Annotated in this window: 221 protein-coding genes, 3 tRNA genes and 2 pseudogenes (1 of these 226 cut by a window edge); 141 read left to right on the top strand and 85 right to left on the bottom strand. The window is 70.9% G+C overall.

Annotated features, from left to right (window positions below):
• From rfbA to ABD987_RS24650, 7 genes are all read left to right on the top strand, one after another.
• Positions 1–304, top strand: partial view of a glucose-1-phosphate thymidylyltransferase RfbA gene (gene rfbA / locus ABD987_RS24680; protein ID WP_345398161.1) — the final stretch only. The gene continues 569 nt to the left of window position 1, outside the view; the window shows 304 of its 873 coding nt (coding positions 570–873); its start codon lies off the left edge, out of view; it ends in the stop codon at positions 302–304.
• Positions 305–315: 11 nt separating this feature from the next.
• The gene (locus tag ABD987_RS24675; RefSeq protein WP_345398158.1) at positions 316–1,422 is read left to right on the top strand and encodes a class I adenylate-forming enzyme family protein; all 1,107 of its coding nucleotides are present in this window, start codon (positions 316–318) and stop codon (positions 1,420–1,422) included.
• On the top strand, positions 1,419–2,945 hold the full coding sequence (locus ABD987_RS24670) for an aromatic amino acid lyase (protein WP_345398155.1): 1,527 nt from the start codon (positions 1,419–1,421) through the stop codon (positions 2,943–2,945). Before ABD987_RS24675 ends, ABD987_RS24670 begins: the two co-directional genes overlap by 4 nt.
• Positions 2,942–3,973, top strand: a complete 1,032-nt coding sequence (locus ABD987_RS24665) for a glycoside hydrolase family 113 protein (protein ID WP_345398152.1) — start codon at positions 2,942–2,944, stop codon at positions 3,971–3,973. Before ABD987_RS24670 ends, ABD987_RS24665 begins: the two co-directional genes overlap by 4 nt.
• Positions 3,974–4,014: 41 nt before the next feature.
• Positions 4,015–4,635, top strand: coding sequence for an LURP-one-related family protein (locus ABD987_RS24660; RefSeq protein ID WP_345398149.1), 621 nt, complete (start codon positions 4,015–4,017; stop codon positions 4,633–4,635).
• A 224-nt stretch (positions 4,636–4,859) separates the two neighbouring features.
• Positions 4,860–4,994, top strand: a complete 135-nt coding sequence (locus ABD987_RS24655; RefSeq protein ID WP_345398146.1) for a hypothetical protein — start codon at positions 4,860–4,862, stop codon at positions 4,992–4,994.
• Positions 4,991–6,187: a methyltransferase domain-containing protein gene (locus ABD987_RS24650; protein ID WP_345398143.1), complete on the top strand. Its 1,197-nt coding sequence runs from the start codon at positions 4,991–4,993 to the stop codon at positions 6,185–6,187. The genes ABD987_RS24655 and ABD987_RS24650 overlap by 4 nt, the downstream gene beginning before the upstream one ends.
• Before the next feature lie 79 nt (positions 6,188–6,266).
• Here ABD987_RS24650 and ABD987_RS24645 read toward each other — a convergent pair whose 3' ends face one another.
• The 21 genes from ABD987_RS24645 to ABD987_RS24545 form a co-directional block, all read right to left on the bottom strand.
• The gene (locus ABD987_RS24645) at positions 6,267–7,517 is read right to left on the bottom strand and encodes a nucleotide disphospho-sugar-binding domain-containing protein (protein ID WP_345398140.1); all 1,251 of its coding nucleotides are present in this window, start codon (positions 7,515–7,517) and stop codon (positions 6,267–6,269) included.
• Positions 7,514–8,749, bottom strand: coding sequence for a nucleotide disphospho-sugar-binding domain-containing protein (locus ABD987_RS24640; RefSeq protein ID WP_345398137.1), 1,236 nt, complete (start codon positions 8,747–8,749; stop codon positions 7,514–7,516). The genes ABD987_RS24645 and ABD987_RS24640 overlap by 4 nt, the downstream gene beginning before the upstream one ends.
• Positions 8,746–10,008 carry an activator-dependent family glycosyltransferase gene (locus ABD987_RS24635; protein ID WP_345398134.1) on the bottom strand — a complete coding sequence of 421 codons (1,263 nt, stop codon included), beginning with the start codon at positions 10,006–10,008 and terminating at the stop codon, positions 8,746–8,748. The genes ABD987_RS24640 and ABD987_RS24635 overlap by 4 nt, the downstream gene beginning before the upstream one ends.
• A gap of 10 nt (positions 10,009–10,018) precedes the next feature.
• A complete protein-coding gene (locus ABD987_RS24630; protein WP_345398131.1) occupies positions 10,019–11,254 on the bottom strand; it encodes an activator-dependent family glycosyltransferase in 1,236 nt (411 codons plus the stop codon).
• A gap of 5 nt (positions 11,255–11,259) precedes the next feature.
• A complete protein-coding gene (locus ABD987_RS24625) occupies positions 11,260–12,513 on the bottom strand; it encodes an activator-dependent family glycosyltransferase (protein WP_345398128.1) in 1,254 nt (417 codons plus the stop codon).
• Complete coding sequence (locus ABD987_RS24620; RefSeq protein ID WP_345398125.1) at positions 12,513–13,847, bottom strand: activator-dependent family glycosyltransferase; 1,335 nt, start codon at positions 13,845–13,847, stop codon at positions 12,513–12,515. The genes ABD987_RS24625 and ABD987_RS24620 overlap by 1 nt, the downstream gene beginning before the upstream one ends.
• Positions 13,848–13,869: 22 nt before the next feature.
• Complete coding sequence (locus tag ABD987_RS24615) at positions 13,870–15,120, bottom strand: activator-dependent family glycosyltransferase (RefSeq protein WP_345398122.1); 1,251 nt, start codon at positions 15,118–15,120, stop codon at positions 13,870–13,872.
• Positions 15,121–15,135: 15 nt separating this feature from the next.
• Entirely contained in the window at positions 15,136–16,407 is a 1,272-nt protein-coding gene (locus ABD987_RS24610; RefSeq protein WP_345398119.1) for an activator-dependent family glycosyltransferase, read from the bottom strand.
• A 20-nt stretch (positions 16,408–16,427) separates the two neighbouring features.
• On the bottom strand, positions 16,428–17,687 hold the full coding sequence (locus ABD987_RS24605; RefSeq protein WP_345398116.1) for an activator-dependent family glycosyltransferase: 1,260 nt from the start codon (positions 17,685–17,687) through the stop codon (positions 16,428–16,430).
• Between the two features lie 5 nt (positions 17,688–17,692).
• A complete protein-coding gene (locus tag ABD987_RS24600) occupies positions 17,693–18,964 on the bottom strand; it encodes an activator-dependent family glycosyltransferase (RefSeq protein ID WP_345398113.1) in 1,272 nt (423 codons plus the stop codon).
• A gap of 4 nt (positions 18,965–18,968) precedes the next feature.
• Entirely contained in the window at positions 18,969–20,228 is a 1,260-nt protein-coding gene (locus ABD987_RS24595; RefSeq protein ID WP_345398110.1) for an activator-dependent family glycosyltransferase, read from the bottom strand.
• Position 20,229: 1 nt separating this feature from the next.
• Positions 20,230–21,495 (bottom strand): activator-dependent family glycosyltransferase, encoded by a 1,266-nt coding sequence (locus ABD987_RS24590; RefSeq protein WP_345398107.1) that lies wholly within the window; start codon positions 21,493–21,495, stop codon positions 20,230–20,232.
• Positions 21,496–21,507: 12 nt separating this feature from the next.
• Positions 21,508–22,761, bottom strand: a complete 1,254-nt coding sequence (locus ABD987_RS24585) for an activator-dependent family glycosyltransferase (RefSeq protein ID WP_345398104.1) — start codon at positions 22,759–22,761, stop codon at positions 21,508–21,510.
• A gap of 13 nt (positions 22,762–22,774) precedes the next feature.
• Positions 22,775–24,022 carry an activator-dependent family glycosyltransferase gene (locus ABD987_RS24580; RefSeq protein WP_345398101.1) on the bottom strand — a complete coding sequence of 416 codons (1,248 nt, stop codon included), beginning with the start codon at positions 24,020–24,022 and terminating at the stop codon, positions 22,775–22,777.
• Positions 24,023–24,026: 4 nt separating this feature from the next.
• Positions 24,027–25,283 (bottom strand): activator-dependent family glycosyltransferase, encoded by a 1,257-nt coding sequence (locus ABD987_RS24575; RefSeq protein WP_345398098.1) that lies wholly within the window; start codon positions 25,281–25,283, stop codon positions 24,027–24,029.
• A 16-nt stretch (positions 25,284–25,299) separates the two neighbouring features.
• Entirely contained in the window at positions 25,300–26,568 is a 1,269-nt protein-coding gene (locus tag ABD987_RS24570; RefSeq protein ID WP_345398095.1) for an activator-dependent family glycosyltransferase, read from the bottom strand.
• A gap of 10 nt (positions 26,569–26,578) precedes the next feature.
• Positions 26,579–27,583 carry an NAD-dependent epimerase/dehydratase family protein gene (locus ABD987_RS24565; protein ID WP_345398092.1) on the bottom strand — a complete coding sequence of 335 codons (1,005 nt, stop codon included), beginning with the start codon at positions 27,581–27,583 and terminating at the stop codon, positions 26,579–26,581.
• Positions 27,584–27,767: 184 nt separating this feature from the next.
• Positions 27,768–28,760: an aldo/keto reductase gene (locus ABD987_RS24560; RefSeq protein WP_345398089.1), complete on the bottom strand. Its 993-nt coding sequence runs from the start codon at positions 28,758–28,760 to the stop codon at positions 27,768–27,770.
• 29 nt (positions 28,761–28,789) lie between these two features.
• Positions 28,790–30,352, bottom strand: a complete 1,563-nt coding sequence (locus ABD987_RS24555) for a PH domain-containing protein (protein WP_345398086.1) — start codon at positions 30,350–30,352, stop codon at positions 28,790–28,792.
• A complete protein-coding gene (locus ABD987_RS24550) occupies positions 30,349–30,873 on the bottom strand; it encodes a PH domain-containing protein (RefSeq protein ID WP_345398083.1) in 525 nt (174 codons plus the stop codon). Before ABD987_RS24550 ends, ABD987_RS24555 begins: the two co-directional genes overlap by 4 nt.
• Positions 30,874–30,974: 101 nt before the next feature.
• Positions 30,975–31,331, bottom strand: a complete 357-nt coding sequence (locus tag ABD987_RS24545; RefSeq protein ID WP_345398080.1) for a hypothetical protein — start codon at positions 31,329–31,331, stop codon at positions 30,975–30,977.
• A 504-nt stretch (positions 31,332–31,835) separates the two neighbouring features.
• On the opposite strand from ABD987_RS24545, the gene ABD987_RS24540 reads away from it, so the two are divergent.
• The 10 genes from ABD987_RS24540 to ABD987_RS24495 all read left to right on the top strand — a co-directional run bounded on the left by ABD987_RS24540 (position 31,836) and on the right by ABD987_RS24495 (position 43,685).
• The gene (locus tag ABD987_RS24540; RefSeq protein ID WP_345398077.1) at positions 31,836–32,945 is read left to right on the top strand and encodes a DegT/DnrJ/EryC1/StrS family aminotransferase; all 1,110 of its coding nucleotides are present in this window, start codon (positions 31,836–31,838) and stop codon (positions 32,943–32,945) included.
• 45 nt (positions 32,946–32,990) lie between these two features.
• A complete protein-coding gene (locus ABD987_RS24535) occupies positions 32,991–34,397 on the top strand; it encodes an NDP-hexose 2,3-dehydratase family protein (protein ID WP_345398074.1) in 1,407 nt (468 codons plus the stop codon).
• 43 nt (positions 34,398–34,440) lie between these two features.
• The gene (locus tag ABD987_RS24530) at positions 34,441–35,553 is read left to right on the top strand and encodes a glycosyltransferase (protein ID WP_345398071.1); all 1,113 of its coding nucleotides are present in this window, start codon (positions 34,441–34,443) and stop codon (positions 35,551–35,553) included.
• Between the two features lie 37 nt (positions 35,554–35,590).
• Positions 35,591–36,226, top strand: a complete 636-nt coding sequence (locus ABD987_RS24525) for a dTDP-4-dehydrorhamnose 3,5-epimerase family protein (RefSeq protein WP_345398068.1) — start codon at positions 35,591–35,593, stop codon at positions 36,224–36,226.
• Between the two features lie 47 nt (positions 36,227–36,273).
• Positions 36,274–37,269, top strand: a complete 996-nt coding sequence (locus tag ABD987_RS24520) for a Gfo/Idh/MocA family protein (protein WP_345398065.1) — start codon at positions 36,274–36,276, stop codon at positions 37,267–37,269.
• Positions 37,270–37,303: 34 nt separating this feature from the next.
• On the top strand, positions 37,304–38,533 hold the full coding sequence (locus ABD987_RS24515) for a methyltransferase domain-containing protein (RefSeq protein WP_345398062.1): 1,230 nt from the start codon (positions 37,304–37,306) through the stop codon (positions 38,531–38,533).
• Positions 38,534–38,645: 112 nt separating this feature from the next.
• On the top strand, positions 38,646–39,632 hold the full coding sequence (gene rfbB, locus ABD987_RS24510; RefSeq protein ID WP_345398059.1) for a dTDP-glucose 4,6-dehydratase: 987 nt from the start codon (positions 38,646–38,648) through the stop codon (positions 39,630–39,632).
• Positions 39,633–39,795: 163 nt separating this feature from the next.
• Positions 39,796–41,184: a serine/threonine-protein kinase gene (locus tag ABD987_RS24505; RefSeq protein ID WP_345398056.1), complete on the top strand. Its 1,389-nt coding sequence runs from the start codon at positions 39,796–39,798 to the stop codon at positions 41,182–41,184.
• A gap of 149 nt (positions 41,185–41,333) precedes the next feature.
• Positions 41,334–42,344, top strand: coding sequence for a hypothetical protein (locus ABD987_RS24500; RefSeq protein WP_345398053.1), 1,011 nt, complete (start codon positions 41,334–41,336; stop codon positions 42,342–42,344).
• Positions 42,345–42,497: 153 nt separating this feature from the next.
• Positions 42,498–43,685 (top strand): L,D-transpeptidase, encoded by a 1,188-nt coding sequence (locus ABD987_RS24495; protein WP_345398050.1) that lies wholly within the window; start codon positions 42,498–42,500, stop codon positions 43,683–43,685.
• Positions 43,686–43,997: 312 nt separating this feature from the next.
• Here ABD987_RS24495 and ABD987_RS24490 read toward each other — a convergent pair whose 3' ends face one another.
• The 3 genes from ABD987_RS24490 to ABD987_RS24480 are packed head-to-tail and all read right to left on the bottom strand — an operon-like array spanning position 43,998 to position 45,285.
• Positions 43,998–44,192 (bottom strand): DUF397 domain-containing protein, encoded by a 195-nt coding sequence (locus tag ABD987_RS24490; protein ID WP_345398046.1) that lies wholly within the window; start codon positions 44,190–44,192, stop codon positions 43,998–44,000.
• 11 nt (positions 44,193–44,203) lie between these two features.
• Positions 44,204–44,404, bottom strand: coding sequence for a DUF397 domain-containing protein (locus tag ABD987_RS24485; protein WP_345398043.1), 201 nt, complete (start codon positions 44,402–44,404; stop codon positions 44,204–44,206).
• Positions 44,401–45,285: a helix-turn-helix domain-containing protein gene (locus ABD987_RS24480; RefSeq protein ID WP_345398040.1), complete on the bottom strand. Its 885-nt coding sequence runs from the start codon at positions 45,283–45,285 to the stop codon at positions 44,401–44,403. Before ABD987_RS24480 ends, ABD987_RS24485 begins: the two co-directional genes overlap by 4 nt.
• Before the next feature lie 299 nt (positions 45,286–45,584).
• On the opposite strand from ABD987_RS24480, the gene ABD987_RS24475 reads away from it, so the two are divergent.
• The 3 genes from ABD987_RS24475 (at position 45,585) to ABD987_RS24465 (ending at position 47,603) form a co-directional block, all read left to right on the top strand.
• Complete coding sequence (locus tag ABD987_RS24475) at positions 45,585–45,809, top strand: hypothetical protein (RefSeq protein ID WP_345398037.1); 225 nt, start codon at positions 45,585–45,587, stop codon at positions 45,807–45,809.
• 61 nt (positions 45,810–45,870) lie between these two features.
• Entirely contained in the window at positions 45,871–46,149 is a 279-nt protein-coding gene (locus ABD987_RS24470; protein WP_345398034.1) for a hypothetical protein, read from the top strand.
• Between the two features lie 278 nt (positions 46,150–46,427).
• Positions 46,428–47,603, top strand: a complete 1,176-nt coding sequence (locus ABD987_RS24465) for a methyltransferase domain-containing protein (RefSeq protein ID WP_345398031.1) — start codon at positions 46,428–46,430, stop codon at positions 47,601–47,603.
• 324 nt (positions 47,604–47,927) lie between these two features.
• On the opposite strand, the gene ABD987_RS24460 is transcribed toward ABD987_RS24465, so the two are convergent.
• On the bottom strand, positions 47,928–48,737 hold the full coding sequence (locus ABD987_RS24460; protein ID WP_345398028.1) for a methyltransferase domain-containing protein: 810 nt from the start codon (positions 48,735–48,737) through the stop codon (positions 47,928–47,930).
• A 68-nt stretch (positions 48,738–48,805) separates the two neighbouring features.
• Here ABD987_RS24460 and ABD987_RS24455 point away from each other — a divergent pair, with 68 nt between their 5' ends.
• Complete coding sequence (locus tag ABD987_RS24455; RefSeq protein ID WP_345398025.1) at positions 48,806–50,158, top strand: MFS transporter; 1,353 nt, start codon at positions 48,806–48,808, stop codon at positions 50,156–50,158.
• Positions 50,159–50,200: 42 nt separating this feature from the next.
• Positions 50,201–50,986, top strand: coding sequence for a GNAT family N-acetyltransferase (locus tag ABD987_RS24450; protein ID WP_345398022.1), 786 nt, complete (start codon positions 50,201–50,203; stop codon positions 50,984–50,986).
• A gap of 4 nt (positions 50,987–50,990) precedes the next feature.
• Here the strand turns inward: ABD987_RS24450 and ABD987_RS24445 are convergent, their stop codons facing one another.
• On the bottom strand, positions 50,991–51,404 hold the full coding sequence (locus ABD987_RS24445; protein WP_345398019.1) for a hypothetical protein: 414 nt from the start codon (positions 51,402–51,404) through the stop codon (positions 50,991–50,993).
• Positions 51,388–51,753, bottom strand: coding sequence for a hypothetical protein (locus ABD987_RS24440; RefSeq protein WP_345398016.1), 366 nt, complete (start codon positions 51,751–51,753; stop codon positions 51,388–51,390). Before ABD987_RS24440 ends, ABD987_RS24445 begins: the two co-directional genes overlap by 17 nt.
• A gap of 459 nt (positions 51,754–52,212) precedes the next feature.
• Between ABD987_RS24440 and lanKC the strand changes: the two genes are divergently transcribed.
• The 4 genes from lanKC (at position 52,213) to ABD987_RS24420 (ending at position 58,564) form a co-directional block, all read left to right on the top strand.
• Entirely contained in the window at positions 52,213–54,783 is a 2,571-nt protein-coding gene (gene lanKC / locus ABD987_RS24435) for a class III lanthionine synthetase LanKC (RefSeq protein ID WP_345398013.1), read from the top strand.
• A 23-nt stretch (positions 54,784–54,806) separates the two neighbouring features.
• Entirely contained in the window at positions 54,807–54,965 is a 159-nt protein-coding gene (locus ABD987_RS24430; RefSeq protein ID WP_345398010.1) for a SapB/AmfS family lanthipeptide, read from the top strand.
• Between the two features lie 120 nt (positions 54,966–55,085).
• The gene (locus ABD987_RS24425) at positions 55,086–56,798 is read left to right on the top strand and encodes an ABC transporter ATP-binding protein (protein ID WP_345398007.1); all 1,713 of its coding nucleotides are present in this window, start codon (positions 55,086–55,088) and stop codon (positions 56,796–56,798) included.
• Positions 56,795–58,564 (top strand): ATP-binding cassette domain-containing protein, encoded by a 1,770-nt coding sequence (locus ABD987_RS24420; protein WP_345398004.1) that lies wholly within the window; start codon positions 56,795–56,797, stop codon positions 58,562–58,564. The genes ABD987_RS24425 and ABD987_RS24420 overlap by 4 nt, the downstream gene beginning before the upstream one ends.
• A 542-nt stretch (positions 58,565–59,106) precedes the next feature.
• Here ABD987_RS24420 and ABD987_RS24415 read toward each other — a convergent pair.
• Together ABD987_RS24415 and ABD987_RS24410 are read right to left on the bottom strand one after the other, a co-directional pair.
• Complete coding sequence (locus ABD987_RS24415) at positions 59,107–59,517, bottom strand: acyl-CoA thioesterase (RefSeq protein ID WP_345398002.1); 411 nt, start codon at positions 59,515–59,517, stop codon at positions 59,107–59,109.
• Positions 59,511–60,788 carry a hydroxyacid-oxoacid transhydrogenase gene (locus tag ABD987_RS24410; RefSeq protein WP_345397999.1) on the bottom strand — a complete coding sequence of 426 codons (1,278 nt, stop codon included), beginning with the start codon at positions 60,786–60,788 and terminating at the stop codon, positions 59,511–59,513. The genes ABD987_RS24415 and ABD987_RS24410 overlap by 7 nt, the downstream gene beginning before the upstream one ends.
• A 135-nt stretch (positions 60,789–60,923) precedes the next feature.
• Between ABD987_RS24410 and ABD987_RS24405 the strand changes: the two genes are divergently transcribed.
• The 12 genes from ABD987_RS24405 to ABD987_RS24350 all read left to right on the top strand — a co-directional run bounded on the left by ABD987_RS24405 (position 60,924) and on the right by ABD987_RS24350 (position 70,586).
• On the top strand, positions 60,924–62,585 hold the full coding sequence (locus ABD987_RS24405) for a thiamine pyrophosphate-binding protein (RefSeq protein ID WP_345398820.1): 1,662 nt from the start codon (positions 60,924–60,926) through the stop codon (positions 62,583–62,585).
• 173 nt (positions 62,586–62,758) lie between these two features.
• Positions 62,759–62,932 carry a hypothetical protein gene (locus ABD987_RS24400; RefSeq protein ID WP_345397996.1) on the top strand — a complete coding sequence of 58 codons (174 nt, stop codon included), beginning with the start codon at positions 62,759–62,761 and terminating at the stop codon, positions 62,930–62,932.
• Between the two features lie 205 nt (positions 62,933–63,137).
• A complete protein-coding gene (locus ABD987_RS24395; protein ID WP_345397993.1) occupies positions 63,138–63,341 on the top strand; it encodes a cold-shock protein in 204 nt (67 codons plus the stop codon).
• A 133-nt stretch (positions 63,342–63,474) separates the two neighbouring features.
• The gene (locus ABD987_RS24390; RefSeq protein ID WP_345397990.1) at positions 63,475–63,699 is read left to right on the top strand and encodes a heavy-metal-associated domain-containing protein; all 225 of its coding nucleotides are present in this window, start codon (positions 63,475–63,477) and stop codon (positions 63,697–63,699) included.
• A 111-nt stretch (positions 63,700–63,810) separates the two neighbouring features.
• A complete protein-coding gene (locus tag ABD987_RS24385; RefSeq protein WP_345397987.1) occupies positions 63,811–64,848 on the top strand; it encodes an ATP-NAD kinase family protein in 1,038 nt (345 codons plus the stop codon).
• Complete coding sequence (locus ABD987_RS24380) at positions 64,845–65,684, top strand: thiamine pyrophosphate-dependent enzyme (protein ID WP_345397984.1); 840 nt, start codon at positions 64,845–64,847, stop codon at positions 65,682–65,684. The genes ABD987_RS24385 and ABD987_RS24380 overlap by 4 nt, the downstream gene beginning before the upstream one ends.
• A 23-nt stretch (positions 65,685–65,707) precedes the next feature.
• Positions 65,708–66,646 carry an alpha-ketoacid dehydrogenase subunit beta gene (locus ABD987_RS24375; protein WP_345397982.1) on the top strand — a complete coding sequence of 313 codons (939 nt, stop codon included), beginning with the start codon at positions 65,708–65,710 and terminating at the stop codon, positions 66,644–66,646.
• 87 nt (positions 66,647–66,733) lie between these two features.
• Entirely contained in the window at positions 66,734–68,005 is a 1,272-nt protein-coding gene (locus ABD987_RS24370) for a GAF domain-containing protein (RefSeq protein WP_345397979.1), read from the top strand.
• A 188-nt stretch (positions 68,006–68,193) separates the two neighbouring features.
• Entirely contained in the window at positions 68,194–69,336 is a 1,143-nt protein-coding gene (locus tag ABD987_RS24365; RefSeq protein WP_345397977.1) for a sensor histidine kinase, read from the top strand.
• On the top strand, positions 69,333–69,971 hold the full coding sequence (locus tag ABD987_RS24360; RefSeq protein WP_345397975.1) for a response regulator: 639 nt from the start codon (positions 69,333–69,335) through the stop codon (positions 69,969–69,971). Before ABD987_RS24365 ends, ABD987_RS24360 begins: the two co-directional genes overlap by 4 nt.
• A 108-nt stretch (positions 69,972–70,079) precedes the next feature.
• Positions 70,080–70,406 carry a hypothetical protein gene (locus tag ABD987_RS24355; RefSeq protein WP_345397974.1) on the top strand — a complete coding sequence of 109 codons (327 nt, stop codon included), beginning with the start codon at positions 70,080–70,082 and terminating at the stop codon, positions 70,404–70,406.
• A 30-nt stretch (positions 70,407–70,436) separates the two neighbouring features.
• Positions 70,437–70,586 carry a hypothetical protein gene (locus ABD987_RS24350; protein WP_345397972.1) on the top strand — a complete coding sequence of 50 codons (150 nt, stop codon included), beginning with the start codon at positions 70,437–70,439 and terminating at the stop codon, positions 70,584–70,586.
• Between the two features lie 101 nt (positions 70,587–70,687).
• Here ABD987_RS24350 and ABD987_RS24345 read toward each other — a convergent pair whose 3' ends face one another.
• Both ABD987_RS24345 and ABD987_RS24340 read right to left on the bottom strand, forming a co-directional pair.
• Complete coding sequence (locus ABD987_RS24345; RefSeq protein WP_345397970.1) at positions 70,688–71,521, bottom strand: LLM class F420-dependent oxidoreductase; 834 nt, start codon at positions 71,519–71,521, stop codon at positions 70,688–70,690.
• Between the two features lie 70 nt (positions 71,522–71,591).
• The gene (locus tag ABD987_RS24340; RefSeq protein ID WP_345397968.1) at positions 71,592–72,017 is read right to left on the bottom strand and encodes a TIGR03618 family F420-dependent PPOX class oxidoreductase; all 426 of its coding nucleotides are present in this window, start codon (positions 72,015–72,017) and stop codon (positions 71,592–71,594) included.
• A gap of 263 nt (positions 72,018–72,280) precedes the next feature.
• On the opposite strand from ABD987_RS24340, the gene ABD987_RS24335 reads away from it, so the two are divergent.
• The 4 genes from ABD987_RS24335 to ABD987_RS24320 all read left to right on the top strand — a co-directional run bounded on the left by ABD987_RS24335 (position 72,281) and on the right by ABD987_RS24320 (position 78,080).
• Positions 72,281–73,678 (top strand): hypothetical protein, encoded by a 1,398-nt coding sequence (locus ABD987_RS24335; protein WP_345397966.1) that lies wholly within the window; start codon positions 72,281–72,283, stop codon positions 73,676–73,678.
• Positions 73,675–74,646 (top strand): glutamate ABC transporter substrate-binding protein, encoded by a 972-nt coding sequence (locus ABD987_RS24330; RefSeq protein WP_345397964.1) that lies wholly within the window; start codon positions 73,675–73,677, stop codon positions 74,644–74,646. The genes ABD987_RS24335 and ABD987_RS24330 overlap by 4 nt, the downstream gene beginning before the upstream one ends.
• 115 nt (positions 74,647–74,761) lie before the next feature.
• A complete protein-coding gene (locus ABD987_RS24325) occupies positions 74,762–77,488 on the top strand; it encodes a serine/threonine-protein kinase (protein ID WP_345397961.1) in 2,727 nt (908 codons plus the stop codon).
• A gap of 118 nt (positions 77,489–77,606) precedes the next feature.
• Positions 77,607–78,080, top strand: coding sequence for a carboxymuconolactone decarboxylase family protein (locus tag ABD987_RS24320; protein ID WP_345397958.1), 474 nt, complete (start codon positions 77,607–77,609; stop codon positions 78,078–78,080).
• Between the two features lie 81 nt (positions 78,081–78,161).
• On the opposite strand, the gene ABD987_RS24315 is transcribed toward ABD987_RS24320, so the two are convergent.
• Complete coding sequence (locus ABD987_RS24315) at positions 78,162–78,755, bottom strand: PaaI family thioesterase (RefSeq protein ID WP_345397956.1); 594 nt, start codon at positions 78,753–78,755, stop codon at positions 78,162–78,164.
• A 197-nt stretch (positions 78,756–78,952) separates the two neighbouring features.
• Between ABD987_RS24315 and ABD987_RS24310 the strand changes: the two genes are divergently transcribed.
• Entirely contained in the window at positions 78,953–80,311 is a 1,359-nt protein-coding gene (locus tag ABD987_RS24310; protein WP_345397953.1) for an MFS transporter, read from the top strand.
• 380 nt (positions 80,312–80,691) lie between these two features.
• Here ABD987_RS24310 and ABD987_RS24305 read toward each other — a convergent pair whose 3' ends face one another.
• The 4 genes from ABD987_RS24305 to ABD987_RS24290 form a co-directional block, all read right to left on the bottom strand.
• On the bottom strand, positions 80,692–81,180 hold the full coding sequence (locus tag ABD987_RS24305; RefSeq protein WP_345397951.1) for a hypothetical protein: 489 nt from the start codon (positions 81,178–81,180) through the stop codon (positions 80,692–80,694).
• Between the two features lie 4 nt (positions 81,181–81,184).
• Positions 81,185–81,742 (bottom strand): SigE family RNA polymerase sigma factor, encoded by a 558-nt coding sequence (locus ABD987_RS24300; RefSeq protein WP_345397949.1) that lies wholly within the window; start codon positions 81,740–81,742, stop codon positions 81,185–81,187.
• A gap of 4 nt (positions 81,743–81,746) precedes the next feature.
• The gene (locus ABD987_RS24295; RefSeq protein ID WP_345397947.1) at positions 81,747–82,034 is read right to left on the bottom strand and encodes a hypothetical protein; all 288 of its coding nucleotides are present in this window, start codon (positions 82,032–82,034) and stop codon (positions 81,747–81,749) included.
• A 171-nt stretch (positions 82,035–82,205) separates the two neighbouring features.
• Positions 82,206–83,408, bottom strand: coding sequence for a L,D-transpeptidase (locus ABD987_RS24290; RefSeq protein WP_345397944.1), 1,203 nt, complete (start codon positions 83,406–83,408; stop codon positions 82,206–82,208).
• A 461-nt stretch (positions 83,409–83,869) separates the two neighbouring features.
• On the opposite strand from ABD987_RS24290, the gene ABD987_RS24285 reads away from it, so the two are divergent.
• Positions 83,870–84,073, top strand: coding sequence for a cold-shock protein (locus tag ABD987_RS24285; protein ID WP_003097368.1), 204 nt, complete (start codon positions 83,870–83,872; stop codon positions 84,071–84,073).
• Between the two features lie 104 nt (positions 84,074–84,177).
• Here the strand turns inward: ABD987_RS24285 and ABD987_RS24280 are convergent, their stop codons facing one another.
• Positions 84,178–84,615 (bottom strand): hypothetical protein, encoded by a 438-nt coding sequence (locus tag ABD987_RS24280; protein WP_345397942.1) that lies wholly within the window; start codon positions 84,613–84,615, stop codon positions 84,178–84,180.
• A 674-nt stretch (positions 84,616–85,289) separates the two neighbouring features.
• Here ABD987_RS24280 and ABD987_RS24275 point away from each other — a divergent pair.
• From ABD987_RS24275 to ABD987_RS24260, 4 genes are all read left to right on the top strand, one after another.
• Positions 85,290–85,544 carry a hypothetical protein gene (locus ABD987_RS24275; protein ID WP_345397939.1) on the top strand — a complete coding sequence of 85 codons (255 nt, stop codon included), beginning with the start codon at positions 85,290–85,292 and terminating at the stop codon, positions 85,542–85,544.
• A 700-nt stretch (positions 85,545–86,244) separates the two neighbouring features.
• Positions 86,245–86,317 (top strand) — tRNA-Glu (locus ABD987_RS24270).
• 47 nt (positions 86,318–86,364) lie between these two features.
• A tRNA-Asp gene (locus ABD987_RS24265) sits at positions 86,365–86,438 on the top strand.
• A 31-nt stretch (positions 86,439–86,469) separates the two neighbouring features.
• Positions 86,470–86,543: transfer RNA gene (locus ABD987_RS24260), tRNA-Phe, on the top strand.
• Positions 86,544–86,709: 166 nt separating this feature from the next.
• On the opposite strand, the gene ABD987_RS24255 is transcribed toward ABD987_RS24260, so the two are convergent.
• Together ABD987_RS24255 and ABD987_RS24250 are read right to left on the bottom strand one after the other, a co-directional pair.
• Positions 86,710–87,372: a YdcF family protein gene (locus ABD987_RS24255; protein ID WP_345397936.1), complete on the bottom strand. Its 663-nt coding sequence runs from the start codon at positions 87,370–87,372 to the stop codon at positions 86,710–86,712.
• A 76-nt stretch (positions 87,373–87,448) separates the two neighbouring features.
• Complete coding sequence (locus ABD987_RS24250) at positions 87,449–88,402, bottom strand: hypothetical protein (protein WP_345397933.1); 954 nt, start codon at positions 88,400–88,402, stop codon at positions 87,449–87,451.
• 95 nt (positions 88,403–88,497) lie between these two features.
• Between ABD987_RS24250 and ABD987_RS24245 the strand changes: the two genes are divergently transcribed.
• Complete coding sequence (locus ABD987_RS24245) at positions 88,498–89,322, top strand: arylamine N-acetyltransferase family protein (RefSeq protein WP_345397930.1); 825 nt, start codon at positions 88,498–88,500, stop codon at positions 89,320–89,322.
• A 19-nt stretch (positions 89,323–89,341) separates the two neighbouring features.
• Positions 89,342–90,148 (top strand): NAD(P)H-binding protein, encoded by an 807-nt coding sequence (locus ABD987_RS24240; protein ID WP_345397927.1) that lies wholly within the window; start codon positions 89,342–89,344, stop codon positions 90,146–90,148.
• Between the two features lie 13 nt (positions 90,149–90,161).
• Here ABD987_RS24240 and ABD987_RS24235 read toward each other — a convergent pair whose 3' ends face one another.
• Together ABD987_RS24235 and ABD987_RS24230 are read right to left on the bottom strand one after the other, a co-directional pair.
• Positions 90,162–92,921: a sensor domain-containing protein gene (locus ABD987_RS24235; protein WP_378214303.1), complete on the bottom strand. Its 2,760-nt coding sequence runs from the start codon at positions 92,919–92,921 to the stop codon at positions 90,162–90,164.
• A 214-nt stretch (positions 92,922–93,135) separates the two neighbouring features.
• Positions 93,136–93,867: a rhomboid-like protein gene (locus ABD987_RS24230; RefSeq protein WP_345397922.1), complete on the bottom strand. Its 732-nt coding sequence runs from the start codon at positions 93,865–93,867 to the stop codon at positions 93,136–93,138.
• Positions 93,868–94,045: 178 nt separating this feature from the next.
• Between ABD987_RS24230 and ABD987_RS24225 the strand changes: the two genes are divergently transcribed.
• From ABD987_RS24225 to ABD987_RS24195, 7 genes are all read left to right on the top strand, one after another.
• On the top strand, positions 94,046–94,573 hold the full coding sequence (locus ABD987_RS24225; protein WP_345397919.1) for a hypothetical protein: 528 nt from the start codon (positions 94,046–94,048) through the stop codon (positions 94,571–94,573).
• A 65-nt stretch (positions 94,574–94,638) separates the two neighbouring features.
• Positions 94,639–96,582, top strand: coding sequence for an APC family permease (locus ABD987_RS24220; RefSeq protein ID WP_345397917.1), 1,944 nt, complete (start codon positions 94,639–94,641; stop codon positions 96,580–96,582).
• 80 nt (positions 96,583–96,662) lie between these two features.
• Positions 96,663–97,460: an IclR family transcriptional regulator gene (locus ABD987_RS24215; RefSeq protein ID WP_345397915.1), complete on the top strand. Its 798-nt coding sequence runs from the start codon at positions 96,663–96,665 to the stop codon at positions 97,458–97,460.
• A 137-nt stretch (positions 97,461–97,597) separates the two neighbouring features.
• The gene (locus tag ABD987_RS24210; RefSeq protein WP_345397913.1) at positions 97,598–98,830 is read left to right on the top strand and encodes an NAD(P)/FAD-dependent oxidoreductase; all 1,233 of its coding nucleotides are present in this window, start codon (positions 97,598–97,600) and stop codon (positions 98,828–98,830) included.
• A gap of 22 nt (positions 98,831–98,852) precedes the next feature.
• Positions 98,853–100,025: a 4-hydroxybenzoate 3-monooxygenase gene (locus ABD987_RS24205; RefSeq protein WP_345397910.1), complete on the top strand. Its 1,173-nt coding sequence runs from the start codon at positions 98,853–98,855 to the stop codon at positions 100,023–100,025.
• A gap of 54 nt (positions 100,026–100,079) precedes the next feature.
• The gene (locus ABD987_RS24200) at positions 100,080–100,817 is read left to right on the top strand and encodes a Clp protease N-terminal domain-containing protein (protein WP_345397906.1); all 738 of its coding nucleotides are present in this window, start codon (positions 100,080–100,082) and stop codon (positions 100,815–100,817) included.
• A 549-nt stretch (positions 100,818–101,366) separates the two neighbouring features.
• Positions 101,367–101,972, top strand: a complete 606-nt coding sequence (locus ABD987_RS24195) for a hypothetical protein (protein ID WP_345397903.1) — start codon at positions 101,367–101,369, stop codon at positions 101,970–101,972.
• A gap of 101 nt (positions 101,973–102,073) precedes the next feature.
• On the opposite strand, the gene gndA is transcribed toward ABD987_RS24195, so the two are convergent.
• Both gndA and ABD987_RS24185 read right to left on the bottom strand, forming a co-directional pair.
• Positions 102,074–103,513 carry an NADP-dependent phosphogluconate dehydrogenase gene (gene gndA, locus ABD987_RS24190; RefSeq protein ID WP_345397900.1) on the bottom strand — a complete coding sequence of 480 codons (1,440 nt, stop codon included), beginning with the start codon at positions 103,511–103,513 and terminating at the stop codon, positions 102,074–102,076.
• Positions 103,514–103,589: 76 nt separating this feature from the next.
• The gene (locus ABD987_RS24185) at positions 103,590–104,516 is read right to left on the bottom strand and encodes an MBL fold metallo-hydrolase (RefSeq protein WP_345397897.1); all 927 of its coding nucleotides are present in this window, start codon (positions 104,514–104,516) and stop codon (positions 103,590–103,592) included.
• A 231-nt stretch (positions 104,517–104,747) separates the two neighbouring features.
• On the opposite strand from ABD987_RS24185, the gene ABD987_RS24180 reads away from it, so the two are divergent.
• Together ABD987_RS24180 and ABD987_RS24175 are read left to right on the top strand one after the other, a co-directional pair.
• A complete protein-coding gene (locus ABD987_RS24180; protein WP_345397893.1) occupies positions 104,748–105,599 on the top strand; it encodes a helix-turn-helix domain-containing protein in 852 nt (283 codons plus the stop codon).
• Positions 105,600–105,683: 84 nt separating this feature from the next.
• Entirely contained in the window at positions 105,684–106,532 is an 849-nt protein-coding gene (locus tag ABD987_RS24175) for an SAM-dependent methyltransferase (RefSeq protein WP_345397890.1), read from the top strand.
• 75 nt (positions 106,533–106,607) lie between these two features.
• On the opposite strand, the gene ABD987_RS24170 is transcribed toward ABD987_RS24175, so the two are convergent.
• Positions 106,608–106,871 (bottom strand): hypothetical protein, encoded by a 264-nt coding sequence (locus ABD987_RS24170; protein ID WP_345397887.1) that lies wholly within the window; start codon positions 106,869–106,871, stop codon positions 106,608–106,610.
• Positions 106,872–106,875: 4 nt separating this feature from the next.
• Positions 106,876–107,145, bottom strand: a complete 270-nt coding sequence (locus ABD987_RS24165; protein WP_345397884.1) for a hypothetical protein — start codon at positions 107,143–107,145, stop codon at positions 106,876–106,878.
• Between the two features lie 281 nt (positions 107,146–107,426).
• Here ABD987_RS24165 and ABD987_RS24160 point away from each other — a divergent pair, with 281 nt between their 5' ends.
• A complete protein-coding gene (locus tag ABD987_RS24160; RefSeq protein WP_345397881.1) occupies positions 107,427–107,684 on the top strand; it encodes a DUF397 domain-containing protein in 258 nt (85 codons plus the stop codon).
• Positions 107,685–107,799: 115 nt separating this feature from the next.
• Here ABD987_RS24160 and ABD987_RS24155 read toward each other — a convergent pair whose 3' ends face one another.
• The 5 genes from ABD987_RS24155 to ABD987_RS24135 all read right to left on the bottom strand — a co-directional run bounded on the left by ABD987_RS24155 (position 107,800) and on the right by ABD987_RS24135 (position 112,368).
• The gene (locus tag ABD987_RS24155) at positions 107,800–108,360 is read right to left on the bottom strand and encodes a hypothetical protein (protein WP_345397878.1); all 561 of its coding nucleotides are present in this window, start codon (positions 108,358–108,360) and stop codon (positions 107,800–107,802) included.
• Entirely contained in the window at positions 108,353–109,492 is a 1,140-nt protein-coding gene (locus ABD987_RS24150; protein WP_345397875.1) for a hypothetical protein, read from the bottom strand. The genes ABD987_RS24155 and ABD987_RS24150 overlap by 8 nt, the downstream gene beginning before the upstream one ends.
• 14 nt (positions 109,493–109,506) lie before the next feature.
• Positions 109,507–109,929, bottom strand: a complete 423-nt coding sequence (locus ABD987_RS24145; protein WP_345397872.1) for a FixH family protein — start codon at positions 109,927–109,929, stop codon at positions 109,507–109,509.
• Positions 109,926–111,395, bottom strand: a complete 1,470-nt coding sequence (locus ABD987_RS24140) for a hypothetical protein (protein ID WP_345397869.1) — start codon at positions 111,393–111,395, stop codon at positions 109,926–109,928. The genes ABD987_RS24145 and ABD987_RS24140 overlap by 4 nt, the downstream gene beginning before the upstream one ends.
• Positions 111,396–111,504: 109 nt before the next feature.
• The gene (locus ABD987_RS24135) at positions 111,505–112,368 is read right to left on the bottom strand and encodes an alpha/beta fold hydrolase (RefSeq protein WP_345397866.1); all 864 of its coding nucleotides are present in this window, start codon (positions 112,366–112,368) and stop codon (positions 111,505–111,507) included.
• 53 nt (positions 112,369–112,421) lie between these two features.
• Between ABD987_RS24135 and ABD987_RS24130 the strand changes: the two genes are divergently transcribed.
• Positions 112,422–112,997 carry a CGNR zinc finger domain-containing protein gene (locus ABD987_RS24130; protein WP_345397863.1) on the top strand — a complete coding sequence of 192 codons (576 nt, stop codon included), beginning with the start codon at positions 112,422–112,424 and terminating at the stop codon, positions 112,995–112,997.
• Here ABD987_RS24130 and ABD987_RS24125 read toward each other — a convergent pair.
• The 3 genes from ABD987_RS24125 to ABD987_RS24115 are packed head-to-tail and all read right to left on the bottom strand — an operon-like array spanning position 112,973 to position 115,764.
• Complete coding sequence (locus ABD987_RS24125) at positions 112,973–113,824, bottom strand: oxygenase MpaB family protein (RefSeq protein ID WP_345397860.1); 852 nt, start codon at positions 113,822–113,824, stop codon at positions 112,973–112,975. The genes ABD987_RS24130 and ABD987_RS24125 overlap by 25 nt on opposite strands.
• Positions 113,825–114,412: a TetR/AcrR family transcriptional regulator gene (locus tag ABD987_RS24120; RefSeq protein ID WP_345397857.1), complete on the bottom strand. Its 588-nt coding sequence runs from the start codon at positions 114,410–114,412 to the stop codon at positions 113,825–113,827.
• Positions 114,379–115,764 (bottom strand): amidase, encoded by a 1,386-nt coding sequence (locus ABD987_RS24115; RefSeq protein WP_345397854.1) that lies wholly within the window; start codon positions 115,762–115,764, stop codon positions 114,379–114,381. The genes ABD987_RS24120 and ABD987_RS24115 overlap by 34 nt, the downstream gene beginning before the upstream one ends.
• 184 nt (positions 115,765–115,948) lie before the next feature.
• Here ABD987_RS24115 and ABD987_RS24110 point away from each other — a divergent pair, with 184 nt between their 5' ends.
• On the top strand, positions 115,949–117,025 hold the full coding sequence (locus tag ABD987_RS24110) for a pyridoxal-phosphate dependent enzyme (RefSeq protein WP_345397851.1): 1,077 nt from the start codon (positions 115,949–115,951) through the stop codon (positions 117,023–117,025).
• A gap of 24 nt (positions 117,026–117,049) precedes the next feature.
• Here the strand turns inward: ABD987_RS24110 and ABD987_RS24105 are convergent.
• Positions 117,050–117,655 (bottom strand): annotated as a pseudogene (locus tag ABD987_RS24105) (DUF998 domain-containing protein); the annotation flags it as partial.
• A 34-nt stretch (positions 117,656–117,689) separates the two neighbouring features.
• Complete coding sequence (locus ABD987_RS24100) at positions 117,690–118,499, bottom strand: hypothetical protein (RefSeq protein ID WP_345397848.1); 810 nt, start codon at positions 118,497–118,499, stop codon at positions 117,690–117,692.
• Positions 118,500–118,565: 66 nt separating this feature from the next.
• Here ABD987_RS24100 and ABD987_RS24095 point away from each other — a divergent pair, with 66 nt between their 5' ends.
• Together ABD987_RS24095 and ABD987_RS24090 are read left to right on the top strand one after the other, a co-directional pair.
• Entirely contained in the window at positions 118,566–118,775 is a 210-nt protein-coding gene (locus ABD987_RS24095; RefSeq protein ID WP_007030823.1) for a sigma factor-like helix-turn-helix DNA-binding protein, read from the top strand.
• Positions 118,775–119,329, top strand: a complete 555-nt coding sequence (locus ABD987_RS24090; protein WP_345397843.1) for a Clp protease N-terminal domain-containing protein — start codon at positions 118,775–118,777, stop codon at positions 119,327–119,329. Before ABD987_RS24095 ends, ABD987_RS24090 begins: the two co-directional genes overlap by 1 nt.
• Here the strand turns inward: ABD987_RS24090 and yczE are convergent.
• Positions 119,326–120,012: a membrane protein YczE gene (gene yczE / locus ABD987_RS24085; RefSeq protein ID WP_345397841.1), complete on the bottom strand. Its 687-nt coding sequence runs from the start codon at positions 120,010–120,012 to the stop codon at positions 119,326–119,328. The genes ABD987_RS24090 and yczE overlap by 4 nt on opposite strands.
• Before the next feature lie 62 nt (positions 120,013–120,074).
• Between yczE and yczR the strand changes: the two genes are divergently transcribed.
• Positions 120,075–121,535, top strand: coding sequence for a MocR-like transcription factor YczR (yczR, locus tag ABD987_RS24080; protein WP_345397838.1), 1,461 nt, complete (start codon positions 120,075–120,077; stop codon positions 121,533–121,535).
• Between the two features lie 511 nt (positions 121,536–122,046).
• Here yczR and ABD987_RS24075 read toward each other — a convergent pair.
• Positions 122,047–123,345, bottom strand: a complete 1,299-nt coding sequence (locus ABD987_RS24075) for a hypothetical protein (RefSeq protein WP_345397835.1) — start codon at positions 123,343–123,345, stop codon at positions 122,047–122,049.
• A 381-nt stretch (positions 123,346–123,726) separates the two neighbouring features.
• Between ABD987_RS24075 and ABD987_RS24070 the strand changes: the two genes are divergently transcribed.
• A complete protein-coding gene (locus ABD987_RS24070) occupies positions 123,727–124,218 on the top strand; it encodes an RNA polymerase sigma factor (protein ID WP_345397832.1) in 492 nt (163 codons plus the stop codon).
• Positions 124,219–124,251: 33 nt separating this feature from the next.
• On the opposite strand, the gene ABD987_RS24065 is transcribed toward ABD987_RS24070, so the two are convergent.
• Positions 124,252–125,418, bottom strand: a complete 1,167-nt coding sequence (locus ABD987_RS24065; protein ID WP_345397829.1) for a pyridoxal phosphate-dependent aminotransferase — start codon at positions 125,416–125,418, stop codon at positions 124,252–124,254.
• A gap of 29 nt (positions 125,419–125,447) precedes the next feature.
• On the opposite strand from ABD987_RS24065, the gene ABD987_RS24060 reads away from it, so the two are divergent.
• On the top strand, positions 125,448–126,746 hold the full coding sequence (locus ABD987_RS24060) for a DUF445 domain-containing protein (protein ID WP_345397826.1): 1,299 nt from the start codon (positions 125,448–125,450) through the stop codon (positions 126,744–126,746).
• Between the two features lie 824 nt (positions 126,747–127,570).
• On the opposite strand, the gene ABD987_RS24055 is transcribed toward ABD987_RS24060, so the two are convergent.
• The gene (locus tag ABD987_RS24055) at positions 127,571–128,038 is read right to left on the bottom strand and encodes a CGNR zinc finger domain-containing protein (protein WP_345397823.1); all 468 of its coding nucleotides are present in this window, start codon (positions 128,036–128,038) and stop codon (positions 127,571–127,573) included.
• Positions 128,039–128,128: 90 nt separating this feature from the next.
• Here ABD987_RS24055 and ABD987_RS24050 point away from each other — a divergent pair, with 90 nt between their 5' ends.
• From ABD987_RS24050 to ABD987_RS24040, 3 genes are read left to right on the top strand one after another with little or no spacing between them, the layout of a single operon-like run.
• Positions 128,129–128,497, top strand: a complete 369-nt coding sequence (locus tag ABD987_RS24050; RefSeq protein WP_345397820.1) for a VOC family protein — start codon at positions 128,129–128,131, stop codon at positions 128,495–128,497.
• A gap of 44 nt (positions 128,498–128,541) precedes the next feature.
• Entirely contained in the window at positions 128,542–128,937 is a 396-nt protein-coding gene (locus ABD987_RS24045; protein ID WP_345397817.1) for a TFIIB-type zinc ribbon-containing protein, read from the top strand.
• Entirely contained in the window at positions 128,938–129,594 is a 657-nt protein-coding gene (locus tag ABD987_RS24040; protein ID WP_345397814.1) for an AAA family ATPase, read from the top strand.
• Here ABD987_RS24040 and ABD987_RS24035 read toward each other — a convergent pair.
• Positions 129,581–130,363 (bottom strand): SDR family NAD(P)-dependent oxidoreductase, encoded by a 783-nt coding sequence (locus tag ABD987_RS24035; protein WP_345397811.1) that lies wholly within the window; start codon positions 130,361–130,363, stop codon positions 129,581–129,583. The genes ABD987_RS24040 and ABD987_RS24035 overlap by 14 nt on opposite strands.
• A gap of 124 nt (positions 130,364–130,487) precedes the next feature.
• Between ABD987_RS24035 and ABD987_RS24030 the strand changes: the two genes are divergently transcribed.
• Positions 130,488–131,081: a TetR/AcrR family transcriptional regulator gene (locus ABD987_RS24030; protein WP_345397808.1), complete on the top strand. Its 594-nt coding sequence runs from the start codon at positions 130,488–130,490 to the stop codon at positions 131,079–131,081.
• A gap of 19 nt (positions 131,082–131,100) precedes the next feature.
• On the opposite strand, the gene ABD987_RS24025 is transcribed toward ABD987_RS24030, so the two are convergent.
• Positions 131,101–132,273, bottom strand: coding sequence for a methyltransferase domain-containing protein (locus tag ABD987_RS24025; protein ID WP_345397805.1), 1,173 nt, complete (start codon positions 132,271–132,273; stop codon positions 131,101–131,103).
• Positions 132,274–132,424: 151 nt separating this feature from the next.
• Between ABD987_RS24025 and ABD987_RS24020 the strand changes: the two genes are divergently transcribed.
• The 6 genes from ABD987_RS24020 (at position 132,425) to ABD987_RS23995 (ending at position 136,911) form a co-directional block, all read left to right on the top strand.
• Positions 132,425–132,859: a helix-turn-helix domain-containing protein gene (locus ABD987_RS24020; protein ID WP_345398817.1), complete on the top strand. Its 435-nt coding sequence runs from the start codon at positions 132,425–132,427 to the stop codon at positions 132,857–132,859.
• The gene (locus ABD987_RS24015; RefSeq protein ID WP_345397802.1) at positions 132,856–133,533 is read left to right on the top strand and encodes a hypothetical protein; all 678 of its coding nucleotides are present in this window, start codon (positions 132,856–132,858) and stop codon (positions 133,531–133,533) included. Before ABD987_RS24020 ends, ABD987_RS24015 begins: the two co-directional genes overlap by 4 nt.
• Before the next feature lie 83 nt (positions 133,534–133,616).
• On the top strand, positions 133,617–133,910 hold the full coding sequence (locus ABD987_RS24010; RefSeq protein WP_345397799.1) for a DUF2516 family protein: 294 nt from the start codon (positions 133,617–133,619) through the stop codon (positions 133,908–133,910).
• 43 nt (positions 133,911–133,953) lie between these two features.
• Positions 133,954–134,508, top strand: a complete 555-nt coding sequence (locus tag ABD987_RS24005; protein ID WP_345397797.1) for a YbaK/EbsC family protein — start codon at positions 133,954–133,956, stop codon at positions 134,506–134,508.
• Between the two features lie 17 nt (positions 134,509–134,525).
• Complete coding sequence (locus tag ABD987_RS24000; RefSeq protein WP_345397795.1) at positions 134,526–135,986, top strand: aromatic amino acid lyase; 1,461 nt, start codon at positions 134,526–134,528, stop codon at positions 135,984–135,986.
• A gap of 40 nt (positions 135,987–136,026) precedes the next feature.
• The gene (locus ABD987_RS23995) at positions 136,027–136,911 is read left to right on the top strand and encodes a hypothetical protein (protein ID WP_345397792.1); all 885 of its coding nucleotides are present in this window, start codon (positions 136,027–136,029) and stop codon (positions 136,909–136,911) included.
• A gap of 3 nt (positions 136,912–136,914) precedes the next feature.
• Here ABD987_RS23995 and ABD987_RS23990 read toward each other — a convergent pair whose 3' ends face one another.
• On the bottom strand, positions 136,915–138,291 hold the full coding sequence (locus ABD987_RS23990; RefSeq protein ID WP_345397789.1) for a helix-turn-helix domain-containing protein: 1,377 nt from the start codon (positions 138,289–138,291) through the stop codon (positions 136,915–136,917).
• 152 nt (positions 138,292–138,443) lie between these two features.
• Here ABD987_RS23990 and ABD987_RS23985 point away from each other — a divergent pair, with 152 nt between their 5' ends.
• Positions 138,444–139,283 (top strand): isocitrate lyase/PEP mutase family protein, encoded by an 840-nt coding sequence (locus ABD987_RS23985; protein WP_345397786.1) that lies wholly within the window; start codon positions 138,444–138,446, stop codon positions 139,281–139,283.
• On the opposite strand, the gene ABD987_RS23980 is transcribed toward ABD987_RS23985, so the two are convergent.
• The gene (locus tag ABD987_RS23980; protein ID WP_345397783.1) at positions 139,235–140,113 is read right to left on the bottom strand and encodes a GNAT family N-acetyltransferase; all 879 of its coding nucleotides are present in this window, start codon (positions 140,111–140,113) and stop codon (positions 139,235–139,237) included. The genes ABD987_RS23985 and ABD987_RS23980 overlap by 49 nt on opposite strands.
• Positions 140,114–140,208: 95 nt before the next feature.
• Positions 140,209–140,439: a hypothetical protein gene (locus ABD987_RS23975; protein ID WP_345397780.1), complete on the bottom strand. Its 231-nt coding sequence runs from the start codon at positions 140,437–140,439 to the stop codon at positions 140,209–140,211.
• Between the two features lie 440 nt (positions 140,440–140,879).
• Between ABD987_RS23975 and ABD987_RS23970 the strand changes: the two genes are divergently transcribed.
• Both ABD987_RS23970 and ABD987_RS23965 read left to right on the top strand, forming a co-directional pair.
• A complete protein-coding gene (locus tag ABD987_RS23970; RefSeq protein ID WP_345397777.1) occupies positions 140,880–142,202 on the top strand; it encodes a transporter in 1,323 nt (440 codons plus the stop codon).
• Between the two features lie 458 nt (positions 142,203–142,660).
• Complete coding sequence (locus ABD987_RS23965; protein ID WP_345397774.1) at positions 142,661–143,734, top strand: transporter; 1,074 nt, start codon at positions 142,661–142,663, stop codon at positions 143,732–143,734.
• A 65-nt stretch (positions 143,735–143,799) separates the two neighbouring features.
• Here the strand turns inward: ABD987_RS23965 and ABD987_RS23960 are convergent, their stop codons facing one another.
• The gene (locus tag ABD987_RS23960; protein WP_345397771.1) at positions 143,800–144,516 is read right to left on the bottom strand and encodes an ABC transporter permease; all 717 of its coding nucleotides are present in this window, start codon (positions 144,514–144,516) and stop codon (positions 143,800–143,802) included.
• Entirely contained in the window at positions 144,513–145,208 is a 696-nt protein-coding gene (locus tag ABD987_RS23955; RefSeq protein ID WP_378214316.1) for an ABC transporter permease, read from the bottom strand. Before ABD987_RS23955 ends, ABD987_RS23960 begins: the two co-directional genes overlap by 4 nt.
• Before the next feature lie 126 nt (positions 145,209–145,334).
• On the opposite strand from ABD987_RS23955, the gene ABD987_RS23950 reads away from it, so the two are divergent.
• The 3 genes from ABD987_RS23950 (at position 145,335) to ABD987_RS23940 (ending at position 147,968) form a co-directional block, all read left to right on the top strand.
• Complete coding sequence (locus ABD987_RS23950) at positions 145,335–146,261, top strand: ABC transporter substrate-binding protein (RefSeq protein WP_345397765.1); 927 nt, start codon at positions 145,335–145,337, stop codon at positions 146,259–146,261.
• Positions 146,262–146,417: 156 nt separating this feature from the next.
• Positions 146,418–146,852 (top strand): SRPBCC family protein, encoded by a 435-nt coding sequence (locus tag ABD987_RS23945; RefSeq protein WP_345397762.1) that lies wholly within the window; start codon positions 146,418–146,420, stop codon positions 146,850–146,852.
• A gap of 99 nt (positions 146,853–146,951) precedes the next feature.
• The gene (locus ABD987_RS23940; RefSeq protein ID WP_345397755.1) at positions 146,952–147,968 is read left to right on the top strand and encodes an NADP-dependent oxidoreductase; all 1,017 of its coding nucleotides are present in this window, start codon (positions 146,952–146,954) and stop codon (positions 147,966–147,968) included.
• A gap of 127 nt (positions 147,969–148,095) precedes the next feature.
• Here the strand turns inward: ABD987_RS23940 and ABD987_RS23935 are convergent, their stop codons facing one another.
• Positions 148,096–148,737 (bottom strand): pyridoxamine 5'-phosphate oxidase family protein, encoded by a 642-nt coding sequence (locus ABD987_RS23935; RefSeq protein ID WP_345397752.1) that lies wholly within the window; start codon positions 148,735–148,737, stop codon positions 148,096–148,098.
• Positions 148,738–148,746: 9 nt separating this feature from the next.
• Entirely contained in the window at positions 148,747–149,358 is a 612-nt protein-coding gene (locus ABD987_RS23930; RefSeq protein ID WP_345397750.1) for a TetR/AcrR family transcriptional regulator, read from the bottom strand.
• A 99-nt stretch (positions 149,359–149,457) separates the two neighbouring features.
• On the opposite strand from ABD987_RS23930, the gene ABD987_RS23925 reads away from it, so the two are divergent.
• Positions 149,458–150,507, top strand: coding sequence for an NAD(P)-dependent alcohol dehydrogenase (locus tag ABD987_RS23925; RefSeq protein ID WP_345397747.1), 1,050 nt, complete (start codon positions 149,458–149,460; stop codon positions 150,505–150,507).
• 19 nt (positions 150,508–150,526) lie between these two features.
• Here ABD987_RS23925 and purU read toward each other — a convergent pair whose 3' ends face one another.
• Both purU and ABD987_RS23915 read right to left on the bottom strand, forming a co-directional pair.
• Positions 150,527–151,393, bottom strand: coding sequence for a formyltetrahydrofolate deformylase (gene purU / locus ABD987_RS23920; protein ID WP_345397744.1), 867 nt, complete (start codon positions 151,391–151,393; stop codon positions 150,527–150,529).
• A 362-nt stretch (positions 151,394–151,755) separates the two neighbouring features.
• On the bottom strand, positions 151,756–152,532 hold the full coding sequence (locus ABD987_RS23915; RefSeq protein WP_378214307.1) for a DedA family protein: 777 nt from the start codon (positions 152,530–152,532) through the stop codon (positions 151,756–151,758).
• Between the two features lie 192 nt (positions 152,533–152,724).
• On the opposite strand from ABD987_RS23915, the gene ABD987_RS23910 reads away from it, so the two are divergent.
• Positions 152,725–153,489 (top strand): S1 family peptidase, encoded by a 765-nt coding sequence (locus tag ABD987_RS23910; RefSeq protein ID WP_345397738.1) that lies wholly within the window; start codon positions 152,725–152,727, stop codon positions 153,487–153,489.
• 136 nt (positions 153,490–153,625) lie between these two features.
• On the opposite strand, the gene ABD987_RS23905 is transcribed toward ABD987_RS23910, so the two are convergent.
• Positions 153,626–154,429, bottom strand: coding sequence for a class I SAM-dependent methyltransferase (locus tag ABD987_RS23905; protein WP_345397735.1), 804 nt, complete (start codon positions 154,427–154,429; stop codon positions 153,626–153,628).
• A complete protein-coding gene (locus tag ABD987_RS23900; protein WP_345397732.1) occupies positions 154,411–154,911 on the bottom strand; it encodes a DUF2505 domain-containing protein in 501 nt (166 codons plus the stop codon). The genes ABD987_RS23905 and ABD987_RS23900 overlap by 19 nt, the downstream gene beginning before the upstream one ends.
• Before the next feature lie 25 nt (positions 154,912–154,936).
• On the opposite strand from ABD987_RS23900, the gene ABD987_RS23895 reads away from it, so the two are divergent.
• The 19 genes from ABD987_RS23895 (at position 154,937) to ABD987_RS23805 (ending at position 173,918) form a co-directional block, all read left to right on the top strand.
• Positions 154,937–155,998, top strand: coding sequence for a UDP-N-acetylmuramate dehydrogenase (locus tag ABD987_RS23895; RefSeq protein ID WP_345397729.1), 1,062 nt, complete (start codon positions 154,937–154,939; stop codon positions 155,996–155,998).
• 192 nt (positions 155,999–156,190) lie between these two features.
• Positions 156,191–157,348 (top strand): L,D-transpeptidase, encoded by a 1,158-nt coding sequence (locus ABD987_RS23890; RefSeq protein WP_345397726.1) that lies wholly within the window; start codon positions 156,191–156,193, stop codon positions 157,346–157,348.
• A complete protein-coding gene (locus tag ABD987_RS23885; RefSeq protein ID WP_345397723.1) occupies positions 157,349–158,170 on the top strand; it encodes an alpha/beta fold hydrolase in 822 nt (273 codons plus the stop codon). It begins immediately after the preceding gene.
• A 67-nt stretch (positions 158,171–158,237) separates the two neighbouring features.
• The gene (mshA, locus tag ABD987_RS23880; protein WP_345398815.1) at positions 158,238–159,491 is read left to right on the top strand and encodes a D-inositol-3-phosphate glycosyltransferase; all 1,254 of its coding nucleotides are present in this window, start codon (positions 158,238–158,240) and stop codon (positions 159,489–159,491) included.
• Positions 159,491–160,000, top strand: a complete 510-nt coding sequence (locus ABD987_RS23875; RefSeq protein WP_378214308.1) for a type III secretion system chaperone family protein — start codon at positions 159,491–159,493, stop codon at positions 159,998–160,000. Before mshA ends, ABD987_RS23875 begins: the two co-directional genes overlap by 1 nt.
• Positions 160,001–160,066: 66 nt before the next feature.
• Entirely contained in the window at positions 160,067–160,966 is a 900-nt protein-coding gene (locus ABD987_RS23870) for a DUF4349 domain-containing protein (protein WP_345397720.1), read from the top strand.
• Between the two features lie 574 nt (positions 160,967–161,540).
• On the top strand, positions 161,541–162,290 hold the full coding sequence (locus tag ABD987_RS23865) for a phosphoglyceromutase (RefSeq protein WP_345397717.1): 750 nt from the start codon (positions 161,541–161,543) through the stop codon (positions 162,288–162,290).
• A gap of 641 nt (positions 162,291–162,931) precedes the next feature.
• Positions 162,932–163,183 carry an aldo/keto reductase gene (locus ABD987_RS23860; protein WP_345397714.1) on the top strand — a complete coding sequence of 84 codons (252 nt, stop codon included), beginning with the start codon at positions 162,932–162,934 and terminating at the stop codon, positions 163,181–163,183.
• A 107-nt stretch (positions 163,184–163,290) separates the two neighbouring features.
• Positions 163,291–164,526 carry a sensor histidine kinase gene (locus ABD987_RS23855; RefSeq protein ID WP_345397711.1) on the top strand — a complete coding sequence of 412 codons (1,236 nt, stop codon included), beginning with the start codon at positions 163,291–163,293 and terminating at the stop codon, positions 164,524–164,526.
• Positions 164,523–165,212, top strand: coding sequence for a response regulator (locus ABD987_RS23850; protein WP_345397708.1), 690 nt, complete (start codon positions 164,523–164,525; stop codon positions 165,210–165,212). The genes ABD987_RS23855 and ABD987_RS23850 overlap by 4 nt, the downstream gene beginning before the upstream one ends.
• 82 nt (positions 165,213–165,294) lie before the next feature.
• Positions 165,295–166,278, top strand: a complete 984-nt coding sequence (locus ABD987_RS23845) for a Ppx/GppA phosphatase family protein (RefSeq protein WP_345397705.1) — start codon at positions 165,295–165,297, stop codon at positions 166,276–166,278.
• A gap of 229 nt (positions 166,279–166,507) precedes the next feature.
• Positions 166,508–168,040 (top strand): hypothetical protein, encoded by a 1,533-nt coding sequence (locus ABD987_RS23840; protein ID WP_345397702.1) that lies wholly within the window; start codon positions 166,508–166,510, stop codon positions 168,038–168,040.
• A 223-nt stretch (positions 168,041–168,263) separates the two neighbouring features.
• Positions 168,264–169,037 (top strand): sugar phosphate isomerase/epimerase family protein, encoded by a 774-nt coding sequence (locus tag ABD987_RS23835; RefSeq protein ID WP_378214317.1) that lies wholly within the window; start codon positions 168,264–168,266, stop codon positions 169,035–169,037.
• A 172-nt stretch (positions 169,038–169,209) separates the two neighbouring features.
• Positions 169,210–170,040: a thioesterase family protein gene (locus tag ABD987_RS23830; RefSeq protein ID WP_378214310.1), complete on the top strand. Its 831-nt coding sequence runs from the start codon at positions 169,210–169,212 to the stop codon at positions 170,038–170,040.
• 31 nt (positions 170,041–170,071) lie between these two features.
• The gene (gene proC / locus ABD987_RS23825) at positions 170,072–170,881 is read left to right on the top strand and encodes a pyrroline-5-carboxylate reductase (protein WP_345397696.1); all 810 of its coding nucleotides are present in this window, start codon (positions 170,072–170,074) and stop codon (positions 170,879–170,881) included.
• 203 nt (positions 170,882–171,084) lie between these two features.
• Positions 171,085–171,300, top strand: coding sequence for a helix-turn-helix domain-containing protein (locus ABD987_RS23820; RefSeq protein ID WP_345397694.1), 216 nt, complete (start codon positions 171,085–171,087; stop codon positions 171,298–171,300).
• A 141-nt stretch (positions 171,301–171,441) separates the two neighbouring features.
• Positions 171,442–171,543, top strand: a complete 102-nt coding sequence (locus ABD987_RS23815; protein ID WP_007030867.1) for a 30S ribosomal protein bS22 — start codon at positions 171,442–171,444, stop codon at positions 171,541–171,543.
• Between the two features lie 261 nt (positions 171,544–171,804).
• Positions 171,805–172,854 (top strand): NAD-dependent epimerase/dehydratase family protein, encoded by a 1,050-nt coding sequence (locus ABD987_RS23810; protein ID WP_345397692.1) that lies wholly within the window; start codon positions 171,805–171,807, stop codon positions 172,852–172,854.
• Complete coding sequence (locus ABD987_RS23805) at positions 172,851–173,918, top strand: lysophospholipid acyltransferase family protein (protein WP_345397690.1); 1,068 nt, start codon at positions 172,851–172,853, stop codon at positions 173,916–173,918. Before ABD987_RS23810 ends, ABD987_RS23805 begins: the two co-directional genes overlap by 4 nt.
• A 545-nt stretch (positions 173,919–174,463) precedes the next feature.
• Here the strand turns inward: ABD987_RS23805 and ABD987_RS23800 are convergent.
• The 3 genes from ABD987_RS23800 to ABD987_RS23790 form a co-directional block, all read right to left on the bottom strand.
• Positions 174,464–175,366: an HAD family hydrolase gene (locus ABD987_RS23800; protein WP_345398808.1), complete on the bottom strand. Its 903-nt coding sequence runs from the start codon at positions 175,364–175,366 to the stop codon at positions 174,464–174,466.
• 92 nt (positions 175,367–175,458) lie between these two features.
• Entirely contained in the window at positions 175,459–176,553 is a 1,095-nt protein-coding gene (locus ABD987_RS23795) for a DUF5667 domain-containing protein (protein ID WP_345397687.1), read from the bottom strand.
• Positions 176,554–176,664: 111 nt separating this feature from the next.
• Complete coding sequence (locus tag ABD987_RS23790) at positions 176,665–177,372, bottom strand: sigma-70 family RNA polymerase sigma factor (protein WP_345397684.1); 708 nt, start codon at positions 177,370–177,372, stop codon at positions 176,665–176,667.
• Between the two features lie 310 nt (positions 177,373–177,682).
• Here ABD987_RS23790 and ABD987_RS23785 point away from each other — a divergent pair, with 310 nt between their 5' ends.
• The 17 genes and pseudogenes from ABD987_RS23785 (at position 177,683) to ABD987_RS23705 (ending at position 195,142) form a co-directional block, all read left to right on the top strand.
• A complete protein-coding gene (locus ABD987_RS23785; protein WP_378214318.1) occupies positions 177,683–179,200 on the top strand; it encodes an AMP-binding protein in 1,518 nt (505 codons plus the stop codon).
• Positions 179,201–179,276: 76 nt separating this feature from the next.
• Complete coding sequence (locus ABD987_RS23780) at positions 179,277–179,513, top strand: glutaredoxin family protein (RefSeq protein WP_345397681.1); 237 nt, start codon at positions 179,277–179,279, stop codon at positions 179,511–179,513.
• Between the two features lie 72 nt (positions 179,514–179,585).
• Positions 179,586–181,136 carry a molybdopterin-dependent oxidoreductase gene (locus ABD987_RS23775; protein ID WP_345397678.1) on the top strand — a complete coding sequence of 517 codons (1,551 nt, stop codon included), beginning with the start codon at positions 179,586–179,588 and terminating at the stop codon, positions 181,134–181,136.
• A gap of 214 nt (positions 181,137–181,350) precedes the next feature.
• Positions 181,351–182,031 (top strand): fasciclin domain-containing protein, encoded by a 681-nt coding sequence (locus ABD987_RS23770; protein WP_345397675.1) that lies wholly within the window; start codon positions 181,351–181,353, stop codon positions 182,029–182,031.
• 548 nt (positions 182,032–182,579) lie between these two features.
• Positions 182,580–183,533, top strand: a complete 954-nt coding sequence (locus ABD987_RS23765; RefSeq protein WP_378214311.1) for a redox-sensing transcriptional repressor Rex — start codon at positions 182,580–182,582, stop codon at positions 183,531–183,533.
• A 1-nt stretch (position 183,534) separates the two neighbouring features.
• Positions 183,535–184,851: a glutamyl-tRNA reductase gene (locus tag ABD987_RS23760; protein WP_345397672.1), complete on the top strand. Its 1,317-nt coding sequence runs from the start codon at positions 183,535–183,537 to the stop codon at positions 184,849–184,851.
• Positions 184,852–185,799 (top strand): hydroxymethylbilane synthase, encoded by a 948-nt coding sequence (hemC, locus tag ABD987_RS23755; protein ID WP_345397669.1) that lies wholly within the window; start codon positions 184,852–184,854, stop codon positions 185,797–185,799.
• A gap of 87 nt (positions 185,800–185,886) precedes the next feature.
• On the top strand, positions 185,887–187,419 hold the full coding sequence (locus tag ABD987_RS23750) for a bifunctional uroporphyrinogen-III C-methyltransferase/uroporphyrinogen-III synthase (protein ID WP_345397666.1): 1,533 nt from the start codon (positions 185,887–185,889) through the stop codon (positions 187,417–187,419).
• A gap of 27 nt (positions 187,420–187,446) precedes the next feature.
• A pseudogene (locus ABD987_RS23745) lies at positions 187,447–188,133 on the top strand (protein-L-isoaspartate O-methyltransferase family protein); the annotation flags it as partial.
• Between the two features lie 708 nt (positions 188,134–188,841).
• On the top strand, positions 188,842–189,813 hold the full coding sequence (gene hemB / locus ABD987_RS23740; RefSeq protein WP_345398799.1) for a porphobilinogen synthase: 972 nt from the start codon (positions 188,842–188,844) through the stop codon (positions 189,811–189,813).
• A 48-nt stretch (positions 189,814–189,861) separates the two neighbouring features.
• On the top strand, positions 189,862–190,443 hold the full coding sequence (locus tag ABD987_RS23735) for a hypothetical protein (RefSeq protein WP_345397663.1): 582 nt from the start codon (positions 189,862–189,864) through the stop codon (positions 190,441–190,443).
• Between the two features lie 3 nt (positions 190,444–190,446).
• Complete coding sequence (locus tag ABD987_RS23730) at positions 190,447–190,956, top strand: hypothetical protein (RefSeq protein WP_345397660.1); 510 nt, start codon at positions 190,447–190,449, stop codon at positions 190,954–190,956.
• A gap of 13 nt (positions 190,957–190,969) precedes the next feature.
• The gene (locus ABD987_RS23725) at positions 190,970–191,308 is read left to right on the top strand and encodes a hypothetical protein (protein WP_345397657.1); all 339 of its coding nucleotides are present in this window, start codon (positions 190,970–190,972) and stop codon (positions 191,306–191,308) included.
• 71 nt (positions 191,309–191,379) lie between these two features.
• On the top strand, positions 191,380–192,651 hold the full coding sequence (locus tag ABD987_RS23720) for an efflux RND transporter periplasmic adaptor subunit (protein ID WP_345397654.1): 1,272 nt from the start codon (positions 191,380–191,382) through the stop codon (positions 192,649–192,651).
• On the top strand, positions 192,648–193,352 hold the full coding sequence (locus ABD987_RS23715) for an ABC transporter ATP-binding protein (protein ID WP_345397651.1): 705 nt from the start codon (positions 192,648–192,650) through the stop codon (positions 193,350–193,352). The genes ABD987_RS23720 and ABD987_RS23715 overlap by 4 nt, the downstream gene beginning before the upstream one ends.
• Positions 193,349–194,551: an ABC transporter permease gene (locus tag ABD987_RS23710; RefSeq protein WP_345397647.1), complete on the top strand. Its 1,203-nt coding sequence runs from the start codon at positions 193,349–193,351 to the stop codon at positions 194,549–194,551. Before ABD987_RS23715 ends, ABD987_RS23710 begins: the two co-directional genes overlap by 4 nt.
• A gap of 12 nt (positions 194,552–194,563) precedes the next feature.
• On the top strand, positions 194,564–195,142 hold the full coding sequence (locus ABD987_RS23705; protein WP_345397644.1) for a DUF5666 domain-containing protein: 579 nt from the start codon (positions 194,564–194,566) through the stop codon (positions 195,140–195,142).
• 466 nt (positions 195,143–195,608) lie between these two features.
• Here the strand turns inward: ABD987_RS23705 and ABD987_RS23700 are convergent, their stop codons facing one another.
• Positions 195,609–196,091: a TspO/MBR family protein gene (locus ABD987_RS23700; RefSeq protein ID WP_345397641.1), complete on the bottom strand. Its 483-nt coding sequence runs from the start codon at positions 196,089–196,091 to the stop codon at positions 195,609–195,611.
• Positions 196,092–196,183: 92 nt separating this feature from the next.
• Between ABD987_RS23700 and hemL the strand changes: the two genes are divergently transcribed.
• From hemL to ABD987_RS23680, 4 genes are all read left to right on the top strand, one after another.
• Entirely contained in the window at positions 196,184–197,488 is a 1,305-nt protein-coding gene (gene hemL, locus ABD987_RS23695; RefSeq protein WP_345397638.1) for a glutamate-1-semialdehyde 2,1-aminomutase, read from the top strand.
• Positions 197,485–198,111: a histidine phosphatase family protein gene (locus ABD987_RS23690; RefSeq protein WP_345397635.1), complete on the top strand. Its 627-nt coding sequence runs from the start codon at positions 197,485–197,487 to the stop codon at positions 198,109–198,111. Before hemL ends, ABD987_RS23690 begins: the two co-directional genes overlap by 4 nt.
• A complete protein-coding gene (locus ABD987_RS23685) occupies positions 198,108–198,692 on the top strand; it encodes a TlpA family protein disulfide reductase (protein WP_345397632.1) in 585 nt (194 codons plus the stop codon). Before ABD987_RS23690 ends, ABD987_RS23685 begins: the two co-directional genes overlap by 4 nt.
• 221 nt (positions 198,693–198,913) lie before the next feature.
• Positions 198,914–199,762: a class I SAM-dependent methyltransferase gene (locus ABD987_RS23680; protein ID WP_345397629.1), complete on the top strand. Its 849-nt coding sequence runs from the start codon at positions 198,914–198,916 to the stop codon at positions 199,760–199,762.
• Between the two features lie 16 nt (positions 199,763–199,778).
• Here the strand turns inward: ABD987_RS23680 and ABD987_RS23675 are convergent, their stop codons facing one another.
• Positions 199,779–200,336: a TetR/AcrR family transcriptional regulator C-terminal domain-containing protein gene (locus ABD987_RS23675; protein ID WP_345397626.1), complete on the bottom strand. Its 558-nt coding sequence runs from the start codon at positions 200,334–200,336 to the stop codon at positions 199,779–199,781.
• Positions 200,337–200,439: 103 nt separating this feature from the next.
• On the opposite strand from ABD987_RS23675, the gene ABD987_RS23670 reads away from it, so the two are divergent.
• The 5 genes from ABD987_RS23670 to ABD987_RS23650 all read left to right on the top strand — a co-directional run bounded on the left by ABD987_RS23670 (position 200,440) and on the right by ABD987_RS23650 (position 206,789).
• Entirely contained in the window at positions 200,440–201,540 is a 1,101-nt protein-coding gene (locus tag ABD987_RS23670) for an FAD-dependent oxidoreductase (RefSeq protein WP_345397623.1), read from the top strand.
• A 436-nt stretch (positions 201,541–201,976) separates the two neighbouring features.
• Positions 201,977–202,750 (top strand): cytochrome c biogenesis CcdA family protein, encoded by a 774-nt coding sequence (locus ABD987_RS23665; RefSeq protein WP_345397620.1) that lies wholly within the window; start codon positions 201,977–201,979, stop codon positions 202,748–202,750.
• Positions 202,747–204,342 (top strand): cytochrome c biogenesis protein ResB, encoded by a 1,596-nt coding sequence (gene resB, locus ABD987_RS23660; RefSeq protein WP_345397617.1) that lies wholly within the window; start codon positions 202,747–202,749, stop codon positions 204,340–204,342. The genes ABD987_RS23665 and resB overlap by 4 nt, the downstream gene beginning before the upstream one ends.
• Positions 204,343–204,344: 2 nt before the next feature.
• Positions 204,345–205,322: a c-type cytochrome biogenesis protein CcsB gene (gene ccsB / locus ABD987_RS23655; RefSeq protein WP_345397614.1), complete on the top strand. Its 978-nt coding sequence runs from the start codon at positions 204,345–204,347 to the stop codon at positions 205,320–205,322.
• Positions 205,323–205,433: 111 nt separating this feature from the next.
• Entirely contained in the window at positions 205,434–206,789 is a 1,356-nt protein-coding gene (locus tag ABD987_RS23650) for a MinD/ParA family ATP-binding protein (RefSeq protein ID WP_345397611.1), read from the top strand.
• Between the two features lie 7 nt (positions 206,790–206,796).
• Here ABD987_RS23650 and ABD987_RS23645 read toward each other — a convergent pair whose 3' ends face one another.
• Together ABD987_RS23645 and ABD987_RS23640 are read right to left on the bottom strand one after the other, a co-directional pair.
• Complete coding sequence (locus tag ABD987_RS23645; protein WP_345397608.1) at positions 206,797–206,976, bottom strand: hypothetical protein; 180 nt, start codon at positions 206,974–206,976, stop codon at positions 206,797–206,799.
• Between the two features lie 158 nt (positions 206,977–207,134).
• A complete protein-coding gene (locus ABD987_RS23640) occupies positions 207,135–207,347 on the bottom strand; it encodes a BldC family transcriptional regulator (RefSeq protein WP_345397605.1) in 213 nt (70 codons plus the stop codon).
• A 508-nt stretch (positions 207,348–207,855) separates the two neighbouring features.
• Here ABD987_RS23640 and ABD987_RS23635 point away from each other — a divergent pair.
• The 3 genes from ABD987_RS23635 to cds1 all read left to right on the top strand — a co-directional run bounded on the left by ABD987_RS23635 (position 207,856) and on the right by cds1 (position 209,826).
• Positions 207,856–208,329: an Lrp/AsnC family transcriptional regulator gene (locus ABD987_RS23635; protein ID WP_345397602.1), complete on the top strand. Its 474-nt coding sequence runs from the start codon at positions 207,856–207,858 to the stop codon at positions 208,327–208,329.
• A gap of 11 nt (positions 208,330–208,340) precedes the next feature.
• Positions 208,341–208,658, top strand: a complete 318-nt coding sequence (locus ABD987_RS23630; RefSeq protein ID WP_345397599.1) for a DUF4229 domain-containing protein — start codon at positions 208,341–208,343, stop codon at positions 208,656–208,658.
• Between the two features lie 76 nt (positions 208,659–208,734).
• Positions 208,735–209,826, top strand: coding sequence for an L-cysteine desulfhydrase Cds1 (gene cds1, locus ABD987_RS23625; protein WP_345397596.1), 1,092 nt, complete (start codon positions 208,735–208,737; stop codon positions 209,824–209,826).
• Here cds1 and ABD987_RS23620 read toward each other — a convergent pair.
• The 4 genes from ABD987_RS23620 to ABD987_RS23605 all read right to left on the bottom strand — a co-directional run bounded on the left by ABD987_RS23620 (position 209,823) and on the right by ABD987_RS23605 (position 213,131).
• Positions 209,823–210,695: a 1,4-dihydroxy-2-naphthoate polyprenyltransferase gene (locus tag ABD987_RS23620; RefSeq protein ID WP_345397593.1), complete on the bottom strand. Its 873-nt coding sequence runs from the start codon at positions 210,693–210,695 to the stop codon at positions 209,823–209,825. The genes cds1 and ABD987_RS23620 overlap by 4 nt on opposite strands.
• Before the next feature lie 52 nt (positions 210,696–210,747).
• The gene (locus ABD987_RS23615; RefSeq protein WP_345397590.1) at positions 210,748–210,894 is read right to left on the bottom strand and encodes a hypothetical protein; all 147 of its coding nucleotides are present in this window, start codon (positions 210,892–210,894) and stop codon (positions 210,748–210,750) included.
• Between the two features lie 51 nt (positions 210,895–210,945).
• Positions 210,946–212,097: an o-succinylbenzoate--CoA ligase gene (menE, locus tag ABD987_RS23610; RefSeq protein WP_345397587.1), complete on the bottom strand. Its 1,152-nt coding sequence runs from the start codon at positions 212,095–212,097 to the stop codon at positions 210,946–210,948.
• A gap of 110 nt (positions 212,098–212,207) precedes the next feature.
• Entirely contained in the window at positions 212,208–213,131 is a 924-nt protein-coding gene (locus ABD987_RS23605) for a 1,4-dihydroxy-2-naphthoyl-CoA synthase (protein WP_345397585.1), read from the bottom strand.
• A gap of 57 nt (positions 213,132–213,188) precedes the next feature.
• On the opposite strand from ABD987_RS23605, the gene menD reads away from it, so the two are divergent.
• The 3 genes from menD to ABD987_RS23590 all read left to right on the top strand — a co-directional run bounded on the left by menD (position 213,189) and on the right by ABD987_RS23590 (position 217,094).
• A complete protein-coding gene (gene menD / locus ABD987_RS23600) occupies positions 213,189–214,880 on the top strand; it encodes a 2-succinyl-5-enolpyruvyl-6-hydroxy-3-cyclohexene-1-carboxylic-acid synthase (RefSeq protein WP_345397582.1) in 1,692 nt (563 codons plus the stop codon).
• Positions 214,881–215,080: 200 nt separating this feature from the next.
• Positions 215,081–216,604 (top strand): M1 family metallopeptidase, encoded by a 1,524-nt coding sequence (locus tag ABD987_RS23595; protein WP_345397579.1) that lies wholly within the window; start codon positions 215,081–215,083, stop codon positions 216,602–216,604.
• Between the two features lie 22 nt (positions 216,605–216,626).
• A complete protein-coding gene (locus ABD987_RS23590; RefSeq protein WP_345397576.1) occupies positions 216,627–217,094 on the top strand; it encodes a DUF3592 domain-containing protein in 468 nt (155 codons plus the stop codon).
• Positions 217,095–217,185: 91 nt separating this feature from the next.
• On the opposite strand, the gene ABD987_RS23585 is transcribed toward ABD987_RS23590, so the two are convergent.
• Positions 217,186–218,031, bottom strand: coding sequence for an inositol monophosphatase family protein (locus tag ABD987_RS23585; RefSeq protein WP_345397573.1), 846 nt, complete (start codon positions 218,029–218,031; stop codon positions 217,186–217,188).
• A gap of 226 nt (positions 218,032–218,257) precedes the next feature.
• Here ABD987_RS23585 and ABD987_RS23580 point away from each other — a divergent pair, with 226 nt between their 5' ends.
• Positions 218,258–219,328 (top strand): glycosyltransferase family 4 protein, encoded by a 1,071-nt coding sequence (locus tag ABD987_RS23580; protein ID WP_345397571.1) that lies wholly within the window; start codon positions 218,258–218,260, stop codon positions 219,326–219,328.
• Between the two features lie 16 nt (positions 219,329–219,344).
• Positions 219,345–220,448 (top strand): glycosyltransferase family 4 protein, encoded by a 1,104-nt coding sequence (locus tag ABD987_RS23575; protein ID WP_345398796.1) that lies wholly within the window; start codon positions 219,345–219,347, stop codon positions 220,446–220,448.
• A gap of 6 nt (positions 220,449–220,454) precedes the next feature.
• On the opposite strand, the gene ABD987_RS23570 is transcribed toward ABD987_RS23575, so the two are convergent.
• Complete coding sequence (locus ABD987_RS23570) at positions 220,455–221,246, bottom strand: maleylpyruvate isomerase family mycothiol-dependent enzyme (protein WP_345397569.1); 792 nt, start codon at positions 221,244–221,246, stop codon at positions 220,455–220,457.
• A gap of 77 nt (positions 221,247–221,323) precedes the next feature.
• Here ABD987_RS23570 and ABD987_RS23565 point away from each other — a divergent pair, with 77 nt between their 5' ends.
• The 3 genes from ABD987_RS23565 to ABD987_RS23555 are packed head-to-tail and all read left to right on the top strand — an operon-like array spanning position 221,324 to position 224,115.
• Positions 221,324–222,067: an AfsR/SARP family transcriptional regulator gene (locus tag ABD987_RS23565; RefSeq protein WP_345397567.1), complete on the top strand. Its 744-nt coding sequence runs from the start codon at positions 221,324–221,326 to the stop codon at positions 222,065–222,067.
• A 51-nt stretch (positions 222,068–222,118) separates the two neighbouring features.
• Entirely contained in the window at positions 222,119–222,823 is a 705-nt protein-coding gene (locus ABD987_RS23560) for a demethylmenaquinone methyltransferase (RefSeq protein WP_345397565.1), read from the top strand.
• Entirely contained in the window at positions 222,820–224,115 is a 1,296-nt protein-coding gene (locus ABD987_RS23555; protein WP_345397563.1) for a geranylgeranyl reductase family protein, read from the top strand. The genes ABD987_RS23560 and ABD987_RS23555 overlap by 4 nt, the downstream gene beginning before the upstream one ends.
• The last annotated feature ends 364 nt before the right edge of the window (positions 224,116–224,479 follow it).

The following is a 224,479-nucleotide window of genomic DNA, read 5'->3' as shown; positions in this document are numbered from 1 at the left end:
GGCGCGCGGCGAGCTGGAGATCACCGACGTCAACAAGGAGTACCTCAAGCAGGGCAGGGCGAACCTGTTCCGTCTCGGCCGCGGGTTCACCTGGCTCGACGCCGGTACCCACGACTCGCTGCTCGCGGCCAGCCAGTACGTCCAGGTGATCGAGCAGCGCCAAAGCGTGCGGGTCGCCTGCCTGGAGGAGATCGCGCTGCGCATGGGCTACATCGACGCCGAGCAGTGCCGGCGGACCGGCGAGGAGATGAAGAACTCCGAGTACGGCCGGTACCTCGTCCAACTCGCCGAGACGCTGGGCTAGGGAGAAACGCCGTGGCATACGCGGAGCTGACCCCGCGCGAGCTGCTCGCGCCAGGGTTCGCCGCGCCGGAGGTGACCGGGCGCGCCTGGCGGGTGCGCTGGGACCGCGCGCCGGGGATCGGGGCGGGGGAGCTGCCGGACGTCGTCGACTTCCACACCTCGGGTACCACCGGGCCGCGCCGGAAGTGGCGGCGTTACGGGCCCAGGATGTGGGACGAGGCGGGGATGCTCGCCGAACTGGTGGCACCGGGGCGGCCGGACGCGGCACTTTCGTTCGTGCCGCCGGCGCATCTGTTCGGCGCGCTGGCGACGGTGCTCGTCCCGGCCAGGCTCGGGGTGCCCGCGTGGTACCGCGACGGCTTCTTCGGGACCATGCCCGACGTCGGCGCCCGCCCGGTGGTGATGGCGACGCCGTGGATCTTCGAGCTGCTGCTGCGGCATCTGGACTGGGCACGCGGGCTCGACCACCTCACCGTGCTCTACAGCGGCGCCATGCTGCCCGCCACCGCGGGCGACCTGCTCCGCGAACTCGGCCCGGACCGGGTGCTGCTGGTCGAGGTCCTCGGCTCCACCGAAGCCGGCGGCGTCGCGACGCGCGCCTGGCGCGAGGGCGAACCCCCGGCCTGGCAGCTGTTTCCCGACGTCGAGTTCGCCGGCCCGGTGACGGTGGGCGCCGAAACGCCCCTCGCCGTCACGAGCCCGCGGCTGGCCTTCCGGCCCGGTGAACCGGTTCCGGGCTCCTGGGAGGCCGACGACCGCGTCGTTCCGCTCGGCGCGCGCTCGTTCCGGCACGCCGGCCGGGCCGGGCGGCTGGTCAAGGTGAACGGCCGCCGGATCAACCTCGACGCCGCCGAGTACACCCTGCGGGCCGTGCTCGACTGCGCCGATCTGGCCCTGCTGCCGGTCACCGACCCGAAGATCGGCGAGCACGTCGAACTGCTCGTCGCCCTCGCTCCCGGCACGGAGGTCGCCGACCTCGACCTCGCGGCCGCGTTCGCCCGGCTGGGCGTCCGGCCGCGCAGGCTGCACGTCGTGCCCCGGATCGACCGGTCCGCGCTGGGCAAGCTGCGCCACGTCCCCATCCCCACCACCCCAGACGAGGAGGTCACAGCGCGGTGACACCGATCGCCGAAACCCAAGGCCGGGAGCTGACCAGCTCGAAGTATCTGAGCGAGATCGTCTGGAGTGCCGACTGGGACACGAAGATCGACCCGTGCGACGAGGCCGACATCGCCAGGATGCGGGCGAGCGCGCGCACGATCGAAGAGCACCTCACCGCCGAGAAGCCGGTGTACGGGCTCACCCAGGGCTTCGGCCCGCTGGTGGTGTTCGAGGCCGAGTCCGAAATGGAGCAGGGCGCCTCGCTCATCTCCCACCTCGGGACCGGCCAGGGCGCGCCGCTCTCGCCCGACGTCTCGCGGCTCATCCTCTGGCTGCGCATCCAGAACATGCGGAAGGGCTACTCCGCCGTTTCGCCGCGGTTCTGGCAGATCCTCGCCGACCTGTGGAACCGGGGCTTCACCCCGGTGATCCCCCGGCACGGCACGGTCAGCGCCAGCGGTGACCTGCAGCCGCTCGCGCACGCCGCGCTGGCGTTCGCCGGGCAGGGCAGGGCGTGGCGCCGCGACACCGGTGGCCGGTGGTGCACGGTGCCCGCGCAGGAGGCGCTGGCCGCGCTGGGCCAGGAGCCGATCGACTGGCCGGTGCGGGAAGCGCTGTCGTTCGTCAACGGCACCGGGGCGAGCCTCGCGCAGGCGATCGTCAACCAGCAGTCGGCGTTGCGGCTGGCCCAGGCCGTCGCGATGCTGACCGGACGGCTGGCGACCCTGCTGGGTGCCAACCCGGAGCACTACGACGCCGGGCACGGCATCGCGCGTGGTCAGCTCGGCCAGCTCACCGCGGCCGAGTGGATCCGGGCCGAGCTGCCCGAGGGGCACAGCCGTGACCCGAAGCGCCCGTTGCAGGAGCCCTACAGCCTGCGGTGCGCGCCGCAGGTGCTCGGCGCGGTGCTCGACCAGCTCGACCACGTCGGCAACGTGCTGGCGCTGGAGGTCGACGGCTGCCAGGACAACCCGATCACCTTCGAGGGCAGGCTGCTGCACGGCGGCAACTTCCACGCGATGCCGGTCGGGCTCGCCTCCGACCAGACCGGGCTCGCCCTGCACATGGCCGTCTACCTCGCCGAACGTCAGCTCGGGCTGCTGCTTTCCCCGGCCACCAACGGGGATCTGCCGCCGATGCTGACCCCGCGCGCCGGGCGTGGCTGCGGCCTGGCCGGGGTGCACATCAGCGCGACGTCGTTCGTGTCGCGGATCCGGCAGCTGGTGTATCCGTCCTCGCTGACGACGCTGCCGACCAACGGCTGGAACCAGGACCACGTGCCGATGGCGCTCAACGGGGCCAATTCCGTGGCCGAGGCGCTGGAACTGGGCTGGCTGGTGATCGGCTCGCTCGCCCTCGGCGTCGCGCAGCTGGCCGTGCTGACCGGCGCGGTGCCCACGGCGGACGGGATCTGGGCCGAACTCGCCGAGATCTCCCCGCCGCTGGCCGAGGACCGGCCGATGGCGGGCGAGGTCCGGGCCGCGAGTGATCTCCTCAACCGTTACGCCACCGAGGCACTGGCCAACGGCGACGCCGGATGAGCCTACGGGTCAAGGGGATCTCGCTGCAGGTCGACGAGGTGACCGAAGAGGTCGCCGCGCACGACCTGCGGGCGATCCGGGAAGAGCTGTGCTGCACTGACGTCATCCTGATCGGGATGGACCTGCCCAAGCTGTTCACCGCCGCGCACAACGCGCTGATGGTGGGCCTGAACGTGTGGATCGAACCGCACCCGGTGGACATCAGCCGCCGCAAGGTGCTGCGCAACCTCGAAATCGCCGCGCTGGCCGCCGAGCAGCTGCGCCGCGGGTTCCCCGGCCGGGTCAACCTCGTCGTCGGCTGCGAGTTTTCGCTGCACCTGGCCGGGATGATCCCCGGCAGACCGGAGGCGATGCGGCTGCTGGTCACCATCCACCTGCGCCGTCGCTTCCGGAAACGGATCGACCGGAAGGTGAACCGGCTCCTTGGCAAGGCACTGGCCAGGGTCAAGCCGGTGTTCGGCGGTCCGGTCACCTACGCCGCCGCGTCGTGGGAGAACGTCGACTGGTCGGATTTCGACTACGCCGGGGTGAACCTGTACCGCACGGCGGCCAACTCCGCGCAGTTCGAGGAGAAGCTGCGGGAGCGGCTCGACCGGGCGGGGAAGCCGCTGCTCATCACGGAATTCGGCTGCGGTGCCTACGTCGGTGGCGCGCAACGCGGGCCGGGTTCGTTCAAAATCGTCAACTGGCTCTCGGTGCCGCCCAAGATTCGCAAGGGAAACATCCGCAGCGAACGGGTGCAGGCCGCGTATGTCGGCGACATGATCGACGTCTACGCGCGCAACGAAGTGCACGGTTGCTTCGTGTACACCTTCGCGCTCCGGGACTACCCGCACTTCGCCGATCCCTTGCGGGACTTGGACATGGCGTCGTTCAGCGTGGTGAAGATCGATCCGGACGACCTCGCCAAATGGGAGCCGAAGGCCGCGTTCCACGAGATCGCGCGCCGGTACGCGGGCCCGGAAGCCGTCCCGGAGGCCGTCACTGGGCGGCGGTCCGGCGACGGCGACCGCGCTAGCATCGAGTGATCACCATCGGCTGAGGACCAGCGCCGCCTATAGGGGAACCCATGGAAATTCACCAGTTTCAGAAGCAGGACCGGTTCCACATCCGGCAGAAGCAGAAGCTGACGATCACCCGGTACCACGTCTATGCCGACGACGGCCAGGGGCAGCCGGGTGACCTCGTCGCCTTCATCGAAGAGAAACGCGTCACCTTCAAGGAAAACGCGACCTTCTACACCGACGAGAGCAAGGAGACGGTGCTCGCGCGCTTCCGTGCGCACAAGACGGAGGAGCTGTCGAGCTCGTACCAGGTGCTGGGCGAGGACGAAGAGGAAGTGCTCGGCCTGTTCGGCAAGAAGTTCGGGAAGTCGTTCTACCGCTCGACATGGGTACTCGAACAGGAGGGCCGCGACCGGCTGACGGTCAGCGAGCGCAGCAAGGGCATGGCGGCGTTCCGCCGGATCTGGAAGCTGGTGCCGTGGCCGGGTGACGTCGAGGTCCCGTTCTTCTGGAAGTACCACTTCGACTTCACCCGCGGCGAGGAGACCGAGCGACAGGTGGTTGGCGCGCTGGAAAAGACGGCGCGGCTGTCGGACCACTACCTGCTCCGGCTGGAGGATGACCAGCTCGACCGGCGGCTGGCGCTGGCGCTGGCCGTCGGGCTGGATGCCTTGCAGTACAACTGATCGCGTTGTCCCGGCGAAAGCCGCCGCCCTGGCGCTGGGCGGCGGCTTTTTCGTGGGTTCGGTTGTGGCGTGAGTACGGGGCGCGTCAACGGGCGCGCGGGCACGCTTGCCCAACGGCGCAAGCGAACGCCCGATCGAGCGATCGATTCGCCCTGAGTGGCGGTTTGTGCCGGCCGGATTTTCGGTACAGGCTCGGTGACCACGGGTCAGGACGGAGGGGCGCGATGAGCAACGATGGCGAGAAGGACGGCAAGCACGACATCAGCGGAGACGGCGACACCGGTCGCCGAGGCAACGACGAGGACCATTCCACCAAGATCGATCCCAAGAAGTACGAGCAGGGAGACGGCGACCGGTGACGACCGGAATCGGTGAAGGTACCCGTGCCCTGGTCGCGGGGCTGAACGCGGTTGGGGTGCTGCCCACCGCCTACTGCGCGGCGTTCGAGGCCGTCGACCGGGCCGGCTTCGTCCCGGCCCGCGTCTGGTGCAGCGGCGACACCGGCCCCGGCTATCTCGCGGTCGATCGGGCCGGCGACCCGCAGGCGTGGGCGAAGGCGGTGTATGCGCCGGCGCGAACCGCCATCGTGACCCAGTTCGACGATGGCGCGGTGACCTGGCCGGAAGTCGGTGATCGCCCCACCTCCTCGGCGTCGGCGCCGACCGCGGTGGCCGGGATGTTGCGTGTCCTGGGGCCGGAACCTGGCGAGCGTATCTGCGAAGTCGGCACCGGTACCGGCTACAACGCGGCCTTGCTGGCCGAGATCGTCGGAGGTACCGGCGCGGTCACCACCGTCGAGGTCGATCCGGTGGTGGCGAGCGCGGCACGTGAGCGGTTGGCCGCGACCGGGTACGACACCGAACGAGGCGGCGGCCTGGCCAACGTGACGACCTGGACCGGAGACGGTGCGACCGTGGAGGCCCCGGCGGGACAACTGTGGGATCGGGTGATCGCGACCGTGGGCGTGCCGCTGGGGCGTATCCCGTATACGTGGGTCGAGCACACTCGGCCCGGCGGGGTCGTCGTCGCACCGGTCTATGCCGACTTCACCGCTGATCCGCTGGTGCGCCTGGTGGTCGGCACCGACGGGATCGCGCGTGGCCACGCCGACGCGAAACTGACCGTTGCCTTCATGCAGTTGCGAGCCGAGCGTTCGGCCAGGGCGGCGATGAACGAGATTCGGTGGGACGATCCCGCCGCGGCGGTGCGGCACACGACCATGGATCCGTGGGATCCGCTGCATGATCGGGACTGGTGCTGGGCGGTGGCGGTCGCGATGCCGTCGTGCCGGTGGCACAGTTACCCGGCCGGCCGGCGCAGCCCGCGGCGGCTGATTCTGCTCGCCGACCCGGTCTCCGGGGCATGGGCCAGCGTCCACCCCGACGTCGACGGGGAGCTGACGGTGCGGCAGGCGGGGCCGCGCCGGCTGGCGGACGAGGTCCTCGCGGCGATTACCTGGTTCGCCCGGCGAGGCGCGCCACCGCTGGAGACCTGGCTGTGGGAGGTCGGGCCGGATCACCAGTCCGTGACGTTGCCTGACACGCCGACGTAGCCGGCCTCGCCCAGTCCGTGAATGCCACATTGAGGGACTCTGAGTCCCTCAATGTGGCATTCACGGAACGTCGGGGGGCTCAGGGGGTGCGGTGTTTGGCCGCCAGTTGTTCCAGGTGGGCGACCAGGTCGTTCGGGCCGGGCAGGGCGGCGATTTCCTCGCGTAGTGCGGTGCCCCGGGTGCGGAAGGCGGGGTCGGTCAGCAGCTTCGACAGTGCGTCGCGGACCGCGGGGCCGGACGCGACGTCGGAGTGGACGGTCAGGCCGGTGCCCTGTGCGGCGAGTTTGCGGGCCAGCAGCGGCGCGTCGAAGTCGTACGGGAGCACCAGCTGCGGGACGCCGTGGCGGGAGAACGTCGCCAGCGTCCCGAATCCGCCGTGGTGGATCGCGGCGGTGCAGGTGGCCGCCAGTGCGTCCAGGGGTACGTAGGACACCACCCTGGCGTTGTCCGGGATCGTGCCGAGCGCGTCGCGCTCGGAGTCCGCCACCGTCGCCACGACCTCGATATCCATTGTGGACAGAGCAGTGAGGATGTCCGCGACGTTCACGGTGTAGCCCGAGTACTCCGTCGCCGACGTGCCCAGGGTGAGCGCGACGCGGGGTCGTTCAGGACGGCGGGTGACCCATGACGGGACGACGGCGGCGCCGCCGTAGGGGACGAAGCGGGTGGCGATCGCCTCCCGCGAGACGGCGAGGCTGGGCGGCAGCTGGTCGAGGGTGAAGTGCCCGGCCCGCAGGTGGTCCGCGTACGGAAGTCCGTGGCGTGCGGCGGTTTCGGTGAGCCAGCGGGTCAGGTGATCCTCGGGAACGTGCTCGCGGATCCATTCGTGCGTAATGCCGAGGAAGTCCGTGCCGAACAGCACCCGGCCGTGTGCCGCGCCGCAGGCGTGCGCCGCGAGCGCGCCGCTGTAGGTGAACGGCTCCCACAGCACCAGATCCGGCCGCCACGCGCGGGCGAACTCGACCGCGCCGTCGAGCAGTGGTTCGTTGTCCTCGCCGAACGCGTAGGTCACCATCATCTCGAACGCCTCGGCGCGTTCCTCGGTCCAGTCGGCCCGGTCCGGGTCGAACTCCGCGAGGTCGTACGGCTTCGGCAGGCCGCGCCGCAGCGCGTCCAGCGCTTCCTGCGCCTCCGGGGTTTCGTCCTCGGGGTCCGGTTCCGGATCGTGGCCGAGCGGGACGGCGGTGAGCCCGGCGCGGGTGATCGCGTCGGTGAACCCCGGCGTGCTCGCCACCCGGACCTCGTGCCCGGCCGTGCGCAGCGCCCAGGCGATCGGCGCCAGCGCGTAGAAGTGGGTCAGCTGGGGCAGCACGCAGCACAGGACCTTCACGGCCGGCCTCCGCGGTGTTTCGTGGTCAGTTCTTCGAGGCGCGCGACGACGTCGTTGGGGCTCGGCATCGCGGCGATCCCGGTCGCCAGCCCGGCCGCCGCCGTCCGGATTCCTTCGTCGACGAGCAGCTTTTCGACGCTCCAGCGGATCCGGCGGCCGCTCGCCTGCGCCGGGGCGACGGTGAGCCCGGCACCCAGCCCGGCCAGTGCGCGGCCCAGCAGCGGCGAGTCGAAGTCGTGCGGCAGCGTCAGCTGCGGGACGCCGTGGCGGGCGAAGGTCAGCATGGTGCCGAACCCGCCGTGGTGGATGGCCGCCGAGCAGGTCGGGGCGAGCGCGTCGAGCGGGACGAAGGGCACCGCGCGGACGTTATCCGGCAGTTCGGGGAGCGGGCCGGCGAGCGTCGCCACCACCTCGATGTCCATTGTGGACAACGCGGTGAGCAGATCGGGGACCCGCACGGTGTAGCCGCCGTACTCCACGGTCGCCGAGGTGCCGAGGGTGAGTGCCACCCGGGGCCGCGACGGGGTTTCGCGCAGCCAGGCGGGCACCTCGGCCGGGCCGCCGTAGGGCACGTACCGCGCCGGGACGTACTCGATCTCCGGGGACGTCAGCCGCAGCGGCGCGGGCAGCTGGTCGACGGTGAAGTGCCCGTTGCGCAGGTGTTCCGCGTAAGGGACGCCGTGGTCGGCGGCGGTGTCGGCCAGCCAGCGGGCGAGCCGGTCGTCCGGGACGTGCGCGTGGATCCATTCGTGCGTGACGCCGAGGAAGTCGGTGCCGAACAGCACCCGCCCGTGCGCGGCGCCGCACGCGCCCGCGGCGATCGCGCCGGCGTAGGTGAACGGCTCCCACAGCACCAGGTCCGGCTGCCACGAGCGGGCGAGCGCGACCAGGTCCGCGAGGATCGGCGCGTTGAACTCGCCGAAGGCGTAGGTGACCATCGCGTCGAACGCCTCGGCGTGCCCCTCGGTCCAGCCGTCCGGGCCGGGCAGGGTTTCCGCGAGGTCGTAGGGCGCGGGCAGCCCGGCCGGGGCTTCCTCGTCGATCTCCTCCTCGTCCCCGGCGTCGGCGGGCCCGACCGGGACGGCGGTGAGCCCGGCGTCGGTCACCGCCTCGGCGAACTCGGGCGACGTCGCGTACCGGACCTCGTGCCCGGCGGTGCGCAGGGCCCAGGCGAGTGGGACGGTCGCGTAGAAGTGCGTCAGCTGTGGCAAAGCGCAGAACAGGACCTTCATGACCGGCCCCCACGGTGCTTGTCGGTGAGCGCTTCGAGCTCGCCGACGAGCTGGTTGGGGGTGGGCAGTGCGTGCATCTCGTCGCGCAGCCGTGCGGCGCCCTCGCGGAACGAAGGTTCTTCCAGCAGCCGCACGACGTTCTCGCGGATCGTGCCGGCGTCGATCCGGGTGTCGTGCATGTTCAGCCCGGCCCCGGTGGCGGAGAAGCGGCGCGCGATCAGCGGCTCGTCGAAGTGGTACGGCAGGGTCAGCTGGGGGACGCCGTGCAGGGCGAACGTGGACAGCGTGCCGACGCCGGCGTGGTTGATCGCGACCGAGCACGTCGAGGCGAGCGCGTGCAGCGGGATGTAGGGCATCAGCAGCGCGTTCTCCGGGATGTTCCGGAGCTTCTCCTGCTCGTCCTCCGGCACGGTGGCGTACAGCTCGACGTCCAGATCGGACAGTGCGTCCAGCACGTCCTGGATGTCGATGGTGTACCCGGCGAAGTGCCCGGTCGCGGTCAGGCCCATGGTGAGCGCGACGCGTGGCTTCTCCGGCTCGACCTCCAGCCACCACGGCGCGATCGCGACGCCGCCGTAGGGCACGTTCCGCATGTGCAGGTAGTTCAGGTCGGCTTCGCACTGGAGACTCGCCGGCATCGGGTCGATGGTGAAGTCGCCGGTGATCAGGTCCTCGGTGAACTCGAACCCGTACTTGCGGCCGTAACCCGCGAACCACTTCGCCAGCGGGTCTTCGGCCTGGCCGAAGCCACGGAAGATCTCGCGGGCCCGGCCGTAGACGTCGGCGCCGAACATCATGCGCGCGTGGGCGGCGCCGCACGCCTTGGCCGCGATGGCGCCCGCGTAGGTGAACGGTTCCCAGATCACCAGGTCCGGCTGCCAGGACCGGGCGAAGGAAACGAGCCCGCCGATCATCGAGAAGATCTCGTAGCGACAGCGTTCGACGTCGTCGGTGTAGCCGGTGAGCATGCTTTCCCAGTCCGCGTGCTCCGGGTCCTCGACGGCGTCGTACGGCGGGTGCAGGCCTTCGCGGGCCTCTTCGAGCATGTCCTCGGTGACCTGCATGGCGACCAGCAGCCGCCGCGGGTCGACCTGCCGTCCCACCGGCACCGCGGTGAGCCCGGCCTGCGTCACCTCCTCGACGAAGTCGGGCTGGGTGGCGACGACGACCTCATGCCCGGCCGTGCGCAGGGCCCAGGCCAGCGGCACCATCGGCTGGAACATGCTGCCCTGGTTGGCGGTGGTGAACAGGATGCGCATGGTGTTCTCCTCAGCGGGCGGTGAACTCTTCGAGTTCGGTGACGAGGTCGTTGGGGGCGGGCAGGGCGTGGATCTCCTTGCGCAGCGCGGCGGCGCGGTCGCGGAAACCCGGTTCCGTCAGCAGCCGCAGCACGTGCTCCCGGACGGCGGTGGGGGTGGCCCGGTCGCCGGGGAGGGTGAGCGAACCGCCCTGCGCGGCGGCGCGGGCGGCGAGCTCGGGTTCGTCGAAGGTCCACGGCACGGTCAGCTGCGGGACTCCATGGCGGGCGACGGTCAGGAAGGTGCCGGGTCCGGCGTGGTCGATGACGACGTCGCAGGTGGGGGCCAGTGCGTCCAAGGGCACGAAGGGGACGACACGGGCGTTGTCCGGGATCGGGCCGAGCGCGGCGGAATCCGCCACCGTCGCCACCACTTCGACGTCCAATGTGGACAGTTCGGCGAGAATTTCCGCCACGCTGACGGTATATCCGGCGAACTGCTCGGTGGCCGAGGTGCCGAGGGTGAGGCCGATCCGGGGCCGGTCCGGGCGTCGGCGAAGCCAGTCCGGGACCGAGGCCGGACCACCGTAGGGGACGTACCGCATCGAGCGGTAGTCCAGGTTGGCGTCCAGGCGCAGCGACGCGGGTAGCGCGTCGAGCGTGAGCTCCCCGGTGACCAGGTCCTCGCCGAACTCGAACCCGTACTTGCGGCCGTAGGCGCCGAGCCAGTCCGCGAGGGGATCGGGCCCGGGTCCGAGTGCGCGGAACCGTTGGCGGGTCACGCCGAAGACATCGAGGCTCCACAGGAACCGGGCGTGCGCGGCGCCGCAGGCCTTCGCCGCGATCGCTCCGGCGTAGGTGGTGGCCTCCCAGATCACCAGGTCCGGCTGCCAGGCGCGGGCGAACTCGACGAGCCCCGGTACGAGCGCGAAGTTGTTCAGCTTGTGCCCGTGCTCGATCATCCGCTCGTACCCGGCACACAGCTCGGCGCGGTCCTCGACCGGCCGGACCGCGGCGTCGTACGGCGAGGGCAGGCCCGCGCGGTCGGCCTCGGCCTCGGCCGGGTCGAGCGACAGCAGCCGCCGCCAGGTGTTCGTGCGTTCCCGCCCGGCCGGGACCGCGGTGAGCCCGGCGGCGGTGACGGTGTCCGCGAACAGCGGCTGCGCCGCCACCCGCACCTCGTGCCCGGCGGTGCGCAGCGCCCAGGCCAGCGGCACCATCGGCTGGAAGACCGTCGGCTCGGGGTAGGTGGTGAACAGGACACGCATGGGTTTCACCGGCATTTCTCGACGAGGGCGGGGATTTCCCCGGCGACGTCGTTGGGCGAGGGCAGCCCGCGCAGCTCGTCGCGCAGGTCCCCGGCGCGGGCGGCGAACGACGGCTCGGCCAGCAGCCGTTCGACGCCTTCGCGGATCCGGACGCCGGTCGCCTGGTCGCCGCGCACGGTGAGCGAGCCGCCGTGGGCGGCGGCGCGGCGGGCAAGCTCGGGTTCGTCGAAGTCCCACGGCACGGTCAGCTGGGGGACGCCGTGGCGGGCGACGGTCAGGAAGGTGCCGGGTCCGGCGTGGTCGATGACGACGTCGCAGGTGGGGGCTAGTGCGTCCAGGGGCACGAAGGGGACGACGCGGGCGTTGTCCGGGATCGGGCCCAGCGCGGCGGGATCGGCGACCGTCGCCACCACCTCGACGTCCAATGTGGACAGTTCGGCGAGGGTGTCGGCCACGTTCACCACGTAGCCGCCGAACTGCTCGGTCGCCGTCGTGCCGAGGGTGAGGCCGATCCGGGGCCGGTCGGAGCGTCGGCGAAGCCAGTCCGGCGTCGAGGCCGGGCCGCCGTAGGGCACGTACTGCATCGGCCGGTAGTCGAGATCCTCGGCGCGCAGACCCATCGACGGCGGCACCTGGTCGATGCTGAACTGCCCGGTGGTCATGTCCTCGGTGAACTCGAACCCGTACTTGCGGCCGTAGCTCCCCAGCCACGCGGCGACCGGATCGTCGGCCGCGCCGTACGCGTCGCGCACGTGCCGGAAGATCTCCCGTGTCGCGCCGAAAACGTCGATGCTCCAGAGCAGCCGCGCGTGTGCCGCGCCGCACGCCTTCGCCGCGATCGGGCCCGCGTAGGTCAGCGGTTCCCAGATCACCAGATCCGGTTCCCACGACCGGGCGAAGGAGGCGAGCCCGCCGATCAGCGGGAAGTTCTCCAGCTTGTGCCCCTCGTCGACGGCGACGCGATGGCCCTCGCGCAGGTCCTCCCAGTCGGGGTTCGCCGGATCCTCCACCACGCGCCACGGGCTGGGCAGCCCCGCCCGCGCCCGCTCCAGCAGCTCCGGGTCGAGGCTCTCCATCCGCCAGATGGTCGCGTCGCGCCCGACCGGGACGGCGGTGAGCCCGGCCTGGGTGACGACCTCGGCGAACGCGGGCTGGCAGGCGACGCGCACCTCGTGTCCGGCGGTGCGCAGCGCCCAGGCCAGCGGGACCATCGAACAGAAGATGGTCCGCTCGGCGATGACGGTGAACAGGATCCGCATCAGCGCGTCCGGAACTTCCGGGTCAGCTCCTCCAGCTGACCGGCGACATCGTTGGGCGAGGGCTGGACGAGCATCTCGTCCCGCAACGCGATCGCCCGCTCCCGGAACACCGGCTCCTTCAGCAGCCGGACGACGCCGTCGGCCACGTCCTTCCCGGTCGCGTGGTCGCCGCGGATCATCAGCGCCGATCCCTGCGCGGTGGCGCGCCGGGCCAGCTCGGGTTCGTCGAGGTCCCACGGCAGCGTCAGCTGCGGGACGCCGTGCAGCGCGACCGCGAGGTAGGTGCCCGCGCCCGCGTGGTTGATCACCACGTCGCAGGTCGGGGCCAGCGCGTGCAGCGGGGCGTAGGGCACGATCCGGGCGTTGCGGGGCACCTCGGTCAGCCGGGCGCGGACGTTGTCGGCGACGGTGGCGATCACCTCGATGTCGAGCTCGCCCAGCGCGGTCAGCACGTCCTGGACGTCCACGGTGTAGCCGTCGAACCGGATGGCCGCGGTGCTGCCGAGGGTCAGCGCGACGCGCGGGCGCGCGGGCGGCGCCCACAGCCAGTGCGGCACCGAGGCCGGGCCGCCGTAGGGGACGTGCCGCATCGGCAGGTAGTCGATGTCGTCGGCGGCCATGGTCAGCGAGCCGGGGAACTGGTCGACGCTGAACTGGCCGGTGACCATGTCCTCGCCGAACTCGAAGCCGTACCGCTCGCAGTAGCCCTCGTACCAGTCGGCGAACGGGTCGTAGCGCTCGTCTTCGGGCTGCTCCGCCATGAGCCGCCGGTAGTGGGAGCGGGTGACGCCGAACGCGTCGAGCCGGCCGAGCAGGCGGCCGTGCGCGGCGCCGCAGGCCTTGGCCGCGATGGCGCCGGCGTAGGTCGAGGGCTCCCACAGGATCAGGTCCGGTTCCCAGGACCGCGCGAACTCGACCAGCGCGGCGATCATCGGGAAGTTCTCCGGCTTGTGGTCGGTCCACACCGCGCCCGCGTAGGCGGGCAGCATCTTCGCCCAGTCGGCGCGCTCGGGGAACTCGGCGACGTCGTAGGGCTCGGGCATCCCGGATTCGAGCTTGAGCAGTTCCAGCGCGTCCTCGTCGGAGACGCCCTCGAACTCGGCGGCCAGTTCCGAGTTGTGCTCCAGTGCGCCCATCACGGCGTTGAGCCGTCGGTACATGTCGACGTCGCGGCCGACCGGGACGGCGGTCAGCCCGGCCTGCGTGATGGTGTCGGCGAACATCGGGGCCGCGGCGAAGCGGACCTCGTGCCCGGCCGTACGCAGCGCCCAGGCCAGCGGGGCCATCGGCATGAACGTCGTCGGCTCGGGGGTGTCGGTGAACAGAACGCGCATGGTGGGTGTCTCCTGGGCGGGATCAGCGGGTGCGGTGCCGGGCGGTGAGCTCTTCCAGCCGCGGCACCAGGTCGTTCGGGCTGGGCGCGGAGTGGATTTCGCCGCGCAGCGCGACGGCGCGGCGGCGGAACTCGGGCTCGACGAGCAGCCGCCGGACGGCTTCACGGACGGTTTCGCCGGTCGCCTCCGTGGTGTGCAGCGCGAGCCCGGCGCCGTGCTCGGCCAGCTTGCGGCCGAGGATCGGCTGGTCGAAGTGGTAGTGCACGGCCAGCTGCGGTACCGGATAACGCGAGGTCGTCAGCAGCGTCGCCGCGCCCGCGTGGTGCACGATCGCCGAGCAGGTGGGCACCAGCGCGTGCCACGGCACGTAGGACACGACGCGGACGTTGTCCGGCAGCGTCCCGAGTTTCTCCTGTTCGGCCTCGGCCACGGTCGCCACGACCTCGATGTCCAATGTGGACAGCTCGGTGAGGACTTCGCGCAGCGGGACGGTGTAGCCGGTGAAGATCTCGGTCGCGGTCAGGCCGAGGGTGAGGCCGACGCGCGGCCGCTCCGCCGGGCGCTTCAGCCAGTCCGGCAGCACGGCGGGGCCGCCGTAGGGGACGTACTGGGTGCGCACGTAGTCGAGGTCCGCGTGGTCCTGGAGGCTCGCCGGGAACTGGTCGATGGTGAAGTGCCCGGTGGTCATGTCCTCGGTGAAGGCGAAGCCGTACTTGCGGCCGTACGCGCCGAGCCAGTCGGCGAGCGGATCCGCGCCGTCCGCCGGGCGGGCACGGCGGAAGCGTTCGCGGGTCAGGCCGAACACGTCGACGCTGAACAGCATCCGCGCGTGTGCCGCCCCGCACGCCTTGGCCGCCACCGGCCCGGCGAGGCAGAACGGTTCCCACACCACGAGGTCCGGCTGCCAGGCGCGGGCGAACTCGACCAGTCCGGCGAGCATCGGCACGTTGTCCGGGCGGTGGATCGACGCGACGGCGTGTTCCTGTGCCTCGCGCAGCTCGTCCCAGCTCGGTTCCTTGTCCGTCTCCAGGATGTCCCACGGCGACGGGAGCCCGGCGCGGGACTGTTCCAGCAGCTCGGGTTCGGTGCCGCGCCACTTGTCGACGTCGCGTCCGACCGGAACGGCGGTCAGCCCGGCCTGCGTGATCACGTCGGCGAACCCGGGCTGGCTGGCCACCCGCACCTCGTGGCCCGCGGTGCGCAGCGCCCACGCCATCGGCGCGAGGTACAGGAACGTGCTCTTCTCCGGGTTGACCGCGAACAGGACGCGCATGGGGTTTTCCTTTTTTCAGCGGGTGCGGTGCTTGCGGGTGCGGGCCTCGATCTCGGGCACCAGGTCGTTCGGGCTGGGCAGTGCGCGGATCTCCTCCTGTAGCCGCCGGGCCGCGGTGGTGTACCCGGGCTCGTTCAGCAGGCGCAGAACGCCCTCGCGGACGTTCGCGCCGGTGGCCTGCGTCGGGTCGAGATTGATGCCCGCGCCGAGCCCGGACAGGCGGTGGCCGAGCGTCGGTTCGTCGAAGTGGAACGGCAGGGTCAGCTGCGGGACGCCGAACGGGGCGAACGCGGTGAGCGTGCCGAACCCGGCGTGCGTGATCGCGGCGGTGCAGGTCGGCGCGAGCGCGTGCAGGGCGACGTAGGAGACGAGCCGCGCGTTGTCGGGGACGCGGGTCAGCTTGGCCTGTTCGGCCTCCGCGACCGTGGCGACCAGCTCGATGTCGAGGTCGGCCAGCGAGTCCAGGATGTCCTGGACGTTGACGGTGTATCCGGAGAAGTAGCCGGTCGCGCTCAGCCCCATGGTGAGCGCGACGCGCGGACGCTCCGGCGGCAGTTGCAGCCAGCGCGGGACGACGGCGGCGCCGCCGTAGGGGATGTAGGGCGTGCGCAGGTAGTCCAGGCCCGGCGACTCGGTCTGCAGGCTCGCCGGGATCTGGTCGATGGTGAACTGCCCGACCGCCATGTCCTCGGTGAATTCCGCGCCGTACTTGCGCGCGTACCCGCCGAGCCAGTCGGCCAGCGGATCGGTCCGACCGTCCTTTTCGGACATCAGCTTCAGGAAGTGCTTACGCGCGAAGGCATAGACGTCGACGCCGTAGAGCAGGCGGGCGTGCGCGGCGCCGCAGGCCTTGGCCGCGATCGGGCCCGCCGGGGTGAACGGCTCCCACACCACGAGATCCGGTTCCCAGTCGCGGACGAACTCGACGAGCTTGTTCATGATCGCGAACGTCTCGAACCGCGCGCCCTCGGCGACCTCGGTGAAGGCGCGGTGGGCGCGGTCCCAGTCGGTCGAGTCCGGCTCGTCCAGCACGGCGTAGGGATCGGGCAGGCCGCGGCGGGCCTCCTCCAGCGCGGCGCCGTCCATGCCCATCGCCACCAGCATCCGGTCGATGCCGAGGTCGCGGCCGACCGGGACGGCGGTGAGCCCGGCCTGGGTGATCTCCTCGGCGAACGCGGGCTGGCTGGCCACCCGGACGTCGTGCCCCGCGGTGCGCAGGGCCCAGGCCATCGGCACCATGCTGTTGAACACGGTCGTGCCGGGGCTGACGGTGAACAGGACGCGCACGTCTTCCTCCTTCTGCCTGCTCAGCTGTGCTTGCGGGCGAGTTCTTCGAGCCGCCCGGTGAGTTCGTTCGGTGTGGGCATGGCGTGGATCTCCGCGCGCAGGGCCTCCGCCCGTGTCGCGAAGCCGGGTTCGGACAGCAGCCGTGACACCGCGTTCGCGACCACCTCGCCGGTGGCCTCGTCGGCGCGGACGCTCAGCGCGGCGCCCTGCTCCTCGGCGCGCCGGGCGAACACCGGGCCGTCGAAGTCCCACGGCGCGCACAGCTGGGGCACCGCGTGCCGCGCGGTGGTCAGGAAGGTGCCGAATCCGCCGTGGGAGACGACGGCCGAGCAGGTCGCGGCCAGCGCTTCCAGCGGGGCGTACGGCACGATCCGGACGCCGTCGGGGATCCGCGCCAGCTTCGCCTTTTCGGTGTCCGGCAGGGTCGCGACGACCTCGATGTCCAGCGCGGCCAGGTGATCCAGCACGTCCTGGACGGCGACCGAGTAGCCCGCTTCGTGGTCGGTGAGGCTGATGCCCATGCTGAGCGCGACGCGGGGCTTCTCCGGTGGCCGCCAGAGCCAGTTCGGGACCGACGCCGGGCCGCCGTGCGGAAGGTACTGCAACGGCACGGTTTCCAGCTCCGTCGGCAGCCGCAGCGACGCCGGGAGCTGGTCGACGGTGAACTGCCCGGTGACGAGGTCTTCGGTGAACTCGCCGCCGTGTTTGCGCGCGTACGCGCCGAGCCAGTCGCCCAGCGGGTCGGGAGTCCCGGCCGTCCGCGTCCGCAGGAAGTGCTCGCGGGTGACGCCGAAGACGTCGGTGCTCCATAACAGCCGGGCGTGCGCGGCCCCGGAGGCCAGCGCCGCGATCGGGGCCGCGAGGCAGAGCGGTTCCCACAGCACGAGGTCCGGCTCCCAGGCACGGGCGAACTCGACGAGCCCGCCGATCATCGGGAAACACGCGGGCTTGTGCCAGTAGTGCAGGATCGCCGCGTACGACTCGGCGAGGTACTCCGGCGTCGCCTTCTCCGGGAACTCCGCGACCTCGTAGGGAATCGGCAGCCCGTAGGCGGGCCGCCACGCGGTGCCCCGGTAGTCGGGGTGGCGCGGCATCAGGTCCCACAGGTCGACGTCCCGCCCGGTGGGTACCGCGGTGAGCCCGGCCTGCGTGACGATCGGCGCGAACTTCGGCTGGCACGCCACGCGCACCTCGTGCCCGGCGGTGCGCAGCGCCCAGGCCAGCGGCACCATCGGCAGGAAGTGCGCCTTCTCCGGGTTGGCGGCGAACAGGACCTTCATGACGCTCAGCTCACCTCGGCGACGGCGCGGCGCCCGGCGACCCTGGCGGCCAGCCGGTCGGCGACCTCGTTGGGCGTGGGCATGGCGAGGATCTCGTCCCGCAGCCGGTGCGCGCTCTCGGTGAACTTGGCCTCGGTGAGCACGCGCAGCAGCCGGTTGCGCAGCACTCCCCGGGCCGAGGCCTGGTGGACGTGCAGCGCGAGCCCGGCGCCCTGCGCGGCGACGCGCTTGGCGAGCGCGGGCCCGTCGGCGTTCCACGGCACGATGATCTGCGGTTTCCCCTGCAACGCCGTGGTGGCGAGGGTGCCGTACCCGGCGTGGTGGATCACCGCGGTACAGGTCGGCACGAGCGCCTGCAGTGGCACGTAGGACACCATCCGCACGTTGTCCGGTACCGTGCCGAGCTTTTCCTGCACGCGCTCCGGGATCGTCGCCACCAGCTCCATGTCCACATCGGACAGTTCTTGGAAGAGATCGGCGAGGTCGACCATGTCCCCGCTGGACTCGGCGATGCTGATGCCCATGGTGAACGCGACCCTCGGCTTCTCCGGCGGCGTGCGCAGCCAGTCCGGGAGCACCGCGGGGCCGCCGTAGGGCACGTACCGCATCGGCACGTACTCCAGGTTCGCCTCCACGCGCAGCGACGGTGGCAGCAGCGAGATGGTGAACTCGCCGGTGATCAGCCGTTCGCTCCACTCGACGCCGTACTTGCGCGCGGCGGGAGCCAGCCACTCCTTCAGCGGATCCTCGGCGCCGTCCGGGCACAGCCGGGTGAAGTGGTCGCGGGTGACGCCGAAGGTGTCGAGGCTGAACAGCAGCCGCGCGTGCGCCGCGCCCACGGCCTCGGCGGCGATCGCGCCCGCGTAGGTCGAGGGCTCCCAGATCACCAGGTCCGGCTGCCAGGCCCTGGCGAACTCGACGAGGCTCGGGATCATCGGGACGTTGCTCATCTTGTGCCACTTGGTGACGTGCAGCCGGTAGCCATCGCGCAGGTACTCGTAGGTGACGTCCTCGGGCCGCCAGTCGGTGGTGTCGTACGGCACCGGCAGGCCGTTCAGCCCGACACTGAACCAGTTGGTGTCGCGGGTCATCAGCTGCCACAGGTCCCGGTCCGGCCCGATCGGGACGGCGGTGAGCCCGGCCTGGGTGACGACGTCGGCGAACTTCGGCTGGCAGGCGACGCGGACCTCGTGCCCGGCGGTGCGCAGCGCCCAGGCCAGCGGCGCCATGGCGAGGAAGTGGGTCTTCTCCGGGTAGGTGGTGAGCAGGACGCGCATGGCCTCATCCCTCGGTTCGGTGGTGTTCGACGAGGTCGGCGAGCCGGGCGGCGACCTCGTTCGGTGCGGGCATGGCGAGGAACTCCTCGCGCAGGTCGGCGGCGCCCTTGGCGAACGCGGGCTCGGCCAGCAGCCGGGTCAGCGCGTCACGGATGCCTTCGGTGGTGGCCTCGGTGGCGTGGACGCAGATCCCCGCCTCCTGTGCCGCGAGCCGGTTTCCGAGCGTCGGCTGGTCGACGTCCCAGGGCAGGGTCAGCTGCGGGATCCCGCGCAGCGCCGTCGAAGCGAGCGTGCCGACGCCCGCGTGGTGCACGGCGACCGTGCACGTCGTCAGCAACGCGGTGAGCGGCACGAACGGGACCAGCCGGGTTCCGTCCGGGACGCGCTTGAGCTGCTTCTGCGCCTCCGGGCTGACGGTGGCGACGAGTTCGGCCTCCAGGCCGTCGACCGCGTCGAGGACGTCCTGGAGGTCCACCGGGTAGCCGCCGGTCCGGTCGTGCGCGGTCAGGCCCATGGTGAGCGCGATCCGCGGTTTCGCGGGCGGCTCGGCGAGCCAGTCCGGGACGACCGCCGCGCCGCCGTAGTTCACGTACCGCATCGGGACGTGCTCCAGCCGGGCCCGGTGCCGCAGCGACGCGGGGAGCTGGTCGACGGTGAACTGCCCGGTGACCATGTCCTCGCTGAACTCGCCGCCGTACTTGCGCGCGTACGCGCCGAGCCACTCGCCGAGCGGGTCCGGCCCGCCCGCCGGCCGCAGCCGCAGGAAGTGGTCGCGGGTCAGGCCGAAGACGTCCTCGCCGATCAGGATCCGGCCGTGTGCCGCGCCGCACGCCTTGGCCGCGATCGCGCCCGCGTACGTCGTCGGCTCCCACAGCACCAGGTCCGGCTGCCACCAGCGCGCGAAGTCGACGAGGTCGCCGATCAGCGGGACGTTGCTGGTCTTGTGCCACCGCACGGCGATGTCGCGGTAGCCGCGCACCAGGTGTTCCCAGTCCGGTGTGGACAGTGCGGCCGTGTCGTAGGGCGCGGGCCAGCCGGTCTCGACGCCGAGGATGTTCACGGGACCGGTGCGGCGCATCAGGTCCCACAGGTCGCGGTCGTTCCCGACCGGGACGGCGGTGAGCCCCGCCCCGGTCACCGCCCCGGCGAGCTTGGGCTGCACCGCCACCCGGACGTCGTGCCCGGCGGTGCGCAGCGCCCACGCGAGCGGGACCATCATCAGGAAGTGGGTCCGCTCGGCGTAGGTGGTCAGCAGGACGCGCATCTCACCGCGCCCGGTGCTTCATGACGAGCTCTTCGATGCGCGGCACGGCCTGGTTCGGCGTGGGCAGCCCCATGATCTCGTCCCGCAGTTCCACGGCGCGGTCCTTGAAGACCTGTTCGGTGAGCAGCCGGTCGATGGCCGCGCGGAAGCTCTCGCCGGTGACCTCGGAGACGTGGATGGACAGCCCGGCGCCCTGCTTCTCCAGCATCTTCCCCAGCGTCGGCTGGTCGTAGTGGTACGGCAGGGCCAGCTGCGGGACCGGGTGCCGGGCGGTGGTGCCCATGGTCGCCGCGCCCGCGTGGTGCACGACCACCGAGCAGGTCGGGGCCAGCGCGTGCATCGGGGCGAAGGCGACGATCCGCGCGTTGTCCGGCGTCTTGCCCAGCAGGTGCTGCTGTGATTCGGCGACCGTCGCGACCACCTCGACGTCGAGATCGGCGACCGACTCCAGCAGGGTGGACAGCGGCACGTTGTAGCCGCGGTAGACCTCGACCGCGCTGTTGCCCATGGTGATCGCGATGCGCGGCTTCTCCGGCGGCGTCTGGAGCCACTTCGGGACCACGGACGCGCCGTTGTAGGCGATGTACTGGGTGCGGACGTACTCCAGGTCGGCCTCGTCCTGCCAGCTCAGCGGGAACTGGTCGAGGGTGAAGTCCCCGGTGAACATGTCCTCGGTGAAGTCGAAGCCGTACTTGCGGGCGTAGGCGCCCATCCACTCGGCCAGGGGATCGCGGCGCTGGTCGGCGGGCTGTTCGTCGCGCAGTTTCACGAACTGCTGACGGACCTTGCCGAAGACGTCGACGCCGAACAGCAGCCGCGCGTGGGCCGCGCCGGACGCCTTGGCCGCGATCGCGCCGGCGAAGCTCAGCGGGTCCCAGACGATGAGGTCGGGCTCCCAGTACCGGGCGAACTCGACCAGCCCGGAGATGATCGGGAAGTTCCCGTACTTGTGCCATTCGATGCCCTCGTTGGCCATCGACGCGACCATGTGCTCCCAGGTCGCCTTCTCCGGCTGCTCGTAGACGTCGTACGGCGCCGGGATGCCCGCGCGCTCCGCCTCGACGCCGCGGGTGCGGGCGGCGACCTTGTGCATGTCGCGGCTGTGCCCGACCGGGACCGCGGTGAGCCCGGCCTGCAGCACCTCGTCGACGAACTCGGGCTGGCTGGCGAACCGGACCTCGTGCCCGGCCGTCCGCAGCGCCCAGGCGATGGTGAACATGTACTTGTAGACGGTGCGGGGCGGGTTGGAACAGAACAGGATGCGCATGTTTCCTCCGGGTCAGCGGTGCCGGGCGACGAGGTCTTCGAGCGCCGGGACGACGTCGTTGGGCGAGGGCGTGGCGGCCATTCGCGCGGCCAGTTCCCGTGCCCGCGCGGCGAACGACGGCTCTGCCAGCAGCCGCAGCACGCCCGCGCGGACGGCCTTGCCGGACACCTGATCGCCGGTCAGGGTCAGCGCGGAGCCGTGCACCGTGGCGCGCCGGGCCAGCTCGGGTTCGTCGAACTCCCACGGCACGGCCAGCTGGGGCACGCCGTAGCGGGCCGTGGTCAGGTAGGTGCCGGGCCCGGCGTGGTTGATCACCGCGGCGCAGGTCGGCGCGAGCGCGTGCAGCGGCACGTACGGCACGATCCTGGCGTTGGCGGGAACCTCCGGGACCTTGGCGGCCTCGGCGTCCGGCAGCGTCGCGACGATCTCGGCGTCCACATCGGACAGTGCGGCGAGGATGTCCGGCACGCTCACCGTGTAGCCGCCGAAGTGCTCGGTCGCGGTGGTACCGAGGGTGAGCCCGATTCGCGGTTTCTCCGACGGCCGCTTGAGCCAGTCCGGGACGGTCGCCGCGCCGCCGTAGGGGACGTACTGCACGGGCAGCGTCGGCAGGTTCGTCTCCAGCCGGATCGGCTCCGGCACCGGGTCGACGGTGAACTGCCCGGTGACCAGGTCCTCGCTGAACTCGAAGCCGTACTTGCGGCCGTAGCCCGCGATCCACTCGGCGAGCGGGTCGGGCCCGTCGCCGAGCGCGAGGAAGCGTTCGCGGGCGGCACCGAAGACGTCGATGCTCCACAGCAGCCGTCCGTGCGCCGCGCCGCAGGCCTTCGCCGCGATCGCCCCGGCGTACGTCGTCGGCTCCCAGATCACCAGGTCGGGCTGCCAGGAGCGGGCGAACTCGACCAGCCCGGTGACCAGCGGGAAGTTGTTCTGCTTGTGCCACAGCGTGAGGATTTCCCGGTAGCCGTCGGCCATTTCCGCCCGCGTGATGCCCTCGGCGCCGGGCACCGCCGTGTCGTACGGCGAGGGCAGCCCGACGCGTTCGGCCTCGGCCAGGTCGGGGTAGGCCTCGGTGAGCCGCCGCCAGTTGCCGACGCCCGGGCGCCCGACCGGCACGGCGGTGAGCCCGGCGCCGGTGACGATGTCCTCGAAGCCGGGCTGGGTCGCCAGCCGCACCTCGTGCCCGGCGGTGCGCAGCGCCCACGCCAGCGTGACCATCGGCTGGAAGATGGTCTTCTCCGGATAGGTGGTGAGCAGGACGCGCATGGGTCTCTTTTCCTTAGCGGGCGCGGTATTTGGCAGTACGGTCTTCCAGTTCGGGCACGATCTCGTTGGGCGAGGGCAGTGCGTCCATTTCGGACCGAAGGGATGCCGCGCCGGTGCCGAAGGCCGGGTCGTCGAGCAGCCGCCGCACGCTCGCGCCGATCGTTTCGACGGTCGGCTCGCGCAGGTCGATCCCGGCGCCCGCGCGGGCGATCCCGGCGGCGAACATCGGTTCGTCCAGGTGATGCGGGACGCACAGCTGCGGGACGCCCGCCCGCGCGAAGGTCGCGAACGTGCCCAGCCCGGCGTGGTGCACGGCCGCCGCGCAGGTCGGCGCCAGCGCGTGCAGCGGGACGTAGGACACCAGCCGGACGTTGTCCGGCACCGAGCCGAGCTTCTCCTGTTCGGCGGGCGCGACCGTGGCCACCACCTCGACGTCCATTTCGGACAGTGCGCCGAGGACGTCGGACAGCGGCAGGTGGTAGCCGTGGAAGATCTCGGTGGCGGACAGGCCCATGGTGAACGCGATCCGGGGACGTTCGCTCGGCCGCTTCAGCCAGTCCGGCACCTCCGCCGGGCCGCCGTAGGGCACGTACCGGAAGCGCAGGTAGGGCAGTTCGGCCTCGATCTGGAGCCCGGCGGGGATGTGGTCGAGGGTGAAGTCCCCGGTGACCATGTCCTCGCCGAACTCGAAGCCGTACTTGCGACCGTAGGAGGAAAACCACTCCTCGTACGGGTCCGGTTCGGTGTCCTGGAGCCGCAGGTAGTGGTCGCGGACGCCGCCGAACAGGTCGACGCTCCACAGCATCCGCGCGTGTGCCGCGCCGCACGCGCGCGCGGCGATCGCGCCCGCCTGGCTCAGCGGTTCCCAGATCACCAGGTCCGGCCGCCACGCCTGGGCGAACTCGACGAGCCCGGCGATGATCGGGAAGTTGCTCACCCGGTGCCAGCCGCGCACCGCCTCGGTCAGGCCCGGCCGCAGGTAGTCCAGGTTCTGCTTCGACGGATCGTCGAAGGCGTCATACGGCGGCATGATCCCGGCGCGCATGGACTCGGTCCCGCCCGCCATGGCCTCGGTGATCCGCCAGAAGTCCCGGTCCGGCCCGACCGGCACCGCGGTCAGCCCGGCCTGGGTGACGATGGGCGCGAACTTCGGCGGGCAGGCCACGCGCACCTCGTGCCCGGCGGTGCGCAGCGCCCAGGCCAGCGGGACGAGGTGGTAGAAGAACGTCTTCTCCGGAAAGGTGGTCAGCAGGACGCGCACCGGGTCACCGTCCCTTCCGGTGCTCGGCGACGCGGGCCTCGATCTCCGGCACGATCGCGTTGGGCGAGGGCAGGCCGAGGATTTCGTCGCGCAGGTCCACCGCACAGTCCTTAAAGGACTGTTCGGTCAGCAGGCGTTCGACGCTCTCGCGGATCCGCGCGCCGGTGGCCCGGTGCGTCGGGATTTCCAGCCCGGCGCCGTGTTCGGCCAGCTTGCGGCCGAGGAACGGCTGGTCGTAGTGGTGGTGCAGGGCCAGCTGCGGCACCGGGTGCCGCGAGGTGGTGGCCATGGTCGCCGCGCCCGCGTGGTGCACGACCACCGAACAGGTCGGGGCCAGCGCGTGCCACGGCACGTACGAAACGATCCGGGTGTTGTCCGGGATTCGGGTCAGCTCCGCCTGAGCCTTCTTCGCGACCGTCGCGACCAGCTCGATGTCGAGGCCGGCCAGTGCGTCGAGGGCCTCCTGGACGCCGACGGTGTAGCCGTTGAAGTGCTCGGTCGCGGTCAGGCCCAGCGTCATCGCGACGCGCGGGCGCTCCGGCGGTTTCGACAGCCAGTCCGGCACCACGGCCGGGCCGCCGTAGGGGATGTACTGCGTCCGCAGCGTGTCCAGCCCGGTGTCCGGCTGGAAGCTGGCCGGGAACTGGTCGATGGTGAACTGCCCGGTGGTCATGTCCTCGGTGAACTCCGCGCCGTACATCCGCGCGTACCGGCCGAGCCAGCCGCCGAGGTGATCGGCGCGGCCGGGCTCCTCGGCCATCCGCCGCCGGTACTGCTCGCGGGCCGCGCCGAAGACGTCGACGCCGAACAGGAGCCGCGCGTGTGCCGCGCCGCAGGCCTTCGCCGCGATCGGCCCGGCGTAGCAGAACGGCTCCCAGACGATCAGGTCCGGCTGCCAGGCCCTGGCGAACTCGACCAGCCCGCCGACCATCGGGTGATTGGTCAGCCAGTGCCAGCCGCGTACCGCGTCGGCCATGCCCGGTTCGAGATAGTCCCAGGTGGCGCGCTCGTCGTCGTCGAAAACGTCGTAGGGCGCGGGCAGCCCGGCCCGGCCCTCCTCCCGGCCGTCGACGTCGCTGAGCCGGAGGTTGCGGCTGTGCCCGACCGGCACCGCGGTGAGCCCGGACTGCGTGATCACGTCCGTCAGCGCGGGCTGGCTCGCGAAGCGGACTTCGTGGCCGGCCGTGCGCAGCGCCCACGCCATCGGCGCCAGGTACAGGAAGACGCTCTTCTGCGGCGTGGTGGCGAACAGGACACGCATGGTGTTCCCTTCCTCCTCAGCGGGTGCGGTGCTTGGCGGTCAGCGCTTCGAGCGTCCCGACGAGCTCGTTCGGCGTGGGCATGGCGAAGATCTCGTCGCGCAGCGCCACCGCTCTGTCCTTGAAGGACTGTTCGGTGAGCAGCCGCGCGACGGCGTCGCGGACGTTCTCCCCGGTCGCGTCCCCGGTGTGGATCTCCAGCCCGGCCCCGTGCCCGGCGAGCCTGCGGCCGAGGTAGGGCTGGTCGAAGTGGTAGTGCAGCGCCAGCTGCGGCACCGGGTGCCGGGCGGTGGTGGCCAGCGTCGCCGCGCCCGCGTGGTGCACCACCGCGGCGCAGGTCGGGGCGAGCGCGTGCCACGGCACGTACGGCACGAGCCGGACGTTCCCCGGCATCGGCGGCAGCGTCCGCTGCACGTCCTCGGCCACCGTCGCCACGAGTTCGATGTCCAATTCGGACAGTCCTAACAGGATGTCCGAGAGCGGGACGTTGTATCCGCCGAAGACCTCGGTGGCGGTGAGGCCGAGGGTCATCGCGACCCGGGGGCGTTCCGCCGGCCGCTTCAGCCAGTCCGGCACCACGGCCGCGCCGCCGTAGGGCACGAACTGCACACGCTCGGTGTCGAGCCCGGTGTCCATGCTCAGCGACGCGGGCAGCTGGTCGATGGTGAAGTGCCCGGTGGCCAGGTCTTCCCCGTTCTCGAAGCCGTACTTGCGCGCGTAGCCGCCGAGCCAGTCGGCCAGCGGGTCCGCCTGCTCGGCGGGCGCCTGCCGGGCCCGTGCGCGCAGGTAGTCGACCCGGGTGGCGCCGAAGACGTCGATGCCGAACAGCAGGCGTCCGTGCGCCGCGCCGCACGCGCGGGCGGCGATCGCCCCGGCGTAACAGAGCGGTTCCCACAGCACGAGGTCCGGCTGCCAGAACCGCGCGTAGCCGACGAGTTCGGTGATCATCGGGAAGTTCGTCAGCCGGTGCCACCCGGTGACCGCGGCGGTCATCCCGTCGCGCAGGTAGTCCCAGGACGCCGTGCCCGGCGCGTCGAACAGGTCGTAGGGCGCGGCCACCCCGGCCCGCAGCGCGGCACGCTCCGCGGGCCGGTTCTCCGACAGCCGCCACGGATCCCGGTCCGGCCCGACCCCGACCGCGGTGAGCCCGGCCTGGGTCACCGCGCCGGTGAAGCGCGGCGGGCACGCCACGTGCACCTCGTGGCCCGCGGTGCGCAGCGCCCAGGCGACCGGGACCAGGTAGTTGAAGATGCTCTTCTCGGCGGGCAGGGCCAGCAGGATCCGCACGGCCGTTCCCTCAGACGCCCGCGGCGGCGGCTTCGCGGGCCATCGCCGCCGCGAGGTTTTCCAGGCCCTGCTCCAGCGAGACGCGGGGCGCCCAGCCGGTGGCGGCCTGGAACGCCGACGGGTCGAGCACGAAGTCGAGCAGGTCCGTGGGCATCGAGTGGTCGGCGGGCTTGACCGACACCACCGGCACCGGGTCCTTCCCGGTCTGCGCGGCGACCACCTTCGCGATGCCGCCGAACAGGTCGGCGATGCTGGTCGCCTGCCCGGTGCCGACCAGCCACGGCCGTCCCTCGACGGCGTCCGGCCGGTCGAGCGCGGCCACGAAGGCGCGGGCGACGTCGTCCACACACACCAGATCCCGCTTGACGGTCCCGTCGTGCCACATGGTCAGCGGCTCGCCGGCGAACGCGCGGCGCGTCATCGCCGAGACGACACCGCGGTCGAGCGCGGTGGAGTCGGAGCCCTGCGTGTAGAGCGTGGCCAGCCGCAGCGACGCGCCGCGCAGCAGGCCCGCCTCGGTGGCGTCGCGGATCGCGTGCTCAGCGTCCAGTTTTTGCCGGTCGTAGGTGGTGATCGGCTTGTCCTGTTCGGTGCCGTCGATCCGGCCGGAGATGGAGTGCCCGGCCTGCGACATCGACCCGGCCAGCAGGACCACCGGCGGCGTCGCCGGCCGCTGGTCCTTCACGGCCGCGACGAGGTCGTGCACCAGCCCGAGGTTGACGCGCTCGGCGACCGGGTCGTCCGAGGACACCCGCCAGGTGCTGGCCCCGGCGATGTGCGCCACCAGGTGGATCACCACGTCGGCGCCTTCCACGGCGTCGGCGACGGCGCCGTCGGTCGTCAGGTCGGTGGTGCGGACCTCGATCTCGGCCGCTGCCCCGGCCGGGACCGTGGTCGCCCGGCGCCCGGCCAGGCGCAGGCGGACCGGCCGGGCGGCCAGCTCACGGGTGATGGCGCTGCCCAGCAGCCCGGACGAGCCGAGCACCGTGATCAGCGGTCGCGACGGTGTGCTCACGGCTTCTCCTCCATTTTCGGGTCGGTGGTCGTCCAGGCGCCTGAAAAGTGCGAACCCGTACCACGGTGAATTTCCGTAAAGGCTATTTCGGGACCGGCCGGAACACCTCGGCCGCCGAGCTTCCCGAAGTCTAGGACAGCGGGGCCGTCGTTTCCCGGGAATCGTGTGAAACTCGCGCGCGCGGTCATTTCCGGGCGCTTTCCGCGGTGGCTTCGCGGTGTTCGTCCCAGCGCTTCTCGCCGATCGCCACCGGGAGGTTGTCGATGTCCCGCAGGTCCTCGGTGCTCAGCCGCAGCCCGGCCGCGCCCGCGTTCTCCTCCAGCCACCGCACCCGCCGCGTGCCGGGGATCGGCACCACGTTGTCGCCGTGCGTGGTGACCCAGGCGATCGCCACCTGCGCCGGGGTCGCGCCGTGCCGGGCGGCGACCCGGCGGATCCCGTCGACGATGTGCTGGTTGTGCGCGAGGGCCTCGGCCTCGAAGCGAGGGTCGCGCCGCCGCGAGTCGCCTGCGACGAGCTCGTCCCCGGCGATCCGGCCGGACAGGTAGCCGCGGCCGATCGGGCAGCAGGCGAGGAACCCGACGTCGTTCTTCCACGTCCACGGCAGGATTTCCGCGAGATTTCGCCGCTCCCACACGGAAAGCTCGTACTGCACGGCGGTGATCGGGAAGAGGGCGTGGATGCGTTCCAGCTCCTCCGCGGTGGCGTGCGAGATGCCGAGCCCGAGCACCTTGCCCTCGGTGACGAGTTCGCCCAGCGCGCCCCAGGTCTCCTCCAGCGGCACGGCCGGATCGACCCGGTGCAGCTGGTAGAGGCCGATCGCCTCGACGCCGAGCCGCCGCAGCGAGCCCTCGCAGGCCTCGCGGAGGTATTCGGGGCGCCCGTTGCGTTCCAGCGTGCCGTCCGGGCGCAGCAGCAGCCCGACCTTCGTGGCGATCGTGGTCTCTTCGCGGACCGGCGCGAGCGCCTCGCCGAGCAGTTGTTCGTTCGTGTAGGGGCCGTAGACGTCGGCCGTGTCGAACACGCTGACGCCGAGCTCGACCGCGCGCCGGAGCGTTCGCGCCGATTCTTCGTGGTCCTGCGCGGTACGGGCCGGGCCGTATCCGTAGGACATCGAACTGCAGCCGAGCCCGATCTCGCCGACGGAAAGATTCTCGGCGAGCCTGGTGTGCCGCATATTCACCTCCGAGTGCCGAAATGGAGCGTTCATGGCGCTTCCGATCGCGGGGCGAAATGCGATTCGGCCGGGGGAGTCCCGGTGCCGGAAAGGAATTCGTTCGCCAGCACCGGATCGGCACCGGCGACGAACGCGACCGCCTGTTCGGTGCTGACGTCGATCGCCCGGTAGTAGCGGTCGCCCGCCGCGGTCGGGATCCCGACCGTCATCCGGTTGCCCATGCGCTGGAAGATGGTCTGCCGCAGCCGCCAGCCGATCACCGCGCCGGTGCGCAGCACGGTCGTGGACCGGCCCGCCGCCCCGTGGCGCGTCACGAGGTACGGGCCGACCAGTGCGTGGCCGAGCGTCCGGTAGGCCACCCAGGCCAGTGCCCAGGTCAGCGGTAACAGGAACAGCGGCACCGGCCACCACGACATCGGCACGACGTCGGTCAGGCCGAACCAGAGGAGCAGTCCCGCGGTGGCGGCCGGGCCGTAGGCGGCCCACAGCAGCCGCCGCCGGAACGCCCCTGCCGGATGCCGCAGCAGCGGCGCCTCCAGGGGCCGGTACTCGTCCGGGAAGACGTGGGTCGCCGCGTGCAGGGCGTCGCGGTAGGGCGCGCGCGGCAGGATGTGCGCCGACTCGTTGAGCGACGCGTTGAGCCCGGTCGTGATCACCTTGGTCTCGGTGAGCTTCATCCACCGCCACAGCAGGGGTTCGTGCAGGTGCACGCCCCGGATGCGGCGGTCCTCCCGGTGCACGGTCTTGGTGGTGAACAGGCCCTGCCGGGTGCGCAGCTCGGTGCCGTCCTCGCCGCTGGTCGTGCGGACCAGCTCGAAGTTCCAGTGCTTCGCGGCGAACTCCAGCGCGAGGGAGAAGTAGCCGAGGACGAAGGTGATCCCGATCGCGGCGCCGACCGTCCGCCACACGCCAAGGTTCGCCCAGTGGATCAGCCCGGCGATGACGTCGATGAGGTCCACGGCGAAGGTCTGCAGCAGGAAGTACTGCGAGATGAGGAAAAGGACGCCGGCGAGGATCGCCCAGAAGTGGAAGATGTTGTACCAGAACCAGATCCAGCGCAGCCGGGCGATGACGGTCTCGCGTTCCTCCGGCGCGTCCGCGTCGCGGGGGATCAGCTCGCGCCGCAGCTGCGCGGCCATGTCCTTCGACAGCGCGTCGAGCTTGAACGCGGCCTTGAAGTGCTTGCCCTCGCCCGATCCGATGTGGACGACCCGCAGCTTGACGATCCGGTGCCGCAGTTTGGCGCTGCTGCTGACGCTGCGGATGCGGTCGCGCCGGACGTGCCGTTCCTCGCGGATCAGCAGGCCGGTGCGGCGCTCCACGCGTTCCGGCGTGACGCGGTAGCGGGTGAACATCCAGCGCCACAGGTCCCGCAGGGTGTACACCGCGCTGATGGTGCTGACCACCAGCAGCGGCCAGATCGGGCCCGAGTCGTAGAGGAAGTAGCTGGTGAGGCTGGTGGCCAGCGAGATCGTGAACTTGACCGCGTTGACGTAGAAGAGCTTGATGTCCAGGCTCAGCCAGGGGAGCTCGTCCTCCAGCTCCCGCAGGGGAGGCATCCGCTCCATCGCGTCGGCGGCCACCGGGTTCACGTCGCGTCCCCTGGTGTGGCCTGCGCGATCTCGTTGAGCCGCTTGACCGCCGCTTCGGCGACCGGGGTGTCCAGCCCCTCGATCTTCACGTGCCCCTCGTGCGAGGCGGTGGTGACCTTGATGGTCGAGAGGTTGAGCAGCTGCTCGATCGGGCCCTGGACGGTGTCGATGCTCTGGATCCGGGAGATCGGGACGATCCGCCATTCCCGGGTGATCCAGCCGCTGAGCGAGTAGACCGCTTCGTCGGTGGTTTCCCAACGGTGCACCAAATATCGGTACGTCGGCATGAACAGCAGGTTGACGCCGAAGATCCCGCCGATGCCCCAGATGAATGGGTCGAGCCAGGTCCGGATCTCGGCGAAGATGATGTGCAGCGTGACGAGCGCGCCGACCACGCCGATGGCCCAGCACAGGGCGTTGAGGGTGCGCCAGAGGATGAAGCGGCGGGCGAGCCGGTGCCGCGGCGGCCGGACGGCGAGCGGTTCCGCGGGGACCGGGATCACGGGCGTGGAGGAGTCCATCGGCTATCGGTCCGATCTGTGAGGAGAACCGGGTCTCACCGGCGGGACCCGGTGTGCGGGAAGGGGTACCCGCACACCGGTGCGCCCGGGTCGGGCCCTTGTCAGGCCTTGGTGTCCGCCTCGGCCGCGGGGGTCTCCCCGGCGGCCGGGGCCGCGGTGGCGGCGGGGGCTTCGGCGGGTGCCGCGTCCTCCTCGGCCACGACCTTCACGATGTAGGCGGCCAGGTCGCGGAACTCCTCGCCCTCGGTGAAGTCCTCGAACTTCTCCAGCAGCTTCCGGTCGGTGGTGTTTTCGACCTCCAGCAGCACCTGAACCACGGAAAACGAGTCGAGATCGCGCAGACTCTCCGGTTCGGGCATATCGGGCTGCTCGGCACAGATCATCCGGGCGATCTCCCGGACCATTTCCTCGACGTCGTCGACATTCGTGAGGTCGACTTTCGTGGCGTTGTCTGACATGTCAATTCAGCCCTTCTGCTTATTCGTCGCCGATGGCCGCACCGCGGTGTTACCCGCGATCGGGAGTGCGGCCGGGCACCGTGCGCGAAACCTCGCGCGGATTCGGGGTTTCCGCTGGCCGGGGCGCGCCAGCAGGCGAACCCGCTCCGGGGAGCGGGCGCGGCGTGCTCCGGGTGAAAGCCCCCAGGTAGGCAGCCGGAACCCGGCCGAGGTTAGCCAGCGTGCGGGTCCCTGGTCAACAACGCCGGGGGCGGCGATGTCTCGCCGGCGGGACGCGCGAGACGGCGGCGGGTATTGCTCCGCGATTCATTGTCGGCAGGGCTGTGCCAGCCGAGCGGAAGTGTGCTTCGATGACTCCGGCGGCGCGAAAGGCGAAAGCGAATAGCCACCGCGCCGAATAGTCCACGAGTTGCATCGTCCCGGAAGTCAACCGGGAACTCGCATGCGTCGTACGAGCCCTGTCCGGTCGTGCCACGGCCGATCCCCTGGAGGTGACCCGCCCTGATGGCTCAATATGTCTGGGGTTATTTGCCGGAGTACGAGAAAGAACGGGACGACATTCTCGACGCCGTCGACACGGTCTTCCGTTCCGGCAAGCTGGTGCTCGGCCCGAGCGTCAAGGCGTTCGAGCAGGAGTTCGCCGCCTACCACGGCGTCGAGCACTGCGTCGGCGTCGACAACGGGACGAACGCCATCGTGCTGGGCCTGCGTGCCCTCGGCGTCGGCGCCGGTGACGAGGTGATCACGGTGTCCAACACCGCGGCGCCGACCGTGCTGGCGATCGACCAGATCGGCGCCGTGCCGGTGTTCGTCGATGTCCACCCCGAGACGTACCTGATGAACGTCGAGCAGGTCGAAGCGGCGATCACCGAGCGCACACGCTGCCTGCTGCCCGTGCACCTGTACGGCCAGTGCGTCGACATGGCTCCGCTGGAGGAGATCGCGGCCAAGCACGGCCTGCCGATCCTGGAGGACTGCGCGCAGGCACACGGCGCCCGCCACTACGGGCGGATCGCCGGTTCGATGGGCAAGGCCGCGTCCTTTTCCTTCTATCCCACCAAGGTGCTCGGCGCCTACGGTGACGGTGGCGCGACGATCACCTCGGACGACGAGACCGAGGCGAACCTGCGGCGGCTGCGCTACTACGGCATGGAGAAGGTCTACTACGTCGTCTCCACGCCGGGCTACAACAGCAGGCTCGACGAGGTGCAGGCGGAGATCCTGCGCCGCAAGCTGACCCGGCTCGACGACTACATCGCCCGTCGCCGGGTGATCGCCGAGCGTTACGCCGAGGCCTTCGAGGGCACGGACCTCATCACGCCGGCGCTGGCACCGGGCAACGACCACGTCTACTACGTCTACGTGGTGCGGCACCAGGTGCGCGACCGGGTGATCGAGGCGCTCAAGCCCGAGGGCATCGAGCTGAACATCAGCTACCCGTGGCCGGTGCACACGCAGTCGGGCTTCGCGAAGCTCGGCTACCGCGAGGGTTCGCTGCCGGTGACCGAGGCGGCGGCGCACGAGATCTTCTCGCTGCCGATGTACGCGTCACTGTCCGATGTGGACCAGGAACGCATCGTCGAGAAGGTGCAGAACGTGCTGGCGAAGCTCTGACCGCCGCGCGGTCGGACGTCTGAGGCGAGACAGGAGAGCACGAGCATGAAGCGACTCGCGGTGCGGCACCGGGAACTGAGCCCCGTGCCCGAAGCAGGCGGCGGCAGCCTGATGTCCATGGTGGAGTTCCACGACTGGTGGGCCGAGCGGACGCGGGCGGGACACTTCGTCGTCGACCGCGTCCCGTTCGCCGAACTCGGCGACTGGGACTTCGAGCCGAGCACCGGGAATCTCGGGCACAAGAGCGGGCGCTTCTTCACCATCGAAGGCCTGCAGGTGCGTGAGGGCGGCGTCCCGACGTGGTCCCAGCCCATCATCAACCAGCCCGAGATCGGCATCCTCGGCATCGTCGTCAAGGAGTTCGACGGCGTGCTGCACTGCCTGATGCAGGCGAAGATGGAGCCGGGCAACGTCAACACGCTCCAGCTGTCGCCGACGGTGCAGGCCACGCGCAGCAACTACATGCAGGTGCACCGGGGCAGCTCGACGCGCTACCTGGAGTACTTCGTCGGCAGCGGCCGCGGCCAGGTGCTGGTGGACGTGCTCCAGTCGGAGCAGGGCGCGTGGTTCTGGCGCAAGCGCAACCGCAACATGGTCGTGCTGGTCACCGGGGACGTCCCGCTGCACGAGGACTACTGCTGGCTGAGCCTGGCGCAGATCGGCGAGCTCTCGCACCGGGACAACCTGGTGAACATGGACGCCAGGACCGTGCTCTCCTGTATCCCCTTCGCGCTCCCGGACGAGGCGGGCGCGACCGGGGAGGACTTCCGCGACGCGCTCGCCAGGTCCTACCGGCACACCACCGAGGGCTCGGCGGAGCCCGCGCTGCACAGCGCGGGCGAGATCCTCAGCTGGTTCACCGAGGCCAAGACCCGCTGCGACTGGTCGGCACGGCTCACGCCACTCTCGGCCACGACCGGCTGGTCCCGCACCGACGACGAGATCGCCGACGACGCGGGGGAGCACTTCCGCATCCTCGGCGTGCGGGTCGAGGCGGGCACCCGCGAGGTCAAGGCCTGGCGGCAGCCGCTGCTGCACCCCAGGGGGGAAGGGCACGCCGCCTTCCTCGCCCGGCGCATCCGCGGCGCGCTGCACCTGCTGGTGCAGGCCCGGCCGGAGTACGGGCTGATGGACATGGTCGAGATGGCGCCGACCGTGCACCTGCTGCCCGGCCAGGATCCTTCGGCGGTACGGGAGCGGTTCCTGCGGGACGTGCTCCAGGTCGGCGGCGTCAAGACCCACTACGACCAGAAGCTTTCGGAAGAGGGCGGCCGGTTCTACCACGCGCTGACCCGCTACCAGCTGATCGAGGTGGGCGACGAGTTCCCGGTCGAGGTGCCGCCGAACTACTGCTGGATGACCGTGCGCCAGCTGATCGACCTGCTCAGCCACGGGCACTACCTGAACATCGAGGCACGCAGCCTGCTGGCGTGCATCCACAGCCTCTGCTGAAGCCGACATCGGAGTAGAAACCGCACCAGGGAAAGGAATCCGCGTGCGACTGCTGTTCACGACCGCGCCGTTGCGCGGCCATCTGTTCCCCCTTGTGCCGCTCGCCTGGGCGGCACGGGCGGCCGGGCACGAGGTCCTCGTCGCGACGACGGAGGCCTTCGCCCCGGTGGTGCTCCGGTGCGGTCTGCCGGTCACGGCCTGGGGCGCCGCCCCGGAGTTCGTCGACCTCGTCGGCGGCGAGCCGTCGGCGACCGCGGCCGACGCGGCGGCCAGGCGGACCGGGCACGGTCACGCGTTCGGGCGCATCGCCGGCGCCTGCCTGCCCGGCGCGCGGAAACTGATGGACACCTGGCGGCCCGACCTCGTGGTCAGCGAGCGGGCGGAGTACGCCGGTCCGCTCGCGGCCGCGGCGCACGACGTCCCGGTCGTGGCCTACCACTGGGGCGTCGCGCCGCTGGCCGAGCACGGCCCGGCGGCGGCCGCCGAACTGGGCGCGGTGGCACCGGATCCGGTGCGCACGCTGAACCCCTGGCCACCGGGCCTGCGGCTCCCGCACGCGTCCGGCCACGAGGGCGTGCGCGGCGGATCGTTCAACGGCGACGCGCTGCTGCCCGACTGGGTGCACGAACCGAGGGACCGGCCGCGGGTGTGCGTCACCTTCGGCACGGTGCTGCCCGGGATGGCCGACCTCGGCCTGCGCCCCATGGTGGCGCCGATGCTGAAACTGCTGAAGGAACTGGACGTCGAGCTGTGCGTGGCGGCCGCCGACGACGTGCTGGCGGACTGGCCCGAGCTCGCCGAGGCGGCCGACCGGGCCGGGCGGCTCCCGCTCGCCCAGGTGCTGCCCGCCTGCGAGGTCGTGGTCAACCACGGCGGCCAGGGGACCGTGCTCACCGCGCTGGAAGCGGGCTGCCCGCAACTGGTCCTCCCGCACTTCGACGACCAGTTCGACAACGCCGAAGCGGTGACCTCGGCCGGTGCGGGTCTGCGCCTGCAACTGGACGAGGTGTCGCCGGAGCGGGTGGCCGACCGGTGCCGCGAGCTGCTGGCCGAACCCGCCTTCGCCGCCGGTGCGGTACGCGCCGCCGCCGCGGTGCGGGCACAGCGCTCGCCCGCGGAAGCCGTTGGCCTGCTCGAGAAACTGGCCACGGCATGACGAACGTTTTCTGGGACGAATTGGGGAGCTGGTAGCTATGCCGGGCGGATTGCGGACCGAAGAGACCAAGGTCCCGAATGCTTTCAGGCTGTTCCCGGAGCAGTTCCCTGACCGCAGGGGCCGGTTCCACGAGGCGTTCCGCGCGGACGCGCTCTCGGAGCTGATCGGTTACCCGTTCGTGGTCAACCAGGTGAACTACTCCACGAGCTGCCGTGACACCGTGCGCGGCATCCACGGCACCACGATCCCGCCCGGCCAGGCGAAACTGGTCACATGCGTGCGCGGCGCGGTGATGGACGTCGTGGTCGACCTGCGGGTCGGCTCCCCGACCTTCGGCGTCTTCGACGTCACCTACCAGGACGAGGACTCCGGCACGGCGGTCTACCTCGCCGACGGCCTCGGGCACGCCTTCCACGCCTTGACCGACGACGCGTGCATGAACTACCTCTGTTCGCAGAACTACGTGCCGGGCACCATGCTCGTGCTCAACCCGATGGACCCGGACATCGGCATCCCGTGGGAGCTGACCGGCCCGCCGATCATGTCCGAAAAGGACGCGAACGGGGTCGGGCTCAAGGAGGCGGAGTCCGAAGGGCTGCTGCCGACCTACGAGGAGTGCCTCGCCTACTACGCGGCGCTGAAGGCCGGCACCCCCGCCGCGCCCGTTTCGTGACGAGCCCACCGTCCCCACTATCCCGACGACCAGCGGAGTAACTGCCGATGACGAGTTATCACACGGCCCAGCGGCTGCGCTTCGGGGTCATCGGGTGCGCGGACATCGCCTGGCGGCGGACGCTGCCGGCGATGGAGACCGAGCCGGCGATCGACATCACCGCGATCGCCAGCCGCGACGGCGCCCGTGCCAAGAAGTTCACCGATCGCTTCGGCGGCGAGCCGTTCGCCGACTACAAGGCGGTGGCCGAACACGAGGACGTCGACGCCGTCTACATCCCGCTCCCGCTGATGCTGCACGCGGAGTGGATCGAGCGGTGTCTCGAAGCGGGCAAGCACGTACTGGTGGAAAAGCCGATGACCGACGGGTGCAAGGAGTCGGGCAGGCTGCTCGACCTCGCCCGCTCACGCGGCTTGGTGCTGCTCGAGAACTACATGTTCCTCTTCCACTCCCAGCACGCGGCGGTGCGCAAACTCGTCGCCGACGGCGTGATCGGGGAGCTGCGCGGTTTCCACAGCGCCTTCACCATCCCCCCGAAGCCGCCGGGCGACATCCGCTACCAGCCGGACGTCGGTGGCGGCGCGTTCCTCGATTTCGGCGGTTACCCGATCCGCGCCGCCCAGCACCTGCTGGGCCGGGATCTGTCGGTGGTCGGGGCGGTGTTCCGCCGCGACCGCAAGCACGACGTGGTGATGTCGGGCAGCGTGCTGCTCGCCTCGCCCGACGGGGTGCCCGCCCAGCTGACCTTCGGCATGGAGCACTCGTACCAGAACAGCTACGCCCTCTCCGGCAGTTCCGGGCGGATGTTGCTGGACTGGGTGTTCACCCCGCCGGAGACGCACCGGCCGGTGCTGCGGATCGAACGGCAGGACCACCGCGAAGAGGTGGTGCTGCCCGCCGACCACCAGTTCGCGCGGGTGATCCGGGCCTTCGTCGAGGCGGTCGAAACCCGGGCACCACTGCGAGAAGAACACGAGGGAACCCTCGAACAGGCCGCCCTGATCGAGCAGGTCCAGCGGGTCGCGCGCAACGTCTGGATCTGATCTGTTTTCGCTACGTCAGAGGGAGTTAGCAAGCATGTCGAACACTGCTGAGTGCCGGATCTGCGGCGGTACGGTCGAAGAGTTCTTCGACTTCGGGCGCCAGCCGCTTTCCGACGCCTTCGTCGCGCCGGGCGCGGACCCGGCCAAGGAGTTCTTCTTCCGGCTGGCGGTCGGCCTGTGCGGCAGCTGCACGATGGTGCAGCTGATGGAGGAGGTCCCGCGCGAGGCGATGTTCCACGAGGAGTACCCGTATCACTCCTCCGGCTCGGTGGTGATGCGCGGTCACTTCGAGGACCTCGCCAAGTACCTGCTGGCCACCGAGCTCACCGGCGACGACCCCTTCGTCGTCGAGATGGGCTGCAACGACGGCATCATGCTCAAGACGCTGGCCGACTCCGGCATCCGTCACCTGGGCGTCGAGCCCTCGGGCGGGGTCGCCGACGTCGCGGCGTCGAAGGGCGTGCGGGTGCGCAAGTCCTTCTTCGAGGAGTCGACCGCCCGCGAGATCCTCGCCGAGGACGGCCCGGCCGACGCGATCTACGCGGCCAACACGCTGTGCCACATCCCGTACATGGACTCGATCCTCGACGGCGTCAAGGCGCTGCTGAAGCCGACCGGCGTGTTCGTCTTCGAGGACCCGTACCTGGGCGAGATCGTGAAGCGCACCTCGTTCGACCAGATCTACGACGAGCACTTCTACTTCTTCACCCTGCGCTCGGTGCAGGAGATGGCGAAGCGGCACGGGCTCGAACTGGTCGACGCGCGGCGCCTGGACGTGCACGGTGGCGAGGTGCGCTACACGCTGGCCCACGCCGGTGCCCGCACGCCCACCGACGCGGTCCGCGAGCTGCTGGCCGAGGAGGCCGCGGCCGGGCTCGCCGAGCGGGCCACGCTGGAGGCGTTCGGCGCGAAGGTGCTCAAGATCAAGGAGGACCTCGTCGCCCTGCTGCGCAAGGCGAAGGAGGAGGGCAAGCGCGTCGTCGCCTATGGCGCCACGGCGAAGAGCGCGACCGTCGCGAACCTGTGCGGCCTCGGCCCGGACCTGGTCGAGTTCGTCTGCGACACCACGCCCGCCAAGCAGAACCGGCTCACCCCTGGCACGCACATCCCGGTGAAGCCCGCCGCCGCGTTCTCGGACCCCTACCCCGACTACGCGCTGCTGTTCGCCTGGAACCACGCCGACGAGATCATGGCCAAGGAGCAGGCGTTCCGCGAGGCCGGCGGCCAGTGGATCCTCTACGTGCCGACGGTCCGGCTGGTCTGACCAGGACCACGCCCCGTTCCGGCGCCCGGCCCGACGGCCGGGCGCCGGAACGGGCATGGGGCGGTCTGCCGGCCCTCGGCGATCTTCGAACTGGACTGAAAGGGTGACGACCATGCGGGTCCTGGTGACCGGCGGAGCGGGATTCATCGGGTCGAACTACGTCCGGCAGGCGCTGTCCGGGGCCTACCCGGCACTGGCCGACGCCGAGGTGACGGTGCTCGACAAGCTGACCTACGCCGGGAACCGGGCGAACCTCGCCCCGGTGGCCGGCAGCGAGCGGCTGCGGTTCGTCGAGGGCGACATCGGCGACGCGGACCTGCTGGCCCGGCTGATGCCGGGCACCGACCTCGTGGTGCACTTCGCCGCGGAGTCGCATGTGGACCGTTCGATCGCCGGATCGGCGGACTTCGTGGTGACCAACGTCCTCGGGACGCACGCGCTGCTCGAAGCGGCGCTGCGCGCGGAGGTCGGCCGGTTCGTGCACGTGTCCACCGACGAGGTGTACGGCTCGATCGACGACGGCTCGTGGCCCGAAACGCACCCGCTGGAGCCGAATTCGCCGTACTCGGCGTCGAAGGCGTCCTCGGACCTGCTGGCGCGCGCGTACTTCCGCACGCACGGCCTGCCGGTGTGCGTGACGCGGTGCTCGAACAACTACGGGCCCTACCAGTTCCCGGAAAAGGTCATCCCGCTGTTCGTCACCAACCTCCTCGACGGCGGGCAGGTGCCGCTCTACGGCGACGGCCTGAACGTGCGCGACTGGCTGCACGTCGACGACCACTGCCAGGGCATCCAGCTGGTCGCCGAGTCCGGCAGGCCCGGCGAGGTCTACAACATCGGCGGCGGGACCGAGCTGACCAACCTGGATCTCACCGGCCGCCTGCTGGAGGCGGCGGGCGTGGGCTGGGACCGCGTCCGGCGGGTCGAGGACCGCAAGGGCCACGACCGCAGGTACTCCGTCGACATCACGAAGATCAGCGGCGAGCTGGGGTACGCGCCCCGGGTGAAGTTCGACGACGGCCTGGCCGACACGGTCGCCTGGTACACCGAGAACCGGTCCTGGTGGGAACCGCTGAAGCAAAGCGCGGGCAAAAAGTGAAGACGTTTCGGGTCGACGTCGGCTAAATTGGCCTTCTACCAATTCGACCGAAGGAGGCGGATCCGGGACCGCGGCCGGCCTGCTCGTAGGTACCCGTTTCCGCCGTGGCTGCCGTCGGATTGGACACGAACGGCACAGCCGGTCGATCTGCTGGGGGGCGGCGATGGAGGGTGCGGGCTCGTACGACCTGGTGACCGAACGGAGATTCCGGTTCTCGCCGGTCGAAACCGGCGACGACACGGGCTCCGCGCCCGCGGTGGTCGGTGACCGGTACGAACTCGGCGAACTGCTCGGCAGTGGCGGGACGGCACGGGTCTACCGGGCTCGCGACCGCGACGCCGACGGCGAGTTCGCGATCAAGCTGTTCCACCGCAACGCCGCCACCTTCGGTCCGCGCCGGGCCCGTGAGACGGCCATCCTGCGCAGTCTCGACCATCCCGGTGTCGTCCGCCTGCACGACGCCGGCCAGGAGGACGACCGGGCGTATCTGGTGATGCAGCTGGTCGAGGGCGAGGACCTGGCCGAACGCCTGCTCACCGGCCCGCTCGGGCTCGACGAGATCGTGGCCATGGCCCAGCGGCTCGCCGAGGCGCTGGCCCACGTGCACGATCGCGGCGTCGTGCACCGCGATCTCAAGCCGGGCAACGTCCTGCTCGGCGCGGACGGCGCGACGATCACCGACTTCGGCGTCGCGTACCTGCTGGACACCACGCGTGTGACGGCGGTCGGCGCGGTCGCCGGGACCGCGGCGTACATGGCGCCGGAGCAGGTCCTCGGCGAGCCGGTGGGCCCGCCGGCCGACGTCTACGCGCTGGGGCTGGTGCTCATCGAAGCCGTGACGGCCGAGCGCGAGTACACCGGTTCGCGGGTGGAGGCCGCGCTCGCCCGGCTGGTCCGGCCCCCGCGTATCCCGGAAGGCCTGCCGGAGGCGTTGTCCCAGCTCCTGCACCTGATGACGGCCCGTGACCCGGCGCTGCGCCCGACCGCGACGGAGGTCGCGAAAGCGCTGTGCGGGGCCGATCCGGTGCCGGTGGCTTCGCCCTTTTCCACGCCGTCTTCCTCGCCACCGCTCACGTTACCCGTGGTGTGCGCCCCGGCGCCGTTCTCGCCGCCGCCGTCCCGCCGCCGTCGTGGCATGGTGGTGGCGGCGGTCCTGTCGTCGGTGGCCGCCGGGGTGGTGCTGGGCGCGCTGCTCACCAGCGGCGAACGCGGCACGGACGGCTCGCACCCGCCGTCGTTCGCCGGGCCCACCTCGAGTCCCGCCACCTCGGAGACCGCGCCCGCCACCCCGGGCGGCATCCGCCCGCCGGCCGCCCCGGCCGCCCCGCCCCCGTCGGGTACCCCGGTCATCCCGGCGACCACGCCGCCGACGAGCGGGGAGCGGACTACGACGCCCCCTGGCGCGTCGGCGCCCCAGGCGTCCGTCCCGCCGGAGAGCACGGAGACACCGGCGACGACCTCGGCGAAGCACCCGGGCAAGGGAACCCGCGGCCACACGCCGACCCCGCGCTCGAACAGCTCCAAGGCGCTCCCACCCGGCAAGAACATCTAGCCGCGCCAGGCACGCCGCCTGACCGGTTCGCAGGTCCGTGAATGCCACATTGAAGGACTCTGAGTCCCTCAATGTGGCATTCACGGACCGCGAGGCGTTCGAGGTGGGTGACCGGGCGCGCCCGGACGGCTACTGGGAGCATGGGTGTCATGGTGCGACGTCTGGCCGCGGCCCTTGCTCTGGTTGCCCTGTCTCCCTTCGTCGCCGAGTTCCTGCTCGGCGACCAGTACCTCAGCGGGACCCCACGACCAGGACAGCAACTCGCCCAGTTCGCCATGTTCGTGGCCTTCTACGGCAGCGCCGCGCTGCTCATCCGCGAAACCGCCCGGCGCCTCGGCCGCGGCTGGCCGACCATCCTCACCCTGAGCCTGGCGTTCGGCCTGCTCGAAGAGGGCCTGCTGACCCAGTCGCTGTTCAACCCGAACTACCTCGGCATCCGCGTGCTGGACGCGGGGCACATCCCGGAGCTGGGGATCGGCGCGCCGTGGACGGTGTACGTGCTGACGCTGCACGTCGTGTGGAGCATGGGCACGCCGATCGCGATCGTCGAGGCGCTGTTCGGCAAGGAGCCGTGGCTCGGGCGGCTGGGACTGGCGTTCTGGTCGGTCGTGTTCCTCCTCGGCTGTGTGGCCGAGTTCCTGATCTCCCTGCTGGTCGGGCCCGAGCAGTTCATGTCCCACCCCGCTCAGCTGGTCGTGGCCGGGCTGATCGTGGCCGGACTGGTGGTGCTGGCGATCCGCGGCTTCCGCGAGCCGCCGTCCACCGCGCCGGCGGGCAACGCGTGGACGGGGTTCGCGATCGGCCTGGTCGCCGGTACGGGCCTCCAGTTGCTGGAACGCTGGGAGTCGGTCTCGCCGTGGCTGCTGGCCGCGTTGATGCTGGTGCTGGTCGCGGCGGCCGCGGCGGTGATCAGGGCGCTGAACCCACCGGCGTTCTCGCTGGCCGCCGGGGCTCTGCTGACCTACTGCTGGGTCGGCTTCAACACCGCGATCGGGGAGGGCACCGCGGCGATCATCGAGCAGTCGGTGCTGGTCGCCCTCGCGGTGGCGTTGCTGGTCGTGACGGCGGTGCGGGGGCCGATCTGCCTCGCCGGGATCGACCTTTCACCAGCCGATGAATCCACAGTGGACAGTCGAGAAGTGTCGTCCACTGTGGACTAAAAGTCCGGTTTGCCGGTGTTCGCGGTCCGTGATCGTCGGCGCGATCATGGTGGCGCTGCGTAGGGATCAGGCGGGGAAGATAACTGGTCGGCAAAGATCCGGTCCGGACACAACGCAAGTGGGGGGAGAGACGTCTGAACAGTCGTGAGAAGGATGCGAATCGCGGGTTTGGGTGTGCTGGCGCTGGTGCTGACGGCGTGCGGCGGGCAGTCCGAGCAGGTGGCCGGAGTGGCACAGTCGGTGCCGAACGTGGTGCCTGCGGCGAAGGTCTCGGTGGTGAGCCAGGGCAGTGACCAGCTGAGCCCGCGCTCGCCGATCGTGGTCAAGGCGAGTGACGGCACCCTGCAGGCGGTGACGGTCACGAACCCGCAGACGGGCAACACGGTCAAAGGCGACTTCTCCCCGGACAAGCTCACCTGGACCAGCGACGACCAGCTCCGCTACGGGGCCACCTACCAGGTCGTCGCCACCGCGGTGAACAAGGAGGGCAAGCCGGTCGAGCAGCGCAGCGAGGTGCACACCCTCACGCCGAAGGGCGTCGTGACGCCCACGCTGCTCCAGCCGGCCTCCAACGGCACGTTCGGCGTCGGGCTGATCATCGGCGTCAAGTTCGACCGCGACGTCCCGGACAAGGCCGCGGTCGAGAAGTCCTTCAAGGTCACCTCGTCGCCCGAGCAGGGTGGCGGCTGGTACTGGGTCAACAAGCGCGAAGCGCACTTCCGGCCGCAGAGCTACTGGAAGGCCGGCTCCACGGTGAAGCTGGAGACCACCACGTTCGGCCAGGAGATCAGCGGCGGGGTCTACGGCGGCGCGGACGTCTCGGCGACCTACAAGGTGCACGACTCCTGGATCGCCAAGGCGGACGGGAACACGCACCAGATCCAGGCCTTCCACAACGGCGAGCTGGTCAAGACCGCGCCGACGAGCATGGGCAAGACCGACAACACGCCGCCGCGCGGGCCGACGCCGACGTTCAACGGGACGCACACCGTGCTCGGCAAGCAGGCCCACATGATCATGGACTCGTGCACCTACGGCGTGTGCGAGGGGCAGCCGGGCTACTACAAGGCGCCCGAGAACTGGGACGTGCAGATCTCCGGTGACGGCGAGTACCTGCACGAGAACCTGGCCACGGTCAGCGTCCAGGGCAGCCAGAACGTCTCCAACGGCTGCCTGAACATGAACACCGAGAACGCCAAGTGGTTCTTCGACAACTTCAACGTCGGCGACGTCGTGGAGATCACGAACTCGGGCGGTCCGCAGCTGAACATCAACAACGGGCACGGCGACTGGGCCATCGACTGGAGCGCCTGGCAGGCCGGAAGCGCCCTGCACGGCTGAGCCGCTCTCACACCCTTCGCACCCTCGACGTGCCGGGCCCCGGGAAACCGGGCCCGGCACGTTTCGTTTTTCTCCGTCCGGGATCCGACACCGGCGGAGGGAACACCGAGGGACGCCTTCGGTGCGTTGGACGCACCGAGGGACGCCCTCGTCGCACTCAACGCACCCGGGGCGTCCCTCGGCACCCGCCTCGCCCCGAACGACGCGTAACGGACGTCGATCGTCCCGAACGGCGCGTTCGAGACGCCGCGATTTCAGAGAAGAAGGGCGCCCTGAGCAAGGACGCCCCTCTCGCTTTGACGCGCTAGACGCTCACGCGACGTCACGCGTCTTCACCGCGCTGATGAAGGCGTCGTATCCCGGACGGCCGACGGCGAGCAGGCCACCGGCACGGTCCTTCGTGTCCCGGATCAGCGCCCGGTCCTCCATCGCCGCGACCTCGACACACTCGGTCTTGTTCGCATCCGCGCCCGAGTAGCTGCTGGTTCTCCACCGCGCTGTTGTCATCGTCCCTCGCATTACCCCTTCTGCTGACGAATCAGCGCCATCCACGCGGCGCCGCGAACACCGAGGTGGCCACTGTCGGGGGCCTTGCTGTCCCGGATGAATGCGGCCGAGGCGGCGAAGGCCACCTCCACACACTCGGTCGTATCCTGGTTGTTGCCTGAGTAACTGCTTGTGAACCAGTTCAGCGAAGCTTCAGGCGTGGTAGCACTCATGCTGGCTCAAGTACCTCTATTTGTCGGCGGATGAACGTGATCGTCTCGTCGGGTGACAAGGCGACTGCCCTTTCGTCTGGCGACTCGGGGACTCGTGCTGCGTACTCGAACAAGTTGGCAAACCGCTGCACGTCTTCGTCATTCTCCACCAAGTCGGCGCCCGCCGGGTACTCGAAGTAAACCCAGGACGGCTCATCATCGTCGTAGTCGACGATCGTGAGACCGCCGGTACCGAAGCCGTAGTCGCCGGTCTCCTTCGGAACCACTTGGATCGTGATGTTGTCCCAGTGCTCGGCGACATCGAGCAAGTGTCGAAGCTGCTTCAACATCACGTCACGACCGCCGACCAGCCTGGTGAGGCAGCTCTCGTCGAGTACGGCGTGAAACACCAAGGGCTTCGGATCGGTCGGCTGGAGCCGCTGCTGTCGAGCTTTCCGAATACCGAGCGCCCTCGGGCCACCGCTGGCCGGGTCGTGAAGCGTCGCGGCGAGCGCTGCGATGTACTCGTCGATCTGCAGCAGCCCGGGGACCAGCGAGATGCTGATTGATCGCATCCTCCAGGCGTATCGAGTCTCGTTCGTCAGTCGCCGAAACGCCTTGGGCACACTGCTCGGCAGGCGAAGAGGCTTCGGTTCGTTGCGCATGGCCTCGAACAATTCGGCGGCCCGCTGTCGCTGTGCTTCGGTGGCCCTGTAGAGGTTGAGCAACATGACAAGTACTGGCCACTTGGGCTTGATCTCGCCACGTTCGTAGCGACTGACGGTCGCTTTGTCCTGGCGGATCTCGTCAGCTACATCGGTTGTGGTCAGGCCAGAGGCCTCCCGCAGTCCACGCAACTGCTTGCCCAAGCGGCGGGAGCCCTGTGTCACGAGTTCCGGCATGGGTGGAGCATAACGCCTAGTTCATTCGATGCGTCTGCGTTCTTCTAGAGTTGCATACTGCGGTGGCGTACATTACAGTTGCGCGTGTTGGCTTGGTGACGATCAGTAGGCGGATGCTGCGTCTTGGCAAACCGCTGCCGCCTCCGTCGTCAGGTCAGCCGTTGGCAGGTAGGGGCGGTTCGAGAGCCCCTACCTGCCCGGCAGGGCGCGTGTGCGCCCCGGACAGCAACCCGCCGAGCCGCGGGAACAAGTCAAGGACAGGAAGGTGGACCAGAGTGTTCACACATCAAGGAATTTGCGTGGATTCATTCGTCAACATCGAGGATCGCTGTGAGATCACCTGCGATGTGACGGGCGACGAGGTGCAACTGCGATTCGGCGGTTCGTACGCGTGCGGACTGGAAATGGTCGTCACCGAGGACGCGCTGGAGAAGATCGTCAAGGTAGGCGCGGCCGCCCTCGAACGCCTGCGCGCGAAACCGGAAAACGAGGCGGGCGCGGAGCGGGAAGTGATCAGCGCCTGACAGTGACAGTTGTGGCGGGCGGCTTGCGTCGACCGCCGCACGGATGGATGAGGGCGAGTGCATGAACGTTGACCCGACGCGCGATCCGATGGCCATTCCGGTCACTTCGTATCTCAAGATCCGTTCCGGGCTGTACCAAGGCACGCTTCCCGCCATCATCATCAACGACAGTACCGATGAACTCGTGTTCTTCGCCGGACCCCGGTGGCAGGACGCGGCTTTTGGAAAGGAGTTCTCACTCCACTTCATGAGTGCGGGGCTCGGGTTCGCCGCGCTGTGTGGAACACGTCTTTCCTCGGCGCAGAACATACGTTGGCCTGAAGACGAGGGAGAAGTCTGAATTCACAACGTAACCCGAACAGCGGTAGTCCTTGCGCTCGCCTGGCTCGCCGACCGTTGACCAGGCCTGATGTGTCCCTCGTTCGGGGCTATGCCCGTGCGGATACCGTCGTTCAGGGTGGAGGACGAGAGTCCGCTCGGCTATGGGAAGGGAATCGTTACAGTGGGCAAGCGCCAGGACAAGACCACTGAGGACCGGGAGAAACCTCCTCACAAACCGCAAGGCACCGGTAAACAAGGCCCGCCGGACCCGGACAAGCCCCCGGGCAGGCACACCAAATGAGCAAGCAGCAGCACCTCGCCGCCGCGCTGAGTGAGGTGGGGAAGTTGCCGCTGAGCTGGGCGAATGTGTTTGCCGAGGTGGACCGGGCGGCGTTCGTCCCCGCCAAGGTGTGGTTCGACGACGAACACGGCCATCCTCAGCCGATCGGGCGCGACACTGATCCAGTCCGCTGGCAGGCCGCGGTCTACTCCAACGAGCCGGTGGTGACCCAGCTCGACCATGGCCGGACTGTGTGGCCGGACACCAGTCTGCTGGTGACCAGTTCGACGTCGCAGCCCAGCATGATGCTCATCATGCTGGATGCCCTCGACGTGCACGAGGGCCACACCGTGTTGGAGATTGGCACCGGAACCGGCTACAACACCGCCCTGCTGTGCCAGCGTCTGGGCGACGATCACGTCACCACCATCGAGGTGGACCCCGCTCTGGCCACCTGGGCTCGTGAGGCCCTGAGCGACGCCGGGTACCGGCCCTGGGTGGTGTGTGGCGACGGCGCCACGGGCTGGCCACCGGGCGCCCCGTATGACCGGGTGATCGCCACCGCTGCGGTGATGGCCGGACGCCTGCCATATGCCTGGATCGAGCAGACACGTCCCGGCGGGCAGATCCTGACCCCCTGGGGCACCGCCTACGACAACGGTGTGCTAGTCCGGCTCACCGTGCACGGCGATGGCACCGCGTCCGGCCCGGTGGTGGGCGAGGCCGCGTTCATGCGGCTACGCAGCCACGACATCCCGTTGGGCCACGCCGCTCGCCTCGGCGACATCATCGACACCAGCACGAGCGCCGCCACCACCACGACGACCGTCCCGCCCGACGAAGTCGCCATGGGCGATGGCGCCTTCAGCGTTGGCCTGCACCTGCCCGACGTGCGGAGCGGCGTCTTCTACGACGACGGTCCCGAGCACTATGAGGTCCTGCTCTACCACGTACCCTCCGACTCGGTCGCCTCCGTGAAGATCACCCCGGAGACCACTGCGACGGGCCGCTACTCGGTCCGGCAGCACGGCCCGCGCCGGTTGTGGGATGAAGCCGAAACCGCTCACACCTGGTGGACCGACCACGGCCGCCCAGCGCAAACCCGCTACGGCCTCACCATTTCCCGCACACAGCAGCAAGTTTGGCTGGACCAACCGTCCACAATGGTCACATCGGCGGTTCCTGCCGCCTGACAACGGCGGCACAAATGACCGGACCCACGCTCAACCCACATCTGGCCTCCTCGGTCGGGAACTCATCGGGCTGGAGTCCCGCTCGCAGACACACTGGTGGACCTCCTCGAACGGGGCGAACCGACATGATCGACGAGTGGCACGCCGCCTCTTCGATGACCTTGACCAGCTCGCCCGGACGAGTCGGCGTCGTCGCCAACGACAGCACTCAGTTCGTGTGGTTCGGCAACGACGACGCCTGGCATCGTTGGCCTCGCCACTCATCTGAGCGGCCGGCCAGCCGCGCCCCGCCCTCCGGAGCGCCCTCCACGGCTTGGGCCGGGATCAAACCCGGCAGAGGATTTCGCCGTGCGGGATGGCGAAGAAGCCGTCCGGGTGCGCGGCCCACTCCCGCCACGCGGCGGAGATGTCCGCGAGTTCCTCGCGGGTGGCGTGCCCGCCTTCGAGTGCCTGTTCCGCGATGCGGGAGCCGAGGATCCGGTCCGCCCACATCCCGCCCCACCACGCCCGCTCGGCCGGGGTGGAATGCGACCAGATGGACGCGCCGGGCGTGACGTCGGTGGCGCCCGCCGCGTGCGCCCAGGACAGCAGGCGACGGCCCGCGTCCGGTTCGGCGCCGTTGGCGTACGCGACCGCGCGGTACACCTCGCGCCACCGCTCCAGCCGGGGATCGGCGGGCCACCACAGCGCGCCCGAATAGTCCGTGTCCCGTGCCGCGACGACGCCGCCGGGCCGGGTGACGCGGAGCATTTCCCGCAGCGCGCCGACGGGATCGCGCAGGTGCAACAGGACCTGGTGCGCGTGCACGACGTCGAAGGTGCCGTCCGCCGCGTCGAGCCGGTTGACGTCGCCCAGCACGAATTCCACGGTGCGCACCCCGGCCTCGGCCGCGTTCGCGCGGGCCTGGCCGAGGATCTCCTCGGTGACGTCGAGCCCGACGACCCGGCCCGGGGCGACCCGCCGCGCGAGGTCGACGGTGATCGTGCCGGGGCCGCAGCCGATGTCGAGCAGGGTGAGCCCGGCGCGCAGCTCCGGAGCGAGGTAGGCCGCCGAGTTCTCGACCGTCCGCCAGTGCTGCGATCGGACCACGCTTTCCGCGTGTCCCTGGCCGTAGGCCCGATCCGCTGTCGTCATGCCCTCGACGGTAGAACCACTGTCCCATATAGTGCAACGATTCTCCCAGATCTCGGGAAGGGGCCACGGTGGACGGACACGTGACGATCGCGGCCAGGATGGACCGGCTGCCGATCACCCGGCAGCACCGCCGCGCGACGGTCGCGATCGGGCTCGGGCTGTTCTTCGACATGTACGAGATCTTCCTGGCCGGGGTGCTGGGAACGGTGCTGCAGAAGGAAATGCGGCTGGACAAGGACGCGCTCGCGCTGCTGCTCGCGTCGGCCTTCCTCGGCATGTTCCTCGGCGCGATCGTCATGGGCGTGCTCGCCGACCGGCTCGGCCGCCGCCGCGCGTTCATGGTCAGTCTCGGGGTGTATTCGGCGTTTTCGCTGCTCGGCGCGTTCAGTACCGGCCCGGTGATGCTCGTCGTCACGCGGTTCCTCGCCGGCGTCGGGATCGGCGCCGAACCGCCGGTCGCGGACACCTACCTTGGCGATCTGCTGCCGCCGAAACACCGTGGCCGGTACACGGCCCTGGCCTACACGCTGTCGTTCCTCGCCGTCCCGCTGTGCGGGTTCCTGGCGCGCTGGCTGGTACCCGCCGCGCCGCTCGGGATCGCGGGCTGGCGCTGGATGTTCGTCTTCGGCGCACTCGGCGCCGTCGTCGTCTTCCTGCTCCGGTCCGGCCTGCCGGAGTCCCCGCGCTGGCTGGAAGCCATGGGGCGTAAGGAGGAAGCCGAGGCGGTGGTCGCGCGGTTCGAGGCGGACGCGCGGGCGGAGCACGGGGAACTGCCCGCGCCGGTCGCCGGGACCACGGTGTCCGCCGGACCGGCGCGCGTCGGCGCCCTGTTCCGGCCGCCGCACCGGCGCCGCACGGTGATGATGACCGTGTTCCATGTGCTACAGACGTTCGGCTACTACGGCTTCGGCACGCTCGCGCCGATCGTGTTGGTGGCCAAGGGTTTCCCGATCGTGCAGTCGCTGCTGTTCAGCGCGCTCACCTTCCTCGGCTATCCGGTCGGCGCGGCGCTTTCGCTGCCGGTGGTCGAACGCGTCGAGCGGAAGTTCCTGGTGATCGGGACGGCGATCGCGATGGCGGCGTTCGGCCTCGCGTTCGGGCTCGCCACCACGACCTGGATGATCGTGGTGTGCGGTTTCGGCTACACCGTGCTGAGCAACGTCTTCTCGAACGCCTTCCACATCTACCAGGCGGAGATCTTCCCCACCGCGCTGCGGGGCACGGCCACCAGCGGCACCTACTCGCTGTCCCGGCTCTCCAGCGGCGTGCTGCCGTTCGTCCTGCTCCCACTGCTGCACGGCGCCGGCGCGGGCACGCTGTTCACCGTCGTCGCGGTGGCGATGGGGCTGGTGGCACTCGACGTCGCGCTGCTCGGCCCGCGCACCACCGGCCGAAGGCTCGAAACGGTCAACGCGACGTAAACCAGTTGGCGGCACGCGGCCGCCCATGATCAGCTGGGGCGCATGACCTCGCTGCTCGCCCGGATGGAGCGCAACCTCGCCGAGCACGCCTGCTACCTGCACCCGGCGTTGCCCGGTGCGCGGGTCACCCGCACCGACGATCTGCTGATCGCCGACAGCGGTATCGACGACGACACCTTCAACCTCGTCGCGGCGGCGCGGTTCGCCCCGGAAGCGGCCGACGCCCGGATCGCCGAAACGGTGTCCGCGCTGCGCGCGACCGGACGCGGTTTCTCGTGGTGGGTCGGGCCCGCGTCGGAGCCGGACGACCTCGGCGCCCGGTTGACCGCGGCGGGCCTTGCCGAATCGGAGTCCGAAACCGCGATGTGGGCGGACCTCGCCGCCGTCCCGGCCGGGCAGGACGTCGAGGGGCTGGACATCCGCCCGGTGACCACGCCGGACGACCTCGCCGCGTTCGCCGCGATCCTGTCCGCGAACTGGACACCACCGGCACCGGGCGTCGTCGAGTTCTATCGAGGGGCGTCCGGCCGGGCGCTGGCCACGGAGAGCCCGGGGCGGCTGCTGATCGGCCGCCACGCCGGGATCCCGGTGTGCGCGGCCGAGGTGATCCTGCACGCGGAGGTCGCGGGGATCTACAACATCGCGACGCTCGCCGCGTACCGGCGGCGGGGCTTCGGCGGCGCGATCACCCTGGCCGCCCTGCACACCGCGCGCGAGGCCGGGTACGAGATCGCGGTGTTGCAGGCTTCGGAAGACGGCGAACCGGTCTACCGGAAACTCGGGTTCACCGACTGCGGCCGGTTCACGGAATTCGCCGTCACGCCCTGAGCCGCTAGTCCGCCTCGACGCGGCGGGCGGGCGCGGTGCGGCGCAGCCAGTACAGCCCGATCACCGGCAGCACCAGCGGGATGAACAGGTAGCCCTGTCCGTACACCGACCACACGGTGGCCTGGGGGAACGCGGCGCGGTCGAAGATGCTCAGCGTCCCGATGGCCAGCACGCCCAGCAGCTCGACGGTGCAGGCCGCCGTCGCCACCCACCACCAGCGGTCACCCTTGGCCAGCGCGATCGTGGCGACCACGTAGACCACCGCCGCGAACGCGGAAAGCCCGTAGGCCAGCGGTGCCTCGTGGAACTTGGTGCCGATCTGCACTCCGGCGCGCGAGGTGGCGGCGAGCGCGAAGATCGCGTACACCGCGACCAGGACCCGTCCGGGGCCGGTGGCCGAACTACGCACTGGCGCCATGCCACACCTCGATCAGCCGTAACACCATCACCGGAACGGCCAGGCAGGCGATGCCCAGCACCACCGTGCTCGACCGGCTGCGCTCGGCCAGCGCCCACGCGGCCCCGACCGGCAGCACCAGCAGGCAGCCGATCAGGTAGGCGAGGTAGGTGGCGAGGCTGCCGGGGCGTTCGCCGCCCGCCAGCAGGACGACGCCGATCACCAACTGGGCGACCAGGAGGACCTCGACGATCCCGAGCGCGGCGAGCAGCGGGCGGTCCGGAAGGCGGTTGCGCGCGGACTGCGCGAACGCCGCCAGCGCGGTCAGCAGCGCGCACACCGCGACCGTCACCGAGAATCCGACGATCACCCGTTCCTCCTTCCGGCCTATCGGGGGTCAACTTACCCGGCGGGGTGAACCGGCCGGTGCGTGCCGGTGTCGCCGGGTGGTCCGGGCCACGTGTTCGCATTTTGTGCGAACCGCCGGGCCCACCTTGCCCGGGGGTGACGGGTGAATAAATCACAGAATGAAGTTGATGGCATTCTGCCAATTCGGATCGCTTTTTTTCGCAGCCACGATCGGACCAGCGGGTACGTCGAAAAAACGTTCGCGTTACACCACAAACGGGTGGTTGGAGTGGTCGATGGAACTACTGAGGGTTCCAGTACTCGGCGGTAGCGGATAATTTTGCCTAGCCTGATCAGCCGAGTCGAACCCCCGGGTTGGAGGATTGGCCTAGGGGTGCCTGGCATGGGGGAATATTCCAGTCCCGGCGTCGCGGGGTGCGCCGGGCGAGAGCACGGCGGAAGTACGGAGGGGGCTCGTTCGATGGACGTCCGGTACGAAGCGTTTTGCTTCGCCGATCCGCTGTTCTTCGACGAACAACGGGAAACCGGGGCCTCCGAGGACGATTTCACCAGGCTGCTGCCGCTGCCTGCCGCCGGATGGGGCGAGCGGCAGCACGGCGTGTGGCGGATCCTGCACCCGGATGGCCTGAAACTTCCCCCGCAGGGCTGGAAAATCCACGTTTCCGCTGGTCTGGACAACGCGGCGCGGGTGCTGACGCGAGTACACGAGTACTGCCTCGAGCGCCGGATCTCCTACAAGCATCTCCGGTCGCGGTTGATCCTGCTCGCCCAGAATGCCAAATACGCCCCGCGGTCCGGAAGTGGAAAGTTGATCACCATTTACCCGGATGGTGACGCGCAGTTGAAACGTGTTCTAGGTGAGCTGTCGGCCGAGCTGGAGGGCGAGACGGGCGCCTATATTCTCAGTGATCTCCGCTATGGGCGGGGTCCGCTCTATGTCCGTTACGGAGGATTCGCCGAACAGTGGGTCGAGCACGGCGGCAAGCGGGTCCCGGCGATCCGCAAGCCCGACGGGACGTTGATCCCGGATCAGCGAACGCCGAGCTTCACTGTCCCTGAATGGGTGAAGATTCCCCCCTGTTTGGCCGAAAGTGCCGCGGACCGTGCGAAAGGGGATCCCGAGCAGTTCCCCTATCGGGTGACCAGTTCGCTGCATTTCTCCAACGGTGGTGGCGTTTACCTGGCCAACCGCAAGGCCGACGGTGAGCAGGTGGTGCTCAAGGAGGCCCGCCCGCACGCCGGCCTCGACCAGGAGGGTGCCGACGCGGTCGCCCGGCTCGACCGGGAACACGCCGTCCTCGAACGGCTCGCGGGCATCCCCGGCGTCCCCCGCGTCCACGAGCGGTTCACCGTCTGGGAACACCACTACCTGGCGATGGAGTACATGCCGGGGGTGTCGCTGGGCAAGTGGCTGGCCGCCAACTACCCGCTCAGCCACTGCGATCCCGGCGAGGAGGAGTTCGCCGCGTACACCAGGCGGGTGCTCGGCGTGCTGGGTCAGGTGGAGCGGACGCTCACGGCGGTCCACGAGCGCGGAGTCGTCTTCGGCGACCTGCACGGGCTGAACATCCTGGTCGGCGACGACGACACCGTGTCGCTGATCGACTTCGAGCTGGCCGCGGAGCTGGCCACCGCCAAGCGGCCCGCGCTGGGCGCCCCCGGTTTCCGCGCGCCGGCCGACCGCACCGGCGCCGAGATCGACGAGTACGCGCTCGCCGCGATCAAGCTCTGGCTCTTCCTGCCGCTGGTCCAGCTGCTGGAGCTCGCGCCGGCCAAGGTGCGGAGTTACCTGGACTTCGTCCAGCACCGTTTCCCGCTGCCCGAGGGCTACGCCGAAACCTGCCTCGCCACCCTCGCCCGGCGCCGTGAGCCCTCGGCGAAGCCGGGCGCCGCCGCGCACACCGCGCTGGACGAGCCCGAACCCGCCTGGACGCTGGTCCGCAAGCAGATCGCCGAGGCGATACTGGCCAGTGCCACGCCCGGCCGCACCGACCGGCTGTTCCCCGGTGACATCGACCAGTTCCGGCCCGGCGGCGGCGCGTGCTTCGGCGTCGGCGCGGCAGGCGTGCTGCACGCGCTCGACGTCGCGGGCGCGGGCCGGTACCCCGAACACGAGCAGTGGCTGATCGACGCGGTCCGCCGCGAGCCGCCGACCCGCCCCGGCTTCTTCGACGGCTCCTACGGCATGGCCTATGTGCTGGAGAACCTCGGGCACGGCGAGGTGGCGGGCGAGCTGCTCCGCGCGTCCGCCGCGCTGGTCGAGCAGACCGCCGACCACGGGCTCGAACGCGGCCTCGCCGGGATCGGCCTCACCCAGCTGCACTTCGCGCTGGAACGCAAGGACAACGAGTTCGGGCGGCAGGCGCTGCACACCGCCGTCCGGCTGGCCGACGCGCTGGAGACCGCCGATCCGCCGGGCAAGTTCGGCAGGGCGGGCCTGCTGTCCGGGTGGTCGGGTCCGGCGCTGCTGTTCATCCGGCTGTTCGAGCGCACCGGCGAACGGGCGTGGCTCGCGCTCGCCGACCAGGCGGTGCGCCGCGACCTCGAAGAATGCGAGCCGACTCCGGACGGTTCGCTGCAGGTTCGGGACGGCACCGCGCGGACGCTGCCCTACGTCGGCGTCGGCAGTGCCGGGATCCTGCTGGTCGCCGAGCAGCTCGCCCGGCACGAGCCGGACGCGGCCGCCTGCGAGAGCCTGCCAGGGCTGCGCGAGGCGTGCCGCGGCGAGTTCGTCATTTACCCGGGGCTCTGCTACGGCCGGAGCGGTCTGCTCGCCGCGCTGTCCTACGACCCCGAGCCCGACCGGCGGGTGCGCGACGCCGTCGACCGGCACCTGGCGCGGCTGGCCTGGCACGCGATTCCGCTCAAGGGCGGGCTGGCCTTCCCCGGCAACCAGCTGCTGCGGTTGTCGATGGACGTGAACACCGGCGGAGCGGGAATCCTGCTCGCGCTGTCCGCGGTACTGGACGGCACCCCGGTCCTGCCGTTCCTCGGCAGGGCACCGTCCCCACACACCTCCGGTCGTGGATGACCGGTGGAACAGGTAACGAGGAAATGAGGGAAATCATGGAATTCGTGCTGCAGCTGCAGTCGCTCGAGGCGCCCGAGGCGATGGAAGGCCACGGCGGGGGCGGCAGCAACCTGAGCCTGCTCACGCACTGCCACCACAGCGCGCTCAGCCTGCTGACCTGCGAGGTCGACGCCACGGAGTAAATCCGATCGGCGGGTAACACGGGTGCGGGAGCGGCACAGGCCAAGTGCGCCGCTCCCGCACCTTCATTCTGCATTCTGGCCCGTTTCCGCCGGGCGCCGGTCGTTGTCCTAGGGGGTGAGATGGCCGAATCCGCCGACCGACTGCTGGTCGCGCTGGCCCGTCGCGACCGCGGCAGGCTGGCACTGGTGGTGTGCGGCGCGCTGCTCGGCTCCGCCGCGGGACTGGCCCTGCCGGGGGCGCTGGCGGCCGCGGTCGACGCCGTGGTCGGCGGCAGGCGCAGCTGGCCGGAGGTCACCTGGCTGCTCGTCCTCGGCCTCACCCAGATCGCCACCGACGTCCTGAGCGGCGTGCTCGTCGGCCGGATGACCGCGACGGCGACGGCGTGGCTGCGCCGCCGGCTCGCCGACCGGTTGCTGGCGCTGGGGACGCGTTCGCCGTTCGCCGAGGGGGACGCGGTCAGCAGGCTCACCGGGGACTGCGCGGGCGCCGGCGGCCTGGTGCCGGTCGTGGTGCAGGTCGGTTCGGGCCTCCTGACGTCGGTGGGCGCGGTGGTGCTGCTCGCGCTGCTCGACTGGCGGCTCGCGCTCTTCTTCCTCGGCAGCCTCCCGTTCGCGTTGCTGCTCGCGCGTGTCCACCTGCGACACAGCGCCGAAGACGTCCTCACCTACCAGCGGGTGTCCGGTGAGCTGGGCGCGCGCATGCTCGACGCGGCCGCGGGCCTGCGCACGATCGCCGCCGCCGGTATCGCCGACCGCGAGGCGGAGCGGGTGCTGCGCCCGCTGCCGCGGCTGAACCTGGCCGGGCGCGGGATCTGGCGGACCCAGGCCAGGATGGTGTGGCGGGCCGCGCTGCTGCTGCCCGCGGTGGAGATCGTGGTGCTGGCCGCGGCCGGGTTCGGCGTGCTGGCGGGGCGGCTGAGCGTGGGGGACATGCTCGCCGTGCTCGGGTACGTCGCGCTCGGGCTGGGCGTGCTCGCCCAGGTCCCGATGCTCACCACGCTTTCCCGCGCCCGGTCGGGCGCGGAACGGCTGGCCGAGGTGTTCGAGGAGCCGGTGCCCGAACCCGGGAAGCTCGGGCTGCGGCCGGGACGGGGCCGGGTCGAGCTGCGGCACGTCACCGTCCGTGGCGCGCTGGCGGAGCTCGACCTCGCCGTCGAGGCGGGGACGTTCCTGGCGGTGGTCGGCCGGTCGGGCTCGGGCAAGTCCGCGCTGACCGCGGTGCTGGGCGGGCTGCTCGTCCCGGACGAGGGTGTGGTGCTGCTGGACGGGCGCCCGGTGCCGTCGCTGCGTCCCGAAGAACTGCGCGCCGTCGTCGGTTACGCCTTCGAGCGGCCCGCGCTGCTGGGGGAGACGGTGGCCGACGCGGTGGGCTACGGCTCCTGGGCCGGGGAGGGCGCGGTCCGCGCCGCGTGCCGGACGGCGCAGGTCGACGACGTCGTGGTCCGGCTGCCGCGCGGCTACCGGACCCCGCTGGCGGAGACCCCGTTGTCCGGCGGGGAGCGACAGCGGCTCGGCCTGGCCAGGGCGATCGTGCCCAATCCGAGGGTGCTGATCCTGGACGACGCGACCGCGAGCCTGGACACCGTGACGGAGCTGGCGGTCGAGGACGCGATGGCCTCGGCGCTGCCGGGCCGGACCCGGATCGTGGTGACGCACCGGGCGAGCACGGCCTCGCGGGCGGATCTGGTGCTGTGGCTGGAGGACGGCCGGATCCGCGCGGTGGCGCCGCACGCGGCGTTGTGGCGGGAGCCGGGGTATCGGGCGGTGTTCACCGAGGAGACCGTGGACGAACGGGTGCCGGACGGGGTACCGGAAGCGCGAGGCGCCTCGTGAGCGTCTCGGGGCTGTACCGGTCCGCGCTGCGGGAGCAGTGGCGTGGCGGTGTCGTGCTGCTGGGCTGCTCGGTGCTGGAGGGGGTGCCCGCGTTCTTCTCCGGCAGGCTGGTCGAGCTCGCGGTGGACCGCGGGTTCGGCGCGGGCCGGGCCGGGGCCGGGCTGCTGTGGCTCGCGGTGTTCGGCGCGGTGGCGCTGCTCGGCGCGTTCGGCTCGCGGCTGGTGTGGCGGCAGCTGGGCAAGGTCGTCGAACCGCTGCGGGACGTGCTGGTGCGGGCGGTCGTCCGTGGTGTCCTGCACGACCCGTCGCCGCCGCGCACCGGCGCCGACGCGAGCGGCGTCGCGCGGATCACCCAGCACGTCGAGGTCGTGCGCGACGCCACCGGCGGGCTGCTGGTGCAGGCGCGCGGCATGGTGGTGACCACGATCGCCGCGCTCGCCGGGCTGCTCACCGTGGCGGGGTCGCTGATGCTGCCGGTCGCGGTGCCGGTGCTGGTGGCGGTGCTGGCGTTCGGCGCGCTGATGCCGTCGCTGGCGCGGCGGCAGCGGGCGCTGGCGCTGGCGGACGAACGCGCGGCGGCGGCCGCCGGGACGGTGCTGTCGGGCATGCGCGACGTCGTCGCGTGTGGCGCGGAACCCCTTGCCGCGCTGACGATCGACGACGCGGTGGACGCGCAGGCGGCCGCGGCGACGCGGGTCGCGCAGGCCACGGCGGCCCGTACCGCGGTGATCGGGCTTGGCGCGTTCGTGCCGCTGGTGCTGGCCCTGCTGCTGGCGCCGGGGATGGTCGCGCGCGGGACGCTGACCGCGGGCGCCGCGCTGGGCGCGCTGGTGTACCTCGCGACCACGATGCAGCCCGCGCTGCACGGACTGGCGTCGACGTCGAGCACGGTCGTGCTGCGGCTGCTGGTCGCGCTGCGGCGGCTCGCGGAGACCGCGGAGGTGCCCGAGCCGGTCGACGGGCACGCGCGGCCGCGCGGGTTCGACCTCAGCGTGCGCGGACTGACGTTCGGCTGGGGCGCGGCGGCCGAACCGGTGGTGCGGGAACTGGACCTCGACCTCGGCCCTGCCGCGCACCTGGCGGTGGTCGGGCCGAGCGGTATCGGCAAGTCGACTTTGTCCGGGCTGCTGACCGGGCTGCTCGAACCGCAGGCGGGCCGGGTGCTGCTGGGCGGGGTCCCGGTGCGCGAGGTCCCCGCCGAGCAGCGGCACCGGCTGGTGGCGCTGATCCCGCAGGAGGCCTACGTCTTCGCCGGGACGCTGCGGGACAACCTCGGCCTGTTCGCCGCCACCGCCACCGACGCGCAGCTGCTCGCCGCGGCGGACGCCGTCGGCGCCGGTGAGCTGGTGCGGCGGCTCGGCGGACTGGACGGCGAACTGGGGCACGGCGAGCTCTCCGCGGGGCAGGCGCAGCTGATCGCGCTGGCGCGGGTGTACGTGAGCCCGGCGCGGATCGTCGTGCTGGACGAGGCGACCTCCCATCTCGACCCGGTCTCCGAGGCACGGGCGGAACGCGCCTTCGCCGCGCGGGGCGGGATCCTGGTGGTGATCGCGCACCGGCTTTCCTCGGCGATGCGGGCGGAACGCGTCCTGGTGATGGACGGCCGCGAAACCGCGCTCGGCTCCCACGAAGAACTGCTGACCAGCTCCGCGCGCTACGCCGAGCTGATGCGCGCCTGGGCCCCGGCCCCGCTACCCCGGCACGCCCGGCCCGGCCCCGCCGCCAGAACCCCGCAGACCGTCCCCGCCGACGACCGTCCACAGTAGACCTCCGGGGCCCTCTCCTCGCCTCGCACACGGTTACGCTGCTCCCGGACATCCCCCTCCCTCCCTTGGGGGGACTGCCCAGCAGCAGTCTACCGCGCACCCACGACAATTCCGGGGCGATGACGGTGCGGGGCCCGAGTTGTCCACAATCGCCCGGGGCTGTGGACAACTCGGCCATCAAGGGGTGCGCGAACCGCCGACGTAAGTATCCTTTGTGGACTCCGGTGCTGTGAAGGGGTCCTTGGGGGCGTTGAGCGCTGTGAAGGACCCCTTCAGGGCGTGAGAGTTGTGCTGTGGCATGCGAGGCGAGGGGCTTTGGCTCTGGTCGGGCGCACCCCGTGTCCCGAAAGCTCCTTTCGGGACGTTCAGTGTCCCCAAAGGAGCTTTCGGGACATCGATCCCGCCGGGCCGTGCGGAAGCCCGTCCGTTACGCGTCATTCGGGGCGGGGCGGGTGCTGAAGGACACCATCGGTGCGCTCAACGCACTGAAAGCGTCCTTCAGCACCCAGCACCCCAACCCCACTCACCCAGACCCGACAGCACTACGCCCGCAACTCCTCCAGCGACTCCCGCAGCTTCCCCGCCACCGGGACCGGCCGCCGCGTCTCCCGATCCACGAACACGTGCACGAAGTGTCCCTCCGCGACCAGCGTCTCGTCCGCCGTGTACATCCCGACCTCGTATCGCACACTGGAGTTCCCCAGGTGCGCCACCCGTAGCCCGACCCGCAGTGACTCGGGAAACGACACGGACGCGCGATACCCGCACTGCGATTCCACGCACAACCCGATGACGTCACCGGAGGAGAAATCCAGCCCGCCCCGTTCGATCAGCCAGGTGTTGATCACCGTGTCCATGATCGAGTAGTGCACCACGTTGTTGACGTGCCCGTAGACGTCGTTGTCCTTCCAGCGCAACGGAACCGTCTGCCAGTGCGGGTAGCCGTTCACCACAGCGACACCGAATCCCGCAGGATCCCGGCGAGATCGCCGGAAGACGCCGGACGTGGCGCCATCGTCAGCAGTCGTTGCTGCTTCAGGGTTCCCGCCACCAGACTGTCCACATCGGACTCCGTGTACCCGACGGCGCCGAGCCCGTTCGGGATGCCGATCTCCCGCATCAGGTTCGTCAGCACCGCGGGCAGGTGATCGGCGAAGTCGCCCGGCCACTCGAAGTCCGGCGCCAGCAGCCGCGCCACGCGCAGGTGCCGGTCCGGAGCGGCCTCGAAGGTGAAGCGGAACGCGGCGGGCGCCGTCAGCGACACCGCCATTCCGTGGGGCACCATGGATTCCGACGCGGGGTAACCGTCGGGATGGAACTCCCGCACCTGCCCGGCGATCGGGTAGGCGTTGGCGTGCGGGAGGTGCACGCCCGCGTTGCCGAACCCGAGCCCGGCCATCGTCGCGGCGAGCGCCATCGCCTCGCGCGCCGCCGTGTCCGAACCGTCGCGCACCGCGGCGGGCAGCGCCCACGACAGCAGCCGCAGCGACTGCTCGGCGAACATGTCCGCTAGCGGGTTCGCGCCGCAGTACGGCACCCGCTGCTCGGGACGTTTGCGTTCGAACGAGGTGAACGGCTTGGCCGTGTAGCTCTCCGCCGCGTGGCACAGGATGTCCATCCCCGCCGCCGCGGTCACCCCGGCGGGCTGGCTCACCGTCAGGCGCGGGTCGACGACCGCGAGCGTCGGGCGCAGCCGCAGGTGGCTGATCCCGCTCTTGACCCGCAGTGACAGCACGTCGAGCACGCACACCGTGGTGCTCTCCGCGCCGGTCCCGGTCGTCGTGGGCACTGCGACCAGCGGCTTCAGCGGCTGCGTCGGCGCGCGCCCGCCGCCCACCGGCACGTTGACGTAGTCCATCAGGTCGCCGTCGTTGCTGGTCAGCAGGTTCGCCGCCTTCGCGGTGTCGATGCTCGACCCGCCGCCGACCGCCACGAACGCGTCCCACGGCCCGGTGCCGCGCGCGAACTCCACGGCCTTGCGCATGCTCACGTCGGTGGGTTCGACGTGCACGCCGTCGAACACCTCGGCCTCGATGCCGTACCCGGCGATCCCCTCCGCGACACGGCGCGGCCAGCCCGTCGCGGCGACGCCGGGATCGGTGAGCACGAGCACGCGCCGCGCGCCGAACTGGGTCAGGTCGTACCCGATCTCGTCGGCGGCGCCGGCGCCGAACTTGAGCCCCGGCGCACCATATGTGAAAACTGTTTCATGTTCAGTGGCCACGGTCCTCGTCCTCGCTCTCCGCTCGGCCGGCCGGATCTGTCGAAAGCGGACATTCAGTCCGTCTCGTGCGCTCTTCGTCCCGTTCGGCCGAAGATCACTTGACGGCACTGAACATGTCCCGCCTAAGCTTTCCCCATTAGATACCAACTAGGAGCGACCGTCGCCCAGACGGCAGTGCGGATACTGACCGAGGCCGGAGTGGATCGGGTGTACGCGGTCGTCGGGGAGTCCTTCCTGGAACTCCTCGACGCCGTCCAGCGCGAGCGCGCGGTCGCCCTCATCTCGGCCAGGCACGACGCCGGTGCCGCCTTCATGGCCGAGGCCGAAGGCAAGCTCACCGAGCGTCCCGCCGTGCTGCTCGCCAGCCGGGGGCCGAGCGCGGCCAATCTGGCCATCGGCGTGCAGACCGCCTACCAGGACGAGACGCCGATGGTGGTGTTGCTGGAGACCCCGGCGATGGACCCGGTGCCCCCCGGTTCGCTGCCCGCCGCCGACCTCACCGCGATGTTCGAGCCGATCAGCAAGTCGTGCGTGCGGGCGCAGGACCCCGACGAGGTACCCGGCCTGCTGGCCGAGGCGCTGACCCGGTCCCGCGAGGCGCGGCCGGGCCCGGTCGTGCTCGGCGTGCCCAGCGACGCCTGGGGCGTCCCGTACGACTCGGCGAAGCCGGTCGCCACCGTCCGCCCGCCCGCCACCGGCACCCTCGGCCGCTCCGCCGACGCGGTCGCGCAGCTGGTGGACGAGGCCCGGTACCCGGTGGTCATCGTTGGCGGCCGGGCCCGCTCGGCCAGGGACGAGCTGATCGCCGTCGCCGACGAGCTGTCGCTGCCGGTGTACAACGCGTTCCGTCGCCAGGACGCTTTCCCGGAGAACCACGCGCGCTACGCCGGGCACCTCGGCCTCGGCATCCCGGCCCGTCAGCTCGACGCGCTCGAACGCGCCGACCTGGTGCTCGCGCTGGGCACCCGGCTGGACGAGGTCACCACGCAGTCCTTTCGCTACCCGACGCCGCAGCAGACCCTCGTGCTGGTCGGCACCGGCACCGACGACACGCCGCGCCGGGGCCTGACCTTCCGGATCGACTCCGAGGTCGAGCCGTTCCTGCGCGAACTGCGCTCGGTGGCCGCGCCGCGCACGCGCCGGGCCTCGGCCGCCAACGCGGCGGTGCACACCTTCATGACCCCGCCCGACACCAGCGGGAATAGCCGCGTGCACCCGGCCGACGTCGTCCGCGCGCTGCGGAAGCTCTCGCCGGAGGACACCATCGTCACCAGCGACGCGGGCAACGTCGCGCAGTTCATGCACCGCTACTGGTGCTTCACCGCGCCGCGCAGCCAGCTGGGCCCGAGCAACGCGGCCATCGGCTACGCGGTGCCCGCCGCGGTGGCCGCGAAGCTGGCCGAACCGCGACGCACCGTGGTCGCCATGGTCGGCGACGCCGGGGCGCTGATGACCGGGCAGGAGATCGAGACGGCGGTCCGTTACCGGGCGCCGGTGATCGTGGTCGTCTTCCAGAACGGGCTGCACGGCGGGTTCGCCACGCACCAGGCGCGGGCGCACGGCAGGCTCGCCGGGGTCACCATCCCGCTCGCCGACTTCGCGGGCTGGGCGCGCGGGCTCGGCGCGGCGGGGTACACGGTGGACGATCGCGAAGAGCTCGAACCGATCATCGCGAGCGCGCTGGTCCGCCAGCGGCCGTGCGTGATCGACGTGCGCACCGACCCGGACGTGGTGACGCCGGAGACGCGGCTGAGCGCGCTGCTCGGCGCGGCCCGTCAGCAACCCCCTGTGACATAAGGAATTCTCAGGGAGTAGACAGGAAAAGGTGCGGCGCGTCCGCCGGGGTCTCGGGTAACCTGAGGAGTGTTCGGCGAACGTGGGGGTGCGTCGCCGGAGCGTTTTTGTCGGTGCCCGGTGGCACCCTTGCGGTCATCACCCCGAGCGGGTCCCGGAGAACGAGGGAGTTCGATATGGCCGACGAGCAGCGCGCGCAGGAGCAGGCGCGCAAGGCGTCCGGAGTGGTCCCGGTGCAGTTCAGCGCGAGTGCGGAGGCACACGACGACGCGCTGGTGACGGCCCAGCACGACGCGTCGTGGCGGTCGCCGTTCGGTGCGGAGCCGCGCCGCGCGGCGAGTGGCGGATAGAACACACCACACAGGGTGACAGGGTTGGCGCTCCGGCTGGCCCTGTGCTTTACTTATCTTGGTCTTGTTTTTTGTGTTCGTGGTGAATCACGCTCGCAGAATTCAGCGGGCGCAGTGTCTCCTCACCGAGGAAGCAAACCGTCCGGGTTCGACCCGGGTCGCCGACTGGCTTCCTGATTTTGGTGTTATATATGGAGATTTTTTTATGACTCAGGGCACTGTGAAGTGGTTCAACTCCGAGAAGGGGTTCGGCTTCATCACCCCCGACAACGGCGGCGGCGACGTCTTCGTGCACTACAGCGAGATCCAGGGCAACGGCTTCCGCACCCTTGAAGAGAACGCTCGGGTGGAGTTCGAGATCGGCCAGGGCCAGAAGGGCCCCCAGGCGACCTCGGTCACCCTTCTCTGACCCACGCACTTACTTCAGGGGCCGTCACCGCTCAGCGGTGGCGGCCCCTGTCGCGTCCGTGGTCCACAGTGGATTTCCAGCTGAAACTGGGATCACCCGATCGGGGACGGCGCTGGTCAGTAGGCTTCGGCGCATGGTTGAGACCGGGTACACCGTCTCCGGAATGTCCTGCGGCCACTGCGCCCGATCGGTCACCGAGGAGCTCACCGAGCTGCCGGGAGTGGCCGGGGTGGAGGTCGACGTCGCCGCGGGGCACGTCACCGTCCGCAGTGCCGCGCCGCTGGAGGCGGACAGGGTAAGCGCGGCGATAACCGAAGCCGGCTATCGCTTCGAAGGCGTGACGAGCCTGGTGCCGTAGCCGGGTCCTTCACCTTCGGCTTACGTTGCAACCCTGCTGCAACCCTTTCCCGCCGGGCGGGTCCCGGAGTCTGCTGTTGCCCCAGAAGGCACCGGCAGGGGAGGGCAAACGGTGGGTGAAGCGGTGGCGGGCATCGTCGCGAATCCGGCGTCCGGGCGGGACATCCGCAGGCTGGTCGCGCGGGCTTCGGTCTTTCCCACCGCGGAGAAGGCGAACATGGTGCGGCGCCTGCTCGCCGCCTTCGCCGCCACCGGTGTCCAGCGTGCCGTTCTCTCCTCGGACCTCGGTGGCATCTCCGCCTCGGTGGAACAGACCCTCGAACGCGGCGGCAAGCATCCCGAGGTCGAGTTCTGCGCGACCGAGCCGCTCACCGGGACCGCGGCCGACACCACCAACGCCGTCCGGCGCATGGTGGACGAGGGCGCCGGGGTGATCGTCTGCCTCGGCGGTGACGGCACCGCGCGGGTCGCGGCGGCCGCCTGCGGTGACGTGCCGCTGCTGGCACTGTCCACCGGCACCAACAACGCCTTCCCGGAGATGCGCGAGGCCACCGTCGCAGGGTTGGCCGCCGGGCTGATCGCGAGCGGGCAGATCGACCCGGACCTGGTGACGCGCCGGATGAGCGTGCTCGAAGTGGTCACCAAGGCCCGTCGCGAGATCGCGCTCGTCGACGTCTGCGTGTCGCTGAGCAGGCACGTCGGCGCGCGGGCGCTGTGGGAGCCCGCGTCGCTGACCGAGCTGTACTGCACCTTCGCCGAACCGGACGGTATCGGGCTCTCCAGCATCGCCGGGCAGCTGTGCCCCAGCCCTCGGTCGAGCGCCGACGGGGTCGCGCTCCAGCTCGGCCCGGTCGGGGAGACACCGTACGTCGTGCAGGCGCCGATCGCGCCGGGGCTGGTCGTCCCGGTCGGGGTGCGCGGCTGGGGCGTCTTGCAGCCGGGGGTGCGGGTCGAGCTCGCGGCGGCGGGCGGGGTGATCGCCGTGGACGGTGAACGCGAACTGGAGCTGAAGAACGGCGAAAGCGCGTTCGTCGAACTGCGTTCGGAAGGGCCGTGGTGTGTGGACGTCCGCGCGGCGATGGCGGAGGCGGCCCGGCGCGGGCTGCTCCGCACCGCCACCGCGGCGCCGGGTGAGGAGCGCCGAAGATGACCGGGCCGCTGCGCGAGGCGTACCGCGTGATGCGCACGATCCGGGCCTTCGGACAGTGCGTGCGCGAGGCGTCCGCCCGTGGCGAACTCCCCGGCGCCGAGCCGGTTCCCACCGACGACGAGGCCGCCGCGACCGGGGTCTGCCTGCATCTCGACGAGCGTGACGCGATCGTCGGCACCCAGTGCGGCTACGGCCATCGCATCGCCGGGGGCGTGGACGTCCGGGCCATGATGGCCGAGCTGTACGGCCGTCCCGGTACCCGGCGGAGCGTCGGTGCCGTCCCGCACGTCGCGGGCGGCCCGCCCCTGATCTGCGGTACCGCGCTCGCCGCGAAGCTCCAGGGCACGGGCGGTGTCGGCGTCGCCTTCTTCGGGCACGACGCCAACGGGGACGGCGCGACCCTCGAAGCGCTGCACCTGGCCACGTCCTGGTGTCTCCCGGTGCTCTTCGTCGCCGAGAACACCGGGCGGCCCCGCTCGTCCCCCGGCTGGACGGTCGCGTCGGACAGCATCGCCGACCGCGCGGCCGCGTTCGGCATGCCCGGCGAGATCGTCGACGGGTTCGACTTCTTCGCCGTCCACGAAGCGGCCGGTGAGGCCGTCGCCAGGGCAAGGGCAGGCGGCGGGCCGACCCTGATCGAGGCCCGGCGGTTCACCATCCCGCCGGGGTGCGCGCGAGGGGACTGCCTGTCCCGGTTCCGTGGCGCGGTCCTCGACGGCGGCGGGCTCGACGAGTCCGTTTTGGACGGTATCGACGTCGAGGTGGCCGCCCTGGTCGCGGCCTCGGTCGCCGAGGCCAAGGCGGAACCGGCCACGGCCGATCTGGTCCGTTACTGAGTTCTCCCGCGAGAGGAGCGTCGATGACCCGCGCGATCAGCTACCGCGAGGCGATCATCGAGGCGCTGACGCAGGAAATGGCGCGGGAGCCGTCGGTCATCGTGCTCGGCGACGGCGGGGGTGCCGGGGCGGCGCCGGACCTCGCGGCCCGGTTCCCCGGCCGGGTGCTGGGCACCTCCGGCGCCGGTACGGCGTTCGTCGGCGCGGCGATCGGCGCCGCGACGCGCGGGCAGCGTCCGGTCGCGGAGCTGGGGTGCTCCGGTGGCCAGGGTTTCGACCGGATCTTCGGCCAGGCGGCCACCTTCGGCGCACTGGCGGGCGGCGCCGCGAACACGCCCGTGGTGCTCCGGGTGGTCTACCGGGCCGGGGCGTGCCCGTACCCGGCCTTCACCCAGGTCCCCGGCCTCAAGGTGGTCGTTCCCGCGACGCCATACGACGCGAAAGGCCTTATGGCACAGGCAATCCGCGATGACGGGCCGGTGATTTTCTGTGAGCACCGGGCGTTGTACGACATCGTCGGCGAAGTTCCTTGTGACAGCTACGCTCTGGCGTTCGGCACCGCGAACGTCGTCCGTCGTGGTGCCGACGTCACGCTGGTCGCGCTCGGCCGGATGGTGCCGGTCGCCGAGCGGGCCGCGCGCGAGCTGGCGGTGTCCGGGATCGACGCCGAGGTCATCGATCCTCGCACGACGAGCCCGCTCGACGCCGCGACGATCCTCGCCAGCGTCGGGCGCACCGGTCGGCTGGTCGTCGTCGACGAGTCCGCGCCGCGCTGCGGTCTCGCCGCGGACATCTCCGCGCTGGTGGCGCGGGAGGCGTTCGGGGCGTTGCGCGCGCCGATCGAAACGGTGACGCCGCCGCACACCCCGCTGCCCTTCCCAGAGGCCCGGGAAAGCCGCTACCTGCCCGGCACCCAGCGTGTCGCCGACGCCGCGAAGTGCGTCGTCGGCTGGCGCCGGTGACGGTGCTCACGCGCGAGAATCCCAGCGTACGGGCTAGGAATCTCGGACTCCGTAGTGCAGACTCCACTCCGAGCATTGGGAGCGGCGGTGGGACTACGGAGCCTCGAGGCAGCGTTGCCGGCCGGGGTGGATCCTCGGCAGCACGCGCGCGTCCTCGCCCTGATCCATGACGCCGCGCTGTCCGGCCGGGCGCTGCCGGGCCGTCCCCGCCCGGTGATCGGCGCGTCCTGGCAGCGGATGCGGCGGCTCGGTCTCGACCCGGACCGCGGCGCGCCCGGAATCCGGCTCAAGATCGAGGAAATCGAGGAACGCCGCAGGGGGAGCGGGCTGGCCGAGGTGCTGCCCGCCCTGCGGGCCGGGCTGCTTCCGATGGCCGAGCAGGCCGCGCACATCATGGTCGTCACCGACGCCGAGGGGCGGATCCTGTGGCGGGAGGGCAGCGCGCCGGTGCGGCGCCGCGCCGACGCCATCGGGTTCAGCGAAGGCGTCGACTGGCACGAGAACGCCGTCGGCACCAACGCGATCGGGACGGCGCTGGTCGCGCGGCGGCCCGTCCAGGTCTATTCGGCCGAGCACTACGTCCGCGCGCAACACGACTGGACCTGTGCCGCGGTGCCGCTGCGCGATCCGCGCGACGGGCGCCTGATCGGCGCGGTCGACCTCTCCGGCCCGGCCTCGACGGTGCATCCGACGACGCTGGCGCTGGTCGACGCCGTCGCCCAGCTCGCGGAGGCCGGGCTGCGGTCCGCGCACGGGACGGAACTGGAGCGGCTGCGCGGCATCGCCGTCCCGGTGCTGGCGAAGGTACGGGGACGCGCGGTGGCGGTCGACCCGCACGGCTGGGTCGCGGCCACCAGCGGGCTCGCCCCGCTCGACCGGATCGCACTGCCCACCGGCTGTTCGCCGGGCCGGGCGTGGCTGCCCGCGTACGGGAGCTGCCGGATCGAACCGCTGCCCGGCGGCTGGCTCGTCCGGCTCGCCGACGGCGAGGACGAGGCGGGCACGCAGCCGACCCGGGTCGTGCTCGACGTCCGCGCGCCGCGCGAGCCGACGCTCACCGTGTCCGGCGCCGCGGGCACCTGGACGCACCGGCTCAGCCCGCGGCACGCCGAGATGCTGTACGTGCTCGCGTGCCGCCGTGACGGCCGGTCGGCGTCGGAACTTTCGCTCGACCTCTTCGGCGACGCCGCGCGGACGGTCACCGTGCGGGCCGAGATGTCCCGGCTGCGACGGCATTTCGGCGGCGTACTCGGCGGGCGGCCGTACCGGTTCGCCGACGACGTCGAGGTGGTGGTCGAACGGCCGGAGGATCCCGCCGAGGTACTGCCGCACTCGCTCGCCCCCGCCATCCGCGGCTGACCCGGCCGCGATCTCCACCCCCGCCTCCACCCGGCGACGGTCCCGCTCCACCCGGGGCCGTGCCTAGCCTGCTCACCACGAACAAGGCGGCCCATGCCGAGGGGCGGGAACGAGGGGGAAGGATGAAGATGGTGATCACGAAGCTGAGCGGTCACCACTGAAGAGGACACCGCGGAGCCGGAGGGGACGTGGCCAGACGAGGGCGGCCGCTGCTGCCGGACACCATCGCGCCGAGCTGGCTCGTGGTCCAGCTGCTCGGCACGCTCTTCGTCGTCGCGACCCTGCTCACCGCGCGGGAACCGCGAGCGTGGCTCTGGGTGTGTTACGGCGTCTCCGCCACGCTGTGGCTGGGGTTCGTGGCGGCCGCGCCCCGGCGCCCGGTCCTCGCGGCGGTGCTGCTGGCGCTGGCCAGCGTGGTGCCCGCGGCGGTGCTCGGCTGGGCGGGCGACTCCTCGGCGGTCATCCTGTGCGTCATCGCGCTCGGCAGGCTCGCGACCCTGACCAGGGTCAGCGTCACGGCGATCGTCGGTATGGCACTGCTGGACATGGCGCTGGTCCTGTCCTCCAGCGCTTTCACCGGGGCGAGCATGGCCGAGGCGGCGACCGACGTCGGGATCATGCTGCTGCTGATGCTGATCGGCCTCAACCGCCGCCAGTACGAGGTGCAGGCGGCACAGGCCGAACAGCTGCTGGCGCAGACCCGGCTCGCGCAGGCCGAGCACGCGCGGGCCGCCGCGCTCGACGAGCGCACGCGTATCGCGCGGGAGCTGCACGACGTTCTCGCGCATTCCCTTGGCGCGCTGGGGGTCCAGCTCGAACTCGCCGAGGCGCTGCTGGCCGAGAAGTCCGATGTGGACGGTGCACTGCGGACGGTCCGGCGGTCCCGGCGACTCGCCGCTGACGGGCTCGCGGAGGCCCGCGACGCCGTCGCGGCGCTACGCCGCGACGTCCTGCCGCTGGCCGAAGCGCTCGCCGCGGCGGCCGAGGCCCATGCCCGCGACCACGCGGTGCGGGTGGACTTCGCCGCGACCGGGCAAGCAAGGCCGCTGCCCTCGGCGGCGGCGGTCTCGCTGGTCGGGGTCGCGCGGGAGGCGCTGACCAACGCCGGGAAGCACGCGCCGGGCGAGCCGGTCACGATGCGGCTGGCGTACGAGCCGGCCGCCGTGCGGCTGTCCGTGAGCAGCGCTCTCGTTTCGGACGAGCGCTCCCGGCCCGGCGAGGGCGGGTTCGGGCTGACGGGGATGCGGGAGCGGCTCGCGCTCGCCGGTGGCACGCTGGGCTCCGGCCCGGAGGACGGGCAGTGGCGAGTGGTGGCGGAGGTGCCGGCGTGATCAGGGTCGTCGTGGTGGACGATCAGCAGGTGGTGCGCGAGGGGCTGGTCGCGCTGCTCGGGCTGCTGGACGACGTGGACGTCGTCGGTTCGGCCGCCGACGGCAGGCAGGCGCTGGTCCTGCTCGGCACGACACCGGCCGACGTCGTGCTGATGGACCTGCGGATGCCCGGACTCGACGGCGTCGCGACGACGCGTGTGCTCACCCGCGATCACCCCGGCCTCGCCGTCGTCGTGCTGACCACCTACGCCGACGACGTGTCCATCGCGGACGCCCTGCGTGCCGGGGCGCGGGGTTACCTGACCAAGGACGCGGGCCGCGCCGAGATCGGGGCGGCGCTGCGCTCGGCCGCCGCCGGGCAGGCGATCTTCGACGCGAAGATTTCGGAACGGCTCGTGGCCGCGCTGGACGCCAGGCCGGCCACCCGCGCGAAACCGGTGCTCCCGGACGGGCTGACCGCGCGGGAGGCGGAGGTCGTCGGGCTCATCGCGCGCGGGCTGACGAACGCCGAGATCGCCGCCGAGCTGTACATCGGCGAGGCGACGGTGAAGACGCACATCAACAACGCGTTCGCGAAGATCGGCGTGCGGCACCGCGCCGAGGCCGTTCGCTACGGACTGGACCACGAGCTGTAGTCCCGGTTTCTCCACCCCGATCTCCACCCTCGGGCCGTCCATTTGCACCCTTTCCCGGATCTACCGTCGCCATCGACAGCGTGAACCGGAGTGGTGCGGAGGAAAACCATGGAGCACGTCGGATACCTGGCCGAGGGCGGCGACACGAACGTCGGCGAGATCATGAACATCCTGCTGGTCCGCTTCGGGGTGATGGCCGCGGGAATCGCCGTGCTCGTACTCGTCGTGTTCACCGTCGCCGTTGTGTTGAAGCGCAAGGGAAAGCTGGGGAGCGCGCGGCGGTACGTGGAACCGCTCGCCCGCGGTTACGTGGAGAACCGCGCGGCGCGGAGCGGCCGGGACGGTCGCCGGGGGAGCGGCTGGAAGGGCGCGCTCGCCAAGGGCGTCACGAACTACCTGGACGACCACGCCGGACGGGACGACCGTCGTCGCTGATTCGCCGCTGATCCGGGAAAGGTGAGGGAAATGGAACTGTTCCTGGCCGAGGGCGGCGGGATCATGGGCGAGCTGCTGCACGACTTCCTGCTGAAGGGCGTCATCGTCGTGGTGCTGGCCGTGGTGGTGCTCGTCGCCATGGTGGTGATCTGGAAGACCGTCGGCAAGAAACGTGACTGAGCCGCTCGGGTAGGTCCGTGGGGGCCTCCTTGAGGGACCTAGAGTCCCTCAAGGAGGCCCCCACGGACCACTGCCATCGCGGGAGGGCCGCCGCCTTCCGGCTACTCCTGGCGCAGCGGTTCGAGGATCTTCTTCAGCCGGTCGAGGTGTTCCAGGGTTTCGGCCTCGGGCAGCGTCGGCACGAGGAACGACACCTCGTCGACACCCGCGCCGGCGAGGCCCCGCACCAGCTCCGGGTCGGCGGGCGCGCCGAACACGCTGATCCGGACGTCGGCCCGGCCCCGGTCATCGAGCCAGGACCGCACCCGGCGCAGTTCCTCGGGCGGGGTCACGGCGTGCGGCAGCCACCCATCCGCGTGCGCGGCGAGCCGCTCGAGGCTCGCCCGTCCACCGCCCGCGACGTAGATCGGCGGATGCGGTTTCCGTGCCGGTTTCGGCCACGCGAAGACCGGATCGAAGTCGATGTGCGTGCCGTGGAACTCGGCCTCGTCCTTCGTCCAGATCTCCTTGAGCGCCTGGAGCTGCTCGGTGAGCAACGCGCCGCGCGTGCGCGGGTCGACGCCGTGGTTGCGCATCTCCTCCACGTTCCAGCCCGCCCCGACCCCGAACACCACCCGCCCGCCGGAAAGCAGGTCCAGGCTGGCGACCTCCTTCGCGGTGTAGAACACGTCGCGCTGGATCATCAGCGCGACCGCGGTGCCCAGCCGCAGGTCCGAGGTGGTGCCCGCGACCGCGGTCAGCGCGATCAACGGGTCGAGGTTGCGCAGCGCGCCCGGCGGCAGGTCACCGCCGGGGTACGGGGTCTCCCTGCTGACCGGGATGTGGGAGTGCTCCGGCAGGAACAGGGAGTCGAATCCCCGTTCCTCCACGGCCGCCCCCAGTACCCCCGGCCGGATTCCTTCGTCGGTCACCGATGTTGCGATCCCGAAGTCCATACCCGGAGCTACTCCGCCCGGCGCGCGGATATTCCGGCCGCGGCCGGATTTTCGTGCGAATCGGCGAAAGTCAGCGGGAGGTCCAGGGGCCGACGCCGCCCACCTTTTCGACGCGGACGCGGGTGAGCCAGCCCGGCGGCGCGTCGGCGGGCGGGAACTCCACCCCGGGCGTGAGCAGCGGCTCGGCGAGTTCCCTGAGTACCTGGGGCGCGCCGCCTTCGACGACGCGCGCTGTGCCGGTGATGGCGAGGTACGGCCGCATCAGCTCGGACGGTCCCGGCGGCAGGATCGTTACCGCCACCCGGCCGTCCCGGCGGACGTTGCGGACCTTCTTGTGCTCGGCCAGGTGACCGACCACGAGCTCGTCACCCTCCGAAGTGGACTGGAGCTGTACTCGCACCAGCGAAACCTGCGGGCTGCCGTCGGGGTTGAGCGTGACCAGGGTGGCGTCGGCACCGGAACCGATGAGCGCGCGAGCGGCGTCGTTGAGCTTCATGTACTGCTCTACCGATCGGCCGCCGCGGCTATTCCCGCCCCGGCTGTCCACCGGCTGAAGCCTGTTGTCACCCAGTCGTTGCCGGTCCGTGATCCGCCCGGTGACCGGTCTCGCTCCGGTGTTCGACCCGAACGGCCGAATCGGGTGTCCCGTCCGTTGTGGACAGTGGGTTTCCCGCGCCCCGCTTCGCGCGGGTTGGGGACCTCGCCCGGTGCCTGCGGCTAAGGTGGCCACGGTCAGGTAGGACTTGGGGAGGAACGGCGATGACCACGACCGCGACGCAGCCCGCGCCGCCGGGCGGCCCCGGCGCTCCGCCGCCGCCCGAAGAAGGCCGCGGCGGGATCGCCGGTCTGCTCGAACTGCCGGGGCAGGCGGTGCGCGCCGTCACGAAGTCCGCGGCCACCACCCCGGGCAGGCTGACCGTGATCGCGGTCGGGCTCGTGCTGCTTTCCCTGCTCGCCGGTCTCGTCGCGACACTGTCCGTGCAGGGCCGCAAGGACACCATCAACGGCCTCATCGAGCACCGCGAACCCCTCGCCGCCGCCGCGCAGCAGGTCTATCGCGCGCTCTCGGACGCCGACGCCACCGCGGCGAGCGCCTTCCTTTCCCCCGGTACCGAACCGCCCGAGCTGCGTAAGCGGTACGAGCGGGACATCGCCGAGGCGGGCGCGGCGCTGGCGAAGGCGGCGTCGGACTCCGCGGACGTCGCCGAGGCGGCCGCCCAGGTCGACGTGCTCAGCCAGCGGCTGCCGGTCTACACCGGGCTCGTCGAGACCGCGCGGGCGAACAACCGGCAGGGCTACCCGGCCGGCGCGTCCTACCTGCGCGAGGCGTCCGAGCTGATGCGGGCGAAGCTGCTGCCCGCCGCGCAGGAGCTCTACCGCGTGGACACCACCCGGCTGGCCGACGAGCAGGACGACGCGACCGGGTTCCCGTGGCTGGCGACCCTGCTGGTGCTGGCGCTGCTCGCCGCGCTGATCGTCACCCAGGTGCACCTGACGCGGCGGACCAACCGCCTGCTCAACGTCGGGCTCGTGGTCGCCACCGTGTGCGTCGCGGTTTCGCTGCTGTGGGGCGCGGTGGCGCTGGTCATGCAGGGTGTGCTCGTCGGGAACGGCAAGGACGACGGCTCGCACCAGGTCGACGCGCTGGTGCGGGCGCGGATCACCGCGCTGCAGGGCCGCGCGGACGAGACACTGACGCTGGTCGCGCGTGGCGACGGCGGCGGGTACGAAAAGGACTTCACCGGGCTGGCCCTCCAGCTCGTCGGTCAGGACGGCCGGAGCGGGCTGCTGGGCGAGGCCCGCGATCTCGCGCAGGGCGGCGACGCCGCGGGCGATGTCGAGAAGGCTTCGCAGGCGGCGGCCGACTGGCTCAAGGCACACAAGGAGGTGCGTCGCCACGACGACGCGGGCGAGTACTCCGACGCGGTGAAGCTCGCCATCGAGCAGAAACGCCCCGACGGCGCGGCCCTGGCCTTCCAGCACCTCGACGACAAACTGCAGGACGCGATCAACGTGGGCCGTCAGGCGTTCCTCGACGGCACCAGGGGCGGCGATCGCGCGCTGACCCTGCTCGCCCCCGGCGTCGCGATACTGGCGGTGGTGGCCGCCGCCGGTGCGACGATGGGGATCCGGGAACGGCTGAGGGAGTACCGATGAGCAAGCGCAGGTTCGTGCGTTCGGGCGTACTGCTCGCCGCGGTCGCGGTGCTGGCGACGGCCTGCGGGAGCGCGGGCAAACCGGTGGATCCGGCCCCGGTCAGCGATGCCGCCTGGCCACAGCCCGCGCACGTCGCGGGCGGCGAGTCGGGTGCGGGCGGCTCCTCGGACACCAGCTGCAACCCGCTCGCCAGCCTCGCCCCGACCGGGGGCACCGCGATCCCGGCCGGATCGACGATGGCGAAGATCCGGGAACGCGGGAAGCTGATCGCCGGGGTCGACCAGACCACTTACCTGTTCGGGTCGCGCAATCCCACCACCGGCAACCTCGAAGGCTTCGACATCGACATGGTCAACAAGATCGCCGACGCGATCTTCGGCGGCCACGAGGGCAAGGTCCAGTTCCGCGCGATCACCTCCAGCCAGCGCGAGGACGTGCTGATCGGCCACGACGTCGACATCGTCGTGCGGACCTACAGCATCACCTGCGAGCGCAAGAAGAAGGTCAACTTCTCGTCGGTGTACTACGTCGCGGGGCAGCGGATCCTGGTGCCCAAGGAGAAGAAGGTCAGCACGCTCGCCGACCTGTCGGGCAAGCGCGTCTGCGCGGCGAAGAAGTCGACCCCGCTGACGAAGATCACCACCGACCCGGCGAAGGTCGTGCCGGTCTCGGTGGACAACTGGTCGGACTGCCTGGTGATGCTCCAGCAGGGCCAGGTGGAGGCTGTCTCGACCGACGACACCATCCTCGCCGGGATGGCCGAGCAGGATCCGGCGCTGGCGGTGGTCGGCGACCGGTTCACCACCGAGAACTACGGCGTCGGCATCCCGAAGGACGCCGAGGACATGGTGCGGTTCGTCAACGCCGTGCTGGAGGACGTCCGCAAGAGCGCGTGGCAGGCGAGCTACCAGAAGTGGGTCGGGGTCCCGCTGGGCCCGGCCAGCCCGCCCAACCCGCAGTACCAGTGACCGCACTTCCGGTGTCGCGAACGGCCCGGTCACGCGCACGGCGGACACCACGGGACCGTTCGTGCCCCACTAGGATCGGCGGCGGACTTCGTCGCGGTGAACACGGGAGGTAGCAGTGTCGGAGGAGCCACGCCGTCCCCGGCACGCGGCACCGGACGAGCCGGAAGAACACGCCGGGTCCTCGGGTGCCCCCGGCTGGACGCCGCCCGCGCCGGTGCGCTGGGATACCCCGGAGCCCTCGATCTCCGGCCGTCTCGACGGCACGCCGGAGGAACAGCCCGCGCGGCGTCCGGCGTCGAGTCCGTCCGGGCCCGACGCGGAGACCGTCTTCCACGCGCCCGTGCAACGCCCGGCGACCCCGCCGCGCGGTCAGCCGCAGGCACCGCCACCCCAGGCGGCCCAGCCGCCGCGCCCGCCCCAGCCGCGGCCCCCGGCCGCGAACGGTCCGGCCGCGCGGCCGGACCCGGCGCGTCCCGGCGCACCGGCACCGGACGTCGCGCAGCCGACGAGCGTGCTCGCCGCGCCGACGCCGGAAACGCAGAGCATCATGCCGCCCGCGCCGCGCGCGGACACCGGGGCCGGACCGCTGCCGGATCCCGGCACCGAGAGCGTCCTTCCCGAACGGCCCAGCGAGGGCCGGGTGACCGGCACCGGAAGCCAGGGGACCGGGAGCCGCGGCACGGGGACGGGCACCGGGACCGGGACGGGCACCGGCTCGTTCCCCGGGACGTCGCGGCGGACCTCGTCGCGCACCGCGCGCCGGGCGCGGCGGGGCAGGCTCGGCGCCGGGCTGGTCGAGGTGCCGCCGGTGCCCTACCGCGACCCGTCGACGGCCGTGCTCGAAAACCCGGTGGTGTCGGAGGAGAAGCGGTTCTGCGGTAGCTGCAACGCGAAGGTCGGCCGCGGCGAGAACGGCGAGCCCGGCTCTCCGGAGGGCACCTGCGCGAACTGCGGCACGCCGTTTTCCTTCGTGCCCAAGCTGAAACCGCACGAGCTGGTCGGCGGGCAGTACGAGGTGCTCGGCGCGATCGCGTACGGCGGGCTCGGCTGGATCTACCTCGCGCAGGACCACAACGTCAGCGACCGGTGGGTCGTCCTCAAAGGACTGATCGACACCGGGGACGCGACCGCGATGGCGGCGGCGGCCAACGAAGAGCGCTTCCTGGCCGAGGTCGAGCACCCGAACATCGTCAAGATCCACAACTTCGTGCAGCATCCGGACCCGCGGACCGGGAATTCCGTCGGCTACATCGTGATGGAGTACGTCGGCGGGCAGTCCCTGCGGCAGCTCGCGCTCGCGCACCACCGCGAGACCAGGCGGCCGGAGCCGCTGCCGATCGGCCAGGTCATCGCGTACGGGCTGGAGATCCTCCCCGCCATCGGCTACCTGCACTCGCAGAACCTGCTCTACTGCGACCTCAAGCCGGACAACGTCATCCAGACCCACGAGCAGCTGAAGCTGATCGACCTCGGCGCGGTGCGCCGGATGGACGATTACGAGAGCCCGCTGTTCTTCACCACCGGCTACAGCGCGCCCGAGCTGGCGAAGCAGGGCGCGTCGATCGCCTCGGACCTCTACACCGTCGGCCGGACGCTGGCGGTGCTCAGCTTCGAGTTCGCCGGGTACACCACGAAGTTCAAGTCGACGCTGCCCGGCGCGGACGCGGTCCCGCTGTTCGCGTTGTTCGGTTCGTACCACCGGTTCCTCAAGCGCGCGACGCACGCCGACCCGGAACGGCGGTTCGTCTCCGCCGAGGAGATGTCCGACCAGCTGACCGGTGTGCTGCGCGAGATCATGGCGATGGGCACCGGGAAACAGCGGCCCGGCGCGTCGACGGTGTTCGGGCCGGAGAGCCGCACCTTCGGGGTGGACATGGTCGTCCCTGAGCCGGGCGCGAGCGTGCCGCTGCCCGAGCCGGTCGAGGTGGTCTCCGGCCTGCCGATCCCGCAGGTCGACACGGACGACCCGGCGGCCGGTGTGCTGGCCACGACCACCGCGCTCGATCCCAAGGGCGCGATCGAGGCCCTCGCCGGCGCTCCGCGCGAGTCGATCGAGGTGCGGTTGCGCATCGTCCGGGCCCGGATCGAGCTGGGCGAGCTGGTCGAGGCGCAGCGGCAGCTGCAGGCCGCGCAGTACCTGGCGATCAGGGCGGGTTTCCCGCACGACTGGCGGATCGACTGGTACCGCGGCCTCATCGAGCTGGCTGGCGGTCGTCCGCGTGTCGCGCACGTCGCCTTCGACGCGGTGTACGACGACCTGCCCGGCGAGATCGCGCCGAAGCTCGCGCTGGCGGTCAGCGCCGAGGGCGTCGGGGACTACTTCGGTGCCGCGCGGTTCTACGAGCTGGTGTGGCGAACGGACCGTTCGTACGTGAGCGCCGCCTTCGGGCTCGCCAGGGTGTACCTGGCGCAGGGCGCGCGGGCGAGCGCGATCGAGGTGCTGGAGGCGGTGCCGCCGTCCTCGACGCACTACGTCGACGCGCAGGTCGCCGCCATCAAGATCAAGACGAGGGTCAACGGCGGTGGCAAGGAGCCCGCCGGTGTCTCCGAGCGCGACCTCGTCGACGCGTCGGGCAGGCTCGAACGGCTGAACCTGGACGCCGAGCGCCGCACCCGGCTGTCCGCCGAGGTCCTGGAGGCCGCGCACAGCTGGCTGCGCGCGCCCCGGCAGGGCGCGCCGTCGGCGGGTGCCAGGGTGCTGGGCTGCGCGCTGGAGGAGCGGGAGCTGCGCTTCGGCCTGGAGCGGTGCTACCGCACGCTGGCCAGGCTGGCCGGAACCACGAAGGAGCGGGTCGACCTGGTCGACCGCGCCAACGCCATCCGGCCGAGGACCCTCACGTAGGCGGCGTCTGGACTGTCGTCGTCGGGCAGGAGACGTAGGTCATACCCGGCGCTGTCACATCGGGCCGCGCCGTCCCGTCAGTGCTGTGAAACCAACGGAACAGCACTGGGAGCGCATCATGGAAGCTCGGTTGGACATCTTCGGCAGCCCGGCCGCGGCCAAGATCCAGCGGTACTTCGCGTCCGCGGGCAAGGTCGTCACGGATTCGGGCCTGCCCGCCGCGACGCAGGAACTGGTGAAGATCCGGGCCAGCCAGATCAACGGCTGCGGCTTCTGCCTCGACATGCACACCAAGGACGCCGCGGCCGCGGGGGAGACGCCGGTGCGTCTCGCCATGATCGCGGCCTGGCGCGAGGCCACGGTCTTCACCGAGGCCGAGCGCGCGGCACTGGAACTGACCGAGGAGGGCACCCGCATCGCGGACGCGGCGGGCGGTGTCTCCGACGAGGTGTGGGCGAACGCCGCCAAGCACTACGACGAGGAACAGCTCCTCGCGCTGATGGCGCTGATCGCCCTCATCAACGCCTACAACCGGCTGAACGTCATCAACCAGCTGCCCGCGGGCGACTACCAGCCCGGCCAGTTCGGCTGAGCGGCGTCACGCGCCGGAACGGCGTGAGGGCGGCCCCGGACACCGGGTGCCGCCCTCCTGGTTTGTCCGGCTCTGCCCGGATCAGGGATTGATCTCCCATTCGCGCTGTTCGCGAGCGCGTTTCGCCTTCTCGTGCGCGGCGGCCAGTTTCTCCAGCGCCTGCGGGTCGCCGTGGTTGCTGAAGTGCTCGAAGCCGACGACGACGAACAGCGCCCGCGCGCTGACCGCGATCGGGCCGTCCTCGGCGTCGAGGTGCCCGTCTGCGCTGACGTAGATCTTGCGCCCCGCGATGCCGTCGAGCCTCGTCGCGATGTACAGCGTCGACCCGACCGGCACCGGCCGCCGGAAGTCGGTTTCGAGCTTCCCGGTCACCGCGGGCCTGCGCAGCAGGTTCCCCACCGTGGAGCCGAGGGCCTCGTCGAACGCGCAGGCCAGCAGTCCGCCGTGGGCCAGCCCCGGCGCGCCCTGGTGCGCGGCGGTCACGGTGAACTTCGAGTGCACCGTCTGTCCCTCGCCGACCCGCGACCGCAGGTGCAGACCGGACTCCACCTCGTCGCCGCAGCCGAAGCACTCACCGAAGTGCACACCCAGCTCCGTGCCGGCGGGCGGTGCCTTCGGATGGGCCTCGGCGGGCTCCACCGGCACCGGCGGCCAGGGTTGAGAAACACGACTCATGAATCGACGTTAACCCCGGAGTGGTCACTCGCCGCATGCGGCCCACCCCTGTGGGCCTGCGCTGTGAGCGCTCCGTAGTCGGAAATTGCCGAACCGTAGATGATTTCCGATTCGCTCTGCCGACCCGGCTCCGTCGCGGAAGACTGGGTCGATGAGTTCGATGGGAACCGTTGCACGCGGAGGAGGTCGTCGCGGGGATGAGTGACGCAGCTGCGGAAAAGCCGGAGGTGGACCAGAGAACGGTCCGGCGGGCGGTCATCGCGTCCGCGATGGGGAACGCCACGGAGTGGTACGACTACGGCGTCTTCACCTCGGGCGCGATCGCCACGAGCATCGGCACGGTGTTCTTCCCCGGCGAGGGGAACGCGGTCCTGAAATCGCTCGCGCTCGTCGCGGTCGGTTTCGTCGTGCGGCCGTTCGGCGGCGCGTTCTTCGGACCGCTGGGGGACAAGCTCGGCAGGCAGAAGGTCCTGGCGATCACGATCCTGCTGATGTCCGGGTGCACCTTCCTGGTCGGCTGCCTGCCGACCTACGCCGGTCCGTACAGCATCGGCATCGCGGCACCGGTCGCCGTCCTGCTGCTCCGGCTGATCCAGGGTTTCTCCACCGGTGGTGAATACGGCGGCGCGGCGACGTTCATCGCCGAGTACGCGCCGACCAAACGCCGGGGGTTCTTCGGCAGTTTCCTGGAGATGGGCACGCTCGCCGGGTACGTGCTGGGCAACGTGGTCGTGCTGGCCGTGACCCTGTCGCTCTCGCACGAACAGGTCGAGGCATGGGGCTGGCGGATCCCGTTCTTCGTGGCGCTCCCGCTGGGCCTGATCGGCCTCTACCTGCGGTCGAAGCTGGAGGACACCCCGGAGTTCCGCCGGCTGGAGGCGACCGGGAAGAAGCCGGAGAAGGCGCCGCTGCGGGAGACGCTGACCCGCAACTGGCGGATGATCCTGAACCTGATCGGGATCGTGCTCCTGCTCAACATCGCCGACTACATGCTCCTGACGACCATGCCGACCTATTTCACCGACACCCTCAAGATCAACGACAACACCTCGACGTTGATCATCATCGGGGTGGAGCTGGTGCAGATGGCGATCATCCTGCCGCTCGGCGCGCTGTCCGACCGGATCGGGCGGAAACCGTTGCTGCTCACCGCGGCGATCGGGTTCGCGGTGCTGAGCTGGCCCTCGATCAAGCTGATGCAGTCCGGCAGCATCCTGTGGCTGGTGGTCGGCTTCCTGATCGTGGCGGTGCTGCTGGTGTTCATGCTCGCGGTGATCGGGTCGACCTTCCCGGCGATGTTCCCGACCCGCGTGCGGTACGGCTCGTTCGCGATCGGGTACAACGTCTCGACGTCGATCTTCGGTGGTACCTGCGGTGTCATCGTGACCGCGTTGATCAAGAGCACCGGCAACGCCGACTGGCCGGCGTACTACCTCATCATCGCGGCGCTGATCGCGATCGTGCCGATCCTCAAGATCCCGGAGACCTCCCAGGTGCCGATCGAACAGATCGACACCGCGGACACCGGTGGTTCGCTGGTCGGCGCCAAGCGCTGACCCCGGTCCCGGCCGGACACGACAGGGCCCCCGTCCACTGTGGACGGGGGCCCTGTTCGTGGTCGCGGTCAGCGGGTGGCTTCGGCCACCTGCGCACGAGGAGCGAAGCGCTTCTGCGACCAAACGGCCAGCGCACTTGCAACCGTTACTGCGACACCGGTTTCGATCAACAGGGCAACGAAGACCATGGCTTCCTCCTCGGGTTCTCGGGCCGGCGAGACTGAGCCGGCTGAGTAGTTTGTCGGCGGCGGAACGTGCCGCCACAGGGCATATCGCCACGGTAAGCCCAGGTATTTCATGGTGACAGCGGTTCAAACGGTGATCTCGGCCACAGCGCTGTGCGCACGTGAAACGCCCGGTGAATCGGCGGTTTCCACGTCTCAACGAGTGGTGCGATCGGTGCCGGGCGCGGCGGTCGGCACCGTCTGCCGGTCACCCGGTGCCTCGCTCGTCGGCGCCGTCCCCGGACGTCGCTCCGGGATGGTCCTCGGCACCGACGTGGCACTCGGCACTCGCTGCGAGGTGCCGGTTTTGGCGGTCGGCACCTCCGGCGGCGGATGCGACTCACCCGCGCCTGCCGAGGGTTCCGGAGCCGGCTTGGAGGGCGCCGAGGGGGAGGAGGGGACCGTGGACAGACCGGGACCCGCGGGCTGGACCGGCGCCGGATCGGTGCCGCCGTGCTGACCGGCCAGGAACCCGGCCACCACGAGGATCACCGCCGTCGCGGCGGAACTGCCCGCCATCGTCCAGCGCTTGCGCCGCCGCCGGATCCGGCCGCCGCGCGCGATGACGTCGCCCGCGTCGAAGCGCATCGGCGGCCCGCTCGCCGCCGAGGAGAGCACGGTCCTGATGTCGTCGTTCTCGTCCATCTCGTCACCTCCCATCGAGACCTCCGGTGCTGAACGACAGCGACCCGAAGTGCGGGCCGAGTCGTTTCCGCAGGGTCGCCAGCGCGCGTGCCGCCTGGCTCTTCACCGTGCCGGTGCTGCAGCCGAGCGCCGCGGCCGTCTCCTCGACGCTCAGATCGTCGAAGTACCGCAGCACCAGCACGGCGCGTTGTCTTGGCGCCAGGACACCCAGTGCGTGCCGCACCAGTTCGTCCTGCTCGGTCCCGGCCCGCTCGACCGGGACCTCGGGTGGTTCGCCGGTGAGCCGCTCGCGTTTCCAGCGGACCTTGCGGTGCTCGGCGAGGAACGTGCGCAGCACGACCTTGCGGGCGTAGGCGTCCAGCGTGTCGTGCCGCGCCAGCCGCGGCCACGCCAGGTACAGCTTCAGCAGCGCGGCCTGCGTGAGGTCCTCGGCCTGGTGCCAGTCGCCGCAGAGCAGGAACGCCGTCGCCCGCAGGCTGTGCGCGCGCTCGCCGAAGTACCGGGCGAACTCGCCGTCCCACGGCGAGCCCGGCCGGTCCTCCGGACGAGAGCGGGGTGTCACCGGGCTACTTGACCTCCCCGATGGCAGGCAGCCAGGTGGCGCCGACCGGCCCGGCCGGAATGGCCTTGGGCACACGGTTTTCCGTCGGCCTGGATCCGGCGGGCGCCGGGGCCGGGGCCTTGGTCGTCTGCCGGTCGGTCGCGGCGGGGCCAGGGGTGGCAGCGGGCGACTCGGAGGTCGGCCGGTCGGTCGGGGCCGGGGAGGGGGAGATGGTCGGCTGGTCGGTGGCCAGCGCGGTCCCGGCGGTGACGGCGCCACCCGCCAGCAGCAGCGCGCCCACGGTGAGAGCCATACGAATACGCAAGTCGAACTCCTCGGTCCTGGCGCCGCGTCGGATCAGCGGCGCCCTTCGCGGTAACTCATGCCGCCGCGTTCCCCCGGGGTTGCATCGGATTTCCGGCGAAGACACGAACGGCCAGGAAACCCGTGGGGAATCCTGGCCGCCCGGTGTTCCGCCGGATGTTCAGCTCGCGAGTGCCGACAGCTTCTGCCAGTCGGCCCACTTGTAGGTCCAGTCGCTGTAGTCGCCGTCCTTGGGACCGAGCTGCTGGGTGCTGCCCTCGATCTCGACCGGGTCGCCGGTGAGCACGCCGTCGTAGTACTCCTTGGCGTTCGCCGGGGACAGGTTCAGGCAGCCGTGCGAGATGTTCTGCTTGCCCTGCGCCCAGATCGACGAGGCGAGGCCGTGGATGAACTCGCCGTTGTTGGAGATCCGCACCGCCCACGGCACGTTCACGTCGGTGTAGCCGTAACGCGGGTTGCTCATGGAATACGTGGCGTGCTTGGACATCACGACGTGCACACCGCTGTTGGTGACCCGGCCGGGGTCGGAGTCGAGCCCGTAGCTGACCGGGTAGTCGGCGACCTGCTGGCCGTCCCGGATGACCTGCATGCGGTGGGTCTGGGGATTGCCCTTGACGATCTGGGAGCGCCCGATCTTGAAGCTGGCGGAGACGTCCTGCTGGCCGTAGACGCCGTCACCCATCTTGACGCCGTAGATCTTCGCGTTGACCTTCACGTCGGTGTTGGGCTTGAAGTACTCCTTCGGCCGCCAGTGCACCGAGGTGTCCCCGTCGGTCCAGCCCCAGGCGCCTTCGGTCTTCGGGGTGGTCTCCACGGAAAGCGCCTTCTCGACGGAGGCCTTGTCGGTGACCCGGCTCGGGAAGGTCAGGGTGATCGGCATGGCGATGCCGTAGGTGATGCCGTCGCCGACGTTGAGGCTGCCCGACATCTGCCGCCTCGGCTTGACGGTGGTGAAGGAACCGTTGATCGGCGCGGGTTTGCCGTCGGTGCCGACGGCCTGGCCGGACCAGGTGTAGGTCTTGCCGAAACCGAGTTCTTCGGTGGTCTTCCAGCTCTTCTTGTCCGGTGCGGGCTGACCGGCGACCTGTTTGCCCTCCGGATTGGTCAGCACGACCGAATCGAGGGTGCCGTCGGTGACGCTGACCGTGATCGGCTCGCCGGGCGGCACGTCCTGCGCGCCCGCGGCGGGCTGGACGGTCACCTTCGCCGGCAGCGCCGCGGGCGCGGACTGCGTCGGGCCCCCACCGGTGGTGCCGCTGGCCGTCACGGTCGGCTCACTGCTGCACGCCCCGAGCGTCAGCACGGCCACCAGCCCCAGCACCGCGCCCGCTGCCCGGCGGTGCGCGGAGTTCCTGAATGTCACACCGATCCCCAATCTCCCCTTTGTACTGCCCCACCCACCGAGACGCCTGGCCCGACTCCGACGTTGATCCCGCGTGAAGTGACGAGTGTCACAGTTGGCGGGTTTTCCTTCACGCACAAGACATGAGCGACTTCGTGCCGTATCCGGTGATCACCGGCTTCGGGGTGCGACGTCCAGACTAGCCGGTACCCCCGACAAGATCAGTCGCGCGCGGTGCGCCGCGGTGGTGGCTCCGGGGATCGTTGGTCCATCCGCTCGATCACGGGGTTCAGATTTGGCCAGATCCCGGTAGGCTGCTCTCAGGCCGTCGTTTTGCGTGTTAGTGGCTTCACACTCGCGGAACTTCTGACGCGAGCCGCGGAGCCGACACGCTCTTCGCTCGTCTCGTTGGAACCGCCCGGGACGGTCGGGGTGCCGCTTCGGTGGCATTCGAAGCGGAATCTGTAACGAGGAGTACAGCGGTGGCGCAAGGCACTGTGAAGTGGTTCAACGCGGAGAAGGGCTTCGGCTTCATCGCGCAGGACGGCGGCGAAGGCGACGTTTTCGTGCACTACTCGGAGATCGAGGGTCGCGGCTTCCGCACCCTTGAGGAGAACCAGCGAGTGGAGTTCGAAGTCGGCCAGGGGCAGAAGGGTCCGCAGGCCCAGAAGGTCCGCGCGATCTGAGTCAGGCCCTCGGCGTTAATCCAGGCCTGAGAAAAGGCCCCCGGTTTCCGAACCGGGGGCCTTTTCTCGTGCTGTGGGACGGTTCTCGCGGGGAGTGCGCCGGGTCAGCGCCGTCCCGCCACGGGCTCGTCGAAGGCGTCGGCGGGGAAGTGGAACTCGTCGGTCATCGCGGTGTCGACGTCGGACTGCCTGCGGTCCTGGACGGACGAGGACTGGCTTTCCCAGGAGAGCCGCTCGAGGATCCACTCCTGGGCGAGCGCCTGCGGGGAGATGTTGCGCTCCTGGGCGATGTCCTTGAGTTGCTGGCTGGCGATGAGGTTCATGCGCAGCTGGTAGACCTGCGCCTCGCCGAAGCGCTTGCCGGTCCCGGTGCTTTCCGGGGCGGACTCCGGCGCGAGCGCGGCGAGGTAGCTGGTGAGTTCCTTGTCTTCGACCTCGCCCGCCTCCCCAGCCGCCGCCTTGGCGGCGTCGCGGTGACGACCGGACGACACCGCCTTGAGGTTGGTACGGGTTCCGAGACGACCAAACGATGGAAGAGGCACGCCGCAACGATAACGGCGAGGTCTCGGAAACCAAACCACTGTGAGCCACAACACACCCAACGCCGTAACGCGAATAGCCCAACCGCTCCCCCTCTCACCCCCCAAACGCCCCACACCCCTAACCCTTAGCAACCACACACAACCAACCCGGCGCCCGCCGACTCTCGCAACGGAACACTCGGAATCAAGGTGCCCACAAGGTTCGCCAGGGCCGCCAGGCCCGAAGCGAACAAGCAAAGGTGAAGGGCGACCACGCTGGTTCAGGAACCGGCCGCACCGTGGGGGTCCGGGGGGCTCGGCCCCCCGGGTAGTACGCGCGGGGGACAGTTTGCGAAGGGCGAGGAACGAGCCCGAGCAAACATGGAGAGACCCCCGCGCCAGGGGGAGGAACGCGGGGGTCGGAGGGGATCTCCACAGGCGCTGACCGGGGGTGTGTCAGCACCTCTAGTGTTGCACGACTTCCGGGGTTGGGCGAGTGGAAGCCGGGAAAATTCCGTTGCTGGTGTCACTTCGACGTGGTGTGTTGTTCATTTGCGGGTCCGGGGTTCTCCTGCCGTGCTGGTTGCGCAGCGTTGAGCGGAGTGTGGCCTCAGGTTCACTCTCCGGGGGGCTGTGTGTGGCGGCCGGCGCTGGTTAGCCTCGCGGCCAGGTCGATGTGAGCCGATGGAGGAGCAATGGGCGGGTCTGCGGAAGTGCGGCAGTTCCTCCTCCGGTACGAAGGTGCCGATGGGGGAAACGCGACGTTTGCCGGTGGTCTGCCGGCGCAGCGCAGTGGTGGCGCGGAGGCGCAGCGGGTGTCGGATGATCAGGTCCGGCGGGCGCGTCTCGCGGTGGCGCACGGTGCGCTCGGCGTGGAGGACTGCGTGATGCTGCTGGACATGCTGGGGCTGACGTTGGATGACGACGGCCAGGCGCCGGTGCAGCGGTGAGCTGACGGTCCGGCGGCTTGTGGTGGGAAACCCGCTGCTTGCGGCGGGTTCCTGAAAGTGTTTTACCGATCCCGCGCTGGCGGGAGTTCCCCGATGATCGTTTCGTAAGTCGTTCTTTCGCGGTGCCGAAGGGCTGGACCCGGGTACCGGCGACGGGACATTCGAGCCGGCGCCCCCGGGCTCCGGCCGATGGCGTGGGCGACCGGCGGCGACGGCGTGAGCGTGGTTCGCCGCCGTGTCACCGCGGGGTCGTGACGGTGGCCGGTGGCATGCCGTCGAGGGTGGCCGCGGAGCTGCCCGAGATCTTTCCGAGCCGGTTCGCCGGACTCGTCTCGCCGTCCGCGGAGACGGCGCTCTTCGCGCCCGAATCGGGGCGCGCCTACGCCGAGTCATCAGCCGCTGATCACGTGGCCCTCGTTCGGGTGTATCCGGACGCCGACGGCCCGTTTCGCTCGATGGAGCTACCCGGGAGGACGGGGCGTGGAAGACGTCGACGTGTCGAGCGGCGAACTCGCGGCGCGCGGCCGCCCTCGGCGCGCATCCGGCCGTTCGGGCACGATGGACACCGTTCCCGCAGGTCCCAGCCCTGCGGTGCACTTAGGGAACCCCCTGTGCGAGCAGGGTTCGGCGTGCCCTATGCTTATGTTCGCTCCCGGGGGGACCTGAGAGCGCGGTCGGTCGGTTCGCCGAAACCGGCCGGGCTCCCATCGTCCAGCGGCCTAGGACTCCGCCCTTTCAAGGCGGCAACGCGGGTTCGAATCCCGTTGGGAGTACGCAGTACAGTTAGGCAGCAGTACCCTTCACCTCGGTGAAGTCGCAAGGCCCTGTGGCGCAGTTGGTTAGCGCGTCGCCCTGTCACGGCGAAGGTCGCGGGTTCGAGTCCCGTCAGGGTCGCAAGATCGTTCGGCTCCTTGCCGGCGTTCCCGGCCAGGTAGCTCAGTTGGTACGAGCGTCCGCCTGAAAAGCGGAAGGTCGCCGGTTCGACCCCGGCCCTGGCCACCCTTCGTCACCCGAGGTATGCCTGTGGAAAGCACAGGCCTTGCCTCGGGTGGTGTGTTTTGTGGGGGGTGCAACCCCCACACCCCGCTCGGGAGGGCTTCGCCCCCCGAACCCCCCACGTCGGGTCCCCTCTTGTGGTTTGGCTCCTGACCGTCGCTGGTTCTTGTCAGAGCAGGCGGGTGGTGTAGCCCGCTGAAATTAAGCGGTGGTAGGCGGACTCGACGGTGCTGGGGAGGGGTTGCGGGATCGCGAAGCCTCGGTTGGCGTAGAGGGTGATGCGTTGGGTGTCGCCTACCAGCATGGAGATCACGCGGGTCGCGTCGCCGATGCTCTTCACGTACTCGTCCAGCGGTAGTTCGGCCGAGGCGCAGGTGACTTCTACTTCCGGCCACAGCTTCTTGCAGGTCGCGTAGGCACGTCGCTGTTGGTATGGCCGTGAGATCAGCGTGACCGAGCCGACTTCGGTGCCCTGCTCGGCGAGTAGCTGTCGGGTGAGGCTGATGTTCTCGCCCGTGTTCCTCGCGCGGGGTTCGACGAGGATCGAGTCCGCTGGCACCCCGAGTGAGACGGCGTGCTCGCGGTAGTGGACGGCTTCGCCGCGAGGGAAGCGCTCGACCGTGGTCGGGGCGTTCGCGCCGGTGAACACGACCAAGGGAAAAGCGTTGCGCCGGAAGAGATCCGCGGCGCGGGTCGCGACACCCAGGTCATGACTTCCCAGGCCGATACCGACATCCGACCGGCCGATCTTGTGGTGCAGGTTGTGGTAGTCCCACAGCGTTTCGACGTCGGCGCGGAACGACGTCGGCAGCGTGGCGGCGTGCTCGGGCACGGGATGTCTCCGGCGGTCGGGGACTTGGAGTCCTATATGGACAGACGTGGGCGAGAGGCGTGTGACGGAGAGGCGCTCACGCGTCTCCCAGTTCGGCTTGGCGGCGGCGGAGTTCTTCGACGATCTGGTCGGTGGTCGACTGATGCTGTTCCATCCGGGCCAGGGCCTGAGCGATCGAGGCGCGTACGCGATCGACGTCGTCCGGTCCGATTTCGACACTGTCCGGGTGGACCCGGCGGCGCTGCCCGACCACCAGCGGGCGGTCGACCCGGGGCAGTAGCAGCCCGTCCGGCACCCGGTCCAGCCACGAAGCCAGATCGCGGTTCTCGTCGCGGAGCCGTTCGGTCCACGACCGCAGCCGGCGCGCCTCCCGCCCGGGATCGCGGCGGTTCCAGCCCGCCTGCACCATGCCGGTGATCGCCTCGGCCGCCGTGCGGCACGCGACTTCCAAGCGGGGCAGGGCGTCCAGGCCGATTGTCGCGAACTGCTCGACGAGGTCCCCGTCCGGGTCGAACGCGACCCATGCGCCGTCGACGGTGTGCTCCTCCGCCACGTCGTGTGCGGTGGACAACAGCGCGGCGATGGCCGCGTGCACCGCCGCCACGTCCGCGGGGTCCAGTTCGCCGGAGGTGAGGCGGTGCGGGGATTCCTCTGGGGTGACGCGGGGCGGCCGTTCGCCCGCGGGCCAGGTCCGTTTCCCGCCTCGCCGTCGGTAGTGCTGCTGCATGGCCTGTTTCGACCGGTCGCCGTAGGCCACGCCCAGCTGTTCCCAGGTCCAGCCGCGGTCAAGGACCGATTCGATCAGCGCCACCTCGGCCCGGTCGAGGTCGCGGCGGACGTCGGGGACCAGTCGCAGCGCGCCCGTCGCGTCCTCGGTGGTCACTTCGTCGCCGCTGGGCCGTTTCGCGGGCGGGAGAACGGATCTCGCCGCGACCACCAGCTCGTCGATGAAACCGCTGCGCCGGTGGTGCAGGTGCCGGGCGAGCAACGCGGTGGTCACGTCATCTTCTTCGGGAGCGCCGTCCGTCATGGTGTCAACGTATGCGTTGACGCACGGGCTGTCAACGCATACGTTGACGAAATCGGGCTTGATCTCCAGTCAACTCGAGGTATGAGAGTGGTGTCATGAGCACACTCGCTGAGCGGACCACCGAACCCGACTGGCACATCGACAAGGTCGACGTCGACGCCTACCTCGCGCGGCTGGGAACCGACCGGCCCCGGGTGCCGGACGCGCGGGCCCTGCGGGATCTCGCGACGGCACACGTGCTGGCGATCCCGTTCGAGAACGTCGACGTCCTGCTTGGCAGGCATCGCGGGATCTCGCTCGACGTCGTCCAGGAGAAGCTGGTCGGCAGGAAGCGCGGCGGCTACTGCTACGAGCACGCCCACCTGTTCGCCGCGGCCGCCGAACGTCTCGGCTTCCCGGTGCGCCGGATCGTGGCGCGGGTGCAGCCGCGGCGCCCGGGGCCGTACACGCACATGTCGCTGCTCGTCGCGGCCGAGGGCGTGTGGCACCTGGTCGACGTCGGGTTCGGCGCGGGGATGCTGCGGCCGATGCCGCTGGTCGACGGTGCCGTCGTCGACCAGGCGGGCTGGCCGCACCGGCTCACGCACCGCGAGGGCTGGTGGACACTGCAGAAGCAGGACGGCGACGGCTGGGAGGACCTGCACGCGTTCACGCCGAGCGCGAGCAGCCCGATCGACTACGAGGTCTACCACCACTACACCTCCACGCATCCGCGCTCGCCGTTCACCGGGCAGCTCGTGGTGATGCGGCTGGAGCCGGGCCTGAGCAGGCAGCTGGTCGGGCACGACCTGGTCGTCCGGCGTCCGGACGGTACCGAGGAGAAAACCCCGGTGGCTCCCGGCGAACTCGGCGCGACGCTGCGTCAGCTCGACGTCGAGCTGACGGCGGAAGAGCTGGCGGCCCTGCTCGAACGCTACTGATCGCTGGCACAGTGGTTCCATGACGATTCTGGTGACCGGAGCCACCGCGAACATCGGACGCAAGGTTGTCGATCAGCTACTGGGGATGGGGGCGTCCGGTATCCGGGCGTTGACGAGCAACCCTCGCAAGGCCGCGCTGCCGGACGGCGTCGAGGTGGCGAAGGGCTATCTACGGAAGGTCGAGACGCTGCCCGCGGCGCTCGAAGGCGTGGACCGCCTCTACCTGGCGCCGACGCCGGACACGGTGGTCGAAGTGCTGAAGCTGGCGCGCGCCGCCGGTGTCCGGCACGTCGTCGCCCTGTCCGGCGAACCGGAGGGCTGGTGGGGCGACGTCACCAGGGCGGTCGACGCGAGCGGGCTCGCCCGGACGCACCTGTGGCCCGCCGACTTCATGGAGAACTCGACGATGTGGGCGGAGCAGCTCCGGCGCACCGGCGCGATCCGGGAGCCCTACCCGGACACCGCCAGCGCGCCGATCGCGATGGACGACATCGCCAGGGTCGCGGCGACGGCGCTGCTGGAGGACGGGCACGCCGGCAAGGCGTATCCGCTGGGCGGGCCGGAGAAACTGACCCGCGCCGAACTCGTCCGGCAGCTCGGCGTGGCGCTGGGCCGGGAAATCCCGTTCCTCACGGTTTCGCCGGAGGAGACGGTCGAGGCGATGAAACCGACGATGGGGGAGGCCGCGGCCTGGTACGTCGAGAGCGTGCTGGGCGGGTTCACCGAGGACCCGGTGCTGCCGACCGGATCCGTCGAGGAGATCACCGGCCGCCCCGGCACGACCTTCGCCGCGTGGGCGGCCGCGCACACTGCCGATTTCGCCTGAGTGTCATCCGGGTTTACAGCGCGGCCCCGAACAGTTCGGTGGCCGCGCTGGGCCTGCCGAGGTGGAAGCCCTGCGCCTGGTCGCAGCCCAGCTCGCGCAGCAGATCCAGCTGATCGGCGGTCTCGACGCCCTCGGCGACCACGGTCAGGCCGACGGCGTGCGCCATCGCGATGATGCTCGCCACGATCGCCGCCGCGTCGCGTGACTCCGCGATGCCGGTGATGAACGAGCGGTCGATCTTGAGCGTGTCCAGCGTCAGCCGCCGCAGCTGGGCCAGTGACGAGTAGCCGGTGCCGAAGTCGTCGATCGCGAGCAGCACGCCCAGCTCCCGCAGCGAGGTCAGCACCTCGGCGGCCGCGGTGTGATCCCGCATCAACGCGCTTTCGGTCACCTCCAGGCACAGCGCGCCGGGCGGCAGCCCGGTCGCGAGCAGGGTGTCCTGCACCGCGGCCACCAGCTGCGGGTCGTCGAGCTGGCGTACCGAGAGGTTCACCTTGAGGTGCAGGTCGAGGCCGTGTGCCGACCGTCGCCCGGCCAGCTCGCGGGTGGTGGCCTTCAGGACGTGCTTGCCGATGACGTTGATCAGCTCGCTCTCCTCGGCCAGCGGGATGAACTCGCCGGGCGGGATCGCGCCGTGCGTGGGATGCGTCCAGCGCAGCAGCGCCTCGACCGCGACCATCTCGCCGGACCGCAGGTCGACCACCGGCTGGTAGGCGGGCCACAGCTGGCCGTTCTGCACCGCGTCCCGCAGGTCCTGCTCCATGCGCAGCCGCCGCTGCAGCCGTTCGCGCAGCGCGACGTCGAAGAACTCGAAGCGGCCGCGACCGAGCGTTTTGGCCTGGTACATCGCGACGTCGGCGTCGCGCAGCAGGTCTTCCGCGCTGCGCCGGTCGTCACCGGCGGAGAGCACGACGCCGATGCTGGCGTCGAGGTGCAGCTGCCGCCCGTGCACGCCGATCGGCTCGTTCAGCACCACCCGGACGTGCTCGGCCAGCGCGCGGACCTCGTCCTGGCCGGTCACCTCGCCGGTGACGAGCACGAACTCGTCGCCGCCGAGCCGCCCGACGACGGTGTCGCCGCCGGTGCACCGCCGCAGCCGTTCGCCGACGATGCGCAGGACCTGGTCACCGACCGAATGCCCGAGCGAGTCGTTGATGACCTTGAACTTGTCCAGGTCGAGGAACAGGACCGAGGTCGGCCGGTCGTGGGCGCGGCGGTCGAGCCGGTCGAGCACCAGCGTCCGGTTCGCCAGCCGGGTCAGCGGGTCGTGCGTGGCGTCGTGGGCGAGCCGGGCGCTGATCGCGCGCCGCTCGGTGATGTCGGTGAACGAGGTGACCACCGACCGCCGTGCCGGGTCCTCCGGGCTGAGCAGCCGCGAGGTCAGCGACACCCAGACGTCCCTGCCGTCCGGCCTGCGCAGCCGCACCACCTTGCCGTTCTGGGTGATCCCGGTCCGCAGCGTGCGGACCGACGGCGTGTCCTCGGCGGAGATCCGCGCCCCGTCCTCGTCGAACAGCATGAGCGTGTGCGAAGGCAGCCCGACGAGGTCCGCCGCGTTGACGCCGAGGATGCGGCAGCCCGCCGGGTTCACCGACTCGACCAGGCCGTCCGGCCCGGTCACCAGCACGCCCTCGTCGAGCGCGGCGACCACCGTGCGGTAGTGCTGTTCTGCCCGCCGCCGCTCGGTCTCGTCCGCGCACACCAACACGTAGCTCCCGGCCAGTTCGGCCGCGGAGACCCGCACGGTGAGGGTGGCGCCGTCCCGGCGCCGGTGCGCCGCCTCGACCAGCCCGCCGGACCGGCACATCTCCGCCAGGTCGGCCGGTGCCCCGAGCAGCTCCGCGACCGGTCTGCCGAGTGCCTCGTCCGCGGTCCAGCCGTAGACCGCCTCGGCCGCCGGGTTCCAGCCGGTCACGAGCCCGCCGGGGGTGGTGGTGATGATCGCGTCGCTGACCCGGCTCACCAGCGCGGCCCGGGAGCGCAGCGCCTCGGCGGCGGCCTTGCGCGCCGTGATGTCGCGCAGGACGACCTGGAAGGTGGGTTTCCCGGCGTTGTGGGTGCGCACCGCGACCAGTTCCGCCGCGACCGTGCTGCCGTCGAGACGTTTCAGCACCGCCTCCACCGGCCCGATCGTCGCCGGGGGCCCGGTGGGCGGCGCGGGCTCGTCGCGGGGTTGTTCGGTGACGAAGTCGGTGAACGGCCGCCCGGCGAGCTGGTGCGCCTCGTCCGCGCCGAGCAGGTCGAGCGCCGCGCGGTTGGCGTAGGTGAGGACACCGTCCTCGTGCACACAGATGGCGTCGGGGCTCAGCTCCACCATGACCCGGTAACGCTCGGCGAGATCGACCAGGTCCTCGCCCGGCGCGCGGTCGGCGGCGACCGCGCAGGCCACGCCGAGCAGCCCGGCGGTCCGGTCGCCGTGACCGACGGTGCGCACGCGCAGCCGGACCCGGCGCGGCCGGTCACCGGCGCCCTCGATCGGCTGCTCCAGCTCGAAGTCCCGGCCCGGCGGCGTTTCCCCCGCGCCGAGGGCGAGCGGTTCGAGCAGCCTGGTCAGCCGCCCGCAGACCTCGTCGGCGGCCGCGCCCGCCATCCCGAGCACCGCGTCGAGGCCGGGCATCCAGGTCAGAGTGGACGCGGCGAGATCGAAGGAGAAGATCACCCCGGACCCGGCGGCGGCGACCAGATCGGCGATCAGGTCGTGCCCGGCTTCGCTCCGCGCGGTGGGGACCGCCGGCGCACCCATGGCGGTCACCCCGCGTGAGTCTGCCTCCATAGTGTGCCCGGTCTCCCCTGGTCGGCATACCGATGAGACGGAAAGCAAGCAGGCCCGCGAAACCTGTCGACTTGCCTGAACCGCTTGCTTTCGGTCGGTTTGGTATCTACTGGCGCTGTGGCCCGTCGATTACACCACCGACCGATCCCGCTGTATATCCATTGGATTCCGCTTCCGGACTTCGGTCGTCACCGGGGTGTTCCGCCGGGTTTCCTCAGCCGCGGACCAGCACCCGGCCCGACGTGGGCCGGAGCGGCGCGAGGTCCCGCTCACCGGGAGAGGAGGGCGGTGTGGGGGTGCCGAACCGCCGGCCCCAGAACAGCAGTCCGAAGTGTGCGGCGACGGCGTGGCCGAGCAGGGTGATGACCGAGTTCAGGCTCGCCGGGGCGTCGGTGAGGCAGACGGCGGCCAGGAACAGCTCCATCGTCACCAGGGCCGCGATCCGCAGCCGGCCCCGGCACAGGAACACCAGCGCGCCCGCGGTGGTGAAGAACCCGTAGCTGACGCCGATGTCGAGCCAGCGCCCGGCGGAGTAGGGCAGCGCCCCGCTCTGGATGAGCGCCATCACCGGTAGTTCGGTGGCCAGGGTGGCCAGTACGTGGCCGCTGAAGAACACGATCGCGGTGCGGGCCGCCCCGAACCGGCGTTCCAGCGGGGCGACGGCGACGGCGAAGATGGCCGCGTAGGCGATCCAGCCGCCGTCGGAAAGCCACAGCGCGCTGGCGAACAGGGAGACCAGGGGGCGGCGCCAGAGGTTGTGCGCGTCGGTGCTGGAGAAGGTGAGCAGCCTGCCGATCAGCTTCGGATCGCCGAACCTGACCAGCAGGGTGGTGCCGAGCAACAGCGTCAGGTAGCCGAAGGTGAACGGCGTCGACCGCGGTGACGGGACGAGCCGGGCGAGCGCGCGCCAGGCGGCGCGGGCGGGGACCGGCCCTCCGGCACGCATCAGCATGAGGCCAGCTTCGCCGGTGTTTCTGGGAGTACTCCAACGCTCAGCTGTGAATCGGCTGTGTGATCCGGACGGAACCGGGCACGGTCCGGAGTGATAATTTTTGGCAATACTCACCCGTTCGGGTGCTTTTTCCGGTAGGAAGGCCACCACATTCATGGTTGAGGGGCCCAGGGTGAGGCACGAGGTTTCGGTCACCGAGCTGCTCGAACGCGAGGGATGGGGCGAACGCGTGCCCCCGTCGCCCGGATCGCGCTGGCGCGTCGTCGCGGTCATGCTCGCCGTCGTCATCGGCTGCGGCACGGCCGCGGTACTGGTCGCCTTCAACGGCCCGAAACACAACAACGCCAAGGAAACCGACCAGATCGGCGTCATCGACATGCCGCACCGGACGTCCGGGGCGGGCGGCGCCGACGAGAGCAACGTCCCCGAAACCACCGAGGGCGGCACCGGTGGCGGGAGCGTCGAAACGACGACGTCGGGCTCTCGGCGGACCACCTCCGCGCCCACCAGTGGCACGACGACCTGGACCGGCGCGACCACCCCGGGGCCGACCACCGCGGGCGCGACGCCGAGGGACGATCCGCCGCCGGTGAGCGGCACCGGTACGACGACCCGGCCGGCGCCGCCCACCCATCCCACGACGCCCACGACCCGCACCTCGGAGCCGGAGCCCTGTCCCATCCTGTGGCCGTTCTGCTGACCGCCGCACATGATGGACGCCGACGCGGGGAATACCGCCTCGTGCCTACCGGGAGGACACGGACGGTGACAGTGGAAACGCCGCCGGGCCCGCGCCTGCGTGCCTGGCTGCTGGAAGGTTCGGCGAAGCGCGCACAGCAGCTCAAGGGTGGTAAACGCGAGACCGTCAAAAGCCACGAACATCCGTGGTGGAAGGTCATGTGCCTGACCGGGGTGGACTATTTCTCCACGCTCGGTTACCAGCCGGGGATCGCGGCGCTGGCCGCGGGAGTGCTGTCGCCGCTCGCCACGATCGTGCTGGTGCTGCTGACACTCGGCGGTGCGCTGCCGATCTACCGCCGGGTGGCGAAGGAAAGCCCGTACGGCCAGGGCTCGATCGCGATGCTGGAAAAGCTGATGTCGTGGTGGAGCGGCAAGCTGCTCGTGCTGGTACTGCTCGGCTTCGTCGCGACGGACTTCGTCATCACCATCACGCTCTCGGCCGCCGACGCCACCGCGCACGTGACGGAGAACCCGTTCGTCCCGTCCTTCTTCCACGGCAAGGAAGTGCTGATCACCACGCTGCTCATCGCTCTGCTGGGCGGCGTGTTCCTCAAGGGATTCGCCGAGGCGATCGGCGTCGCCGTGACGCTCGTCGGTGTCTACCTCACGCTCAACGTCGTCGTGGTGGCCGTCGCGCTCTGGCACGTCTTCGCGAGCCCGGACTTGATCGTGAGCTGGCAGGACCTGCTGGTCGCGAAGCACCCGAACCCGTGGCTCATGATCGGCGTCGCGCTGATCGTGTTCCCGAAGCTGGCGCTCGGCCTGTCCGGCTTCGAAACGGGCGTTTCGGTGATGCCGCTGGTCAAGGGCCTGCCGGGGGACACCCACGACAATCCCGCCGGACGCGTCCGCAACACCCGCCGCCTGCTGGTCACCGCCGCGCTGATCATGAGCGCGTTCCTGATCACCAGCAGCTTCGCCACCACGGTGCTGATCCCGCACCAGGCGTTCGAAGCGGGCGGCCCGGCGAACGGCCGTGCGCTGGCCTACCTCGCGCACGACTACCTCGGCGACGTCTTCGGCACGTTCTACGACATCAGCACGATCGCGATCCTGTGGTTCGCCGGCGCCTCCGCGATGGCCGGGCTGCTCAACATCGTGCCGCGGTACCTGCCGCGCTACGGCATGGCGCCGGACTGGGCCCGCGCGAGCAGGCCGCTGGTGATCGTGGTCAGCGTGATCGCGTTCGTCATCACCTGGCTCTTCGACGCGAGCGTCGAGGCACAGGGCGGCGCGTACGCGACCGGGGTGCTGGTGCTGATCTCGTCGGCGGCCGTCGCGGTGACGCTGTCCGCGCGGCGGGCACGGCAGCGGAAGGCGTTCCTCGCCTACCTGGTCATCACGGTCATCTTCGCCTACACGACCGTCGTCAACATCATCGAACGTCCCGACGGCGTGAAGATCGCGGCGTTCTTCATCGTCGCGATCGTGCTGACGTCGCTGATCTCACGGGCGACCCGGTCGCTGGAACTGCGTGTCGAGGAGGTCGACTTCGACACCGCCGCCCAGCGGATCCTCGACAAGGCCGTGCGCAGCGGCGAGATCCGGATCATCGCCAACGAGCCCGACGCGCGGGACGCCGACGAGTACCGCGAGAAGGAGCGGGAAGCCCGCGAGGACAACAACATCCCGAACGATTCGGCGCTGCTTTTCCTGGAGGTGACCATCAGCGACGCCTCGGACTTCGAGACGACGTTGCGGGTACGCGGGGAGAAGCGGTACGGCTACCGCATCCTGCGGGTCAGGAGTCCCTCCATCGCGAACGCCATCGCGGCTATCCTGCTGCACATCCGCGACGAGACCGGGAAACGACCGCACGTGTACTTCGCCTGGACCGAGGGCAACCCGTTCAAGTTCATCGGGCGGTACCTGTTCTTCGGTGACGGTGACGTCCCGCCGGTCACCCGCGAGGTGCTGCGCCGCGCGGAACCGGATCCGGAGCGCCGTCCGATGGTCCACGTCGGCTGAGCCCGGCCGGAATGTCCCTTTCGGACGGTCCGGTGGGGTGAGGTGTGTACGCGGGTACCCGCGCACGCTTGAATGTCCGCATGCGGCACAACGCACGGCAGCCCCCGTCGGTGGTGGAGCGGGTGCTCGACGTGCTGGGCGCGTTCACCGCGGAACGGCCGGAGCTCACCCTCTCGGAGCTGAGCCGCCGGGCCGGGCTGCCCCTGTCCACCACGCACCGGATCGCCGGGGAACTCGTCCGGCGCGGCGCGCTCGCGCGCGACGAGCACGGCCGGTTCCGGGTCGGGCTGTGGCTGTGGGAGGTGGCCTCGCTCGCCCCGCACGACGCGGAACTGCGGGAGTCCGCCATGCCGTTCCTGGAGGACCTGTACGAGGCCACGCACCAGAACGTGCAGCTCGCGGTGCTCGACGCGCCCGAGGTGGTGTACGTCGAGCGGATCTCCGGCCGGGGCGCGGTCGGCATCCGTTCGCGGCCGGGCGGGCGGCTTCCGGTGCACGCCACCGGTGTCGGCCTGGTGCTGCTCGCGCACGCGCCCGCCGAGGTCCAGGAGGAGGCCCTCGCGGCGCCGCTCAAGCGGTACTCGGCGCACACGATCGCCTCGGCGGACCGGCTGCGCCGGGTGCTCGCCGACGTCCGGCGTGACGGCTACGCGATCAGCGACCGGCAGATCGAGCCGGACGCGGTGTCGGTGGCAGCGCCCGTGTACGGGCGGGACGACGCGGTGCTCGCGGCGATCTCGGTGGTCGTTCCCGTCGAGGGTGCCGAACCACGCACGCTCGTGCCCGCGGTGGTGGCCGCGGCGCGGGGCATCTCCCGGGTGCTCGGCGCGCCGCGGGCCCTGCGGGTGTCGGGTGACGCCCGGCGCGAGACACACTGAATGCTTCCACTCGGTGGAAGCCCGGCTGCGTCGGGGCGTTCGCCTGTCGCAAGCTGAGCGCGTTCCCGCGTACCTCGACGGCACCAGCCCGATGTGCTCAGATGGGTTCTGAAGGGCTTGAGCAGACGGGAGAAACGATGGGTTCGGAGCAGTCCACGGTCGTCGTGGCGGGCGCGGGGCAGAGCGGTTTCCAGGCCGCGGCCTCCTTGCGGGACAAGGGGTTCCCCGGCCGCGTGGTGCTCGTCGGCGACGAGTCCGGCGTGCCGTACCAGCGTCCGCCGCTGTCGAAGGCGTACCTGACCGGTGTCGCCGGCCCGGAGCAGCTGCGGCTGCGGCCGGAGGACTTCTTCGCGGAGAAGGACATCGAGCTGGTGTGCGGGCGCGTCACCGGGATCGATCGCGCGGGCTCGGCCGTCCTCCTCGACGACGGGAGTTCGCTCGGTTACGACCACCTCGTCCTGGCCACCGGTGCGCGGAACCGCGAGTTGCCCGTGCCGGGCGCGGAACTCGCCGGTGTGCTGGCGCTGCGGACGCGGGAGGACGCCGACCGGCTGCGCGAGGAACTGGAGCGCGCGAAGGACGTCGTCGTGATCGGCGGCGGGTTCATCGGCCTGGAGTTCGCCGCGCACGCGGGACGGCCGGTGACGATCGTCGAGGCGCAGGACCGGCTGCTCGCCAGGGTGGCCTCCCCCGAGATCTCCGGGTATTTCGCCGAACTGCACGAAAAGTCCGGGCACACGGTGCTGCTGGGCGTCGGTGTCGCGGCGCTGCACGGCACCGGACGCGTCGAGTCGGTCGAGCTGACCGACGGCAGGCGGTTGCCCGCCGATCTGGCGGTGGTCGCCGTCGGCGTGCTGCCGGAGACCTCGCTCGCCGAGGCGGCCGGGCTCGAGGTGGCCAACGGGATCGTCGTCGACGCGCGGCTGCGCACCAGCGACGAGAAGATCTTCGCCATCGGCGACTGCGCGAACTTTCCCTGTGTGCAGGCGGGAACGGCGGCGACGCGGCTCGAATCCGTGCAGAACGCCGTCGATCAGGGCCGCTGCGTCGCGGCGGTGATCGCGGGCGAGGAACTGCCCTACGACAGCCTGCCGTGGTTCTGGACCGACCAGTCGGGCGCGAAGCTCCAGATCGCCGGGATCCTCGCCGACGCCGACCGGACGGTGCTGACCGGGGACCGGGCGGCGGGGAAGTTCTCCGTACTGTCCTTTCGCGACGGTGTGCTGATCGCCGTCGAGTCGGTGAACCAGCCGCCGGCGCACATCGCCGCGCGACGCCTGTTCACCGCGCGCCCCCGTCCGTCCTATGTGGAGCTCGAAGCGAGTGGTTTCGATCTCAAGGCTCATGTGAAGTCGCTGTCCGCGGCTTGAGAAGTACCAGGAGGTAACGTCTTTGCGCACCCAGGTCGCCGTCATCGGTGCCGGCCCCGCCGGACTGCTGTTGTCCTATCTGCTCCACCTGGAGGGGATCGACGCCGTCGTGCTGGAGACTCGCGACCGCGAGTACGTCCGGCAGCGGGTGCGCGCCGGGGTGTGTGAACAGCCGACCGTTGAGCTGCTCCGCGAAATCGGGCTCGGTGCTCGGCTGGACGTCGAAGGCCTGCCACACGAGGGTTTCTCGCTGCGCTTCGACCGTGCCGATCACCGGATCGCGCTCACCGAGCTGACCGGGAAGTCGATCACCGTCTACGGGCAGCAGGAGATCGTCAAGGACCTCATCGACGCGCACGAGGCCCGTGGTCTTCCCGTCGAGTTCGAGGTGTCCGGGGTCGAACTGTCTGGTGTGGACACCGAGCACCCGGTGGTGCGCTACCGCGACGCCGACGGGGTCGCGCACACACTGGAATGCGACGTCATCGCGGGCTGCGACGGGTTCCACGGCGTCAGTCGTCCGTCCATTCCGGACAGTGTGCTGAAGACGTTCACGCGGGATTACCCCTTCGCCTGGCTCGGAGTGCTCGCGCGGACGCCGCCCTCGGACGAGGAGCTGATCTACGCCCACCACGAGCGGGGCTTCGCGCTGCACAGCATGCGGTCGCCGGAGATCACCCGGTTGTACCTCCAGGTCGACCCGGCCGAGGATCTCGCGAACTGGTCCGACGACCGGATCTGGTCCGAGCTGACCACGCGGCTGGCGGTCGACGGCGACTTCGTGCTGCGGGAGGGGCCGATCCTGGACAAGGGCATCACCCCGATGCGGAGCTTCGTCGCCGAGCCGATGCGGCACGGGCGGCTGTTCCTCGCGGGGGACGCCGCGCACATCGTCCCGCCGACCGGGGCCAAGGGGATGAACCTCGCGGTCGCCGACGTGCGGGTGCTCTCCCGCGCGCTCAAGGCCCTGCTGAAGGGGGATCCGGCGCCCGCGGAGTCCTATTCGGACACCTGCCTGCGGCGGGTGTGGCGCGCGGAGCACTTCTCCTGGTTCATGACCACGATGCTGCACACCGATCCGGACGCCGACGGCTTCGCGCGGCGTTTGCAGCTCTCGCAGCTGCGGTACACCGCGTCTTCGCGCGCCGCGGCGACGAGCCTGGCCGAGAACTACGTCGGACTGCCCTTCGCCTGATAATCGTCAACTCGTGGTTGACGCACGAGGGTGCGTCAACCTACAGTTGACGGCATGACGTTACCCAATCCGATCAGGCTCGACGACCTGATCAGCGCGATCAAGAGCAACAACGACAAGGACGTCCTCGGCCAGCTGTCCGACGCGGTCTACATGGGCGAACACCTCGGCGAAGTGGCCGACCACCTGATCGGCCACTTCGTCGACCAGGCGCGGCGATCCGGTGCCTCGTGGACCGACATCGGCAAGAGCATGGGCGTTTCGAAGCAGGCCGCGCAGAAGCGCTTCGTGCCGAAGGACGACGCCGACGGCAGCCAGGGCGGCAAGATCCAGCACGTCTTCGGCCGCTACACCGACCGGGCCCGGCACGTGATCGTGGCTTCCGAGAAGGCCGCCAGCGACGCGGCGAACGGCAGCATCGAGACCGTGCACCTGGTGCTCGGCCTGCTCTCGGAACCCGCGGCGCTGGCGGCGGGTGCGATCCTGGCGCAGGGCGTCACGCTCGAAGCCGTCCGCGAGGCGGCCGAAGCACGACTGCCCGAACCGGTCGATCCGGTGCCGTTCAAGGTGCCGTTCGGCGCCGGGTCCAAGAAGGCGCTCGAACTGACGCTGCGCGAGGGGCTGCGGCTCGGCCACAACTACATCGGGACCGAGCACATCCTCCTGGCGCTGCTGGAACAGGGCGAGGGAAGCGGGTTCGAGGTCCTCGACGGCCTCGGCATCCGGAAGGACGCGGTCGAGACGAAAATCGTGGAAACCCTCGCGGAAATCGTGGCCGCGCGCTCGGAATGAACTTTGGCGCCATGCGCTGGGGGTATGACGCGTACCTGGCGGAACCGAGGGACGCCCTTGGTGCGTTGGATGCACCAAGGGCGTCCCTCGCTGCGTCGAGCGCACCGAAGGCGTCCCTCGGTTTATCCACAACCGCGGCGGTTATCAACAGATCGGGAATCGCCTCTGGCGTCCGGCTGGTCCGAGATTCACGATTGCGACATGAAACGTGGGTTGTGGGGAGTCGACCCCGAACACCTTTTCGACAACAGCAAGCACGGTGTGATCAGAGTCGGAAGGCTGACGGAGCTGGGCGTTCCGCGATACACCACCTATCGAAGATGCCAGCCCGACGGTCCGTGGTCACGCCTGCTGCCCGGAGTGGTTTCGCTGTACAACGCGGCGCCGAGCCGGGCGCAAATGGTGGCGGCGGCGGAACTTTACGCCGGGCCGGGGGCAGTCGTGACCGGTACGGAGGCCTGTCGCGCACACAGGCTGCGTTCGGTACCCCGAGGCGACACCGTACATTTGCTCAGCCCACACGGATGCAAGGTGCAAAGTAGCGGTTTCGTGCTGATCGAACGCACCCGTCGTATGCCGCGGCCGATCAGCCGGGCGGGTGTGCCGGTCGCACCCGCCGCCCGCGCTGTCCTCGATACCGTACGCCGGATGACCGAACTGCGACCGGCTCGGGCGCTGCTTTCGGAATGTGTTCAACGAGGCTTCGCCTCGGTCTCGGCGCTTTCAGCTGAACTTGAGGAGGGAAGTAGCCGGGGAAGTGCGATTCCTCGAAAGATCCTCGCGGAGCTGATGAGTGGTGCGGAGTCGATCGCGGAGATCGACGCGGAACGGCTGTGGCGGCGAAGCGAGTTGCCGGTTCCACTGTGGAATCCGCGACTGCTGGATCGCAACGGCGTTTTCGTCGCCAAGCCGGATGCCTGGTTCGACGAGGTCGGCCTGGCGTGGGAGATCGATTCTCTCGCCTTCCACCTTGGCCCCGAGGGTTACGCGAAGACCTTGGCGCGGAACGGTCGTTATGCCGCGGCGGGGATCGTCGTGCTCCAAACGTTGCCGACGCGGTTGCGGGCGGAACCCGATGCCGTGGTGGCCGAGCTGCGGGCGGCCTACCGGGCCGCTGCCACCCGGCCGCGGCCTGTGGTCGGAGTGTTGCGCTGAAACCGAGGGACGCCCTTGGTGCGTTGGATGCACCAAGGGCGTCCCTCGCTGCGTTGAGCGCACCGAAGGCGTCCCTCGGTGGCCCAGCGGCCAGCTTCGGCTCAGGCGGGGGATTCGGGGCGTCCGTCGGCGGCCCACGCGGTGTGGAACGAGCCGGCCATGTCCACCCGGCGGTAGGTGTGCGCGCCGAAGAAGTCCCGCTGCCCCTGCACCAGCGCGGCCGGGAGCCGGTCCGCGCGCAGGCCGTCGTAGTAGGCCAGCGCGGTCGAGAAGCCCGGGGTCGGGATGCCCAGCGACACCGCCGTCGAGATCACCGAGCGCCAGGAGTCCTGGGCGTCCTCGACGGCCTTGCGGAAGCCACCCGAGGTCAGCAGCGTCGGCAGCGCGGGCTCGGCGGCGTAGGCGGAGGTGATGTCGTTCAGGAACTTCGCCCGGATGATGCAGCCACCACGCCAGATCGCCGCGACGCGGCCGAGGTCGATGTCCCAGCCGTACTCGGTCGCCCCGGCCTGGATCTGGTTGAACCCCTGCGCGTACGCCACCACCTTCGACGCGTACAGCGCCTGCTCGACGTCGTCCGCGAAGCGGTCCAGGGCGGCCCCGGACAGCGGCGACCGCGAAGGCCCGCCGAGACCGCGAGCGGCGGAACGCAGCGAAGTCGAACCGGACAGCGAACGCGCGAACACCGCTTCGGCGATCCCGGAGATCGGGACCCCGAGGTCGAGTCCGATCTGGACGGTCCAGCGCCCGGTGCCCTTCTGTTCCGCGGCGTCCTCGACCACGTCGACGAACGGCTTGCCGCTGCCGGGGTCGACGTGCGCCAGCACCTCGGAGGTGATCTCGATCAGGTAGGACTCCAGCCGCCCGGTGTTCCACGTCCGGAAGACCGACGCGATCTCGGCGGGGGAGTAGCCGCCCGCGCCGCGCAGCAGGTCGAACGACTCCGCGATGAGCTGCATGTCGGCGTACTCGATGCCGTTGTGCACCATCTTCACGAAGTGCCCGGCGCCGTCCGCCCCGACGTGCGTGCAGCACGCCTCGCCGTCGACCTTCGCCGAGATGTCCTCGAACAGCGGCCCCAGCGACGCGTAGGACTCCGGCGACCCGCCGGGCATGATGCTCGGCCCGTGCAGCGCGCCCTCCTCGCCACCGGAGACACCGGTGCCGACGAAGTGCAGGCCCCGCTCGCGCAGCGACGCCTCGCGGCGCCGGGTGTCGGCGAAGTGCGCGTTGCCCGCGTCGACGATGACGTCGCCCGGTTCCAGCAGCGGGGCGAACTCCTCGATCACCGCGTCGGTCGGCGCACCCGCCTTGACCATGATCACGACCTGCCTCGGCCGCTCCAGCGCGTCGACGAACTCCTGCGCGGAGTACGCGGGGATGAATTCGCCCTCGTCGCCGAACCGGTCCACCAGTGCGCGGGTCCGCGCTTCCGACCGGTTGTGCAGGGCGACCGTGTGCCCGTGCCGGGCCAGGTTGCGTGCCAGGTTCCGGCCCATGACCGCCAGCCCGGTGACCCCGATGCTCGCTTTCTTGCTCATTCGCACAGCCCCTTCGAGAACACTCGTCTCTCTCGATTCAGACACTAGTCCTGGCCGGATCCGGCGGCTCCCGCGCTCAGGAGAAGCAGCGGATGGGCGCGCCGCCGTTGAAGATCACCATGTCGGTGAACGCGGCGGCCAGGTCGATCGGCGCGCCAAGGACAGCCCCGCCGTCGAGTTCGGCGTACGCGCGGTGCAGGTTCCCCACCAGGCGTTCCTGTTCGGCCAGCACGGCGAACTCGCCGAGGTCGGTTTCCCGCACCAGCTCCAGCGGCGTCAGCCCGGCGGAGCGGCCCCGCTCGGCGGTCTCCTGGACGAACCGGAGATACCGCGCGACGACCTCGACCTGCTCCAGCCCGCACACCGGTCCGTGCCCGGGGAGGATGGTCAGCGGTTCGAGCTCGCGCACGAGGTCGAGCGCGGCCAGCCAGCCCGCCACCGAGCCCATCACCGCGAACGGGCTGCCGCCGTTGAACACCAGGTCGCCGCAGTAGAGGACGCGCTGCGCGGGCAGCCAGACGAGCACGTCGTTGGTGGTGTGCGCGGCGTGCCCGGGGTGGATGAGCTGGAGCTCGACGTCCCCGGCGTACACGGTCAGCCGGTCGTCGAAGACCACGTCGGGCACCCGCAGTTCCAGGTGGCCCCAGTCGCTGCCGGTGAAGAGGCCGTCGTAGGTCTGGATGCCGGTGGCGAGCAGCTCCTCGCGCGTCCGGCGGTGCCCGATGATCGTCGCGCCGCCGGTGAGGTAGTTGCCGTTCGTGTGGTCGCCGTGGTGATGGGTGTTGATCACGGTGGCCGCCCGCCCGCCCGTGGTGGTCTCGACGGCGGCGAGCAGCGCGCGGGTCCGGCGCTCGGTCGCGCAGGTGTCGATCAGCACGGTGTGGTCGCCGCCACTGACGAAACCACAGTTGTTGATGTACCAGGAGCCGTCCGGCTGGACGTAGCCGTAAGCGCCTTCGGCGAGCTGCTGGACGGACGCGGCGGAGGGGGACCGATCGTTCACCCGGCCACTATGCCGGAACGCCGAAGGCGTCGCTTTGCCCGAAAAGACCGATACATGCTGGTCCAGGCGAGTGACACCTGGGGTGACTGGCGTTCCGCGTCGTTTCCTGGAACGCTGCCCGGTGTCATCATCGAACCCCGCAAGGTGAAGTACTAGCCTGGGTGATTCGAAGTTCGCGCAGGGACGGCGGCACACGCCTCCGTCCTCGTTCTAGTCCGGGAGAGCAAGGCGATGGCCAGCACCGTCACCTCGCGCCGGAAGCAGCTCGGCAACGAGCTCCGGCATGCTCGTAACGCGGCGCGGATGACGCAGCAGCAGGTCGCCGAGGTACTCGGCTGCACCCAGGGCAAGGTCAACAAGATCGAGTCCGGAGCGGTCGGGGTGAAGCTCGGAGATGTGCGGTCGATGCTGAACGCGTTCGGGATCAACGGCGAAGAGGCCGACACGCTGATGAACCTGGCCCGCGCCGCGGCCGGGCAACGAGGGCACTGGTCCGGCTACCGGTCGGTGGTGCCGCACTGGTTCCGCACGTTCACCGATCTGGAGCCCGCGGCCGCGGAGATCCTGACCTGGCACGGTGAACGGATCCCGGGGCCGTTGCAGTCCGAGCACTACATGCTCAAGCAGTTCACCGAGTTCGGCGCCACCGACGTGACGTCGCTGGTGCGCAACCGGCTCGACCGCAAGTCGGTGTTCGAACAGCAGCAGCCGCCCTACTACCGGTTCATCATCAGCGAGGGCGCGCTGCGCCGGGCACCGGGCGGCCACGCGCCCGCGGTGATGCTGGACCAGGTCGAGTACCTGCTGGGCATGGAGCGGCATCCTCGGGTGTACATCCACGTGCTGCCCTTCGGCGCGCGGCTGGCGTCGGTGCCGAACGACTTCACGATCATGCGCTTCCCGGACCGCACGCGGGACTTCGTCTACATCGAGCACTCCGCGGGCGGGTTGTACCTGGACGACGTCAAGGACTTCAACATCTTCGTCGACTCCTGGGACAGGCTGCGCGGCGCCGCGCTGGAGCGGCAGGAGACCCGGCAGTTCCTCAAGGACCTCGCCGAGGTCTATCGAGGCCAGATGTAGCCCCGCGCCCGGGGCAGAAGGTGAAAGCGTTTCTTGTAGGGTGACGCCCTGCGCTTTCCCCGTCTGCCGAAGGGAACCCCGGGCATGACACAGGTACCGGAGCCGGACGCCCCCGAGGGCGTCGACCTCGAACGCCCGAACGCCGCCCGCATCTACGACTGGTTCCTCGGCGGCGACGCGAACTGGGCCATCGACCGCGAGTTCGGCGAGCGCGCCGTGCAGACGTTCCCGATGATCAAGACGGTGGCGCGGGTCGGCCGTGACTTCCTCGGCCGCGGGGTGCGCTACCTGGCGCGCAACGGCGTCGAGCAGTTCCTCGACCTGGGGTCCGGCGTGCCGACGGTGGGCAATGTGCACCAGGTCGCGGCGTCGGTGAACCCGAACGCGCGCTGCGTGTACGTCGACATCGAACCGGTCGCGGTCGCGCATTCGCAGATCCTGCTCGAGCGCGAGGGCGTCGCCTCGCGGCACGCGGTGCTGCAGGGCGACCTGCGGAACCCGTCGGACATCTGGCGCCGCGCGCTGGACACCGGCGTGCTGGACCCGAACCGTCCGGTCGGCCTGATCATGGTCGGTGTCCTCTACTTCCTCGGCCCGGACGAACCGGCGCAGCAGATCGTGCGGCAGTACCTCTCGCTGCTGCCGTCGGGCTCGTACTTCCTGTCCTCGCACCTGACCGGCGACGGCGTCCCGACCAACGACGCCGAAAGCCGCGAACGCATCCGCGAGCAGTACAAGGAGTCCAGCACGCCCTTCCACCTGCGTAGCCGCGCGGAGTTCTCGGAGTTCTTCGAAGGTCTGGACCTCGTCGAACCCGGGATCGCCTGGCTGCCGGAGTGGCACCTGGACGAGGCCGAATCGAAGGCCAGCAAGCGGCTCGCTCCCGACCCCACCTTCTCCGGCCTGATCGGCGGCCTCGGCCGCAAACCCTGAGCCGCGAACCCGCACGAGGACAGCAAGGAGCCCCGGGTCCGGAGGTACCCGGGGCTCACTTGTGTGGTGGGGCGGTCAGACGTGGGTGCCGATGTGCCTCGGCAGCAGGTGGGTCAGGTCGAGCTGGGTTTCGAGCGGGCGCGTGGTGCGGATCGGGTCGTGCCGGGGCACGCGCGGCTCCGGCAGGTCGAGCTCCGTGCTCAGCGTCGGCTGCCTGCGCAGCGGCGCCTGGATCAGGCTGAAACCGAAACGGTTGCGGAGTTCGTGGGCGATCGCCCGGCGTCCGGTCCGTGTGTGTTCCTGCTCACGGCGGAACAGCGAAGTAAGCCGGACAGCCATCGGATCACACCCCCACTTCTGGTCGCGGGTACCGGGCCATCCCGGTGCCCTGCAAGCCGAGACAGCCTTCGCAGGGCATCCCGGTCCCCGGCCGGACCCACTCGACGTCGGCGCGGGTAAGCGCTTCCCCGCAGCGTCCGGTGATCAGCTCGCCGGTGTCCGCGACGGCGTCAGCAGGGAAAACGTGCACTACTCGGCGGGATTCGCCCGCGGTTCCTCGTGCGAGCCTGCCCACAACCAGCGCGCCCGGTGGCGCGCTGTCCTGGATGATCACGCTGATCCTCCCCCATGAGGTCGGCGGTGGCTGGGTCGCGGTCAAGGACTCTCGTCGCTCGTTGCCGGCGAGCTACGAGTTGCTGGCGATTCACGAACTATCGTCGCCCCGGCCGCTGCGATTAATCCTACAACTGGAATAATCTTCATGTCGAGGTCAAGTCGAGTTGATCACCCGCTTGGCCGCGCGGACTAGTCCATAGAGCTGAAGAAATACCCGGGGACGTGCGGCTTTGATCGAAGCGACGACCGCGCCCCCATCGAAGCCCGGAGGTACGACCCATGGCGGATTATCCGTCGGTAGCGGATTACGATCCGAACACGGCCGTGTCCCTGTTTGACGAGTCCGCCTGGGAGAAGTCGTTCGTCAGCGAACCCAACGGCGGGAACTGCGTCGAGGTCAACCTGGGTAGGGAGGGCCTGGTCGGAGTGCGGGACACCAAGATCGAGGGGAGTCCGGTCTTCGTGTTCGACGCGGGGGAGTGGGCGGCCTTCCTCGTCGCCGTCAAGGCCGGGCAGTTCGACCTGCCCGCCGCCTGACGCCTCCTGGTCTACACCAATCGGGTGACGTTCGTCACTCCTGCCCGAATTCGGCCGGTGGACAGCCGTGAGGGCCGTCTCGGACGTCCGGGACGGCCCTCACGGGTACCGGCGATCAGACGGTGGCGGGCAGCCCGCCACCGCGCAGCCGGGAGCGGGTCCGGCGCCAGGCGAGCACCACCAGCGCGGCGAGCACGAGCAGCGGGATGGTGCTGATCGTCCAGCTGACGCCCATCGGCGGGCCGGGTTGTTCCAGCACGCGAAGCCCGGGCAACTCGCCGGTGGCGGTGCCCGCCGGGCCGGTGATCGTGAACCTGAACGTCCAGTCACCCTGCGAGGGCAGTGACTGGATGTCCAGGCCCCACACGTCGAGCTTGCGGGGATGCCGGGCCAGCGGCGCCGGCCGGTAGAAGTGGTCCATCTCGGGATCCCGCAGCGACAGCGTCCCGGACTTGTCGGCGATACCGCCGTCGGGGATGAAGGTGAAGTCCAGCGACTGCATCGCGCGTAGCGGCCAGGTGCTGAACCCGACGGTCATCCCGTACGGCCCGGCCTGGACATGCTCGGTGTGCACGATGTTCACCGGCTCGTAGGCACCCGCCGGGGCGGCCGACAGGAACAGCAGACCGGCCACGGTGCCCAGCGCCGCCAGTACTCGTGTGAGTGACCTACGCATGCGCGTCCTCCCCCTTCGTGGCGGGCGCCAGCAGCCGCAGCATCCCGCCGAACCGCCACCCGGCGAACCCGCCGAGCAGTCCCAGCACGCCACTCGCGGCGCCGGTCGCCAGCACGGTCGTGGTGTCCGGGTGGAACATCGGATAGATCCAGCCGGCCTGGAGCATCAGCGTCAGCCCGAGCAGCAGCCCGCCGACGCCGCCCGCGACGACCGGCACCCGTCCGGTGTGCCAGCCGCGTTTCCGGCCGAGCAGGAGCAGTACTTCGAGCACGGCCGCGACCGGCAGCAGTGCCATCGGCATCAGCGAAGGCATCTCGGGGATGCCGCTGACGTAGTCCCGCACCGGGAGGCCGACCATGTCCGCGTACGCGCGGGCAGCCCACGGCGAGAACCACCAGAACACCGCCTGCAGCACCGCGAGCCCCGCCGCGGTCCCGAGCACGGCGCCGGTGCGGCGCAGGAAACCCGCCGCGATCATGACGAACAGGACCGACAGCAACGCGGTGGCGGCCCGGACGACCTCGACCGGTTCGAGCGCGACCCCCTGCAGCCCGAGCACGGTCACCGTGCTGAACGCGAGCAGCACCGACAGCGAACCGAGCGCCCCGAGCGCGCCCCACCGGTGTTCGCGGGCCGAGGCGAACACCATCACGGTCCCGATGATCGAGATCGTGATCGACAGCAGCAGCCCGATGTGCGGCGGCGAGTCGATGACCGCGTCGAAGCCGTACAGTCCGTGCCACCACTGATCCCACAGGCCGTAGAGCAGGAACGACGCCGCCCCCGCCCCGGAGACGAGGTAGCCGAGCGGCGCGGCGAACGTCCGGCCGAACACGTTGATCGCGCGCCCGCCGACGCGCGGGTCGACCGGCCGCCCGGCCCGGCGCGCGGCGGTCGTCAGCAGTACGACCGCGAGGCTCGCCAGGCCGACGATCGCGCTGCCCGCGTACAGGAACAGGTGGGGCAGCGTGAAGAACGTGTCCGGTCCGACGTCGCTGTGCCACTGGATGTCCCAGGTGAGCCCGACCAGCGAGATCACCGAACCCCCGAGCACCGTGCTCGCCGGTGCGAGCCCGGTGCGTGCCCGATGTGCCGTCGTGGCCACCCCGGCCCCCGGCGCGGTGAGATCCATCCCCCGACCTCCTTCTACTTGACCAGCAAGGGAAATACGACCTGCGCGGGCCCGGCGGGACCACGCAGTGACACGGTGAGCTCCCATTGGCCCGCCATCGGCAGCCCGACGTCGGCGCGGTAGCGACCGGGACCGCTCGCCCCGGCGGGCACCGGGGCGAGCGCGTGCCCCATCTGCGGCATCACCGGTTCGACGGTCACCGTGTCCGCGCCCGGCCCGGTGACCTCGACGGTGAAGTCGTTGCCGCCGATCCGGGGCTGCGCGCCGGTGAGCCGCACGGTGTAGGGCCCCGACGTCGTCTGGGCGGACACCGGCGCGGCCGGGCTCCCGCCCCAGAACAGCCAGGCGAGGACGCCGGCGACGATCAGCGCGACGAGCGCGATCAGCACGACCGGACGTCGCCGGGCCGGGGCCGGGGTGGTGCTCGTGGCGGTCATCGTCGGCCTCCTCCGGTGCCCGGCGCGGCGGCCGGGACGTCGAGCACGACGGGCACGGTGAGCACCGAGTACCCGCGTTCGGCCTGCGCCCAGATCCGGTACCGGCCGGGCGCGGCGAAGGTGTAGGTGAACGGCACGTCCGGCCCGTACGCGGCGACGGTCTCGTCCGGCTTTCCCGTCATGCCCGGCACGAACGGTGGCATCGCGTGCACATGCGCCCAGGTCGGCGCGGTCGCGGCGGCCGCGCCGATCCGATCCGGTCCCGGCAGCGGTCCGACGACGATCAGGTGCCCGAGCATGCCCAGCCAGGGCTGGAGATCCGCGGTGCCGAACCGCGCGGTGACCGTGACCGGGACACCCGGGGTGACCGTGGTCGTGGTGACCTCGACCGGGGTGCCGTCCACGACGCGTTTGCCCGGCCCGTCCGGAATCGGTGCGGGGACGGGGCTTTCCCCGGCCGCGACGTCCACAGTGGACCGGACGAGCTGGACGCCGCCGCCTCTTCTGGCGATTTCCGCGGCGACGGCGTAGGTGCCGCCCTCCGGCGGGGTGAACCGGACCCGGTAGTCACCGGGCGCGACGCGGACCGGGTGCAGGTGCCACAGGCGCCCGGACGGCGAGATCACCACGAGGTGGACCAGGGCGTCGTCGTGCACGAGCAGGTCGTCGGCAGGGCGGCCGGTCGACCCGTCGGTGAACGCGAGCCGCAGTTCCGCCGCTCGTCCGGACACGGTGCCTTCCGCGCGCGCCGTGAAGTTCACCGGCGGCCGCGAGTAGTCCATTGTGGACAGCTGGGCGTTGGCGGCGTCGGCGTACGGGTCGGTGACGTTCTCCAGCGTCGGGTCGAGCCGGGTGCCGGGCGCGGGTGGCGGCGGCGTGCCGGACGAGAGCAGCGCGCCGGTCACCGCGACGGCCAGTGCGGCGATCATCCCGCCCGCCGGGACCAGTGCGTACCCGGTCCGTCGCGAACGGACCGCCAGCACCAGCGCGAGCAGGAGGAACGCGCCCGCGGCGACGAACCCGCCGTAGGCCGCCTTCTCCCACGGCGGGACGACCCTGGCCGCCACGATGAACGGGATCGTCGCGGTGTGGCCGGTTTCGTCGCCGATCGCGAGTTCCCACGGGCCGGGCTGCTCGACACGCAGCAGTCCGCTGTACACCCCGGTTTCCGCGCCGAGCCGGACGTCGGTCTCCGACCGCACCGCGCCCGCCGCGGAAGCGCGCAGGCGCAGTGTGCCCGCGGCGCTGCCCACGTGCGTGACGACGTCGACGTGCAGTGGTCCGGGTGTCGTGTCGACGCGCCGGATCACGACGGTCAGGTCGCGTTCGCCCAGTGTCTGCGCGATCTGGACGTCGTTGCCGACGGGCGCGCCGTCGGCGTGCGCGCCGCCGCCGCCCAGTGTGAATCCCAGTGCGCACAACAGGATCAGCAGTGCCGCGCGCGGCCGGCTTCGTATTGTCCCCATTGCCGGATCAGTCAACCGGGACCCCGGCCGGGAATCGTCACGGCGGCGGGGGAAGCGCTGTCCCCAGTCCGGGGGATCTCCGCCCCTGATCTGTCCGGGGGACGTGCCCTTAGTCCATCAGGAACGCGTGGAGGTGCTTCACGACCTCGTCGGGGCGTTCCTCGGGGAGGAAGTGCCCGCACTCGGGGATCGCCGAACCGGTGGCGGCCGGGGCGTAGGCACGCCAGATGTCGAGCACTGGCAGCTTGGCGGTGAGCCCGTTCGCGCCCCACAGCGCGAGCAGCGGCATGCCGAGCCGGTGGCCCGCCTCGAAGTCGGCGTCGTCGTCGATGGCGTCGGCCGGGAACGACGCGCGGTAGTCGTCGAAACCCGCGCGCAGCGCGCCGGGCGCGGAGAAGGCGCGGACGTACTCGTCGACGTCCTCGGGGCGCAGGCCCTGACGCTGGTGGGTCCAGCGCTCGAAGAAGTAGCCGAGGTAGGCCGCGACGTTCTGCCCGGCGAGCAGTTCGGGCAGGTCCGGCTGGAGATGGAACAGCCAGTGCCAGTAGCCGGGGCCGAGCTCGCTGTCGAGGCGCCGCCACATCTCGCGGGTCGGGATGATGTCGAGCACCGCGAGCCGGTCGACCTGGCCGGGCCGGTCCAGCGCCCAGCGGTGGGCGACCCGGCCGCCCCGGTCGTGCCCGGCGACGGCGACCCGGTCGAAGCCCAGCCCCTCCGCGAGCGCCGCGACGTCGGCGGCCATGGTGCGCTTGTCGTAGCCGTCGCGTGGTTTGTCGGTGCGGCCGTAGCCGCGCAGGTCCGGCGCGATCACGGTGTGGGTCTCGGCGAGGGCGCCGAACACGCGGTGCCAGCAGTGCGAGGTCTGCGGCCAGCCGTGCAGCAGGAACAGCGGCGGTCCCTCGCCCGCGCGCAGATAGTGCATGCGGAGTCCGTTGGCGGTCGCCATCGCGGCGGCTGGTTCTAACCTGTTCATGGGGTTAGAGAGTAGGGCGGTTCCTAACCGGCGGCAAGGGTTAGGATGTGACGATGCGCAGCCCGGACACCGAGTGGGTCTTCGACGGCGGCAGGCCCTGCCTCGACCTGGTCAACACCCGCCGCTCGCGGCACCTCGGCGGCGTCGAGCTGCTGACCGGCCCGGACGCGCTCGCCGCGTGGCTCGAACTCGCCGGGCTCACCCTCGGCCCGGCCGCGGTGACCGGCGGCCAGGTGATCGCCGCGCGGGCGCTGCGGGAAGCGGTCGACCGGGTGCTGCTGGCGGTGGCGGGCGAAGCGATGCCGCCTCCCGCCGACGTCCAGCTGGTCAACGAGGCCGCCGCTGCCGCGCCGCCGCTGCCCCCACGCCTGCGGATCGACCGGAGCGGCGGGGTGTGCCGGGAGACCCCGCCCCCGCCCGATCCGGTCGCCGCCGCGTTCGCGGTGCTGGCCCTCGACGCGATCGAGCTGGCCACCGGGGGCGCCGACGTGCGGGTCTGCGCCGCCGACGACTGTGGCCTGCGGTTCTGTGACGCCTCACCCCGCCGGACCCGGCAGTGGTGTTCGATGGCCCGCTGCGGCAACCGCGCGAAGGCCAGGGCGCACTACGCGCGCACGAGGAGCCGGTAGGCGCGTGGATGCGCGCGCAGCCAGACGTTGAGCCGCCCGACCGCGCGCATCGGGATCGACCGCAGCGAAACCGGGACCAGAGTGCCGATGATCCGCACCACGGCGGCGAAACGCTCGAACCGCCGCTGGTCGTTGAGTGTCCACTGTAGACCCAGTCGTGCGCGGAACTCCGGCGGCAGGGTGGCGCGGACCAGGAACAGCTGCGCGTGGTGATGCTTGCGCTGCAAGGGAATCCACCACCTGTCCGGCAGTCGTCGCGCCGGTTTCCGCGCGGTGCGGAAGGTGTCCAGCAGGGTGTCGATGGCGTGGTTGCCGGTGAACCCGGCGACCATCTCCGCGTAGTACCGCTCGAACGCCGCCCAGTCCGGTGGCAGGTCCCGCTCCCGCACGCCGAGGATCCGCCCCACGTCGCACATCTGCGCGTAGTATTCGTCCAATTCGGACGGTGAAAGTGGACGGCCGAAGAACCGTTGCGCGTCGACGGGAGCCTTGACCAGCGTCGCGTGCACCCAGGCGTAGGCGTGCGGGTCCAGCGCGCTGTAGCGGCGGCCGTCGTCGACCCCGGTGAACCTCCGGTGCAGTTCACGCAGGCGGTCCGCCTCGAACCGGGCCCCTTCTTCGCCGCCGTAGACGTAGATCGACAGCGACGCGACCGTGCGCATCAGCCGCGTCCAGGGATCCTCGGTGTAGTTCGAGTGGTCCCGCACCCCCGCCGCGACGACCGGATGCGCGACCTGCAACAGCAGGACCTGGCCCATCAGCAGGGCGTCGCGGGTGTCGCCGAAGTACCGCCAGGCCGCCGTGCCCCGGCGGATCGGGGCCGCCATCTACCCGGTGCCCCGCGCGCCGCGCAGGAGCATCATCAGCGGCTCCGCGGCGGGCACCGCGGTGGCGCCGGTCGCGAGGCGGCGCAGTTGCAGTCCGGCGATCAGCGCGACCACCGGGCCGGCCAGGCGCTCGGCGTCCGGTACGTCGAGCGCGCGCAGGATCGTCACCGCCAGCTCGTCGTAGGCCGCGAAACACCGCTCCGACGCCTCGCGCAGGCCGGGGTCCCGCGCCGCCTGGAGATACAGCTCGTGCGGCGCCAGTTCCTGGGTGCCGAACGGAAGCTCCGCGATGACGTGCTCGACGACCACGGCCGCCTCCGCGACGCTCAGCCCCGCCTCGTGATACCCCGCGACGAGCCCGGCCAGCTTCGCCGTCTCCTCCTCGGCGAACAGCAGCATCGCCTCGCGCAGCAACGCGGTCTGGCTGGGGAAGTGGTAGGTGAGCGTGCCGAGCGAAACCCCGGCCTCGGCGACGATCCGGCGGTTGGTGAGGCCCCCGACGCCACGTTCGCCGACCACGGAAAGGGTGGCGCGCAGGATGGCGTCCCGGGTGCTCACCACGCCGTCGCGGGCTGCCGCTCGGACCACCGTTCGACCTCTTCCAGTTGCGCGGCAAGGGAAATCAGCCGCTCCTCGGCATGGGACGGCCCGAGCAGCTGGGCCCCGACGGGCAGCCCGCCGGGGGTGAGCCCGGCCGGGACGTTGATCCCCGGCCAGCCCAGGATGTTCCACGGCCACGCGTACGGGCAGGCCGCGGTGATCGCCTGATCGGTCTGCCAGTTGGAGAGCCCGTCGAAACGCCCGATCGCGGGCGGCGGTGTCGCGGTGGTCGGGGTGAGCAGGACGTCGACGCGGCCGAACACCGAGCCGATCTTCCGGTGCAGCACCGGTTCCACGCCGCGCGCGAGCCGCAGCGGCAGCCCGCCGAGCAGGGAGCCCTGACGCGCGTTGTCGCGCGTGCGGGGGTCGAGCAGTGCGCGGTCGGGGACGCGGGTGGTCCAGTCGCGCACCCCGGCGAGCGAGCGGGGCAGGAAGCTCAGCCCGATCAGCCGGTAGTCCGGCTCGATCTCGACGATTTCGTGGCCAAGTTCGGCGAGGGTCTCGGCGATCCGCCTCGTCGCCGCGTTGACCGCCGGGTCGAGCCGGGTTTTCGTGGCGGTGAAGGGGATCCGGGTGGACAGCCCGACGCGCAGGGTGCCCGGCGCGCGGTGCGCCGCGGCCAGGAACTTCTCCCGTGTCCCCGCCGCGACGTCGAGCAGGAGCGCGGCGTCGGCGACCGTCCTGGCCAGCGGGCCGAGCACGGTCAGCCCGTGGAACAGCTCGCCGTCGGTCCGGATACGGCCGCGCTGGGGCTTGATCCCGACCAGCCCGGTCCACGCCGCCGGGATGCGGATCGACCCCGCGCCGTCCGAGCCCAGCGCGGCGGGCACCACGCCCGCGGCGACCGCGGCCGCCGAGCCGCCGGACGAACCACCCGGCGTGTGCCCGGTGTGCCACGGGTTGCGGGTGGCGCCGAAGGCCGGGCCCTCGGTGAACGGCCACTGGCCCAGCTCGGGCGTGTTCGTCTTGCCGATGATCACCGCGCCCGCGTTCCTGAGCTGGGTGACGACGGGGGAGTCGGCGACGGCGGCGGGGAACTCGCCGGGGCAGCCGAACGCCGTCGGCAGGCCGGCGATGTCGACGTCGTCCTTGATCGCGATAGGCACGCCGAGCAGCGGGGCGCGCTCACCGGCGGCCAGCCGGCGATCGGCCTCGGCGGCTTCGCGCGTCGCTTCGTCCTCGCGGAGGTGGCGGAAGGCGTTGAGCACGGGCTGGCTGGCCTTCGCGCGGTCGAGCGCCGCCGCGGTGAGCTCGGCGGAGGTGACCGCTCCCTCGGCGAGTCGGCGTGCCTGCTCGGCGAGCCCGGCGAACGCGACGCCGGTGTGCGGGGTGGCGGTCATGGCGGCTCCCGTCTCGTTCGCTCGAACGAACAATACCACCGTTCACGCGCTGTTCGCTCGCGTGACGTCCGGGGTCGAGCGCCCAATGCGGCATTGGGTGCATCCAACGCACCGAACGTCACATTGGGGCGCATGACGGCGTCGCTACCGTGAACGCGACGGACACCGAGATCGCGGAGGCGTGATGACGTTCGACCTGGACCGTTTCCCGGGCGCCGCGCTCGACGCCGTGCCCCGCGCGGACCTCGGTGGCCTGCCGACGCCGCTGGTCCCCGCCCCGCGTCTCGGCGCCGCCCTCGGCCTGCCGAGCCTGCTGCTCAAACGGGACGACGTGCACCCGCTCGGCGTGGGCGGCAACAAGCTTCGCAAGCTGGAGTTCCACCTCGGCGCCGCGCTCGCGGCGGGCGCCGACACGGTCGTCACGTTCGGCGCGCTGCAGACCAACCACGGTCGCCAGACCGCCGCGGCCTGCGCGAAACTCGGGCTGCGCTGCGAACTCGTCCTCACCGCGAAGGTCCCGCGTTCGGGCGAGGCCTACGAACGCTCCGGGAACCTCGCGCTGGACCGCCTCTTCGGCGCCAGGGTGCACCGCTGCGCCGACGGCGAGGAGACCGGCCGTGTCTACGACCGGCTGATCGCCGAAGCCGCCGACGAGGGACGCGTGGTCGCGACGGTCCCGGTCGGCGGTTCCGACGCGCTCGGCACCCTCGGCTACGTCGCGGCGGCCAGGGAGCTGGCCGGTCAGCTCGCCGACCTCGGGATCGAGCGCGCCCGCGTCGTCACCCCGCACGCCAGCGGCGCCACGGCGGCCGGGGTCGCGCTGGGCGGCGCGCTGCTCGGCGGCCTCGACGCCGACGTCGCCTGTGTCAGCCATCCGCTCGACGAAGCCGCCGAGAACCTGGCCCAGCTGGTCGCCGGGGGCGCCGCGCTCCTGGACGTCGCGCCGCCCGCGCTCGACCACGTGTGGATGAGCGACACCACGATCGGCCCCGGCTACGGCGTCCCGACCGACGAGACGTGGGCCGCACTACGGCTTTTCGGCCGGACCGAGGGCGTCGTGCTGGACCCGGTCTACACCGGCAAGGTGGGCGCCGCGCTGGTCGAATGGGCGGCGCGGGGCCGGTTCGACCGCACGGACCACGTCGTGTTCCTGCACACCGGCGGCCTGCCCGGCCTGTACGGCTACGCGCCCGAATTCGCCGCCGCGGTCGAGGCCGGTGGCGACCTCGCGGACCTCGGCGGCGCGGGCGACCCGCAGTAGGCCCCACAGCAGGAAGACGTCGGTCACGAGCAGCAGCTTCTGCGTGATCCCGATCGGCAGGCTGTTGGCCAGCACGTGGAAGACCCCGTGGTAGGCCTCGTCCAGGCGCACGAGGACGAAGCTGAGCCCGAACAGGCCGAAGCCGGCGGCGGTCACCCACAGCCTGCGGACGATCAGCGCCCGCTCCGGGTGCCCGCGCAGCGTGTCCAGCATCGAGTAGACCGCGCCCGGCAGACTGAGGAACGCGACGAGGCACGAGTAGAGGTGGATCTCGCCGCTGACCGGGTCGGGGAAGGCCGGGTAGCTCGCCGGGAAGGCCGCGGCCGTGGCCAGGCCGAGCGCCCAGAGCACCAGCAGCAGCCGGGTCGTCCTGGACAGCCGGATCCCGGCGGTGTGCAGCGCGCCGAGCGTCGCCAGCGATCCGATGGCCAGCGACAGCACGCTCGCCGCGAGCATGCCGGTCCCCCGGTCGGTGTAGGCGTAACTGGACAGCGTGTCGTAGACGGGGCTGTGCGAGCTGATCACGTGCAGTGTCGTGATGGTGAACAGACTCCAGCCGATCCCCGCGAGTGCGACGAGGCGCCACGGTCTCGACCGCGGCGCCTCACCCCTCTCCTCCTGAATCCCCATGTGTCCAGGGTGCTTGTTCGCCGCGCCTCCGTGATCAGGGAAGACCCTGAATTCCCCCGGAAGCTTGCGCACAGGCGGTGAAGTCCACCACAACGAAGGCCTGGTCGTCGTGCCGTTTCGCGCGGGGCCAGCGCACGCGGTCCGGATCCTGCTTCTCGGCGGTGCGGACGGCGTCGAGCACCGCGTCCGGACCGCCTTCGCGGGCCAGGCGCAGCGCCTCGGGCCAGTCGAACAGGTGATATTCGTCGACGCCGATCGAGACCCCGTCGGTGGCCAGCAGCGCGACGTCCACCGCGTCCCTCGGCCACGTGCGCCGCACCGCCTTCGCGGCGGCGCCGGGGTCCGCCTCGGCGACCCAGAAGCCGTCCTCGGCGTTGCGCCTGCGCCGGACGTCCGCGCCGGTCTGGAGCTTGCCGTCGTCTCGTAGCGTGACGAGCCGGTCGTCCGACACCACGTCCAGCGCGTCGCCGCCGAAGCGGCCGAAGGCGATGACCGGACTGTCGGCGAGGACGAGCGCTTCGACGAGTCCGGGTTGCCAGCGCAGCATCGCGACCGTGCTCGACGGCGCGTGCCCCGGGCGCAGCCCGTGCGCCGCGGCGACGTCGGCGATCGAGGCGGCGAGCACGTCCGCCAGGTCCGCGTCCGGCTCGGCGCGCAGGCCGTCGGCGAGCCGGGCGGCGAGCAGTCCGGCGTACCAGCCGCCGGGTGGCAGGTCGGGGTGCGGCGAGGTGGCGCCGTCCAGCAGCAGAACCGCGTTGTCCAGCACTACGACGTGGTCTTCGGTGGGGCGGTCGGCGCCGTCCGTGCCGACTCCGGCCCGTTCGGCGATCGCGATGTCGGGCATCCCGCGACTGTAGTACGACGTCAACCAAGGTTGACATGCTCGGCGATGTCAACGTAAGTTGACATCATGACTGAGGCAACGGACCTGGCCGCGCGAGCGGGCGATCGCGATCCCCGGGTGGGGCTGCGCGCCGTCGCCGCGCTCCGGCGGCTGCTGGAGCAACTGGAGGCCGTGCAGGTCCGCAGTGCGCGGGTGCACGGCTGGTCGTGGCAGGAGATCGCCGCCGAGCTGGGGGTCAGCAGGCAGGCGGTCCACAAGAAGCACGGGAGGCACTGATGTTCGAACGGTTCACGCCCGACGCGCGCTTCGCCGTCGTCGACGCGCAGCGTCTCGCGCTCGAGATGGGGTCACTGGAAATCGAGCCGCTCCATCTGCTGGCCGAACTGGTCCGCAGTGGCGACAGCGACACCTCCCGGTTGCTCGCCCGGCTCGGCGTGTCGCGGGACGACATCGCCGGGGAGCTCGACCGGTTCCGTCGTCGCGGCGGGATCACCGACACCGACGCCGAGGCGCTCACGGAGCTGGGCATCGACGTCGAGCAGATCGTCGAGCGGATCGAGCAGGCCCACGGTCCCGGCGCACTGGCCGGGCCGGGCCAGGGGCGGGCCCGCCGGGGCAAGCGGTCGCACCTCCCGTTCGCGACCGCGACGAAGAAGGTGATCGAAGGAAGTATCCGGCAGGCGATGGAGAACGGGGACAAGGTCCTCGGGCAGGATCACCTCCTGCTCGCGCTGGCGGCGCAGCAGGGGGTCGCCGCCGACCTGCTCGCCCGGCACGGCGCCGACTACCTGACGCTGCGCCGGGCGATGCGGGAACGCGAGGCGGGCTAGTGTGCGCCGTCTGGGCACCGTCGGTCCGGTTCCTGCTCTGGCAGGTCCTTCGCGCGGGCGGCCGCGGGGGTGCGCCAGGTCACCAGTGGCAGCAGGGCCTGGGTGAGCGGGCCGATCGCCAGCGCGTAACACACCGTGCCGATCCAGGCCGACCCGCCGAGCAGCCAGCCCGTGGCGAGCACGGTCACCTCGATCCCGGTGCGCACCAGCCGGACCGACCAGCCGGTGCGTGCCGCGAGACCGGTCATCAGCCCGTCCCGGGGGCCGGGGCCGAGGCGGGTGCCGACGTAGACCGCGGTCGCGACGCCGTTGAGCACGATGCCGCTCGCCAGCAGGGTGATCTGCCAGCCGAGGGCGTGCTGGTCCGGTAACACGGCACGGACCAGGTCGACGACGATGGAGATGACCACGATGTTGGCGACGGTCCCGATGCCGGGACGCTGTCGCAGCGGGATCCACAGTGCGAGCACGACGACGGAGACGAGGGCGGTGAGCGTGCCGAAACTCAGCCCGGTGAGCTTGTTGAGCCCGTCGCTGAGCACGTCCCATGGCGCGAGACCGAGGTGCGCCCTGGTCATCATCGCCATGCTCGCGCCGTAGAGGGCGACTCCGGCGAGCAGTTGCGCGCCGCGCCGGACGGGGGCGTGGGTGACGCGGATGGTGCGGAGATCGAGTTGAGCCACGGTGCCACTATCCGGCGTAAGTGGCATTGAAGACCAGATCCAATCCGGCATAATTGGTCTTTATGGAGTCACGTGTCCCGCTAGGTGGACGGATATCCGGCGTTCGATTGGCTGTCCTATTGGGCTCTTGGCGGCGTACCGGCTCGCGGCACGGGGCCGCCGACCTCGCGGCCGCCATCGAGTTGCAGGTTCTGGACGGCCAGCTCCCGCTCGGTACCCGGCTGCCGGCCGAGCGGGAGCTCGCCGAGGCGTTGGGGGCCAGCCGGACGCTGATCGGCGCGGCGCTCGACCGGCTCCGGGAGGGTGGCATCGTGGCCAGCCGCCGGGGCGCCGGTTCCTGGGTCTCGGCGCCGGGGAAGGTGCGCGGTGGTGCGCTGCGGCCCGTCGGCGGCGGTGACCTGATCGACCTCGCGCACGCGGCACCCGCCGCGCTGCCCGGCATGTCCGGGGTGCTCGACATCGCCCGCCGGGCGCTCTGCGAGCACCTCGGTGAGCACGGCTACTACCAGCGGGGGCTGCTGGCGCTGCGGGAACGCATCGCGCAGCGCTACACCGACCGCGGGCTGTCCACCTCGGCGTCGCAGGTGATGGTCACCAACGGCGCGCATCACGCGTTCGTGCTGGTCCTGCGCATGCTCACCGGGCCGGGGGACCGGGTACTGGTCGAGCAGCCGACCTACCCGAACGCGCTGGAAGCCATCCGGTCCGCGCACGCCATCCCGGTGCCGGTCGCGCTGGACCCGGCGGGCGCGCGGGGCTGGGACATCGCCGGGATCGACGCCGCGGTGCGCCAGGCGGCACCCCGGCTGGCCTATCTCGTGGTCGACTTCCACAACCCGACCGGCCTGCGGCTGGACGCGGAGGGCCGGGAGCGGCTGGGCGCGGTGCTGACCAGGGCCAGGACACCGGTGGTCGTCGACGAAACCCTGGTCGAGCTGGACTACGAGGGGGATCCGCTGGACGGCCCGCCGCCGCTGGCCGCTTCGGCGGGGGATCTGGCGATCACCGTCGGCTCGGCGTCGAAGTCGCACTGGGGCGGGCTGCGGCTGGGCTGGATCCGGGCGTCGGAGGAGATGCTCGGCAGGCTGGTCGCCTCGCGGTTCGCGGTGGATCTCGGTTCACCGGTGTTCGAACAGGTCGCGCTGGCGGAACTGCTCACCGAGGACGGCTTCGCCAGGCTGGCCGAGCGCCGCGCGGAGCTGGCCGAACGCCGGGACCGGGTGATCGAGGCGCTGAGCTGGTACTGCCCGGACTGGACGTGCGCGCGACCACCGGGCGGCCTGTCGCTGTGGTGCCGCCTGCCGGAAGCGATGAGCACGCGTCTCGCGGTGGCCGCTTCCGGGCACGGTGTGCAGGTGGCGCCCGCGTCGCGGTTCGGGGTGCACGGCGGGCTGGAACGCTGGCTGCGGCTGCCGTTCGCGCAGCCGCCGGACCGGCTCTACGAGGCCGTCCGCAGGCTCAGCGCGGCTTCCGCGTCGGTCCGCGGCACCGCCCCCGTCGGGGCCGAGGTCCCCATCGCCTGAACGGCGCGTTCCCTGCCGTGGACACAGAACAGCCGGTGCGCTGGATGGGGTCCGGTCCGGCCGCTCCAGGGAGGGCGGCGTCGATGGGCATCCAGCGCACCGGCTGTTCTTTCCCGCTTCGGTGTCAGCCGGCGCGGGTACCGCGGCGGCTTCCCGGCACAGCCCCTCGACGTGCCGGGAAGCGCGCCGGCGGTTCGGATGCGCTCCGGGCCTTGACGGTTCCCGTTCGGCGCGGTGAACGGGAACCTCCGGAGCCACACCCGGTGTGGGTCCCGGCGCCGCGGGGGCAGCGCGGCGCCGGGACCAGGACCCGATCCAGCCGGGCGCGGTCGGCCGGTCGGGAAGCTGATGGGTCAAGCGCCCCTTGTCGCTGGGCGAGGGGACAGAGCAAAAGGTGAAGGAATCACGGATAATGCGCTGTATCAGGGGATACGCCACGGAAAAACGTGACCGACGCCCATGAGTTGATCTTGTTTTGGGCGTTCTTCTCCCCGGCGACCCGGTTCGGCGGTCAGTCGGGGGACGTCGCGGGAAGGGCGGCTTCCCGGCCCGCGCCGTCGGCCGCGTGATCGCGGCTGACGCCGATCAGCCGGAGCTGTGTGACAGTCGCCTCGTGGGGGTGCACGGCCAGCGGCTGACGGGCGCCGGAGTTGTCGTGGCTGGTGCTGACACCGGCCGAGGGCGCGAGCACCGGGGCGTTCGGCGTGCCGGGCAGCCCGCCGCCACCTCCGCCACCGCCGTCGGTTCTGGCGTGGGTGCCATGGTCACGTGGCCGGTCCGGCGCGGCCGGAGCGGTTTCCGGGGTGGCCGGATGCCACTCGGACGCCTGCGGCGCCGGGGTGAGCGGCGCCGGGTGCTTCGACGGGACGGCCGCCGGGGTCGCCGACGACACCGGGGCGGGCGCGGGTACGGGCTGCGGGGCGAGCGGAAGCGGCACCCCGGGAACGGTGAGCCGGAGGTCCGGCTTGATGGCGACGACCTCGCCGCTGCCGGACGTCCCGCCCCCGGAGAACACCGGGTCGAGGATGTCACCGAGCGGCGGCCGGGCGATCGGGCCGGACGGGCAGGACGGCGGCATGAGCGCCGGCGGTGCGAGCACCGCGCCGGTGGTTCCGGTGAGCGTGCCGACCACGCCGCCCAGCGTGTCGCGGACGATGCCGACCAGGCCACCGACGAGCCCGCCGAGCAGGCCGGGCCCCTGTCGCGACTGGACACTCGGGGTGTCCTCGGGCTCGGAGCCGTCCGCTTCCGGCGCCGCGGCCGCCGGGTCTTCCCGCACGGCCGGACCCGGTGCGCCGGGTTCCGGCTCGGTCACCCGCGGTGAGTGGGAAGCCGGTGTCGTCGTCGGCGGCGCCGTCGCGACCGGTACCGGTGTCGTGGGCGCGGCGGGAGGCGGTGGAACGGGTGCCTCGACGCTGTTCCGCTGCGCGGTCACCGTCGCGTGGGAACTCACGCTCCTGGTCGTGTCCGACTTCCCGGAACCGCTTTCTTGGCGCGGAGAGTCCGTTGTGGACGGAGAGGAGCGGTGCTCGCCGTGGGCCCGCTTCGCCGCCGGGTGGGCGGCCGTGACCGTGGCGTCACCGGAGGGGGCCGGGAGCTCGTCGGCGGAGGCGGTGGAGTGCGAGAGCGCCGCGCCGAGCAGCCAGCCCGCCACGGTGAGGCCACCGGCGAGCAGGATCCGCGCGGCGGGGCGAGGCAGCGGGGCCGCCCACGGGCGGGGCCCGTGCACGCGGGAGGCGGGTGCCGGGGGTGTCGGGTGCGCCGGTGCGAGCGCGCCAGCGCGGCGAGGAACTTCCGCCATGCCGGTCATCGCCACCACCACCGTCCGCGCCTGAAGCTCAAGCGGTACACCGCTCAAGGCTGATCTTGCTGGGGTCTCTTCCGGCCAGGTCGCAGTTCCCCCGGTGCTTGCCCTCTTTCTAGCACCGCTGGCGAGTCTTTCATCTCTTCGGCGTTGTATCCACCCCGTAAGGCGGAACGGGCGTACCGGTATCAGTGGCCGGTTGTCCGAAGTTGATCACTCTCAGTGTGAATTTCACCGGGTCGGGGCGGCCGTCCGGGCGGCTGAGGAAAAGTACTCAAATGCCGGTTGACCTGATGTTTCCCGGATCCGTGCTGCGGAGCGTGCCGTCGAAGTCGCGTTCGGTGTTCAAGTCCGGCGGTTCGCCGGGCAAGGCGGAAGGGACCGGCCGTGTGGTGGGACGAGGAATGGGACGACGCGGTGCGCAGACTTTTCCCCGCCGTGGTCCGGCGGCTGGTGGCGTGGCGGCTGACCGAGGCCGACGCGCAGGACGCGTGCCAGGAGGCGTGGCTCGTCCTGCTCCGGAATCCGTGCGCGCTGCGTGATCGCGATCGGCTGGAGGCGTGGCTGTGCACCATCGCGCGGCGCCGGGCGGCCCGCATGATCGCCAGGCGGGCGCGGGGAGACGGGGTGGTGCCACGCTCTCCGGAGCCTTCGCCCGAAGCGCGGGTCGTGCTCGCGGAACGTGATCAGCGGCTGTGGAGCGTGGTCGGCGACCTGCCCGACCGGTACCGGCGGCTGCTGTACCTGCTGGCGCACCGGCCGGAGCTGTCGATCGCCCAGGTCGCCGCCGAACTGGGCGTCAGCCCGGCGAGCGTCGCCACGCTGAGGCGCCGGTGCTGCGCACGGGTCCGGCGGCGACTGCGGGCCGAGGGCTTCTGACGGACAGTGATCGGACGAGTCCGCCGGTCGGCGTCAGCCCAGTTTCCGTAACCGGGTGATGGCCTCGTCGATGACCTCGTTGCGCTTGCAGAACGCGAAACGCAGCAGGTGTTTCCACTCTTCCGGGTGATCTGTGAACACCTTGACCGGGACGGCCGCGACCCCGGCCCGCCCGGGCAGTTCCCAGGCCAGCTCCGCCGCGTCGGTGAACCCGAGCGGCCGGACGTCGACGCAGACGAAGTACGTCCCCGCGGTCCGGCGCACCGCGAACCCGGCGTCGGCGAGACCCGCGGCCAGCCGGTCGCGTTTCTCTTGGAGGCTGTCGCGGAGGCCGTCCACCCAGGTCAGCTCGTGGTCCAGCGCGTGCGCGACGGCCGGTTGCAGCGGGCCACCGGACACGAACGTGATGAACTGCTTCGCGGCTTTCACCGCCGCGACCAGCTCGGGGGTGGCGCAGACCCAGCCGATCTTCCAGCCGGTGCAGTTGAACGTCTTGCCCGCGCTCGAGATGCTCACCGTCCTCGACCGCATGCCAGGCAGGGTGACCAGCGGGATGTGCTCGGTGTCGTCGAAGACCAGGTGCTCGTACACCTCGTCGGTGATCGCGATCAGGTCGTGCTCGACACACAGCGCCGCCACCGCCGCCAGCTCCGCGCGGGTGAACACGGTGCCGGTCGGGTTGTGCGGCGAGTTGACCAGGATCGCGCGAGTGCGGGGGGTGACCGCGGCGCGCAGCGCGTCGGCGTCGAGACCGAAGCGGCCGTCGGGGCCTTCGGCGAGCCCGACGACCCGCCGCTCGGCGCCGGCCAGCGCGACCGCGGCCGCGTACGAGTCGTAGTAGGGCTCGATGACGATCACCTCGTCGCCGGGCTGGGTGAGCGCGAGGAGTGTCGCGGCGATGGCCTCGGTGGCGCCGGCCGTGACGAGGATCTCGGTGTCCGGGTCGTACTCGGTGCCGTACCGCGACCGGTGCCGCGCGATGGCCGCGCGCAGCTCGGGCCTGCCGGGGCCGGGCGGGTACTGGTTGGCGCCGCCGTACAGGGCGTCCCTGGCCGCGTCGAGCATGGCGGCGGGGCCGTCGGTGTCGGGGAAGCCCTGGCCGAGGTTGATCGCCTCGTGCTTGACGGCCAGCGCCGTCATCTCGGCGAAGATGGTCGAGGTGAACGGCTGGAGCCGGGGGACGAGAACAGGTTCGCGCACGAAGAGCCATCCTCACGGACAATGGCGTCGTGGAGCAACTGATTCCCGCGAAGGCGACCCCGGCCGATCCGCCCGGCGGCGCCGCGGGCGAGGCGGAGAAGCGGCGTGGCCTGCGCAAGATGAAGCGGGTCGCGCTTTCCTTCCTGCTCGGCGCGACCGTGATCTTCCTGCTGACCAGCTGGGCCGAGGCCGCGGGCTGGCCTGCCTGGGTCGGCTACGTGCGGGCCGCGGCCGAGGCGGGCATGGTCGGCGCGCTGGCAGACTGGTTCGCCGTGACGGCGCTGTTCCGCCATCCGCTGCGGCTGAAGATCCCGCACACCGCGATCATCCCGAACAAGAAGGACGCGCTCGGGTCGAGCCTCGGCGACTTCGTGTCCACGAACTTCCTCTCCGAGGAGGTCATCCGCGACAAGCTGCGCCGGGTGGAGCTGTCGAAGCGGCTCGGCGCCTGGCTCGCGCAGCCGGAGAACGCCGAACGGGTCACCGCGGAGCTGGCGACGGCGGTGCGTGGCGCGGTGAAGGTGCTCCGCGACGAGGACGTCCAGGCGGTCATGGAACAGGCCGTGGTCAAGCGGGTCATGGCGAAGCCGTGGGGGCCGCCGATCGGGCAGATCCTGGCCGGGGTGTTCGCCGACGGCGCGCACCACAAGCTCGTGGACCTGATGTGCGACCGCGCCTACGAATGGGTCCGCGACAACCACACGTCGATGCTGCGCGTGGTGTCCGACCGGGCGCCGAGCTGGTCGCCGAAGTTCGTCGACGAGATGCTCGCGGACAAGGTCTACGGCGAGGTGCTCTCGTTCGCGTGGGCGGTGAAGACCGACGTCAACCACCCGATGCGGCTGACGCTGGACAAGTTCCTCGGCGAGTTCGCGCAGGATCTGCAGACCGACCCGGACACCATGGCCAGGGCCGAACAGGTCAAGTCGCAGGTGCTGGAGCACCAAGAGGTCCAGAAGCTGATCGGCACCGCGTGGTCCTCGACGAAGGAGATGCTGCTCAACGCCGCCGAGGACCCGTCGAGCGAACTGCGGCGGCGAGTGCGCGAAGGACTTCGCTCGCTGGGCGAGCGGCTGGTCACGGACGATCAGCTGCGGTCCAAAGTGGACGATTGGGTGGAGGGTGCCGCGGCGTACCTGGTGCGCAACTACGCCAAGGAGATCACCACGATCATCACCGACACCGTGGAACGCTGGGACGCGGAGGAAACCTCGCGCAAGATCGAACTCCAGGTAGGACGGGACCTGCAGTTCATCCGCATCAACGGCACCGTGGTGGGCGCACTGGCCGGGCTCGTCATCTACACGGTGGCACAGCTGATCTTCTGACCCCGCGCCATTTCCGGCACGCTCCGGGCACGGGCGCTCCCCGCGCCACGACCCGCCTCCGAGCCCCGGCTCAGCTCGTGGATCCCGCTCCCGGCAACGGACCCTCCCCCACCCTTCCCTGGGGGACGGCCCTGCAACAGTCTATCGCTCCGGTCCGACGAAACCCGGGCGAAAGCCGTCGGCGGCCCGAGTTGTCCACAACGGGGGGCGGGCTGTGGAAAGTTCGGCGTGGCAAGGGAAAACGTGCTGTGAAGGGGGCCTTACCGGCACTGAGCGCTGTGAAGGAGTCCTTCACGGCCTTACGAGCTGGTGGCCGTGGTGACTAGAAGTGCTGAAGGACGCCTTCAGTGCACTGGGCGCACTGAAGGCGTCCTTCAGAGCGGCCAACGCACTGAAGGCGTCCTTCATGATTCTGGAGGCCGCGAACTCGCCGCGGCTGGGGCAGCCGCCGATCCGCACGGGTGGCGGGCTGACTAAGCGTCGTGCTCGGCTTCGAGTCGCGGAAGCGTCCAGGCCGCCGAGCAACCGGGTCGTCGAAATGCCGAGCCGCAGCGCCGAGCAGCGCGTAGCGGCCGGTCGCCCGGCTGTCGTAGCGCTTGTCCCCAAAGCAGTATCCGACCCCGCGAACGGCGGCCGCGGACGCTATACCACACTTCTGGGACCTCGAAACCAGTTGTCCACAGGAAGCTGAGTTATCCCCCGGGTTATCCACAGTTTTTCACGGTGATGGAGTAGTGGGTGTCCACAACGTGTGGGGGTGTGGATAGTCGGCGTGCCGATATGTGGGGGCAGTGGAGGGAGTTGTCCACAGTCGCCCGATGGGGTCAGGTGTGGACTTCCGCCGCCCGGGCCCGCCACGAGCGGGCCTTCTCGCGGTTGCCGCAGACCCGCATCGAGCACCACTGGCGCGAACGGTTGCGCGATTCGTCGTAGAAGGCCCACAGGCAGTCGTCCGCGGGGCAGATCTTCAGCCGGATCCAGTCGCCTCGCACCGCCAGGCGCGCCGAGGCCGCGAGCACCGCGCCGACGGCGTCACCCGCGACCAGCACCGGGCCCTCGTCGGTCAGCGAGATCTGGGCGGCGACGTCGAGGGCGCCGCCCGGTAGCCGGGGATCCCCGACCGCGGCACGCAGTTTGTCGCGCGCGGCGCGGGCCGCGGTCACCGGATTCGGGGAGACGCCGTGGTCGGCGGCCCAGTGGCGCCAGCGTTCGGGATCGTCGAGCAGGTCGTCGCCATGTTCGACGTTGACGGTGTTGAGAAAGGCCACCACCAGGGAAGCGTCGGTGTGCACCCGCTCAGTGTACGGGCGGTACTGGTTGCGACCTGCCCGCCTAACCACCATACTTCAAACATCGGTTACAGCTGACGAAAGGGGAGACGGATGGGTGCGGTGCCGACGTTCGGGGCAGTGGCGCTGGATTGCCCGGATCCGGCCGCGCTGGCCGGGTTCTACCGCGAACTGCTGGGCTGGGAAGCCGCCGAGGTCAAGCACGACGGCCAGTGGGCGACGCTGACCAATCCCCAGGGTGGCGCGCGGCTGTCGTTCCAACGTGTCGAGGGGTTCCGGGCACCGGCCTGGCCCTCGCAGGACAGTCCCCAGCAGGCGCACCTCGATCTCGACGTCACCGACATGGAGGCCGCGCACGAACGGGTGCTGAAGATCGGCGCGAAACTGCTGGACGACTCGCCGCGGACGTTCCGCGTGTACGCCGACCCCGTGGGGCACCCGTTCTGCCTGTGCGCTTGCTGATCGGCGCGCGTCCGCGCACGCGTGGCTGACGCGCCGGGCGAAAGATGCGTACGCTGCTCTATGTGATTTGTCCGAAGTGTCAGAATCAGATGCGGACCGTCGACAAGAACGGTGTGCACATCGACCAGTGCGACGGCTGCCGCGGCATCTTTCTCGACCGCGGGGAGCTGGAAGCGATCATCGGCGCGGAGAGCACCTACTACAACCAGGCGCCGCCGCCGTACCAGTCCGGCCCGCCGCGGACCGCGCACTACGGCAGGCCGGATTCGCCCAAGCCGTACCGAGGTCACTACGGGGATTCGCCCAAGCCGTATCGCGGCGGTCACGCCGATTCGCCGAAGCCGTACCGGCACGGCGGTCACGGTGGCCACGCCGACTCGCCGCGGCCGTACGGGCACGGGCACCGCAAGCGCAGTTTCCTCGAGAACCTTTTCGACTAGGTGGTTCTCGACCTCAGGATCTGCCCGGCCTGCGGGGACCGCGCCGAACGCCCGATCGTCGAGGGCGAAACGCTCACCTGTGCCCGTTGCGGGCACAGGTGGCCGTTTCGCAGGCTTCCGCTGTTCGCGCTGACCGGCCCGAGCGGCGCGGGGAAATCGACCGTCGGCCCCGAGCTGGCGCGGCGGCTCGCGCCCGACGTCGTCGTGCTGGAACAGGACGTGCTGTGGACCGGCGCGCTGCGGGGTGACGTCCCGTCGTTCCGCGCGGCCTGGCTGCGGATGGCCGCGATGCTGCACCAGAACGGACGCCCGGTCGTGTTGTGCGGCACCGTCGCGCCGCCGGAGCTGGAACCGCTGCCGGAACGCGCCTTCTTCGACGACGTCCACTACCTCGCGCTGGTCGCCGACGACGAGGTCCTGCGTCGCAGGCTGCGTGCCCGGCCGGAATGGCGCGAGTGGGACGAGCCGCGCATCGAGGAGATGCTGGAGTTCACCGGCTGGCTCCGCGACAACGCCAAGGCGCTCGACGTCGAGTTGTTCGACACCACCGACGTTCCGCTCGACGCCGCCGTCACCCACGCCGAGTCATGGGTGCGGCGTCTCCTGGCGGATCGGGCGCGAGGCGTGCACACGCCCGCGCTCCTCAGGCGGTCTTGATCGCGCCGCCATCGATGACGTGGTCCGCTCCGGTGAAGCTGCCCGCCAGCGGTGAAGCCAGGTAGCTGACGAGGGTGGCGACTTCGGCGGATTCCACGAAACGGCCGGTGGTGACGCCCATGCTGGTCGGCAGGTGTGCCAGTAGCTGTGCGTGCGGCACGCCCATTGAGCGCGCGAGGTCCGCGCCGTAGCCGTCCGGGGACTCCCACAGGGAGGTGCGCACCGGGCCCGGCGAAACGGTGTTCACCCGGACGCCCAGCGGGCTGACCTCCTCGGTGAGCGCCTTGCCGAACGCGGTCAAGGCCGCCTTCGCCGTGGTGTAGGGCATCGGGCCGGCGTGGGGCATCCGGGCGCCGTTGGACGAGATGTTCACGACGGTCCCCTTCGTGCGCAGCAGGCTGGGCAGCGCGGCGCGAGTGGCGCGGACCGCGCTGAAGAAGTTCAGCTCGAACGTCCGGTGCCACTGTTCGTCGTCGAAGGTGGCGAAACCGCCGGTCTGACCGCCGTCGCCGCCACCGACGTTGTTGACCAGCAGGTCGATTTCCCCCAGCTCGGTCAGGGCCCGCTCGACGAGCCGGGCGGGCCCCTCGGCGCCGGAGAGATCGCCGGGTACCGCGATCGCGCCGGACGCGGCCAGCTCCGGCGTGGTCGTGCGCGAGCCCGCGACCACGCGCATGCCCTCGCCGAGCAGCGCGGTGACGACGGCCAGGCCGATGCCCCGGCTGGCGCCGGTCACCAGTGCGGTTTTGCCGGTCAGCTGCAAATCCATGACTTACGCCTCTCGAAGTGTGTCAACAGAGATTCGATTGAACGCCTAGTTGCGACAGTAGTGTTGCAACTAGGCGGACGCAAGGGACTCTCTTGTAGTGTTTTGCGCGAGCGAGGAGGTAGCGGTGACACAGCAGGAGCAGGCGCCGTCGGCCCGGCGCCCGCGCCGGGCCGACGCCGAGCGCACCGTGCGGACGATTCTCGAAGCGGCCGAGCGGGTGCTGAGCGCCGATCCCGCCGCGTCCATGGAGCAGATCGCCGCGGCGGCCGGGGTGGCCAGGACCACCGTCCACCGGCGGTTCGCCACGCGCGACGCGTTGATCGACGAGCTGACCGGGTGGGCGGCCCAGCGGTTCGGTGACGCCGTGGACCGGGCCCGGCCGGAGACCGCGCCGCCCCTCGTCGCGCTGTACCAGGTGACCGCGAACGTGCTGGAGGTCAAGATCGGCTGGGGATTCGCGATGGACCGTGCCTTCTCGGGTGATCCGCAGGTGGCCGAGGTGCACACCGGGGTGCGCGAGCGGTGTGACCGGCTCTTCGTCAGGGCACGCGACGCCGGGGTGATCCGGGCCGACGCCGATCTGGACTGGGCCCGCCGCGTCTACTACGCGCTCATCCACGAAGCGACCTTGCGGCCCGAGCCCGCGGACACCGACGCGCTCGCCACGCTCGTGGTCGACACCCTGCTCCGGGGCATCGGCGCCGGCGGCGGGCTCTGACCGCGGAACCCGCGAGTTCCTACCGCAGCGGCCAGCGGCGGCCGTCCGGGGAGTCCAGCCAGAACTCCTGACGGTCGCCGTCGAGAGTCAGCCCGAACCGGTCCCGCTCCGGTTTGCCCAGCTCGCACCATTCGCCGTAGGCGTGCTCGACGATGTCCCACAGTGCCCGCGGCCCGCCCTGGGCCACCTCGCGTACGTCGCCGGTTTCGCGGTATCGGGCCCACGAGCCGTCGGGATGGACGAGGACGAGGCCGCTCGTCGTGCCGTCGACGCCGGGCCGCGGGTCGAACGCGGCGGTGTCTTCGCGGATCGTGCCGACGCCTTCCAGCGCGAGCCCGGCGAAGAACTCGAACCGGTTCTGTGGCTGGAGCACCATCGACAGCGGCAGCCGGGCGGGCCGCCAACCGCTCGCGTCCGGCGACGGGGGCGGCGGTAGTTCGCGCCGGTGCGCCCGCAGCGGCATGAAACGCCCGTCCCGCGCGAGCACCTCGCCGCGCCCGGTCGCGCCCTCGTCCGCGACGATCCGGACCAGCCCGGCCCCGATCGGCCGGTTCAGCGTCGTGACGATCATGCCGCCGGGCACGGTCTGGGCCAGCCAGGCGGGCGGGATCACCGACACCGCGCAGGTGCACAGGATCCGGTCGTAGAGCACCCCGGCCGGGAACCCCTCGGCGCCGTCGGCGGTCGCGCACGACGGCGCGTAGCCGCATTCGGCCAGCCGGGACCTCGCCGCCGCGACGAGCGTGCCGTCGATGTCCACTGTGGACACCAGGCCGGCACCGACGCGGTGGCACAGCAGGGCGGCGTTGTATCCCGTCCCGGTGCCGATCTCCAGCACCCGCTGCCCGTCGTCCAGTCGCAGCTCCTCCAGCATGATCGCCATGATCGAGGGCATACTCGACGAACTCGTCGGCGTCCCGGACAGTGCCCCCGATCCGCGCGCCTTCTCCCATCGGCCGGGATCGTCGTTCAGCTGGGTCACCAGGACGTCGGTGGAGTAGACGCGTTCGCGCCAGCCGGGATCGCCGCGTTCGACGGCTCGCCAGCCGCCTTCCACCGGGACGAAGAACCGCGGCAGGAAGGCGTGCCGCGGCACCGCGCGGAAGGCGGCGATCCAGTGCGGGTCGTGCAGTACTCCCTCGGCGAGCAGCCGCTCGACGAGGCGGCGTCGCAGGCGCGCCATGCCCGTCATGGGACCACGGTAGCGGGTGAGCGCGAACACACCCGATCGATGCAAGCAGAGTGCTTGCAATAGCTAGCACTGGCGCGTAGCGTGGGAAACGTCGCGAGGAGGTGACCGGATGGCAGAAACCGGTGGGACCCAGCCCGGTTCGGGCGGCCCGATGGAGAAGGTCGCGGACATCGCTTCCGACATCGGCGAGTACATCCGCCAGCAACGGAGCAACGCGAAGATCTCGCTGCGCCAGCTGTCGAAGCTCGCCGGCGTGTCCAATCCGTACCTGAGCCAGATCGAGCGCGGGGTCCGCAAGCCCAGCGCGGAGATCCTCCAGCAGATCGCCAAGGGCCTGCGTATCTCGGCCGAAGCGCTCTACGTGCAGGCGGGAATCCTCGACCTGCCGACGGGCGGCCCGGTCGGCGACGCGATCCGGGCCGACGCCGAGCTGACCGAACGCCAGAAGCAGGTCCTGCTCGACGTCTACGAGTCCTTCCGTCGCGAAAACTCGGCTTCCCGGCCAGTCGCCGAGTCCGCCGCGACCCCCAAGACCACGGCGCCAGGCGCCGAAGACCCTGAAGACACCACCAAGGAGTCAGCATGACCGCCCCCAAGACCGAGGACGTCCGCAAGGCCCTCAACAGCGCCATCGACCAGGTCCGCACGCCGCTGCTCGCCGCGCTCGGCGCCGGCAACCTCGCCACCCAGGCCGTCTCGGACGCCGTGTCCAAGGCCAAGGAGAAGGTGACCGAGGGCAGCGAGACCGCCCGCAAGAACCTTTCCGAGCTGCCGACCGACGTCGAGAGCTTCCGCGAGAAGGTCGACCCGGCCGAACTGCGCAAGATCATCGACGAGTACACCGAGGCCGCCCTCAAGCTGTACAACAAGCTGGCCGAGTCCGGCGAGGAGGCCTGGGACAAGCTGACCGCGCAGCCGCAGGTCAAGAAGGCCTTCGAGCAGCTCGAAGACGCCTTGAGCACCGCTCAGGAGCGCGTCGAGGGCGCCACCTCCGAGGCTCGCGAGCGCGTCGACGAGGTGCTCTCCAAGGTCACCAAGCGCACCCGCTCGGCCGGGGAGAAGACCGCCCGCACGGTGAAGAAGGTCGCCACCGAGACCGCCGAGGCCGTCGAGGACCTGGGTGACGACGTCGCCCACGAGACCCGCTCGGTGACCCGCAAGGTCGCGAACAAGACCGCCCCGCGCCCGGCCAGCACCACCCGTCGCACCCCCACGAGCGCGGCGGCCAAGAAGCCGGCCACCCCGAAGGCCGACAAGTAACGAGCCCGCTCCGGCTCGGGTCCCGGTGCCTGAAAGGGCGCCGGGACCCGAGCTGTTCGGGTGGTTTGCCGTAAGCTGAAGCGGTGCTAGTCGCCTCCTGGATCATGTTCGTCGTCCACTGGGGCAGCGCTTTGACCGGGCTCTTCGCCTTCATCCACGCGCTCCTCCAACGAGCCGACGCGTACTCGGCCGCTGATCGCAAGACCAAGCCGATCTGGATGCTCATCACCGGTGGCAGCACGCTGGCCATGGCGCTGTTCAGTGTCATGGGCCCGGGGATGATCTTCTGGGTGCCCGCGATGGCCGCCACGCTCGTCTACCTCGTGGACGTGCGGCCCCGGCTCATCGAGGTCCAGCGCGGCGGCCGGAACTGGTAACACCCTCGGCGCGGACACCGCGCGGCGCGGCTACATTCGAAGCGTGACGACTTGGACCATCGCCGGGAGCCTGACCGTCGCTCCCGCCTCCACCCGTACCGACCTGCTCGCCGAACCCGTCGCGAAGGCGCTCGCCGCGCTGCCCGACCCGGACGCGCTCGGCGTCGTCGAGATCGACCCCGAGCTGGCCGACACCGCCGCCTTCTGCGAGGCGTACGGTTCCCCGCTCGACGCCTCCGCGAACTGCGTCGTCGTCGCGGGCAAGCGCGCCGGTGAGGTCCGCTTCGCCGCCGCGCTCGTGCTCGCCACCACCCGCGCCGACGTCAACGGCACGATCAAGCGCCGCCTCGACGTCCGCAAGGCGTCGTTCGCGCCGATGGACGAGGCCGTCGAGCTCACCGGCATGGCCTACGGCGGGATCACCCCGGTCGGCCTCCCCTCGGACTGGCCGATCCTGGTCGACAAGGCCGTCGCCGAAGCGCCGGAGCTGATCATCGGCAGCGGCGTCCGGGGTGGCAAGCTGCTGATTCCCGGCCCGGTGCTCGCCACGTTGCCCGGTGCCGAGGTGATCGAGGGACTGGGCCGCCCGGTCGCGTAGGTGGTGCTGTCGTGCCGATGATCATCACGGGACACGATGATCCGTTCCCGCTCGATCTCGACGAGCGGATCGAGCTCGCGCCCGAACTGCTGCGGGCGATGGCGGGGAACCGGGCGCGGATGCTGGCCGCACTGGAGTCCGCGCCGGGGCCCGTCTACGGCGTGAACACCGGCATGGGGCGGCTCGCCACTCACAAATTGTCACCGGCACAACAAGCGGAACACCAACGAAATCTGCTGATCGGCCGTGCGGTCGGCGGCCCGCCGTGGCTGCCGGAGGGCGACGTCCGGATGCTGCTGCTGGCGCGGCTGCGCGATCTGCTCCGCCCGGACACCGGGGCGAGCCCGGAGCTGGCGCGGTTCCTGGTCGACCGGATCAACGACCGGTTCGTCCCGGCGGTGCCGCGTTCCGGCCTCGGCAGCGCGGGCGAGATCATCCCGCTTTCCCATGCCTTTCAGACGTTTCTCGGTATCGGCACGGTGCTGGAGGACGGTGCCGAGACCCCGGCGGCCGAAGCGCTCGCGCGCCGCGGCGCCGAACCGTACGTACTGGGGCCGAAGGAAGGCGCTTCCCTGATCCAGGGTTCGCCGCTCGCGGTCGCCCACGCGTCGCGGGCGTGGCGGGAGACTCAGCAACTTGTCGACCTCCAGACCTTGGCCGCGGCGATCGCGATCGACGTCTTCGGCGCGCCCCGCGCGGTCTACCGGCCCGAACTCGCCCGGGGTGACGATCACCTGTACACGCTGCTGCACGAGCTGGACATGCTGGTCGCGGGTTCCTCGGTACGAGCGGGCGTGGTGCAGGCGCCGGTGTCGGTGCGGGTCGGCCCGCGCGCGATCGCCCACGCGGACCGCGTCAACGGTGATCTGTTCGCCGTGCTCCAGCGCTGGCGCGAAGATCCGGTCGACTCGCCAGCGTTCCTCGACGGCGATTTCGTGTCGACGACCGGGTTCCACGCCGTCGACCTCGGCCTGCGAATGGACGCCGTGTCGGCCGCGCTGGCGCATCTCGGCGAGGTGTCCGCGCAGCGGATGAACCGGGTGCTGGACGAGCGGTTCAGCGGTCTGCCTGCCCAGCTCGCCGTCGACCCCGGGCCAAGGACCGGCCTGGTGCCCCTGCACAAACGGGCCGTCGGGGAACTGCACGCGCTGCGCAGGCTGACGACCCCGGCGACGCTCGGGTCACTGGACACCTCGGCCGGGCAGGAGGACGTGCAAGCGTTTGCGTGGGCGGCGGGGGAGCAGGTGCGCGCGGCTGCGGACCACCTGTTCGCGATCACCGCGTGTGAACTGATCGCCGGTGTGCAGGCGCATCATCTCCGTGGGACGCCCGCACCGCTCGGGTTGCGCGCGGCGTACGCGTGGCTGTCCGGGATCGTCCCGCCCGCGCTCGTAGACCGGTCGCTCGGCCCGGATGTCACGACGCTGGTCGGGCACCTGCGCGAGGCGTACTTCACCGACCTCAGCACGCTGACCTGAGCGGGACCCGTCCCGGCGGGCCGGGCCTACCGTGCCGGGCGTGGCGCAGAACGACGTGGAGGCGTTCCGGTTCCCCGAGGACGTCGTGCCGATCCCCGGCCTGACCGTGGAGGTCGACCAGCTGTGGGATCAGGGCCGCTTCGGCACGGCCGTCGACGTACTGCTGCGCTTTCTCCGGACCTACGGGCGCTCGGCGGCGGCGTTCCGGCTGGCATTGCCGCTCCTGCGGGCCACCCGGACCGCGGACGCGAACCTCGTCGAGCCGGTCACCGACGCGCAACGCGCCAATCCCTACTTCGCGCCCATCGCGACGGAATGCGCGCGCTGCCAGGCGTTCTGGTACTCCGGCCACGTTCTCGTGCGGGAGCACCGGATGGCGGTGACCAACCCGATCGGCAGCCAGTGCGACTCGTGCCGGTACTCGCTGTGCCGGGACTGTTTCACGCCCGCCGACAGCCGTTGTCCGGAGGAGGGCTGCGCCGGCGCGCTCGGGGTGCCGGTCCTGCCGACGGGCCGTCCGCGCGGCCTGCCCGCCAACCGGCACACCGAGAAGATCGAGCACGTGGCGATCCGGTGGGAGGGCGAGCCGACCGGGATCGGCGAGATCACCCGGCTGCTCGACCTGGCGTGCACCTGGCAGGACTTCGCGGGCATCCGGGTGACGTCGCGGGAGTCCGACCTCGACACCGAACCGGGCGACCTGGTGCTGGCCGCGTGCGAACTCGACGGCACGGTGAGCCCTGGCGCGCTGAACCGCACCCGTGGCCTGCGCGTGGACAGCCCCGGGCTTGGCCGGCGGGAACTGCTCATCACCGCCGCGCCCCGCACCGGACCGGCCTCGCGACTGACCGGGCCGATCACCTACACCGTGGCCAGGAAAACCCAGGCTCCGCAGGGACGCGGCTGGTTCCGCCGGGCGACCTAGTGTCTACAATGGACTCACCGCCGATCGGGCGAGTGTGTCACCGTGGCAGATCAGATGGGTCGCCGCGAGCGCCGACCACGGCCGCCAGCGGTCCTCCCGCGTGATGCCGAGGTCCTCGAGCGCGGCGGCGAGCGCCGGATCGCCGCCCGGGAACGCCGTGCCGTCGCCGAGGCGGTAGGCGATCAGCTGGGCGAGCTCGGTGTCGAGACCGGCGACACCCACCAGCTCTTCGGCGCGGGCGCCGTACCGCAGCGGGGTGTCCTCGCCGTGGGCGGCACCCGCGACGGCCACGATCGCGGCGGCCTCGCGCGCCGGGAGGCCGAGGCGGGCGGGCCCGGCGGCCTCGACGGTGGCCGGTTCGGGGAACAGGTGGCTCAGCCCGCCGGGCAGGCCGGGCACCGGAGTGCCCAGTTCGCGCGCGATCCGGCCCAGCCACGACGTCACCTCGCCCGCCTCGCGGCCCCGGCTCAGGACGGCGCGCGCGGCGATCTCGAACGCGCTCCACGCGCCCGGCACCGCCAGCCCGGGGCGGTGCCGCACGAGCCCGCCGAGATCCGCGTCGCCGCGCAGTGCGGTGGCCGCGGCGGTGTGGTCGGTGTCGAGGCCGAGCAGCTGACCGGCGCGGTCGACGACGTGGATCAGCCCCTCCCAGTAAGGCAGATGTGCCCGCAGCAGCAGGTGATCCGTGCCGCCCGGCAGGATTTCCAGCAGCCCCGGCGCGCCCTCGACGGTGACCGTGCGCCGGTAGACCTCGCCCGCCACCGACTCGACGCCGGGCACCGCGCGGACGGCGAGGAACGCGCGGGCCGCGTCCCAGTCGTAGCCGGGCAGGACCGGCAGCCGCAGCGCCAGGCCGCCGTCCGCGACGAGCCGGTCGGCCTTGCGGCGCCGCTCGCGCAGATCGGTCGGCGACGCGTGGAACACCTCCCGCATCGTCCGGTTGAACTGACGCAGGCTGCCGAAACCGGACGCGAACGCGATGTCGAGCACCGTGAGGTCGCTGTCGTCGAGCAGCCGCCGGGCGAAGTGCGCGCGGCGGGAGCGCGCCAGCTGATCCGGGCTGGCACCGAGGTGCTGCTGGAAAAGCCGGCGCAGATGCCGTGCCGAGAGGCCGACTCGCTCGGCGAGAGCGGCTTCGGTGCCGCCGTGGTCGAGGGCGCCGCCGATGATCATCCGGACCGCCCGGCACACCAGCTCCGGCGCGTCGGAACCGATCGGCCCCGCCACCCGGTACGGACGGCAGCGCAGGCAGGCACGGAACCCGGCGGCCTCCGCCGCGGCGGCGTGCCCGAAGGCCCGCAGGTTGCGCGCCAGCGGTTTCGACCCGCAGCCAGGACGGCAGTAGATCCCGGTGGTGACGACGGCGGAGTAGGTGGTCACGGCTCCTTCATACGCGGCACCACCGACAAAACCCGGCCTCCCGTGTCCGGATACGGCCGGACTCGGCGCGGCGCGCGGGGAATGCTGGACGCGGTCACCGGCACTGGGGGTGCCGGTGAGCTTTTCCCGCTCACACGTCGAAAGAACCGGACATGGACCTCGAAACCCAGACCCGCCACGCCGAAACCTTCGCGGCACTGCACCGGCGCGGCGAGCCGCTGCGGCTGGCGAACGCGTGGGACGCCGCCTCGGCGGTCGTCATCGCCGACGCCGGTGCCCCGGCGATCGCGACCACCAGCGCCGGAGTCGCCTGGTCGCTCGGCGTGCCCGACGGCGCCGACCTCGGACGGGCGCGTGCCGCCGGGGTGGTCGAACGCGTCGCGGCCGTGGCCGGGATCCCGGTCTCCGCCGACGTCGAGGCCGGATACGGGCCCACGCCCGAGGATCTCGCCGCGACCACCGCCGCCGTCGTCGAGGCGGGCGCAGTCGGCGTGAACATCGAGGACCGCATCGGCGCCACCATCCTCGAACCCGCCGAGCAGGCCGCCCGGCTCGCCGCCGCCCGCGCCGCCGCCGACCGGCTCGGGATCCCGTTGTGGATCAACGCCCGTACCGACCTTTTCCTTGCCGGACAAGGACCCGTCGACGCCAGGGTCGACGCGGCGCTGGTGCGTGCGTCCCGGTACGCCGAAGCGGGGGCGAACAGCCTGTTCGTGCCAGGGCTGGTGGATCTCGACGCGATCGCCAAGCTCGCCGGCGGCCCGTTGCCGGTGGCGGTGATGGCCTTCCCCGGGGCGCCCTCGGTCGCGGACTTCGCCGGGGCGGGCGCGGTGCGGGTCAGCCTCGGCGGGGCGATCGCGCAGGCGGCGTACGCCCTCGCGGCGCGCGCCACCACGGAACTGCTCACCGAGGGCACGTACGAAAGCACCGTCGGCGGCGTTGACTACGGGGCGGTCAACCGGCGCCTGACCCAGGTTTCCGAACGGGCGTAAGGCGTGAAGCCCAGCGAACGGTAGAGCGGCGCGGCGCCCACCGACCTCGGATCCCCGAGCACCGGGTAGACCACGGCCCGGTGGGCACCCGCCGCGCGCAGCGCGTGCAGCGCGGCGAGGCAGACCGCGCGGCCGAGGCCCTGGCGGCGATATCGGGGGTCGGTGCCGACGGGTTCGAGTTCGCCGACGCCGTTGTGCTCGTCGAACCAGATCAGGCACTGCGCGGCGAAATCGCCGTTGGGTGTCTCGATCACCCAGTCCAGCTCCGCGCGGTACGGCCAGGCGCGCGTGACGTTCCGGTAGCTCTCCTCGGTCACCCGGGACGGATGCCAGGCGGCGCGGTGGATCCCGACGCGGGCCGCGAGATCGTCATCGGTGCTCGTTCGGGCTCGAAATCCTTGGGGAACAACGGGTTCCGGCAGGTTCTCGAGATCGTGCCCATGGTAGGACGACAACACCGTCCGCTCTTCGCGAGAGTACCCGTCCGCTTCGAGAGCGGCGCTCAGGTGCTTCTCGGCACCGACGATCGTGACGGTCAGGGCAGGTGCCGTGGCGACCTCGGCGAACCAGGCGAGGACCGCCGCGGCGAGATCGGGCCGGGCCGGGTCGACCTGGAGCATGAGCTCGCCGGGGAGGAACGTCCAGCCCCAGGCGAGGACTTCGCCGTCCTCGATCCACAGCGCCGTCGGCCATTCGGCTTCGCGGCCGGTGTGCTGGTAGCGCTGCCAGGCGAGGTCGCCGATGTGAACCGAGCTTTCCGGCGACCAGACGCGCCGGGTCAGCTCCTGCATGGCGCGGAGATCGGTGGCCCCGGTGAAGCTTCGTCGCATGGCAGCCATCCTGCGGTGTCCGCGCGCGGGGAGCCACCGGTTTTCGTGGTCCGTGAATGCCACATTGAGGGACTCAGAGTCCCTCAATGTGGCATTCACGGACCGTTGAGGTAGCGGGCGGCGGCGTCGCGGGCGGGCTGGTCGGAGGTGGGGCCGGGTGGGCGGCGGAGGTAGGCGCGAAGGTGATCGAGAACGGCTTCGCGTCCTTCGCCGACGTGTTCTTCGGTGAGTGCCGCGATGGCGTGGACGGCCGTGAGCCGTTCGGCGGGATCGGCCGAGTCGAGCTGGGCCACCGCGTGGGCGAGGGGTTCGATATCGCGGATCACAGTACGACCTCGACGCGGTCGCCGTCGCCGCTCTCGCACCATTGAACTTCGAGCAGGTTCACGGCTCGCCACCCCGCAGCACATCTCGGTGATCACCCGCCGGATCGGCCGGAGCGAGTAATCCTCGTCGAAGGCCACATCCATAAGGTGGTTGATAACCAGCCTAGCAAGCTTGACCTCGTGCACTTTCGTAAACCGCATGGCGCCGAAACCGCGGAGGCAGCCACTTTCGCGGAGCGGGCCTGTTCCTCACCGTCGGTCACCCCTCGAACCTGTTCGCGCACGGATCGTAGGTGTGGCAACGACAAGTGGGATTCTGACCGTCCCGTCGAGCCGCGAGCACCAACGCCGTCCGGCCACTCGCCGGAGTGACCCCGGCGCGCCCGGCCGATAACGTGACGGGGTTGGAAGCACGTTTTCATGGCGTGAACGGGGAAACAATGCGTTTTCGAAGACGGATGTGCGCCGCCCTCAGCCTTTCCTTCGCGATACTCACGACGTTCTCGCTCACCGGTCTCGCCCATGCCGCTCCCGGAAGGACGGGCCATCCCGTCGGCATTCTCCGGGAATTCCCGGCGGGGATGGCGATTCCGCTGGGCCAGGACCTGCGCAGGCTGCCCGCCACACTGGGAGCCCGGCCGGACGCAGCCGACGACCCGGTGCTCATGGGCTGGCAGTCGAACAAGCCGGAACCGGTGACGTTCGACGAGTGTCATCCCGATCCGCGTGCCGGTAAGGGATACGTGGTGAAAAACCGCCTCGCCGCGTGCAAGATGACCGATCTGCGCTACCAGCGTTACGCCTGTCCGGAGGCGGACTGCCCGATCATCGGCGACGCGAGCGCGCGGGTCACCGGGATCTTCAACATGCAGCCGGAACAGCGTCGCGCCGTGGTGCAGCACAAGTTCTACGACATGCATTTCCGGGGCGTTCCGGACAGTATCCGATTCGGTATCGAAACGACCTGCGGCGCGGTGAATCCGGGAACGGCCCACTGCGACGCGTCCAAGACGAGCCGGGACAAGAGCATCGCGGAGTGGAAGGACGAACCGGTCGACTTCCAGGTGCTCACGCTGCACGGCGAAGACACGCCGAAACCCGCGGACAGTCCGCGGATCCAGGCCGAGAAACGCACGTCGTACCTCCACACCCGGAAGCTCTACGTCGTGGACCCCGGCGCCTCCGGCCGCGCCGAGGCCCTCCCCGTCGACGTCACCCTCCGGTGTGACATCGCGCGGAAGCTGTCCTCCTCGTACGTGCTGGGCAGCGACTGCGTCTTCCCGGTGATCGCGAAGTTCCTGCTCGACACCAAGGAACCCGCGACCGGGGAGGCGGCCGCCTTCATCAGCCAGGCGATGAGCAACTACCGGTCGACCTATCCCGGGCTCTCGCAGGGCGACTTCGTGCCAGGCCGCTTTTCCACGAACAGCGGGATCATGAAGCCCCCGCTGACGCGGCTGTATCACGACACGGCCGCGCAGGACGCCAACCGCGCGCGGGCCGAGCGGTCCTGCGTCGAGCACTGGGGCCCTGGCTATCGCGACCGGCCGGACGGCAGGACCAACGACTGCTTCGTGTATCCGTTCGACAGCACCGTGGACGGCGCGAACGCGAAGCCGCCGAACACGCCGCACGGCGCGGGATACGCCGTTCAGCCGATTCTCTCCGACGTCTCGATGCGCTTCAACGCCGCCGTGGACCGCTTCACCATCGACAACCACATCCTGGACGGCGACAGGTACTGGCTCCTGCCGCTCAACTAGGTCGTTCCTTGAAGGACTCCTTACCGACGCTCAGCGCCGGCAAGGAGTCCTTCACGGACCATCCGGGCCAGGGGAAACGGCGAATGGTGACGGCATTTTTGTCCACCCGCTCGCCGGATCGACCAGTGCAAAACGGGCGGATAGCGTGCATGTGCCGCAGCTGACGGCGAAACCTAGGGGAGTCAATGAAGATTCGAAGACCCGTGCGCGTCGCGCTCAGCCTGTCCCTCATCGCCTTCACCACGCTCTCGTCCATCGGGACCGCCCAGGCGGCACCATCCGCCGGCCCGGCCCCACTCGAAGCGTTCCGCGAAATACCCGTCGGTTCGGCGCTTTCCGATATCCCGGATCTCCGGAAAATTCCCGCCACGATACCGGTGACGATGCCGGAGCCGCGTACTTTGGTTCCGCGGCAGGCGAATACCGCCGCACTGCCGGATGTGAACACGCCGGCGCCGATGACGTTCGACGAGTGCTATCCGAACCATCGCGACCCGTACGCGTACATCGTCAAGAATCCCCTCGCCGCCTGTCAGCTCACCGATCTGCGCTATCAGCGTTACGCCTGCCCGGAGGCGAGTTGCCCGGTGGTCGCGTCCGCGAGCGCGCGGGTGATCGTCATCCGGAACGCGCAGCCCGACCAGCGCCGGGTGGTGGTCGGGCACCAGGTGGTCAACTGGCGCGTCGACAACCTGCCGGAGACCACGCGCTTCGGGATCGGGATGACCTGCCTTCCCCAGTACCCGACCGGAACCGCGGCGTGTGACGTGCCGGAGATCAAGGTCGCGAAGAGCATCGCGGAGTGGAAGGCGGAACCGACCGACCTCCAGGTGTTCACCATGCGCGGCGAGGATCTGCCGTCCGCGACGGACATCCCGCAGGTGCAGGCCGAAAAACGGACCTGGTACAGCCAGGGGCGGTATCTTTACTTCGAGGATTCTCCCTCGGACAACGCGCGGCTGGAGGCGCCGCCGGTCGTCATCGGCGTGCGGTGCGACGTCGCGCGGCTCCGGGACTCCCGGTACGCGCGCGGCAGTGACTGCGTGTTCCCGACGACGCATTCGTTCGTGGTGGACACGAGGGATCCGAAGATCCACGATTCGGCGTTGCTGGTCGACGCGGCGATGAACAACTTCTCGACGACCTATCCCGGTCCGCTCGAAGGCCGGTTCGTCCCGGGGAACAAGGGGCCGAACAGCGCCGCGCGGAACTACCCGCTGACGCGGCGGTACTACGACCAGGCCGCCACGGACGCCAACCAGGCGCGGGCCGAGCAGTCCTGCGTCGCGCGCTGGGGCGCGGGCTACCGGACCAGGCCGGACGGGCAGACCAACGACTGCGCGGTGTACCCGTTCAATGGCACGATCGACGGCGCGAACCAGTCGCCGCCGGGCACGCCGGACGGCGCTTCGTACGCCGTGAAGCCGGTTCTCACCGCCGACAACAAGGAGTTCACCGACCGCGTGGACCGCTTCGTCGCGGAGAACCACATCCTCCAGGGTGACCAGTACTGGGTCTGGGTCCTCAAGTAGGAAGGTCTCTGAAGGCCACCTTGAGGGACCTGAACGCCCTCAAGGTGGCCTTCAGAGACCACCCGTCAGCTCTCGGACCGCGCGGCGTTCTGGAGCGCGAGACCGCGCGGAGTGGCCCAGCGCTGAAGCAGTGAGAAGACGCCTTCGCAGAGCAGCGCGAGCACGATGACGGCGAGCGCGCCGCCGAGGATCTCACCGCGTCCGGGCACACCCTGCGCGAAACCGTCCACAATGTACCGGCCGAGCCCGCCGCCGTCGTTCACGATGGCGCCGATGGCGACGGTCGCGATCAGCTGGAGGAACGACACCCGCGCGCCGGCGAGGATGACCGGCGACGCCAGCGGGAGTTCCAGGCGCAGCATGATCTGCCACTCGCGGTGGCCCGTGCCGCGCGCGGCGTCCACGACGTCCTGCTCCAGTGCCACGACACCCGCGTAGGTGTTGGTGAACAACGGGGGCAGCGCCAGCGCGACGAGCGCGAGCAGCAGCGGCCAGAACCGGGTGTCCGCGCCCCAGCGGCTCGCGAGGAACCAGAACAGGATGATGAGCCCGAAACTGGGGATCGCGCGGCTGATGTTCATCGCGCTGGTCGCCAGGAACGGGGCACGCCGGTGGTGCGCGAGCCAGCCGCCGAGCGGAATCGTGAGCACGGCGGCGATCGCCAGTGCCAGCAGGGAGAAACGGAGGTGTTCCAGGGTGCGGTACGGGATCCCGGCGGGGAGCGTCCAGCTCCAGCGGTCCGGTTCGGCGAGCCACTGGCCCAGCTGGTCGAGGATGGTCATCGGGCCCGCGCCTTCCGCGCCCACGGCGCGAGCGCGCGTTCGCTCAGCCACAGCAGCAGATCGACGGTGACCGCGAGTGCCACCGACAGGACGATGCCGACGACGATCGGCGTCGGGTTCGGGATCGTCGTCCTGATCCCGGCGAGGATGAAGTAGCCGAGCCCGCCCCTGCCGAGGATGGAGGTGACGGTGACGAGCCCGATCGTCGTCACCGCGGCGACGCGCAGCCCGGCGATCACCACCGGCAACGCGAGCGGGAGTTCCACCTGCCACAGCAGCCGGGATCGGGTGAATCCCATGCCGACAGCGGCTTCGCGGACGTCTCGGGGTACCTGGTCGACGCCGGTCACGATGTTGCGGACGAGGATCAGCAGTGTGTACGTCGCGAGCGGGATCACCACGGTGGCGTACGACGTGATCCCGAACAACGGCGCCAGAACCGCGAAGGCGCCGAGGCTGGGGATCACGTACAGCGCGCCCGCGGTACCGAGCGTCACCGAGTAGAACCAGCGGTAACGCAACGACAGCACGGAAAGCGCGAGGGAGGCGGCCAGTCCGATGCCGAGCGCGGCGGCGGTCAGCGAGACGTGTTCGCCGAGGCGCGTGACGATGGCGTCCGCGTTGCGCTCGACCCAGCGCCATTCGAAGATCGGCCGCCCGCTCTCGGCCAGGAACGGGGCGACGGAAGACACGGGCACCGGCCGACCTTACCCCGTTCGGGTCGGGAAATTCCGCTTCGTGAGAATTCTCCCGCCAGCGCTCCCAGTATGTGGTTTCTGTCGGGGTTCGGAGCTAGGTTCAATTCCTCTGTTCGAGTGATGAGGAGTGTGTACGTGCGCTGGACACGAGTAGTTCGAGTAGCCGCGGTGCTGGCCACCGCCGCGCTCGGCGTGACCGCCTGTGGGGGTGGCAGCGACCAGCCGTCCGCACCGAGCAAGGGCGGCGCGCCGATCGTCGTCGCGTCCTTCAACTTCACCGACAGCCAGGTGCTGTCGGAAATCTACGCCCACGCGCTGGAGGCCAAGGGCTATCCGGTGTCCCGCAAGCTCAACCTGGGTTCGCGGGAGCTGATCTACCCGGCGCTGAAGTCCGGCGAGCTGCAGTTCGTCCCGGAGTACCAGGGCGCGGCGATCTCCACCGGGTTCGGCGAGACCGCGGCCAAGGATTCCCAGGCCGAGCACGAACAGCTCGCGAAGCTGTTCGAGCCCTCGGGCGTCAAGCTGCTGAACTACGCGCCCGCGGAGAACAAGAACACCTACATCGTGAAGGCCGACGTCGCGAAGTCGAAGGGCGTCGCGACCATCAGCGACCTGAAGAAGCTGGACAAGGTCGTCCTGGCCGGTCCGCCGGAGTGCGAGAAGCGGCTGCCGTGCTTCCGCGGTTTCACCGAGACCTACAAGCTGAACGCGACCTTCCAGACCGTGCAGGAAGCCGGTCCCCGGGTCGAACAGCTCAAATCGGGCGCTGTCACAGTGATCCCGGTCGACTCGGTGAGCCCGCTCGTGGGTGACCCGCAGTTCGTGGCGCTGAAGGACGATCTGACCATCGTGCCGACGGAGAACGTCGTGCCCGCGGTGAACAAGAAGGTGCTCGACGAGCGCGGCGCCGATTTCGCGAACGTCGTCAACGCGGTCAGCGCGAAGCTCAGCACCGACGTCATGCGCGAACTGAACAAGCGCGTCGACGCCGACGGCGAACAGGCGGGCGACGTCGCGAAGGACTGGCTGGCGAAGCAGGGGCTCTAGCCGCTGCGAAAGTGGCCTCGCTCACGGAAAATGAACGGGCCGTTCGTCGTGAATTTCACGATGAACGGTCCGTTCATCGCGTTTTGGCACACGTGTGCAAGGGTGACCGGGTCAGCGCCGTAAAACCTGCGTTGTAAACACGGAGTGAGGAGTGCGATGGGTAAGGTCACGGCCACCGCGGAACGGACGATCGACGCGCCGGTGGAGAAGGTGCGCGAGCTCGTCGCGGACTACGCCGAAACACGCCCGAAGCTGCTCACCGAGCACTACCGCGACTACGAGGTCACCGAAGGCGGCGTCGGCGCGGGCACCCAGGCGAGCTGGAAGCTGCAGGCGACGTCGAAGCGCGTGCGGAACGTCGCCGCGACGGTGACCGAGCCGAAGCCCGGCACGCTGGTCGAGACCGACGCGAACTCCAGCATGGTCACCACCTGGACGGTCAGCGAGGCGGGCGAGCGCAGCGTCGTGCGCATCCAGACCAGCTGGGACGGCGCCGGTGGCATCGGCGGCTTCTTCGAGAAGACGTTCGCGCCGGGCGGCCTTCAGCGCATCTACGACGGCGTGCTCGCGAAGCTCGCCGAGATCGTGTAGCGGTCGCCACAATCGGAATGCGCGCCCCGCTTCGCTCGTTGGACCGGAAGTAATCGGGGCGTCCGCCCCGCTTGACCGAGTCCTTTGAGGAGTTCGACGGTGAACGCTCCGACCACGGCGACCGAGATCCGGCTCGCTTCGCGCCCGCACGGTTTTCCCACGGCCGAGAACTTCGAGATCGTGGACACCGCGATCCCGTCTCCCGGCGAGGGACAGCTCCTGGTGCGCAACCTCGTGATGAGCGTCGACCCGGCGATGCGGGGCCGGATGCGGGACGTGAAGTCCTACGCGCCGCCCTTCGTGGTCGGCGAGGCGATGACCGGCGGCGCCGTCGGCGAGGTCGTCGAGTCCACTGTGGAGGATTTTGCCCCCGGCGACCACGTGTTGCACCAGTACGGCTGGCGCACGCACGCGGTCGTGGACGCCAAGCACGCGGTGAAGGTGGACGCGTCGGCCGCGCCGCTGTCGACGTACCTCGGCGTGCTGGGCATGCCCGGCCTGACGGCGTACGCGGGGCTGCTGGAGTCCGCGGAGTTCCGGGCCGGGGACACGGTGTTCGTGTCCGGCGCGGCGGGCGCCGTCGGCTCGCTGGTCGGCCAGCTCGCGAAGCTCAAGGGCGCCAAGCGGGTCATCGGTTCCGCCGGTTCCGCGGAGAAGGTCCGCTATCTCGTCGAGGAGCTGGGCTTCGACGCCGCGTTCAACTACAAGGACGGCCCGGTCGTCGAGCAGCTGCGCGCCGCGGCGCCGGAGGGCATCGACGTCTACTTCGACAACGTCGGCGGTGAGCACCTGGAGGCCGCGATCGACGTCATCAACCTGCACGGGCGCATCGCGGTGTGCGGGATGATCTCGCAGTACAACGCGACCGAGCCGGCCCCGGCGCCGCGCAACCTCGCACAGATCATCGCCAAGCGGTTCACCATGCGCGGCCTGCTGGTGCTGGACCACTTCGGGCTGCGGGAGCGCTTCGTCGCCGAGGTCGCGCCGCTGGTCGCCGCCGGTGAGGTCAGGTACTCGGAGACCTTTGTGGACGGGATCCGCAACGCCCCCGACGCCTTCCTTGGCCTGCTTTCCGGCGCCAACACCGGCAAGATGCTGGTCCGGATCGCCGACTGAGCCGCCCCCGTGGTCGAGCGCCCCAATGTGGCATTGGGTGCGTTGGACGCGCCCAATGTGGCGTTCGGTGCGTTGGACGCACCGAACGCCACATTGGGGCGCATGGGCCACCCGGGGAGGTGAGCGATCAGTACTGGTCGCGGATGGCGCGGTGGTTGAGGCCCTCGTCGAGGCTCTCCACCGATTCGTCCAGCTTCGCGTGGTCCCGCAGGACGGCGCCCATGGTCGGCAGATCCGAGCGCTCGGGCCAGGTTTCCGGCTTCCACAGCGACGACCGCAGGAACGCCTTGGCGCAGTGCATGTACAGCTGCTCGACGTCGATCACCACGGCCAGCTTCGGGCGCTTTCCCTGGACGACGAGGTCGTCGAAGAACGGCGCGTCGGACACCAGCGTGGCGCGGCCGTTGACGCGCAGCGTCTCGTTCATGCCGGGGATGAGGAACAGCAGCCCGGCGTGGGGGTTGGCGATGATGTTCTGGAAGCTGTCGAGCAGCCGGTTGCCGGGCCGGTCCGCGAGCACCAGCGTCTTCTCGTCCAGCACCAGCACCGATCCCGCCGGGTCGCCACGGGGGGAGACGTCGCAGCTGCCGTCCGGCGCCGAGGTCGCGAGCAGCACGAACGGCGAGTGCGCGATCAGCGTCCTGGCGTGCTCGTCGATCCGGTCGATGATCTTGCGCTGCGAGGTTTCCTTCGCTTCGCCGAGCAGTTCGCGCAGCGCGTCGAGGGAGTCGATGACCGTGGTGTCGAGTGTCGCGTTCGTAGGCCCCATCCTCTCAAGTTAACGCGCGTCACCCCCGGTTCGTCCCATGATTGCGATCCGCGCCGCTGCGGTGGACTTCCGCACCGTCAGGTCCACCGAATAGCCGTGCTTCACGAAGACGCCGTCGAGGTGGAACACGCCGTAGCCGTGGGCCTGGGTGAACAGCTGCTCCATCAGCTCCAGCGCCACCGGCGGGCTGGCGGCGACGGTCAGGCACAGCAGCAGGAACTGATCGGTCAGCCGCCGGGTCTGGTCCTGGAGTTCCTCGGTACCGGGATCGTGCAGCCCGTCGGCGTAGAGGATCTGCATCCCGCCCCGGCGTTCGATCAGGTACCGCGTGTACGCGCCCGCGGCGGCGGCCAGCGCGTCCACCGGGTCGTCGTGGGCCGCGATCGCCTCGGCGACGCGGTCGGCCAGCTGGCAGGCGATGTGGCAGGCGACCTCGGCGAGCAGGCTTTCACGGGTCGGGAAGTGGCGGTAAGGCGCGCCGGGGCTGACCTTCGCGCGCTTCGCCACCTTCGCCACCGAGAAGCCCTCCAGGCCCTGTTCGGCGATGAGGTCGAGCGAGACGCGCACGAGTTCGGCGCGAAGGTCGCCGTGGTGGTACTTCCCGCCCATGTGCTGGATCACATCTCTCGATCGGAATATGTAAGAGCCCTCTCACGTCATGCATGTAAGAGGCCTCTTACAACGGGCCCGGTGGCAACGATACCTATCTTGGAGGGTTCCATGAGCACGACCACGCACGCCATCGCCGCCCCGGCGCCGGGCGCGCCGCTCGCGCCGACGACGATCGAGCGCCGGGACCTGCGGCCGGACGACGTGCTGATCGACATCGCCTACGCCGGGATCTGCCACAGCGACATCCACCAGGCCAAGGAGGACTGGGGACAGGCGATCTTCCCGATGGTGCCCGGACACGAGATCGCCGGCGTCGTCGCCGCGGTGGGCTCCGACGTCACGAAGTACCGGGTCGGCGACCGCGTCGGCGTCGGCTGCATGGTCGACTCCTGCGGCGAGTGCGAGTACTGCCTGGCCGGCACCGAGCAGTTCTGCGTCAAGGGCAACATCCAGACGTACAACGGCGTCGGCTTCGACGGCGAGAACACCTACGGCGGCTACAGCAACCAGATCGTCGTGAAGGACGCCTTCGTCTGCCGGATCCCGGAGGGCATCGACCTGGACGTCGCCGCGCCGCTGCTGTGCGCGGGCATCACCACCTACTCGCCGCTGCGCCAGTGGGGCGCCGGGCCGGGCAGGAAGGTCGCGATCATCGGCCTCGGCGGGCTCGGGCACATGGCGGTCAAGATCGCCGCCGCGATGGGCGCCGAGGTGACGGTCCTCAGCCAGAGCCTCAAGAAGCAGGAGGACGGGCTGAAGCTCGGCGCCACGGACTACTTCGCCACCAGCGACGAAGCGACGTTCGACGTCCTGCGCGGCAGGTTCGACGTCATCCTCAACACCGTGTCGGCCAAGCTGCCGATCGACGCCTACCTCGGCCTGCTGAAGGTCGGCGGCGCGATGGTGAACGTCGGCGCGCCCGGCGAGCCGCTGTCGTACAACGCGTTCTCGCTGCTCGGCGGCAACAAGGTGCTCGCCGGGTCGATGATCGGCGGGATCGCCGAAACCCAGGAGATGCTGGACTTCTGCGCCGAGCACGGCATCGGCGCGGAGATCGAGACCATCTCGGCCGACAAGGTCAACGAGGCCTACGAGCGCGTCGAGAACTCCGACGTGCGCTACCGGTTCGTCATCGACGCCTCGACCATCGGGGCGTGATCCCGGGCACGGCGACCGGTCAGAACACCACTGTCCGGTTGCCGTGCACCAGCACGCGGTTCTCCAGGTGCCAGCGCAGGCCCTTGGCCAGCGTCACCTTCTCGATGTCACGGCCCTTGCGGACCATGTCCCCGACCGAGTCGCCGTGGTCCACGCGGATGACGTCCTGCTCGATGATCGGGCCCGCGTCGAGGTCCGCCGTGACGTAGTGGCAGGTCGCGCCCACCAGCTTCACGCCACGGGTGTGGGCCTGGTGGTAGGGCTTCGCGCCGATGAACGACGGCAGGAAGCTGTGGTGGATGTTGATGGCGCGACCGGCCCATTCGCGACAGAGGTCCGCGGGCAGGATCTGCATGAACCGGGCCAGCACCACCGCGTGCGGCTCGTGTTCGGCCACCAGCTCGCGGACCGTCGCGAACGCTTCGGCCTTGCCACCGGCGGGGAACGGGACGTGGTGGAACGGGATGCCGTGCGCGCGGGTGATGTCGGCGAGCGAGTCGTGGTTGCCGATCACGGCGGCGATGTCGACGTCCAGCTCGCCGGAGGCGACGCGGCCGAGCAGGTCGTACAGGCAGTGCCCGGCCTTCGAGACGAGCACGACCGCGCGGCGGCGTTCGCCGGTGTCGCTGACCTGCCAGCTCGACTCCGCGGACAGTGACGCGGCGACCTCGCCGAAGCGCGCGCGCAGCTCGGCGGCGTCGAAGGGCAGCGAATCCGCGCGGACGACCTGGCGGGTGAAGAACCAGCCCGTGTCGGGGTCGGTGTGGTAGGCGGCCTCGACGATCCAGCCGCCGTGCTCGGCGAGGAAACCGGAGATCCGGGCGATGATTCCGGTGCGGTCGGGGCAGCCGAAGGTGATGACGTAGCGGCGTTCGGGAGCGGGCACGCGTCCATTGTCTCCGGTGCTGGTCACGGCGCTGTGCGGGGCTCGGTGAGGTGTGACCTCGCCGATGGCCGCCGGTGGTTTCTACGACGTTCGGGCGGCCGGTTCGGCGGGTCCGTCCGGTGCTTCGGTCCTCGCGTTTTCCCTTGCCACGCAGACGTTCCCGCCACCTGTCCACAGGGAGTTCGCTGTTGTGGACAACTTCGGCGCGCAGCCCCGATCTTCGAGTTCTCGTCGTACCCCGGCGATAGAATGTTGTTGGGGACGCCCCCGGAGAGGGCGGGGGATGCCCGTCCAGTGGATCGGTCCGGAGCGTCAGCGGCGCGGTGGTCCGGCCGCGTGGCCCGGGAAGCGCGTGGCTATGGCTATGGCTCGCGATCGCAGCGGTATCCGGCGAGCGCGCCGTCACCGGAATCGCCGGGATCCGGACCGTCCACTTCGGACACTTCGGCGGCCCGGCCGGAGGCGCCGCTCCGGGCGGGCGCGTGCGCCGGTCGCCGCGCGCGCAGCCGCAGGCGCCGCCCGCCTTCGATCGCGGCGACCAGGCCCAGTCCGATGCCGAAGGAGAGCAACAGTCCCTTGGCGGGCTCGTCGGCGAACGTCGTGCCGCCGACGGCGCCGATCAACGCGCTGTAGATCGCCCAGAGCACCGCCCCGGCGGCGTCGAGCGCGGCGAACCGGGCGAACGGGTACCCGAGGCTGCCGTTGGCCAGCGCGCTCGCCACGCGTCCGCCGGGCAGGTAGCGGGCGGCCATGATCAGCAGCACCCCGTGCCGCCGGACCTGCACGCGTGCCCAGGTGTAGCGGCGGCGGCCGGACGGTCCGCGTTGCAGCCGCGCGATGACGTGCGGGCCCGCGGCACGGCCCACGACGTACCCGAGGCAGTCGCCCGCCCACGCCCCGGCCGCCGCGACGAGCGCGAGCGCGGCCAGCCGCCCCGGATCGGGGCCGATGAGCACCGCGACGGTGATCACCGTGGCCTCGCTCGGCATGAACGGCAGCAGCGCGTCCAGCGCGGACACGGCGAACACCAGCACCCACAGCCACGGCGAGCCGAGAGCGCCGCGCAGTAGTTCGGTGAGCTGGGCGAGCAGGTCCACCCGCCCATCCTGATCACTCCAGGTCGCCGCCGGGTGACGCATCGGGGTGCACCGGGTGAACAGCACTTTCCGGCCTTGGGGGCAATGCGCGTTCGACGTGCGGGCAGGCCGAGCCGAAAACGCTTGATCGACAACGAGAACCTGCCCTAGGTTCGGACCGCCTGGAGATGCCGCCGGGAAGCTGTCCGCTTCCGGCGCGCCGGAGCTCTTTGTCTATTCGGGGAAGAAGAACGCATGCGCACTCTCGTGAAGAAAGCCCTTTCCGTCGGCGCCGTCGTGGCGGCCGCCGGGATGCTGGCCGCGTCGCCGGCCAACGCGGTCGCGAACGGGACACCGGCGACCGCCGGGACGTACCCGTTCAGCGTCAAGTTCACCATGACGAACATCCCGAAGCCGGACGGCGGCACGCGCGACAGTGCCTGTTCGGGCGCGCTGATCGCGCCGCAGTGGGTCATCACCGCGGGGCACTGCTTCCACGACGTGAACGGCACCAGGGTGAGCGGTCCGGTGCCGTACCCGACCACGGCGGCGCTGGGCAAGGTCGACCTCGCCGACAACGGCGGTCACGTCCTCGACGTCGTCGAGGTGCACCAGAGTGACGTGAACGACATCTCGCTCGGCAAGCTCGCGAGCCCGGTCACCGACATCCAGCCGCTCGCGGTCGGCAAGGACGTCCCGGTCGTCGACCAGAAGGTGACCCTCGCCGGATGGGGCGCCACCTCCTCGGTCAACCCCACCCCGTCCACGCACCTGAACCTGGGCACGCTCAAGGTGAGCGGTCTCGCGCCCTCGACGGTGAACGTCGTCGGCGTCGCGCCCGCGGCCGACACCAGCGCGTGCACCTACGACTCCGGCGCCCCGTACTTCGTGCCGAAGGGCACCAAGGAAGGCATGCTCGTGTCGATCGAGAGCGACGGCCCGGACTGCCCGCACACCACCCCGGAGACGACGTCCCGCGTGGACGTGGTCGCCGAGTGGATCGCCGGCGTGATCGGCTGACACCCGTACCGGAACGGTCGGCTGGCGTACCCGGACGGTCGGCTCACCGGCCGACCCCCTGGGTACGCGAGCCGACCCTTCGCGTACGTGAGCCGACGCTCCAGGTACGCGAGCCGACTCTCCGGGTTCGGCGGTTTCAGGCGGGGGCGACGCTGTCCCACGGGACGGTCAACTCGCCGAGGCGCCGCGCGGGGCGGCCGGACACCGGCCAGCCCCGCTCCGCGAACATCCGCACCGTCGCCAGCCAGCGCGCCCGCACCCCGAACGACCGCTGTGGCGCCGCTGCCGCCCAGCACTCGTCCAAAGTGGACAAAAAGGCGTGTACCCGCTCGCCGGGAACGTTGCGGTGGATGAGGATCTTCGGCAGTCGTTCGGCCACTGTGGACGGATGTTCCAGTTCGGCGAGGCGCAGTGACAGGGTGAGCGAGCGCGGCCCCGAGGCGTCGAGGGTGACCCAGGTGGCCAGCCGCCCGATCTCGTCGCAGGTGCCCTCGACCAGCAGGCCGCCGGGGGCGAGCCGCGAGAGCATCAGCGACCAGGCGTCCGGGACCTCCTCCTCCGCGTACTGCCGCAGCACGTTGAAGGCACGCACCAGCACCGGCCGCGTCCCTGCCAGCTCGAACCCGCCCCGCCGGAACTCCAGCCACGGCGGATCGGCCGCTCCCTGTGCGAAAGCCACCCGCGCGGGATCCAGTTCCAGTCCGAGCACCCGGACGTCGGGACGCACCGTCCGCAGCCATCGCGTCAGCTCGACGGTCGTCACCGGCGAAGCGCCATAGCCGAGATCGACGACGAGCGGGTCCGGCGCGCGGCGCAGCGAAGCCGCCACCGACGGATCACCGGCGAGCCAGCGGTCGACGCGCCGCAGGCGGTTCGGGTTCGTGGTGCCCCGGGTCGGCGCGCCGACGAGCGCGCCGGGCTTCAGTGGTCGGCCAGCCACTTCGCGGTGAATTCACCCTCGCGTTCGAGCAGCTTCGTCACCTGCTCGGCGATCACGGTCTCCAGCTTCCCGCCGAACAGCGGGATCCGTACCGTCACTTCGCCATGGGTCGCGAGCACGACCCGGTCGCCGTCCGCCGTGAGCGAGGTCCGCGCCGTGATCTCACCCGGCACGCCGCCGACCTCGACGGTCGCCTCGCCGGTGTAGCCCTCGCCCTCGGGCCGCCAGGTCTGGGTCCGGTGCACCACCAGATCGCCCTTGTGCAGCGCCCGCACCGCCTGCGGCAGCCGCTCCGCGCTGATGCCCTGGCGCAGCTCGACGAAGATCTCGTCGTCGTCCGACCACGAGTACTTCAGCAGCGCCGCGCCGTCGCCGCCGAGCCGCTCCAGCCGTGCCGCCAGCGCGTCCTCCCCGGCGACCGCCGCCAGCACGTCGGCGACGTCGCCGGAGAACTCCGCGCGGTGCTCGATCCGAGATCCCATGAGCCGGACAGTACCGTTTGGGAGCGTGAAGCCTGCCGAAACTCCCGCCGCGACGCGTCTCGCCGCCCACACCACGCTGCGCCTCGGCGGACCCGCCCGCCGGTACGTCACCGCCGCGACCAGCGCCGACCTCGTCGAGGCCGTCCGGGAGGCCGACACCGGGGGCGAGCCGGTCCTGCTGCTCGGTGGCGGGTCCAACCTCGTGGTCGGCGACGCCGGGTTCGCGGGCACGCTCGTCGGGATCGCCACCACCGGCTGGCATCGGGACGGAAAGATTGTCGAGGTCGCCGCCGGGCAGAACTGGGACGAGTTCATGGCCGGCCTCGTCGCCGAGGGCCTCGGCGGTCTCGAATGCCTGTCCGGCATCCCCGGCTCGGTCGGCGCGACGCCGATCCAGAACGTCGGCGCCTACGGCTGCGAGGTCGCCGAATCGATCGTGTCCGTCGACCTCTACGACCGGGCCACCCGCGAGATCCGCACGGTCGGCGCCGACGAGCTCGGGTTCGCCTACCGCACCAGCGTGCTCAAGGGCACCGACTCCGGCGTGGTGCTCTCCGTCCGCTTCGAGGTCCGCGAGGACGGCCTTTCCGCGCCCATCCGCTACGCCGAACTGGCGCGGGTGCTCGACGTCGAGACTGGTGCTCTCGTCCCGGCCGCCGACGCGCGTGATGCGGTGCTGGAACTGCGGCGTGGCAAGGGAATGGTGCTCGACCCTGCCGATCACGACACGTGGAGCGCGGGCTCGTTCTTCACCAACCCGATCGTCCCGGCCGCCGAGTCCGACGCCGTGCTGGCCCGGATCGGCGGCGTCGTGGGCGCCGACGTGAAGATCCCGCGCTACCCCGCGGACGGCGGCGTCAAGCTGTCGGCGGCCTGGCTGATCGAACGCGCCGGGTTCGCCAAGGGACATCCGGGTCCGGGCGGGCGCGTGTCGCTTTCGACCAAGCACACGCTCGCGCTCACCAACCGCGGCGATGCCAGCACGGCGGATCTGCTCGCGCTGGCGCGTGAAGTCCGCGATGGCGTCCGCGACCGCTTCGGCGTCACCCTGCACCCGGAACCGTTGCTCATCAACTGCGCGCTCTGAGGGGCTGCGCTCTTCGAGTGGTGTGTGCCGCACCCCGGCAACCCGCTCCCGCCCCGGGCGTCGTCACAGGTAGTGGGCCTGGGTGAGTTGCCAGGCAGACAGGTAACGTCGAACCCGTCGGCGACGTTGAGAGCGTGGAGGCTGCCGGTCGTCGAGGGGGCAAGCGGGAGGTTGTGAGTAGTGGATCGGCGCATGGTGTTCAAGGCCGCACTGGCCGCGGGGGCCACGGTCGTCGTCGCCGCCTGTTCGAGCGAGGGCAGTGGCGGCAGCGGGGGCAGCAACGGGCAGCCCGCCGCGGACACACCACCGAAGGCGAAGATCACCGCCGAACCCGCCCTCGACGCCAAGGACGCACCGGTCGCGAAGCCGGTTGTGGTGAAGGTCACCGACGGAAAACTCACCGAGGTCTCGCTCGCCGGCGACAGCGGCAAGCAGGTCAAGGGTGAGCTCGCCGCCGACGGGCTGAGCTGGACCAGCGGCGAGCCGCTCGGCTACGGCAAGACCTACACCTACACCGCGAAGGCCACCGGCAGCGACAACAAGCCCGTCGAGCTCAAGGGCTCGTTCACCACGCTCAAACCGGCGAGCCAGAACCGCGCGACGCTCAACCCGATCGACGACGCGCAGGTCGGCGTCGCGATGCCGATCAGCGTCAAGTTCGATTCCCCGGTGAAGGACAGGGCCGCGGTCGAGAAGGCGCTTTCCGTCAAGACGGACAAGAACGTCGAGGGCGCCTGGGGCTGGCTTTCGGACACCCAGGTCGACTACCGGCCCAAGGAGTACTGGCCGGCCAACATCACCGTCAGCGTCGAGGCGAAGCTGTACGGCGTCGACCTCGGCGGCGGCGTGTACGGCAAGTCCGACGTCACCACCAAGTTCAAGGTCGGCCGCAACCAGGTCGTCAAGATCAACACCCCGGACCACCAGATGCACGTCTACCGCGACGGGGCCAAGGTCGCGAGCTACCCGTGCAGCAACGGGCTGGACTCGGACGTCGAGCGCAACACCCCGGTCGGCACGTACATGATCATGGAGAAGAAGGAACACGCCGTCTTCGACAACGCCCGCTACGGCTACACGAACGTCAACAAGAAGTGGGCGTGCCGGTTCTCCAACCACGGCGAGTTCATTCACGAGAACCAGGACAACGCCGCCGCGATCGGCAAGACCAACAACTCGCATGGCTGCGTGAACCTGCTCGACGCGGACGCCAAGGCGTACTTCTCCTCCGCGCTGATCGGGGACCCGGTCGAGGTCACCGGCTCGAAGCTCGGGAAGCAGACGCAGTCCGACGTCAAGGACTGGCTCTACGACTGGGGCACCTGGAAGACCCTCTCGGCGGTCAAGTAAGTGCGTGCCGAAGTCGTCGGCGCCGGTGGCGCCGAGATCAGCCTGTCCGTCGGCGGCGCGCGGCACGCGCGGCCGCTGGTCCTCGTGCACGGCTGGGCGCAGTCGTCCCACGTCTGGGCCGCCCAGTTCGCCGACCCCGCGCTGGCCGGGCGGTTCCGGCTCATCGCGATGGACCTGCGCGGGCACGGCGCCTCGGACGCGCCGGCCGGGGGATACGACGACTCGCGGATCTGGGCCGACGACCTGGCCGCGGTGCTGGAGTTCGCCGGACCGGACCCGATCGTGGTCGCCTGGTCCTACGGCGGGCTCGTCCTCACCGACTACCTGCGGGTGCACGGTTCCGCACACATCGGCGGCATCGTGCTCGCCGGGGCGCTCACCGAGATCGGCAAGGGCCGCGAGGGCGGCCGGATCGGCGACGCGATGCGCGCGGCGATCCCGGCGGCGCTGTCGGCGGATCCCGAGGTCGCGGTGCCCGCGCTGACCGAGTTCAGCACGGCGATGGCGGCGAAGCCGGTCCCCGGGCCACTGGCGCAGGCCCTGCTCGGCAGCTGCCTGAGCGTGCCGCCCTCGGTCCGGTCCGCGATGTTCCGCCGCGACGTCGAGTCCGCGGAGGTGCTCGCCGCGATCGACAAACCCTGCCTGATCGTGCACGGGACGAACGACCGGGTGGTCGCCCCCGCCGCCGCGGAGTACGCGGCGGGGAAGATTCCGGGGGCCGTTCTGCGTTGGTTCGTTGACGCGGGGCATCTGCCGTTCGTCGAGTCCGCGGAGGAGTTCAACTCCGTGCTTCGGCAGTTCTCCGGGGAACAGCCGAAGTAGACACAGGAGTTGACAGGTGAGCATCTCCCTGCAGGGGTTCCGTGCTGCGCCGCGCCGGATCGCGGTCATGTCCGTGCACACGTCTCCGCTGGAACAGCCCGGGACGGGCGACGCCGGCGGGATGAACGTCTACGTCAGCCAGACCGCCACCGAGATGGCCCGCCGCGGGGTCGAGGTGGAGGTGTTCACCAGGGCAACGTCCTCGGATCAGCCGCCGCTGGCCGAGCTGGCGCCGGGCGTCACCGTGCGGCACGTCCCGGCGGGGCCGTTCGAGCCGCTCGGCCGGGACGAACTGCCCGCGCAGCTGTGCGCGTTCACCTCCGGCGTGCTGCGGGCGGAGGCGTTCCACGAGCCCGGCTACTACGACCTCATCCACTCGCACTACTGGCTGTCCGGTCAGGTCGGGTGGCTGGCGCGGGACCGCTGGGGCGTCCCGCTCGTGCACACCGCGCACACGCTCGCGAAGGTCAAGAACGCCGCGCTCGCCGAGGGGGACACGCCGGAGCCGAGGACGCGGGTGATCGGCGAGGAGCAGGTCGTGGCCGAGGCCGACCGGCTGGTGGCCAACACCCAGGTCGAGGCGCGGCAGCTGATCGAGCTGTACGACGCGCCGGCCGACGCCGTGCACGCGGTGCCGCCGGGGGTGGACCTCGACCGTTTCACGCCGGGCTCGCAGTACGCGGCCCGTGCCGCGCTGGGGCTGCCGCAGGACGCCGTCGTGCTGGCGTTCGCCGGGCGCATCCAGCCGCTCAAGGCGCCGGACGTTCTTCTGCACGCGGCGGCGGAGCTGCTGCGGAAACGGCCGGAGGCGGCGTCGCGGCTGCTCGTGCTGATCGTCGGCGGGCCGTCGGGGACCGGGCTGGAGCAGCCACAGGCCCTGCGTGAGCTGGCCGTCTCGCTGGGGATCGAGCGACAGGTCCGGTTCCTGCCGCCGCAGCCGGGGCAGGCGCTGGCGGACGTCTTCCGCGCGGCGGACGTCGTCGCGGTGCCGAGCTACAACGAGTCGTTCGGGCTGGTGGCGCTGGAGGCGCAGGCCTGCGGAACGCCGGTGGTGGCCGCCGAGGTCGGCGGGCTGCCGGTCGCGGTGCCGCACGGGGTGTCCGGGCTGCTGGTGCCCTCGCACGCCGCGGCGGAGTGGGCGGACGCGCTGGCGTCGGTCGCGTTGCGGCCGGGGCGCCGGGCCGAGCTGGCGGCGAACGCGGTCACGCACGCGCGGCGGTTCTCCTGGCAGCGCACCACGGACTCGCTGCTGGACATCTATGCTCAGGCCACCACCGCGTTCCGGCGGGCGCTGGAACTACGTTCGGAGGTTGCCGTCTGATGCTCGACGCCGTCATCAAGTCCACTTTGGACGCAGCGGACCTGAAGTACGACCGGCGCGGGCCGGGAAAGTACTTCGTGACCCTGCCGGGTACCAAGAAACTCCAGACGAACTGCTGGCTCGTCGAGGGGGACCACGCGTTCTCGGTGGAGGCGTTCGTCTGCCGTCGTCCCGACGAGTCGCATGAGGACGTTTACCGGTTTTTGTTGCAGCGCAACGCAAGGCTGTACGGCGTTCACTACACAGTGGACGGTATGGGGGACATCTACCTGGTCGGCAGGTTCGGCATCGGGACGATCACCGAGTCCGAACTGGACAAGATCCTCGGGCAGGTCGTCGAGGCCGCCGACGGCGATTTCAACGTCCTGCTGGAGATCGGTTTCGCGACGTCGATCAAACGCGAGTGGGACTGGCGGGTCTCGCGGGGCGAGTCGCTGGCGAACCTCCAGGCGTTCCGGCACCTGGTCGAGCCCGCGACACCGCACGAGCCGGGCTTGACCGACTCGTGACCAAGCGCGTGCAACCGCGCTGATCGCCGGATTCGTCCTCCCGCCATGACTGGTGGGAACGAACGAATGCGGAGTCGGTGGAGATGGGCGCTGGCGGTGGCCGGGCTGGCGCTGGTGCTCGCGGGCTGTACCGAAGGGGCGCAGGAAAGCGCGGCGCCGATGCGCGCCGACAGCGCGGGCCCTGGCAGCGCCGCGTCGGCCGAGGCGGGCCGGGCGGCGGCGCCGCAACAGGACAAGGGCAAGGGCACGGCGCCGGTGCCTGCCGGACAGCCGGGAGTGACGGACCGGAAGCTGGTGCGCACCGCGCGCCTGGAGCTGAGCACCTCGACCGTGGCCGACGTCGTCGGGCGGGGGCGTGCGGTGGCGCGGGCCGCGGGTGGCTACACCGGGCAGGAGAGCAGCGGGGGCAGGTCCGCGACGCTGAGCCTCGCCGTGCCCGCCGAAAAGCTGGACGGGGTGCTGGACGAGCTGGCCGGGCTGGGGAAGACGGTGAAGCGCGAGCTGAACGCCCAGGACGTCACGGAGCAGGTCGTCGACGTCGATGCCCGGCTCGCGACGCAGCGGGCGAGTGTCGACCGGATGCGGGCGTTGCTGGCGAAGGCGGGGTCGGTCTCGGAGGTCTCGTCGGTGGAGAACGAGCTGACGCGCCGCGAGGCGGATCTGGAGTCGTTGCAGCGGCGTCGCGAGTCGCTGGCGGGCAGCGTCGCGATGGCCACGATCACGCTGACGGTCTCGGAGGGCGCGCCGCCGCCGGCCGCGGAGGGGCCGGGCGGTTTTCTCGGTGGCCTCGTGGACGGCTGGCACGCGTTCCTGGTCTTCGGCGGTGGTCTGCTGACCGTCCTCGGCGCGATGGCGCCCTTCCTGCTGGCCCTCGCGATCCCCGCCACCGCCGTGTTCCTCTGGCTCCGCAAACGCCGCGAGTCGAAGCCCCCGACCACCGCCGAGGCAGAGGCCCCGGGCACCTGAGGCGACCACGCTGGGGCGCACTTGGGGTGACCACGCCGGGTCGGCAACCGGACGCACCGTGGGGGTGTGGGGGCTCGCCCCCACGGGGGGACAAGGCTGAGGGAGGGGGCCGCCAGGCCCCCGACTACAGCAGCGGAGGAGCGGAACGGCCCGAGGGAGGGGGGAGTCGCGATCTCGGGCCGCTCCGCTGAAGTTCCCGCCTCTGCGGACCCGGTGACGAGGGGGATGCCAACGGGGCCGGCGGGCCGCGGCTCGGCAGGGGGGAGACGAGCCGCGGGCTTACCCGACTCTGCCGGGGAGTGCGTGGAATCCGGCTGAGTGGGACGTAGCCAAACCTGTCAGATATCGACCAGTAATCACAAGACTACTGGTTACTCCATTCGTGTGAATTTTCCTACGGGGGATAACGGAGTGGAGTTCCTTGCACCTTTTTTCGTGCTTGTTGACGGTCGGACGTCTTGTCGGGTGAAGGTGTTACCCATCGGTATCGCACTCTCCGTAGAACACCGTTCAAGCCTGCCCGGCAACCCGGCCTCGCGGCGTGTGCGCGGAGGGGTTCTGGCAGGCTGTGGCCATGGCCGAACTTGGGACGCTGGTGCTGCTGCGGCACGGGCAGAGCACGTGGAACGCGGAAAACCTGTTCACCGGCTGGGTCGATGTGCCGCTGTCGGACCAGGGCGAGGACGAGGCGCGCCGGGGCGGTGGGCTGCTGGCCGGGTCCGGGCTGCTGCCGGACGTCGTGCACACCTCGCTGCTGCGCCGCGCGATCTCGACCGCGAACCTCGCGCTCGACGCCGCCGACCGGCACTGGATCCCGGTCAAGCGCGACTGGCGCCTCAACGAGCGGCACTACGGCGCGTTGCAGGGCAAGAACAAGAAGCAGACCCTGGACGAGTTCGGCGAGGAGCAGTTCATGCTCTGGCGCCGCTCCTACGACACGCCGCCGCCGGCGATCGACCCGTCGGACGAGTTCAGCCAGGCGGGCGACCCGCGGTACGCCGACCTCGGCGACGCCGCTCCGCTGACCGAGTGCCTCCAGGACGTCGTGGCGCGGCTGCTGCCGTACTGGGAGTCGGCGATCGTGCCGGACCTGCGGGCGGGCCGCACCGTGCTCGTCGCCGCGCACGGCAACTCCCTGCGCGCGCTGGTGAAGCACCTGGACGGCATCTCGGACGCGAACATCGCGGGCCTGAACATCCCGACCGGCATCCCGCTGCGCTACGACCTCACCGAGGACCTGAAGCCGGTCAAGCCGGGCGGCGAGTACCTCGACCCCGACGCCGCCAAGGAAGCCGCGGCCGCCGTCGCCAACCAGGGCCGCTGACCCCTTCGCCCGGACCTGCTGGCCGCACTGCCACACCGCCGCCGAGGACCGCCCAGCCCCTTGGCACTGGGTGGGTATCCCCCGCCCTCTCCGGGGGGGCGACCCCAACAACATTCTATCGGCGGGGTACGACAAAACCCCGAAAACGAGCAGCCGAGGCCGAAGTTGTCCACAACGGCCAGGGGCTGTGGACAGGGACCGTGAACCAGAGGTCCGTGAAGGGGTCCTTACCGGCACTCAGCGCCGGTAAGGACCCCTTCACGGCATCCGGCCCAGCCCGGCCCGGCCGCCCATCCCGTCCCGAACGACGCGGTGCGGACGTCGAACGTCCCGAACGGAGCTTTCGCGACACCGGGAGGTCTCCGAACGGCCGGGCCGCCGTCCCGAACGGCGCGTTCGGGACAACGGTCGCCACCCGTCCTCAACCCGCGGCCCGGCGAGCAGCCCGAACGCGGCGTCGGCCCGTCGGTCGACCGCTCCCGAGCCGCGAGGCCGGGCTGACTCGCGAGCTCGGCATCTCGAACGCCGGGCCGGAACACCTCGCCGAGGCCCAGGTCATCGCGCCGGTGGTCCGCGTGCGGAACCCAGGCTGACCGCGCGACGCGAGGAGGACGACCTCGTCCGCCGCTGTACCCGGGGGCGTGCCGTTCTTCGCCGTCGCGAGCGGGCAGGCCGCGACGGACGAACGGGTCGAAGCGGTCGCGCGACACCATGGGGTCACCGCCGCGCAGATCCGGCTCGCGTGGACCCTGCGCCGATCACCGAACGTGCTGGCCATCCCCGGAACGGGCGACATTGGTCATCTCGACCAGAATATCGCCGCCGGTGGGGTGAAATTGTCCGAAGAGGACTTGCGGTCTATCGAAGGTCTCGACTCGGCGTCCGAAACGTGAACGAGTCCTGACAGCGGGGCGAACTTGTCGCCTGGAGGTGTCACGGTCCTCACGACAGGGCGTCCAGGACTAGGCCGGAAGGCCACTTCGATGCTTACGATTCCCCCGTGACCACGCCTGCTTCACTCGCACTGGCCATCGGCGCATTGGTGGTCGGCGTGGTTGTCGGCTTCCTCGCGGCCAAAATCCGCGCCCGACGGGAGGAAGCCCGGCGCCCCGCCGGCCCCACCGTGGCCGAACTGCTGGCCCGGCTCATCCGCTCCTCCAACAACGGCGTCGTCGTCCTCAACAGGTTCGGCGACCTGGTGCTGCACAACCCGCGTGCCTACGAACTGGGCCTGGTGAAGGTCAACCAGGCCGACCCGCGCGCCCGCAAGGCCGCCGAGCAGGTCGTCGAGACCGACGAACCGATGGAGATCGACGTCTCGCCGCTGGAGGCACGCGGCCGCCAGCCCGAGGCGGTGCTCGGCCTGGTCCGCCCCCTCGGCGACGGGTTCACCGTGGTCGAGGCCGTCGACCACTCCGAGGCCATCCGGCTCGAAGCGGTCCGCCGCGACTTCGTCGCGAACGTCAGCCACGAACTCAAGACGCCGGTCGGGGCGATCGCGCTGCTCACCGAGGCCGTGCTCGACGCCGCCGAGGACACCGAGGAGGTCCGCCGCTTCGGCGGCAAGATCCTCCGCGAGTCCACCCGGCTCGGCCAGCTCGTCACCGAGCTGATCGCGCTCTCCCGCCTCCAGGGCGCGGAACGCCTGCCCGACCTCAACGTCGTCGAGGTCGACGCCGTCGTCCGCGAGGCGCTGGGCCGGGCCTCGATCTCCGCCGAATCCGCCGAGATCACCGTGACCACCGACGCGGCCAGCGGCCTGCTCGTCGAGGGGGACCGGACGCTGCTGGTCACCGCGCTGTCGAACCTGCTGGAAAACGCCGTCGCGTACTCGCAGCCGGGCAGCCCGGTGTCGATCAGCAGGCGGCTGCGCGACGACATGGTGGAGATCGCCGTCACCGACCGCGGCATCGGCATCGCCGAGGAGGACCAGCAGCGGGTGTTCGAGCGGTTCTACCGCGCGGACAAGGCGCGCTCGCGTGCCACCGGCGGCACCGGCCTCGGCCTGGCGATCGTCAAGCACGTCGCCGCCAACCACGGCGGCTCCGTCGGGCTCTGGAGCCGCCCCGGCACCGGGTCGACGTTCACCCTGCGCATTCCCGCGCACTCCGGCGAACCCGCACCCGAACCCGCGCGCGCCGCGGTTCCCCCGGCGCGGCAGGAGAAGACCCCCGAGCGGACACCCCGGCTCGTGGCCACAGGGCAGGACAGCCCGGATCATGGAGGAAACCTGTGACGAGGGTTCTGATCGTCGAGGACGAAGAGTCGTTCGCCGACCCGCTCGCGTTCCTGCTCCGCAAGGAGGGCTTCACCGCCGCCGTCGCGGGCACCGGCCAGCAGGCGCTGGAAGAGTTCGACCGCAACGGCGCCGACATCGTGCTGCTCGACCTCATGCTGCCCGGGATGAGCGGGACCGACGTGTGCAAGCAGCTGCGCCAGCGCTCCGCGGTGCCGGTGATCATGGTGACCGCGCGGGACAGCGAGATCGACAAGGTCGTCGGACTGGAACTCGGCGCCGACGACTACGTCACCAAGCCCTACTCCGCGCGGGAGCTGATCGCGCGGGTCCGGGCGGTGCTGCGGCGCGGCGGCGAGGGCGACGCCGGGGACACGCTGGCGCCGCTGGTGCTCGCGGCCGGACCGGTCCGGATGGACGTCGAGCGCCACGTCGTCACCGTGGACGGTGCCGAGGTCTCCCTGCCGCTCAAGGAGTTCGACCTGCTGGAGTACCTGCTGCGCAACGTCGGCCGGGTGCTCACCCGCGGTCAGCTCATCGACCGGGTGTGGGGCGCGGACTACGTCGGTGACACCAAGACGCTCGATGTCCACGTCAAGCGGCTGCGCTCGAAGATCGAGCCGGACCCGGGATCGCCTCGCCACCTGGTCACCGTGCGCGGACTGGGCTACAAGTTCGAGTCCTGACGGGCAACCGAAACCGCACGAAAAGCTGTGGTCTTGGTTACGATTTCGTGACCTGGCCGCGCGGCCGGTACGCTGGACCCTCGTGCGCCTAGGGGTACTCGACGTCGGTTCCAACACCGTCCATCTCCTCGTGGTCGACGCCCATCGCGGCGCCCACCCGACGCCCATGCATTCCGAAAAGTCGGTGCTGCGGCTCGCCGAGCAGATCACCCGCTCCGGCGACCTCAGCAGGCAGGGCGCCGACGAGCTGGTCGGGGCGGTGGAATCGGCGAAGGCCGCCGCCGTCCGGCTCGGCTGCGAGGAGGTCATGGCCTTCGCCACCTCGGCCGTGCGCGAGGCGGGCAACTCCGCGAAGGTGCTGGCCAGGGTCGCCGAGCAGACCGGGGTCGAGCTCAAGGTCCTCTCCGGCGTGGACGAGGCGCGGCTGACCTTCCTCGCGGTCCGCCGCTGGTTCGGCTGGTCGGCGGGCAACCTGCTGGTCCTCGACATCGGCGGCGGCTCGCTGGAGGTCGCGATGGGCGTCGACGAGGAACCGCAGCTCGCCGAGTCCCTGCCGCTCGGCGCCGGCCGGATCACCCGGACCCGCTTCCGGCACGACCCGCCGACGCGGTCGGAGCTCGTCGCGACGTCGGCCTGGCTGGAGGACCAGCTCGCCGGGCTCGCCAGGAAGGTCGCCAAATGGGGTGAACCGGACCGGGTCGTCGCGACGTCGAAGACGTTCCGTTCGCTGGCCAGGCTCACCGGGGCCGCCCCCTCGGCGAGTGGTCCCCGCGTCCGCCGTACCCTCACCGACACCGCACTGCGTCAGCTGCTCGCCTTCATTTCGCGGATGCCTTCGGGCGAGCTGGCGCACCTGGAGGGGGTCAGCGCGAGCCGGTCCCACCAGCTGGTGGCGGGGGCGCTGGTGGCGCAGGGCGCCATGCGAGCGCTTTCTCTCGGGGAACTCGAGATCTGCCCATGGGCTCTGCGAGAGGGTGTCATTCTGCGGCGGCTGGACCATTCCAACGGCGCGGACGACACTGGGGCCGGTCTCACCCGGCGCTTCGGCGCGGGAGAAGACCGGTGACAGCAGCGGACTGGACTTCGCTGACGGAAAACGGGCACGGTGAAGAGGTGACGGAGATGCAGAGGACGGTGTTCAGCGCGCGCGGCGCCGCCGGCGACCCGTCGGGTACTGAGTTGTGCGGGACACCCGCACCCGGTCGGCCAACACGAGCAGCTTCGCGATTGTCGCTCGCGTCGGCCTCCGCCTCACCCGGTGCCGTAAACCCCGAGCGCGCTTGGGACTGCACGGTATGACGGATCAGACCGGAGGCGACCAGCCGCAGAAGACCGTGGCCGAGCTGCTCGCCCAACACGGCGGGCAGGTCGAGGGGTCACGGCGTCGCCGCAGGCGTGCCGCGGACGACGACGAGCCCGCGGCCCCGGAACCCGGTACCCGGCGGCGGTCGAGCGTGAGCGACACCGCTCCGCAGGCCATCATCGACCGGGTCACGGCGGACAGCCCGCCGCCCGTCGCGCCGCCCGCCCCACCGGCCCCGCCCGCGGGGCGCCCGCCGCGGCGGGCGCCGTCGGGGGACACCCCGCCCGCCCCGCGGCCGGTCCCACAGGACTCGCAGCCGCTGCCGCGGCCGAACGTGCCGCCGCCCCCGGCCCGGCCCGGCCCGCAGGAGTCCGGTTACGTCCGGCCGCCGCAGGAATCGGGCCAGTTCGGGCGTCCTCCCCAGGAGTCGGGGCAGTTCGTCCGGCCGCAGGAGTCGAGCCAGTTCGTCCGGCCGCCGCAGGAGCCGGGCCAGTTCGCGCGTCCGCAGGAGTCCGGCCAGATGCCGGTCCCGCCGCGCCGTCCGCCGCGTCAGGCACCGATACCGTCTTCGGCCGAGGAGACCCGCGAGCAGGTCCAGCCGATCCGCCGCCCCGGTCAGGTCCCCCCGCCGCCGCCCGGTGAGCTGTCGTCCCGGCTGGACGGTCTCGACGGCGAGCCGGACGCCGACGTGCCGCCCGCGCCGATGGCGAGCGGCGCCTTCGCCGTCCCGCCCCCCGAGGCGCCGTCGCGCCGTCCCCGCCGGGGACCCGCCCGGCGCCCGGCGCCCAAGGCGGAGCCGCACACCGAGGAGTTCGCGGCCGTCGCCGACGAGGTGGAGGCACCCGCGCCGCCACCACCGCCCGCCGCCGACGCCCCGCCCGCGGGCCTGGCGGGCTGGCGCAAGCGGCGGCAGAAGGAACAGCTGGAGGACACCGAGATCGGGGTCATGCCGGTCGTCCCGCCAGTGCCGCCGGAGGCCGGCCCCGAGCCGGAGCCGTACCCGGCGGACGACAGCTACGACGACGGGGGCCCGCCCACCATGGGCCACCCCGCGCCGATGCCGTTCGCGCCCGGCCGGGAGGACCCGCCGGACAACCTCGACGAGTACGAGCGCGAGTTCGACGGGCAGTCCTACCCGGACGGTCCCGACTTCGACCGCGACGACTACGGCTACGACCAGCAGGGCGAGTACGAGGACGAGTACGAGCAGGACGCGCCGGCGGAGGCGGAAGCCGTCGCCGCCGAGCCCGAGCCGCAGGGTTCGCCGGGCAGACAGTGGCTGGTGCTCGCCGGTCAGCTCGCCCTCGGCGTGGTCGGCGGCGCCGGGGTCTGGCTGGGCTTCAACTGGCTGTGGGTCAACATCCCGGCCGCCGCGCTCGTCGCCGCGCTCGTCGTGGTCGTCGCACTGGTCTGGATCGTGCGGAAGATCCGCCGCGCCGAGGACCTGCAGACCACGGTCCTCGCGGTGCTGGTCGGCCTGGTCGTCACGGTGTCCCCGGCCGCCCTGCTCCTGGTATCTCGTTAGCGTTCAGGCCCCGGATCACTTCCAGGCTTGTCCGACCGCGCGCTTTCGGGGTGGCCCAAGCGCCCCAATGTGGCGTTCGGTGCGTTGGACGCACCCAATGTGGCGTTCGGAATGCCACATTGGGGTGTTCGGCCGCGGCGTGACGTGACCGGGCGGGGCGGCGGAGGGGGCAGCGGGCAGGATGGGCGGCGTGAGCGAATCCTCGGCGCATGTCCCCGTCGGGCTGTCAACGGCCTCGGTCTGGCCGCTCGGCGCCGGCGCCGCGTTCGAGCTGGCCGCCGAACTCGGCTTCGACGGCGTCGAGGTGATGGTGTGGGCCGACGCGGTCAGCCAGGACGTCGCGGCGCTGCGGCGCTGGTCGCGGCGCACCGGCGTGCCCGTGCTGTCGATCCACTCGCCGTCGCTGCTGATCACCCAGCGCGTGTGGTCCCCGGATCCGGAGGTGCGACTGCGCCGGTCCGTGGAGGCCGCCGTGGAGCTGGGCGCCCGCACCGTCGTGGTGCACCCGCCGTTCCGCTGGCAGCGCCGCTACGGCGACGCGTTCCCCGGTCTCGTCCGCGAGCTGGAGGACGAGAGCGGCATCGAGGTCGCGGTCGAGAACATGTTCAAGGTGCGGCCGCCGGGCGGCTCGCGCAACGCGCGGGTGTCGGCTTTCCGCCCGTCCATCGATCCGACCGAGGTCGGATTCCGGCACTACACCCTGGACCTGTCGCACACCGCGGCGGCGCGGATGGACGCGCTGGCGCTCGCCGACCGGATGGGGGCCGGGCTCGGGCACGTCCACCTCGCCGACGGCACCGGGGTCCCGAAGGACGAGCACCTGGTGCCTGGGCGGGGGAACCAGCCGTGCGCCGAACTGCTGGAGAAGCTGGTCAGCGGCGATTTCGCCGGGCAGGTCGTGCTGGAGATCAACACCCGGCACGCGCCGAACGCCGCCCGGCGGGCCCGCGATCTCGCCGAGGCGCTGCTGTTCGCCCGGCTGCACCTGGGCCAGTAGCAAGATCATCTTTTCCGGACACGATCACAGGTACCTGCTTTTCCCGCTTGTGAACACGTAAAGTTCCGACCGTGAACCCGCTGCGTACGCTGCACCCCGCCGCCGGTACGGATCCGACAGGCCCGCCGGGGTCGGAGGGCCCGGGCCTTCCGGGGGCCGGGATCGGCCGTTCGTGAGCGCGACGGACCCCGGCGGCGCGTCGCTCGACGCCGCCTGCGCGATCCGCTCGATGGGGGACGGCTCGTTCACCGCGGTGCTGCGCGCGGAATGGTCGATCGGCGCCCACCCACACGGCGGCTTCCTGCTCGCGCTGCTGGCCAGGACCGCGATAGCCAGCCTGCACGAACGCGGCGAGCCACCGGCCGAACCGCTCGCGATCAGCGCCGAGTTCCTGCACGCGCCCGCGCTCGGCCCGGTGCTCCTGCGCGCCGATCTGCGCAAGGTCGGCCGCCGCGCGACCGTGGTGGCGGTCCGGCTGGAGCAGCGTGGCCGCAGCTGCGTCGAGGCGCGGGTGACGACCGGGCGGCTGCCGATGCGCCGCCCGGAATGGTCCGACGTCCCGATGATGCCCGCCGAGCCGCCGCCGGGGTCGCCGTCGATCACCGGGGAGACCTCCGAAGGCGTGTTCGGCCTCGGCAAGGCGTGCGACGTGCGGGTCGACCCGGCGACCGCGGGCTACCTGTCCGGCCGCGTCGGCGAACCCCCGCGCATGCGGCTGTGGGTACGGCCGCGTCACGGCCTCGCCGACCCGTACTTCGCGCTGCTCGCCGGTGACATCAATCCGCCGGTCGTGGCCAATCTCGGCCGCGTCGGCTGGGCGCCGACCGTGCAGCTGACCGCGTTGCTGCGTACCCGTCCGGCGCCGGGCTGGCTGCGGGTGATCGTCGAGGCCCGCGCGGTGCACGAGTCCTGGTTCGACTCCGACGCGACGGTGGTGGACTCCCAGGGACGGCTCGTCTGCCAGGCCAGGCAGCTCGCGCTCGCCCCGACACCCAGCTCCTGACACCCGGTGCCGGTTTGGCACGCTGGTCCGCATGACTGTGATCGCGGTACTGGGCGCGGGCAAGATCGGGGAGGCCCTGCTGTCGGGGCTGCTGCACGGCGGGCACCGGCCCGAGGACCTGCTCTTCACCGAGCGGTACCCGGCGCGGGCGGCCGAGCTGACCGAGCGCTACGGGGTCCGCGGCGTCGAGGTCGCCGACGCCGCGAAGCGGGCGGACGTGCTCGTGGTGGCCGTCAAGCCGCAGGACATCGACCCGGTGCTGACCGAGCTGGCGCCGCTGCTGGGCACGGAGTCGCTGGTGGTGTCGCTGTGCGCGGGCCTGCCGACGGCGCTGTACGAGCGGCGGCTGGCCGAGGGCGTGCCGGTGGTGCGGGTCATGCCGAACACGCCGATGCTGGTCGGCGCGGCGATGAGCGCGGTGTCCGCGGGCAGGTACGCGACCCCGGAGCACGTCGCGCTGGTGAAGGACCTGCTCGCGCACGTCGGCGAGGTCGTCGAGGTGCCGGAGGGCCAGCAGGACGCGGTGACCGCGCTGTCCGGGTCCGGTCCGGCCTACTTCTTCTACCTGGTCGAGGCCATGATCGACGCCGGGATCCTGCTCGGCCTGCCGCGCGCGCTCGCCGGGCAGCTGATCATCCAGTCGGCGGTGGGCGCGGCGAAGATGCTCGCCGAGTCCGAGGAACACCCGGTGCTGCTGCGCGAGGCCGTGACGTCCCCGGCGGGCACGACCATCAACGCGATCCGCGAGTTGGAGAAGCACGGCGTCCGCGCCGCGTTGCTGGCCGCGATCGAGGCCGCGCGGGATCGCTCCGTCGACCTGGGCAAAGCCCACGAAGGATGAGCGGGAAGGCGCCGTTCAGCCGAACGTGCGACTTCACAGCGTGACGAGCCCGCTGGTAAGGCGGCACCCGGGGCCTGAGATTGAACCCGGTCTGACGTCGCTTTAGCCCCACCTGTCCCGCTACCCTCGAAGGAGCACGTGCGTGTCGATACCACAGGTGGGGAAGCCTCGTGGCGCGACACGTGTCGAAGGACGCGGTAATCATGTCGCCGAACAAGAAGGAGGAACTGCCTTCCGTAGGGCAGGTCCAGTTCCTGACGGTCGCCGAAGTGGCCACGCTGATGCGGGTCTCGAAGATGACCGTCTATCGCCTGGTGCATTCCGGGGAGCTGCCCGCGGTGCGGGTGGGCAAGTCGTTCCGGGTGCCGGAGAAGGCGGTGCACGAGTATCTCCAGGGTGCCTACTTCGACGTGGGCTGACCGGTCGCGGGCACGCTCGACGTGCCCGCCGACCGGCCCGCGAACCCACACGGGTAACCTGGTAGACCGCTCGTGCCTGTGCGCTCCACGCGTTGGACGCTGCGCCGGGCAGCGTGACCAACGACGAGGAAAGGAGCGCTCATGGGCTCTGTGATCAAGAAGCGCCGCAAGCGTATGTCCAAGAAGAAGCACCGCAAGCTGCTGCGCCGCACGCGCGTGCAGCGCAGGAAAGCCGGTAAGTGATCGCCGGTTTTCCCCGGTCGTGACCGTGGCCCGTCCAGCTTCTGGACGGGCCACGTCCATGTTCTGGGTCGGTCCGCCCATTCGAGTGAGGCGTGGATCGCTTTCCACGCGATCGTGGTTAAGAGCATGTAAGACCTGGTAGAGGTGCCTCCGCGGGGCGGTAGCATCGGTGACGCGTCCGCGCGATGCTTCCAGTGAGTGCAGGTTCGCGCACCTTGGGTGATCATCCGCCCGTCACCGCCCTACGCCGCAGGGAGTCTCATGCCGTCGAACATCGTGCTCGTCACCGGGGTGGCCGGGGAACTCGGCGGGAAGCTGCTCGCCCGCCTCGGCACCAACCCCGAGTTCGAGCGTGTGATCGGCGTCGACACCGTGCCGCCGGACAAGGCGGTGCTGCAGCGGATGGGGCACGCGGAGTTCGTCCGCGCGGACATCCGCAACCCGCTGATCGCGAAGGTCATCAGCACCGCGAAGGTCGACACCGTGGTGCACGCCTCCTGCACGGCCCATCCGGCGGGGCCGGGGCGCCGGACGGCGATCAAGGAAGTCAACGTCATCGGCACCATGCGCCTGCTGGCCGCGTGCCAGCGTTCACCGCGGGTGCGCAAGCTGGTGGTGAAGTCGACCGCGGCCGTTTACGGCGCGGGGGCACGCTCCCAGGCTGTGTTCACCGAGGACTCCGAGCTGATCCCGGCCTCGTCGGCCGGGTACGCGAAGGACGCCGTGGAGATGGAGGGCTACGTGCGGGGTCTCGTCCGCCGCCGCCCCGACATCACCGTGACGCTCTGCCGGTTCGCGAACGTCATCGGTCCCGAGGTCGACACGGTTCTCTCGCGGTATTTCGCGCTGCCGGTGGTGCCGACGGTCTTCGGCTACGACGCGCGCCTGCAACTGCTGCACGCGTCCGACGCGCTGTCGGTGCTGGAACGGGCGACGCTGGAGGACAAGCCCGGCGTGTTCAACGTCGGTTCGGACGGCGTGCTGACGCTGTCGCAGGCGATCCGCCGGGCGGGGCGGGTCGGGCTGCCGATGCCGCGCATGGTGGTGCCCTCGGTGGGCAAGGTGCTGCGCGGCGCCAGGGTGGTCGACTTCTCGGCCGATCAGGTCCGGCTGCTCAACTTCGGCAGGGTGGTCGACATCACGAAGCTCAAGCAGGAATTCGGCTACACGCCCCGCTGGACCACGCGCGAGGCGTTCGACGACTACATCACCGGCCGCGGGCTGCGCCCGGTGGTCGACGGCGGCAAGCTCGCCGGGCTCGCCGGCAAGGTGCTCGTCGCCGCCGCGACCGGGCAGGCGGCGAAACGGTGAGCCGGGCAACGGACTTCGAAGGCGAGGCGGACACCGTGAGCGGTGCCGAGGCACAGATCATTCCCCTGCACGGTCCCGGCCGGGAAAAGGCCGCGGCGCCCCCGGCCGACCGCGACCCGCGCGAGGCCGACGCGGCGAACCAGGACCGGGCACGCCACGATGCCCCGGTGGTGGCCTTCCCCGGGAGCGGCGGCCACGCGGCACCCGAGCCGTCGGACACCGACGTGCTGCCGGCGTCGCTGTTGTCCGCGCTGGAGTTCCTGCGTGACCGGCTGACCGGCGACTACACCGTCGACGAGTTCGGCTTCGACGCCGGGCTGACCGAAGCGGTGGTCCTGCCGCCGCTGCGCGCGCTGTACCGGAAGTGGTTCCGCGTCAGTACCTTCGGCGCGGACAACCTGCCCGCCGAGGGCGGCGCGCTGCTGGTGTGCAACCACTCCGGCACGGTGCCGCTGGACGCGCTGATGACCGCGGTGGCCGTGCACGACGAGACTCCGGGGTCGCGGCACCTGCGCGGCCTCGGCGCTGACCTGGTGTTCCGGGTGCCGCTGGTCGGCTCGTTCGCCCGCAAGTCCGGGCAGACGCTGGCCTGCGCCGAGGACGCGGAACGCCTGCTGCGCAAGGGTGAGCTGGTCGGTGTCTGGCCGGAGGGCTTCAAGGGCATCGGGAAGCCGTTCTCCGCGCGGTACAAGCTGCAGCGGTTCGGGCGTGGTGGGTTCGTGTCCGCGGCGTTGCGGGCCGGGGTGCCGATCATCCCGGTGTCGATCGTGGGAGCCGAGGAGATCTACCCGAAGCTCGGCGACATCCGGCTGCTGGCCCGGATGCTGGGCCTGCCGTACTTCCCGGTGACGCCGTTCTTCCCGCTGCTCGGCCCGCTCGGCGCGATCCCGCTGCCAACGAAGTGGAGCATCGAGTTCGGCGAGCCGATCCCGACCGACGCGTACGCGCCGGACGCGGTGGACGACCCGATGCTGGTGTTCACCCTGACCGACCAGGTGCGCGAGTCGATCCAGCAGACGTTGTACCGGCGGCTGTCACAGCGGAAGAGCGTCTTCCGCGGCTGAGCTCGTTCGGGTCGGTGTGCTCGGCGATGTGCTGCTCGGCGATGTGCTGAAGGACGCCATCGGTGCGCTCGATGCGCTGAAGGCGTCCTTCAGCACCGCCAACGCACTGAAGGCGTCCTTCAGCGCTTTTGCGGCCGGTGTGCTCGTGTCCGGTGGGCGCGTGTCCCGAACGGCGCGTTCGGGACGTTCAGCGTCGGCAACGAGGCGTTCGGGACATGGTGGCGTGTCCGGCCTTTCCGGACCGCTGTCCCGAAAGACGCGTTCGGGACACTCGACGTCCCCACCGCCACGTTCGCGACATGTCCGGGCCCGCCCGCCGCGTTCCCGCCGCTTGTCCACAGCCCCAGGTGATTGTGGACAACTCCCGCCCCCACGCCTCGTTTTCCGGGCCCCGTCGTACCCCGGCGATAGAATGTTGCTGGGGCCGTCCCCCGGAGAGGGCGGGGGGATACCTGGTGGATGGAGGAGCCCAGGGCCGGAAGTGGGGCCCTGGTTGGGGGCGGGTGTTCCGGCGCGGCGCCCGGGGGGATGCTCCGCGTACGGGGTCAGCGTTTGCGGTAGGCCAGTCCGGCGGCGACGGCACCGGCCAGCGCGCCGGCGCCCAGCACCGAGGGGACGCCGATCTTCGCGGCCTTGCGGCCGGTGCGGAAGTCGCGGATCTCCCAGCCGCGGGCGCGGGCGACCTCGCGCAGGCCGCCGTCGGGGTTGATCGCCACCGCCGTGCCGACCGTGGAGAGCATCGGGACGTCGTTCTGCGAATCCGAGTACGCCGTGCAGCGCTTGAGGTTCAGGCCCTCGCGGGAGGCCAGCGCGCGCACCGCGTGCGCCTTCGCGCGGCCGTGCAGCATGTCGCCGACCAACCGTCCGGTGTAGACACCGTCGCGGGTCTCGGCGACCGTGCCGAGCGCGCCGGTGAGCCCGAGCCGCCGGGCGATGATGGCGGCCAGCTCGATCGGCGTCGCGGTGACCAGCCACACCCGCTGCCCGGCGTCGAGGTGCATCTGCGCGAGCGCGCGGGTGCCGGACCAGATCTTGTCCGCCATCAGCTCGTCGTAGATCTCCTCGCTGATCGCGGTCAGCTCGGCCACCGTCCGACCAGCCACAAAGGACAGTGCGCGCTCGCGGTGGGTCTTGATGTCCTCCTTGTTCTCCCGCCCGCCGAGGCGGAACTTCACCTGGCCCCACACGAAACCGGCGAGATCCGAGGTGGTGAAGAACTTGCGCGCGGCGAGCCCGCGGGCGAAGTAGAAGATCGACGCGCCCATCATCATCGTGTTGTCCACGTCGAAGAAGGCCGCCGCGGTCAGATCCGGCGGGGCGGGTGGCGCGGGCGGTTCGGCGATCGTGGTGGCAGCCTCGGCCGACGCCTCGCCCGCCAGCGCGGCGCGGCGTTCGAGTTCCTGGGTCTTGTCCTTGCTACGCCAAGCGGACACGCACACCGCCTCCAGGTCCAGCTACCGCCCAGGCGGCCCGGAACGTCCGGGATGCCTGAGCACAGCGTAGCGAGCGCCCACCTTCCCCGTCCGGGGTATGGCCTCCGTCACGGAACGATGATCGGCGGCAGGCCGGGCAGCAGTGGCGGCAGCGAAAGCCGGGGCGGCGGGGGCGAGGTCGGCGTCGGCAGGCGCGGCTGGCTCGGCGTGGGAATCGGTGGCGCGTATACGGGTGGTGGCGTCGTGCTGTGCGTCGGGGCGGGCGAGGACGGAGCGGTCGCGGCCGGCTCCGAACCGGGCGAAACCACGAGCTGCGCCGGGGGCGGCGTGGTCTCCCCGGTGGCCGGCGGTGTGACGGGTTCCACGGGCGGGGGCGCGAGGCCGCCGCCCGTCGACGGTGCCGGGAGCGCCGCGCACTCGCCGCGCGCCGGGAGCGCGCCCAGCTCGTCCGCCGAGCCGGTGGTGATCCGGTAGCAGCCCAGCCGCGAGACCAGATCGGCCGAGCGCTGCCGTACCCGGTCGAGCAGTCCCCGTGCCTCGGTGAACGCGGTCAGCGTGTCGGCGGGGGCCTTGGTCTCCTGCGTGGCCAGCAGCGCCGACTGCTCCAGCGCCCAGGTCCGCAGCTCGGTCAGCTGCTGCTGCCCGGCACCGCCGATCGCGACCGTGGTGATGCCCGCGACGCCCGCGCGCACCTCGGAACCGAAGTCGCCGAGCGTACGCCGGTACACCTCGGCCCGGGTCGCCGGGGTCAGCTCGCCGAGCTCGGTGACCCGGTGCCCGGCGAATTCGAGGTGCTTCTCGGCCTTGGCCCGCTCGCCGAACGCCAGCCCGAGCGACGCCGACTCCCCGGCCCGCTTCACCCCGTACAGCGTGTCGCCGGGAAGGGCGTCCTTCGACAGCACCAGCCCGAGCCCCGCGAGGGTCAGGAACGTCGCGGCCGCGGCGGCCGCCAGGTTGGCCACGCGGACACGACGACGCGAAGGCGCGTCTTCGGCCGCGGCCAGCCGTCCCGCGATCTCCGCGTGGATCCGCTGTCGCGTCCGAAGGTCCGGCGAGCCGGTGCCGCCGAGCGCGCGCAGCGCGCCGACGACGGCCAGCTCGTCGGCGAACTCGTCGCCCCGCCGCTCCGGCGAAGGTTCGAGGGCGCGAGCGAACCGCTCACGCTCGGCTCGCTCCCGCGACTGCCACCCGGGCACGCCCACGGTCTTGCTCCGTCCCGCATCACCGGCCCCTGACTGCCGGTCTGGCAGGAAAAACGATTCAGCGCGCGGGAGAGTTACGGATTCCGGGCAATGAGCACGAAGTTACGAAGTTCAGCGCAAACCGGTGGGCAGAAGTTGTGCCAGACGTCGTACCGCGCGGTGCTGGAGCGCCTTGATGGCTCCTTCGTTGCGGTTCATGATCTGCGCCGTCTCGGCCACCGACAGCCCCTGCAGGAAGCGCAGGATGATGCACTCACGCTGGTCGTCGCCCAGCGCGGCGACGCAGCGCAGCAGCTCGGCGCGGGTGGCGTGGGCGATCGCCTGCTGCTCCGGCCCGGCGGGCACCGGGCCGCCGACACCGGGGGTGTGCGCGCCGCCCGGCTCGCTGACCTCGTCCGTGACGACCTCCAGCCGGTACCGGCTGGACTTCACGTGGTCGAGCACCAGGTTGCGGGCGATGGTGACGAACCAGGCCCCGACGTCCCGGCCCTGGTAGCTGACCGAGGTGATGCGGCGCAGCGCGCGCAGGAAGGTCTCGCTCGTGACGTCCTCGGCGAGGTCGCGGTCGCCCAGCCGGAACAGGACGTACCGGTAGACGACGTCGACGTAGCGGTCGTAGAGCCTGCCGAACGCGGAGGCGTCCCCGCCCTGCGCGGCGCGGACCAGCTCCCACGCCTCGGCCTTGGCGGCCTCGGCGCGTTCGCTCTCGCGGGTGTCCGCGGTGGTGTCCCCGGCGCGCCGGTTCAGGGGAACGCCGCCGAGGACGCGCTCGGTGAACATCGCCACCGGCCGGTGGGCGGCGGCGGTCGGCACGGTCATCGGATGGCACCTCCGGCGTCTGCGCTGCCCCCGGTACCCCTGCTGACGACACTGTTTCCGCGCACGGGAACACGCCTTCCCGCGTGCCCCACGACCTCGTGGGCAGGCAAGTTCGTCACGGCGGCTCCCTCTTGCTCGGCCGCCGGAAGTGATCAACACCACCCGGCGACGCAGTGCAGCATACGTGTTGTTACCGCGAAGTAGGTAGGGGTATCGAGGTTGCGGAAGTGCGACGAACGCCGGGTATCCCCGTGACGGGGGACGAGATGACAGACTGGCAACGGTTTCCGACGAGGAAAGTGGGGTGCGCGTGACTGCCGAGGACGGTGCGCCGGAAGGAGTAGCCGCGCTGCTCGGAACGGCCGCGGCCGACCGGCCGAGCGGTGTCGCGATACGGGACACGGACAGTGGCGAGGTGCTCACCTGGGCCGGGCTGGACGCCGCCGCGGCCGCGCAGGCGGCCAGGCTCGCCGAGGCCGGCGTCACCCCCGGTGACCGGGTCGCGCTGCGGCTGCCGACCTCCGCGGACTTCGTGGTCGGGCTCTTCGCGGCGCTGCGCGCGGGCGCGATCGTGGTCCCGATCTCCCCGCAGGCCCCGGCGCCGGAGCTGCACCGGCTGCTCGACCACAGCGGCGCGCTCGTCGTGCTCCAGCGAACCGCCGGGGACGACCTGCCCGAGGACGTCGTGGCGTTGCCGCCGAGGGCCGGCGGCGCGCCCGCCGAACCCGTCGACGTCGTGCGGGGCGGCGAGGACATCGCCGTCATCTCCTACACCTCCGGCACGACCGGGCCGCCGCGCGGCGTGATGCTTTCGCACCGCGCGCTGCTGGCGAACCTGGCGCAGTTGAGCCAGGTCCAGGGGGCGCTCCAGGCCACCGACCGGGTGCTGATCACGATCCCGCTGTTCCACGTCTACGGGCTCGGCCCCGGCCTGCTCCAGGCGGCCGCCGTCGGCGCGACCGCGGTCCTGTCCGAGCGGTTCGAGGCGGTGCGGACGCTCGAACTGTGCGTCGAGCACCGGGTCACCTCGATCACCGGGGTGCCAGTGATGTACGCGGAGTTCGCCGCGCTCGGCGCCGAGGCGCTCGGGCGGGGGCTGGCCACCGTCCGGCGGATGAACTCGGGCGCCGCGCCGCTGCACCCGAAGGTGCTCACCGCGATCCGGCAGGCCACCGGCCTCGACGTCTACGAGGGCTACGGGCTCACCGAGTGCGCGCCGGTGGTGACCTCCACGCTGGTCACCGGGTACCCGAAGCCGGGTTCGGTCGGCCGCCCGCTGCCCGGCGTCGAGCTGCGGCTGGTGGACAGCGACGGCGCCGCCGGCGAACCGCCGCTGGACCCGGACGACCCCGACGACGTGTTCGACGTTTTGGACGCTGAGGGCGGCACCGGGCTGGTGTCGGTCCGCGGCGCGAACCTGTTCTCCGGGTACTGGCCGGACGGGACGTCCGGACCGGGCGAGGACGGCTGGTACCGCACCGGCGACGTCGGCTATCTCGACAGCGAGGGCGATCTGCACCTGGTGGACCGGGCCAACGACCTGATCATCGTGAACGGTTTCAACGTCTTCCCGCGCGAGGTCGAAGAGGTCATCGGGCGCCTGCCGGAGGTCGCCGAGGCGGCGGTCGTCGGGGTGGTCGACGAGCGCAGCGGCGAGGCGGTCAAGGCCTTCGTGGTGCCCGCGGAGGGTGCCTCGCTGTCCGAGCAGCAGGTCGTCGAGCACTGCGCCGCGCGGCTCGCGGGGTACAAGGTGCCGCACGCCGTCGAGTTCACCGAATCGCTGCCGCATTCGGCCACCGGCAAGCTGCGCCGCCTCCGGCTCCGTTAGTGGTCTCTGAAGGCCACCTTCAGGGAACTCAAGTCCCTCAAGGTGGCCTTCAGAGACCTTCGGGGAGGATGGGGTCATGGCGCATCGGGTGACGGTGATGACAAGGGTCGGCTGCCCGTCGTGTGTGACGGCCGAGGCCGAGGTCGAGCGCATCTGCGGCGAGCTCGGGGTGCCGTGGGAGGCCGCCGACGTCGACACCGACCCGGAGTGGCGGGCCGAGTACGGCGACCGCGTCCCGGTGATCCTCGTCGACGGCGCCGAGCACGGGTACTGGAAGGTCGAGGAGGACCGGCTCCGCGCCGCGCTGGCGTGACAGCCTGGGACGTAACAGCTCGGTAAGGCCCGGAGTCGAGCCGGACGCGCGTCCCGCGTCGAAGATGGAGACGTGGACGCGCAAGAGGTTCAAGAGGAACAGCGACGGCTTTCGCTCCCGGTCGCCGCGCTGGTCGGGGTGCTCGCGCTGGCCGCCGCGCTCGGTGCCGGGCACCTGGTCGCGGCGTTCGTCGGGTACGCCGCCTCACCGTTCGTCGCGGTGGCGACGTTCGTGATCGACCACAGCCCGCAGGCGCTGGTGAAGTGGGCCGAACGCACTCTCGGCACCGCGGACAAGCTCGTCCTCAAGATCGGTCTCGGCGTGGTCCTGGTGCTGTTCGCGCTGGCCGCCGGGCAGCTTTCGCGGCGCAGGCCGCTGGCGGGCCAGGTACTCGTCGTCCTGCTCGGCGCCGCCGGGATCGCCGCGGTCTACGTCCGCACCGACCTCGGCCAGCTCGCGCTGCTCGCCCCGGTGGCCGCGCTGGTCGCCGGGCTCGCCGCGTTCACCGGGCTGCACCGGCTCGCGCCGCCGGTGCCACCGCGGTCGTACGACGGCGAGTCGCGCCGGAAGTTCCTGGTCACCGGCGTCGGTGTCGCGGCGGGCGCGGGAGTCGCCGGGCTGGGCGGACAGCTCATCGGGACCAGCACGAACGCCGAGGGCTCGCGCGAGGCGATCGGGCCACTCGTGCCGGCCCGAACCGCGCCGCCGATCCCGCCGGACGCCGACTTCGCCAAGCTCGGCACGCCGCCGTTCCTCACCCCGGCCGCCGACTTCTACCGCATCGACACCGCGCTGGTCGTCCCGCAGCTGCGCAGCGAGAAGTGGCGCCTGCGGATCCACGGCATGGTCGATCGCGAGCTCACCTTCTCCTACGCCGACATCCGCTCGCGCCCGCTCGTCGAGCGGCTGGTGACGCTGACCTGCGTGTCGAACGAGGTCGGCGGGCCGCTCATCTCCACCGGCCGCTTCCTGGGCGTCGATCTCGCCGGCCTGCTGCGCGGGGCGGGCGTGCGGCCCGGTGCCGAGCAGCTGGCCGCGACCAGCGCCGACGGCTGGACGTGCGGTACCCCGATCGGCGCGGCGCTGGACCCGGCGCGCGGCGCGATGCTGGCGATCGGGCTCAACGGCGAACCGCTGCCGGTCGAGCACGGCTTCCCGGCGCGGATCGTGATCCCCGGGTTGTACGGCTACGTCTCCGCGACGAAGTGGGTCACCGATCTGGAGGTGACGACCTGGGACGCGCGCCAGGCGTACTGGCTCGGCCGTGGCTGGGCCCGCGAGGCGCCGATCAAGACGGAGTCCCGCATCGACACGCCCGGCGGGTTCGCGCGGGTCACCGCGGGGAGGCTGCGGGTCGCCGGGACGGCGTGGGCGCAGCACACCGGGATCACGAAGGTCGAGGTGCGGCTGGACCAGGGGCCGTGGCGGGAGACGACCCTGTCGGCCGAGGTCAACCGGGACACCTGGCGCATGTGGTGGGCCGAACTCGATGTCCCGCCGGGCTCGCACCAGGTCTTCGTCCGCGCCACCGACCGGTCCGGGTACACCCAGACCGAGGCCCGCGCCGATCCGGTCCCGGACGGCGCGACCGGGTGGCATTCGGTGACACTGGACGCACGCTGACCACCCCTTCCACGGTTCGGGCGGGGTGCTCCGGCATACCAATGAGATCGAAAGTAAGCTGACAAGAAAACCGGGTGTACTCAGGAGTAGCCGCTTACTTTCGGTCGGTTTGGTATCTACCGGCACAGTAAAACCTTGGGTGGCGACCCGGACTGCTCCGGGTGACGAGACGGTCTTGTCGTGGCGTTCCCGGACCGAACAGGGAGTGATCGTTGTGGTGAAGCTTCGCGGCGTCGCCGGAGCCGGCATCGCGGCCGTGGCCGTGCTGGCCCTGACGGCCTGCAACCCGGACGACACCGCGTACAGCGGCAAGGCCGAGCAGTACAAGTCCGCGACGCCGCCCGCGCCCGCGGCGCCGTCGTCGGCGCCGGTGAGCACCGCGCACGCCCCCGCCGAGGGTGGTGGCTCGGCGGTCTTCGGTGCCGCGTGCGAGACGCTCCCGCACGGCAGCGAGGCGGGCGGCGTCACCGCGATGGGGCAGCAGACGGTGGCCGCCGCCGCGGCGGCGAACCCGCTGCTGACCAAGCTCTCGGCCGCGATCAAGAGCGCGAACCTGACGGACTCGCTGAACAGTGCCCCCGGCGTGACCGTGTTCGCGCCGTCCGACGACGCCGTCAAGGCTTACGGCGAGGCGAAGTTCGGCCAGCTCAAGGGCGCCGAGCTGACGTCGCTGCTGAACTTCCACGTCGTCGGCAAGCGCCTCGACGTCAAGGGCCTCGAAGCCGCGAAGAACTCCGCCACGCTCGACACCGAGGGCGGGCAGCTGACCTTCGCGGGCAGCGGCGACAAGCTGACCGTGAACGGCGCGAAGATCCTGTGCGGGAACATCGCGACCAAGAACGCGACCGTGTTCGTGATCGACAAGGTCCTCACCCCGGGCTCCGCCGGGAACTGAGACCCGCTCTGCTCGAAGGTCCGTGAAGGCCTCCTTCACAGCGCTGAGCGCTGTGAAGGAGGCCTTCACGGCTTTGTGGCGGGGTCCGCCGGGTGCGGGGGGCACGTCGTGGGCACCGAGGGACGCCCCTGGTGCGGTGGCTGCGACGAGGGCGTCCTTCGGCGCGCTCAATGCACCGAAGGCGTCCCTCGGTGCGGGCCCGATGCGCTGAAGGTGTCCTTCAGTGCGCTGGATGCACCGAAGGCGTCCTTCAGCTCGCCCAACGCACTGAAGGCGTCCTTCAGCTCGTGAGCCGCGCCAGCACCCCGGACCGCTCGCACTACCCGCCGGGCCGTCAAGACTCCGTATGTGGGACTGGTCATGTCTCCTACCTGTGACTTTGTGCCTGCGTTCACAAGTGGACTACCGTGGTCCCATCGCCTCCGCGCGGCCCGGCATCAAACCGGACTCCCGCCGCCGGGTCAAGAGCCAGTTTTTCGTACGGTTGTGGCGATGACCGGGCGGTACCGGACGCGCGGTCGGAAATCGCGGTGAACAGGAGTGCCAGCGTGGTGACACAGCGGGGCAAGGGCGACGCCTCCACGTCCCCGCCACCCCGGACGTCTCGCCGACGGGACGGCCGCAACACCCGCGAAGCGCCCGACGCCGACAACGCCCCCACCGCGGAGATGCCCGCCGTGCCCACCGGCACCAACGGCACCGGCGGCGACGGGAGCGAGGTCAGGGCCAAGTCGATCCCCGAGGCCGCGGTCGCGCGGCTCGCGGTGTACCTGCGGGTCCTTTCCGGACTGGCCGAGCAGGGCGCGACGACGGTGTCCAGCGAGGAACTCTCCCAGGCCGCCGGGGTCAACTCCGCGAAGCTGCGCAAGGACCTGTCCTACCTCGGCTCCTACGGCACCCGCGGCGTCGGCTACGACGTGCAGGTCCTGGTGAGCCAGATCGAGCGCATCCTCGGCCTGACGCGCAAGCACCGCGTCGCCGTCGTCGGCATCGGTAACCTCGGCCACGCGCTGGCCAACTACGGCGGGTTCCCCGGCCGCGGCTTCCCGGTGGAGGCGCTGTTCGACCTCGACCCCGACCTGATCGGCGTGCCGGTCGGCGGGCTGCCGGTGTCGCACCTGGACGAGATCCCGCTGGTCTGCGCGGAGCGCCAGATCTCCATCGGCGTGATCGCGACGCCGCCGACCGCCGCGCAGTCGGTGTGCGATCTGCTGGTCGCCGGTGGTGTCCAGTGCATCCTGAACTTCGCGCCGGTGGTGCTGCAGGTGCCGGCGCACATCGAGGTCCGCAAGGTCGACCTCGCGGTCGAACTGCAGATCCTCTCCTTCCACGTGGCCCGGCGGGCCGACAACGGCACGAACGGGGGTGAGCACCGCAACGGAGACGCGGGGGCGCACCCCAGTGCCGACAATGGCAAGGCTGGTGCACTCTCGAAGGGGAAGAGTGCTTCGGGCAATGGGCGCGCCGGTACGGACGGCGGGCGGGGAATGGTGGTGCGCTGAAATGAGCGTGTTGGCAGTCGGGCTTTCCCATCGCAGCGCGGAACTGAGCACCCTCGAACGGGCCGCGGTGCCCGCGCACGAGGTGGTCAAGGTCCTGCACGAGCTGCAGCAGGCCGAGCACGTCAGCGAGGCGATGCTGGTCTCGACGTGCAACCGGATCGAGGTCTACGCGGTCGTCGAAACGTTCCACGGCGGCCTCAACGACATCTCCGACGTGCTGGCCAGGCAGGCGGGCATGGAGCCGGCCGACCTCTACGACAGCCTGTACGTGCATTACGCGGGCGCCGCGATCGAGCACGTCTTCTCGGTGGCTTCCGGGCTGGACTCGATGGTCGTCGGCGAGACGCAGATCCTCGGCCAGGTCCGCTCGTCGTACGCCACCGCGCGCGAGGCGGGCACCGTCGGCCGCGTCCTCCACGAATTGGTCCAGACCACACTGCGGGTCGGGAAGCGCGTGCACAGCGAGACCGGCCTGGACGCGCTGGGCGCGTCGGTGGTCTCGGAGGCACTGGCCGCCGCGGGCGAGATCGCGGGCAAGCACGCGCTGATCGTCGGCGCCGGGTCGATGGGCGCGCTCACCGCGTCCCAGCTGCGCAAGGCCGGGATCGGCGAGATCACCGTGGCCAACCGCACCGAGGCCAACGCCACGCGGCTGGCCGCGTCGGTCACCGAGTCCGGTGTCCAGGCCCGTTCGGTGCCGCTGGCCGACCTCGCCGCCGCCACCGCGCGCGCCGACGTCGTCGTCTGCTGCACCGGCGCGCAGGACGCCGTGTTCACCCCCGCGCACGTTTCTCCGCGCGAGGGCCGCGCGCTGGTCGTGTGCGACCTCGGCCTGCCGAGGGACGTCGACGCCGCGGTCGGCGAGCTGGCCGCGGTCACCGTGGTGGATCTGGAGACCATCCAGCGCCGGATGCGCGAGGCGGGGACCCCGACCACCGAGAAGCAGACCGCCAAGGCCAACGGCATCGTGCTCGACGAGGTGCGTGACTACCTCGCCGGGCAGCGCAGCGCCGAGGTCACCCCGACCGTGACGGCGCTGCGCCGCCGCGCGGCCGAGGTCGTCGACGCGGAACTGCTGCGGCTGGACCACCGGCTGCCCGACCTCGATTCGGGTGTTCGTGAGGAGGTCGGCCGCACGGTTCGCCGCGTGGTCGACAAGCTGCTGCACGCGCCGACGGTGCGGGTCAAGCAGCTGGCCGCCGAGACGGCCGACACCGACTACGCCAACGCGCTGCGCGAGCTGTTCTGCCTCGACCCGCAGGCCCCTGCGGCGGTGGCCAGCCCGACGGCGCAGCAACCACCAGGGAAGAACCAGTAAGTGACCAGAGTCATCCGCATCGGGACGCGCGGCAGCAAGCTGGCGCTCGCGCAGACCGGGACCGTCGCCGACACGCTGCGTGCGGCAGGCGCCGAGGTCGAAATCGTCACCGTCACCACGCCCGGTGACCAGTCCTCGGCACCGATCCCGCAGATCGGCGTCGGCGTGTTCACCTCCGCGCTGCGCGAAGCGCTGCTGCGCGAAGAGGTCGACGTCATCGTGCACTCCTGCAAGGACCTGCCCACCACGCCCGAGCCCGGCATCACCCTGGCCGCGGTGCCGCCGCGCGAGGACCCGCGTGACGCGCTGATCGCCCGCGACGGGCTCACTCTCGGTGAGCTTCCGCCCGGTTCGACGGTCGGCACCGGCGCGCCGCGGCGCACCGCGCAGCTGCGCGCGCTCGGCCTCGGTTTGGAAATCGTGCCGATCCGAGGCAATATCGACACCCGCATGCGCAAGGTCACCGACGGCGAGCTCGATGCCGTGGTGCTCGCGCGTGCCGGCCTGGTGCGTATCGGGCGGGGCGAGGCGATCACCGAGACCCTCGATCCGATCCAGATGCTGCCCGCCCCCGCGCAGGGGGCGCTGGCGGTGGAGTGCCGGGACGGTGACGTGGACGTCGAGCGGCTGCTTTCGTCCACAGTGGACGATGAGGGCACGCGGGCCGCGGTGACGGCCGAACGGGCCATGCTGGCCGCGCTCGAGGCCGGGTGCACCGCTCCGGTGGGTGCGCTCGCCGAGATCGTCGAGGACCTCGACGGTGAGGGCGCGGTCGTGGAACGGATCTCGCTGCGCGGCACCGCGGCCGTCGAGGGCGAGAACGGGTCGGTGGACATGCTGCGCGCCTCGGTGCTCGGCGACAAGGCCGAGGCCGCGCAACTGGGCCGGACGCTGGCGGCCGAACTGCTGGACCTGGGTGCCGGAGCGCTGCGCGGCACCGCGCACTGACCCGAGAGAGAACGACGACCAGCTGTACTGGAGAACTGCGGCCGTGCCGGACCACGCACGGCCGTCCAATGAGGAGAAAACGCACAGATGACCCCCGCGCGTAAGACCACCGGGCGCGTCGCCTTCGTGGGCTCGGGCCCCGGTGACGCAGGACTGCTCACCGTCCGGGCCCAGGAACTGCTGGCCAAGGCCGAGGTCGTGGTGACCGACCCCGACGTCCCGGCCGGTGTGCTGGCCATCGCCGCCGAAGGCGCCGAGGTACGTCCCGCCGTCGGCGAGGCGGCCGACGTCGCCAAGGACCTGACCACCGAGGCGAAGGCGGGACGGCTGGTCCTGCGCCTGATCGCCGGCGACCCGCTGACCAGCCCGGCCGTCGTGGCCGAGGTCCAGGCCGTCGCGCGCACCAGCGCGGTGTTCGACGTCATCCCCGGCGTCTCGCCGAGCGCCGCCGTCCCGGCGTACGCGGGGATCGCGCTGGGCGGCACGCACACCGAGGTCGACGTCCGAGGGGACGTCGACTGGGGCGCGCTGGCCGCCGCGCCCGGCCCGCTCGTGCTGCACGCGTCGTCGAGCCACCTGGCCGAGGCCGCGTCCGCGCTGGTCGAGAAGGGACTGCCGGCGAGCACCACCGTCGCGGTCACCGCGAACGGCACCATCAACACCCAGCGCACGCTGGACACCACCCTTGAGAAGCTCGCCGCCGACGCCGGTGAGCTGGTCGGCCCGCTGATCGTCACGATCGGCCAGGCCGCCGGGCAGCGCTCGAAGCTGTCGTGGTGGGAGTCGCGCGCGCTGTACGGCTGGAAGGTCCTGGTGCCGCGCACCAAGGAGCAGGCGGGCGAGATGGCCGAGCGCCTGCGCGGCCACGGCGCGACCTCGCACGAGGTGCCGACCATCTCGGTCGAGCCGCCGCGCAGCCCGGCCCAGATGGAGCGCTCGGTCAAGGGCCTCGTCGACGGCCGCTACCAGTGGATCGTGTTCACCTCGACCAACGCCGTCCGCGCGGTGTGGGAGAAGTTCGAGGAGTTCGGCCTGGACGCCCGCGCGTTCTCCGGAGTGAAGATCGCCTGTGTCGGCGAGTCGACCGCGGCGAAGGTGCGTTCGTTCGGCATCATCCCCGAGCTGGTGCCCGAGGGCGAGCAGTCCAGCGAAGGCCTGCTCGCCGAGTTCCCGCCGTATGACGACGTGCTCGACCCGGTCGACCGCGTGCTGCTGCCGCGGGCCGACATCGCCACCGAGACGCTGTCCGCGGGTCTGCGCGACCGCGGCTGGGAGATCGACGACGTGACGGCCTACCGGACCGTCCGCGCCGCCCCGCCGCCCGCCGAGACCCGCGAGATGATCAAGACCGGCGGGTTCGACGCGGTGTGTTTCACCTCGTCCTCGACCGTCCGGAACCTGGTCGGCATCGCGGGCAAGCCGCACGCGCGCACCCTCGTCGCGTGCATCGGCCCGAAGACCGCGGAGACCGCCGTGGAGTTCGGGCTGCGGGTCGACGTCCAGCCGGAGAAGGCCGACGTCCCGCACCTGGTCGACGCGCTCGCCGCGCACGCCGCGAAACTGCGCGCCGAGGGCGCGCTGCCGCCGCCGCGCAAGGCCAAGCGCACCCGGCGCAGCTGAGGTCGTTGACCGAAGGGGGCTTTTCTCGTGTGTGACGCGAGGGAGGCCCCCTTCGGCGTTCGTGGGTCTTGTCGGCCTGATCGGGTTAACTCGCCCCGCGCTTCTTGTGCGGGTGACCCGGCGCCGTCACGGTGGACGCGAGCGTCGTGCGAGAGAGGTGGCTTCTTGCTGGATGAGGTGCCGCGTGCACTCTTCATCCCGGATGTCATCTGGGTGCGCGACGGAGACGACTTCGTCGCCCTGTCCAAACACGACGAGCCGGATCGCTGGACCGAGGCGGTGGCCGCCGACGCGCCCGTGATCACACAGGTGGACCTTGGCGAAGTCCGGCCCGGCGAGCGCGGAAGCTTCCCGTCCAGTTCGAGCAGCCAGCCCAGCATCGTCGCCGAGATGCTCGACGCGCTCGATCCACAGCCCGGGGACACTGTGCTGGAGATCGGCACGGGAACCGGGTGGAACGCCGCCCTGCTCGCCTGCCGAGTCGGCGAATCCGGACAGGTCACCACCATTGAGGTCGATCCGGCGGTCGCGGCGGCGGCGCGCGGGGCGCTGGCCACCGCCGGGTATCACCGGTTGCGCCTCTTGACCGGCGACGGCGCTGTCGGTCACCGCTCCGGGGCACCGTACGACCGGGTCATCGCCACGGCGTCCGTTCGCGAGGTCATACCGGCCGCGTGGCTCGCCCAGCTGCGCCCGGGCGGCAGGCTCGTCATTCCCTGGAGGACTGACTACGGCAACGGCGCCGTGCTCACTCTCGACAGCGACCGTAAGGGTGGTGCGACCGGCCGGTTCGCCGGAAACCTCGCCTTCATGCGGCTACGCGGTCATCGGCGCGGCCTGTTCGGCTGGGAGACCGACGAGGACATCATCGCCGGGGCCGACGTCAGCACGATCGACTGTCGCGGCAAGGACCTGGACCTGATGTTCAACCCTGACCACGGTCGGTTCGCGATAGGCGCCCGCCTTGTCGACGTCTCTCTCGTCGAGCAGTGGGACCACCACGGCCCGGGCCGCCACGTCATCGAACTCGACGACCTCACCACACACTCGTTCGCCCGCGTCGAGGCCGACGTCACCGACCCGGCGCCGTTCGTCGTCCGGCAACTCGGGCCGCGGCGGCTCTGGGACGAGGCGGTCACTGCCTACGACTGGTGGTACGAAAACGACCGTCCCGGCCCCGTGCGTCTCGGCCTCACGGTCACACCGGGGGCTCGCAGACGTTGTGGCTCGACGAGCCGGCGCACGTCGTCCGTACCTGGGAACACTGAGTTTCCGGGCCGGGCGCGCTCACGGGAGCTGACGCGTTGTCACTTCGAGAACGAGATTTTCGTTGGTGTGCCGGGAAAAGCTCGGCTTACTGAGGATGGCTCACTTACCCGCCCGCGCCCCACCGGCCCGATCGACCGGAGTACCGTGGAAGACGTGTTCCCAGAGCATCGACCCCGCAGGCTCCGTACGACCCCGGCCATGCGCAGGCTGGTCGGCGAGACCACGCTGCGGCCACGTCAGCTGATCCTCCCGATGTTCGTGGCCGAAGGCGCCGACGCGCCGCGGCCGATCGCGAGCATGCCCGGCGTGGTCCAGCACACCCGTGAATCGCTGCGCAAGGCCGCCGTCGACGCGGTCAACGCCGGGGTCGGCGGGCTGATGCTGTTCGGCATCCCGAAGACGCGCGACGCGGCGGGCTCCGGCGCGGTCGACCCGGACGGCATTCTCAACGTCGCGTTGCGGGACCTGCGGTCCGAGCTCGGCGACGCGACCGTGCTGATGGCCGACACCTGCCTCGACGAGTTCACCGATCACGGTCACTGCGGTGTCCTGGACGCCGACGGCGCGGTCGACAACGACGCCACGCTGCGGGTCTACGCGGAGATGGCGATCGCGCAGGCCGAGGCCGGGGCGCACGTGCTCGGGCCGAGCGGGATGATGGACGGCCAGATCGGCGTCATCCGCCGCGCGCTGGACGAGGTCGGGCTCAGCTCGACCGGGATTCTCGCCTACTCGGCGAAGTACGCCAGCGCGTTCTACGGACCGTTCCGCGAAGCGGTGGACTCGCAGCTCAAGGGCGACCGCAAGACGTACCAGCAGGACAGCGGCAACGCGCGCGAGGCGCTGCGGGAGATCGAGCTGGATCTCGCCGAGGGCGCCGACATGGTCATGGTGAAGCCCGCACTGTCCTATTTGGACATCGTGAAGGCGGCGGCGGAGATCTCCCCGGTGCCGGTCGCGGCGTACAACATCTCCGGTGAGTACGCGATGGTCGAGGCCGCGGCGGCGAACGGCTGGCTCGACCGCGAGCGCACCGTCCTGGAGGTACTGACCTCGATCCGGCGCGCGGGCGCCGACCTGATTCTCACCTACTGGGCCGCCGAGGCCGCCGCCTGGCTGGACTGAGTTCGCGGGTCCGGCACCGCCGGGAGCGGCTGGGCTAGAGTCCACGGGGTGGCCGAGAAGGACAGCGCATCCGAAAACGCCCCCGACGACCTCGCCGGGCTGACCGACGACGAACTCCGCAAACGAGGCCGCGCGCCCGATCCGGTGCTGCCGGGGCAGCAGAAGCCGAAGTACCAGGTGCCGACCCCGGTCACCGTCTCGGTCGTGCTGTGGATCGCCTCGGGTGCCGTGCTGATCGCCGGGCAGATCGCGCTGCTCGTGGTCAAGCAGCAGCTGATCGACGCCATCGTCAAGACCACCAACGAGTCGACGGCGCCCGGGCCGAAGCCGAGCCCCGCGGACATCGCCGCGGGCACCACGACGCTGGTGTGGACGCTGTTCGTCGGCGCGGTGGTGTTCGCGTTGCTGGTGGCGTTGTTCGCCTACAAAGCGCGCCAGGGGACGCGGTCGGCGCGGTCTGTGCTCACCGGGCTCGCCATTCTCGAAGCGGTGTTCGAGCTGGTGTTCTTCCGGGGCGGGCTCAACGCGTTCCTCCTGGTGAGCCTGTTGCTCGCGGTCATCGCCCTGATTCTGATGTACTTGCCGAGCGTGGCGACGTACTTCCCGAAGGTCGGTAAGAAGGTGAATTGAGGCGTGAGCGAACGCGTGCTGTACCACGAACCCGGCGTCGGCTGGATCGCCGTGCTGTGGGGGCCGCTGTTCGCCGTGCTGGGCGCGCTGTCCGAACTGGTGCTCGGCGGGCCGGTGCACACCTTCGCCTGGATTCTGGCCGGTGTCGCGCTGTGCGCGATCACCGCGCCCTGGGTGTACGCCCGGCGGCGTTTCCTCTCCCTCGAAGTCACCACCGCCGGTTACCGGCAGGGCCGCGAGACCGTCGCGGCGGCGGACATCGCCGAGGTCACCGAGGTCGGTGCCCCGGCGGGCGCGCGCGTGCTCGGCGGCGGCTGGGCGGTGCCGCGCAAGTACGAGGAGCTGCCGGTCAAGCTCGCCGACGGCACCGTCGTCCTCGCGTGGGCACGGGACGCGAGCGCGTTGCGCGACGCGCTGTCCCGGCTTACCGGCCGTCCCAGCGAGACCACTGACACCGAAGACGTCGACACTCGAACCGTCGACACCGACAGCACCGGTACCGGAGAGTCGTGAGAGGCTGCACACCGTGATCGAGCTGCCACAGCCCACCGGAGCGGAACTCTGGCCGCGGGCGGAGGCCGCGCCCGCCGCGCGGCTGAACAAACCATGGCGGGCCGTGGTCGCCCTCGTCGAGGTGCTGCTGGCCGCGCTTGCCGTCTGGGGCGCCTTCGCGTGCTGGGACGCGGGCGTCATGACGGTGTCGACGACCGCGGGGGACGGCGCGGTCCTGGTGTCGCAACGGTACTTCGGCGGGCCGCTCGCCGGCGCGATCGGGCTCGGCACGCTGGCGGCTCTCCTGCTGGTGGACGCGGTTCGTCAGCTGTTGCTCGCGGTCCGTGCGCGGCATCGCGAGAAGACGGACTGAGCCGCCCGATACACAGGTCCGGCACAGGAAACCCCTAGCTGGCTGATAACCGGCGCCCGCAGTGTTTCCGCATGACGCGGCGGCGCATCACCCGGACATGGGTCATCAACGGTGTACTGGTCGTGCTGCTCGGCGGCGCGGCTTTCGGGATATATCAAGCTTTCACGCCGTCGAGCGGCACCGCGCAGGCACAGACGCGCACCACCCCGGCTCGGCTGGCGACGGTGACGCAGACGGTGTCCGCGGCGGGCACCCTCGCCAGCAGCTACACCGGCGCGGCGAATTTCACCACCGCGGGCAGGGTTTCCGCGATCGCGGTGAATGTCGGCGACGTCGTGACCGCCGGTCAGAAATTGGCCACTTTGGACAGTACGCAGGCGAACAAGCAACTTCAGGTCGCGCAGGCGAATCTCCAGGCCGCACAGGACGCGCTGACCGCGGGCCAGACGGCGCCCGCGCCCACCAGCTCGAAGGGCACGACGGCCACCCAGAACCAGGCGACGCAGACGAGCAGCCTGACCTCGTTGCAGGCCAAAGTGGACCAGGCGCAGCTCGACGTCGACAACGCGCAGACCGCGGTCAACGCGACGGTGCTGTCCGCGCCGGGCGCCGGGACGGTCACCGCGATCAACGGCGTGGTGGGGCAGCAGGTCGGCGCTTCGGGCAGCGGCCAGTCGTCCTCGTCTCCGTCGTCGTCGGCTGCCTCGGGCTCGGGATCGGGCGGTAACGGACAGAACAGCCAGAGCGGCCAGTCCGCGAGCGCGGCTTCGTCGGCGAGCGGGTTCGTCGTCATCACGAACATGAGCGGGCTGGTGGTGAACACCTCGGTCGCCGAGATCGACGTCAGCAAGGTGAAGGCGGGCCAGAAGGCCACGGTGACGCTCAACGCGCAGCCGGACAAGGCGATCCAGGCCAGCGTGACGAAGGTCGACCTCACCCCGACCGCGAGCGGGAACGTCGTCTCCTACGGCGCGCAGCTGAGCATGAGCGGCCCGCCGGAGGGGCTGCGGCCGGGACAGTCGGCGAGTGTGGTGATCACCGTCGCCCAGGCGGACAACGCGCTCAGCGTGCCCGCCGCGGCGGTGCGCACGGTGGGGAACACCACCGTCGTCACGGTCCAGCAGAACGGGCAGAGCGTGCCGCGGCAGGTCCAGCTCGGCATCCGCGGCGAGTCGACCGTGCAGATCACCTCCGGCCTGAAGGAGGGCGACAGCGTCGTGCTCACCGCCGCCGCGCCCAGCGCGACGACCGGCAACGGCGGTCAGCGTGGCGGGTTCCCCGGCACCGGTGGGCAGGGTGGCAACGGCGGTCAGCGCGGGTTCGGCGGCGGGGGACGCGGATGAAGCCGGTGATCGCGGTCTCCGGGCTGCGGAAGACCTACGGCGGCGGGGAAACCGCCGTGCACGCGCTGCGCGGGGTCGACCTCGTCGTCCGGCCGGGGGAGTACGTCGCGATCATGGGCGCGTCCGGATCGGGGAAGTCGACGCTGCTGAACATGCTCGGCTGTCTGGATGTGCCGACGGCGGGGCGATACCTGCTCGACGGGTTCAGCGTGGCCGACCTCAACGAGCGTCAGCTGGCCCTGCTGCGCAACCGGAAGATCGGTTTCATCTTCCAGTCCTTCAACCTCGTGCCCCGCACCTCTGCATTGTCCAATGTGGAACTACCATTGGTCTACAGTGGACTCCGCAGGGCGGAGCGGCGGCGCAGGGCGCTGGCGGCGCTGGAAATGGTGGGTCTCACCGAACGCGCGCGGCACCTGCCCAGTGAGCTGTCCGGCGGGCAGCAGCAGCGCGTCGCGGTGGCGCGCGCACTGGTGACGGGCCCGGCGTTGCTGCTGGCCGACGAGCCGACCGGGAACCTCGACCGGGCCAGTACGGCGGACGTGCTAGGGGTGTTCGACCGGCTCAACGCGCTGGGCCGGACCGTCGTGGTGATCACGCACGAGGACGAGGTGGCCGCGCACGCGCACCGCGTGGTGCGGGTGGACGACGGCCTGATCGTCTCGGACGAGACGCGGCGGACGGTAGGGGCGTTGACGTGAATCTGCTGGAGATCCTGCGGTTCGCGGTGCGCGGGCTGACCGCGAACAAGCTGCGGTCCGCGTTGACGACCCTCGGCATCACGATCGGGGTGGCGGCGGTCATCCTGCTGGTCGCGGTGGGCAACGGCGCGTCGGCGGCGATCGCGGCGAGCATCCAGGGCCTTGGCACGAACGTGGTCAACGTGTCGCCGATGCGGGGCGGGCAGGGCGCGGGCGCGCGGCCGCTGACGGTGCAGGACGCGCACGCGCTGGTCGATCCGGTGGGCGCGCCGGACGTCCGGGCGGCGTCGCCGGTGGTGAACACGACGGCGACCGCCACCTACGGGCAGACCTCGTACGCGGTCCCGACCGTGGCCGGGACCGAGGCGGCGTACTTCACGACGACGAACCGCGCGATCGCCGACGGCGCGCTGTTCGGCGACGAGGACGTGGCTTCGGCGCGCAAGGTGGTGGTGCTGGGGCCGACGACCGCGCAGGCGTTGTTCGGGACCGCCGAGTCGGCGGTGGGGAAGAATGTGCTGCTCAACAGCATCCAGTTCACCGTGCTCGGGGTGTTGCAGGCCAAGGGGAGCACCGGGCTGCAGAACGCCGACGACGTCGCGGTCGCGCCGTTGAGCGCGGTGCAGAACTCGCTGAGCGGGTACGGGAGCCTCAACCAGATCGTGGTGCAGGCGGGATCGGCGGACTCCGTTGCCCTGGCGCAGGCGGAGATCACCGCGATCCTCGACGCGCGGCACGGGATCCGCGCCGGCGCGCCGGCGGACTACCAGATCCAGAACTCCGAGCAGTTGCTGGCGACCCGGACCTCGGCCACCCAGACGTTCACCGTGCTGCTGGCGGCGGTCGCGGCGATCTCCCTGCTGGTCGGCGGGATCGGCGTCACGAACATCATGCTGGTGACGGTGACCGAGCGGATCCGGGAGATCGGGATCCGCAAGGCGATCGGGGCGCCGCGCTCGGCGATCCTCGGCCAGTTCCTCGCCGAGGCGACGATGCTGAGCCTGTTCGGCGGGCTGCTGGGCGTGGTGATCGGTGTCGTCGGCAGCCAGTTCACCGTCGCCGGGATCACCCCGGTGGTGGTGCCGTCCTCGATCGCGCTCGCCTTCGCGGTTTCCGCGCTGATCGGCCTGTTCTTCGGCAGTTTCCCGGCGAACCGGGCCGCGAAACTGCGCCCCATCGACGCTCTGCGGCACGAGTAGGAGTTCTTCGCGATGTCTTCGACCACCACGTCCGGCCCGCCCGCCGAGGAACCGACGGCCGAACTCCCCGCCGCGCCGCCGGAATCGGTCGTCGCCGCTCCCGCCGTCGAGGGTGACCTCGACCGGGAGCTCAAGCGGGTGGCGGCACCCTTCGGGAAGCCGACGTTCGTTCTCGTGGCGCTGCTGGTGTTCGCGGTCGCGTTCGGTGCCGGTGCGTGGACGCACGCGGCGTTCGCCCCCGCGTCGAACGCGGCTCCCGGTGCCGGTGGCGGCCGTGGTCAGGGCCAGGACGGCACCGGTGGACGCGGCCAGGGTACGGGCGCGGGGCCAGGCGGGCAGGGCGGCACGCGGGGCACGGGCGGCCGGGGCACCAGCGGCACTGTCGAGAAGGTCGAGGGCGCCACCCTGACCCTGAAAACCCCGCAGGGCAACGAAATCACCGTGTCCACAACGGACTCGACGAAGATCGGCCGCACCCAGCCGGGCACCCTGGCCGATCTCAAGCCCGGTGCCACCGTGACCGTGCAGGGCCAGCCCGACTCCACCGGCGCCGTGACCGCCCAGGCGATCACCGAACAGCCACCACGCTGACCACTCCGGCCGCCCCGCCGAACCCCATCCCCCTCCCGCCCCGTGGGGGGCGTCCCTGCAACCATCCTACCGCCGGAGCAGGGCAAACCCCGAGGTCGCGGGAATCTGTGGATAACCGGTGGAGCTGTGGACAACTCGGAAACGGCCCCCATCCTCGCCTCGCGAACGCTCCGTTCACGACGCTCGACGGTGCTGGTGGTTGACGCCGGCGGTGGGAGATGCCGAGGGACGCCTTCGGTGCGCTCGACGCACCGAGGGACGCCCTCGTCGCACCCAACGCACCCAGGGCGTCCCTCGGCACCCCGCCCCGCCCCGCCCCGCCCCGCCCCGCCCCGCCCCGCCCGGCCCGGCCCGGCCCGGCCCGAGCAAGGCAACATCCTCGCTCAGCGTCCCCGACGCCGCGTTCGGGACACCGTCGGAAATCCCGCCACCGGGCACGCCGCTTCGAGCGAGCACGAAGCGAAGTTCAGTTCAGCACGACCACCGCGGAGTTCAGCGCCGTCGCGTACGCCAGCCAGCCCAGATAGGGCACCAGCAGCACCGCCGCCACCCGCGACCGGCGCGCGAAGAGCACGACGGTCACGAACACCACGAAGTCCAGCGCCACGACGTCGATCAGCGCGAGCGTCGTCGACCGACCGGCGAAGAACAGCGGTGTCCACAGGAGGTTCAGCAGCAGCCCGATGCCGTAGGCCGCGTACGCGCCGGTCTCCCCGTCCGTGCGCCAGTACCACCAGCCCGCGAACGCGATCAGCAGGTACATCACCGTCCACATCGGACCGAACAGCTCGGCGGGCGCGGCCCACGACGGCTGGTGCAGGCGTCCGTAGATCTCCCGCGCCGAGGTCGCGGCCAGCGCGCCGACCAGGCCCACCACGGCGACCACCGTGACGAACCCGAGCAGCGCCAGCCACGGGTTGCGGCGTGGTGTGGTCGTGGTCACCGGCATGCCCCGATCCTAGGTGCCAGGGGAAAGAAGAGGAAAGAAGCAGGTGACGGGGGCCGCGGGGAGCCGCGCGCGGGATTTGCGAGACTGGGCGGGTGACTTCTGGAACCGAGCAGTCCAAGGCATGGTTCGCCCGCGCGAAGGCGGCGGTCCCCGGCGGGGTGAATTCGCCGGTCCGCGCGTTCAACTCGGTCGGCGGCACCCCGCGGTTCATGGTCAAGGGCCAGGGGCCCTACCTGTGGGATGTCGACGGCAACCGGTACGTCGACCTGGTGTCCTCCTGGGGGCCGATGATCCTCGGCCACGCACATCCCGGGGTCGTCGAGGCCGCTCGCGGCGCCGCCGCGAACGGGCTCAGCTTCGGCACCCCGACGGTGGGCGAGGTCGAGCTCGCCGAGGAGATCATCACCAGGGTCGCCCCGGTCGAGCAGGTGCGGCTGGTCAACTCCGGCACCGAGGCGACGATGAGCGCCGTCCGGCTGGCCCGCGGGTTCACCGGCCGCTCGAAGATCATCAAGTTCGCCGGCTGCTACCACGGGCACGTGGACGCGCTGCTCGCCGAAGCCGGTTCCGGGGTGGCCACGCTTGGTCTCCCCACGTCGCCCGGTGTGACCGGCGCGCAGGCCGCGGACACCCTGGTGCTGCCCTACAACGACCTCGACGCCGTTCGGAAGTCCTTTGTGGACAATCCGGACTCGATCGCGGCGATCATCACCGAGGCGGCGGCGGGGAACATGGGCGCGGTCGCGCCGGACGAGGGTTTCAACGCGGCGCTGCGCGACCTCGCGCACGAGCACGGCGCACTGCTCGTCATGGACGAGGTGATGACGGGTTTCCGCGTGTCGAGCGCGGGCTGGTACGGCCTCGAAGGCGTCGCCGGTGACCTCTACACCTTCGGCAAGGTGATGTCCGGCGGGCTGCCCGCCGCGGCGTTCGGCGGGCGTGCCGACGTGATGGCGAAGCTCGCTCCCGGCGGCCCGGTCTACCAGGCCGGGACGTTGTCCGGGAACCCGGTCGCGGTGGCCTCGGGCCTGGCGGCGCTGCGCGCGGCCGACGACGCGGTGTACGCGGCGCTGGACGCGAACGCGAAGCGGCTCGGCGGCCTGTTCGGCGCGGCGCTGAGCGAGGCGGGCGTGGCGCATTCCGTGCAGTACGCGGGGAACCTGGTCAGCGTGTTCTTCAGCGAAACGCCGGTGCGGGACTACCCGGGCGCGCAGGCCGCCCAGACCTGGCGTTTCCCGCCGTTCTTCCACGCGCTGCTGGAGGCCGGGGTCTATCCGCCGCCGAGCGCGTTCGAGGTGTGGTTCGTCAACGCCGCCATGGACGACGAGGCGTTCTCGGTGATCGAGGCGGCCCTGCCGCGCGCCGCGCGTGCGGCCGCCGAGGCGGTCAAGCCGTGACGACGATCGTGCACCTGCTGCGGCACGGCGAGGTCCATAATCCCGAGAAGGTCCTGTATGGCCGTCTGCCCGGTTACCGGCTTTCCGACCGCGGCAGGCAGCAGGCGCTGACCGTCGCGGAGGCGGTCGCGGGGCACGACCTCGTCCACGTCGTGGCGTCGCCGTTGCAGCGCGCGCAGGAGACCGCGGCGCCGATCGCGGCGGCGCACCGGCTCGACATCGCCACCGACGAGCGGCTGATCGAGGCGGCGAACCTGTTCGAGGGCGAGCGGGTCGCCGTCGGTGACGGCGCGCTGCGCCAGCCGAAGCACTGGCCGAAGTTGCGTGACCCGTTCACGCCGTCGTGGGGCGAGCCGTACGTGGAGATCGCGCACCGCATGCTCGGCGCCGTCCACCGGGCGGCCGAGGTGGCCGAGGGGCACGAGGCGCTGTGTGTTTCGCACCAGTTGCCGATTTGGACACTGCGGCGTTTTCTCGAAGCGAAACGGCTGTGGCACGATCCGCGCAAGCGACAGTGTTCGCTCGCGTCGTTGACCAGCCTGGTCTTCGACCGCGGCGAGCTGCGCGAGATCGTCTACAGCGAACCCGCGGGCTCGACCGATCCGAAGGTGACGGGCGCGTGAAGCGGCGCTTGGGCGCGCTCGCGCTGGGCGCGGCCCTGCTGGTCACGGGCTGTTCGACCGGGAAGGACGCGGTCGTGCAGGGGAGCAGCTTCACCTTCGTTTCCCCCGGTGGCAAGCTCGACATCACCTACGACCTCGCCCAGCGGCAGACCGCGCCGGTGCTGGCGGGGGACGACCTGATGAACGAGGGCAAACAGCTCTCGCTCGCGGACTTCCCCGGCAAGGTCATCGTGCTGAACCTGTGGGGCCAGTGGTGCGGCCCGTGCCGGTCGGAGGCACCGGAGCTGGAGAAGCTGTCCGAGCAGGCGAAGCCGTTCGGAGTCCAGCTGGTCGGGCTCGACGTGCGGGATCCCTCGCGGCAGGCGGCACAGGATTTCGTGCGTGACCGGAAGCTGACCTATCCGTCGATCTATGACCCGTCCGGACGCACGCTGCTGGAGCTTTCGGGCTATCCGCGCAACATCATCCCGTCGACTCTCGTGCTGGACAAACAGCACCGCGTCGCGGCGGTTTATCTACGGACAGTGCTCGCGGCCGACCTGTTGCCCCTGGTGCAGCGCCTCGCCGCCGAACCTTCCTGACCTGCGAAAACGTGTGATCCGGTAACCGGAACGCGGGCCCCCGTCACTCCAATGGACCATTGACGGGGGTCTTCGCAACCTGCTTGAGTGGATTCGGAGAATTAGAAACGCGTCCATTCCGGTGGTTTTTCGACCCGAGGCCGTCGATCAGGCCGGAATCGGTGTATCTCCGTTTTGCCATGGCTGTCACGATGTGATTTCTTTCGATGCGAGGAGTCGTCGTGCTGACGAGCAATACCGCGTTCAATGCCGCCAAAGCCGATTTCAACGACGTGTATGACCAGCCGGATCCGCGAGAGTACTTCGCGGCCATGAAAAGAGTCGGCTACCGGCTTCCGGAGAATGTCATGCCGTCGTTTCTGCGGGTGATCGAAGCGGTGCGAAGAGTACGGGGTGGCGCCTCGCTGACGATCCTCGACGTCGGGTGCTCGTACGGCATCAACGGCGCGCTGCTCAACTACGAACTGACCCTCGATGATCTCTACGGGTGCGCTGAGCAGCGTGAAGGCGACCCCGGGCGGGAACCCGCCGAGATCGACCGGAAGTTCTTCGCGACGCGGAAAACGCCGTTCGGGCACCGGGTACACGGGGTCGACAGGGCCGCGTTCGCCATCGGGTACGCGACGAGTGCCGGGCTGATCGATCAGGGTGCGGCACTCGATCTGGAGGCGGCGGAATCGCCGGAGTTGCCCGCCGGATTGGCGGACGTCGATCTGATCATCTCGACCGGTTGCGTCGGATATGTCACCGTGAAAACGTTTGCCCGGTTGCTCGACGCCAATACCGGAAGATTGCCGTGGATTGCCACTTCCGCGTTGCGGACTCTCGATTATTCTTCGTTCGAGCGGTTCTTCGGCGAGCGCGGATATGTGACATCGAGTTCGGTGCGTCCGGTGAAACAACGCGCGATCACGAGTGAAACGGAACGTGCGCAGACGCTGTCGAATCTGGCGGCGCTCGGCAAGGACCCCGCCGGGTTCGAAAGCGAGGGAGATCTCTACGCCGACTGTTACGTCTCGATGCCGGCCGAGGAGGCGGGCTCGGTGACGCGCGAGGAACTCTTCGGCTGAGGCGGCCTTCCGCCGGTCAACGGGTGGTGCGTACGGCGAGGCCGTCCACCACGACGGACAGGCCCGTCGTGAACGCGGCGTCCCGCAGCGCGCGGGACACCGACGTGCGGCGGGCCTGTTCTTCGATCGTGAACCCGTTCACGTAACTGGTCACGACGTCCGCGCAGGCGTCGGCGTCCAGGCCGGACATGCCGGCGGCGCCGAGCGCGGCGGTGAGCTCTCCGATGAACGCGAGAGCGATCGTGCCGGGGGCGCTCATCGTCGCGATGATCCGGGCGCCGTCGGGATGGGCCAGCATCGCGTCGCGATGCGCGTGCGCGAAGCAGATCACGTCGTCCTGCCAGGCTCCGGTGGGGCAGGCGGCCTTGGTTTTCGCGACGTCCGCCATGGCGCGGGTGAGGATGCGTTCGGCGATCGCGTCCAGCAGTGCCTGTTTGCTCGCGTAGTGCCAGTAGAGAGCGCCGACACGGACGCCGAGGCGCTCGGCCAGCTTCCGGGTCGACAGCTCGTCCAGGCCCGTTTCGTCGAGCAGTGCCATCGCGGCGTCGAGCACCGTGGCCTGGTTCAGCGGCATCCACCCCTCCGATCTCCGGTGTCCAGTTCACCACGCCGGACGGATTGAGCACTGTTCAGGTATCTTGAGCACTGTTCAATTGAGCGGTGTTCAGGAGGGTGTCGTGAAGGTGGCGGTGATCGGGGCGGGGCTCGGCGGGCTGTGCCTGGCGCAGGGCTTGCGTGGTGCGGGCGTGGAGGTCGAGGTGTACGAGCGGGATCCGGATGTCAGTGGGCGTTTCCAGGGGTATCGGATCGGACTGGGTGACCTGGGGTGTGACGCGATGCTCAGCTGTCTTCCCGAGCGGTTGCGCGAGCTGTTCGCCGCGACGACCGGCACGCTGAGCGGGAGCAGGGAGAACTACGGACCGGACCTGGAGTTACGGGATTCGAGGCCGCCGATGTCGGCGACCACGGTCGACCGGCAGGTGCTGCGTCAGCTGCTGCTCACCGGGATCGACGTGCGGTTCGGCAAGCGGCTGAGCGGCTATCGCGTGCTCGGCGACGGCCGGGTGCGCGCCGGTTTCGCCGACGGTTCGGTCACCGAGGCCGATCTGCTCGTCGGCGCCGACGGCATCAACTCGGCGGTGCGTGCCCAGCTCGACCCGGACACGGAACCCGAGGACACCGGCGTCCGCTGTGTCATCGGGCGTACCCCGCTGACCGATCGTTTCGCCGCGCTGGTCCCCGGTTTCGGCGCCGGGGTCAGTGACGGCGAGGTGATGCTGATGATCGGCCTGATGCGGTTCCGGCGGGCGCCGCGGGAGGCGGGCGCGGAGCTGGGCGTGCCGCTGCCGGACGTCGGCGACTACGTCCGCTGGGTACTGATGCCGGTGCCGGACCACGAGGACCGGCCGCCCCGGGACACCGTGCTCGCCGCGATCGACGGCTGGCATCCCGACCTGCGGGCACTCGTCGAGGCCGCGGATCCCCGGCACACGTCGCGGCTCGCGATCCGGGTCGTCCGGCCCGGCGCGCGCTGGCCGCTGGGGCCGGTGACCCTGCTGGGGGACGCCATCCACGCGACCTCGCCCAGCGGCGGCAACGGCGCGAACACCGCGCTGTACGACGCGCGGCGCCTGCGTGACCTGCTGGTGGAACCGCGCGCGGACCTGCTCGGCGCCGTCGACGCCTACGAGACGGCGATGTTCGACTACGGCGCCCGAGCCGTCGAGTACAGCGTGGCCGCCCTCGACCAGTTCCTGCCCGCCCGCCCCGCGGCCTGACCCCCACCCGCCAGGACGCCCCACTCACCAGGACGCCCCTTCCCCAGGGCGTTCCCCCACCCTCCCGGGGGCACCCCTGCAACCAGCATATCGCGGTTGACCTGCGAAAATGGGGTGCTCGGTGAATCTGTGGACAACGCGGGCGGTTGTGGACAACTCCCGAGGTGGGTCTTGGCCGGGTGGGTGCCGAGGGACGCCCTTGGTGCATTGGGCGCGACCGGGGCGTCCCTCGGTGCGGCCGACGCACCGAAGGCGTCCCTCGGCACACCCACACACACAGCCACGAGAGCCACACCGACGTCCCGAAAGCCCCGTCGGGGACCTCGGACGTCCCCGACGACGCGGACTGGGACCTTGGTCCTGTTTCGCCGTGACGTACGTCCTGTGAGGCGGCCCCGGCGGGTTCACGCGAAGCTCACTGCCTACTCTCGTCGGAGTGAACTCCGTGTCCGAGCTGGCGCTTTCCGGGCCGCTGCTGCTCGCCGCGGGTGTCGCGCTGCTCGCCGGGGCACTCTCGTTCGCGTCCCCGTGCGTGGTCCCGCTCGTGCCGGGGTACCTCGCGTACCTCGCCGCGCTGGTCGGCGCCGACGCCCCCGCGGTCAGCGCGGAGGAGGAGCGCAAGAAGGGTCGCTACGCCGTCGTCGGCGCGGCCCTCCTCTTCGTGCTCGGGTTCACCGTCGTCTTCGTCGCCACGCTGGGCACGCTGGTCTGGCTCGCCGCCACGATCACGATCAACCAGGACGTCCTGCAGCGCGTCGGCGGCGTGCTCACGATCGCCATGGCGCTGGTGTTCCTCGGCTGGATCCCCGGCCTGCAGCGGGAGTTCCGTTCGCATCACGTGCCGCGCGGTGGGATCTGGGGCGCGCCGCTGCTCGGCGCGGTCTTCGGGCTCGGCTGGACGCCGTGCATCGGCCCGACGCTGTCGGCGGTGACCAGCATGGCCAGCGCCACCGGCGGGGCCGCCGCGCGCGGCTACCTGCTGATCGCGATCTACTGCCTCGGCCTCGGCGTGCCGTTCCTGCTCATCGCGCTCGGCGCGCGCTGGGCCGTGCGTGCCACCGACTGGCTGCGCCGCAACGGGCGCCGCGTCCAGATCGTCGGTGGCGCGCTGCTGATGATCGTCGGGATCCTGCTCGTCACCGGGCTGTGGGGAGATCTGATGGGCTGGCTGCGCAACAGCCTCGCGAACAACCTCGAGCTGCCGCTGTGACCACCACGGAAACACCGAAGAAGCCGAACCACACGACGCCGGTCAAGCGCGTCCTCGCCTTCCTGCGCAACACCTGGCGTGGCCTGACGTCGATGCGCACCGCGCTCGTCCTGCTGTTCCTGCTCGCGCTCGCCGCGCTGCCCGGAGCCCTGCTCCCGCAGCGCAGGCTCAACGCCCCCAAGGTCGACGAGTACATCACCGCACACGGCTGGTGGGGCACGCTGCTGGACAAGCTGGAGTTCTACGACGTCTACAGCAGCGTCTGGTTCTCCGCGATCTACCTCCTGCTCATGGTGTCGCTCGTCGGCTGCCTGACGCCGCGCAGCTTCGAGTACTTCAAGGCGATGCGGGCCAAGCCGGTGCTCACCCCGCGCAAGCTGGCCCGGATGCCGCACCACCGCGTCGCGGGGGTCGAGCGCCCGGTCGAAAAGGTCCTCGAAGAGGCGAACGCACGGCTCTCCGGCTGGCGGCGGGTCCAGCGCGACGAGGGTGACGGTGTCCACAGCATCTCCGCCGAGCGCGGCTACCTGCGCGAGACCGGCAACCTGGTGTTCCACTTCGGCATGCTCGGGCTGATCGTCTTCTTCGCGCTCGGCAAGCTGTTCAGCTACGAGGGCCAGGTCATCGTGCAGGCCGACGGCAGCCAGTTCTGCAACGGCGGCATCTACAACTACGACTCGTTCAACGCGGGCCTGCGCGTCGACGGCACCGAAATGGCGCCGTTCTGCCTGAAGGTCGACGACTTCGACGCGCGCTTCACCGCGGCGGGGCAGGCCGACTACTTCCACTCGAACATCCAGTACCAGGCGGGCGAGGACCTGAAGAGCGGTACGTGGCGGCCCTACGGCCTGGAGGTCAACTCGCCGCTGCGCGTCGACGGGGTGCGGGTCTACCTGCTCGACCACGGCTACACCCCGAAGTTCACCGTCACCTTCCCCGACGGCAGCGTCCGCACGATGGCCACCCAGTGGCGGACCGCGGTCCCGGCGACGATGACCGCCGAGGGCGCCACGAAGTTCGACCAGCCGGGCATCACCGACGAGGTGCAGCGCCGCACCCGGCAGCTCGCCGTCACCGGCCTGCTCGCCCCGACGCCACAGCTGCACGGCGGCATCCTGACCTCGGTCGGGCCGGAGCTGAACAACCCGCAGGTCGCCGTCGACATCTACCGCGGTGACCTCGGGCTGGACGCCGGGCGCGGCCAGTCGCTGTTCGAGATCGACCAGTCGCGGGTCGCCGACGGACGGCTGAAGAAGATGACCCGGCTGAACATGCAGGTCGGCCAGGTGACCACGCTCGACGACGGCACGAAGGTCAAGTTCGACGGCGTCGGCCAGTGGGTGGGCCTCCAGGTTTCGCACGATCCGACACAGGTCTACGTGCTCGGCTTCGCGATCGCGATGTTCGTCGGTCTCGGCGCGTCGCTGCTGGTCAAGCGCCGTCGGCTGTGGGTGCGGGTGCGCCCCGGCGGCGAGGGCGAGGCCGGTACCGTGATCGAGGTCGCCGGACTGGCGCGCACCGATCAGGCCGGATACGGCGAAGAGTTCCAGCGCATCAGTGAACGTCTGATCACCGGCGAGAAGGGCAGCTGAAGATGCCGATCAACGAGACGTTGTCGCAGTACAGCAACTGGCTGTACACGACCACGGTGGCGATCTACGTCATCGCGTTGATGCTCACCCTCGTGGAGCAGGGCTTCGGGGCGAAGGGCAGGCAGGCGGCCGAACGCAGCAAACAGCGGGTGCGCGAGCTGGTCGGCGCGGGCGGGCCGGTGACCACCGAGACCCCGGCCGAGCCCGAGCCGCCCCGCGAGGTCGGCAGGCCGGAGCGTGTCGGCCGGATGGGCGCCGCGCTGCTCGTGCTGGGCGCGCTGCTCCAGCTGTCCGCGATCGTGCTGCGCGGGCTCGCCACGCACCGCGCGCCGTGGGGCAACATGTACGAGTACGGCATGGCGGTCACCTTCATCACGGTGGTCGCGTGGCTCGTGGTGACCTGGAAGTTCCCGGTCCGGCACCTGACGCCGTTCCTGCTGCTGCCCGTCGTGATCCTGATGTTCGTCAACGGCACGATGCTGTACACGGTGGCGGCCCCGGTGCAGCCGGCGTTGCAGTCGTACTGGCTGGTCATCCACGTCGCCGCGGCCATCATCGGCTCGGGCGTGTTCCTGGTGCCCGGCGTGGCGAGCGTGCTCTACCTCTTCCGGTCGGCCCACGACCGGGACCCGGCGAAGTTCGCCCGGTTCGCGCCGAAGCTGCCCGCCGCCGACGTCCTCGACCGGATCGCCTACCGGACGACGATCTTCGCGTTCCCGGTGTTCACCTTCGGCGTGCTGTGCGGCGCGGTGTGGGCGGAGTCCGCGTGGGGCCGGTTCTGGGGCTGGGACCCGAAGGAGACCGTCGCGTTCATCGCCTGGGTCGTCTACGCGGCGTACCTGCACTCGCGGGCCACCGCGGGCTGGCGCGGCACGCGCGCGGCTGTGATCAACATCGTCGGGTTCGCGGCGACGATCTTCAACCTGTTCTTCGTCAACCTGGTCACGGTGGGATTGCACTCGTACGCCGGAGTCAGCTGACGCGGACCGGGCCGCAGGGCGCTCCTGTAGCGTGTCGCCGACTACCGTCGTAGCCGTCGGCGGGGTAGTGAGTGTCGTAGAGGCAGTGACGTTCGTGGGAGGTTCGCACCGGTGACCGGATCCAGCGAAGAGTCGGCTCCAGCCACCTCTGAGCAGGCCAAACCGGCCGAACAGTTGTTCTCGGAGGATCGCACCGACTCGGCGCCGCACCCGAATTCGGGTGCCTACGACGTGCAGCCGACGCAGGCCGTCTCGCCGCCCAACCCCTCGGTGTCCGGGCCGTACCAGGTGCCCCCGTCGGCGCAGGCCCAGCCGCAGTACCCGGGCTACGACCCACACCTGCCGCCGCTGCAGCCGCAGTACACCGATCCGGCACAGCAACAGCAGGCGCAGCAGCCCTATCCACAGGCCGCGCCGCAGCAGGGCGTGCCCCAGCAGGCCCCGCAGCAGCAGGCCCCGCAACAGCAGCCGATGCCGCAGCCGGGTGCGCCGCAGCCGGGGGTGCTGCCGCAGCCGCAGGGCGGCAAGCACGCGGCGGGCCCGGTGGACGAGCTGGCCACCGCGCACCTGGTCAAGCAGGTCAAGCGGCCGCCGCAGACCGGCTGGCGCAAGGTCCTGTACAAGGGCACCGGGAAGCTGGTCAACCCGGGTGAGAGCCCCGCCGACGTGCGGCGCCGCGAGCTGATCGCGCGGGTCAACCAGCCGCTGCGCGGGTGCTACAAGATCGCGATGCTGAGCCTCAAGGGCGGCGTCGGCAAGACCACCGCGACGACCACGCTGGGCTCGACGTTCGCCTCATTGCGCGGCGACCGGGTGGTGGCCGTCGACGCGAACCCGGACCGCGGCACGCTGTCACAGAAGATCGCGATCGAGACCACCGCGACCGTCCGGCACCTGCTGCGCGACGCGGATCGCATCACCCGCTACAGCGACGTCCGCTCGTACACCTCGCAGGGGTCGAGCAGGCTGGAAATCCTTGCCAGCGAACAGGATCCGGCCGTGTCCGAGGCGTTCTCCGAGGAGGACTACCGGCGCACGGTGAACCTGCTGGAGCACTTCTACAACATCGTGCTCACCGACTGCGGGACCGGGCTGATGCACTCGGCGATGAAGGGCGTCCTGGACGTCGCGGACGCGCTGGTCGTGGTGTCGTCCGGTTCGGTCGACGGGGCGCGCAGCGCGTCGGCGACGCTGGACTGGCTGGAGGCGCACGGGTACGGGGAGCTGGTCAAGCGCTCGGTCGCGGTGATCAACTCGGTGCGGCCGAAGGGCGGCTCGGTCGATCTGGACAAGCTGGCCGCGCACTTCGGGGCGAAGGTCCGCGCGGTGTGCCGCATCCCGTTCGACCCGCACCTGGAGGAAGGCGCCGAGATCGAGCTGGACCGGCTGAACTCGGACACCCGGCTGAGCCTGCTGGAGCTGGCCGCGACGGTCGCCGACGGCTTCGGGAACCAGCAGTACCGCTAGGCGGCGGTCACTCCTCGTCGCGTTTGCGCTGCTGCTGTTCGCCGAGCTGGCGGAGGAAGTCGGGGTCGTCGTCCGGAGCCAGTGGCGCCCGGCGTGTCGGCACACCCACCCGCTGGGTGCCGCCGAAGGCCCGCCACAACAGCACGGCGATGGTGAGCGCACCTACCGCCGCGAGCAGATAGAGCATGCCCGGTTCCTTCCGTCGCAGGCTGCCAGCCCCATGAGGTTAACCGGTTCGCCCGGGTACCGGCGGAACACCGGTACCCGGATGTGACGAAGGGTCGTGACCGGCAGGTGGGTGACTGGGTCACCCCGTACCACTCACGACCCTCACGTACGGACGGTTCAGGCGTGCCGCGCCGGTTCGCTCGCGTCCGTGGTCAGCTCGGCCAGGAGCTCGTTCACCTCGGACTCGCGGAATCGGCGGTGCCCGCCCGGGGTCCTGATGGAGCCGATCCGGCCGGCGGTCGCCCACCGGGTCACCGTCTTCGGGTCCACTCGGAACAGAGCGGCCACTTCACCGGGGGTGAGCAACCGTCCTCCCATGGTCGCGGTCATTTTCCGCCTCCTTAACGACCTGACTGCTATACCGGAGACGACCTGGGCCGGTGGGCCCGTCGCGCCGGGGTAGCCAACACGGCAATCGTTGCACTTCACCCGTCAGGTACTCGAACGGTTGTCCTTGAGTAAAGAGCCCTTAAAGGACAAAACAGACATGTTTCTTATGGACATCCGACGCGCGCGGGCGTAATGTTTGAGAGTTTTCCCGCTGGAAGGCTTGATCGATGGGCGCGTCACTGAGCTGGGCTTTTTCGATTTCCCGCTGGCGCTTTCGACGTTAGGGGACTTTCCGGGTGCCGTGAAAGGGCATTTCGGCGGGTTTCACGGTGTGGAACCGGCTGGCCTGGCGGCAGGTAATGCTTGATCACGAGGTGAGAGCGGTTTTCGGTGGAAGATTCACCGTCGCCGGTCGGGTGCGGTCTCGCCCGCGATGTGGGATGCGTCTCAGCGGGAGCGAACGCCCGGCCGCGCGGGGATCTTCACGAAGGCGGCCTAGGGTGAGCACGTGGACCACGTCGACAGGAAGATCATCGCGGCACTGCGGGAAAACGGCCGGGCGACCTACGCCGACCTCGGGAGGTCCGTCGGGCTTTCGGCGTCCTCGGTGCACGAGCGCGTCGGCAAGCTCGAGGCCTCCGGGGTGATCACCGGCTACCACGCGATGGTCGACCCGAACTCCGTCGGGCTCGGGGTGACCGCGCTGGTCGGCATCCATCCCACCGACACCGCCACCGACGAGGACGTCGCGGACGCGCTCGGCGGTCTCGACGAGGTCGAGAGCTGCTACGCGGTCGCGGGCGACGAGGCGTTCGTCGTCAAGGTCCGGGTGTCGACCGTCGACGAGCTCGAACGGTGTCTGGGCAGGCTGCGCCGCATCCCCGGGGTCGGCCGCACGAACACCACCGTCGTGCTGTCCACCCGCTTCGAGGGGCGCCCGAACAACGCGGGCCTGGACGAGGAGCCGGCGGGCAAGGCGTAGCCTGCTGAAGTGTGAGTGAGACGCCGACATCAGCCAAGACTCCGGTCCCGCATCTGGCGCGTGACCTGACGGTGTACCTGCTGGCGCGATTCGTGCTGGTCGCGGCGTTGGCCGTGGTGCTGGCGCTGGTCGGCGTCCCGCTGCTGGTCGCGGTCCTGATCGGCCTGGTCGTCGGCCTGCCGCTGGGGCTGCTGCTGTTCCGTTCGCTCAACGCGCGGGTGACCGCGGGGCTGGCCCGGCGTAACGAGCAGCGCGCGCGGGCCCGCGCGAAGCTGCGCGCCGAACTGCGCGGCGACACCACCTCGGACAGTGCGGCGGACGCGGCATGAGCGACGCTTGCGAGCGAATCATGGATGTCATGCGCCAAAAAGAGTCCAACACTGTCTCGCGGAGCGAGGCCATCGCATGAGCAGGCTGCACAGCCGTAGCTGGGTCCGTGAGGCCGTCCGGATCATCGAGGCCGACGCGAACCGCAGCGCCGACACCCATCTGCACGTCTTCCCGTTGCCCGCGGACTGGGGCATCGACCTCTATCTGAAGGACGAATCGGTGCATCCCACCGGTTCGCTCAAGCACCGGCTGGCCCGGTCGCTGCTGCTCTACGGGCTGGTCAACGGTCAGATCGGGCCGGACACCGTGCTCATCGAGTCCTCCAGCGGCTCGACGGCGGTGTCCGAGGCGTACTTCGCGCGCATGCTCGGCCTGCGGTTCGTCACGGTCGTGCCGCGCAGGACCAGCAAGGAAAAGATCGCGCTCATCGAGTTCTACGGCGGCGAATGTCACTACGTCGACCGCGCGCCGGACATGTATCCGGAGGCCGAGCGGCTGGCGGCCGAGTGCAACGGGCACTACCTCGACCAGTTCACCTACGCCGAGCGCGCGACGGACTGGCGCGGCAACAACAACATCGCCGAGTCGGTGTTCGCGCAGATGAAGTCCGAGCGGCATCCGGTGCCGACCTGGATCGTGGTCGGCGCGGGCACCGGCGGCACGAGCGCGACGTTCGGCCGGTACGTCCGTTACAAGCGGCACACCACCAAGATCGCGGTCGTCGACCCGGAGAACTCCTCGTTCTACGGCGCCTGGCAGACCGGGGCGCTGGACTACGGCACCGGAATGCCTTCGCGCATCGAGGGAATCGGCCGCCCGCGGGTCGAGCCCTCGTTCGTCCCCGGCGTGATCGACGAGATGATCCGCGTCCCGGACGCCGGTTCGCTGGCCGCGATCCGGCTGCTGCGCGAGCGCACCGGGCACTGGGCCGGCGGGTCCACCGGGACCAACCTGTACGGCGCTTTCCGGCTGATCGCGCGGATGCTCGAAGAGGGCCAGGCCGGCAGCGTCGTGACGTTGCTGTGCGACGGCGGCGAGCGCTACGCGAACACCTACTACAGCGACGAGTGGCTGGCCGGGCAGAACCTGGACATCGCGCCGTACCAGGCGAAGTTCGAGGAGTTCCTGACCACGGGCAAGTTCGCCGAGGACGAGCTCCCGGACTAGCTCAGGCCGAGGGCGACGGCGCTCAGCACGGCCCAGGCGAGCATCGCGAGACCGGTGTCGCGCAGCGCCGGGATCAGCGCGCGGCCGGTCTGGCCGCCGCCGACCGCGCGCACCGAGGAGCGCAGCAGCGGCGCGGTGACCAGGGTGATCAGCAGCCACGGCTGGAACACGCCGAGGACGACGCTGAGCACGTACGGCACCGTCACCAGCGACAGGTAGAGCCGCCGGGTGCCGCGGTCGCCGAGCCGGGTGGCGAGGGTGCGCTTTCCGGCTTCGATGTCGGTGGGGATGTCCCGCAGGTTGTTCGCGACGAGCACGCCGGAGGAGAAGCAGCCGACCGCGACCGCGCAGCCGAGCCCGGCCCAGCTGACCTGCCCGGCCTGCACGTACACCGTGCCGAGCACGCCGGCGAGGCCGAAGAACACGAACACCGCGATCTCGCCGAAGCCGTAGTAGCCGTACGGTTTGCTGCCGCCGGTGTAGAACCACGCGCCGAGGATGCACAGCCCGCCCATCGCGAGCAGCCACCAGTGCCCGGTGAACGCGACGAGCAGCAGCCCGAGCACGCCGGCGAGGCCGAGGCAGGCGAGTGCGGCGGCGAGGACGCTCTTCGGGGCGGCGGTGCCGGAACCCACCAGCCGCAACGGGCCGACGCGGTGTTCGTCGGTGCCGCGGACGCCGTCGGAGTAGTCGTTGGCGAAGTTGACGCCGATGATCAGGGACAGCGCGACCAGCAGGGCGAGCAGCGCGCGCCACCAGGAGAAGGCGTCGAGCGCGATCGCGGCGCCGGTCCCGGCGACCACCGGCGCGATCGCGTTGGGCAGCGTCCGCGGCCGGGCGCCTTCGATCCACTCACTCACTGTCGCCATGACGTCCATTCAACGCCATGACGATCACCCGTTGGTCAGAAACCCCGCGAAGTCACGGGGTGTGCAGAACACTCCAGGTGAGCTGACCGCTGTTCGGTGCGCGCAGGGGTGTCTCGTCCGCGACAGCCGGACCGGCGAGCACGGCCAGCCCGAACACGGCGAGAGTGCAGGCGAGTGCGATACGTATCCGGCGCGTCATGGACAGCAGCCAAGCCGTTCGGTCCGTGGCCTGTCAACACAACCGGGTGAATCAGGGGGCCATTTCCGCCCGGAACCGATCCCGTACGGCCATTCGGTCTATTTTCCCGGGTCCGCGCAGGGGAAGCTCGGGGGCGAATTCGACCCGTTTCGGGGCACACGCGGCGCCGAGTTCGGACTTCACCGCGGCGCGCAGGTCGCCGCCGTCGCAGGAGGCGCCGCCGGGGACCACGAGGGCCACGACGGCCTCGCCCCATTCCGGATGGGGCACGCCGACCACGCACGCTTCGCGCACGCCGGGCTGGGCGCCGAGGACGCGTTCGATCGCGGCGGCCGAGACCTTCACCCCGCCGGTGTTGATCACGTCGTCCACGCGGCCGAGAACCCGGAGCCGCCCGTCCTCGGTGAACCGGCCGCGGTCGGAGGTACGGAACCAGCCGTCACCGAACGACTCCGCCGTCAGCTCCGGCTGCCGCCGGTAGCCGTGCGCGAGGACGTCGCCCGCGATCCGGATCCGGTCGTCGTCCAGCTCGATCCGGACGCCGTCGAGCGGGACGCCGTCGTAGACACAGCCGCTGGCCGTCTCGCTCATCCCGTACGCGGGCACGATCCGCACGCCCGCCTCCGCCGCGCGTTCACGTAGCCCCGCCGAGGTCGCGGCGGCACCGATCACGATGGCGTCGAAGGACCGGGCCGCGGCCAGCCCCGCCGGGGAGTCGAGCAGGCGGACGAGCTGGGTGGGCACGAGCGCGGTATACCGTGGACCGTCGGCGGTCGACAGTGTGGCGGCGGCCGCGGCGAAGTCGTCCGGGCGGAAACCGTCGCCGGTCAGCACCGCCGGGGTGGTGCCCGCCAGCAACGCGCGGACGAGCACCTGGAGGCCGCCGATGTAGTGCGCGGGGGTGGCGAGCAGCCAGTGGCCGGGCCCGCCGAGCCGGGCGTGGGTCGCGGTGGCGGACGCGCGCAGCGCGGACGCGGACAGCAGCACACCCTTCGGCGCGCCGGTGGATCCCGACGTCGCGATGAGCACGGCGGTGCCGGGCTCGACGGGGTCGTCCGGGGCCATCGCCGCCCGCAGCGTCTTCGCCGACGGGTCCCCGGCGTTGAGCGGCAGCACCGCCGGTCCGCCGTCGAGCGCCTCCGCCACCGCCCGCGTCAGCGCGCTCACCGCGTCCGGTGACCCGTCGAGCCACACCTCCCGCACGAAACCTCCCAAGCTTCCCCTTCGCACCCTACGACCGGGCGCACTCAAGTCCGTGGGGGCCTCCTTGAGGGACTCCAGGTCCCTCAAGGAGGCCCCCACGGACCGTCGGGTCAGTAGTAGTACGGGACGTCGGAGAAGTCGGGGTCGCGCTTCTGGAGGAAGGCGTCGCGGCCTTCGACAGCCTCGTCCTGCATGTAAGCCAGTCGGGTGGTTTCCCCGGCGAAGAGCTGCTGGCCGACGAGGCCGTCGTCGATCTGGTTGAAGGCGTACTTCAGCATGCGCTGCGCCGTCGGGGACTTGCCGATGATCGTCCACGCCCAGTCCAGCGCCTCCGCCTCCAGCGAGGCGTGCGGGACGACGGCGTTGACCGCGCCCATCGCGTGCATCTGCTCGGCGGTGTACTCGCGACCGAGGAAGAAGATCTCCCGCGCGAACTTCTGCCCGACCTGCCGGGCGAGGTAGGCCGAGCCGAACCCGCCGTCGAACGAGCCGACGTCGGCGTCGGTCTGCTTGAAGCGGGCGTGCTCGGCCGAGGCGAGGGTGAGATCGCACACCACGTGCAGCGAGTGCCCGCCGCCGGCCGCCCAGCCGGGGACGACCGCGATCACCGGTTTCGGCATGAATCGGATGAGGCGCTGACACTCGAGGATGTGCAGCCGTCCAGCCCGCGCCGGGTCCACCGTGTCCGAAGTCTCCCCGCTCGCGTACTGATACCCGGAGCGTCCGCGAATACGCTGGTCACCGCCGGAGCAAAAGGCCCAGCCACCGTCCTTGGGGGACGGTCCGTTCCCGGTGAGGAGGACGCAGCCGACGTCCGGGCTCTGCCGGGCGTGATCGAGCGCGCGGTACAGCTCGTCGACGGTGTGCGGCCGGAAGGCGTTGCGGACCTCCGGCCGGTCGAACGCGATGCGGGCGACCCGCTTGCCACCGCGGTTCTCAGCCGAGCGGTGGTAAGTGATGTCAGTGAAGTCGAATCCCTCGACCGGGGTCCACGCGGCGGGATCGAACAGCTCGGAAACTTGGGCTTCATCCACGTTTGGGAGAATAGGACGTGTGCTTATGAGTGAAGACGTAGGTCGCGAGGTCCGCCGGTGAATCCGTCCACCGCGCAGGCCCGCGTGCTCGTCGACGAACTCGTCCGCAACACGGTTTCCCACGTCGTGCTCTGCCCCGGCTCCCGTAACGCTCCGCTGTCCATCGCGCTCTACGACGCGGCCGCGGCCGGGCGCCTCCAGCTGCACGTCCGCATCGACGAGCGCGGCGCCGCCTTCCTCGCGCTCGGCATCGCCGCGCGCACCGGCCGCCCGGTCGCGGTGCTGTGCACCTCCGGGACCGCCGCCGCGAACTTCCACCCCGCGGTGCTGGAGGCCGACCGGGCCGGGGTCCCGCTGATCGTGCTCACCGCCGACCGGCCGCCGGAGCTGCGCGCGGCGGGCGCGAGCCAGGTCATCGACCAGCACCAGCTCTACGGCGACGCCGTCCGCTACTTCGACGAGCTGGCCGTCGCGGAGCGCCGGGCCGGCCAGAACTCCTACTGGCGCAGCCAGATCTGCCGGGCGTGGAACGCCGCGTACGGCGAATGGCGCTGCGGGCCGGTGCACCTGAACATCCCGTTCCGCGAGCCCCTGGTGCCCGACGTCGGCGACGACGGCGACGACGTCCCCGAGTGGTACGAATCACTCGAAGGGCGTCCCGGCGGCGAGCGCTGGACCGAACTGCCGGACTTCGGCGCGCTGCCCTCGTTCGTCGTGCCTTCGGCGCGGCACGGCCTGGTCATCGCCTGCGACACCGGCGTGCAGGCGGCGAGCGAGTGGGCCGAGCAGCACGGCTGGCCCGTGGTGTCCGAGACCGGCGGGCTCGGCCTGTCCGGCGCGACGGCGATCTCGTCGGGGACGTGGCTGCTCGGCGTCGAGGACTTCATCGCGCGGCACAAGCCCGAGCAGGTGCTGTGCCTGGGCCGCCCGACGGTGTTCCGGCAGGTCCAGCGTGTGCTGTCCGATCCGGACGTCGAGGTGCTGCTGGTCCGGCCCGACTCCGACTGGCCGGCGCCCGCGCACAACGTCCGCCAGGTCGGGCAGTGGTTCGACGAGCCGACCAAACCCGCCGACCCGGAGTGGCTGGCCGGCTGGCGCCGAGCCGACGCGGCCGCGCGCGCGGCCGTCGACGGGCTGCTGGCCGACGAGCCGTGGCCGAGCGGGCTGCGGCTGGCGAGTGAGCTGGTGGACGCGCTGCCCGAGGGCTCGCTGCTGGTCGTCGGCTCCTCCAATCCGACGCGGGACGTCGCGCTCGCCGGGCGGCTGCGCCCGGACGTCCTGGTGCACCGCAACCGCGGCGTCGCCGGGATCGACGGCACGGTGTCCACCGCGATCGGCGCCGCCACCGTGCACCGCGGGCCGTCGTACGCGCTGATCGGCGACCTGACGTTCCTGCACGACGCGAACGGGCTGCTGACCGGGCCCGCCGAGCAGCGGCCGGACCTGACGATCGTGGTGCTCAACGACGACGGCGGCGGGATCTTTTCGCTGCTGGAGCAGGGCGCGCCGGAGCACAACGCGAGTTTCGAGCGGGTCTTCGGCACCCCGCACGGCGCGGATCTCGGCGCCCTGTGCGCGGGATACCGGGTGCCGCACGTCGTGGCGGACACGCTCACCGAGTTCCGTGCCGCGCTGCGCCCGGCTCCCGGGCTGCGGGTGGTCGAGGTCCGTGTCGACCGCACCCGGCACCGCGATCTGCACGCCCGGCTGCGTGATGTCGTGCGTTCGGCCGTTTCGGACGAGGCGTGACGAGCTTACGATCGCGCAGCCGCTCGTCGCGCCGATCGGGTGCGGGTGTCCCGCGGGACACCGTCTAGACCAAGATCAACGCCGCGTCAAAGCGTGGCGGGACACATTCTCACCGGGTAAGAAACCTCCCTTCGGATGTATCTCCGGATTCGGTAGCTGAATACGTTCAACGAGCCTGAATTCGTCCTGGGAGGATGCAGATGAGGAAGAGAACGCGCGCCGGGTTGGGTGTGCTGGCCACCGGAATCACTTCGGTGCTGCTCGCGGGAGTCGCGGGCGCGGCGCCCTCGCCCGGCGCGTCCGGTGTGGGGGACCCGTACTACCCGAACGCCGGGAACGGCGGCACGGACGTCCGGCACTACGACATCCGGCTGACCTACCAGCCCGCCACCGACCTGCTGTCCGGCACCACCACGCTCCAGCTCACCGCGACGCAGGACCTGTCCCGGTTCGACCTGGACTTCGGTCTCAAGGCCAGCAGCGTCCTGGTGAACAACCGCCCGGCGAAGTTCACCAACTCCACCGGCGACGGCGAGCTGGTGATCACCCCGGCCACGCCGCTGGCCAAGGGGCAGACCGCCACCGTGGTGGTCGCCTACGCGGACACGCCGTCGCAGGTGAAGATCGACGGCGTCGCCGGGTGGAAGAAGACCCCGGACGGCGCGCTCGGCGTCGACGAGCCGCAGAGCGCCGCGTGGTGGTTCCCGTCGAACGACCACCCGACCGACCGCGCCACCTTCGACGTCTCGGTCGAGGTCCCCGACGACGTCGCCGCGCTGTCCAACGGCACGCTGGTGAGCAAGACCAAGAAGCGGGCGGGGTGGACGCGCTGGAACTGGCGCAGCACGCAGCCGCAGGCGACGTACCTGACCTCGCTGGAGGTCGGCAGGTTCGAGGTCACCCAGTCGACGACGCCGGACGGCAAGCCGTTCATCACCGCCTACGGCGCGGACCTCGGCCCGTCGCTGGACGCGGCGAAGGCCAGCGTCGAGCGGACTCCCGAGGTCAACGAGTTCCTCGCGTCGAAGTTCGGGCCTTACCCGTTCGAGGCGCAGGGCGGCGTGGTCACCAGCGGCATCAGCTTCTCGCTGGAGAACCAGACCCGCCCGGTCTACGGCGCGCGGAACTTCGCCGCCGGCGCGAACACCTCGCTGATCGCGCACGAGAACGCGCACCAGTGGTTCGGTGACAACGTCACGCTCGGCCGCTGGAGCGACATCTGGCTGAACGAGGGCTTCGCGACCTACGCGCAGTACCTGTGGTCCGAGCACACCGGTGAGGGCACCGCGGACGAGCTGGCGCAGTACACCTACGACTCGCACCCCGCCGACGACAAGCTGTGGAAGCTGCTGCCCGCCGACCCCGGCGCGGCCAACCAGTTCGACGGCGCCGTCTACGACCGTGGCGCGCTCGCGGTGCACGCGCTGCGCAAGACCGTCGGCGACGAGTCGTTCTTCAAGATCCTGCAGACCTGGCAGAAGGAGAAGGCCGGGAAGTCCGCGCGGATCACGGAGTTCATCGCGCTGGCCGAGAAGATCTCCGGGAAGCCGCTGTACGACCTGTTCCAGACCTGGCTCTACACCTCGGGCAAGCCGGCGGTCGGCCCGAACGGCGCCACCCCGAAGGCGTTCGCGGCTTCGGCGGCGACGGTCAAGCAGGCACCGAAGTCGTACGCGCAGATCCAGGCGACCCACGAGTTGCTCCACGCCGAGCACGCGCACTGAGTCTTACCTCTATGCTCGCGGCGTGATGACCAAAGGTGAGCGGGCGAGGCGCATCGGGTGGTACGTCACCCTCGGTGCCGCCTCGCTCCTCACCGTCATGTGCGTGGCGCTGCTCTTCGCCGCCATCCGCAACGACAACGCGATCTCCGGCCAGCCGGGCACGGCGACCGCGCAGGTCGAGTCGGTCGCGTTCGACCGCACCATCATCCAGTTCTCCACCCCCGACGGCGTCGTGCACAGCCCGTCGAACGGGGTGCTCTACCCGCGCGGGCTGGCCGCGGGCCAGCTGGTGCGCATCGAGTACGACGCGACGGACCCCGACCTCGCCAGGGTCGCCGGGCGTTCGGCGACCGAGACGCTGGTCCCGCTCGGCCTGACCGTGCTGGTCACCTGGCTCGTCGCGACGCCGCTGCTGTGGTGGATCCGGCGCCAGAAGCGCCGCGCTCAGGCCGCCGCGCCCGTGCCCGCCGCTCCCGCCGTTTCGGATTAGGCGGACGAGCGCCCCAATGTGGCATTGGGTGCGCTCAACGCACCGAACGCCACATTGGGGCGCATGACCGTCGGCGAACCCTGAACGGTGTTCAGGAAGCTCCGGTGACGGCGGCGGTCTCCTGCCACCAGCCCAGCACCTCGTCGGCGACGCCGGGCGCGGCGACCAGCAGCCCGTCCGTCGGCAGCGTGGTGTCCTCACCGTGCTTGTCCAGCACGACCGCGCCCGCCTCGATCGCCATCGCCACCGAGCCCGCGACGTCCCATTCGTGGTAGCTGTGCAGCACCGCCGCGGCCGCGTGCCCCAGCGCGACCTGCGCGATCGACAACGCCGCCGAGCCGAGCACCCGGACCCCGGCGTGCGCGGCGGCGGCCCGTTCGATGAACCCGCCCATCCCCGGCCACGGCCCGGTCCGCGCCAGTTCGGTGCACACGATCGCGCCCGCGGTACCGCGACGGTCGGCGAGGGTGATCGGCTTGCCGTTCGCGCGGGCACCGCGCCCTCGCGCGGCGGCGTAGATCTGCGCGCGGTACGGGTCGGCCACGACGCCGACCACCGGGCCCGCGGCGTCGATCAGCGCCAGGCTGTAGGCGCACCACGGCACCCCGGCGACGTAGTTCGCGGTGCCGTCGACCGAGTCGACGACCCAGCGGTACTCGGCGATGTCCGCGCCGTGGTCGGCGCCGAACTCGTGCCCGACCACCGGGATCCCGGGGAACTCGGCGGTCAGCACCCGGCGGGTGTGCCGTTCCAGGATGCGATCGGTGTCGGTGACCCAGTCGAACGGTGAGTCCAGGGTGGCGGGGTGCGCGCCCCGCCCCGCGGTCGCGGTGATCACGTCGGTGGCGTCGTTGGCCAGTCGCCCGGCCACCTCGAGGGCTCTGGACAGCAGCCCTGGTTCTACCGGCCGAGGCGGCCGCGACGAAAGGAGGGTCATGCCTTCTTAGTCTGGGCCGCGCTGGTTTCCGGGACACGACCTGGAGATGACATGTCTTGCGCAATCTGTCGACGGATAGTGCTCGCGGGGTACTCGTAAGTAGTGTTCGGCCGCCGTTGGCCGGGGCGTCACGCGGGATTGGCCCGGTTCGCCAGAATCGGGTGCGACAGTGATCGGTGTGCGAGTCGCCATCGTCACCGAAAGTTTCCTGCCGCAGGTGAACGGCGTGACCAACTCCGTCCTGCGGGTCGTGGAGCATCTCGCCGAGCGCGCTCACGACGTGCTGATCATCGCGCCGGGGCCCGGTCCGGACAGCTATCGCGGCGCGCCGGTGGTGCGGATTCCCGCGCTCGAGTTCCCCGGCGTGAACTCCCTGCCGATCGGGGTGCCGACCAGGACGGTGCTGACCGCGCTCGCCGCCTTCGGCCCGGACGTGGTGCACCTGGCGTCGCCGTTCGTGGTCGGCGCGCGCGGGCTCGCCGCCGCGCGCCGGCTCCGGGTGCCCTCGATCGCGGTGTACCAGACCGACATCGCCGGATTCGCCGCCGCGTACGGGTTCGGCATCGCCGCCCGCGCGGCGTGGCGCTGGGTGCGGCGGCTGCACTCGCGAGCCGACCGCACACTCGCGCCGTCCACCGACTCGGTCGACCAGCTGCGGCTGCACGGCGTCCCCCGGGTACACCGCTGGGCACGCGGTGTCGACGTCTCCCGCTTCTCCCCGGCCCACGCCGACCCCGCGCTGCGGGCCGAGCTGGCGCCGAACGGGGAACTGCTCGTCGGCTTCGTCGGCAGGCTCGCGCCGGAGAAGGAGGTCGACCGGCTGACCGCGCTCGCCGGGGTCCCCGGCATCCGGGTCGTCGTGGTGGGCGACGGTCCGGAGCTGCCGATGCTGCGGGAACGCCTGCCGGGGGCGGCCTTCCTCGGCGCGAAGTACGACGAGGAACTGTCGGCCGCCTACGCGAGCCTCGACGTCTTCGTGCACACCGGACCGCACGAGACGTTTTGCCAGGCCGTCCAGGAGGCGATGGCGTCCGGGCTGCCGGTGCTCGCCCCGGACGCGGGCGGCCCGAAGGACCTCGTGCTGCCGGGCCGGACCGGCTATCTGCTCCCCGCCGGCCGCGCGGAGTTCGGCCCGGCGCTGGTGTCCAAAGTGGACGACCTGCGCGACGCCGCGCTGCGGGCCCGGCTGGGGGAGAAGGCGCGGAAAGTGGTGCTGGGCCGCACCTGGCCCGCCGTGTGCCGCGAGCTGGAGGCACACTACGAAGCGGTGCAGGGCCGGGCCGCGCGCGCCGCCTGACCATGCGCGGCGCGTGATGCACATCGTCCAGCTGGCCAACTTCTACGGACCGGCCTCGGGTGGGTTGCGGACCGCGCTGCACCACCTCGGCGCCGGATACGTGACCTGCGGGCACCGGGTGACGCTGGTGGTGCCCGGTCACCGCTACGCCGACGAGACGCTGCCCAGCGGGGTCCGCCGGTTTTCCCTTCCCGCGCCCCGGATCCCGGGCACCGGCGGCTATCGCGCGGTGGATCCGCACCGGGTGCGCGCGGTGCTGCGGCGGCTGGAACCGGACCGCCTGGAGGTGTCCGACCGGCTGACCCTGCGCGGCATGGGCGTCTGGGCGCGGCGCAACGGCGTGCCCAGCACGGTCATCTCGCACGAGCGGCTGGACCGGCTGCTCGAACAGTTCCTGCTGCCGGGGCCGATGGCCCGCCGCGTGGCCGACGCCGCGAACCGCCGGATGGCCGCGAGCTACGACACGGTGGTCTGCACGACCGCGTTCGCCCGCGCGGAGTTCGACCGCATCGCGGTGCCGAACGTGCGCCGCGTGCCGCTCGGCGTCGACCTCGCGACGTTCACCCCGGCGAGACGCGACGACGGCTGGCGGTACACCCTCGCCGGCGGCGCCGACGCGCTCATCGTCCACTGTGGACGGCTTTCGCCGGAGAAGCACGTCGAGCGCAGCGTGGACACCGTCGCGGAGCTGACCGAGTCCGGTGCCCGCGTCCGGTTGGTGGTGGCGGGTGACGGGCCGCGGCGGCGCGCGCTGGAGCGCCGGGCGCGGGGCCTGCCGGTGACCTTCCTCGGTTTTCTGTCCGGACGTGGCGAGGTCGCACGGCTGCTGGCCAGCGCGGACGTCTCCCTCGCGCCGGGCCCGCACGAGACGTTCGGGCTCGCCGCGCTGGAGGCGCTCGCGTCCGGGACCCCGGTGGTGGTCTCGGCGTCGAGCGCGCTGCGGGAGATCGTCCGGCCGGGCTGCGGCGAGGCGGTGTCGGACCACGCGCCCGCCTTCGCCTCCGCGGTGACCGGGCTGCTGGAGCACCCCGAGGATCTGCGGCGCGCCGCGGCGCGGGCGCGCGCCGAAGAGTTCGCGTGGCCCGCTTCGGTGCGCGGCATGCTGGCCGCGCTCGGGTAGCCCGGCTCAGCCGAAGTCGACGCGGTCCAGCCAGAAATCGAGCAGCTCGGTGTCGCCGAAGACCTCGAATCCTCCTTCCGTGATCGGGCGTCGTTTGTAGATGGCGAGCAGGAGCCCGGTGACCGGCCCCCGCACGGCGACCGCGGCCTTTTCGTGGGCGCGGCGCCAGGTGATGACCTCACCGGTGAGGTCGACGACCCATTCCGCGTTCGATTCCGGTGGGGTGTCGGTGGCGTGGAAGTGCAGGGTGCGGCCGGGGCCGAGGAGCTCGCGCATCCAGGGATGGACGTCGAAGTGCAGGGGCAGCGAGCCGAGTTCCAGCCATTCGTCGATACCGTCGATCGCCACCTCCCTGTCGAGTTCGTAGTCCACGCCCAGCGCCAGGAACGCGTCCGCGCGGTGGATCGCCGCTTCGTGGGTGAACCGGCGGACGAAGAACTCCGTGGTGCCGTAGCCCGGTACCGGCGTCCACACCGGTGTGCCGGGGCCCGCCGCGCGCAGGGTTTCCGCCAGCCGTTCGGCGCTCTCGGCGAGCCAGGGCCCGACGACGGCCGGGTCCTCCTCGGTGTAATCGTCGAGTTCGCGTCCTCCTTCGGGAACCGGCTCGGTGGCGCGGGTGCGCACGATCGTCTCCGCCCAGCGCTGGACCCCGCCGAGGTGGCGCAGCAGCTGGCCCACGTTCCACTCCGGGCAGGACGGCACCGTGGTGGTGAGGTCGGCGCCCGCGATCCGCGCGACCAGCGATTCGGTCTGCGTGACGATCTCGGCGCAGTAGCGTTCGTGGCTCAGGCGAGTCATGCGGTCACCGTAGGACACACCACCGACAAAACCGCTCCTTGTACCGGTTTTGTATGACGCCGCCGCACCCTCGTGCCATGAGGTTCGAGGTTCTCGGGACCATCGGCGCGGGCCAGGCGCCGATCCACGGCAGGCTGCGCCGCACGCTGCTCGGCGTGCTGCTGGCCGGCGCCAACACCACCGTCCGCGCCGAGGTGCTGACCGGCGCGCTCTGGGAGTGCGGCCCCGATCCGAGAGCGCCGGGGAAACTCCACTGGCACGTGCACAAGCTGCGTCAGGACCTGCCCGAACCCGGACGGCTCACCTGGCGGCCCGGCGGCTACCACCTCGCCGTGCTGCCCGCGGAACTGGACGCCGAGCGCTTCGAAACGGCCGCGGCGCGGGCGCCGGGGATGGCCGATCCGGCCGAGCGCGCCGAGCTGGCCCGGCGGGCACTCGCACTGTGGCAGGGCGTTCCCTACGAGGGTTTCGACGTGCCCGTGCTCGCCGGTGAAGCGGCGCGGCTGAGCGAGCGCAGGCTGTCCCTGCTGGAGGAACTGCACGCGGCGGACCTGGAACTCGGGCGGCACGCCGCGGCGGCGGCCGGACTCTCGGCGCTGGCCCGGCGGCATCCGCTGCGCGAGCGGCTGCATCACCTGCTGATGCTCGCGTTGTGTGGCGACGGCCGCCGGGGCGAGGCGCTCGACGTCTACCGCCGGGCCCGCCACGCGTCGGTCGGCAGGCTCGGGGTGGAACCGGGCCCGGCGTTGCGGGAACTCGAACGCCGCATCCTCGCCGGTGAGGAGAACGAGGGCGTCAGGACACTCACGCGCCTGCCCTGACCGGGGGACGGCGCGACGCCGCTCTCAGCACCCGACAGCTACTCTGCGGCTATGTCCCGAGCGAGTCTTGACAAGGATCCGCACGACGTCGCCGCCATGTTCGACGACGTCGCGTCCGGCTACGACCGCGCGAACTCGTTCATGACGTTCGGCTTCGACCGGCGCTGGCGCACCACCACCGCGCGGGCGCTGGACGCCAAGCCGGGGGAGAAGGTCCTCGACCTCGCCGCCGGGACCGGCGTGTCCACCGTGGAGTACGCGCGGGGCGGCGCCTGGTGCCTCGCCGCGGACTTCTCCGTCGGGATGCTCCGCGCGGGCAGGCACCGGAAGGTGCCGATGGTCGCGGCGGACGCGTTGCACCTGCCCTTCGCCGACGACAGCTTCGACGCGGTGACGATCTCGCTGGCGCTGCGCAACTTCGTCGACGTCAAGGCCGCGCTGATCGAGATCGCCCGGGTCACCAGGCCCGGTGGGCGGCTGGTGATCTGCGAGGTGTCGACGCCCACATTCGCGCCGATCCGCTTCGTCCACCGGAAGTTCGTGCTGCGCCTGCTGACCTGGTTCGGCAGCCGTAACTCCTCCAACCCCGAGGCGTACTCCTACCTGGCCGAATCCATGCTCGCCTGGCCGGACCAGCGCGGGCTGGGGGAGATCATCGCGGGCGCGGGCTGGACCGAGGTGGAGTGGATGAACCTCACCTTCGGCGTCGTCGCCGTCCATCGGGCCCGCAAGCCCGCCGTAGACTCGCACGCATGAGTTCTCCGCGCCGCCGCAGTCCCGAGCATGACGCCGAGGTCATCGTCGTCGGTGCCGGACCGGCCGGGTCCACGGCCGCCACGTACCTCGCCCGCGCGGGCGTCGACGTGCTGCTGCTGGAGAAGACCGAGTTTCCCCGGGAAAAGGTCTGCGGTGACGGGCTGACCCCGCGCGGGGTCAAGCAGCTCATCGACCTCGGTCTCGACACCAGCGAAGAGGCGGGCTGGGTGCACAGCCGCGGCCTGCGCATCCTCACCGGCGACCTGACGCTGGAGCTGGACTGGCCGGACCTGACCAGCTACCCGCCGTACGGGGTTTCCCGTACCCGCCAGGACTTCGACGACCTGCTGGCGAAGACCGCGGTCAAGGCGGGGGCGCGGCTCTACGAGCGGACCTCGGTGACCGGCGCGATCACCAGTCCCGGCGGGCGTGTGATCGGCGTCGAGGCGAAGGTCGGCCCGGAGCGGACGCCGGTGTCCTACCGCGCGCCGCTGGTGCTGGCCTGCGACGGCGTGTCCGCGCGGCTCGCGCTGAGCGTCGGCATCCAAAAGGACGAGAAGCGCCCGATGGGCGTCGCGGTGCGCCGCTACTACAAGAGCCCGCGTCACGACGACCCGTTCATCGAAGGGCACCTGGAGCTGTGGGACCGCTCCGACCCGCGGAATCCGAAGCTGCTGCCGGGGTACGGCTGGGCGTTCCCGCTCGGTGACGGCACGGTGAACGTCGGTCTCGGGATGCTGTCCACGTCGGCCTCGTTCCGCAACACCGACTACCGCGCGCTGCTGCGGCAGTGGCTCGACGGGACGCCCGAGGAATGGGGCTACCGCGAGGAGAACGCGATCGGGAAGGTCGGCGGCGCCGGGCTGCCGATGGGCTTCAACCGCACCCCGCACTACCGCGACGGCCTGCTGCTGCTCGGCGACGCGGGCGGCATGGTCAGCCCGTTCAACGGCGAGGGCATCTCGGCGGCGATGGAGTCGGCGCAGCTCGCGGCCGAGGTCGTGGTGCAGGCGCTGGCGCGGGCGGAAGGGCCTTCGCGGGAGCGTGCGCTGGAGGGCTATCCGCGGGCGGTCGCGGAGCTGATGGGCGGGTACTACCGGCTCGGGAACGTGTTCGCGAAGATCATCGGGAAGCCGAAGATCATGCACGCGTGCACGAAGTACGGGCTGCGGATCAACGCGCTGCTTCCCTTGGTGTACAAGGGACTTTCCGGCTGCTACGACGCCAAGGGCGGGGACGGCGTCGACCGGCTCATCGCCGCGCTCGCGCGGGTGACGCCCTCGCCGCGCTGATCTCTGCTTTTTGGTTTCGGCCTGTGCCGTGAAGGCCTCCTTCACAGCGTTGAGCGCTGTGAAGGAGGCCCTCACGGACTTTCGGGTTTGCTTGCGGGGCGTGCGGGGTGCTGGCCGTGGCTGGATGTGCCGAGGGACGCCTTCGGTGCGTTGGCCGCACCCAGGGACGCCCTCGTCGCACCCAACGCACCCAGGGACGCTTTCGGCGCAGGGGACTTGTGAGCCCGGGCGGCTGTGCTGAAGGATGCTCCTATAGATGTCAAGTGGTGGTTGTGAGGTTGGCTATGTCTGTGGTGAGGGCGTGGTAGATCTCTCGGGTGACGTAGCGTTTGAGGCAGCGGATGATGTGGCGTTTGGGTAGGCC

Origin of the sequence: Amycolatopsis samaneae (genome assembly GCF_039541975.1) — a bacterium.
Classification (GTDB): Bacteria; Actinomycetota; Actinomycetes; order Mycobacteriales; family Pseudonocardiaceae; genus Amycolatopsis; species Amycolatopsis samaneae.
This window is presented reverse-complemented; position numbering and strand designations above follow the sequence as displayed.

What these genes read in the sequence shown, in the direction of transcription:
- ABD987_RS24665 (WP_345398152.1), top strand. Translation starts at nt 2,942, where the DNA reads ATGAGCCTACGGGTCAAGGGGATCTCGCTGCAGGTCGACGAGGTGACC.
- ABD987_RS24660 (WP_345398149.1), top strand. Translation starts at nt 4,015, where the DNA reads ATGGAAATTCACCAGTTTCAGAAGCAGGACCGGTTCCACATCCGGCAG.
- ABD987_RS24655 (WP_345398146.1), top strand. Translation starts at nt 4,860, where the DNA reads ATGAGCAACGATGGCGAGAAGGACGGCAAGCACGACATCAGCGGAGAC.
- ABD987_RS24640 (WP_345398137.1), bottom strand. Translation starts at nt 8,749, where the DNA reads ATGAAGGTCCTGTTCTGCGCTTTGCCACAGCTGACGCACTTCTACGCG.
- ABD987_RS24635 (WP_345398134.1), bottom strand. Translation starts at nt 10,008, where the DNA reads ATGCGCATCCTGTTCACCACCGCCAACCAGGGCAGCATGTTCCAGCCG.
- ABD987_RS24630 (WP_345398131.1), bottom strand. Translation starts at nt 11,254, where the DNA reads ATGCGTGTCCTGTTCACCACCTACCCCGAGCCGACGGTCTTCCAGCCG.
- ABD987_RS24625 (WP_345398128.1), bottom strand. Translation starts at nt 12,513, where the DNA reads ATGCGGATCCTGTTCACCGTCATCGCCGAGCGGACCATCTTCTGTTCG.
- ABD987_RS24620 (WP_345398125.1), bottom strand. Translation starts at nt 13,847, where the DNA reads ATGCGCGTTCTGTTCACCGACACCCCCGAGCCGACGACGTTCATGCCG.
- ABD987_RS24615 (WP_345398122.1), bottom strand. Translation starts at nt 15,120, where the DNA reads ATGCGCGTCCTGTTCGCGGTCAACCCGGAGAAGAGCACGTTCCTGTAC.
- ABD987_RS24605 (WP_345398116.1), bottom strand. Translation starts at nt 17,687, where the DNA reads ATGAAGGTCCTGTTCGCCGCCAACCCGGAGAAGGCGCACTTCCTGCCG.
- ABD987_RS24600 (WP_345398113.1), bottom strand. Translation starts at nt 18,964, where the DNA reads ATGCGCGTCCTGCTCACCACCTACCCGGAGAAGACCCACTTCCTCGCC.
- ABD987_RS24595 (WP_345398110.1), bottom strand. Translation starts at nt 20,228, where the DNA reads ATGCGCGTCCTGCTGACCACCTACGCCGAGCGGACCCACTTCCTGATG.
- ABD987_RS24590 (WP_345398107.1), bottom strand. Translation starts at nt 21,495, where the DNA reads ATGCGCATCCTGTTCTGTTCCAACCCGCCCCGCACCGTCTACAAGTAC.
- ABD987_RS24585 (WP_345398104.1), bottom strand. Translation starts at nt 22,761, where the DNA reads ATGCGCGTCCTGCTCACCACCTATCCGGAGAAGACCATCTTCCAGCCG.
- ABD987_RS24575 (WP_345398098.1), bottom strand. Translation starts at nt 25,283, where the DNA reads ATGCGTGTCCTGTTCGCCACCACGCCGCAGAAGAGCGTCTTCCTGTAC.
- ABD987_RS24560 (WP_345398089.1), bottom strand. Translation starts at nt 28,760, where the DNA reads ATGCGGCACACCAGGCTCGCCGAGAATCTTTCCGTCGGCGAGATCGGG.
- ABD987_RS24550 (WP_345398083.1), bottom strand. Translation starts at nt 30,873, where the DNA reads ATGGACTCCTCCACGCCCGTGATCCCGGTCCCCGCGGAACCGCTCGCC.
- ABD987_RS24545 (WP_345398080.1), bottom strand. Translation starts at nt 31,331, where the DNA reads ATGTCAGACAACGCCACGAAAGTCGACCTCACGAATGTCGACGACGTC.
- ABD987_RS24540 (WP_345398077.1), top strand. Translation starts at nt 31,836, where the DNA reads ATGGCTCAATATGTCTGGGGTTATTTGCCGGAGTACGAGAAAGAACGG.
- ABD987_RS24535 (WP_345398074.1), top strand. Translation starts at nt 32,991, where the DNA reads ATGAAGCGACTCGCGGTGCGGCACCGGGAACTGAGCCCCGTGCCCGAA.
- ABD987_RS24525 (WP_345398068.1), top strand. Translation starts at nt 35,591, where the DNA reads ATGCCGGGCGGATTGCGGACCGAAGAGACCAAGGTCCCGAATGCTTTC.
- ABD987_RS24520 (WP_345398065.1), top strand. Translation starts at nt 36,274, where the DNA reads ATGACGAGTTATCACACGGCCCAGCGGCTGCGCTTCGGGGTCATCGGG.
- ABD987_RS24515 (WP_345398062.1), top strand. Translation starts at nt 37,304, where the DNA reads ATGTCGAACACTGCTGAGTGCCGGATCTGCGGCGGTACGGTCGAAGAG.
- rfbB (WP_345398059.1), top strand. Translation starts at nt 38,646, where the DNA reads ATGCGGGTCCTGGTGACCGGCGGAGCGGGATTCATCGGGTCGAACTAC.
- ABD987_RS24505 (WP_345398056.1), top strand. Translation starts at nt 39,796, where the DNA reads ATGGAGGGTGCGGGCTCGTACGACCTGGTGACCGAACGGAGATTCCGG.
- ABD987_RS24500 (WP_345398053.1), top strand. Translation starts at nt 41,334, where the DNA reads ATGGTGCGACGTCTGGCCGCGGCCCTTGCTCTGGTTGCCCTGTCTCCC.
- ABD987_RS24495 (WP_345398050.1), top strand. Translation starts at nt 42,498, where the DNA reads ATGCGAATCGCGGGTTTGGGTGTGCTGGCGCTGGTGCTGACGGCGTGC.
- ABD987_RS24490 (WP_345398046.1), bottom strand. Translation starts at nt 44,192, where the DNA reads ATGACAACAGCGCGGTGGAGAACCAGCAGCTACTCGGGCGCGGATGCG.
- ABD987_RS24485 (WP_345398043.1), bottom strand. Translation starts at nt 44,404, where the DNA reads ATGAGTGCTACCACGCCTGAAGCTTCGCTGAACTGGTTCACAAGCAGT.
- ABD987_RS24480 (WP_345398040.1), bottom strand. Translation starts at nt 45,285, where the DNA reads ATGCCGGAACTCGTGACACAGGGCTCCCGCCGCTTGGGCAAGCAGTTG.
- ABD987_RS24470 (WP_345398034.1), top strand. Translation starts at nt 45,871, where the DNA reads ATGAACGTTGACCCGACGCGCGATCCGATGGCCATTCCGGTCACTTCG.
- ABD987_RS24465 (WP_345398031.1), top strand. Translation starts at nt 46,428, where the DNA reads ATGAGCAAGCAGCAGCACCTCGCCGCCGCGCTGAGTGAGGTGGGGAAG.
- ABD987_RS24460 (WP_345398028.1), bottom strand. Translation starts at nt 48,737, where the DNA reads ATGACGACAGCGGATCGGGCCTACGGCCAGGGACACGCGGAAAGCGTG.
- ABD987_RS24450 (WP_345398022.1), top strand. Translation starts at nt 50,201, where the DNA reads ATGACCTCGCTGCTCGCCCGGATGGAGCGCAACCTCGCCGAGCACGCC.
- ABD987_RS24445 (WP_345398019.1), bottom strand. Translation starts at nt 51,404, where the DNA reads ATGGCGCCAGTGCGTAGTTCGGCCACCGGCCCCGGACGGGTCCTGGTC.
- lanKC (WP_345398013.1), top strand. Translation starts at nt 52,213, where the DNA reads ATGGACGTCCGGTACGAAGCGTTTTGCTTCGCCGATCCGCTGTTCTTC.
- ABD987_RS24430 (WP_345398010.1), top strand. Translation starts at nt 54,807, where the DNA reads ATGAGGGAAATCATGGAATTCGTGCTGCAGCTGCAGTCGCTCGAGGCG.
- ABD987_RS24425 (WP_345398007.1), top strand. Translation starts at nt 55,086, where the DNA reads ATGGCCGAATCCGCCGACCGACTGCTGGTCGCGCTGGCCCGTCGCGAC.
- ABD987_RS24400 (WP_345397996.1), top strand. Translation starts at nt 62,759, where the DNA reads ATGGCCGACGAGCAGCGCGCGCAGGAGCAGGCGCGCAAGGCGTCCGGA.
- ABD987_RS24395 (WP_345397993.1), top strand. Translation starts at nt 63,138, where the DNA reads ATGACTCAGGGCACTGTGAAGTGGTTCAACTCCGAGAAGGGGTTCGGC.
- ABD987_RS24390 (WP_345397990.1), top strand. Translation starts at nt 63,475, where the DNA reads ATGGTTGAGACCGGGTACACCGTCTCCGGAATGTCCTGCGGCCACTGC.
- ABD987_RS24380 (WP_345397984.1), top strand. Translation starts at nt 64,845, where the DNA reads ATGACCGGGCCGCTGCGCGAGGCGTACCGCGTGATGCGCACGATCCGG.
- ABD987_RS24375 (WP_345397982.1), top strand. Translation starts at nt 65,708, where the DNA reads ATGACCCGCGCGATCAGCTACCGCGAGGCGATCATCGAGGCGCTGACG.
- ABD987_RS24355 (WP_345397974.1), top strand. Translation starts at nt 70,080, where the DNA reads ATGGAGCACGTCGGATACCTGGCCGAGGGCGGCGACACGAACGTCGGC.
- ABD987_RS24350 (WP_345397972.1), top strand. Translation starts at nt 70,437, where the DNA reads ATGGAACTGTTCCTGGCCGAGGGCGGCGGGATCATGGGCGAGCTGCTG.
- ABD987_RS24345 (WP_345397970.1), bottom strand. Translation starts at nt 71,521, where the DNA reads ATGGACTTCGGGATCGCAACATCGGTGACCGACGAAGGAATCCGGCCG.
- ABD987_RS24340 (WP_345397968.1), bottom strand. Translation starts at nt 72,017, where the DNA reads ATGAAGCTCAACGACGCCGCTCGCGCGCTCATCGGTTCCGGTGCCGAC.
- ABD987_RS24335 (WP_345397966.1), top strand. Translation starts at nt 72,281, where the DNA reads ATGACCACGACCGCGACGCAGCCCGCGCCGCCGGGCGGCCCCGGCGCT.
- ABD987_RS24330 (WP_345397964.1), top strand. Translation starts at nt 73,675, where the DNA reads ATGAGCAAGCGCAGGTTCGTGCGTTCGGGCGTACTGCTCGCCGCGGTC.
- ABD987_RS24320 (WP_345397958.1), top strand. Translation starts at nt 77,607, where the DNA reads ATGGAAGCTCGGTTGGACATCTTCGGCAGCCCGGCCGCGGCCAAGATC.
- ABD987_RS24315 (WP_345397956.1), bottom strand. Translation starts at nt 78,755, where the DNA reads ATGAGTCGTGTTTCTCAACCCTGGCCGCCGGTGCCGGTGGAGCCCGCC.
- ABD987_RS24310 (WP_345397953.1), top strand. Translation starts at nt 78,953, where the DNA reads ATGAGTGACGCAGCTGCGGAAAAGCCGGAGGTGGACCAGAGAACGGTC.
- ABD987_RS24305 (WP_345397951.1), bottom strand. Translation starts at nt 81,180, where the DNA reads ATGGACGAGAACGACGACATCAGGACCGTGCTCTCCTCGGCGGCGAGC.
- ABD987_RS24295 (WP_345397947.1), bottom strand. Translation starts at nt 82,034, where the DNA reads ATGGCTCTCACCGTGGGCGCGCTGCTGCTGGCGGGTGGCGCCGTCACC.
- ABD987_RS24275 (WP_345397939.1), top strand. Translation starts at nt 85,290, where the DNA reads ATGGGCGGGTCTGCGGAAGTGCGGCAGTTCCTCCTCCGGTACGAAGGT.
- ABD987_RS24250 (WP_345397933.1), bottom strand. Translation starts at nt 88,402, where the DNA reads ATGACGGACGGCGCTCCCGAAGAAGATGACGTGACCACCGCGTTGCTC.
- ABD987_RS24245 (WP_345397930.1), top strand. Translation starts at nt 88,498, where the DNA reads ATGAGCACACTCGCTGAGCGGACCACCGAACCCGACTGGCACATCGAC.
- ABD987_RS24240 (WP_345397927.1), top strand. Translation starts at nt 89,342, where the DNA reads ATGACGATTCTGGTGACCGGAGCCACCGCGAACATCGGACGCAAGGTT.
- ABD987_RS24235 (WP_378214303.1), bottom strand. Translation starts at nt 92,921, where the DNA reads ATGGAGGCAGACTCACGCGGGGTGACCGCCATGGGTGCGCCGGCGGTC.
- ABD987_RS24230 (WP_345397922.1), bottom strand. Translation starts at nt 93,867, where the DNA reads ATGCGTGCCGGAGGGCCGGTCCCCGCCCGCGCCGCCTGGCGCGCGCTC.
- ABD987_RS24215 (WP_345397915.1), top strand. Translation starts at nt 96,663, where the DNA reads ATGCGGCACAACGCACGGCAGCCCCCGTCGGTGGTGGAGCGGGTGCTC.
- ABD987_RS24210 (WP_345397913.1), top strand. Translation starts at nt 97,598, where the DNA reads ATGGGTTCGGAGCAGTCCACGGTCGTCGTGGCGGGCGCGGGGCAGAGC.
- ABD987_RS24200 (WP_345397906.1), top strand. Translation starts at nt 100,080, where the DNA reads ATGACGTTACCCAATCCGATCAGGCTCGACGACCTGATCAGCGCGATC.
- gndA (WP_345397900.1), bottom strand. Translation starts at nt 103,513, where the DNA reads ATGAGCAAGAAAGCGAGCATCGGGGTCACCGGGCTGGCGGTCATGGGC.
- ABD987_RS24180 (WP_345397893.1), top strand. Translation starts at nt 104,748, where the DNA reads ATGGCCAGCACCGTCACCTCGCGCCGGAAGCAGCTCGGCAACGAGCTC.
- ABD987_RS24175 (WP_345397890.1), top strand. Translation starts at nt 105,684, where the DNA reads ATGACACAGGTACCGGAGCCGGACGCCCCCGAGGGCGTCGACCTCGAA.
- ABD987_RS24170 (WP_345397887.1), bottom strand. Translation starts at nt 106,871, where the DNA reads ATGGCTGTCCGGCTTACTTCGCTGTTCCGCCGTGAGCAGGAACACACA.
- ABD987_RS24160 (WP_345397881.1), top strand. Translation starts at nt 107,427, where the DNA reads ATGGCGGATTATCCGTCGGTAGCGGATTACGATCCGAACACGGCCGTG.
- ABD987_RS24155 (WP_345397878.1), bottom strand. Translation starts at nt 108,360, where the DNA reads ATGCGTAGGTCACTCACACGAGTACTGGCGGCGCTGGGCACCGTGGCC.
- ABD987_RS24150 (WP_345397875.1), bottom strand. Translation starts at nt 109,492, where the DNA reads ATGGATCTCACCGCGCCGGGGGCCGGGGTGGCCACGACGGCACATCGG.
- ABD987_RS24145 (WP_345397872.1), bottom strand. Translation starts at nt 109,929, where the DNA reads ATGACCGCCACGAGCACCACCCCGGCCCCGGCCCGGCGACGTCCGGTC.
- ABD987_RS24140 (WP_345397869.1), bottom strand. Translation starts at nt 111,395, where the DNA reads ATGGGGACAATACGAAGCCGGCCGCGCGCGGCACTGCTGATCCTGTTG.
- ABD987_RS24135 (WP_345397866.1), bottom strand. Translation starts at nt 112,368, where the DNA reads ATGAACAGGTTAGAACCAGCCGCCGCGATGGCGACCGCCAACGGACTC.
- ABD987_RS24130 (WP_345397863.1), top strand. Translation starts at nt 112,422, where the DNA reads ATGCGCAGCCCGGACACCGAGTGGGTCTTCGACGGCGGCAGGCCCTGC.
- ABD987_RS24125 (WP_345397860.1), bottom strand. Translation starts at nt 113,824, where the DNA reads ATGGCGGCCCCGATCCGCCGGGGCACGGCGGCCTGGCGGTACTTCGGC.
- ABD987_RS24115 (WP_345397854.1), bottom strand. Translation starts at nt 115,764, where the DNA reads ATGACCGCCACCCCGCACACCGGCGTCGCGTTCGCCGGGCTCGCCGAG.
- ABD987_RS24110 (WP_345397851.1), top strand. Translation starts at nt 115,949, where the DNA reads ATGACGTTCGACCTGGACCGTTTCCCGGGCGCCGCGCTCGACGCCGTG.
- ABD987_RS24100 (WP_345397848.1), bottom strand. Translation starts at nt 118,499, where the DNA reads ATGCCCGACATCGCGATCGCCGAACGGGCCGGAGTCGGCACGGACGGC.
- ABD987_RS24095 (WP_007030823.1), top strand. Translation starts at nt 118,566, where the DNA reads ATGACTGAGGCAACGGACCTGGCCGCGCGAGCGGGCGATCGCGATCCC.
- ABD987_RS24090 (WP_345397843.1), top strand. Translation starts at nt 118,775, where the DNA reads ATGTTCGAACGGTTCACGCCCGACGCGCGCTTCGCCGTCGTCGACGCG.
- yczR (WP_345397838.1), top strand. Translation starts at nt 120,075, where the DNA reads ATGGAGTCACGTGTCCCGCTAGGTGGACGGATATCCGGCGTTCGATTG.
- ABD987_RS24075 (WP_345397835.1), bottom strand. Translation starts at nt 123,345, where the DNA reads ATGACCGGCATGGCGGAAGTTCCTCGCCGCGCTGGCGCGCTCGCACCG.
- ABD987_RS24050 (WP_345397820.1), top strand. Translation starts at nt 128,129, where the DNA reads ATGGGTGCGGTGCCGACGTTCGGGGCAGTGGCGCTGGATTGCCCGGAT.
- ABD987_RS24045 (WP_345397817.1), top strand. Translation starts at nt 128,542, where the DNA reads ATGCGTACGCTGCTCTATGTGATTTGTCCGAAGTGTCAGAATCAGATG.
- ABD987_RS24035 (WP_345397811.1), bottom strand. Translation starts at nt 130,363, where the DNA reads ATGGATTTGCAGCTGACCGGCAAAACCGCACTGGTGACCGGCGCCAGC.
- ABD987_RS24025 (WP_345397805.1), bottom strand. Translation starts at nt 132,273, where the DNA reads ATGACGGGCATGGCGCGCCTGCGACGCCGCCTCGTCGAGCGGCTGCTC.
- ABD987_RS24020 (WP_345398817.1), top strand. Translation starts at nt 132,425, where the DNA reads ATGGAGAAGGTCGCGGACATCGCTTCCGACATCGGCGAGTACATCCGC.
- ABD987_RS24015 (WP_345397802.1), top strand. Translation starts at nt 132,856, where the DNA reads ATGACCGCCCCCAAGACCGAGGACGTCCGCAAGGCCCTCAACAGCGCC.
- ABD987_RS24000 (WP_345397795.1), top strand. Translation starts at nt 134,526, where the DNA reads ATGATCATCACGGGACACGATGATCCGTTCCCGCTCGATCTCGACGAG.
- ABD987_RS23985 (WP_345397786.1), top strand. Translation starts at nt 138,444, where the DNA reads ATGGACCTCGAAACCCAGACCCGCCACGCCGAAACCTTCGCGGCACTG.
- ABD987_RS23980 (WP_345397783.1), bottom strand. Translation starts at nt 140,113, where the DNA reads ATGCGACGAAGCTTCACCGGGGCCACCGATCTCCGCGCCATGCAGGAG.
- ABD987_RS23970 (WP_345397777.1), top strand. Translation starts at nt 140,880, where the DNA reads ATGCGTTTTCGAAGACGGATGTGCGCCGCCCTCAGCCTTTCCTTCGCG.
- ABD987_RS23965 (WP_345397774.1), top strand. Translation starts at nt 142,661, where the DNA reads ATGACGTTCGACGAGTGCTATCCGAACCATCGCGACCCGTACGCGTAC.
- ABD987_RS23960 (WP_345397771.1), bottom strand. Translation starts at nt 144,516, where the DNA reads ATGACCATCCTCGACCAGCTGGGCCAGTGGCTCGCCGAACCGGACCGC.
- ABD987_RS23950 (WP_345397765.1), top strand. Translation starts at nt 145,335, where the DNA reads ATGAGGAGTGTGTACGTGCGCTGGACACGAGTAGTTCGAGTAGCCGCG.
- ABD987_RS23945 (WP_345397762.1), top strand. Translation starts at nt 146,418, where the DNA reads ATGGGTAAGGTCACGGCCACCGCGGAACGGACGATCGACGCGCCGGTG.
- ABD987_RS23935 (WP_345397752.1), bottom strand. Translation starts at nt 148,737, where the DNA reads ATGGGGCCTACGAACGCGACACTCGACACCACGGTCATCGACTCCCTC.
- ABD987_RS23925 (WP_345397747.1), top strand. Translation starts at nt 149,458, where the DNA reads ATGAGCACGACCACGCACGCCATCGCCGCCCCGGCGCCGGGCGCGCCG.
- ABD987_RS23915 (WP_378214307.1), bottom strand. Translation starts at nt 152,532, where the DNA reads ATGCGTCACCCGGCGGCGACCTGGAGTGATCAGGATGGGCGGGTGGAC.
- ABD987_RS23910 (WP_345397738.1), top strand. Translation starts at nt 152,725, where the DNA reads ATGCGCACTCTCGTGAAGAAAGCCCTTTCCGTCGGCGCCGTCGTGGCG.
- ABD987_RS23900 (WP_345397732.1), bottom strand. Translation starts at nt 154,911, where the DNA reads ATGGGATCTCGGATCGAGCACCGCGCGGAGTTCTCCGGCGACGTCGCC.
- ABD987_RS23890 (WP_345397726.1), top strand. Translation starts at nt 156,191, where the DNA reads ATGGTGTTCAAGGCCGCACTGGCCGCGGGGGCCACGGTCGTCGTCGCC.
- mshA (WP_345398815.1), top strand. Translation starts at nt 158,238, where the DNA reads ATGTCCGTGCACACGTCTCCGCTGGAACAGCCCGGGACGGGCGACGCC.
- ABD987_RS23875 (WP_378214308.1), top strand. Translation starts at nt 159,491, where the DNA reads ATGCTCGACGCCGTCATCAAGTCCACTTTGGACGCAGCGGACCTGAAG.
- ABD987_RS23870 (WP_345397720.1), top strand. Translation starts at nt 160,067, where the DNA reads ATGCGGAGTCGGTGGAGATGGGCGCTGGCGGTGGCCGGGCTGGCGCTG.
- ABD987_RS23865 (WP_345397717.1), top strand. Translation starts at nt 161,541, where the DNA reads ATGGCCGAACTTGGGACGCTGGTGCTGCTGCGGCACGGGCAGAGCACG.
- ABD987_RS23840 (WP_345397702.1), top strand. Translation starts at nt 166,508, where the DNA reads ATGACGGATCAGACCGGAGGCGACCAGCCGCAGAAGACCGTGGCCGAG.
- proC (WP_345397696.1), top strand. Translation starts at nt 170,072, where the DNA reads ATGACTGTGATCGCGGTACTGGGCGCGGGCAAGATCGGGGAGGCCCTG.
- ABD987_RS23820 (WP_345397694.1), top strand. Translation starts at nt 171,085, where the DNA reads ATGTCGCCGAACAAGAAGGAGGAACTGCCTTCCGTAGGGCAGGTCCAG.
- ABD987_RS23815 (WP_007030867.1), top strand. Translation starts at nt 171,442, where the DNA reads ATGGGCTCTGTGATCAAGAAGCGCCGCAAGCGTATGTCCAAGAAGAAG.
- ABD987_RS23810 (WP_345397692.1), top strand. Translation starts at nt 171,805, where the DNA reads ATGCCGTCGAACATCGTGCTCGTCACCGGGGTGGCCGGGGAACTCGGC.
- ABD987_RS23790 (WP_345397684.1), bottom strand. Translation starts at nt 177,372, where the DNA reads ATGACCGTGCCGACCGCCGCCGCCCACCGGCCGGTGGCGATGTTCACC.
- ABD987_RS23780 (WP_345397681.1), top strand. Translation starts at nt 179,277, where the DNA reads ATGGCGCATCGGGTGACGGTGATGACAAGGGTCGGCTGCCCGTCGTGT.
- ABD987_RS23760 (WP_345397672.1), top strand. Translation starts at nt 183,535, where the DNA reads ATGAGCGTGTTGGCAGTCGGGCTTTCCCATCGCAGCGCGGAACTGAGC.
- ABD987_RS23750 (WP_345397666.1), top strand. Translation starts at nt 185,887, where the DNA reads ATGACCCCCGCGCGTAAGACCACCGGGCGCGTCGCCTTCGTGGGCTCG.
- ABD987_RS23720 (WP_345397654.1), top strand. Translation starts at nt 191,380, where the DNA reads ATGACGCGGCGGCGCATCACCCGGACATGGGTCATCAACGGTGTACTG.
- ABD987_RS23715 (WP_345397651.1), top strand. Translation starts at nt 192,648, where the DNA reads ATGAAGCCGGTGATCGCGGTCTCCGGGCTGCGGAAGACCTACGGCGGC.
- ABD987_RS23705 (WP_345397644.1), top strand. Translation starts at nt 194,564, where the DNA reads ATGTCTTCGACCACCACGTCCGGCCCGCCCGCCGAGGAACCGACGGCC.
- ABD987_RS23700 (WP_345397641.1), bottom strand. Translation starts at nt 196,091, where the DNA reads ATGCCGGTGACCACGACCACACCACGCCGCAACCCGTGGCTGGCGCTG.
- ABD987_RS23675 (WP_345397626.1), bottom strand. Translation starts at nt 200,336, where the DNA reads ATGCCGCTGAACCAGGCCACGGTGCTCGACGCCGCGATGGCACTGCTC.
- ccsB (WP_345397614.1), top strand. Translation starts at nt 204,345, where the DNA reads ATGCCGATCAACGAGACGTTGTCGCAGTACAGCAACTGGCTGTACACG.
- ABD987_RS23645 (WP_345397608.1), bottom strand. Translation starts at nt 206,976, where the DNA reads ATGCTCTATCTGCTCGCGGCGGTAGGTGCGCTCACCATCGCCGTGCTG.
- ABD987_RS23640 (WP_345397605.1), bottom strand. Translation starts at nt 207,347, where the DNA reads ATGACCGCGACCATGGGAGGACGGTTGCTCACCCCCGGTGAAGTGGCC.
- cds1 (WP_345397596.1), top strand. Translation starts at nt 208,735, where the DNA reads ATGAGCAGGCTGCACAGCCGTAGCTGGGTCCGTGAGGCCGTCCGGATC.
- ABD987_RS23620 (WP_345397593.1), bottom strand. Translation starts at nt 210,695, where the DNA reads ATGGCGACAGTGAGTGAGTGGATCGAAGGCGCCCGGCCGCGGACGCTG.
- ABD987_RS23615 (WP_345397590.1), bottom strand. Translation starts at nt 210,894, where the DNA reads ATGACGCGCCGGATACGTATCGCACTCGCCTGCACTCTCGCCGTGTTC.
- ABD987_RS23595 (WP_345397579.1), top strand. Translation starts at nt 215,081, where the DNA reads ATGAGGAAGAGAACGCGCGCCGGGTTGGGTGTGCTGGCCACCGGAATC.
- ABD987_RS23585 (WP_345397573.1), bottom strand. Translation starts at nt 218,031, where the DNA reads ATGACCCTCCTTTCGTCGCGGCCGCCTCGGCCGGTAGAACCAGGGCTG.
- ABD987_RS23575 (WP_345398796.1), top strand. Translation starts at nt 219,345, where the DNA reads ATGCACATCGTCCAGCTGGCCAACTTCTACGGACCGGCCTCGGGTGGG.
- ABD987_RS23570 (WP_345397569.1), bottom strand. Translation starts at nt 221,246, where the DNA reads ATGACTCGCCTGAGCCACGAACGCTACTGCGCCGAGATCGTCACGCAG.
- ABD987_RS23565 (WP_345397567.1), top strand. Translation starts at nt 221,324, where the DNA reads ATGAGGTTCGAGGTTCTCGGGACCATCGGCGCGGGCCAGGCGCCGATC.
- ABD987_RS23560 (WP_345397565.1), top strand. Translation starts at nt 222,119, where the DNA reads ATGTCCCGAGCGAGTCTTGACAAGGATCCGCACGACGTCGCCGCCATG.
- ABD987_RS23555 (WP_345397563.1), top strand. Translation starts at nt 222,820, where the DNA reads ATGAGTTCTCCGCGCCGCCGCAGTCCCGAGCATGACGCCGAGGTCATC.